General features: G+C 69.8%; 213 protein-coding genes (1 of these 213 cut by a window edge). 123 read left to right on the top strand and 90 right to left on the bottom strand.

The window, feature by feature from the left end:
* The first annotated feature begins 288 nt into the window (after window positions 1-288).
* Window positions 289-1,191, top strand: a complete 903-nt coding sequence (locus BLT25_RS00005) for a sulfite exporter TauE/SafE family protein (RefSeq protein WP_091040752.1) — start codon at window positions 289-291, stop codon at window positions 1,189-1,191.
* 133 nt (window positions 1,192-1,324) lie between these two features.
* Window positions 1,325-1,678: a YciI family protein gene (locus tag BLT25_RS00010; RefSeq protein WP_091040754.1), complete on the top strand. Its 354-nt coding sequence runs from the start codon at window positions 1,325-1,327 to the stop codon at window positions 1,676-1,678.
* Window positions 1,679-1,686: 8 nt separating this feature from the next.
* On the opposite strand, the gene BLT25_RS00015 is transcribed toward BLT25_RS00010, so the two are convergent.
* Genes BLT25_RS00015 through BLT25_RS00045 form a run of 7 tightly spaced genes read right to left on the bottom strand, consistent with a single transcriptional unit; the run spans window position 1,687 to window position 9,936 of the window.
* Entirely contained in the window at window positions 1,687-3,294 is a 1,608-nt protein-coding gene (locus BLT25_RS00015; protein WP_091040756.1) for a dipeptide ABC transporter ATP-binding protein, read from the bottom strand.
* Window positions 3,291-4,427: a serine hydrolase domain-containing protein gene (locus BLT25_RS00020; RefSeq protein ID WP_176883485.1), complete on the bottom strand. Its 1,137-nt coding sequence runs from the start codon at window positions 4,425-4,427 to the stop codon at window positions 3,291-3,293. The genes BLT25_RS00015 and BLT25_RS00020 overlap by 4 nt, the downstream gene beginning before the upstream one ends.
* Window positions 4,424-5,599 carry an anhydro-N-acetylmuramic acid kinase gene (locus BLT25_RS00025; protein ID WP_091040759.1) on the bottom strand — a complete coding sequence of 392 codons (1,176 nt, stop codon included), beginning with the start codon at window positions 5,597-5,599 and terminating at the stop codon, window positions 4,424-4,426. Before BLT25_RS00025 ends, BLT25_RS00020 begins: the two co-directional genes overlap by 4 nt.
* Window positions 5,599-6,492 carry an N-acetylmuramic acid 6-phosphate etherase gene (gene murQ / locus BLT25_RS00030; RefSeq protein WP_091042311.1) on the bottom strand — a complete coding sequence of 298 codons (894 nt, stop codon included), beginning with the start codon at window positions 6,490-6,492 and terminating at the stop codon, window positions 5,599-5,601. The genes BLT25_RS00025 and murQ overlap by 1 nt, the downstream gene beginning before the upstream one ends.
* A gap of 17 nt (window positions 6,493-6,509) precedes the next feature.
* Window positions 6,510-7,394 carry an ABC transporter permease gene (locus BLT25_RS00035; RefSeq protein WP_218131198.1) on the bottom strand — a complete coding sequence of 295 codons (885 nt, stop codon included), beginning with the start codon at window positions 7,392-7,394 and terminating at the stop codon, window positions 6,510-6,512.
* The gene (locus tag BLT25_RS00040; RefSeq protein ID WP_218131199.1) at window positions 7,391-8,380 is read right to left on the bottom strand and encodes an ABC transporter permease; all 990 of its coding nucleotides are present in this window, start codon (window positions 8,378-8,380) and stop codon (window positions 7,391-7,393) included. Before BLT25_RS00040 ends, BLT25_RS00035 begins: the two co-directional genes overlap by 4 nt.
* A 5-nt stretch (window positions 8,381-8,385) precedes the next feature.
* On the bottom strand, window positions 8,386-9,936 hold the full coding sequence (locus BLT25_RS00045; RefSeq protein WP_218131200.1) for an ABC transporter substrate-binding protein: 1,551 nt from the start codon (window positions 9,934-9,936) through the stop codon (window positions 8,386-8,388).
* A gap of 152 nt (window positions 9,937-10,088) precedes the next feature.
* Between BLT25_RS00045 and BLT25_RS00050 the strand changes: the two genes are divergently transcribed.
* Window positions 10,089-10,967 carry a MurR/RpiR family transcriptional regulator gene (locus tag BLT25_RS00050; RefSeq protein WP_091042316.1) on the top strand — a complete coding sequence of 293 codons (879 nt, stop codon included), beginning with the start codon at window positions 10,089-10,091 and terminating at the stop codon, window positions 10,965-10,967.
* 9 nt (window positions 10,968-10,976) lie between these two features.
* Here BLT25_RS00050 and BLT25_RS00055 read toward each other — a convergent pair whose 3' ends face one another.
* On the bottom strand, window positions 10,977-11,915 hold the full coding sequence (locus tag BLT25_RS00055; protein ID WP_091040763.1) for an Lrp/AsnC family transcriptional regulator: 939 nt from the start codon (window positions 11,913-11,915) through the stop codon (window positions 10,977-10,979).
* A gap of 193 nt (window positions 11,916-12,108) precedes the next feature.
* Between BLT25_RS00055 and BLT25_RS00060 the strand changes: the two genes are divergently transcribed.
* From BLT25_RS00060 to BLT25_RS00105, 10 genes are all read left to right on the top strand, one after another.
* Window positions 12,109-12,534 carry a nuclear transport factor 2 family protein gene (locus tag BLT25_RS00060; RefSeq protein ID WP_091040765.1) on the top strand — a complete coding sequence of 142 codons (426 nt, stop codon included), beginning with the start codon at window positions 12,109-12,111 and terminating at the stop codon, window positions 12,532-12,534.
* Window positions 12,531-14,084, top strand: coding sequence for a purine-cytosine permease family protein (locus tag BLT25_RS00065; protein WP_091040767.1), 1,554 nt, complete (start codon window positions 12,531-12,533; stop codon window positions 14,082-14,084). The genes BLT25_RS00060 and BLT25_RS00065 overlap by 4 nt, the downstream gene beginning before the upstream one ends.
* Before the next feature lie 39 nt (window positions 14,085-14,123).
* Entirely contained in the window at window positions 14,124-15,071 is a 948-nt protein-coding gene (gene speB / locus BLT25_RS00070; protein WP_091040768.1) for an agmatinase, read from the top strand.
* Window positions 15,068-16,693, top strand: a complete 1,626-nt coding sequence (locus tag BLT25_RS00075) for a thiamine pyrophosphate-binding protein (RefSeq protein ID WP_091040770.1) — start codon at window positions 15,068-15,070, stop codon at window positions 16,691-16,693. The genes speB and BLT25_RS00075 overlap by 4 nt, the downstream gene beginning before the upstream one ends.
* A gap of 27 nt (window positions 16,694-16,720) precedes the next feature.
* Window positions 16,721-18,217 (top strand): sodium:solute symporter family protein, encoded by a 1,497-nt coding sequence (locus tag BLT25_RS00080; RefSeq protein ID WP_091040772.1) that lies wholly within the window; start codon window positions 16,721-16,723, stop codon window positions 18,215-18,217.
* Window positions 18,218-18,292: 75 nt separating this feature from the next.
* A complete protein-coding gene (locus BLT25_RS00085; protein WP_091040773.1) occupies window positions 18,293-19,147 on the top strand; it encodes an esterase/lipase family protein in 855 nt (284 codons plus the stop codon).
* Entirely contained in the window at window positions 19,147-19,782 is a 636-nt protein-coding gene (locus tag BLT25_RS00090; protein WP_091040775.1) for a TetR/AcrR family transcriptional regulator, read from the top strand. Before BLT25_RS00085 ends, BLT25_RS00090 begins: the two co-directional genes overlap by 1 nt.
* Window positions 19,783-19,846: 64 nt before the next feature.
* On the top strand, window positions 19,847-20,170 hold the full coding sequence (locus BLT25_RS29650) for a hypothetical protein (protein ID WP_091040777.1): 324 nt from the start codon (window positions 19,847-19,849) through the stop codon (window positions 20,168-20,170).
* The gene (locus tag BLT25_RS00100; RefSeq protein WP_256328377.1) at window positions 20,167-20,592 is read left to right on the top strand and encodes a phage holin family protein; all 426 of its coding nucleotides are present in this window, start codon (window positions 20,167-20,169) and stop codon (window positions 20,590-20,592) included. The genes BLT25_RS29650 and BLT25_RS00100 overlap by 4 nt, the downstream gene beginning before the upstream one ends.
* Entirely contained in the window at window positions 20,589-20,879 is a 291-nt protein-coding gene (locus tag BLT25_RS00105; RefSeq protein WP_091040780.1) for a DUF3618 domain-containing protein, read from the top strand. The genes BLT25_RS00100 and BLT25_RS00105 overlap by 4 nt, the downstream gene beginning before the upstream one ends.
* Here BLT25_RS00105 and BLT25_RS00110 read toward each other — a convergent pair.
* The 3 genes from BLT25_RS00110 to BLT25_RS00120 are packed head-to-tail and all read right to left on the bottom strand — an operon-like array spanning window position 20,866 to window position 24,172.
* Complete coding sequence (locus BLT25_RS00110; RefSeq protein ID WP_091040781.1) at window positions 20,866-22,299, bottom strand: pyridoxal phosphate-dependent decarboxylase family protein; 1,434 nt, start codon at window positions 22,297-22,299, stop codon at window positions 20,866-20,868. The two genes, BLT25_RS00105 and BLT25_RS00110, sit on opposite strands and share 14 nt — an antisense overlap.
* Window positions 22,296-23,627: an MFS transporter gene (locus BLT25_RS00115; protein WP_256328378.1), complete on the bottom strand. Its 1,332-nt coding sequence runs from the start codon at window positions 23,625-23,627 to the stop codon at window positions 22,296-22,298. The genes BLT25_RS00110 and BLT25_RS00115 overlap by 4 nt, the downstream gene beginning before the upstream one ends.
* Window positions 23,628-23,674: 47 nt before the next feature.
* Window positions 23,675-24,172 carry a winged helix-turn-helix transcriptional regulator gene (locus BLT25_RS00120; RefSeq protein ID WP_091040784.1) on the bottom strand — a complete coding sequence of 166 codons (498 nt, stop codon included), beginning with the start codon at window positions 24,170-24,172 and terminating at the stop codon, window positions 23,675-23,677.
* 64 nt (window positions 24,173-24,236) lie between these two features.
* Between BLT25_RS00120 and BLT25_RS00125 the strand changes: the two genes are divergently transcribed.
* Together BLT25_RS00125 and BLT25_RS00130 are read left to right on the top strand one after the other, a co-directional pair.
* Window positions 24,237-24,764 carry a GNAT family N-acetyltransferase gene (locus tag BLT25_RS00125; RefSeq protein WP_091040786.1) on the top strand — a complete coding sequence of 176 codons (528 nt, stop codon included), beginning with the start codon at window positions 24,237-24,239 and terminating at the stop codon, window positions 24,762-24,764.
* 55 nt (window positions 24,765-24,819) lie between these two features.
* On the top strand, window positions 24,820-25,278 hold the full coding sequence (locus tag BLT25_RS00130; RefSeq protein WP_091040787.1) for a peroxiredoxin: 459 nt from the start codon (window positions 24,820-24,822) through the stop codon (window positions 25,276-25,278).
* Window positions 25,279-25,352: 74 nt separating this feature from the next.
* Here the strand turns inward: BLT25_RS00130 and BLT25_RS00135 are convergent, their stop codons facing one another.
* Window positions 25,353-26,594 carry an ammonium transporter gene (locus BLT25_RS00135; RefSeq protein WP_091040789.1) on the bottom strand — a complete coding sequence of 414 codons (1,242 nt, stop codon included), beginning with the start codon at window positions 26,592-26,594 and terminating at the stop codon, window positions 25,353-25,355.
* Window positions 26,595-26,710: 116 nt separating this feature from the next.
* Window positions 26,711-27,250, bottom strand: a complete 540-nt coding sequence (locus tag BLT25_RS00140; protein ID WP_176883487.1) for an AAA family ATPase — start codon at window positions 27,248-27,250, stop codon at window positions 26,711-26,713.
* A gap of 92 nt (window positions 27,251-27,342) precedes the next feature.
* Here BLT25_RS00140 and BLT25_RS29655 point away from each other — a divergent pair, with 92 nt between their 5' ends.
* Window positions 27,343-27,675, top strand: a complete 333-nt coding sequence (locus BLT25_RS29655; protein WP_176883489.1) for a CU044_2847 family protein — start codon at window positions 27,343-27,345, stop codon at window positions 27,673-27,675.
* Window positions 27,675-29,300, top strand: a complete 1,626-nt coding sequence (locus BLT25_RS00145; RefSeq protein WP_176883491.1) for an STING domain-containing protein — start codon at window positions 27,675-27,677, stop codon at window positions 29,298-29,300. The genes BLT25_RS29655 and BLT25_RS00145 overlap by 1 nt, the downstream gene beginning before the upstream one ends.
* 17 nt (window positions 29,301-29,317) lie before the next feature.
* Here BLT25_RS00145 and BLT25_RS00150 read toward each other — a convergent pair whose 3' ends face one another.
* Genes BLT25_RS00150 through BLT25_RS00165 form a run of 4 tightly spaced genes read right to left on the bottom strand, consistent with a single transcriptional unit; the run spans window position 29,318 to window position 32,461 of the window.
* Window positions 29,318-30,142 carry an alpha/beta fold hydrolase gene (locus BLT25_RS00150; protein WP_091040792.1) on the bottom strand — a complete coding sequence of 275 codons (825 nt, stop codon included), beginning with the start codon at window positions 30,140-30,142 and terminating at the stop codon, window positions 29,318-29,320.
* 41 nt (window positions 30,143-30,183) lie between these two features.
* Window positions 30,184-30,879, bottom strand: coding sequence for an alpha/beta fold hydrolase (locus BLT25_RS00155; protein ID WP_091040794.1), 696 nt, complete (start codon window positions 30,877-30,879; stop codon window positions 30,184-30,186).
* Window positions 30,876-31,196 (bottom strand): hypothetical protein, encoded by a 321-nt coding sequence (locus BLT25_RS00160; RefSeq protein ID WP_091040795.1) that lies wholly within the window; start codon window positions 31,194-31,196, stop codon window positions 30,876-30,878. Before BLT25_RS00160 ends, BLT25_RS00155 begins: the two co-directional genes overlap by 4 nt.
* An 11-nt stretch (window positions 31,197-31,207) precedes the next feature.
* The gene (locus BLT25_RS00165; protein ID WP_091040797.1) at window positions 31,208-32,461 is read right to left on the bottom strand and encodes an MFS transporter; all 1,254 of its coding nucleotides are present in this window, start codon (window positions 32,459-32,461) and stop codon (window positions 31,208-31,210) included.
* 196 nt (window positions 32,462-32,657) lie between these two features.
* Here BLT25_RS00165 and BLT25_RS00170 point away from each other — a divergent pair, with 196 nt between their 5' ends.
* Window positions 32,658-35,858, top strand: coding sequence for an ATP-binding protein (locus BLT25_RS00170; protein WP_091040799.1), 3,201 nt, complete (start codon window positions 32,658-32,660; stop codon window positions 35,856-35,858).
* A gap of 79 nt (window positions 35,859-35,937) precedes the next feature.
* Here BLT25_RS00170 and BLT25_RS00175 read toward each other — a convergent pair whose 3' ends face one another.
* Window positions 35,938-36,420, bottom strand: a complete 483-nt coding sequence (locus BLT25_RS00175; protein ID WP_091042321.1) for a DUF6326 family protein — start codon at window positions 36,418-36,420, stop codon at window positions 35,938-35,940.
* A gap of 162 nt (window positions 36,421-36,582) precedes the next feature.
* On the opposite strand from BLT25_RS00175, the gene BLT25_RS00180 reads away from it, so the two are divergent.
* Entirely contained in the window at window positions 36,583-37,722 is a 1,140-nt protein-coding gene (locus tag BLT25_RS00180) for a sensor histidine kinase (protein ID WP_091040801.1), read from the top strand.
* The gene (locus tag BLT25_RS00185; RefSeq protein WP_091040804.1) at window positions 37,719-38,375 is read left to right on the top strand and encodes a response regulator; all 657 of its coding nucleotides are present in this window, start codon (window positions 37,719-37,721) and stop codon (window positions 38,373-38,375) included. The genes BLT25_RS00180 and BLT25_RS00185 overlap by 4 nt, the downstream gene beginning before the upstream one ends.
* Before the next feature lie 32 nt (window positions 38,376-38,407).
* Here the strand turns inward: BLT25_RS00185 and BLT25_RS00190 are convergent, their stop codons facing one another.
* A complete protein-coding gene (locus tag BLT25_RS00190) occupies window positions 38,408-38,758 on the bottom strand; it encodes a UBP-type zinc finger domain-containing protein (protein WP_091042322.1) in 351 nt (116 codons plus the stop codon).
* A gap of 129 nt (window positions 38,759-38,887) precedes the next feature.
* Between BLT25_RS00190 and BLT25_RS00195 the strand changes: the two genes are divergently transcribed.
* Window positions 38,888-41,674: an AfsR/SARP family transcriptional regulator gene (locus tag BLT25_RS00195; protein WP_091040805.1), complete on the top strand. Its 2,787-nt coding sequence runs from the start codon at window positions 38,888-38,890 to the stop codon at window positions 41,672-41,674.
* A 257-nt stretch (window positions 41,675-41,931) separates the two neighbouring features.
* Here the strand turns inward: BLT25_RS00195 and BLT25_RS00200 are convergent, their stop codons facing one another.
* The 7 genes from BLT25_RS00200 to BLT25_RS00230 all read right to left on the bottom strand — a co-directional run bounded on the left by BLT25_RS00200 (window position 41,932) and on the right by BLT25_RS00230 (window position 49,771).
* Entirely contained in the window at window positions 41,932-43,488 is a 1,557-nt protein-coding gene (locus BLT25_RS00200; RefSeq protein WP_091040807.1) for an aldehyde dehydrogenase family protein, read from the bottom strand.
* Between the two features lies 1 nt (window position 43,489).
* On the bottom strand, window positions 43,490-44,359 hold the full coding sequence (locus tag BLT25_RS00205) for an SDR family oxidoreductase (RefSeq protein ID WP_091040809.1): 870 nt from the start codon (window positions 44,357-44,359) through the stop codon (window positions 43,490-43,492).
* Window positions 44,360-44,416: 57 nt separating this feature from the next.
* Complete coding sequence (locus BLT25_RS00210; protein ID WP_091040810.1) at window positions 44,417-46,249, bottom strand: AMP-dependent synthetase/ligase; 1,833 nt, start codon at window positions 46,247-46,249, stop codon at window positions 44,417-44,419.
* 75 nt (window positions 46,250-46,324) lie between these two features.
* A complete protein-coding gene (locus BLT25_RS00215; RefSeq protein WP_091040812.1) occupies window positions 46,325-47,203 on the bottom strand; it encodes an SDR family oxidoreductase in 879 nt (292 codons plus the stop codon).
* Window positions 47,204-47,638, bottom strand: coding sequence for a type II toxin-antitoxin system Rv0910 family toxin (locus BLT25_RS00220; RefSeq protein WP_091040813.1), 435 nt, complete (start codon window positions 47,636-47,638; stop codon window positions 47,204-47,206).
* A gap of 28 nt (window positions 47,639-47,666) precedes the next feature.
* Window positions 47,667-48,878, bottom strand: coding sequence for a lipid-transfer protein (locus BLT25_RS00225; RefSeq protein ID WP_091040815.1), 1,212 nt, complete (start codon window positions 48,876-48,878; stop codon window positions 47,667-47,669).
* Window positions 48,875-49,771, bottom strand: coding sequence for a MaoC/PaaZ C-terminal domain-containing protein (locus BLT25_RS00230; protein ID WP_091040816.1), 897 nt, complete (start codon window positions 49,769-49,771; stop codon window positions 48,875-48,877). Before BLT25_RS00230 ends, BLT25_RS00225 begins: the two co-directional genes overlap by 4 nt.
* A 117-nt stretch (window positions 49,772-49,888) precedes the next feature.
* On the opposite strand from BLT25_RS00230, the gene BLT25_RS00235 reads away from it, so the two are divergent.
* On the top strand, window positions 49,889-50,908 hold the full coding sequence (locus tag BLT25_RS00235; RefSeq protein WP_176883493.1) for an AraC family transcriptional regulator: 1,020 nt from the start codon (window positions 49,889-49,891) through the stop codon (window positions 50,906-50,908).
* Between the two features lie 30 nt (window positions 50,909-50,938).
* On the opposite strand, the gene BLT25_RS00240 is transcribed toward BLT25_RS00235, so the two are convergent.
* Complete coding sequence (locus tag BLT25_RS00240; protein ID WP_176883495.1) at window positions 50,939-51,946, bottom strand: helix-turn-helix transcriptional regulator; 1,008 nt, start codon at window positions 51,944-51,946, stop codon at window positions 50,939-50,941.
* A 136-nt stretch (window positions 51,947-52,082) separates the two neighbouring features.
* On the opposite strand from BLT25_RS00240, the gene BLT25_RS00245 reads away from it, so the two are divergent.
* Window positions 52,083-53,498, top strand: coding sequence for a discoidin domain-containing protein (locus BLT25_RS00245; protein ID WP_091040822.1), 1,416 nt, complete (start codon window positions 52,083-52,085; stop codon window positions 53,496-53,498).
* 61 nt (window positions 53,499-53,559) lie between these two features.
* Here the strand turns inward: BLT25_RS00245 and BLT25_RS00250 are convergent, their stop codons facing one another.
* On the bottom strand, window positions 53,560-54,705 hold the full coding sequence (locus BLT25_RS00250; protein WP_091040824.1) for an acyl-CoA dehydrogenase family protein: 1,146 nt from the start codon (window positions 54,703-54,705) through the stop codon (window positions 53,560-53,562).
* Between the two features lie 150 nt (window positions 54,706-54,855).
* Here BLT25_RS00250 and BLT25_RS00255 point away from each other — a divergent pair, with 150 nt between their 5' ends.
* Complete coding sequence (locus tag BLT25_RS00255) at window positions 54,856-55,695, top strand: alpha/beta fold hydrolase (protein WP_091040825.1); 840 nt, start codon at window positions 54,856-54,858, stop codon at window positions 55,693-55,695.
* Window positions 55,696-55,804: 109 nt separating this feature from the next.
* Window positions 55,805-56,302, top strand: a complete 498-nt coding sequence (locus BLT25_RS00260) for a YiiD C-terminal domain-containing protein (protein ID WP_143033603.1) — start codon at window positions 55,805-55,807, stop codon at window positions 56,300-56,302.
* Here the strand turns inward: BLT25_RS00260 and BLT25_RS00265 are convergent.
* Both BLT25_RS00265 and glnA read right to left on the bottom strand, forming a co-directional pair.
* Entirely contained in the window at window positions 56,277-57,026 is a 750-nt protein-coding gene (locus BLT25_RS00265; protein ID WP_091040828.1) for a L,D-transpeptidase family protein, read from the bottom strand. The genes BLT25_RS00260 and BLT25_RS00265 overlap by 26 nt on opposite strands.
* Window positions 57,027-57,237: 211 nt before the next feature.
* A complete protein-coding gene (gene glnA / locus BLT25_RS00270) occupies window positions 57,238-58,659 on the bottom strand; it encodes a type I glutamate--ammonia ligase (protein ID WP_091040830.1) in 1,422 nt (473 codons plus the stop codon).
* Window positions 58,660-58,870: 211 nt separating this feature from the next.
* Here glnA and BLT25_RS00275 point away from each other — a divergent pair, with 211 nt between their 5' ends.
* From BLT25_RS00275 to BLT25_RS00285, 3 genes are all read left to right on the top strand, one after another.
* Window positions 58,871-59,344 carry an RDD family protein gene (locus tag BLT25_RS00275; RefSeq protein ID WP_091040831.1) on the top strand — a complete coding sequence of 158 codons (474 nt, stop codon included), beginning with the start codon at window positions 58,871-58,873 and terminating at the stop codon, window positions 59,342-59,344.
* 64 nt (window positions 59,345-59,408) lie between these two features.
* Window positions 59,409-60,191: an SCO4651 family lipoprotein gene (locus BLT25_RS00280; RefSeq protein ID WP_091040833.1), complete on the top strand. Its 783-nt coding sequence runs from the start codon at window positions 59,409-59,411 to the stop codon at window positions 60,189-60,191.
* A gap of 74 nt (window positions 60,192-60,265) precedes the next feature.
* Window positions 60,266-61,105 carry a class I SAM-dependent methyltransferase gene (locus BLT25_RS00285; protein WP_091040834.1) on the top strand — a complete coding sequence of 280 codons (840 nt, stop codon included), beginning with the start codon at window positions 60,266-60,268 and terminating at the stop codon, window positions 61,103-61,105.
* Window positions 61,106-61,108: 3 nt separating this feature from the next.
* Here BLT25_RS00285 and BLT25_RS00290 read toward each other — a convergent pair whose 3' ends face one another.
* The 3 genes from BLT25_RS00290 to lipB form a co-directional block, all read right to left on the bottom strand.
* A complete protein-coding gene (locus BLT25_RS00290; RefSeq protein WP_091040836.1) occupies window positions 61,109-61,819 on the bottom strand; it encodes a DUF4191 domain-containing protein in 711 nt (236 codons plus the stop codon).
* Between the two features lie 30 nt (window positions 61,820-61,849).
* Window positions 61,850-62,794 (bottom strand): lipoyl synthase, encoded by a 945-nt coding sequence (gene lipA / locus BLT25_RS00295; RefSeq protein WP_091040837.1) that lies wholly within the window; start codon window positions 62,792-62,794, stop codon window positions 61,850-61,852.
* 82 nt (window positions 62,795-62,876) lie between these two features.
* On the bottom strand, window positions 62,877-63,614 hold the full coding sequence (gene lipB / locus BLT25_RS00300; RefSeq protein ID WP_091040839.1) for a lipoyl(octanoyl) transferase LipB: 738 nt from the start codon (window positions 63,612-63,614) through the stop codon (window positions 62,877-62,879).
* Between the two features lie 142 nt (window positions 63,615-63,756).
* Between lipB and BLT25_RS00305 the strand changes: the two genes are divergently transcribed.
* Window positions 63,757-64,503 carry a DUF6612 family protein gene (locus BLT25_RS00305; protein WP_091040841.1) on the top strand — a complete coding sequence of 249 codons (747 nt, stop codon included), beginning with the start codon at window positions 63,757-63,759 and terminating at the stop codon, window positions 64,501-64,503.
* A gap of 66 nt (window positions 64,504-64,569) precedes the next feature.
* Here the strand turns inward: BLT25_RS00305 and sucB are convergent, their stop codons facing one another.
* Window positions 64,570-66,351, bottom strand: a complete 1,782-nt coding sequence (gene sucB, locus BLT25_RS00310) for a 2-oxoglutarate dehydrogenase, E2 component, dihydrolipoamide succinyltransferase (RefSeq protein ID WP_091040843.1) — start codon at window positions 66,349-66,351, stop codon at window positions 64,570-64,572.
* Between the two features lie 228 nt (window positions 66,352-66,579).
* The gene (locus BLT25_RS00315; RefSeq protein ID WP_091040845.1) at window positions 66,580-68,115 is read right to left on the bottom strand and encodes a leucyl aminopeptidase; all 1,536 of its coding nucleotides are present in this window, start codon (window positions 68,113-68,115) and stop codon (window positions 66,580-66,582) included.
* Window positions 68,116-68,192: 77 nt separating this feature from the next.
* Between BLT25_RS00315 and gcvT the strand changes: the two genes are divergently transcribed.
* The 10 genes from gcvT to BLT25_RS00365 all read left to right on the top strand — a co-directional run bounded on the left by gcvT (window position 68,193) and on the right by BLT25_RS00365 (window position 77,285).
* Complete coding sequence (gcvT, locus tag BLT25_RS00320; RefSeq protein WP_091040847.1) at window positions 68,193-69,335, top strand: glycine cleavage system aminomethyltransferase GcvT; 1,143 nt, start codon at window positions 68,193-68,195, stop codon at window positions 69,333-69,335.
* On the top strand, window positions 69,335-69,592 hold the full coding sequence (locus BLT25_RS00325) for a hypothetical protein (protein WP_176883497.1): 258 nt from the start codon (window positions 69,335-69,337) through the stop codon (window positions 69,590-69,592). Before gcvT ends, BLT25_RS00325 begins: the two co-directional genes overlap by 1 nt.
* Before the next feature lie 165 nt (window positions 69,593-69,757).
* The gene (locus tag BLT25_RS00330; protein WP_176883499.1) at window positions 69,758-70,747 is read left to right on the top strand and encodes a DUF559 domain-containing protein; all 990 of its coding nucleotides are present in this window, start codon (window positions 69,758-69,760) and stop codon (window positions 70,745-70,747) included.
* A 44-nt stretch (window positions 70,748-70,791) separates the two neighbouring features.
* A complete protein-coding gene (locus BLT25_RS00335) occupies window positions 70,792-71,622 on the top strand; it encodes a PhzF family phenazine biosynthesis protein (RefSeq protein WP_256328379.1) in 831 nt (276 codons plus the stop codon).
* A gap of 14 nt (window positions 71,623-71,636) precedes the next feature.
* Entirely contained in the window at window positions 71,637-72,431 is a 795-nt protein-coding gene (locus tag BLT25_RS00340; protein ID WP_091040851.1) for a thymidylate synthase, read from the top strand.
* 22 nt (window positions 72,432-72,453) lie between these two features.
* The gene (locus tag BLT25_RS00345) at window positions 72,454-72,939 is read left to right on the top strand and encodes a dihydrofolate reductase (RefSeq protein WP_091040853.1); all 486 of its coding nucleotides are present in this window, start codon (window positions 72,454-72,456) and stop codon (window positions 72,937-72,939) included.
* Between the two features lie 159 nt (window positions 72,940-73,098).
* The gene (locus BLT25_RS00350) at window positions 73,099-73,719 is read left to right on the top strand and encodes a hypothetical protein (protein ID WP_143033605.1); all 621 of its coding nucleotides are present in this window, start codon (window positions 73,099-73,101) and stop codon (window positions 73,717-73,719) included.
* Window positions 73,720-73,745: 26 nt separating this feature from the next.
* Window positions 73,746-74,684: an LLM class F420-dependent oxidoreductase gene (locus tag BLT25_RS00355; RefSeq protein WP_091040856.1), complete on the top strand. Its 939-nt coding sequence runs from the start codon at window positions 73,746-73,748 to the stop codon at window positions 74,682-74,684.
* A gap of 16 nt (window positions 74,685-74,700) precedes the next feature.
* Window positions 74,701-75,588, top strand: coding sequence for a 4-hydroxy-tetrahydrodipicolinate synthase (dapA, locus tag BLT25_RS00360; protein ID WP_091040857.1), 888 nt, complete (start codon window positions 74,701-74,703; stop codon window positions 75,586-75,588).
* Between the two features lie 11 nt (window positions 75,589-75,599).
* Window positions 75,600-77,285: a ribonuclease J gene (locus tag BLT25_RS00365; protein WP_091040859.1), complete on the top strand. Its 1,686-nt coding sequence runs from the start codon at window positions 75,600-75,602 to the stop codon at window positions 77,283-77,285.
* A gap of 96 nt (window positions 77,286-77,381) precedes the next feature.
* Here the strand turns inward: BLT25_RS00365 and BLT25_RS00370 are convergent, their stop codons facing one another.
* The gene (locus BLT25_RS00370; protein ID WP_091040861.1) at window positions 77,382-78,038 is read right to left on the bottom strand and encodes a lysoplasmalogenase; all 657 of its coding nucleotides are present in this window, start codon (window positions 78,036-78,038) and stop codon (window positions 77,382-77,384) included.
* 76 nt (window positions 78,039-78,114) lie between these two features.
* Between BLT25_RS00370 and BLT25_RS00375 the strand changes: the two genes are divergently transcribed.
* The 4 genes from BLT25_RS00375 (at window position 78,115) to BLT25_RS00390 (ending at window position 85,446) form a co-directional block, all read left to right on the top strand.
* A complete protein-coding gene (locus tag BLT25_RS00375) occupies window positions 78,115-80,802 on the top strand; it encodes a DNA translocase FtsK (protein WP_176883501.1) in 2,688 nt (895 codons plus the stop codon).
* Complete coding sequence (locus tag BLT25_RS00380; RefSeq protein ID WP_091040862.1) at window positions 80,799-82,733, top strand: helix-turn-helix domain-containing protein; 1,935 nt, start codon at window positions 80,799-80,801, stop codon at window positions 82,731-82,733. The genes BLT25_RS00375 and BLT25_RS00380 overlap by 4 nt, the downstream gene beginning before the upstream one ends.
* Window positions 82,734-83,034: 301 nt before the next feature.
* Window positions 83,035-84,405: a glycoside hydrolase family 16 protein gene (locus BLT25_RS00385; RefSeq protein ID WP_091040863.1), complete on the top strand. Its 1,371-nt coding sequence runs from the start codon at window positions 83,035-83,037 to the stop codon at window positions 84,403-84,405.
* A gap of 24 nt (window positions 84,406-84,429) precedes the next feature.
* Window positions 84,430-85,446: a LacI family DNA-binding transcriptional regulator gene (locus tag BLT25_RS00390; protein WP_091040865.1), complete on the top strand. Its 1,017-nt coding sequence runs from the start codon at window positions 84,430-84,432 to the stop codon at window positions 85,444-85,446.
* Between the two features lie 10 nt (window positions 85,447-85,456).
* Here BLT25_RS00390 and BLT25_RS00395 read toward each other — a convergent pair whose 3' ends face one another.
* A complete protein-coding gene (locus tag BLT25_RS00395; RefSeq protein WP_091040866.1) occupies window positions 85,457-86,173 on the bottom strand; it encodes a response regulator in 717 nt (238 codons plus the stop codon).
* Window positions 86,170-87,849: a sensor histidine kinase gene (locus BLT25_RS00400; protein ID WP_091040869.1), complete on the bottom strand. Its 1,680-nt coding sequence runs from the start codon at window positions 87,847-87,849 to the stop codon at window positions 86,170-86,172. Before BLT25_RS00400 ends, BLT25_RS00395 begins: the two co-directional genes overlap by 4 nt.
* A gap of 215 nt (window positions 87,850-88,064) precedes the next feature.
* Here BLT25_RS00400 and BLT25_RS00405 point away from each other — a divergent pair, with 215 nt between their 5' ends.
* The 10 genes from BLT25_RS00405 (at window position 88,065) to BLT25_RS00450 (ending at window position 99,822) form a co-directional block, all read left to right on the top strand.
* Window positions 88,065-89,018: a Bug family tripartite tricarboxylate transporter substrate binding protein gene (locus BLT25_RS00405; RefSeq protein WP_091040870.1), complete on the top strand. Its 954-nt coding sequence runs from the start codon at window positions 88,065-88,067 to the stop codon at window positions 89,016-89,018.
* Complete coding sequence (locus BLT25_RS00410) at window positions 89,015-89,545, top strand: tripartite tricarboxylate transporter TctB family protein (protein ID WP_091040872.1); 531 nt, start codon at window positions 89,015-89,017, stop codon at window positions 89,543-89,545. Before BLT25_RS00405 ends, BLT25_RS00410 begins: the two co-directional genes overlap by 4 nt.
* A 10-nt stretch (window positions 89,546-89,555) precedes the next feature.
* Window positions 89,556-91,079 carry a tripartite tricarboxylate transporter permease gene (locus BLT25_RS00415; protein WP_091040873.1) on the top strand — a complete coding sequence of 508 codons (1,524 nt, stop codon included), beginning with the start codon at window positions 89,556-89,558 and terminating at the stop codon, window positions 91,077-91,079.
* The gene (locus BLT25_RS00420) at window positions 91,079-91,501 is read left to right on the top strand and encodes a universal stress protein (RefSeq protein ID WP_256328380.1); all 423 of its coding nucleotides are present in this window, start codon (window positions 91,079-91,081) and stop codon (window positions 91,499-91,501) included. Before BLT25_RS00415 ends, BLT25_RS00420 begins: the two co-directional genes overlap by 1 nt.
* Window positions 91,502-91,551: 50 nt before the next feature.
* Complete coding sequence (rimO, locus tag BLT25_RS00425; protein ID WP_091040875.1) at window positions 91,552-93,012, top strand: 30S ribosomal protein S12 methylthiotransferase RimO; 1,461 nt, start codon at window positions 91,552-91,554, stop codon at window positions 93,010-93,012.
* Window positions 93,013-93,022: 10 nt separating this feature from the next.
* Window positions 93,023-93,649 (top strand): CDP-diacylglycerol--glycerol-3-phosphate 3-phosphatidyltransferase, encoded by a 627-nt coding sequence (gene pgsA, locus BLT25_RS00430; protein WP_091040877.1) that lies wholly within the window; start codon window positions 93,023-93,025, stop codon window positions 93,647-93,649.
* 184 nt (window positions 93,650-93,833) lie between these two features.
* Window positions 93,834-98,570, top strand: a complete 4,737-nt coding sequence (locus BLT25_RS00435) for an ExeM/NucH family extracellular endonuclease (protein WP_176883503.1) — start codon at window positions 93,834-93,836, stop codon at window positions 98,568-98,570.
* 62 nt (window positions 98,571-98,632) lie between these two features.
* The gene (locus BLT25_RS00440) at window positions 98,633-99,118 is read left to right on the top strand and encodes a CinA family protein (RefSeq protein ID WP_091040880.1); all 486 of its coding nucleotides are present in this window, start codon (window positions 98,633-98,635) and stop codon (window positions 99,116-99,118) included.
* 60 nt (window positions 99,119-99,178) lie between these two features.
* Window positions 99,179-99,466 (top strand): helix-turn-helix domain-containing protein, encoded by a 288-nt coding sequence (locus BLT25_RS00445; RefSeq protein ID WP_040754988.1) that lies wholly within the window; start codon window positions 99,179-99,181, stop codon window positions 99,464-99,466.
* A gap of 113 nt (window positions 99,467-99,579) precedes the next feature.
* Window positions 99,580-99,822 (top strand): hypothetical protein, encoded by a 243-nt coding sequence (locus BLT25_RS00450; RefSeq protein ID WP_091040882.1) that lies wholly within the window; start codon window positions 99,580-99,582, stop codon window positions 99,820-99,822.
* Here the strand turns inward: BLT25_RS00450 and BLT25_RS00455 are convergent.
* Complete coding sequence (locus BLT25_RS00455; protein WP_091040884.1) at window positions 99,819-100,571, bottom strand: DNA-formamidopyrimidine glycosylase family protein; 753 nt, start codon at window positions 100,569-100,571, stop codon at window positions 99,819-99,821. The two genes, BLT25_RS00450 and BLT25_RS00455, sit on opposite strands and share 4 nt — an antisense overlap.
* A gap of 4 nt (window positions 100,572-100,575) precedes the next feature.
* Window positions 100,576-105,279 (bottom strand): Lhr family helicase, encoded by a 4,704-nt coding sequence (locus BLT25_RS00460; RefSeq protein WP_091040886.1) that lies wholly within the window; start codon window positions 105,277-105,279, stop codon window positions 100,576-100,578.
* A gap of 49 nt (window positions 105,280-105,328) precedes the next feature.
* Between BLT25_RS00460 and BLT25_RS00465 the strand changes: the two genes are divergently transcribed.
* Window positions 105,329-105,907, top strand: a complete 579-nt coding sequence (locus BLT25_RS00465) for a DEAD/DEAH box helicase family protein (protein ID WP_091040887.1) — start codon at window positions 105,329-105,331, stop codon at window positions 105,905-105,907.
* Between the two features lie 61 nt (window positions 105,908-105,968).
* On the top strand, window positions 105,969-107,360 hold the full coding sequence (locus BLT25_RS00470) for a MocR-like pyridoxine biosynthesis transcription factor PdxR (protein WP_256328381.1): 1,392 nt from the start codon (window positions 105,969-105,971) through the stop codon (window positions 107,358-107,360).
* Here the strand turns inward: BLT25_RS00470 and BLT25_RS00475 are convergent.
* The 5 genes from BLT25_RS00475 to BLT25_RS00495 all read right to left on the bottom strand — a co-directional run bounded on the left by BLT25_RS00475 (window position 107,283) and on the right by BLT25_RS00495 (window position 114,006).
* Window positions 107,283-108,593: an APC family permease gene (locus tag BLT25_RS00475; protein ID WP_091040891.1), complete on the bottom strand. Its 1,311-nt coding sequence runs from the start codon at window positions 108,591-108,593 to the stop codon at window positions 107,283-107,285. The two genes, BLT25_RS00470 and BLT25_RS00475, sit on opposite strands and share 78 nt — an antisense overlap.
* An 85-nt stretch (window positions 108,594-108,678) precedes the next feature.
* Window positions 108,679-109,509, bottom strand: a complete 831-nt coding sequence (locus tag BLT25_RS00480; protein ID WP_091040893.1) for an SDR family oxidoreductase — start codon at window positions 109,507-109,509, stop codon at window positions 108,679-108,681.
* A complete protein-coding gene (locus BLT25_RS00485; RefSeq protein WP_256328382.1) occupies window positions 109,506-111,071 on the bottom strand; it encodes a class I adenylate-forming enzyme family protein in 1,566 nt (521 codons plus the stop codon). The genes BLT25_RS00480 and BLT25_RS00485 overlap by 4 nt, the downstream gene beginning before the upstream one ends.
* Window positions 111,068-112,657, bottom strand: a complete 1,590-nt coding sequence (locus tag BLT25_RS00490) for a succinic semialdehyde dehydrogenase (RefSeq protein ID WP_091040895.1) — start codon at window positions 112,655-112,657, stop codon at window positions 111,068-111,070. Before BLT25_RS00490 ends, BLT25_RS00485 begins: the two co-directional genes overlap by 4 nt.
* A gap of 8 nt (window positions 112,658-112,665) precedes the next feature.
* A complete protein-coding gene (locus BLT25_RS00495; protein WP_091040897.1) occupies window positions 112,666-114,006 on the bottom strand; it encodes a cytochrome P450 in 1,341 nt (446 codons plus the stop codon).
* A 124-nt stretch (window positions 114,007-114,130) separates the two neighbouring features.
* On the opposite strand from BLT25_RS00495, the gene BLT25_RS00500 reads away from it, so the two are divergent.
* Window positions 114,131-115,210 (top strand): NAD(P)-binding domain-containing protein, encoded by a 1,080-nt coding sequence (locus BLT25_RS00500; protein WP_091040899.1) that lies wholly within the window; start codon window positions 114,131-114,133, stop codon window positions 115,208-115,210.
* A 19-nt stretch (window positions 115,211-115,229) separates the two neighbouring features.
* On the opposite strand, the gene BLT25_RS00505 is transcribed toward BLT25_RS00500, so the two are convergent.
* The gene (locus tag BLT25_RS00505) at window positions 115,230-115,649 is read right to left on the bottom strand and encodes a pyridoxamine 5'-phosphate oxidase family protein (RefSeq protein ID WP_091040902.1); all 420 of its coding nucleotides are present in this window, start codon (window positions 115,647-115,649) and stop codon (window positions 115,230-115,232) included.
* Window positions 115,650-116,314: 665 nt separating this feature from the next.
* Here BLT25_RS00505 and BLT25_RS00510 point away from each other — a divergent pair.
* Together BLT25_RS00510 and BLT25_RS00515 are read left to right on the top strand one after the other, a co-directional pair.
* The gene (locus BLT25_RS00510) at window positions 116,315-117,589 is read left to right on the top strand and encodes an HNH endonuclease signature motif containing protein (protein ID WP_091040905.1); all 1,275 of its coding nucleotides are present in this window, start codon (window positions 116,315-116,317) and stop codon (window positions 117,587-117,589) included.
* 506 nt (window positions 117,590-118,095) lie between these two features.
* A complete protein-coding gene (locus BLT25_RS00515; RefSeq protein ID WP_091040908.1) occupies window positions 118,096-118,791 on the top strand; it encodes an aspartate/glutamate racemase family protein in 696 nt (231 codons plus the stop codon).
* Here the strand turns inward: BLT25_RS00515 and BLT25_RS00520 are convergent.
* Window positions 118,781-119,371, bottom strand: a complete 591-nt coding sequence (locus BLT25_RS00520) for a GNAT family N-acetyltransferase (RefSeq protein WP_091040910.1) — start codon at window positions 119,369-119,371, stop codon at window positions 118,781-118,783. The two genes, BLT25_RS00515 and BLT25_RS00520, sit on opposite strands and share 11 nt — an antisense overlap.
* Window positions 119,368-121,425, bottom strand: a complete 2,058-nt coding sequence (locus BLT25_RS00525; protein ID WP_091040912.1) for a HelD family protein — start codon at window positions 121,423-121,425, stop codon at window positions 119,368-119,370. Before BLT25_RS00525 ends, BLT25_RS00520 begins: the two co-directional genes overlap by 4 nt.
* 176 nt (window positions 121,426-121,601) lie before the next feature.
* Here BLT25_RS00525 and BLT25_RS00530 point away from each other — a divergent pair, with 176 nt between their 5' ends.
* From BLT25_RS00530 to BLT25_RS00560, 7 genes are all read left to right on the top strand, one after another.
* The gene (locus BLT25_RS00530; RefSeq protein ID WP_091040914.1) at window positions 121,602-121,919 is read left to right on the top strand and encodes a hypothetical protein; all 318 of its coding nucleotides are present in this window, start codon (window positions 121,602-121,604) and stop codon (window positions 121,917-121,919) included.
* A 31-nt stretch (window positions 121,920-121,950) separates the two neighbouring features.
* Complete coding sequence (locus BLT25_RS00535; RefSeq protein WP_091042336.1) at window positions 121,951-122,865, top strand: ABC transporter ATP-binding protein; 915 nt, start codon at window positions 121,951-121,953, stop codon at window positions 122,863-122,865.
* Complete coding sequence (locus tag BLT25_RS00540; RefSeq protein WP_091040916.1) at window positions 122,865-123,695, top strand: ABC transporter permease; 831 nt, start codon at window positions 122,865-122,867, stop codon at window positions 123,693-123,695. Before BLT25_RS00535 ends, BLT25_RS00540 begins: the two co-directional genes overlap by 1 nt.
* A gap of 1 nt (window position 123,696) precedes the next feature.
* The gene (locus BLT25_RS00545) at window positions 123,697-124,509 is read left to right on the top strand and encodes an ABC transporter permease (protein WP_091040918.1); all 813 of its coding nucleotides are present in this window, start codon (window positions 123,697-123,699) and stop codon (window positions 124,507-124,509) included.
* 72 nt (window positions 124,510-124,581) lie between these two features.
* Window positions 124,582-125,730: a methyltransferase domain-containing protein gene (locus BLT25_RS00550; protein ID WP_091040920.1), complete on the top strand. Its 1,149-nt coding sequence runs from the start codon at window positions 124,582-124,584 to the stop codon at window positions 125,728-125,730.
* A 15-nt stretch (window positions 125,731-125,745) separates the two neighbouring features.
* Window positions 125,746-125,940 carry a DUF3046 domain-containing protein gene (locus BLT25_RS00555; RefSeq protein ID WP_091040922.1) on the top strand — a complete coding sequence of 65 codons (195 nt, stop codon included), beginning with the start codon at window positions 125,746-125,748 and terminating at the stop codon, window positions 125,938-125,940.
* A complete protein-coding gene (locus BLT25_RS00560) occupies window positions 125,937-127,175 on the top strand; it encodes an MFS transporter (RefSeq protein WP_091040924.1) in 1,239 nt (412 codons plus the stop codon). Before BLT25_RS00555 ends, BLT25_RS00560 begins: the two co-directional genes overlap by 4 nt.
* A 44-nt stretch (window positions 127,176-127,219) precedes the next feature.
* On the opposite strand, the gene BLT25_RS00565 is transcribed toward BLT25_RS00560, so the two are convergent.
* Both BLT25_RS00565 and BLT25_RS00570 read right to left on the bottom strand, forming a co-directional pair.
* Entirely contained in the window at window positions 127,220-127,867 is a 648-nt protein-coding gene (locus BLT25_RS00565) for a DUF305 domain-containing protein (RefSeq protein ID WP_091040926.1), read from the bottom strand.
* 76 nt (window positions 127,868-127,943) lie between these two features.
* Window positions 127,944-128,384 (bottom strand): DUF6153 family protein, encoded by a 441-nt coding sequence (locus BLT25_RS00570; RefSeq protein WP_143033606.1) that lies wholly within the window; start codon window positions 128,382-128,384, stop codon window positions 127,944-127,946.
* A 133-nt stretch (window positions 128,385-128,517) separates the two neighbouring features.
* On the opposite strand from BLT25_RS00570, the gene BLT25_RS00575 reads away from it, so the two are divergent.
* The 8 genes from BLT25_RS00575 (at window position 128,518) to BLT25_RS00610 (ending at window position 134,592) form a co-directional block, all read left to right on the top strand.
* The gene (locus BLT25_RS00575) at window positions 128,518-129,222 is read left to right on the top strand and encodes a DUF4396 domain-containing protein (RefSeq protein WP_256328384.1); all 705 of its coding nucleotides are present in this window, start codon (window positions 128,518-128,520) and stop codon (window positions 129,220-129,222) included.
* Between the two features lie 248 nt (window positions 129,223-129,470).
* Window positions 129,471-130,529: a recombinase RecA gene (gene recA / locus BLT25_RS00580; protein WP_091040930.1), complete on the top strand. Its 1,059-nt coding sequence runs from the start codon at window positions 129,471-129,473 to the stop codon at window positions 130,527-130,529.
* Between the two features lie 67 nt (window positions 130,530-130,596).
* Window positions 130,597-131,292: a regulatory protein RecX gene (locus tag BLT25_RS00585; RefSeq protein WP_091040931.1), complete on the top strand. Its 696-nt coding sequence runs from the start codon at window positions 130,597-130,599 to the stop codon at window positions 131,290-131,292.
* Window positions 131,289-131,789 (top strand): phosphoribosyltransferase, encoded by a 501-nt coding sequence (locus BLT25_RS00590; protein WP_091040933.1) that lies wholly within the window; start codon window positions 131,289-131,291, stop codon window positions 131,787-131,789. Before BLT25_RS00585 ends, BLT25_RS00590 begins: the two co-directional genes overlap by 4 nt.
* Before the next feature lie 44 nt (window positions 131,790-131,833).
* Window positions 131,834-132,529, top strand: coding sequence for a GNAT family N-acetyltransferase (locus tag BLT25_RS00595; RefSeq protein WP_091040935.1), 696 nt, complete (start codon window positions 131,834-131,836; stop codon window positions 132,527-132,529).
* Between the two features lie 31 nt (window positions 132,530-132,560).
* Complete coding sequence (locus BLT25_RS00600; protein ID WP_091040936.1) at window positions 132,561-133,403, top strand: PPK2 family polyphosphate kinase; 843 nt, start codon at window positions 132,561-132,563, stop codon at window positions 133,401-133,403.
* Window positions 133,400-134,182: a HipA family kinase gene (locus BLT25_RS00605; RefSeq protein ID WP_091040938.1), complete on the top strand. Its 783-nt coding sequence runs from the start codon at window positions 133,400-133,402 to the stop codon at window positions 134,180-134,182. The genes BLT25_RS00600 and BLT25_RS00605 overlap by 4 nt, the downstream gene beginning before the upstream one ends.
* Window positions 134,182-134,592 carry a DUF3037 domain-containing protein gene (locus tag BLT25_RS00610; protein WP_091040940.1) on the top strand — a complete coding sequence of 137 codons (411 nt, stop codon included), beginning with the start codon at window positions 134,182-134,184 and terminating at the stop codon, window positions 134,590-134,592. Before BLT25_RS00605 ends, BLT25_RS00610 begins: the two co-directional genes overlap by 1 nt.
* A 138-nt stretch (window positions 134,593-134,730) precedes the next feature.
* Here BLT25_RS00610 and BLT25_RS00615 read toward each other — a convergent pair whose 3' ends face one another.
* From BLT25_RS00615 to BLT25_RS00625, 4 genes are read right to left on the bottom strand one after another with little or no spacing between them, the layout of a single operon-like run.
* Window positions 134,731-135,474 carry a sirohydrochlorin chelatase gene (locus BLT25_RS00615; RefSeq protein WP_091040942.1) on the bottom strand — a complete coding sequence of 248 codons (744 nt, stop codon included), beginning with the start codon at window positions 135,472-135,474 and terminating at the stop codon, window positions 134,731-134,733.
* Window positions 135,475-135,529: 55 nt separating this feature from the next.
* Entirely contained in the window at window positions 135,530-136,273 is a 744-nt protein-coding gene (locus tag BLT25_RS00620; RefSeq protein ID WP_091040945.1) for a phosphoadenylyl-sulfate reductase, read from the bottom strand.
* Entirely contained in the window at window positions 136,270-136,440 is a 171-nt protein-coding gene (locus BLT25_RS29660; protein ID WP_176883505.1) for a hypothetical protein, read from the bottom strand. Before BLT25_RS29660 ends, BLT25_RS00620 begins: the two co-directional genes overlap by 4 nt.
* Complete coding sequence (locus BLT25_RS00625) at window positions 136,437-138,161, bottom strand: nitrite/sulfite reductase (protein WP_091040947.1); 1,725 nt, start codon at window positions 138,159-138,161, stop codon at window positions 136,437-136,439. The genes BLT25_RS29660 and BLT25_RS00625 overlap by 4 nt, the downstream gene beginning before the upstream one ends.
* 464 nt (window positions 138,162-138,625) lie before the next feature.
* Here BLT25_RS00625 and BLT25_RS00630 point away from each other — a divergent pair, with 464 nt between their 5' ends.
* Genes BLT25_RS00630 through BLT25_RS00650 form a run of 5 tightly spaced genes read left to right on the top strand, consistent with a single transcriptional unit; the run spans window position 138,626 to window position 142,012 of the window.
* Complete coding sequence (locus BLT25_RS00630; protein WP_091040949.1) at window positions 138,626-140,083, top strand: glycine hydroxymethyltransferase; 1,458 nt, start codon at window positions 138,626-138,628, stop codon at window positions 140,081-140,083.
* Window positions 140,084-140,087: 4 nt separating this feature from the next.
* Entirely contained in the window at window positions 140,088-140,624 is a 537-nt protein-coding gene (locus tag BLT25_RS00635; protein WP_091040951.1) for a GNAT family N-acetyltransferase, read from the top strand.
* 5 nt (window positions 140,625-140,629) lie between these two features.
* The gene (locus BLT25_RS00640) at window positions 140,630-141,397 is read left to right on the top strand and encodes a nucleotidyltransferase family protein (RefSeq protein ID WP_091040953.1); all 768 of its coding nucleotides are present in this window, start codon (window positions 140,630-140,632) and stop codon (window positions 141,395-141,397) included.
* Between the two features lie 10 nt (window positions 141,398-141,407).
* Window positions 141,408-141,701: a hypothetical protein gene (locus tag BLT25_RS00645; protein ID WP_091040955.1), complete on the top strand. Its 294-nt coding sequence runs from the start codon at window positions 141,408-141,410 to the stop codon at window positions 141,699-141,701.
* Window positions 141,698-142,012 (top strand): MmcQ/YjbR family DNA-binding protein, encoded by a 315-nt coding sequence (locus tag BLT25_RS00650; RefSeq protein WP_091040957.1) that lies wholly within the window; start codon window positions 141,698-141,700, stop codon window positions 142,010-142,012. The genes BLT25_RS00645 and BLT25_RS00650 overlap by 4 nt, the downstream gene beginning before the upstream one ends.
* On the opposite strand, the gene BLT25_RS00655 is transcribed toward BLT25_RS00650, so the two are convergent.
* The 3 genes from BLT25_RS00655 to BLT25_RS00665 all read right to left on the bottom strand — a co-directional run bounded on the left by BLT25_RS00655 (window position 141,982) and on the right by BLT25_RS00665 (window position 145,080).
* A complete protein-coding gene (locus tag BLT25_RS00655; RefSeq protein WP_091040959.1) occupies window positions 141,982-142,725 on the bottom strand; it encodes a class I SAM-dependent DNA methyltransferase in 744 nt (247 codons plus the stop codon). The genes BLT25_RS00650 and BLT25_RS00655 overlap by 31 nt on opposite strands.
* 61 nt (window positions 142,726-142,786) lie before the next feature.
* On the bottom strand, window positions 142,787-143,479 hold the full coding sequence (locus BLT25_RS00660) for a response regulator (RefSeq protein ID WP_091040961.1): 693 nt from the start codon (window positions 143,477-143,479) through the stop codon (window positions 142,787-142,789).
* Complete coding sequence (locus BLT25_RS00665; RefSeq protein ID WP_256328385.1) at window positions 143,476-145,080, bottom strand: sensor histidine kinase; 1,605 nt, start codon at window positions 145,078-145,080, stop codon at window positions 143,476-143,478. The genes BLT25_RS00660 and BLT25_RS00665 overlap by 4 nt, the downstream gene beginning before the upstream one ends.
* 142 nt (window positions 145,081-145,222) lie before the next feature.
* On the opposite strand from BLT25_RS00665, the gene BLT25_RS00670 reads away from it, so the two are divergent.
* Complete coding sequence (locus tag BLT25_RS00670) at window positions 145,223-146,572, top strand: cation:dicarboxylate symporter family transporter (RefSeq protein WP_091040965.1); 1,350 nt, start codon at window positions 145,223-145,225, stop codon at window positions 146,570-146,572.
* Between the two features lie 73 nt (window positions 146,573-146,645).
* On the opposite strand, the gene BLT25_RS00675 is transcribed toward BLT25_RS00670, so the two are convergent.
* Window positions 146,646-146,918 (bottom strand): hypothetical protein, encoded by a 273-nt coding sequence (locus BLT25_RS00675; RefSeq protein WP_091040967.1) that lies wholly within the window; start codon window positions 146,916-146,918, stop codon window positions 146,646-146,648.
* A gap of 332 nt (window positions 146,919-147,250) precedes the next feature.
* On the opposite strand from BLT25_RS00675, the gene BLT25_RS00680 reads away from it, so the two are divergent.
* From BLT25_RS00680 to BLT25_RS00705, 6 genes are all read left to right on the top strand, one after another.
* Entirely contained in the window at window positions 147,251-148,552 is a 1,302-nt protein-coding gene (locus BLT25_RS00680) for an ABC transporter substrate-binding protein (RefSeq protein WP_176883507.1), read from the top strand.
* On the top strand, window positions 148,549-149,544 hold the full coding sequence (locus tag BLT25_RS00685) for a carbohydrate ABC transporter permease (protein WP_091040971.1): 996 nt from the start codon (window positions 148,549-148,551) through the stop codon (window positions 149,542-149,544). The genes BLT25_RS00680 and BLT25_RS00685 overlap by 4 nt, the downstream gene beginning before the upstream one ends.
* Window positions 149,544-150,383 carry a carbohydrate ABC transporter permease gene (locus BLT25_RS00690; protein WP_091040972.1) on the top strand — a complete coding sequence of 280 codons (840 nt, stop codon included), beginning with the start codon at window positions 149,544-149,546 and terminating at the stop codon, window positions 150,381-150,383. Before BLT25_RS00685 ends, BLT25_RS00690 begins: the two co-directional genes overlap by 1 nt.
* Window positions 150,384-150,574: 191 nt before the next feature.
* A complete protein-coding gene (locus BLT25_RS00695; RefSeq protein ID WP_091040974.1) occupies window positions 150,575-151,669 on the top strand; it encodes a potassium channel family protein in 1,095 nt (364 codons plus the stop codon).
* Between the two features lie 201 nt (window positions 151,670-151,870).
* The gene (locus BLT25_RS00700; RefSeq protein WP_091040975.1) at window positions 151,871-152,155 is read left to right on the top strand and encodes a DUF3263 domain-containing protein; all 285 of its coding nucleotides are present in this window, start codon (window positions 151,871-151,873) and stop codon (window positions 152,153-152,155) included.
* Window positions 152,156-152,482: 327 nt separating this feature from the next.
* Window positions 152,483-154,816: a M4 family metallopeptidase gene (locus tag BLT25_RS00705; RefSeq protein WP_256328386.1), complete on the top strand. Its 2,334-nt coding sequence runs from the start codon at window positions 152,483-152,485 to the stop codon at window positions 154,814-154,816.
* Between the two features lie 60 nt (window positions 154,817-154,876).
* Here the strand turns inward: BLT25_RS00705 and map are convergent, their stop codons facing one another.
* From map to BLT25_RS00720, 3 genes are read right to left on the bottom strand one after another with little or no spacing between them, the layout of a single operon-like run.
* Window positions 154,877-155,644 carry a type I methionyl aminopeptidase gene (map, locus tag BLT25_RS00710; RefSeq protein WP_091040977.1) on the bottom strand — a complete coding sequence of 256 codons (768 nt, stop codon included), beginning with the start codon at window positions 155,642-155,644 and terminating at the stop codon, window positions 154,877-154,879.
* A gap of 37 nt (window positions 155,645-155,681) precedes the next feature.
* Window positions 155,682-156,944 (bottom strand): RNA polymerase sigma factor, encoded by a 1,263-nt coding sequence (locus BLT25_RS00715; protein WP_218131202.1) that lies wholly within the window; start codon window positions 156,942-156,944, stop codon window positions 155,682-155,684.
* Window positions 156,941-157,384, bottom strand: coding sequence for a YciI family protein (locus BLT25_RS00720; RefSeq protein WP_176883509.1), 444 nt, complete (start codon window positions 157,382-157,384; stop codon window positions 156,941-156,943). The genes BLT25_RS00715 and BLT25_RS00720 overlap by 4 nt, the downstream gene beginning before the upstream one ends.
* Window positions 157,385-157,498: 114 nt before the next feature.
* On the opposite strand from BLT25_RS00720, the gene BLT25_RS00725 reads away from it, so the two are divergent.
* Window positions 157,499-158,287, top strand: a complete 789-nt coding sequence (locus BLT25_RS00725) for a GNAT family N-acetyltransferase (protein WP_091040981.1) — start codon at window positions 157,499-157,501, stop codon at window positions 158,285-158,287.
* On the opposite strand, the gene BLT25_RS00730 is transcribed toward BLT25_RS00725, so the two are convergent.
* The 3 genes from BLT25_RS00730 to BLT25_RS00740 are packed head-to-tail and all read right to left on the bottom strand — an operon-like array spanning window position 158,273 to window position 160,616.
* On the bottom strand, window positions 158,273-158,983 hold the full coding sequence (locus tag BLT25_RS00730) for a transporter substrate-binding domain-containing protein (protein ID WP_091040983.1): 711 nt from the start codon (window positions 158,981-158,983) through the stop codon (window positions 158,273-158,275). The genes BLT25_RS00725 and BLT25_RS00730 overlap by 15 nt on opposite strands.
* Window positions 158,976-159,926 (bottom strand): D-2-hydroxyacid dehydrogenase family protein, encoded by a 951-nt coding sequence (locus BLT25_RS00735; protein WP_091040984.1) that lies wholly within the window; start codon window positions 159,924-159,926, stop codon window positions 158,976-158,978. Before BLT25_RS00735 ends, BLT25_RS00730 begins: the two co-directional genes overlap by 8 nt.
* A 21-nt stretch (window positions 159,927-159,947) precedes the next feature.
* Window positions 159,948-160,616, bottom strand: coding sequence for a hypothetical protein (locus BLT25_RS00740; RefSeq protein WP_091040986.1), 669 nt, complete (start codon window positions 160,614-160,616; stop codon window positions 159,948-159,950).
* 120 nt (window positions 160,617-160,736) lie between these two features.
* Between BLT25_RS00740 and BLT25_RS00745 the strand changes: the two genes are divergently transcribed.
* Both BLT25_RS00745 and BLT25_RS00750 read left to right on the top strand, forming a co-directional pair.
* On the top strand, window positions 160,737-161,369 hold the full coding sequence (locus BLT25_RS00745; RefSeq protein ID WP_091040987.1) for a ClpP family protease: 633 nt from the start codon (window positions 160,737-160,739) through the stop codon (window positions 161,367-161,369).
* Window positions 161,366-161,971, top strand: coding sequence for a ClpP family protease (locus tag BLT25_RS00750; protein ID WP_091040989.1), 606 nt, complete (start codon window positions 161,366-161,368; stop codon window positions 161,969-161,971). Before BLT25_RS00745 ends, BLT25_RS00750 begins: the two co-directional genes overlap by 4 nt.
* Before the next feature lie 3 nt (window positions 161,972-161,974).
* On the opposite strand, the gene BLT25_RS00755 is transcribed toward BLT25_RS00750, so the two are convergent.
* Window positions 161,975-162,295 carry a helix-turn-helix domain-containing protein gene (locus BLT25_RS00755; RefSeq protein ID WP_091040990.1) on the bottom strand — a complete coding sequence of 107 codons (321 nt, stop codon included), beginning with the start codon at window positions 162,293-162,295 and terminating at the stop codon, window positions 161,975-161,977.
* Window positions 162,296-162,558: 263 nt separating this feature from the next.
* On the opposite strand from BLT25_RS00755, the gene BLT25_RS00760 reads away from it, so the two are divergent.
* The gene (locus BLT25_RS00760) at window positions 162,559-163,026 is read left to right on the top strand and encodes a hypothetical protein (RefSeq protein WP_091040992.1); all 468 of its coding nucleotides are present in this window, start codon (window positions 162,559-162,561) and stop codon (window positions 163,024-163,026) included.
* A 109-nt stretch (window positions 163,027-163,135) separates the two neighbouring features.
* Window positions 163,136-163,615, top strand: coding sequence for a hypothetical protein (locus BLT25_RS00765; protein ID WP_091040993.1), 480 nt, complete (start codon window positions 163,136-163,138; stop codon window positions 163,613-163,615).
* Here BLT25_RS00765 and BLT25_RS00770 read toward each other — a convergent pair whose 3' ends face one another.
* Entirely contained in the window at window positions 163,616-164,299 is a 684-nt protein-coding gene (locus tag BLT25_RS00770; RefSeq protein ID WP_091040995.1) for an MBL fold metallo-hydrolase, read from the bottom strand.
* 149 nt (window positions 164,300-164,448) lie between these two features.
* On the opposite strand from BLT25_RS00770, the gene uvrA reads away from it, so the two are divergent.
* Both uvrA and BLT25_RS00780 read left to right on the top strand, forming a co-directional pair.
* The gene (gene uvrA, locus BLT25_RS00775) at window positions 164,449-167,415 is read left to right on the top strand and encodes an excinuclease ABC subunit UvrA (RefSeq protein ID WP_091040996.1); all 2,967 of its coding nucleotides are present in this window, start codon (window positions 164,449-164,451) and stop codon (window positions 167,413-167,415) included.
* Between the two features lie 75 nt (window positions 167,416-167,490).
* Window positions 167,491-167,913, top strand: a complete 423-nt coding sequence (locus BLT25_RS00780; RefSeq protein WP_091040998.1) for a Rieske (2Fe-2S) protein — start codon at window positions 167,491-167,493, stop codon at window positions 167,911-167,913.
* Window positions 167,914-167,935: 22 nt separating this feature from the next.
* Here the strand turns inward: BLT25_RS00780 and BLT25_RS00785 are convergent, their stop codons facing one another.
* On the bottom strand, window positions 167,936-169,219 hold the full coding sequence (locus BLT25_RS00785; RefSeq protein ID WP_091040999.1) for a tetratricopeptide repeat protein: 1,284 nt from the start codon (window positions 169,217-169,219) through the stop codon (window positions 167,936-167,938).
* 60 nt (window positions 169,220-169,279) lie between these two features.
* Window positions 169,280-170,314 carry a LacI family DNA-binding transcriptional regulator gene (locus BLT25_RS00790; protein WP_218131203.1) on the bottom strand — a complete coding sequence of 345 codons (1,035 nt, stop codon included), beginning with the start codon at window positions 170,312-170,314 and terminating at the stop codon, window positions 169,280-169,282.
* A gap of 233 nt (window positions 170,315-170,547) precedes the next feature.
* On the opposite strand from BLT25_RS00790, the gene BLT25_RS00795 reads away from it, so the two are divergent.
* From BLT25_RS00795 to yvcK, 4 genes are read left to right on the top strand one after another with little or no spacing between them, the layout of a single operon-like run.
* A complete protein-coding gene (locus BLT25_RS00795; protein ID WP_256328387.1) occupies window positions 170,548-174,468 on the top strand; it encodes a GH92 family glycosyl hydrolase in 3,921 nt (1,306 codons plus the stop codon).
* A gap of 59 nt (window positions 174,469-174,527) precedes the next feature.
* Window positions 174,528-176,504, top strand: a complete 1,977-nt coding sequence (gene uvrC / locus BLT25_RS00800) for an excinuclease ABC subunit UvrC (RefSeq protein WP_176883511.1) — start codon at window positions 174,528-174,530, stop codon at window positions 176,502-176,504.
* Between the two features lie 3 nt (window positions 176,505-176,507).
* A complete protein-coding gene (rapZ, locus tag BLT25_RS00805) occupies window positions 176,508-177,374 on the top strand; it encodes an RNase adapter RapZ (protein ID WP_091041005.1) in 867 nt (288 codons plus the stop codon).
* Window positions 177,375-177,376: 2 nt separating this feature from the next.
* Complete coding sequence (yvcK, locus tag BLT25_RS00810; RefSeq protein ID WP_091041006.1) at window positions 177,377-178,357, top strand: gluconeogenesis factor YvcK family protein; 981 nt, start codon at window positions 177,377-177,379, stop codon at window positions 178,355-178,357.
* Here yvcK and BLT25_RS00815 read toward each other — a convergent pair.
* Complete coding sequence (locus BLT25_RS00815; RefSeq protein ID WP_143033607.1) at window positions 178,354-178,674, bottom strand: hypothetical protein; 321 nt, start codon at window positions 178,672-178,674, stop codon at window positions 178,354-178,356. The two genes, yvcK and BLT25_RS00815, sit on opposite strands and share 4 nt — an antisense overlap.
* Window positions 178,675-178,908: 234 nt before the next feature.
* Between BLT25_RS00815 and whiA the strand changes: the two genes are divergently transcribed.
* The 6 genes from whiA to BLT25_RS00845 all read left to right on the top strand — a co-directional run bounded on the left by whiA (window position 178,909) and on the right by BLT25_RS00845 (window position 183,917).
* Complete coding sequence (gene whiA, locus BLT25_RS00820) at window positions 178,909-179,895, top strand: DNA-binding protein WhiA (RefSeq protein ID WP_045547796.1); 987 nt, start codon at window positions 178,909-178,911, stop codon at window positions 179,893-179,895.
* A 186-nt stretch (window positions 179,896-180,081) separates the two neighbouring features.
* Window positions 180,082-181,080, top strand: coding sequence for a type I glyceraldehyde-3-phosphate dehydrogenase (gene gap, locus BLT25_RS00825; protein WP_091041009.1), 999 nt, complete (start codon window positions 180,082-180,084; stop codon window positions 181,078-181,080).
* Between the two features lie 38 nt (window positions 181,081-181,118).
* On the top strand, window positions 181,119-182,342 hold the full coding sequence (gene pgk / locus BLT25_RS00830) for a phosphoglycerate kinase (RefSeq protein WP_091041011.1): 1,224 nt from the start codon (window positions 181,119-181,121) through the stop codon (window positions 182,340-182,342).
* Entirely contained in the window at window positions 182,342-183,151 is an 810-nt protein-coding gene (gene tpiA, locus BLT25_RS00835) for a triose-phosphate isomerase (RefSeq protein WP_091041012.1), read from the top strand. The genes pgk and tpiA overlap by 1 nt, the downstream gene beginning before the upstream one ends.
* A gap of 43 nt (window positions 183,152-183,194) precedes the next feature.
* Window positions 183,195-183,425: a preprotein translocase subunit SecG gene (secG, locus tag BLT25_RS00840; protein WP_008357155.1), complete on the top strand. Its 231-nt coding sequence runs from the start codon at window positions 183,195-183,197 to the stop codon at window positions 183,423-183,425.
* 132 nt (window positions 183,426-183,557) lie between these two features.
* Window positions 183,558-183,917, top strand: coding sequence for an RNA polymerase-binding protein RbpA (locus BLT25_RS00845; RefSeq protein ID WP_008357153.1), 360 nt, complete (start codon window positions 183,558-183,560; stop codon window positions 183,915-183,917).
* A gap of 171 nt (window positions 183,918-184,088) precedes the next feature.
* On the opposite strand, the gene BLT25_RS00850 is transcribed toward BLT25_RS00845, so the two are convergent.
* From BLT25_RS00850 to tkt, 6 genes are all read right to left on the bottom strand, one after another.
* A complete protein-coding gene (locus tag BLT25_RS00850) occupies window positions 184,089-185,057 on the bottom strand; it encodes a type IV toxin-antitoxin system AbiEi family antitoxin domain-containing protein (RefSeq protein WP_091042347.1) in 969 nt (322 codons plus the stop codon).
* A 113-nt stretch (window positions 185,058-185,170) separates the two neighbouring features.
* On the bottom strand, window positions 185,171-186,355 hold the full coding sequence (locus BLT25_RS00855) for an endonuclease (RefSeq protein WP_091041014.1): 1,185 nt from the start codon (window positions 186,353-186,355) through the stop codon (window positions 185,171-185,173).
* A gap of 116 nt (window positions 186,356-186,471) precedes the next feature.
* Window positions 186,472-187,212, bottom strand: coding sequence for a 6-phosphogluconolactonase (pgl, locus tag BLT25_RS00860; protein ID WP_091041015.1), 741 nt, complete (start codon window positions 187,210-187,212; stop codon window positions 186,472-186,474).
* Window positions 187,209-188,891 (bottom strand): glucose-6-phosphate isomerase, encoded by a 1,683-nt coding sequence (pgi, locus tag BLT25_RS00865; RefSeq protein WP_091041017.1) that lies wholly within the window; start codon window positions 188,889-188,891, stop codon window positions 187,209-187,211. The genes pgl and pgi overlap by 4 nt, the downstream gene beginning before the upstream one ends.
* The gene (gene tal / locus BLT25_RS00870; RefSeq protein ID WP_091041018.1) at window positions 188,888-189,994 is read right to left on the bottom strand and encodes a transaldolase; all 1,107 of its coding nucleotides are present in this window, start codon (window positions 189,992-189,994) and stop codon (window positions 188,888-188,890) included. Before tal ends, pgi begins: the two co-directional genes overlap by 4 nt.
* A 3-nt stretch (window positions 189,995-189,997) precedes the next feature.
* On the bottom strand, window positions 189,998-192,109 hold the full coding sequence (gene tkt, locus BLT25_RS00875) for a transketolase (protein ID WP_256328388.1): 2,112 nt from the start codon (window positions 192,107-192,109) through the stop codon (window positions 189,998-190,000).
* 172 nt (window positions 192,110-192,281) lie between these two features.
* Here tkt and BLT25_RS00880 point away from each other — a divergent pair, with 172 nt between their 5' ends.
* Entirely contained in the window at window positions 192,282-193,220 is a 939-nt protein-coding gene (locus BLT25_RS00880) for a heme o synthase (protein ID WP_091041021.1), read from the top strand.
* Window positions 193,221-193,540: 320 nt separating this feature from the next.
* Here BLT25_RS00880 and BLT25_RS00885 read toward each other — a convergent pair whose 3' ends face one another.
* Genes BLT25_RS00885 through BLT25_RS00895 form a run of 3 tightly spaced genes read right to left on the bottom strand, consistent with a single transcriptional unit; the run spans window position 193,541 to window position 196,180 of the window.
* Window positions 193,541-194,437, bottom strand: coding sequence for a COX15/CtaA family protein (locus BLT25_RS00885; protein ID WP_256328389.1), 897 nt, complete (start codon window positions 194,435-194,437; stop codon window positions 193,541-193,543).
* Window positions 194,434-195,225 (bottom strand): ABC transporter permease, encoded by a 792-nt coding sequence (locus BLT25_RS00890; protein ID WP_091041024.1) that lies wholly within the window; start codon window positions 195,223-195,225, stop codon window positions 194,434-194,436. The genes BLT25_RS00885 and BLT25_RS00890 overlap by 4 nt, the downstream gene beginning before the upstream one ends.
* On the bottom strand, window positions 195,218-196,180 hold the full coding sequence (locus BLT25_RS00895; RefSeq protein WP_256328390.1) for an ABC transporter ATP-binding protein: 963 nt from the start codon (window positions 196,178-196,180) through the stop codon (window positions 195,218-195,220). Before BLT25_RS00895 ends, BLT25_RS00890 begins: the two co-directional genes overlap by 8 nt.
* 247 nt (window positions 196,181-196,427) lie before the next feature.
* Here BLT25_RS00895 and BLT25_RS00900 point away from each other — a divergent pair, with 247 nt between their 5' ends.
* From BLT25_RS00900 to BLT25_RS00910, 3 genes are all read left to right on the top strand, one after another.
* Window positions 196,428-197,069 carry a VOC family protein gene (locus BLT25_RS00900; protein ID WP_091041027.1) on the top strand — a complete coding sequence of 214 codons (642 nt, stop codon included), beginning with the start codon at window positions 196,428-196,430 and terminating at the stop codon, window positions 197,067-197,069.
* Window positions 197,035-197,505 carry a PPOX class F420-dependent oxidoreductase gene (locus tag BLT25_RS00905; protein ID WP_091041028.1) on the top strand — a complete coding sequence of 157 codons (471 nt, stop codon included), beginning with the start codon at window positions 197,035-197,037 and terminating at the stop codon, window positions 197,503-197,505. Before BLT25_RS00900 ends, BLT25_RS00905 begins: the two co-directional genes overlap by 35 nt.
* Before the next feature lie 282 nt (window positions 197,506-197,787).
* Window positions 197,788-198,987, top strand: a complete 1,200-nt coding sequence (locus tag BLT25_RS00910; RefSeq protein ID WP_091041030.1) for an RtcB family protein — start codon at window positions 197,788-197,790, stop codon at window positions 198,985-198,987.
* A gap of 58 nt (window positions 198,988-199,045) precedes the next feature.
* Here BLT25_RS00910 and BLT25_RS00915 read toward each other — a convergent pair whose 3' ends face one another.
* Complete coding sequence (locus BLT25_RS00915; RefSeq protein ID WP_091041032.1) at window positions 199,046-199,642, bottom strand: methyltransferase domain-containing protein; 597 nt, start codon at window positions 199,640-199,642, stop codon at window positions 199,046-199,048.
* A gap of 108 nt (window positions 199,643-199,750) precedes the next feature.
* Between BLT25_RS00915 and BLT25_RS00920 the strand changes: the two genes are divergently transcribed.
* From BLT25_RS00920 to BLT25_RS00955, 8 genes are all read left to right on the top strand, one after another.
* The gene (locus BLT25_RS00920) at window positions 199,751-200,134 is read left to right on the top strand and encodes a hypothetical protein (protein ID WP_143033608.1); all 384 of its coding nucleotides are present in this window, start codon (window positions 199,751-199,753) and stop codon (window positions 200,132-200,134) included.
* A gap of 119 nt (window positions 200,135-200,253) precedes the next feature.
* Window positions 200,254-200,997 (top strand): helix-turn-helix transcriptional regulator, encoded by a 744-nt coding sequence (locus BLT25_RS00925; protein WP_091041035.1) that lies wholly within the window; start codon window positions 200,254-200,256, stop codon window positions 200,995-200,997.
* The gene (gene sufB, locus BLT25_RS00930) at window positions 200,994-202,412 is read left to right on the top strand and encodes a Fe-S cluster assembly protein SufB (protein WP_091041037.1); all 1,419 of its coding nucleotides are present in this window, start codon (window positions 200,994-200,996) and stop codon (window positions 202,410-202,412) included. The genes BLT25_RS00925 and sufB overlap by 4 nt, the downstream gene beginning before the upstream one ends.
* Window positions 202,412-203,596 carry a Fe-S cluster assembly protein SufD gene (gene sufD, locus BLT25_RS00935; protein WP_091041039.1) on the top strand — a complete coding sequence of 395 codons (1,185 nt, stop codon included), beginning with the start codon at window positions 202,412-202,414 and terminating at the stop codon, window positions 203,594-203,596. The genes sufB and sufD overlap by 1 nt, the downstream gene beginning before the upstream one ends.
* Entirely contained in the window at window positions 203,593-204,351 is a 759-nt protein-coding gene (gene sufC, locus BLT25_RS00940) for a Fe-S cluster assembly ATPase SufC (protein WP_091041040.1), read from the top strand. Before sufD ends, sufC begins: the two co-directional genes overlap by 4 nt.
* A 1-nt stretch (window position 204,352) precedes the next feature.
* On the top strand, window positions 204,353-205,606 hold the full coding sequence (locus tag BLT25_RS00945) for a cysteine desulfurase (protein ID WP_091041042.1): 1,254 nt from the start codon (window positions 204,353-204,355) through the stop codon (window positions 205,604-205,606).
* A complete protein-coding gene (sufU, locus tag BLT25_RS00950) occupies window positions 205,606-206,058 on the top strand; it encodes a Fe-S cluster assembly sulfur transfer protein SufU (RefSeq protein ID WP_091041044.1) in 453 nt (150 codons plus the stop codon). Before BLT25_RS00945 ends, sufU begins: the two co-directional genes overlap by 1 nt.
* 110 nt (window positions 206,059-206,168) lie before the next feature.
* Window positions 206,169-206,504 carry a metal-sulfur cluster assembly factor gene (locus BLT25_RS00955; RefSeq protein WP_160028798.1) on the top strand — a complete coding sequence of 112 codons (336 nt, stop codon included), beginning with the start codon at window positions 206,169-206,171 and terminating at the stop codon, window positions 206,502-206,504.
* A 140-nt stretch (window positions 206,505-206,644) separates the two neighbouring features.
* Here the strand turns inward: BLT25_RS00955 and BLT25_RS00960 are convergent, their stop codons facing one another.
* Both BLT25_RS00960 and BLT25_RS00965 read right to left on the bottom strand, forming a co-directional pair.
* Window positions 206,645-207,091, bottom strand: a complete 447-nt coding sequence (locus tag BLT25_RS00960) for a PPOX class F420-dependent oxidoreductase (RefSeq protein ID WP_091041047.1) — start codon at window positions 207,089-207,091, stop codon at window positions 206,645-206,647.
* A gap of 144 nt (window positions 207,092-207,235) precedes the next feature.
* The gene (locus BLT25_RS00965; RefSeq protein ID WP_176883514.1) at window positions 207,236-207,577 is read right to left on the bottom strand and encodes a WhiB family transcriptional regulator; all 342 of its coding nucleotides are present in this window, start codon (window positions 207,575-207,577) and stop codon (window positions 207,236-207,238) included.
* Between the two features lie 310 nt (window positions 207,578-207,887).
* On the opposite strand from BLT25_RS00965, the gene BLT25_RS00970 reads away from it, so the two are divergent.
* Genes BLT25_RS00970 through BLT25_RS00995 form a run of 6 tightly spaced genes read left to right on the top strand, consistent with a single transcriptional unit; the run spans window position 207,888 to window position 212,257 of the window.
* Window positions 207,888-209,153 (top strand): dicarboxylate/amino acid:cation symporter, encoded by a 1,266-nt coding sequence (locus BLT25_RS00970; protein WP_091041050.1) that lies wholly within the window; start codon window positions 207,888-207,890, stop codon window positions 209,151-209,153.
* A 12-nt stretch (window positions 209,154-209,165) separates the two neighbouring features.
* A complete protein-coding gene (locus BLT25_RS00975) occupies window positions 209,166-209,807 on the top strand; it encodes a maleylpyruvate isomerase family mycothiol-dependent enzyme (protein ID WP_091041052.1) in 642 nt (213 codons plus the stop codon).
* A 20-nt stretch (window positions 209,808-209,827) separates the two neighbouring features.
* On the top strand, window positions 209,828-210,673 hold the full coding sequence (locus BLT25_RS00980; protein ID WP_091041053.1) for a GNAT family N-acetyltransferase: 846 nt from the start codon (window positions 209,828-209,830) through the stop codon (window positions 210,671-210,673).
* 25 nt (window positions 210,674-210,698) lie between these two features.
* Window positions 210,699-211,247, top strand: a complete 549-nt coding sequence (locus tag BLT25_RS00985) for an ASCH domain-containing protein (protein WP_091041055.1) — start codon at window positions 210,699-210,701, stop codon at window positions 211,245-211,247.
* Window positions 211,248-211,270: 23 nt separating this feature from the next.
* Window positions 211,271-211,633: an MmcQ/YjbR family DNA-binding protein gene (locus BLT25_RS00990; RefSeq protein WP_091041057.1), complete on the top strand. Its 363-nt coding sequence runs from the start codon at window positions 211,271-211,273 to the stop codon at window positions 211,631-211,633.
* Window positions 211,634-211,642: 9 nt separating this feature from the next.
* Window positions 211,643-212,257, top strand: a complete 615-nt coding sequence (locus BLT25_RS00995) for an acVLRF1 family peptidyl-tRNA hydrolase (protein ID WP_091041058.1) — start codon at window positions 211,643-211,645, stop codon at window positions 212,255-212,257.
* Between the two features lie 4 nt (window positions 212,258-212,261).
* Here BLT25_RS00995 and BLT25_RS01000 read toward each other — a convergent pair whose 3' ends face one another.
* Window positions 212,262-212,702: a hypothetical protein gene (locus BLT25_RS01000; protein ID WP_091041060.1), complete on the bottom strand. Its 441-nt coding sequence runs from the start codon at window positions 212,700-212,702 to the stop codon at window positions 212,262-212,264.
* Between the two features lie 114 nt (window positions 212,703-212,816).
* On the opposite strand from BLT25_RS01000, the gene BLT25_RS01005 reads away from it, so the two are divergent.
* Entirely contained in the window at window positions 212,817-213,734 is a 918-nt protein-coding gene (locus tag BLT25_RS01005; RefSeq protein WP_091041061.1) for a phosphotransferase, read from the top strand.
* 140 nt (window positions 213,735-213,874) lie between these two features.
* Here the strand turns inward: BLT25_RS01005 and BLT25_RS01010 are convergent, their stop codons facing one another.
* The gene (locus tag BLT25_RS01010) at window positions 213,875-214,831 is read right to left on the bottom strand and encodes a KPN_02809 family neutral zinc metallopeptidase (protein ID WP_091042350.1); all 957 of its coding nucleotides are present in this window, start codon (window positions 214,829-214,831) and stop codon (window positions 213,875-213,877) included.
* Between the two features lie 63 nt (window positions 214,832-214,894).
* On the opposite strand from BLT25_RS01010, the gene BLT25_RS01015 reads away from it, so the two are divergent.
* Window positions 214,895-216,493 (top strand): ABC-F family ATP-binding cassette domain-containing protein, encoded by a 1,599-nt coding sequence (locus BLT25_RS01015; protein ID WP_091042352.1) that lies wholly within the window; start codon window positions 214,895-214,897, stop codon window positions 216,491-216,493.
* A 26-nt stretch (window positions 216,494-216,519) separates the two neighbouring features.
* Here BLT25_RS01015 and BLT25_RS01020 read toward each other — a convergent pair whose 3' ends face one another.
* Genes BLT25_RS01020 through BLT25_RS01040 form a run of 5 tightly spaced genes read right to left on the bottom strand, consistent with a single transcriptional unit; the run spans window position 216,520 to window position 220,667 of the window.
* On the bottom strand, window positions 216,520-217,752 hold the full coding sequence (locus BLT25_RS01020) for a cytochrome P450 family protein (RefSeq protein WP_091041063.1): 1,233 nt from the start codon (window positions 217,750-217,752) through the stop codon (window positions 216,520-216,522).
* 31 nt (window positions 217,753-217,783) lie between these two features.
* Entirely contained in the window at window positions 217,784-218,371 is a 588-nt protein-coding gene (locus BLT25_RS01025) for a GTP-binding protein (protein ID WP_091041064.1), read from the bottom strand.
* Window positions 218,352-218,711 carry a DUF742 domain-containing protein gene (locus tag BLT25_RS01030; protein WP_091041066.1) on the bottom strand — a complete coding sequence of 120 codons (360 nt, stop codon included), beginning with the start codon at window positions 218,709-218,711 and terminating at the stop codon, window positions 218,352-218,354. Before BLT25_RS01030 ends, BLT25_RS01025 begins: the two co-directional genes overlap by 20 nt.
* Window positions 218,712-218,725: 14 nt before the next feature.
* Window positions 218,726-219,112, bottom strand: coding sequence for a roadblock/LC7 domain-containing protein (locus BLT25_RS01035; protein ID WP_091041067.1), 387 nt, complete (start codon window positions 219,110-219,112; stop codon window positions 218,726-218,728).
* Window positions 219,102-220,667 (bottom strand): ATP-binding protein, encoded by a 1,566-nt coding sequence (locus BLT25_RS01040; RefSeq protein ID WP_091041069.1) that lies wholly within the window; start codon window positions 220,665-220,667, stop codon window positions 219,102-219,104. Before BLT25_RS01040 ends, BLT25_RS01035 begins: the two co-directional genes overlap by 11 nt.
* Window positions 220,668-220,897: 230 nt before the next feature.
* Between BLT25_RS01040 and BLT25_RS01045 the strand changes: the two genes are divergently transcribed.
* Window positions 220,898-222,781, top strand: a complete 1,884-nt coding sequence (locus tag BLT25_RS01045) for an ABC transporter ATP-binding protein (RefSeq protein WP_091041071.1) — start codon at window positions 220,898-220,900, stop codon at window positions 222,779-222,781.
* A gap of 12 nt (window positions 222,782-222,793) precedes the next feature.
* On the opposite strand, the gene BLT25_RS01050 is transcribed toward BLT25_RS01045, so the two are convergent.
* Window positions 222,794-225,526, bottom strand: coding sequence for a hypothetical protein (locus BLT25_RS01050; RefSeq protein WP_091041072.1), 2,733 nt, complete (start codon window positions 225,524-225,526; stop codon window positions 222,794-222,796).
* On the bottom strand, window positions 225,523-226,291 hold the 3' end of the coding sequence (locus BLT25_RS01055; RefSeq protein WP_256328391.1) for an HSP90 family protein. It continues 1,010 nt past the right edge of the window; the window shows 769 of its 1,779 coding nt (coding positions 1,011-1,779); its start codon lies off the right edge, out of view — the gene reads right to left on this strand; its stop codon occupies window positions 225,523-225,525. The genes BLT25_RS01050 and BLT25_RS01055 overlap by 4 nt, the downstream gene beginning before the upstream one ends.

A 226,291-nucleotide genomic window follows, 5' to 3' on the forward strand; every position in this document is an offset into this window, starting at 1 on the left:
AAACGAAGAACAGTCGCTAAGCGAGCTCTCCCGAGCAAGAGAACCGTGTTGGTCTCGACACGCCTCCGCCTAGCGGCTCCGGCGGCTCGACCAGCGGCGGCTCGACCAGCGGCGGCTCGACCAGCGGTGGGTTCCAGCGGTGGGTTCCAGCGGTGGGTTCCAGCGGTGGGCTCCAGCGGCTCGACCCGTCCGCCCGTCGAGACGCCCCAAGGCTCCCGGATGCACTATCTATAGTAAATAGCGTTACATTACTACTTCGCCATTTTCGATCGCACCTAGGAGGTACGCGTGGAGCGGCTTCTCATTTTCGCTCTTGTCGGTCTCGCGGCCCAGGCGGTCGACGGGTCGCTGGGCATGGCGTACGGGGTTACCTCGAGCACCCTGCTGGTCGCGACAGGGGTCGCGCCGGCGGTCGCCTCGGCGTCGGTGCACCTGGCCGAGGTCGGGACGACGTTCGCTTCGGGGGTCTCCCACTGGCGGCTCGGCAACGTCGACTGGAAGGTCGTGGCGAAGATCGCGATCCCGGGCGGCATCGGCGCGTTCGCCGGAGCAACCGTTCTCTCCAACCTCTCCACGGAGAGCGCGACGCCCTGGGTCGCCGGTCTCCTGCTCGTCCTGGGCCTCTACATCATCGCCCGCTTCGTCTTCGGCAAGCCGCCGGTCTTCATCCCGGGACGTCGCCCGGGGCTCGGTCTGCTCGCGCCGCTCGGTCTCTTCGGCGGCTTCATCGACGCGACCGGTGGTGGCGGCTGGGGTCCGGTGACCACGCCCACCCTGATCTCCAGTGGCACCCTGCACCCGCGCAAGGTGATCGGGTCGGTCTCCACCGCCGAGTTCGTCACGACGCTCTCGGCGAGCGTCGGGTTCCTCGTCGGACTGGCCGGGGAGGCGCTCGACTGGCGCGTCATCGGCGGTCTGCTCGTCGGCGGCGTGATCGCGGCCCCGTTCGCCGCCTACCTCGTCAAGCACCTCTCGCTGCCCATCCTCGGCGGCCTGGTCGGCAGCATCATCCTGGTCACCAACGGACGTACGCTGCTGCGCAACTTCGAGGCCGAGTCGGTCGCCGCCTACGGCGTTCTCTTCGCCGTCGCCGCCGTGATCGTCGCCATCGCGGTGCGGAAGTCCCGTGGCACGTCCGCAGGCGCCTCGGAGCGGGAGCCGGCGGCCGAGTCCGAGGCAGCCAACGCCTGAACGTGCTCGCATCTCGCCGCCCGCGCGGCCGGTGGAAAGTTCTTCCGATGTCGATGTCGAAGGAGAACGATGTGGTTCGACGCACATGTGTCGGCCACCGAGAAGCGGTTGGCCCCGAACTGAGGAGCACATCATGCCCCGTTTCATGGGTTTCGTGAGGATGGAAGAGGGAATCGGCCAGGCGCCGGAGGCCCTGTACAAGGCGATGGACGACTACATCGGCGCGCAGGCGGCGGCCGGACACTTCCTCGACGGCGGCGGTCTCTACGGCAGCGAGGACGCGGTGAACTTCCTGGTGGAGAAGGGCGAGGTCACCCGTGTCGACGGTCCGTACGCCGAGGCCAAGGAGGTCGTCGGCGGCTGGGCGCTGACGCGCTACGACACCCTCGAGGAGGCGATCGCCGGGCAGCGCGAGTTCGCGCAGCTGCACGCGACGTACTGGCCGGAGTGCAAGATCGTCGCCACCCTGCGCCAGATCTCCGACTAGCGCCGGCGCTAGGACGCCTGCTGGCGGGGCCGCGGTACGGCAGCGACGAGCTGCTGGGTGTAGGGATCCTGTGGGGAGTGGAAGACGGTGGCTGGGTCGCCGCTCTCGACGATCCTGCCGGCCCGCATGACGTAGACGTGGTGGGCGACGAGCTGGACGACGGCGAGGTCGTGGCTGATGAAGAGGTAGGAGAGACCCTGGTCGCGCTGCAGGCTGACCATCAGGTCGAGGATCTGCTCCTGGACGAGCACGTCGAGGGCGCTGACGGCCTCGTCCATGACGACGAGCTCGGGGTCGAGCGCGAGAGCACGCGCGATCGCGACGCGTTGGCGCTGGCCGCCGGAGAGCTCGTGCGGCCGGCGGTCGGCGTACGCCACGGGCAGGGCGACCCTGTCGAGCAGCGCCTCCACAGCCTTGCGGCGCGTGGTGGCGTCGCCGACGCCGTGGACGCGGAGGGGCTCGGAGATGACCTGGGCGATCGTGTAGCGCGGATCGAGGGAGGCGTACGGGTTCTGGAAGACCGGCTGGATGGCGCGCCGATAGGCGAGGAGGTCCTGACCGCGAAGACCGGAGAGGTCGGTGCCGCGGTAGCGGATGGTGCCGGCGTCGGCCCGTTCGAGGCGAAGCGCGAGGCGGGCCGCGGTGGACTTACCGGATCCGGACTCGCCGACGATGGCGACCGTACGTCCCTTGGGGATGGTCAGGTCGATGCCGTCGACGGCGCGGAGCTGCTCGCGTTGCCCGCGGATCCGGTAGCGGCGTACGGCACCGGACACCTCCAGGAGGGTCTCGGTCTCCTCGGTGGTGGTCGGCGGCGCGACCTTCACCTCGGACATCGCGGGCGCGGCGGCCAGCAACCGCTGGGTGTACTCATGCTGGGGAGAAGCGATGATCGCGGCCGCGTCACCGCTCTCGACGATCCGGCCGCGGTGCATGACGATGACCCGGTCGGCACGCTCGGCGGCCAGGGCGAGATCGTGGGTGATGAGGAGCACGCCGGTGCCGAGCTCGGTGGTGAGCGTGGTCATCTGGTCGAGGACGCGGCGCTGCACGGTGACATCGAGCGCAGATGTCGGCTCGTCGGCGAGGAGCACCTCGGGACGGCAGGCGAGCGCCATCGCGATGAGCACGCGTTGCCGCATCCCGCCGGAGAACTCGTGTGGATACTGCCGGTAGCGGGCGCCGGGGCGGTCGATCCCGGCCTGGCCGAGCAGGTCGACGGCACGTTCGCGGGCCGTGCGCCCGGACGCCAGACCGTGGACCTCCAGCGCCTCGGTGATCTGCGCGCCGACGGTCATCACGGGGTTCAGGTTGGTCATCGGGTCCTGCGGCACCAGGCCGATGCGTCTGCCGCGGATCGCGGTCATCGCCGACTCGGGTGCTCGGGTGATGTCGTGGTCGCCGAGGGCGATCGTGCCGGCGGTGATCCGGCCGTTGTCGGCGAGGAGTCGGTTGACGCAGGAGGCGAGCGTGGACTTGCCGGACCCGGACTCGCCGACGACGGCGACGGTCTCACCGGCCGCGAGGTCGAGGGAGATGTCGGTCAGTGCCTGAACCGGCCCCTGGCTGGTGTCGAAGGTGACCGAGAGGCCGCGTACGGACAGGACGGGGGTCATCGGTCCTCCTGGAGGCCGGCCGCGTCGAGCAGCACCGAGATGATCTCGGTGCCCGGCACGACGTCTGGGAGCCGGGTGGGGTTGTGGTCGAGCGAGCCGAGCGGACCGTGCAGGCGGGTCGCGCCGCCGGCGACGACGACACCGGTGGCGGGTGCGATGGCGAGGTAGGTGCCGGTGAAGCCGGGATGATGGAGGTAGCGGACATCACCGGCCCGGCCGAGGAAGGCGCCCAGCGCCTGCTCAGGATGCCTCGGGTGGGGCGTCGCGAAGCGGTCGACCACCTCGCGTGGCACGAAGGTCCCGTCGCACAGGGCCGCCCCGTACGTCAGCAGGTCATCGACGGTGGCGAACAGCCCGGCGTGCCCGGCGACGCCGTCGAGGGCGTGGGCGGTGTTGCCGTCGTCGACCTCTCCTCGGAGGTGATGGTCGCGCCATCCGGAGAAGCGGGCCGGTGGGATGCCGACGGGGTGCGGCTCGTCGGTGGCGAGCATGGCGTACTCGTAGGCGTCGCTGTCCGCGCTGGTGGCGGCGCGATCCGGGAGCACCGGGCCGTAGCGCGCGGAGAGTCCCAGGGGAGTGGCCACCAGCTGGTCGTACGCCTCGTCCAACCGCAGCGTGGTGGTCTGCTCGATCACCGCGCCGAGCAGGATCATGCCGAGGTCGGAGTAGGTCCAGCCGGCGCCGGGTGGGTAGGCCAGCGGGAGCTGCTGGACGAGCTGGATCGCCTCGTACCGGCTGCCGCCGGCCGCCGCGTAGAGAGGCCACCAGGGCCGCAGGCCGGCGGTGTGGGTCAGCAGCTGTTCGATGGTGACGCCGTCCTTCCCCTCATCGCGGAATGCGGGCAGGTGACGGCGCACCGGGTCGTTCAGCCGCAGGTCGTCGGCGGCGACCAGCCGCATCGTGATCGCGGTGGTGGCGGCGAGCTTGGTGACCGAGGCGAGGTCGAGCATGTGGTCAGGCCGCATCGGCACCCCGGGATCGCGTTCCGAGGGCAGCTGGGCCCAGCCGGAGGCCACGACCTCCGACCCGTTCGGCGTACGCAGCCCGAGAATCCCGCCGGCCGGGTGGCTGCCGTCGCCGCCGATGGTCAGCAGGCGGTCGGCGTACGCCTGGAGGGGGCCGCGGCTGGTCATCGCTCGAACACCAGCGTCGCGGGCCAGGCACCGATCGGAGGAGGGGGTGCGCTCGTGGGGATGATCTGGCCGAGGACACGGGGGCCGATCGCTCCGGTGCAGCTGGGCACGTTGCCGGCGAGACTGTGGACGCTCGCCCATCCGATGAGGGCGAAGGCGATCGCCTCCTTGGTGTCGGACGGTACGCCGAGGGCGTCGCTGGTGATGACCCGCACGCCGGGGAGGAGGTCGCCGAGCCGTCGCATCAGCACCGGGTTCCGTACGCCGCCACCCGAAGCGACCAGCACCTCGACGCCCGCCTGGGCCACCGCCTGGGACACGGAGACCGCGGTGACCTCGGTCAGCGTCGCGACCAGGTCGGGAAGAGAGGGGTCCAGTCCGGTCCGCGCGAGCCCGGCCCGGACGTAGTCGAGGTTGAACAGCTCCTTGCCGGTGCTCTTCGGCGCAGGCTGCCCGAAGAAGGGCGAGTCGAGCAGGTCGGCGAGCAGCACCGGGATCACGGTGCCGGCGGCGGCCAGCTCGCCGTCGCGGTCGAAGCCGGCCTCTCCGGGCGCGTCGGTGACCACGGCGTCGATGAGGGCGTTGGCGGGCCCGATGTCCCAGGCGACCGGATCCGCGGCTGGTCGGCGCACGGTGATGTTGGCGATACCGCCGAGGTTGAGCGCGGCCGCGACGGTCCCGTCCTCGGCCAGCGGCGCCAGCATCCGGACGTCCAGGAGGGGCACCAGCGGTGCGCCCTGCCCGCCGGCGGCGATATCGGCGGAGCGTACGTCCGAGACGACCGTGGCACCGGTGGCCTCGGCGATCCAGGCGGGCTGCCCGATCTGAAGCGTGCCGAGCGCACGGCCGCTCTCGACCCAGTGATAGGCGGTCTGACCGTGCGTGCAGACGACGTCGACCGAGCCGGCCTCCTCGACGGCCTGCCGTGCGGCTGCGGCGAAGGCCTGTCCGATCCTCGTGTCGAGCTCGCACACGACGTCGAAACCGACCGGCGCGGGAGGCAGGGCTTCGATGAGCCGCTCTCGAAGATCCGGCGGGTAGGGCACCGAGCTGTGGTGAACGATCCGTGCGCGCAGCACGTCCGCGTCGATGTCGACGTCGAAGGCGAAGTCGACGATCGCGACGTCGATCCCGTCGTGGGAGGTCCCGGAGATCATGCCGAGCACGCGCATCAGCCACGCTCCTCGATAACGGTCCGCAGCCGGCCATCGGCCAGCTCGAGCGCCTGTGACGCCTCGGCGGGGGAGAGGCCGGTGAGGATCGTCGCGATCGCCAGCTTGGCATGCCAGCCCGAGTCGCCGAGCGCCCGGACCGCGGTCGCGTCGTCGGCGCCGGTGGCCTCGGTGACCATCCGGATGGCCCGATGCCGAAGCTTGGCGTTGTTGGCCCGCATGTCGACCATCAGCGAGCCGTACGTCTTCCCGAGCTGCACCATGGTGGCGGTGGAGATCATGTTGAGCACCATCTTGGTGGCGGTGCCGGCGCCGAGCCGGGTCGATCCGGAGACGACCTCGGGGCCGACCGGCACCTCGATGCCGTGGGTGGCGACGCGCGCCAGTGGCGTGCCGAGATTGCAGGCGAGCCCCACGGTGAGCGCGCCGTTGTCGGCGGCGTGGGCGAGGGCGCCGAGGACATAGGGCGTACGTCCGCTCGAGGCGATCCCGACGACCGTGTCGAGCGGCCCGACGCCGAGAGCGGCCAGGTCGGCCGCCCCGGCCTCGGCATCGTCCTCGATCCCTTCGGCCGCACTGAAGAGCGCCGCCGGGCCGCCGGCGATGACGCCGACGACGACGTCGTCGAGCCCGAAGGTGGGCGGCACCTCCGAGGCGTCGAGCACCCCGAGCCGGCCCGAGGTGCCCGCGCCCACGTAGATCAGCCGCCCGCCGTCCCGCATCCGGGCGGTCGCCGCGGTCACGGCCGCCGCGATCGAGGGCAGTGCGGAGCGTACGGCGGTGGCGACCGTCGCGTCGCGCTCGTTCATCAACGCGACCAGGTCGGAGGCGGAGAGCTGGTCGATCTCCGGTCCGCCGGATCTGGACGCCTCGGTGGTGAGTGCGTCGAGCATCGACTCGTCCTCTGGATTCACTTGCTGCCTCCTCGTGGGTCGAGTGCGGCCCGGAGTCCGTCCCCGAGCAGGTTCAGCCCGACCACCGCGAGGATCAGCGCGGCGCCGGGGGCGTACAGCATCCACGGAGCGACGCTCGTCAGCGTCTGCGCTTCGTAGATCATGCCGCCGAGCGACGCCGCCGGGGGAGGGGTGCCGAAGCCGAGGAAGCTGAGGGCCGCCTCGGTGAGGATCGCCCAGGACAGTGACAGGGTGACCTGGACGACCAGGATGCCGAGGATGTTGGGAAGCACGTGCACGAAGAGGGTGGAGAGCCGAGTGCGGCCGACGGCCGTCGCGGCGAGCACGTACTCGGCGTGGCGCAGCGTCAGGACGGGGCCGCGGGCGACCCGCGCGAAGATCGGGAGGTAGACCACGGCGATCGCGATCGCCACCGTCAGCCAGCTGCGTCGCAGGGTGGCGGCGAGAGCGAGGGCGAGCAGCAGCGAGGGGAAGGCGAACAGCACGTTGGTGATCACGCCGACAGCCCGGTCGAGGATTCCCTGGTAGTAGCCGGCGAGGATCCCGAGGAGCACCCCGCCGAGCGCCGCCACGGTCACCGAGACGATCGCGACCCGCAGCGAGTTGGCCAGGCCGGAGCAGACCCGCGCGAAGATGTCACGGCCGAACTGGTCGGTGCCGAACCAATGGGTCCCGCTGGGACCCTGCAGGGCCTCCGAGACCTCCTGCGCGGCCGGATCCGGTCCGAACCCGGCCGCAGACAGGAGCGCGAGAGTCGTCACGATCGCCATCAGAACGAGGCCGACGATCCCGCCCGGCGTACGAAATGCCTGACGCCACCGGCCGGAGGCCCGGGTCGTGGGGACCTCCGGCACCTCGTGCATGTCTGCTGCCGCGCTCATTGAACTCGCACCCTCGGGTCGACCAGCCGGTAGATGACGTCGGTGAGGAGGTTGACCAGGACGAACATCACCGCGATCACCAGCACCGTCGACTGGACCACGGCGTACTCCTTCTGTTCGAGGCCGAGCAGCACCTGGCGCCCGATGCCGGGGATCGCGAAGATCTGCTCGACCACCAGTGCTCCGCCGAGGAGGAAGCCGAACTGCAGGCCGCTCATCGTCACCACCGGGATCAGGGCGTTGCGGAGGATGTGGCGCACCTGCAGCCGCCGGGCCGGCACGCCTTTGGCGCGAGCGGTTCGGATGAAGTCCTCCGAACGGACGGCGAGGATCGCGGCGCGGGTCGTCTGCAGGATCGGCGGGGCGATGCTGATCCCGAGGACGAGCGCGGGGAGCAGCATCTGCTGCAGGTTGAGGAGGGGATCCTCGCCGAGCGTGCGGTAGCCCTCGCCGTTGGGATACCAGCCGATCGTGTTCACCAGCCAGCTCGACACCGCGGCGGCGAGCAGGAACGACGGCACCGACAGCGCGACCAGGCTGGTCAGCTGGCTGATCTGGTCGCGCGCACGCCCGGGGCGGCTCGCCGCCAGCATTCCGCCGGGTACGCCGAGGACGAGGCCGATCCCGATGGCGAGCACGGCCAGCTCGATGGTGTTCGGCAGGGACTGGGCGGTCATCGACAGCACACTCAGGTGTGAGGTCGCCGAGACCCCGAGGTTGCCGGTGAGCACGCCGCCGAGCCAGCCCAGGTACTGGGACAGGAGCGGCTCGTTGAGACCGTAGTAGGCCTCCAGTGCCTGAAGCTGCTCCGGGGAGAGGTCACCTGCAGCCGTGCCGTACGCCGCGGTGATCTGGTCCCCCGGGACCACCCGCAGCAGCACGAAGGTGAGTATCGAGACCCCGATGAGCGTCACCGCCGCCTCCCCGGCACGCCGTGCCACCGGGTGACGCCCGAGAGCGCCGGCCCGGTGGGTCAGGCTCGACACCGCGCTCAGGAGACCGACGCCTTCCACAGCGTCGCGATCGAGGCGTCTGCGCGCTCCTCCAGGCCCTCGACGCGCTTGTTGGACACGACGTACATCTCCGGGGTGAACAACCACACCCAGGCCGCCTGGTCGACCAGCTGTTGGGAGATCTCCGCGTAGATCGGCTTGCGGGCGGCGGTGTCGGTCGTGGCGATCCCCTCGGCGAAGAGCTTGTCGAGCTCCGGCGAGCTGTAGCCGGCGACCTTGTTGAAGCTGCCCGCCTTGGTGAAGTAGCGGCTGTACATCGTGTTCGGGTCCGAGCTGCCGCCGTTCATCGCGATCGCGGCATCGAAGTCGGCCGCCAGCCAGCGCTCGACGTAGGCGTTGGAATCCAGCGCCTCGACATCGACCTTGATCCCGACCTTGCCGAGCTGGGCCTGGAGGTTCTGTGCCTCGTCCACCGCGGTGGAGTAGAGACCTTGGGAGGTCATCAGTTTCAGCGTGAACCCGTTCGGCTTGCCCGCCTTGGCCAGGTAGTCCTTCGCCTTGTCGAGGTCCTGCTCGGGGCACGGTTGCGCCTCCGGGTCGGAGCGGTACTCCGGCGAGGTGATCGGCCCGCTCGGCTTACCCGATCCCAGAGCCGCGGAGTCGATCACGTCCTGGCGGGAGACGGCGCACTGGATCGCGAGCCGGGCGTTGGGGTCCGACAGCGTCGGTGAGGTCGCCCGCAGCTGCAGCACGTGGTAGGACAGCGAGTCGACCGTCATGCTCGTGGTCTCGGCCGAGGTCGCCGTCTTCGCGGTCACCGGGTTGTCGAAGATCGCCACGTCCACCGAGCCGGTCTTCAGCGAGGACACCATCGACTGCTCGTCGGGGATGATACGGAACTCGACCGTGGCCGCACCGGGTTCGCCCGCGAAGTAGTCGGCGTTGCGCGTGAGCGTGATCGACTCGTTCGGGGTGCGGCTCTTGAACTGGTACGGCCCCGACCCGACGGGCTTGGACTCCAGGCTCTTCGGGTCCACGTCGGAGGGCACGATCGCGGTGTTCACCCCGGTGAGTCCGGACACGAAGGAGGCGTCGGGCTGCTTCAGGGTCACCACGACCGTCTGCGGGTCAGGTGCCTCGATGCCGGCCACCGAGGCGAAGTACGACGCCGAGCTCGCGCTCGAGGCAGGGTCGATGATCTTCTCGTAGGTGTACTTCACATCGGCGGAGTCGAGGTCGGAGCCGTCCCCGAAGGTGACGCCGTCCTGGATGGTGAAGGTGTAGGTCTTCCCGTCCTCCGAGATTTCCGGCAGGTCCGCGAGCCCGGCCTCCGGGACACCGTCGGCGTCGGTGTTGATCAGGGGGCTGTAGATCTGCGACAGCACCTGGATCGACTGGGTCGAGGTCGCGGTCCAGGGGACCATCTGTGCCGGGTCGGCAGAGATCCCGAAGACGAGGGTGCCGTTGGCGTCAGCGCTGTCTTCGCCGCCGCTGCCGCAGCCGGCGAGACCGGCTGCCAGCAAGCTGGCCGCGAGGGCGGTGGCGACCGTTGCGTGGGTGCGTTGTCCGTGTCGTCGCTGCGTGCTCACGGATCCTCCTAGGGTGGGGCCACGAGGTCGGGCTCTTGCCTGCAGTGGCGTGTGCCCGCGGATCTGACGACCGTATGACAAAATCTTTCCGCCGTGAACCACTCGTGGTCAATTATTGACAACTTGTGGTGGTCGAGCCGAACGAGGAGACGATGAGCGAAGACATCCTGGTGCGCCTGAGACGGGCCCTGCCCGGTCTGCGGCCGAGCGAGCGTCGTCTGGCAGAGGCGGCGCTGGCGGATCCGGGCGCGATCGCCGCACTGACCATCACCGAGCTCGCGAGTCGGCACGAATCCTCGACCGCCACCGTCACCAGGCTGTGTCGCAGCCTCGGCTTCACCGGCTACTCGGCGTTCAGGCTGGCACTGGCTCGGGCCGGCGCGAACGAGGCCGGCCGCCGGATCGAGTTCGGCGTCTCCGACGGGGACATCGACCCGGCCGACACGACCCGAGACGTCGTACGCAAGCTCGCCTATCAGGAGGCGCGAGCCATCGAGGAGACCGCTGACAGGCTCGACATCGACGAGCTCGACCGGGTCGTCGCGGCGATCACGACCGCTTCGGTCCTCGACGCCTACGGATCGGCCTCCAGCGGCCTGGCCGCGCAGGACCTCCAGCAGAAGCTGCGTCGTATCGGCTACCAGGTCAACGCCTGGGCCGACGCCCACCTCGCCCTCACCAGCGCCGCGGTGCTCCCCGCCGATGCCGTAGCCATCGCGTTCTCCCACTCCGGGGAGACCGAGGAGGCCATTTCCGCCCTGCGCACCGCCGCCGCCCGGGGCGCCTTCACCGTCGCCGTCACCAACTTCCCCGACTCCCCGTTGGCCGAGCTCGCCGATGCCACACTCGCCACCGTCTCCCGCGAGACCCGGTTCCGCTACGGCGCGATGTCCAGCCGGATGGCCCAGCTCGTGATCGTCGACGCGATCTTCCTCGGCGTTGCCCGCGAGAATCCGGACGATGTCACTGCCGCGCTCGAGGCGACGCTGGACGCGGTCTCTGTCCGGCGCATCCACCCGCCCAGAGGCTGAGCCTCCGTATCAGGCGCCGCCGAGGTGCAGGGAGGCGTACGTCTCCTTGACGAAGCGGAGGTGGCTCCAGGTCTCCGCCTCGCGGACGCCGGTGAGCTCGCGGATGTGGTCGAGGACGCCGACGAGGTCGCCGGAGGTGGCGGTGCTGACCGTGAGCAGGGCGTCGTAGCGACCGAGGGTCCGGGCCACGAAGGTCACCGACGGGAGCTCGGCGAGCTGCGCGGCGATCGGGCGGTGGGCGGCGCCGTCGAGACGGAGCCCGACTCCGGTGGCCGTACGCCGCTCCTGACCCGAGTGGCGCACGACGGCGCCCACCCGGACGATGTTCCCGTCGAGCAGGCGCACCACCCGGCGACGAGTGCCGGCGGGGGAGAGGCCGACGCTCGCGGCCAGGTCGACGTAGGAGGCACGGCCGTTCGCCTGCAGTGCGCGCAGCAGGGCGTAGTCGGTGTCGTCGAGCGAGCCGGCCGCCGGGGCCGGACCGACCGGGGCGGCGACGTCGCGGATGACCTCGGTGTAGAGCAGGGTCTCGGTGGTGACGATGCCGTCGATCGTCCGCACCTCGGCGAGGGCGTCGTCGATCCGGCCGATGTCCTTCGCCCGCAGCTCCAGCACCAGGGCGTGGTGGCCGCTGGTCATCGAGACCAGGGTGGTGTCCTCGCGCGCTGCGGCCGCCTGTGCGACGTGGGTCGCGGAGCCATTCACGGTGACCGAGACGTGGGCGAGCACGTCATGGCCGAGGACGGCCGGGTGGACGACGCCCCGGACGTCGATGTGCCCCTCGTTCAGCAGCCGCTGGACCCGGGTGGCCGCCGCTGACCGGGACAGGCCGACCTGGGCGGCGATCTCGCGGTGGGTGAGACGACCGTCCTTCTCGAGCAGAACGAGGATCGCCTCATCGGTCCGGTCGGGGATGCCGGGGACGTCCGGAGAAAATTGGTTCGACATTTTTTGAGCGCGTCTCCAAGGTCGGATCGATCCTCATGGGCGGGGATCTGGTGCGATTATGACGGATGGTCCGCGCTTCGCCGTCATATCGACAGCTATTACGGTCAGGTTAAGAACGAAACGATTGCCGCGGTGCTCGGGATGCTCTTAGAGTGACGCAGATCTCGGCCGACCCACAGACCCAGGAGGCCCGGTGTCCACGATCACCGCCCCATCAGCCACGCTGACCGAGTCGCAGGTCCACGAGGCCGCCGACCGGCTCGTCGCGGCCTTCGCCGCGACCGACACCGCGGCCTACTTCGCGTGCTTCGCCGCCGAGGCCAGCTTCGTCTTCCACACCGAGCCGCGTCGGCTCGATGACCGCGCTGCCTACCATCGACTCTGGGCCGCCTGGGTCGCCGAGGGCTGGCGGGTCGAGTCCTGCCGGAGCAGCGCCCGTCTCGTCCAGATCCACGGCGAGACCGCGGTCTTCAGCCACGACGTCCTCACCACCACCTCGACGGGCGGACCCGCCGAGACCACCCTGGAGCGCGAGACGATCGTCTTCCGGCTCATCGACGGCGACCTTCTCGCCGTGCACGAGCACCTGTCCGCGCGGCCGAGCGAGGACCAGCGATGACTACGCAGCCCCAGCCGCCCAAGGTCACCGAGGTCGAGCAGCACGGCGTCGAGCCGATCCCCGACCCCGAGCGCAGCGCCCGGCCGCTCGACCTGTTCCGGCTCACCTTCGGCGGCGCCAACACGATCGCCACCGTGGTGCTCGGCAGCTTCCCGATCCTGTTCGGGCTCTCCTTCGCGCACGGCCTGATGGCCACGCTGCTCGGGCTGCTCCTCGGCGCCGTCGTCCTCGCCCCGATGGCCCTGTTCGGCCCGCGCAACGGCACCAGCAACTCGGTCAGCTCCTCGGCCCACCTCGGTGTGCACGGCCGGATCGTCGGCTCGTTCCTCTCCCTGCTCACCGCGCTCGCGTTCTTCTCGATATCGGTGTGGAGCTCGGGCGACGTGCTCGTCGGCGGCGCCAACCGCGCGGTCGGGCTGCCGGAGAACGACCTGACCCTGGCGCTGGCGTACGGCCTGTTCGCCGTGCTCGTCCTGGTCGTGTGCATCTACGGCTTCCGGTTCATGCTGCTGGTCAACAAGATCGCCGTGATCGCCGCGACCGTGCTCTTCCTGCTCGGCATCGTCGCTTTCGCCGGCGACTTCGACCCCGGTTACGCCGGTGTGTTCGGCTCCGGTTCGGAGGCGTTCGGCGAGCCCGGCTTCTGGGCGGCGTTCGTCGGCTCCGCGCTGATCGTGATGTCCAACCCGGTCAGCTTCGGCGCTTTCCTGGGCGACTGGGCCCGCTACATCCCCCGCGAGACCCCGGGCCGCTCCTCGATGGCCGCCGCCTTCCTGGCACAGATCGCCACCCTCGTACCGTTCTGCTTCGGCCTGGTCACCATGACGATCATCGCCACCCGCGAACCCGAGATCTTCGCCTCCGGTGCGTACGCCTCCGGCCTGCTCGCGATCGCGCCCGGCTGGTACTTCGTGCCGGTCGCCCTGATCGCCCTGATCGGTGGCATGTCGACCGGCACCACCGCGCTCTACGGCACCGGCCTGGACTTCTCCAGCGTCTTCCCGCGCTTCAACCGCGTCCAGTCCACGGTGCTGATCGGCGTCTTCGCGATCGGGGTCATCTTCATCGGCCGCTTCGTCTTCGACGTCGTCTCCAGCATCTCGACCTTCGCCGTCCTCATCGTCAGCTGCACCGTCCCCTGGATGATGGTGATGATGGTCGGCTGGTACGTCCGGCGGGGCTGGTACGACTCCGATGCTCTCCAGGTCTTCAATCGCCGCCAGCGCGGTGGCCGCTACTGGTTCGCCCACGGCTGGAACTGGCGCGGCCTGGCCGCCTGGCTGGTCGCGGCCGCCGTCGCGCTCACCTTCGTGAACCTGCCCGGCCAGTTCGTCGGTCCGGCCGCCTCGCTGATCCCCGGCGGGGTCGACATCTCGATCCCGCTCGGGATGGGCCTGGCCGCGCTGCTCTACCTGGGACTGCTCTTCGCCTTCCCCGAGCCGCGCGACGCCTACGGGCCCGACGGCGCCCGTCTGGTCCCGACCGGACCGGCCGCGAACACCCCCGTCACCTCGGTAGAGGGGCCTGCGCCCGCTGCCGTCGTCGGCTGATCCACCTCGCCACACCGCACCACCCAAGGAGAACCACCCATGCCCATCGGGCCCCTCGACGCCTCCAAGAACCCCCGCTACGCCGGCTTCGCGACATTCGCGCGGCTGCCCCGCCTCGACGAGGTGGAGCACGCCGACATCGCGGTCGTCGGGGTCCCGTTCGACACCGGCGTCTCCTACCGGCCGGGTGCCCGCTTCGGCCCATCGCACGTGCGGGAGTCGTCGCGCCTGCTGCGTCCCTACAACCCGGCGCTGGACGTCTCGCCGTTCGCCTCGGCCCAGGTGGTCGACGCGGGGGACATCGCGGCCAACCCGTTCCACATCAACGAGGCGCTCGACACCGTCCAGGCCTCGGCGCTCGAGCTCACCGCAGGCGGAACCCGGCTGGTGACGATCGGTGGCGACCACACCATCGCCCTGCCGCTGCTGCGGGCCGCCGCCGAGCGCCACGGCCCGGTCGCGCTGGTGCACTTCGACGCCCACCTGGACACCTGGGACACCTACTTCGGGGCCGAGTACACCCACGGCACCCCGTTCCGGCGGGCGGTGGAGGAGGGCATCCTCGACACCGAGGCGCTGTGCCACGTCGGCACCCGGGGCCCCCTCTACGGCAAGAAGGACCTCGAGGACGACCGCCGCTTCGGCTTCGGGATCGTCACCTCCTCCGACGTCTTCCGCCAGGGCGTCGACGAGGTGGTGGAGAAGATCAGGAAGCGCGTCGGCAACCGGCCCGTCTACGTCTCGGTCGACATCGACGTCCTCGACCCGGCGCACGCCCCGGGCACCGGCACCCCCGAGGCCGGCGGGCTCACCTCCCGTGAACTGCTCGAGATCCTCCGCGGCTTCGTCGGCCTGAACCTGATCGGCGCCGACGTGGTCGAGGTCGCCCCGGCGTACGACCACGCCGAGCTGACCGGGGTCGCCGCCTCGCACGTGGCCTACGACCTGGTCTCGCTGCTCGCGATGCGCCACTCGGGTCAGGCATGACGGCACGCAACGGCGGTGACGTCACCGTCGAGAGCCTGACCGCCCGCGGCGCGACCCACGTGTTCGGCATCCCGGGCCAGCACGCACTCGGTCTCTTCGACGCCATCCGCCGCAGCGACCTGACCTTCGTCTCCTCCCGAGTCGAGAACAACTCGGTCTTCGCGGCCGACGGCTACGCGCGGACGACCGGCCAGGTCGGGGTGGTGTTCTGCTCCACCGGACCGGGAGCGCTCACCGCGCTGGGCGCGCTCCAGGAGGCGTACGCCGCCTGCGTCCCGATCCTGATGATCACCAGCCAGATCCCGCGCGACGGGCTCGGGGGTGCCCGCAAGGGCTACCTGCACCAGCTCGACGACCAGCAGGCCAGCGCCCGCAACGTCACCAAGTCCACCGCCGTCGTCCGTGACGCGGCCGCCATCCCGGGCGTCCTCGCCGATGCGTGGGCGACCGCCCAGGAGGCGCCGGCCGGTCCGGTCTGGGTCGAGATCCCGCAGGACGTGCTCCTGGAGGAGGTCACCGTGCCGCCGGTGACCTTGCTCGAGGCAGAGGTGCCCGCACCGCGGCGGCCCCGGCCGGAGGCCAACGCCGAGGCGGCCCGCCTGCTCGCAGCGGCCGAGCGCCCGGTGATCCTCGCCGGAGGAGGCGTACGCCGCTCCGCCGGAGCCCCGCAGGCGCTGGTCGCCCTCGCCGAGCTCCTCGACGCACCGGTGGTCTCGACCTCCGGGGGCAACGGCTCGATCCCGCTCGCGCACCCGCTGAGCGCGGCCGCGTGGATCGAGGACCGGTACACCACCGAACTGCTCGACGATGCGGATGTCCTGCTCGCGATCGGCACCTCGTTCGGCGAGGTGACCAGCAACTACGGCACCTTCGCCCCGCGCGGACGGGTGATCCAGGTGGACGCCGAGGCTCGCGTCCTCGGCTCCAACCACGGCGTGCTCGGCGTCCACGCCGATGCCGCCGCGGCTCTCACCGATCTGGCCGCGGCGCTTCCCGGTGCCGGCTCCGAGCCGGGCCCGAGGCGATCCGGTGCCCGTGTCGCCCAGGACCTGCGTGCCCGGGTCCAGGCCCGGCTCGACGCCCAGGACCTCGCCGCCGAGCAGCGGCTGCTCGCCGACCTGCGCGCGGCGGTCCCCGACGACACCGACACCTTCTGGGACATGACCATCGCGGCGTACTGGGCCTGGTCGGCCTGGGACCCGCGCACGGGCGGCTTCCACACCGCACAGGCGTCCGGAGGTCTCGGCCTCGCCCTTCCCGCTGCGATCGGAGCCGCGGTCGGGACCGGTCGGCGTACGTTCGCGGTCACCGGAGACGGCGGCGCGATGTACTCCATCGCGGAGCTCGCCACTGCCCGCCAGCACGATGCCGAGGTCACCTGGCTCGTGATCGACGACGGCGGCTACGGGATCCTGCGCGAGTACATGACCGGGGCCTTCGGTGCCGCCACCGCCACCGAGCTCGCCCGGCCGGACTTCGTCCGGCTCGCCGAGGCGTTCGGCATCCCTGTCCGAGCCGCCACCTCGGAGACCGTCGGCGAGATCGTCGCCGACACCTTCGCCGCCAGCGGGCCCGCCGTCGTGGTCCTTCCGACGACCCTCCGCATGTTCGCCGCCACCTGACCGCCCACCTCGATCTGGAGCCCCCACATGGATCTCACCATCATCGTCATCTACCTCGCCGCCATGGTCGCCTTCGGCTGGTGGGGCAAGAGCCGGACCCAGGACAGCTCCGACTTCCTCGTCGCCGGCCGCCGGCTGGGTCCGGTGCTCTACACCGGCACCATGGCCGCAGTCGTACTCGGCGGTGCCTCGACCGTCGGCGGCGTCGCGCTCGGCTACGAGTACGGCATCTCCGGGGCCTGGCTGGTCGCGGCGATCGCGTTCGGCGTCCTGGCGCTGAGCCTGTTCTTCGCCGGCAGGATCCAGCGGCTGCGGATCTTCACCGTGGCCCAGATGCTGGCGCTGCGCTACGGCGTCGGAGCGACCGCGGCCTCTGGCGTGGTCATGATGGCCTACACCCTGATGCTCACCGTCACCTCCACGATGGCGTACGCGACCGTGTTCAACGTCCTCTTCGGCACCGACCGGGTCGTCTCCATCCTGATCGGCGGCGTCATCGTGGTGATCTACTCCAGCATCGGCGGGATGTGGTCGATCACCCTGACCGACATGGTGCAGTTCGCGCTGAAGACCATCGGTGTCTTCTTCCTGCTCCTGCCCTTCACCTGGAACCACGCCGGCGGCCTGGACGGGATCAAGGCCCGTGCCGCGGACTCGGTCTTCGACCTCGGTGCGATCGGCACGGGGACCATCATCACCTACGTCGTCGTCTACACCCTGGGCATGCTGATCGGGCAGGACATCTGGCAGCGGGTCTTCACCGCCCGTTCGCCGCAGGTGGCGCGCTGGGGCGGCACCGCAGCCGGTGTCTACTGTCTGCTCTACGGTGTGGCCGGCGCCCTGATCGGTGCCGCGGCCTCCACCTTCATCACCGTCGACAACCGCGACGACGCCTACGCCACCATCGCCGAGTCGATCCTCCCTGTCGGCATCAGCGGGCTGGTGCTCGCCGCCGCGGTCGCCGCGATGATGTCGACCGCCTCGGGTGCGCTGATCGCGACGGCGACCGTGGCGCGCACGGATGTGCAGCCGCTGCTCGCCCGACTCGTCGGACGCACCCCGGCGCTGGTCCAGGACGAGGCGGAGAACCCCGAGCACGACGTGCTCGCCAACCGGATCTACGTCGTCGTGATCGGCCTCGTCGTCGTCGTCATCTCGTCCCTTCTCGACGATGTCGTCTCGGGCCTGACGATCGCCTACGACATCCTCGTCGGCGGTCTGCTGGTCCCGATCCTCGGTGGCTTCCTGTGGCGCCGCGGGACCGGCGCCGGCGCGGTGACGGCGATGGTCGCCGGCACCGTCGCCACGCTGGGGACCATGGCGATCGTCGGCGACGTGCTCGCCAACGAGCCGGTCTACGCAGGCCTCGCCGCCAGCGCCGTGGCGTACGTCGTCGTCAGCCTGCTCACCCGCCCGACCGACCCCGCGGTGATGCGGGAGTGGACCGATCGGCTCGCAGGTCGAGAGAGCTCGGACGGATCCGGCGTCGCGGCCGTTCTGGCCACCGAGGAGCGACCTATCTGAAAATGTGCATTGTCAAATGCACGCGCTCGTCCTAGGGTCGGCTGTGTCCGGTTCGCCTGGAGAGAGTGGTCTGCCATGCTCAAGCGTTCTGCCGTCATCCGTGCCGCCGTGGGGCTGCTCGCGGCCTCGACCCTGCTGATCGCCCCACCTGCGCAGGCGGCGGGCGGCGTCAATGACGCCGCGTGCCGGCCATCGGCCGACCACCCCAACCCGGTCGTCTTCCTGCACGGGCTGGGAGCCAACAAGGACGAGGACCTCAACTTCCTCCAGGCCGACGTCGCGGCCCAGGGCTACTGCACCTACAGCCTGACCTACGGCGCCGGCGCCTACGGCCCGTTCGTCGGCGGCGTCGGTGACATCGCCAGGTCGGCGGCGCAGATCAAGGCGTTCGTCCAGGACGTGCTGAGGCAGACCGGCGCCGCGAAGGTCGACCTGGTCGGCCACTCCGAGGGAGGGTTCCAGACGCTCTACGTCACCAAGACGCAGGGCATCTCCGACCGGATCGACAAGGTCGTCGCCATCGCGCCGCCGACCCACGGCACCACCTTCGCCGGGCTCTACCGGCTCGGCATGGCCCTGGGCGCGGACGATCTGGCCGGACAGGTCCTGACCACCTTCGGCTGCGTGGCCTGCACCCAGCTGGTCACCGACGGCAGCGCCGTACGCACCCTGACGAGCGGCCCGATCGCGCAGCCCGGCGTGACGTACACGATCATCCAGTCGAGGTACGACGAGCTCGTCACGCCCACCGAGACCTCCTTCGTGCGCGAGCCGGGCGTCACCAACACCTACGTGCAGGACGTCTGCCCGTACGACCCGGTCGGCCACATCGGCGAGGCCTACGACACCAACGTCTGGCACCTGGTCAAGAACGCTCTCGACCCGGCCGACGCCGCCCCGTTCGTCTGCTCGGTCGGGTCGCCCGGCTGATGGCGCAGGAGGGCCGGTCCTACGGCGGGCTGACCCGCGAGGAGCGTGACGCGCAGCGCCGCCAGCGGCTTCTGGAGACCGCCACGGAGATCATCGGCACGCAGGGCTACGCGGCGACCACGATCCCGGGTGTGTGCGCCGCCTCCAAGGTGTCGACGCGGCACTTCTACGAGATCTATCCCGGCAAGGAGGATCTCTTCGTCGACCTCTACGACCGGATCACCGCGGACTCCTACGCGCGAGTGGCGACATCCTTGGCGGCGACCACCGGGAAGCCGATCTTCGAGCGGGTGCCGGCGGCGGTGCTGGCCTATCTCGACCCGATGCTCAAGGACCGCCGCGTCGCCCGGATCGCGTTCGTGGAGATCATGGGCGCGAGCCCACGCATCGAGAAGCTCCGGCTCGACTATCGCGAGACCTTGGTCGACATCGTGGGCACCGAGTGCACCGCCTCCGTGGGACGGGGCGAGATCCTCGATCGGGACTGGCGCTTCGCCGCGCTGGCTCTGGTGGGTGCGGTGACCGCCATCGTCTACGACTGGGCGCTGCATCAGCCGCGCTCGGGCCGCGAGGCGCTCGAGAACCAGCTGGCCGATCTCGCGCTCGTCCTGCTGACCGCGGACCCGCCTGCCTAGGGTTGCCCGCGTATCTCCTCGCCATCTGGGTACCGACCAGTTCTACAGCGATGAGGAGGAACACATGTTCAAGAAACCAGCATTGTTGGCTGCCTTCGGTATCGGCTACGTCCTCGGCGCTCGCGCTGGACGTGAGCGCTACGACGCGATGGTGGCCAAGGCACAGGAGCTGTGGCACGACCCGCGGGTCCAGGAGAAGGCGCACCGCGCTCGGGTCGTGGCCGAGGAGAAGGCGGACACGGCCCGGCACACCATCCAGGACAAGATGCCTGGCGACCACACGTCGTCCTCGGCACCTACCCCGACGCCCCAGACGACGCCGAGCGCGCCGCGTCCCCACACCACCACGGACCCGGTGACCGACATGCCGCGGGGGTGGGAGTCGTGACGGTTCATCATCAGAGCGACGCATCGATGGGTGAGCTGGTCTCGCGACTCTCCACGGAGATGTCCAGCCTCATGCGAGGCGAGGTCGAGCTCGCTCGCCTCGAGCTGACCGAGAAGGCCAAGCACACGGGCAAGGGGGCCGGGGCGTTCGGCGCGGCCGGCCTGGTCGCTCTGTACGGCCTCGGGGTCCTGATCGCTGCGGCGATCCTCGCCCTGGCGCTGGTCATGGATGCCTGGCTGGCCGCGGTGCTGGTCGGAGTCGTGCTCCTGGCGATCGCCGGCGGCGTCGCCCTGTTCGGGAAGAAGCAGGTCTCCGAGGGGACCCCGATGAAGCCCGAACGCGCCACCGAGAACCTCAGGCGGGACGTGGAAGCCGTCAAGCACCGCCACGTCGAGGATCACACCCCGAGGAGCACGCCATGACGAACCACCATGTCACCAGGCCCGTCGAGGCAGGCGACGACAGCATCGCGGCGGTCGAGGCCGACCTGGACACCACCCGACACCAGATGGCCGACACCCTCGACGAGCTCGCCTCGCGGCTGGACGTGAAGACGCGCGGGAAGGAGAAGGCTCAGGAGGTGAAGCAGCGTACGCAGGTGGCGGTCAGGTCCCGAGACGTACAGATTCGAAGCGGCATCGTCGCGGCGATCGTGCTCAGCCTGATCCTGATGCTGGCCCGGAGGAAGCGCCGGCTCAGCGCCGAGTAGGCCGGGTCAGCCGGTCGAGGAAGGCCACGAGCAGTGCCTCGCGCATCGCGGCGGAGGCCAGGTCGAGCATCGCGTTGACCTCGGCCATCCGCTGCGGCAGCGCGAGTTCGCCCTTCTCCGAGCCGGCGGCGCCGACGAGCCCGGCGGCGAGCAGCAGGCCGTCGAAGTCCTCCTCCGACAACGAGTTCGGGTCGAGGTCGCCGATGAACGTGGCGACGGCGGGGTCGACCGTGACCGGGCCGGCCGCCACGGCCGCCGCGACCGCCTCGGCGAGAGCGGCGAGAAGCTCAGCTACGTGGGGGAGCGTCGCCGCGCTCACCGACAGGTGGATGGTGGCGGGGGAGCCGGCGAAGGACATCTGCGGCTGGACGTACCAGCCACGCGCCGCCATCTCGTCGCAGACCGTGAACGGGTCGCAGCTGCCGTCGGTGGTGAGCGCGAGAAGCGTCGAGTCGGGAGTGCTGACCACGGCGAGCTCGGGCATCTCATCGACGCCGGCGCGGATGCGGTCAACGGCCTCGAAGACGTCGCGGGCGAGCCGCTCGTACCCCTCATCGCCCAACGAGCGCAGCACCGCCCAGGCGCCGGCCAGCGGCCCACCCGACTTCGTCGACTGCATCGTGGAGTTGAGCATGGTGTAGCCCGGCCAGGCGGCCGAGGCGAAGAACTGCGGCCGCCTCAGGTCCGGGGTGCGGTGCAGCAGCACCGAGGTGCCCTTGGGGGCGTAGGCGTACTTGTGCAGGTCGACGGAGATCGAGGTGACTCCCTCGACCGCGAACGTCCAGGCCGGTACGTCCCGCCCCAGCCGTGTCGCATAGGGCAGCACCCAGCCACCGATGCACGCGTCGACGTGGCAGCGGATCCCGCGCTCGGCCGCGGCTGCCGCGATCGCGGTGACCGGGTCGACGACCCCGTGCGCATAGGACGGCGCCGAGGCGACGACCAGCACGGTGCGGTCGTCCATCGCCGCGGCCATCGCGGCCGGGTCCGCCCGGAAGTCGGGTCCGACCGGCACCAGGACCGGCTCGACGCCGAAGTAGTGCGCGGCCTTGTGGAACGCGGCGTGGGCGGTCGAGGGCAGCACCATCCGTGGCCGCTCGACCCCCGGATGCGCGTCGCGCGCCGCCTGCACCGCGAGCAGCACCGACTCGGTGCCACCGGAGGTGACGGTGCCGACCACGGACTCGGGCGCGCCGAGGAGGTCCGCGGCGGTGCCGACCACCTCGGTCTCCATCCGGAGCAGGCTCGGGAACGCGGTCGGGTCCAGGCCGTTCGAGCCGGCGTAGGCCGCCACCGCCTCGCGACCGATCCGGTCGATGTCGGGCAGGCCGGAGTCGTAGACGTAGGCGAGCGTGCGGCCACCGTGCACAGGCAGGTCAGCGGACTGCAGCTCGCGGAGCTGGGTCAGGGCGTCGGTCATACGGTCACGGTCCCATCTACGTCGTCGGCGGTGAGCGAGTAGCCCCGCAGCCACAGCAGGCTGAGCAGGGCCAGGCAGGCCGGGAGCACCGAGAAGCCGAGCGTGATCGCGGTCAGTGCCGAGTCGGGCTGGGCGACGTCGGTGCCGGTCGATGACCGGTAGCCACCGAGTGCCAGAACCGCTGCGTAGACGCCCGGACCGAGCGCGAGCCCGAGGGTCTCCCCGGCGGTCCAGACTCCGGTGTAGACCCCGATCCGGCTCGACCCGCTACGCCGGGCGTCGACGGCGGCGGCGTCGGGAAGCATTGCCATCGGAAAGACCTGGCACCCGGCGTACCCGACCCCCACCAGCACCACCGCGGCGTAGACCAGCGCCACCGGTGCGGTCTGGGCGGTGGCGGCGAGGAGCGCGCCGACGGCGAGGACGACCGAGGCGGCGACGTACCCGTTCTTCTTGCCGATCCTGGCCCCGAGCGCGGCCCACGCGGGGGTGAGCAGCAGTGCGGGGCCGACGAAGCAGACGAACAGGATCGTCGCCGCGCCGTCGCGGCCGATCACGTTACCGGCGAGGTAGTCGACGCCGGCCAGCATCGCCCCGAAGGCGACCGCCTGGATCACGAACGTGATCAGCAGCCGGCGGAAGTCGGGTGCCGCGGCCACGATCCGGAGCTGGTCGCGCAGCGTGCCGGCCCCGGGCTGGACGGTGTGGACTGGCGCCCGGCGGGTCCCGACGTACGCACTGAGGACCCCGATCAGGATGAGCACCGCCATCACCACGCCCATCACCCGGTAGCCGTCGCGGCCACCGACCGCGTCGCGGATCATCGGCGCGGTCGCGCCGGCGAGCAGGATGGTGAGTGCCAGGATCGCGACCCGCCAGGTCATCAGCCGGGTGCGTTCGTCGTAGGACTCGGTCAGCTCGGCGGGCATGGCGACGTAGGGCACCTGGAAGAAGGCGTACGCCGTCGCGCAGCCCAGGAACACGATCAGCACCCAGGCAGCCTCGAGCCCGGTCGCCATCGACGGTGCCGCGAACAGCAGCGCGAACGTCACCGCCAGCGCGATCCCCGCCCGGCGCAGCCACGGCCGCCGCGGCCCCCGCGGGTCCACCGTCCGGTCGCTGATCCGGCCGGCGATCGGGTTCAGCACGACATCCCACGCCTTCGGCGCGAACACGATGAACCCCGCCGCCAGTGCGGCGATCCCGAGGCTGTCGGTCAGGTAGGGGAGCAGCATCAGCCCCGGGATGGTGCCGAACGTGCCGGTCGCCACGGACCCGGAGCCATAGCCGATCCGTACGCCGAGCGGGAGGGTCGGGCTGGCGGGCATGCCCGACATAGTGCCGTGGCTGAGCCCTCGGCGTCAGGGGTTTCGCGTCAACCCCTCGCGGGCTCGGCATCTTCGTCGGAGGAGAGCAGGTCCACGCGCGCTAGCGGGACCGGCCGCACCTCGCGCGGTCCGCCGAGCACGTGTCCGTCCTCGCAGGTCAGCTCGAGGTGCACCTCGGCCCCGCAGTCGCGGTGCTCGAGGGCGAGGGCGGAGCCGTGCCCCTCGGCGAGATAGCGGTCGCCCCACGCCATCAACGCGACCAGAGCGGGGTAGAGATCGAGGCCCTTCTGGGTCAGGCGGTACTCGTGGCGCTGACGCTGACCCTCGGCGTGGTAGGGCACCCGGGTGAGCACGCCCTGCGCGACGAGGGTGTTGAGCCGGTCGGTGAGCACCGCTCGAGGGACGTCGAGGTTCTTCTGGAGGTCGGCGAAGCGGCGTACGCCGAGGAATGCCTCTCGGAGCACGAGCAGGCTCCACTTCTCGCCGACCACCGCCAGGGTTCCGGCGACCGAGCATCTGGTGCGGTCGATCTCATCTGCAAGCACGGGTCAAGACTACGTCCGCTGAATTCGTTTGACGAACTCAGCTTGGCGTAGGAGAGTTCGAATCATGAACTCAGCCAAGCCTGTCGAGCTCGGCACGGTCGTCACGAGGCCGGTGCGGCCCGATGACATCGCCGCCTTCGAGCGTTTGTGGGGCCGCCTGTCCCAAGAGACGATCTACCGCCGCTTCCACTCGCCGCTGCGCTGCCTGTCGCTCAAGCTGCGGCGATATCTCGTCGAGGTCGACCACGACGACCGCGAGGCCTTGGTCGCGGTCGTCGGGGGAGAAGTGATCGCGGTGGCTCGCTATGACCGGAGTCCCGACGACTCGGGCGCGGCCGAGGTCGCGGTGCTGGTCGAGGACGCCTGGCAGGGACGGGGGATCGGGGTGCAGATGCTGCGCGAGATCGGCGTCCTGGCCGGCCGCCGCGGGATCCACGTCCTCACCGGTGACGTGCAGGCCGAGAACCGCCAGATGGTGCACATCGCCCGGTCACTGCTCGGTCCCGAGGCGATGCGCTCCTGCGGGCCGGTGGTGGAGGTACGCGGGCGTCTCCCGATCGAGCAGCTCGCGACCGTCCTGATCGCCTCCTGATCGCGTCCTGGCGGTGCGGGGAAAGGATCCCTGGCCCGCGGAGTAGGTTGGCGCCATGCCGCTCGAGACCGGTGCCGTCGCGCCCGACTTCACGCTCCCCGCCCAGGACGGTACGTCCGTCACCCTCTCCTCCCTGATCGAGAAGGGCCCGGTGGTGCTCTTCTTCTACCCGGCCGCCGAGACGGCCGTGTGCACCAAGGAGGCGTGCCACTTCCGCGACCTCGCCGGCGAGTTCGAGGCGATCGGCGCCCACCGGCTCGGGATCAGCAAGGACAGCGTGGAGAAGCAGGCCGGGTTCGCCGCCAACCACGACCTCGACTATCCCGTGCTCTCCGATCCCGCCGGCTCGGTGGCCGAGCTCTACGGGGTGAAGCCCAGCATCCTCGGCAAGCTCGGGCCGCTGCAGCGTACGACCTTCGCCATCGGCACCGACGGCCGGATCAAGGCCGTCGTCGAGGGGATGCTCAAGGCCGAGATCCACGCCGACGAGGCACTCGCCGCGCTGAAGAGCTGACGCCGGCCGGACGACGGGGGAGTCCTGAGGTCATCACGTGACCTCGGGACTCCCCGGTTGCTCTCTGCCAGGTCTCAGACGAGCTCGTACGCCGGGTCGCGGTGCAGCTTCGCGTCGATGCCGAGCTCCTCGTCCTCGGGGGAGATCCGCAGTCCCATCGTCACCTTGAGGACGTAGGCGAGGAGCGCGGAGACGAGGAACGAGTAGGCCAGCACCGCACCGGCGGCCAGGGCCTGCTTGCCGAGCTGGCCGACACCGCCGCCGTAGAGGAGACCCTCGACGGCGTTCACCGACTCGGCCGATCCCACCAGGCCGATCATCAGGGTGCCGATCAGGCCGCCGACGAGGTGGACGCCGACCACGTCGAGCGAGTCGTCGTACCCGAGCTTCTCCTTCAGCCCGACCGCCAGCGGGCACACGACGCCCGCGACGAGGCCGACGAGGATCGCACCGACCGGGGTGACCGCGCCGCATGCGGGTGTGATGGCGACCAGGCCGGCGATGGCGCCTGAGGCCGCGCCGATTCCGGAGACGTGGCCGTCCTTGAGCTTCTCCACGGCCAGCCAGGCGAGGGTGGCGGCGCAGGTGGCGAGGAACGTGGTGACCATGGCGAACGCGGCACCGCCGTCGGCGGTGAGCCAGGAGCCACCGTTGAAGGCGTACCAGCCGGCCCACAGCAGGCCCGCGCCGAGCAGCGTCAGCGGTACGTTGTGCGGCTTGGGGCCGGTGCCGAAGGTCTTCGACTTGCCCAGCACGAGGGCGAGCGCGAGAGCCGCCGCGCCCGCGTTGATGTGGACCGCGGTGCCGCCGGCGAAGTCGATCGCGCCGAGCCTGTTGGCGATCCAGCCACCGGACTCCGAGACGACCCCGTCGAAGGAGAACACCCAGTGGGCGACCGGGAAGTAGACCACCACGGCCCAGACGCCGGCGAACACCATCCACGCGGAGAACTTCATCCGGTCCGCCGCCGCACCGGAGATCAACGCGACCGTGATGCAGGCGAAGAGCGCCTGGAAGAGCGAGAAGATCAGCGTGGTCACACCGTCGTAGGACGTCGTGGCCTCGAGCAGCCCGGAGCTGCCGAAGAAGTCGCCCGGGTTGCCCAGGACGCCTCCGATGGAGTCACCGAACACGACCGAGAAGCCGAACAGGAACCACAGCAGGCCCACGACCGCGACCGCGCCGTAGGTCATCATCATCATGTTGACCGAGCTCTTGACCGAGACCATTCCCCCGTAGAAGAGGGCCAGCCCCGGGATCATCATCGTCAGGCCGATGATGCAGCAGAGCATCAGGGCCGTCGTCCCCGTATCCATTCGAACTCCTTGCCGTTGGAGCGCGCGTGCCTCTCACGCCGTTCACGACGAATAAACGACGTTTCAGTTGCGTCAACGGTGCGGAGTTGTTTCGGGCCCGTGAATTCGACGGTCGGCTACTTCTTGGTCCCTGCGCGAGTGAGCTCGACCGACGCCATCGCGGGCACATCGAGGCGATAGACGCGGCTGAAGCCCTCGCCGTCGAGGGAGGTCAGTGCCTTGTCCATGTCGGCCCGTTGGCCACGGATGGCCCGCTCGGGGACGACTCGCCCTTTCCGGGAGGCGTTGCGCGCCAGGCAGTCCTCGAGCGGGACGTCGAGGGCGACGGCGACCGTCTCGACCCCGAGCTTCGCGGCCAGGTCGAGGTTGCGGCGGCGGGCGCTCTCGTGGACGTTGGTGGCGTCGACGACCGCGACCCGGCCGGCCTCGAGGCGTGCCCGGGCGATGTAGCGGACCATGGCGAATGCCTGCGGCGTGACCGACTGGTCCTCCTCGGAGTCCGTGATGAGGGCGCGGCAGTGGTCACTGGAGATGACCTCGTACGGCCCGAATATCCGCTTGGCGAACGTCGACTTCCCCGAGCCCGACGGGCCGACGAGGAGGACCAGGCTGGGAGCGCCGATCGTGAGGGTGCCACCGGCAGGTACGTCGATCACGCGCCAACCGTACTGGGAGCCTCGTCGAAACCACTTACGCGTCCCTTCCGGTTCCCCTACGGTTGCGGGGTTCGAATCACGAGGAGGACGCGTTGGATTACACGCCGGTTCAGATCGGTACGTCGACCATCCTGATCGAGTCGTCGGACGACGGACCCGGCGCAGGGATCGACTGGCTCGGCGACGAGTTCGGCACCACCGAGACCAGCAGCAGGCTCGAGGACGCCTACGGATCGCTCAAGCGGATGCTCCAGGACGTCTCGGGGGATCTCGGCAGCGCGCTCGCGGACTCCCCGGACGGGCCGAGCTCGGTCTCGCTGGAGCTCGCATTCTCGTTCACCGGCAGTGCCGGCGTATGGGTCATCAAGGCGCAGGGTCAGGGTTCGGTGAAAGCGACGCTGACCTGGGACTTCGACCGATCCTGATGGGCGTTGGCGAGCTGCTCGCGCAGGCGACCTGCGCCGTGCGGGCGAGCAGGGACGGACGTACGATCGGCACGGCCTGGCTGGGCACCGACGAGGGCTATCTGCTGACCGCGGGCCACGTGGTCGCACCGCTCGCCGAGTCGGGCGAGGTGTGGGTCAGGTTCCCCGACGCCGAGACCGACGAGCGCGCGACGTTCGTGATCCAGCCGGTCCACGACAAGCCCGCCGCGCAGGACTTCGCTGTCCTGCGGCTCGACCGGCCGAACGGCCGGCAGCCACTGCCGTTCACCCTCGTGACCCAGGCCGACGGGCAGGTGCGCGCGCGTGGCTACGGCGACAACCTCCGCAGCGCGCAGAGCGGCGGCACCGGCGTACTGACGCCCGCCGGGAACTACCTGCGCACCAGCAGCTCGTGGGCCTACTACTTCCAGTACGAGACGACGACGCTGGCGGTGACCGGGTTCAGCGGCGCCGCGGTCTACAGCGATCTCGCCGGTGCGGTGATCGGCATCCAGGTCGAGGCCGAGGGAGGCCGACAGGCGTTCGCGATGCCGCTGGCCCGGATCGTCGACTACTGGGAGGAGCTCGTCGGTGCCGCGGTGAGACCGACGCGCGGCCGCTGTGTGCTGCTGCAGCCGAGCACGACCACCGAGGCCCAGCGCGACATCGTCCGCGAGCGGATCCTGCGGCCGGTGCTGGAGCAGCTGAACCTTGCCCTGTACGTCTCGGAGCCGTCCGGGATGCGGGGTGAGGATCTCAAGCAGCTCGAGCTCGCCGATGTCGTGATCGCGGACATCACCGGCGCCGACCCCTCGGTCGTCTACGAGCTCACCGTCGCCCAGGGCCTCGGCACCCCGGACGTCGTCATCAGGGACCGGAGCGCGGACTCGCCGGCCGGCCGGATCTTCGACGTCCTCGACCTGGATCTCGACGACATCGAGGCGTCCAGACGCACCGTCGAGCAGCGGCTGCTCTCGGTGAGGTCCATCTTCGAGGCGCTGGGGGAGAACCCGACGACCAACCCGGTGACGACGTTCTTCAAGGCACCGCTGACCCAGATCTCGGTGGCCAACGCGCTGGCGGCGGGCTATGCGAGGAACTTCGTGCTCCCCGTCGCCAACGCGCTGCTGGAGATCTCCACCGGACGGGGCCCGGGCAGCTTGACCGTCGATGGGGTCGAGCTGCCCGTCGAGCGGCTCCGAGACGCCACCGTGACGGTCGTGGTGCCGAAGCGACTGGAGTGGTGCAACGACGACTTCATCGATCTCGAGCTCGCCCAGACCGGCCTGGTCGTCCCCGCGACCGTCTCCCACCCCGACTTCTCCCGGCCCAGGGCGATGAAGTGCCTCCCGCTCGTCGACGGCGAACCGGTGCGCCTTCTCGACGTCTTCCCGACCACTCTGTCCACCGTCGCCGAGTCCATCGACGAGCGCTTCGACGTCGATCCGCACCGGCGTACGAGCGACCACTGGAGGGCACTGGAGCAGAAGGAGATCGACCGCTTCCAGAGCAAGCTCATCAAGCGCATCCGCTCCGCCGGCGACCGCCGCGTCGGCCCCCGGTTCCTCCGCGACGTCATCCGCGTCTCCACCGCCGCCGCTGTCTTTCCCGACCTGGACGGCTAGCGCATCGGCCGGATCGCTCAGCGGACCGAGCGAACCGCGTTCTCGATCAGGGCGAGGGTCTCGTGCGGGTGCGACTGGTGCGCCACGTGCGAGGACCGCACCCTCACGATCTTGGCGCCGGCACGCCTCGCCATGAACTCCTGCGCGGCGGGCGGGATGGTCTTGTCGGCCGTTGCCAGGAGGTACCAGGAAGGAACGGTCTTCCACGCGGGCTCCCCGGACGGTTCGGTGAACGCCGCCAGCGAGAACGGACGCTGGGAGACCTGCATCACCGTGGTGGTGCTGCGGGGGAGGTCGCCGGCGAAGGCCTCGCGGAAGATGTCTGCCCTCAGATAGAGATCGACACCGACCTCGCCGCCGGGCAGCGGGTAGGGACGGGCGTCGAGCGCGTCCTCGGTGACCAGGGTGCCAGGGAACTGCTGGACGAGCTGGGCGACCGGCTCGTGGACGTCGGGGACGAATGCCGCGACGTAGACGAGCGCCTTGACGTTCGGCAGGCCGGTCGCCGCGTTGCTGATGACGGCACCGCCGTAGGAGTGCCCGACGAGGATGACGGGTCCCGAGATCGTCTCGAGGATGCTGCGCAGGTACGCCGCGTCGGAGGCGAGTCCACGCAGCGGGTTCGCCGGGGCGATGACCGGGTAGCCGTCGTCGGTGAGTTCCTTGACCTCACGCTGCCACCCGGAGGCATCGGCCCAGGCTCCGTGGACCATGACGATCGTGGGCTTGGCGCGTCCGGTCGCCGAGGCGCCGATGCTTGTCGTCGCGAGCATCGAGCCCGTGAAGAGGATGGCCACGAGGATCGCCACGAGGGCGCGACTGCGGCGGAGAGCGAGCTTCATTGCGGTGGTTCCTTTCGGTCTTCGAGAGTTCGGTCCGACGCCTACAGGTCGATCGCCTTGACGGCACGCCGGATCAGGTCGGCGACCACGTCGGGCCGGGAGACGTACACGGAGTGGCTGGCGGCGACCGTCTCGACGGATGCTCCGGCCCGTGCGGCCATGCCCTCCTGGGCAGCGGGCGGGATCATCCGGTCCTCGGTGGCGACGACGTACCAGCTGGGCTTGGAACGCCATGCCGCTTCGGTGATGGCGGTGCTGAGGGCGGCGCCGCCCCAGGGGGCCTGGGAGTCGGCCATGAACCGTGCCTGCCCGGCCGGCAGGTCGGCGGCGAACGCCTCCTGGAAGCGGTCACGATCGAGGACGAGCGAACCGTCCTTGCGGGGGAGGATGGGCGGCGCCGGAGCGTCCGGGACGGGCTCGGCGAGCATGGAGGCGACCGACTCTCCGGCGTCGGGCGCGAACGCCGCGACATAGACCAGACCGGCCACCTGCGGGTGCGTGCCCGCCTCCGTGATCACGACACCGCCGTAGGAGTGGCCCACGAGCAGGACGAGCCCGTCCTGGGCCTCGACGACCTGGTGGACCTCGGTCACGTCGTCGGCGAGAGACCGGGTCGAGTGTTGGGTGACCACGACGTCGAGACCGTCGCGGGTGAGGATGTCGTGGATCGGCTGCCAGCCGGATCCGTCCACGAACGCTCCGTGGACCAGGACGACGGTCGGGTTGTCGTTGCTCATCTGTTCTCCTTGATGTCGGAATGGGTGAGAGGTCGTCGGACGGCGCGGCCGAGGATGGCCCGGTTGGCGCGACGGCTGAGGATGGAGCAGTTGGAGAGCCGGCTGAGGATCGAGCAGTTGCTCTGGTGGCTGAGGACGGAGCAGTTGCTCTGCGAGCTCAGCATCGACATCGCCGAGATCCAGGATCCGATCGAGCCGACGGAGAGTACGGCGCCGATGGACCCCACCGAGGCGATCGACCCGATGCTGCCGACGGACAGGATGGAGCCCTTCGAGCAGATCGACAGGAACGAGTTCTCTGAGCGGTAGGACAGCATGACCAGGACCCTCAGACCGTCGCGGAGACGGTGGTGGCCAGCGGCTGCGGTGGCGCCACGCGTGGCACGGTGACCGCGAAGAGCAGCAGGCCGGCGGCGGTGAGCACCAGACCGGCCCAGGCGGTCGAGAGAGCACCCCACCCGGCGTCGAGGACGAGGGCGCCGCCGATCGCTCCGAGCGCATTGGCGAGGTTGAGTGCGGCGAGGTTGACGGCCCCCATCAAGGTCGGGGCCTCGGGTGCGTACCGCGTCAGGAGGACCTGGATGGTCGGGATCGCCATCATCGTCGAGGCACCGACTCCGAGCAGGCACGGCAGCAGGACGGCGAGGTTGTCGCCTCCGACCGCGATGACGGCCAAGAAGACCAGCGCGACGGCGTAGCCCAGCACCAGGCCCCGATGCTCGTACTGATCGGCGAGGCGGCCACCGAGCCAGTTGCCCAGCGCCATCCCGACCCCGAAGACCGCCAACGCGACGGGGATCCAGGACTCGTCGACCGCGACGGCGTCGGTGATGTACGGACCGATGAAGGTGTAGACGGCGAAGATGCTCGAGATGCCGAGCGCGGCGATGGCCATCGTGGCCCAGACCATGGGCCGCCTCAGGGCACCGAGCTCCTGCCTGACGGATCCGCCGGCGAGCGCGCTGGTGCGTGGGACGAAGACCCAGATGGCGATCCCGGCCAGCAGGCCGATCACCGCCACGACGACGTACAGCGCCTGCCAGCCGACCTGTTGCCCGATGAAGGTGCCCAGGGGAGAGCCGAAGATCGTCGCGATCGTCAGACCGGCCATCACGGTGGCGAACGCCTTGCCGCTCTTGCCCGGGCCGTACGCGTACGCGGCCACCACCGCACCGGCGCCGAAGAACGCGCCCTGGACGGTGCCGGTGATGAAGCGGGCCACGATGAGGACGTCGAGATCGGCGGCCGCGGCGGACAACAGGTTGCCGACGATGAAGAGCACGACCAGACCGAGGAGGAGCGAGCGCCGGTTGAGCCGCGCCGCCGCGATGGTGAGCACGGGCGATCCGATGACCACGCCGAGGGCGTAGGCGGTGATCGCATTCGTCGCGGCCGGCACCGATGTGCCGAAGTCGGCTGCGAAGAGCTGGACGATGCCGTTGCTCCCGAACTCGCCGGTCCCGATGGCGAAGGTGCCGAGCGCCAGGGCGAACAGGATGAGCGCGTCTCGCTGGGTCGGCGCCTGTGCGGGGTGCCGCTTCTCCTCGGCTCGGCACTGCGCGTGATAAGCCTGTTCGTGCATCGTCCGTCCTCTTCCTGTGCGCCGGCACACGCTCGGTCAGTCGGAACCTACGAAGCGCCACTGGACGATCCGTGGAGATTTCGTGGATCCCGGTTCGCTGCAGACGGCTGCGCCGGGCCCGGCGTACGCCTAGGCTGACGACGAGGCCCGGTATCTCGGGGTGTGGGCCATTCGCCGGCGCCCTTTAGGACTCACGATGGAGCACTCTTCGAACACCGAGAGATCGGATCCGCGGGGTCCGGTCCGCCTTCAGCTTCTCGGTCCGTTGCGCGCCTACCGCGACGATGTCGAGCTGGAGACCGGTCCGCCGCAGCAGGGATACCTGCTGGCGCTGCTCCTGGCCAGGGCCGGCAGCCCGACGAGCATGTCGGAGCTCGTCGATCTCCTCTGGGAGGAGAACGTACCGATGTCGGCGGTCAACACCGTTCAGAAGTACGTCGGGACCATCCGCCGCATGCTCGAACCCGATCTTCCGGCGCGCGAGGCAGGCAGCTTCATCGTCCGCAGAGGGGGCGGGTACGCCTTCACCGGACGGACCGCCAGGGTGGACCTGATCGAGTTCAGGACGCATGTCGACAGCGCCAGGACCCACCTCGCCTCGGGCCGTCGCGACGAGGCGGTCGACGAGTACGCCCAGGCGCTCGGTCTCTGGCACGGTCCGGCCGGCGACGGTCTGGGCCCGAGCGCGACCGTCTCGCCTCTGTTCGCCGGCATCAACGAGGAGTTCTTCGACGCCTGCGTCGCGGTGGGGGAGCTGGCCAACACTCCGCAGCTCTCGACGCGAATCCTTCAGCCGCTGCGCCTGGCCGCATGGATGGCACCGCTGAACGAGCCCGTCCAGGCCAGCCTGATGACGGCCCTGGCCATCGCCGGCAAGCAGGCCGAGGCACTCTCCGTCTTCGAGACCGTCCGGGCCCGGCTGGCCGACGACCTCGGTGTGGCTCCCGGCGAGGCGCTGCAGGCCGCCCGAAAGCGCGTCGTGCAGCAGGCCCGCGTCCGGAGCGACCAGCACAGCGATCACGGTGGGAGCGCGCCACTCGTCGGCCGCGGTGAGGAACGCGCCCTGCTGGCTCGAACGCTCGATTCGGCGAGGGCCGGGAACGCGGCTCTGATCATGGCCGAAGGCGAACCGGGAGCGGGCAAGACCTCTCTCTTCGCCGAGTTCACCCAGGACGCGGAGCGCCGCGGTGCGCTCGCCGTGTGGGGACGATCCCTGGACCACGAGGGCACGCCGGCTCTGTGGCCCTGGACCCGCCTCATCTCCGAGCTCTTGGCGAACCAGCCGGAGCCGGTCCGCGCAGGGCTGGCCAGCGGCGAGATCCGACGCCTTCTCGACCCGCGCCCGGACAATCTCCTCGGTGGTGCGGTGCTCCCCGACAGCGGTGCCCAGTTCCGTCTCTTCGAGCAGACCGTCGACCTCATCCGGAGAGCCGCGGCCGAGCGCCCGGTCGTGCTGGTCGTCGACGACCTGCAATGGGCCGATGTCGCGTCGTTGCAGCTGTTCAGGCACGTGGCGACCCAGCAGCCGGACGGCGTCGTCCTCGCCGGTCTACTGCGTGATCGGGCTCCCGCTCCTGGCGACGGTCTCGGGAGAATGCTCGCGGCGGTCGGGCGCCTGCCCCACCACCAGCGCCTACGGATCGGCCCGCTCCAGCCGACCGAGGTGGGCGAGCTCGTCCGGCGCGAGACCGGACGGGCACCGAGTCCGTACGTCGCGCGCTGCATCCAGGCGCGCACCGAGGGCAACCCGTTCTTCGTACGCGAGCTCGCCCGGCTCCTGGCTGACAGCGATCTCGATGCCGCTGCCGGTGAGGACGCCCTGGCGCGCACCGGCGTCCCGTCCACGGTGCGCGACATCGTGCGAGACCGTCTCGCCGGGCTCGACCACGAGACGAGAAGGCTCGTCGAGATCGCGGCGCTCATCGGGCGGGAGGTGGATCTTCGCCTGCTCGCTCGCGCGGCCGGCATCGGGATGTCGGCCTGCTCGGCGCTGGTAGCCACGGCCGACTCGCAGGGCCTGCTGGAGCCGGCCGAGGACCGGCCGCTCTCGGTGCGGTTCGTGCACGACCTGGTTCGTGAGTCGGTGCACCAGACGACCTCGCGGCTGCTCTCGACCGGCCGGTTGCACCTGCAGATCGCCGATGCGTTGGAGGGGATCCACGGAGACGACGAGGCGGTCACCGAGCGACTCGCCCACCATCTGTGGCTGGCCGGTCCGTTCGCAGACCCGACCCGAACCACGACGGCCCTCGTCCGGGGCGGTCGAAGAGCCGTTGCCCAGTCGGCCTTCGACGCGGCGGTGCCGCACCTCGAGGCCGCTGCCGGCATCGCGCACTCGGCCGGTCTGCTCGAGCTCGAGCTGTCGGCGCTGTCACAGCTCGTGGCGGTCATCGGGATGCAGACCGGCTACATGGGAAGCGCCGACGCCACCTTCGACCTGCTCGAACGCGCCGAGCGGGCCGCCCGAGGACTCGGCCGGGAGCGAGAGGCGGCCGACTTCCTCTTCTCCCACTGGGCGGCTCACTCCCAGGCCATCCAGCTCGACCGCAGCGGTCAGCTGGCCCGCCGGCTCCTCGCCGACAGCGAACGATCCGAGGACCCGGTCGTGCAGGCGTACGGACGTCACGCCTGGGGGATCCATCAGTGGGACGTCGGAAACATCGGTTCGGCCTATCGGCACCTCAGCGAGTCGAACGCCGTCGTCGCCGAACGGGCGAACTCCCTCGATCAGGATCAGCTGCGGCACGACCTGCAGCTGCTGTCCCCGGCGATGCTGGCGCTCAACACCGCGCTGCACGGCAAGGACGACGAAGCCCGTGGCATGTTCGGGCGGATCGAGAGCGACGCCGGAAACCACTCCTACGACGTCACCGTGTGGTCCGCGTTCGCGGTCACGGCCGCGGCGCTGATGGCCGACCCGCAGTGGGCGCTCCGTGCTGCAGAGCGGGGCATCGCAGCGGACCCGGAGTACGCCTTCCGCTTCCTCGGCGCCTACCAGCGGTTGGGACGATGCTGGGCACACGCGGTCACCGGGCGAGACGCCGATCGGTCCGTGGCCGAGGCCGAGGCGCTGATCGAGTCGAACCTGGCCGACCCGCCGCGGTCCGGCCTGACGACCTGGTTGGCGCTGCTGAGCGAGATGTATCTCGCGAGCGGGCGGGTTCAGGAGGCCGCAGGCGCGCTCAGACGCGCCGACGCGTCCATCGAGGCTCACGGGCAGCGCTACGCGGCCGCCTTCGTCCAGCTGATGCACGCGAAGCTCAGGCGCGCGCTCGGGGACCCGCTGGATGCCGTGCACGAGGCCGCGGGACGTGCCCGAGCGACAGCGATCGCCCAGCAGGCGTACCTGTTCGTCCATCGCGCGGACGACTTCCTCGGGCTGGCTCGCAGCTCGTAACGACCTCGAGATGGCCGAAGGCCCCGGGAGACCCGGGGCGTTCGGGGTGTCGCGGCGAACCTCTGGTCGTGCTCTGAACTCACAGCTGCTGGGCGCGCATGGTCTCGCGGTCCGGACGGGCGACCTGCGGTGCGGTGCGGGGCCAGGTCCAGGCGTACCGCACGATGAACGCGAGCAGGGTCAGCTCCAGCACGACGCCGAGTCCGTAGAAGTACAGCCAGGACTCGCCCAGCAGGTTGAACGCCGTGACGGGGACGTAGAGCGCGGCCACGACGAGGTTGGTGATGCGGCCTGCGGGGGCGGGCAGGGTCGTCGACAGCACGACCATGAGGATCGGGACGGCCACGAGGGTCAGGGCCGTGGTCGAGAAGGTCTGGGAGAGGTCGAACTCGAAGACCTTGCCGGCGAGGATGTCGTCGACGACGCCGGGGGTGAAGAAGTTGAGGATGTCCACGTAGGCGTACAGGAACATGAAGCTCGTCCAGGCTGCGGCGAGCTTGACTCTCACCGAGATCGGCTGCTCGTCCAGCGTGGTGGTGGTGGTGGTCTGAGGTGTTCTCATCATGGGCTCCGTTGTGGTGGTGAGGATCGTTGGGTCCACGCTGGCTGACCGCGGCCGCGGGCACATCGGACCGGAGGCCGGAGTTCGCCTGGCCGATGGAACGGTCCTCCTCTCGTACTTTCGGCCGGTACGCCGCGGCTCGCCGATCCCTAGGCTGGTGTCGTGATACCTGTCCGGCGTTCCATCTGGCACGAGCCGCGGCCTGCCGACGCCCCACCCATCGGTCGTCTCGACCGGCTGCTGGTGGGTGCGTTCGCGGTCGCCGTCGTGGTCGAGGGCATCGTCCGGTCGGACGTGGCCTGGCGACCCCTGGTGACGGTGCTTGCTCTGACCCTGGTGCCCGCCCTGCTCTGGCGTCGGGGCCGCCCGCTGGTGGCGGCCCTCATCGGGTGGGGGGTCGCGGGACTGCTCTCCATCCTCCAGCTGACCACGCCCGCCGGGGACCTCGACCTCTACTCCATGCTGGCCGTCCTGATCCTGCTCTACTCCCTGGTGCGGTGGGGCTCGGGACGGGAGATCGTCGTGGGGACGGCGTTCGTGACGGTCGTCGTCGCGCTGGGCATGTACGCCTCCGCCGCGGGCTGGGCCGACCTCTTCGGCGGCATCGTCCTCCTGTTGCTGGTCGTCGCCCTCGCGGCGGTGTTCCGCTACCGCGCGGATCTCTGGCAACGCCAACAGCGCGAGATCCGCACCCAGGAGCGGGTGGCGCTGGCGCGGGAGCTGCATGACACCGTGGCCCATCACGTCTCGGCCATCGCGGTGCAGGCGCAGGCCGGTGGCGTCGTCGCCGGCATCCAGCCGGAGAAGGCTGTCGAGGTCCTGGCCGCGATCGAGTCCGAGGCGTCGCGGACCCTGGCGGAGATGAGGTCCATGGTGCGGGTGCTGCGCGAGGAGGAGGCCGCCGCTTTCTCACCGCAGCTGGGTGTCGCGGACCTGCCTGCGCTCGCGCACGCCGACACGAAGCCCGTTGTCGAGGTCTCGCTGGAGGGATCGTTGACCCGGCTCGCGCGACCGGTGGACGCCGCGCTCTACCGGCTCGCGCAGGAGTCGCTGACCAACGCCGTACGCCACGCCCGGGGCGCGACCCGCGTCGGGATCGACGTACGCCGCGAGGGCGACGCCGTCAGGCTGCGCGTCTGCGACGACGGGCGGACCGAGCCGGGGCCGGTTCCCGAGCCGGGGTTCGGCCTGCTGGGCATGACCGAACGCGCCCAGCTCCTCGGCGGCTCGCTCTCCGCGGGCCCGGGGCCCGAGGGTGGCTGGGTGGTCGAGGCCGTGCTGCCGGCAGAGGTGCGGGCATGAGCATCCGTGTCGTCGTGGCCGACGACCAGGACCTGGTCCGGGCCGGGCTGGTGATGATCCTCGGCGCGCAACCCGACCTCGAGGTCGTGGGGGAGGCGGCAGACGGGCTCGCAGCGCTCGACCTGGCGACCCGGCTGCGTCCCGACGTCCTCCTCGTCGACATCCGGATGCCCGGACTCGACGGCGTCGAGGTGACGCGGCGCCTGGCCGGGCCGGAGGTGACGGACCCGATGGCGGTCGTCGTGATCACCACCTTCGACCTCGACGAGTACGTCCTCGGCGCCCTGCGCGCCGGTGCCCGCGGCTTCCTGCTCAAGGACGCCGGGCCGGAGCTCCTCGTGCAGGCCATCCACGCGGCGGCCGACGGGGACGCGCTGATCGCCCCCAATGTCACCCGCCGGCTGCTGGCGACCTTCGCCGGCCAGACGCCGGTGGCACCGGTGCAACCCATCGACCCGCTCACCGAGCGCGAGGAGGAGGTGCTCGCCCTGGTGGCACGGGGCCGGACCAACGCCGAGATCGCCACCGAGCTCTACGTCGGCCTGAGCACGGTCAAGACCCACGTCGCGTCGCTGATGACCAAGCTCGGCACCCGCAACCGCGTCGAGATCGCGATGTGGGCGTACGCCCACCAGCAACCGCCGCGAGGCTGAGGCCGCCGCCGCGGGCGCGGGCGCGGGCGGACTCAGTTCAGGTGCTGCTGCCAGTCCTCGGGAACGCGATCTGCCGGAGCCGGCGAGGGCTGAGACTCCGGTCGACTGGTCGGGCCCGCCAGAACGACTCCGCGTACGGCCTCCTGGTTCTCGAAGTCCCAGAACCACTCCTCGCCGGGCTCGTAGCTCTGCATGTAACGGTGGCCGGTCTCGCGGTAGTGGCGACTGGCGTGCTGCGCCGGCGAGCTGTCGCAGCAGCCCACATGCCCGCACTCGGCACATCTGCGAAGGTGCAACCACCAGCCGTCGTCACTGGCAAGGCACTCGGCACACCCGGCGCCGGACGGCCGAACAGTGGTATTGACTCCCTGGATGCCGGTCATGTCGACCAGATTAATCGCCACCACGGGCCGGACGTCTCCGTTCGCGCCGATCCAGACCTGATTTGTGGTTGCGCTCTGACCACGGCTGGCTACAGTCGCGGTGGATCGGCTCGATGGCGAAGGAGCGTGGTGGTCGACCGCACTGCGTCCGACCTACAGGTCGGCCTTCTCGGGTCCTTCGAGGTCACCGTCGCCGGCCGACCGGTTCTGCTTCCCCGCGGTCGTGGCCGTGCGCTGCTCGCGGTGCTCGCGATGGATCCCGGCCTGCCAGTGACTGTCGAGACGCTCGCCCAGCGGGTCTGGGGTGCGCGGCCGCCGCAGCACGTGCGCGCCTCGGTCCACACGGTCGTACGCCGCCTGCGCAGCCGGCTGCCACCCGAGTCGATCGGTTTCAGCGCGGGCGGCTACGTGCTGAAGGCGACCGCAGAGCAGGTCGACGTGGCCAGGTTCCGCAGGTTGGCGGAGGCCGAACCCGGCGATCCTTCGTGTGCGGAGAAGCTGTGGGCCGCGGTCCGGCTCTGGCGAGGCGTCGCCTTCACCGGCGTCGACTCCGAGGATCTCTACGCCGCCGAGGTACCGGCTCTTACCGACCGCTACCTGTCCGCTCTGGAACGGGTGGCTGATCTGTCCTTGGTGGGACCTCGGTTCCCCGATCCGATCGAGATCACCGAGCTGACTCAGCGGATCCGTGCCGCTCTCGAGCACCACCCACTGCGAGAGTCGCTCTGGGTCAGGCATCTGAGGTTGCTGGATCTGACCGGCCGCCGAGCGGAGGCACTGGCTGCGTATGAAGACGTACGCCGCTCGCTCGCCGACGAGCTCGGTGTCGGCCCGGGCGCGGAGCTGAGCGCGGTCTTCGCCGACCTGCTCGGCGACCCGGAGGACGCCGGCCGCTCCGGGGCGGCGACCAGGCCGGTCCCGCCGTCGGCGCCCTCGACCTTCGTGGGCCGCACCGACGCGCTGGCGGCTATCGACGAGCTGATCGCCTCCGGAGAGCAGGCGCCGGTCGTCGTGGTCTCGGGCGCCGCCGGGGTCGGCAAGACCGCGTTGGTCCTGCATTGGGCGCATCTGCACTACGACAAGTTTCCCGACGGCGTCGTCTACGTCGACCTCCGTGGCTTCGATCCCAACCGTCGGCCGATGGCGCTCGGGGAGGCCCTGCGGCTGGTGCTGGCCGAGCTCGGCGTCGATGCCCAGCAGGTGCCCAGTGACGTGCACCGACAGCTCACCCTCTACCGTTCGACGATCGCCGAGCGGCGCCTGCTCGTCGTGCTCGACAACGCGCGTGATGCCGATCAGGTTCGGCCGCTGCTCCCGCCACGTACTGCCGCGGCTCTGGTGACCAGTCGGGACCAGCTCTTCGGCGTGGTCTCCCGGGAGGGTGCCTCGACGGTGCGACTGGGGCCGCTCAGCGGTGACGAGGCTCGTGAGCTGCTCAGGCGCCGGCTCGGCGCGCGCCGGGTCGGGGCCGAGGACGGCGCGGTCGCTGAGATCATCGAGACCTGCGACCGGTTGCCGATGGCACTGAGCCTGGTCGCGGCCAGGGCGGCCACCAACCCGGCCTTCCGGCTCTCCGACCTGGCCGACGAGCTGCGACCCGAGAGCGGCCGTCTGGACAATCTGAGCGGGCCGGATGAACACAGCAGCGTACGCGCGGCCATCCGCTCCTCCTATCTCGCGCTGGGGCCCGAGGACGCCCGTGTCTTCCGCTTGCTCGGCCTGCACCGGGTGGCGGAGATCTCGCTCGCGGCAACGGCCAGCCTCGCCGGCGTGACGCTGACCGAGGCGAGCTCGACGATGGCCCGGTTGGCGGCGGCCAGCCTGGTCGAGGAGCGTCGGCCGCAGCGCTATGTCCAGCACGACCTGGTCCGCTTGCTCGCCGTGGACCTGCTCGGAGCCTCGGAGTCGCCGGAGGCGAAGCGACGCGCGGCGCTCGGGGTGCTCGGGCACTACCTGGCCACGGCTCGCGAGGCGGCGATGCTGATGGACCCGCAGCAATACCCGATCTCGCTGCTGCCGATGGTCGACCAGGTGGTCCTGGACCGGGTCACCAGCTATGACGAGGCGCTGGCCTGGTTCACCGCGATGCACGAGAGCCTGCTGGAGGTCGCCTGGATCGCCCTGGCGACGGGCTACCCGGAGTACGGCTGGCGGCTGGTGTGGTGCTTGGTCGACTATGCCGACCGACGAGCGGCCCTGTGGTGGCCGTGGGCGAATCTCGCCGAGCACGCGGTCGTCGTCCTGGCCGCTGCCGGCGACGGTGCCGGGGTGGCTCAGTGTCACCGGCTCGCAGGTCAGGCTCTCGCGCGGCTGGGGGAGTACGACCGCGCCCACGAGCACTTCGCCCTCGCCTCCGAGGGCTTCGAGCGGATCGGCGACGACGTCGGCCGTTCGTACGTGCTGCGCAACGACACCTGGACCTGTGCCCGAGAAGGCCGGTTCGCCGAGGCGGTGGCGAGGATGGAGAAGCTCGTGGAGCTGTTCACCGGCACCGGCGACGAGGCCGGCCTGGGCCGCGCGATGAACTCCATGGGCTGGTATCTCGTTCACCTCGGCGACCTCGACCGGGCACTCGCCACCTGTCTGAAGGCGCTCGAGCATGCCCAGACCAGCGGCGACCGCCCGGGCGAGGCCGACACCTGGGACAGCCTCGCCCTGGCGTACCAGCGACTGGGCCGGCTCGAGGACGCGCTCGAGGCGGCCGAGCGGGCAGCGGAACAGTACGAGGCCCTTGGCGACCATGTCAGCGCCGCCCGCAGCGGGCTGCAGGCAGGCGACCTGTCCGAGGACCTCGGCGACCGACCCCGCGCCCGCGGTGCATGGCAGCGGGCCCTCGTCGTCGTCGACAACGCCGATCCCGAGATCAGGGCAATCCTCACGCTACGACTCGACGGGGCCGGCGGACAGCCGCACTGAACGAGCCGTCAGCCCCGTTGTATAACAGGAGACCGCGACGAGCCTGCCGTTGGCCAGGCGATCCTTGACGTCGTAGCCTGATCCAGGCCCGGTGCGGACCGTGAGGTAGCTCCCGGAGGCGATTCCGGTGACGTTCGCCCAGTCCGGGAAAGTCTGGTTGCGGATGGTGCACGGGCTGGTGTCGGCGGACGCCGGTGGCGGAAAGCGCAGCGCTTGACCGCCTGGAAGCTGGTCTGTGCCGCGCCATGGGGCGACGATCATCCGGATCTTGCGCCTGGCCACCGGCGAGATCGCACGATCCGGGGTATCCGACGTCGTAGGTCGCGAGCCGCGACAGCGTGGAAGAGGTGGCGGGTGAGCTGCGCGCGCCTTCTGGAGTAGGGGAACCAGGCCGGCTCGCGCTCGAGCGTGGGGAACCGGGGTGTGGTGATCGCCTGCTGACGGGTGTACTTGCGCAGTCCGTGTGCGCCGCCGAACCGGGCGCCCGAACCCGACGTCTTCCACCCGCCGTGCGGCAGGGTCAGGGCGAAGAGGTTCGCGTACGCGTCGTTGATGTTGACCGCGCCGACGTCGAGCCTGCGCGCGATGCTCTGGCCGCGGGCGAGGTCTCGGGTCCAGATGGTGGCCGAGAGGCCGTAGCTGGAGTCGTTGGCGAGCCGTACCGCCTCGTCCGCATCGGCGACCCTGATCACCGGGATGGTGGGACCGAAGGTCTCCTCGCGGATGCAGGTCATGGAGTGGTCGACGTCGACCAGCACCGTCGGCCGGTAGCCGGTGCCGACCCCCGTGGGTCGGCCGCCGGTCAGCGCTCGGGCGCCGCTCGCGAGGGCCTCGGTGACGTGTCGATGGACGAGGTTGCGCTGCGCCATGGTGGCCATCGCCGCGGTGTCGACGGCGTACGGCGTCTTCTCCTCGCCGTGGCGCAGGCCGTCGACCAGCGTGGTGAGCCTGGAGACGAAGCTGTCGTGGATCGAGTCCTCGACGTAGACCCTCTCGATGGAGACGCAGGCCTGCCCGGAGTTGAACAGCGCTCCCCAGGCGACGCCGGCGACGGCCCGGTCGAGATCGGCGTCGGCGAGCACGATGGCGGGGTCCTTGCCGCCGAGCTCGAGGCTGTAGGGGACCAGCCGATCCACGGCCCGATGGGCGACCAGCCGTCCGGTGCCGGTCGAGCCGGTGAACTGGACGAAGTCGACCACGTCGACCAGCGCCTGGCCGGCCGGAGCCGAGCCCGTCGCGACCGCCAGCACCGGGGGAGCGCCGATCTCACGCCAGCCGCGGGCCAGCTCCAGCGCCGAGAGCGGGGTCACCTCCGATGGCTTCAGGAGCACCGCGGAGCCGGCGAGCAGCGCCGGGATCACGTCCATGCCGGGCATCGCGAGCGGGTAGTTCCACGGCGAGATCACGCCGACCACGGGATAGGGCCGGTGGACCTTGACCATCCGCTTGGTCGCGGACAGCAGGCCGGAGCTGCCAACGCGTTCGTCCGCCAGGAACTCGCGCGCGTGGTCGGCGAAGTAGTTGATCAGCTCCGCCATCCACGGGGCCTCGAGCTGCGCCTCGGCCCGCGGCTTGCCCGACTCCGCCTGGAGTACGTCGGCCAGGTGCTCGGCCTCGTCGAGGAGCCAGTCGCGCAGCCTGCGCATCCATCGTGCGCGCCCCTTCGGGCCCAGCGCCTCCCAGGCCGGCTGGGCGGTCCGGAGCGTGGTCACGGCCTCCGCGACCTGGGCCGGAGCGAAGTCGGCGACCTCGGCGAGCAGCCGACCGTCGACGGGGGAGCGGACCTCGAACGTCGAGGTGGTCGGACCGTCCATGTCAGGCCTGCCTGCGCAGACGCTGGTGGTACGCCTCGCGGGCGACCGGGTCCGCCTGCGTGTAGGCGGTCGATGCCCCGGTCGCCTTCTCGGCGAGGCCGCGGAGCCGGTAGGGCAGCAGGCTCATCGCCGTCAGGGTCACGCCCAGGCTCCGGGGCACGGTGACCAGCGGCTTCTCCGAGCCGACGACCCGCACGATCGCCCGGGCGACGTCCTCGGGGTCGACGGTGGTGATGGCCTCCGTCCAGGCCGGGGTGTTCGCGCCGGCGGAGAGCTCGGTGCGTACGACTCCGGGGAGGACGGCGGTGACGCCCACCCCGTGCACCGCGAGCTCACGGTGCAACGACTCGGTGAACCCGACGACGGCATGCTTGCTGGCGCAGTAGGTCGCCAGACCCGGGAAGCCGCTGACGCCGGCGAGGGAGGCGATGTTCACCAGATGTCCCGTCCCCCGGGACGTGAAGCGCTCGGCGGCGAGCCGGCTTCCGTTGATGACGCCGCCGAGGTTGATGCCGAGGATGCGGCCGGTCATCGCCGGGTCCTCCTCGGCGAACAGGCCGGTCGGCATGATGCCGGCGTTGTTCACCAGGACGTCGAGCGGCCCGAGCTCGGCCTCGGCGGCGTCCAGGAAGGCCGCGAAGGACACCGGCTCGGTGACGTCCAGCGGCAGCCCGACCACCCGGGTGCCCACGTCCACGGGGCCCTCGAGCTCAGCCGCCGTCCTGGCCGCCAGGTCGGCGTCGAGGTCACCGATGGCGACCTTCGCCCCCGCGGCGAGGAAGGCCTCGGCCGTGGCCCTGCCGATCCCGCGGGCGGCGCCGGTGATCGCCACCACCTTGCCGTTGACCTCGTTCCCTCGTGTACGTGCCATCGCTGTGCCTACCTTCGATCGATGTGTCGAGCAGTGGGTGGTCGAGCCCGTCCGACGTCAGGACGCGGACGAGGACGCGGACGATGACCCATACGGCGATCCCGGGGACGAGTAGAGCGACTCCAGGACCGCCGCGTGCCTCTCGTTGACGACCTTCCGCTTGACCTTCAGCGTGGGCGTCAGCTCGCCGTTCTCGACCGAGAGGTCCTCGCTCAGGATCGCGAACCGCTTGATCTGCCCCACCCTCGCCTGCTTGGCGTTGGCCTCGTCCAGGTCCTTCTGGACGAGCTCGAGGACCTGGGGGTGGGTGGCCAGCTCGGCCAGCGACGTCGGCAGCCCGTGCGCCGCGGCGTACGCGGTGATCTCGTCGGGATCCAGCGTGATCAGCGCCACCGGATAGGGCCGCCGGTCTCCGTGCATCACCGCCTGGGAGATCCAGCGGGAGCGCTTCAGGTCGTTCTCGATGTTCGCCGGGCTCAGGTTCTTGCCGCCGGCGGTGATGATGATGTCCTTCTTGCGGCCGGTGATCGACAGGTAGCCGTCCGCGTCGAGCTCGCCCAGGTCGCCGGTGTGGAGCCAGCCGTCGACCACGGTCTGGGCGGTCGCCTTGGGGTTGCCGTAGTAGCCGAGGAAGACGTTGTCGCCGCGGGCGCAGACCTCGCCGTCCTCGGCGATCCGGACCTCGACCCCGGGCAGCGGCTTGCCGACGGTCCCGAAGCGGGGCCGGCCGAGGGGAGTCGTCGAGATCGCCGCACCCGACTCGGTCATGCCGTAGCCCTCGACCACCGGGATGCCCATGCCGTAGAAGAACTCGAGGATCTCGGCGGAGATGGGGGCCGCTCCGGTGAGGCAGTAGCGGACCCGGCCGCCGAGGACCCCGCGTACCTTCCTGAAGACCAGGCGGTCGGCGATCGCTGCCTGGACGGCCAGCGGCCCGCGCGGTGTCCGCCCCTGTTCGCTGAGCCTGGCCGTACGTCGGGCGACGCCCATGGCCCAGTCGAAGATCCTGGCGCGGGCGCCCCCGGCGTCGCTCGCGCCGGTGGTGACCCGGACGTAGATCTTCTCGAAGATCCGCGGCACCGAGGGCAGGATCGTCGGCCGGACCTCGGCGAGCTCCTCGACCACTCGGGAGAGGTCGCCGCCGTAGTAGGTCACGGTGGATCCGACATCGGCGGAAAGCATCTGGATGATGCGCGCGAACATGTGCGCCAGCGGCAGGAACAGGTAGGCCAGATCGTCCTCCCGGATCAGTCCGAGGGCACGCGTCGAGCGACACAGCGCGATCATGTTGCCGTGGCTGATCACGCAGCCCTTCGGCGGACCGGTCGTGCCGGAGGTGTAGACGATCGACCAGGTGTCCTCGGGACGTACGGAGGTGCGACGCCGTTCGAGCTCCTCGGTGTGGTCCTCGCCGTCGGCCTGGAGGTCGGCCAGGAGATCGGCCGGCGTCGTCAGGTCGTCGTCATGCTCGGGAGCGTCGATCACCACGATCGAACGCAGGTCGGGGAGCCGGTCGCGGACCGAGGCGACCTTGGCGACCTGGGAAGCGTCCTCGCACACGATCATCCGGGCCCCTGAGTCACCGATCACCCAGGCGCAGTCCTGGGGGCTGCTCGTCGGGTAGATCGGCACCACGACGGCGCCGATGCGAAGGAGCGCGAAGTCCACCAGCGTCCACTCGGGGCGGGTCTCGGAGAGGATGCAGACCCGGTCACCGGGCTCGACGCCTCTGCTGATGAGCCCGCCGGCGAGGCGGGTGATCTCGGCGTCGAGCTGGTGGTAGGTGCGCTCCACCCAGCTGCCGTGCCGCTTGGACCGGATCGCGACCCGGTCGCCGTGGTTCGCCACGCGGGCCGCGATGTCGGTGATGGTGTGTGCCAGGTCGGTCATGGGTGTCGCCCCTCGTGAGGTCCGGTACGTGGTGAGCTCCCCGGGAGCCGCCGCGCGGCTCCCGGGGGACGGGGGTCAGGCCCAGTCGGCCAGCCGTCGCTCGAGGTCCTCGACGAGCCACGGCCCGTCGGTCTCGATGGTCTCCTCGATCGTCCAGCCCACGAGCCGCTGGATCGCGCCGCCCTGCACGGCCAAGACCTGGCCGCTCAGCGGGCACTTCTCCTGGGCCAGGTAGGCGACGACGGGGGCGATGTTGGCCGGGCTGAAGGCGTCGAACTCACCCTCGGGCACCTCCTGCGCGAACAGCGCGCCCATGCCGGGCGTGGCCAGGGTGAGGCGGGTCCGGGCGACGGGGGCGATCGCATTGACGCGGACGCCGTACCGCTCCAGCTCCTGCGCCGCCACGAGGGTCATTGCCGCGATGCCGGCCTTCGCGGCACCGTAGTTGGCCTGACCCGAGTTGACGGCGAAGGTCCCCGACGCCGACGCGGTGTTGATCACCGACGCGGCGACCTGCTCGCCGGCCTTCGACCTCTCCTTCCAGTACGCCGCGGCGTGGTGCAGCACCGCGAAGTGGCCCTTGAGGTGGACGTCGATGACCGAGTCGTACTGCGCCTCGGTGATGCCGGCCACGAACGCGTCGCGCAGGATGCCGGCGTTGTTCACGACGATGTCGAGGCCGCCCAGCTTCTCGACGGCCTGGTCGACCAGCGCCTGGGCACCGGCCCAGGTGGCGATGTTGTCGGTGTTGGCCACCGCGCGGCCACCCGCCGCCTTGATCTCGTCGGCGACCTCCTGGGCGGGACCGGCGTCCGAGCCGGCTCCGTCGTTGGCGCCACCCAGGTCGTTGACGACCACGGCGGCACCCTCCTGAGCGAGCAGGAGCGCGTGCTCACGGCCGATGCCGCGACCCGCTCCCGTCACGACCGCGACGCGGCCATCGAGGGATCCCATTCAGCTCACCAGCTCGTTCAGCTTCTCCAGCGACGCCTTGCACTCCTTGTCGGAGGCGCGCTCGATGGCGGCCCCGATCGCGCCGACGACCATCTGGCCGGTGAAGTCGGCGACGATCGACGCGGTCGAGGTCGTGTCGCTGACCGGGTCGACGGAGAGGTCGAAGGTGATCTGGGCCCCGGCGAGGCCCTTGCCCGAGATCTTCATGTTCGACGGGGCGTTGAACTCCTCGACGACCCAGTCGATCTTGTTGGACATGCCCATGATGGTGGCCTGCTCGGTGAACGTGCTGCCGACCGTCAGGTCCGTCGGGGGCTCGCCGTACCACTTGTCGTGGATGGTCAGCCACTTCTCGAAGCTGTTCAGGTCGGAGAACACCTTCCAGGTGTCCTCCTGGTTCGCGCCGATCTCCTGGGAGACGTCTACGTGTGCCATGGATGCTGCTCCTTCTGGGTTGGGTCGGTCAGCGGTTCGCCGGTCGGTACGCCGTGACGACGACCGATCCGCCGAGGCCGATGTTGTGCTGCAGCGCGACCCCGGACTTCAGGGCGGCGCTCTGGACCTGGCGCTTGTCGGCCGTGCCGCGCAGCTGCCAGGTCAGCTCGGCGCACTGCGCCAAACCGGTGGCTCCGAGGGGGTGCCCCTTGGAGATGAGGCCGCCGGAGGGGTTGACCACCCACCGGCCGCCGTACGTCGTGTCGTTGTCGTCGACGAGCTTGTGGCCCTCGCCCTCGGCAGCGAGCCCGAGCGCCTCGTAGGTGAGCAGCTCGTTGGGGGCGAAGCAGTCGTGCAGCTCGATGACGTCGACGTCGTCGGGCGTCAGCCCGGCCTGCTCGTACACCCGGCCGGCGGCCTCCTTGCTCATCGGGGCCCCGACGAGGCTGATGAGGCTCTTGTCCTCGAAGGTGGAGGGCAGGTCGGTGACCAGCGACTGGCCCACGATCTCGACAGCCTGGTCGCCGAGGCCGTTGTCCTCGACGAACCGCTCACTGGCCAGGATCGCCGCGCCGGAGCCGTCGGAGGTCGGCGAGCACATCAGGCGGGTCAGGTCGGCCTCGGCGTAGACCATCTTCGCGTCCTTGACGTCCTGGAGCGTGTACTCGTCCTGGAACTGCGCGTAGGGGTTGTTCACCGAGTGCCGGTGGTTCTTCTCGGCGATCTTGGCGAAGTGCTCCGAGGTGGAGCCGTAGCGCTCGTTGTGCTCGAGGCCGGCGGCGCCGAACATCCACGGCGCCGGCGGGAACGCGATCTCCCGCAGCTCGGCCATCGCCAGCATGTGCCGCATCATCGGCTGCTCGCGGTCCTCGTAGGTCGAGGCGAGCGAACCGGTCTGCATCTTCTCGAACCCGAGCGCCAGGGTGCACTCCGCCATCCCGCCGCGGATCGCCTGGGCGGCCAGGAAGAGCGCGCTCGAACCCGTCGAGCAGTTGCTGTTGACGTTGAAGACCGGAACCCCGGTCAGGCCGAGGCCGTAGACCGCGCGGTGACCGGCGCACGAGTCGCCGTAGCAGTAGCCGGCGTACGCCTGCTGGATCCTGTCGTATCCGACTCCCGCGTCCTCGAGAGCCTTCGTGCCGGCCTCGAGGGCCATGTCGGGGTAGTCGAAGCTCTCCCGGCTGCCCGGCTTCTCGAACTTCGTCATGCCGACGCCGATGACGAACACCTTGCCACTCATGCGTTGCTCCTCTTGCTCGTTGCGGGTGCGATCTCGGCGAGCCCGTCCCTGATGACGAAGTCGCCCTCGTCGGTGGTCGTCTCGAAGACGTACGTCCCGCCGTCGTCGAGCGACTCCGGGGTGACCTTCCACAGCTCGGTCGTGATGGTGTGCCTCGGCTGAGCCGGCGAGCTGAACCGGACCGCCAGGCGCTTCAGCCGGCTGGGGTCCTCGGGGCAGGCCGTCTCGATGACGGCGCGTGAGGTGAACGCCATAGTGCAGAGGCCGTGGATGATGATCCCCGGCAGGCCCATCGCCTTCGCAAAGTCGTCGTCGAGGTGGATCGGCATCAGGTCGCCGGAGGCCTCGGAGTACCGGAAGGTCTGGTCGTCGTCGAACTTCTGGACGACGACGGCGTCCGCAGGACGCTCGGTCTGCGTCGGATCGATGCCGTGTGCCGGAGGCTCCTCGCCCCGACCGCCCTCGAGTACGCCGCCCCGGAAGAACCCGGTGAAGTGCTGCTCGTTGACGAGCTCGCCCGCGGCGTCCCTCGTCTCCAGCAGCGTGGTGACCACGACGCCGGAGGAGCGGCCGTGGACGCCGACCACCTGGGCCCGGCAGGTCAGCTCGTCCCCGGCCACGATCGGGCGGTGGAAGCGCATGTCCTGCTCGCCGTGGAGGATGCGCATGATCAGCTCGTCCGGGACGGCGCTCATGGTGCGCTCGGCCATGATCGAGAAGACCGGCACGACCGCGTAGACCGGCGCGGCGTAGTCGCCGGCGGCATGGGGTGTGGCGTCGTCGTTGGTCGCGTTGGCGTACGCGATAGTGGCGTCCTGGGTGACGCTGAACGACACCGGCTCACTCCACTGCCCGATCACGTCGAAGTCGAAGTCTTCGCCTGCCTCAGCCATCACGGCTCCTTTGGTGTCAGTACGTTTCTTGCCTGGGAAAGACGCTAGGGAGGATGGCCGTGAGTTCTAATGACCGGAGTTCGCGAGAAGATTGACCGCGACGATCGAAGGAGTCCGATGACCCAGCGCACGATCCCGGTGAGGTTCCTGCGGGCCGCCGCGAGGACCGCTCGGCGTCGTGACGTCGACGCCCAGGAGTGGCTCGACCACCTCGGCATCGACCCGGAGCTGCTCTTCGACGACCGTGCGCGCATCACGCTCGAGCAGGCCACCGAGATCGTCCAGGAGCTGTGGCGGCTCACCGGGGACGAGTGGGTCGGGCTGGGCGCCCGGCCCTCACCGTTCGGCACGTTCCGGATGGTCTGCCTCGGCCTGATGAGCGCCCCCGACCTGCGCGGCGTCATGGAGCGGGCCCGGGACTTCAGCCGGGTCCTGCCCGGGCTGCCGACCTTCGACCTCGAGGTGGGGGAGCGGACCACGCAGCTGACCCTGGACACCGAGAGCCTCGACGACCCGGACCACTTCGTCACCGACATCGCGCTCTCGGTCGGGCTGCGCTTCTTCAGCTGGCTGGCCGGGTCCCGGCTCCCCGTCGAGCAGGTCTCGCTGCCGTACGAGCGTCCCGAGCGGGCCGAGGACTACGACCAGGTCTTCGGCCGGCGCATCGCCTTCGGCCAGGCCACCGCGAGCCTGCGCTTCAGCAACGAGCTGCTCACGCTCCCGGTGATGCGCACCGAGGAGGAGCTGGAGGAGTGGCTCCGCAACGCGCCGGCGGACCTGCTGATGTACCGCGACTACGGAGCGACGCCCGCCGACCAGGTGCGCCGGATCCTCGAACGCGGTCTTCGGGGCCCGTGGCCAACGCCCGACGAGGTCGCCTCGCAGCTGGCGATGAGCACCCAGCACCTCAGGCGGGTCCTGCGCGAGGACGACACCTCGATGTCCGCGATCAAGGAGGAGCTGCTCCGAGACGCCGCGATCGCCAGCCTGGTGGCCGGCGAGGAGACCATCGCGGCCCTCTCGGAGCGGCTCGGTTTCTCCGAGCCCAGCGCCTTCCATCGCGCGTTCCGCCGGTGGACCGGCAGCGCGCCGGGTGCCTATCGCCCGAAGTCGGCGCAGGACGCGTCGGACGACTGACCCGGGCCTGTGCGGCTGTCGGCCGGGAGGTCAGCGTGCCGAAGCGCTCCTGCGGAACTGCGAGGGCGACAGTCCGGTCCACCGCCGGAAGGCGTGGCTGAACGCTGCGGCGTCGGCGTACCCGAGCTCGACCCCGATCTGCTCGACGCTCAGCCGGCCTTCCGCCAGCAGCGCGTCGGCGCGAGCCCGGCGCACCTCGTCGGCCAAGGCGCGAAACGACGTGCCCTCGGCGGCCAGCTGCCGCCGCAGGGTTCGAGGCGTGGTGTGCAGCGCGGCCGCGACCGGCTCGAGGCGGGGTGGTCCCGGTTGCTGCTCGAGGTGGGCGACCACCGCGCCGGCGACGTTGCTGCGGGGTGGTCGCCGGTCCAGGTGCTGCGCGACGTCGACCATCGCCTCGACCAGCGCATCCGGGTCCGCCTGCGGAGCGGGGGCGTCGAGGAACGCGTCGTCCATGAGCAGGCGCGTGGCGGGAGCGTCGTAGGACGGGGTGATCCGCAGCGCGTCGACGAGCTCGTCATGGGCCGCGTCGCGACCGAGCTCGAGGTCGATCGTCAGGCCGGTGAGGGGCCGTCCCGCGACCTCCCGCAGCGCCGTGGTGACGGCGATGACGTCCCGCTCCAGGAGCATGCGGCGTACGTCGGCCGGGATCCTTCCGGCGTCGAAGCGCAGCGCGGAGCGGTGACCGACCTCCTCGAGCTCCGTGCGTGACAGCACGGCCAGGCGGTCGGGGAAGTAGCGCGCCAGCTTCAGCGCGTTGCGTGGCGTGGAGCAGGCCAGCGCCGCCAGCCCGGCGGCTCCGTAGCTGACCAGGTGCAGGCGGCGCCCGAGGGCGACCCCGAGCCCGGTGGTGTCGGACAGCGCCCGGGCCAGGTTCCGGGCGACGGCGAGCTCCTGCCAGCCGGTCACCTCGTCGATGGGCCGCTCGGCGTCCAGGCCGGTCCCGGCCAGCGCGTCCGACGCCTCGATCCCGCGCTCCCGGGCGGCGGCGAGCAGGTGGCGAACCCCGATGGCGGTACGGGGGACCTCCCAATGGCTCACCTTCGTGACGGTAGGCCGCGTGGCCGATATCGACAAGAGAACGTCCTGGATCGGCATGGCTGCACGGATGTGACGAACAGCACACTCACTCCTGAGCGGGTCCGTGAGAGGTCCGCCGATCCCGAGGAGCTACCCCATGCGACGACCCCTCCTACGTACCGTCCTGCTGAGTCTCGCCGTCCTCGCCGCGGTCGGGCTCACCCCGACCACCGGCGCCGGCGCGAGTGCCACGACGGCGGTGACGACAGGCCCGGTCGGGTTCGACGCCCCGTCCGGCCCGACCCTGACGACGTCCACGGCCGCGCTGTCCGCGGCGCTGTCCTGCTCCTCGGACCTGGCCACCTCGAGGAAGACCCCGATCCTGCTCGTGCCCGGCACGGTCATGACCGCGCCGGTGGCCTACAGCTGGGGCTACCAGAAGGTGCTGCGGGAGCAGGGCTACCCCGTCTGCACGGTGGCGCTGCCCGGCGGCGGCGCGCAGGACATGCAGGCCACCGTCGAGTACGTCGTCCACGCGGTGCGCTCGATGAGCGACACCAGCGGCAAGGAGATCTCCGTCCTGGGGCACAGCCAGGGCGGTCTCCTGCCGGCCTGGGCGATCCGCTTCTGGCCGGACCTGGCGTCCCGGATCGACGACGTCGTCTCCCTCGACTCACCGTACGGCGGGACCGAGCTGGTGGGCCGGGTCTGCGGCCCCATCGACTGCCCCGCCCTGGCGTGGCAGGTCATGCCGGCCTCGGACTGGTCGCGTACGTTGCGGCGCTTCCCGATCCCGGCCGGCGTCTCCTACACCTCCATCGGGACCAGCAGGACCGACCTCATCTTCCCGTCGCCGGATGCGACCTCGCTGCCCGGCGCGAGCAACCTGACCCTCCAGCAGGTGTGCCCGGGGCGCTACGTCGGCCACCTCGACATGCTCTCGGACGCCGCCGCGCACGCTCTGGCCATGGACGCGCTCACCCACGCCGGCACCGCCGACGTGACACGGATCGACACCGCCGTCTGCGCCCGCACGGCGTTCGAGGGAGCCGACGCCAACCAGGGCAAGCTGCTCGTCGGCCTCCTGACCGACCTCATCGACGCGCTGTTCGAGAACGAGGAGCTCTGGCTCACCGCCGAGCCGCCGATCCGCGAGTACGCCCTGGGCGAGCCCGGCGACACCGACCTCGCGCTCGGCAGGCCCACCACGGTGAGCTCCGTGGAGTCCTGGACGTCGCACCACGGCTCCAAGGCCGTCGACGGCAACCGCGGCACCCGCTGGTCCAGCAGCGCCTGGGACTCCCCGACCTGGATCCAGGTCGACCTCGGCACCACCCGGACGATCAACGGCATCCAGATCGCCTGGGAGGCGGCGTACGCGGAGGACTACCGCATCCAGGTGTGGGACGGGTCGACCTGGGCGACGAAGCTCCAGGTGACCGACAGCGGAGGCGACAACTCGGTCATCGCCCTCGACGGGGTGCAGGCGCGCCACGTCCGGGTCCGCATGGACAGCGCCCCCTGCTGCTACGGCAACTACTCCATCTGGGAGCTGCAGATCGTCGGCAGCTGACCGTCCGAAGACGCACGGTTCGGCGGGCAGGACGTCCTGCCCGCCGATGGGCTTCTGGGGCTCACAGTGAGCGGGAGATGATCTCCTTCATGATCTCGCTCGTGCCGCCGTAGATCTTCTGGATCCGCGCGTCGGCGTAGAGGCGGGCGATGGGGTACTCCTCCATGTAGCCGTAGCCGCCGAACAGCTGCAGGCACCGGTCGACGACGATGCACTGCTGCTCGGTGAGCCACCACTTGGCCATCGCCGCGGTCTCGATGTCGAGCTCGCCCAACAGGTGCTGCTGGATGCAGTCGTCCAGGAAGCTCTGGGCGACCCGGACCAGCGTCGCGCACTCGGCCAGGACGAACCTGCTGTTCTGGAACTGGAACACCGGCTTGCCGAACGCGGTGCGCTCCTTGGTGTACTCGATGGTCAGCTCGACCGCCTTCTCCATCGTTGCGACGGCGGCCACCGCGAGGATCAGGCGCTCCTGGGGAAGCTGCTGCATCAGGGAGATGAAGCCCATGCCCTCGGCCTCGCCGAGCAGGTTGGACCGCGGCACCCGGACGTCGTCGAACGACAGCTCGCAGGTGTCCTGCCCGTGCTGGCCGATCTTCTTCAGGTTGCGGCCGCGGGAGAACCCCGGCCGGTCGGTCTCGACGATGATCAGCGAGAAGCCCATCGCCCCGGCGTCGGGGTCGGTCTGGCACACGACCAGCACCACGTCCGCGTGGTGCCCGTTGGAGATGAAGGTCTTGGCGCCGTTGATGACGTACTCGTCGCCGTCCTTGACCGCCTTGGTCTTGATGGCCTGCAGGTCCGAGCCGGTGCCGGGCTCGGTCATGGCGATTGCGCTGACCACCTCGCCGGTGGCCAGCCTCGGCAGCCAGGAGCGCTTCTGCTCCTCGGTGCCGTAGGCGTTGAAGTAGTGCGCGATGATCGCGTTCTGCAGCCCGATCCCGAGGCTGGGGGAGAGGGCGTGCACCTGCTGGCGAGCCAGCACCGCCTCGTGGGCGAAGGTGCCGCCGCCACCGTCGTACTCCTCAGGGATGCTCAGGCACAGCAGGCCCTGCTCGCCGGCCTTGGTCCAGGCCTCGCGGTCGACGTACTGCTGCTCGGACCACCGCGCCTCGTGCGGCGCGCACTCCTTCTCGAAGAAGGTCCGCGCGGTGTCCGCGAGGGCATCGAGATCCATGTCCATCCAGGCGGATCGGTACTTCGGCATCAGCGTCTCCAGTCAGTTCGGTTCGACATCTGGAACGCTAGAAGGGCTCTCGCGTCGCCCCCATGACTGAGGCGAACAAGGTCCTTGACCCTCGCGACCCCCCGCGCGCGGAGGCTCCCGATCGGGGCCTGAATCGGCCACACTCACGGCATGGACGATGGTTTCCGCGAGATCGCCGGGGTGCGCACCCGAGTGCTCACGGTCCACGGCACCGGTACGCCGATCCTGCTGCTGCACGGCTTCTCCGACCACGCGCCGGGGTGGCGGGCGCTGCTCCCGGTGCTCGAGGCGCGCGGGCACGCCGCGCTGGCCCTGGACCTGCCGGGCTTCGGGCGGGCGGACAGGATGCGGCCCGGTCCGGTCATGCCCCAGCTCGCCGAGTTCGTGGAAGACGCCGTACGCCGCGTCGCCGCCGAGCAGGGTCCGCCGCTGGTCGTGGGCAACTCGCTGGGCGGCGCGGCCGTCTGGGCCGCGGCCCAGACGAGCAGACTCCCGCTGGCCGGGATCGTGGCGATCGCGCCGGCGGGCTTCGGGTTCACCCGGCGGGTCCGACTCGGCCGCCGGATCCTCGCCAGGACGCCCGCGGCGCTCCCAGTCCCGATCCTTCCCATGCCGGTCCTGCGGTTCCTGCTCGTACGCGGCTATGCGCACGGGGCCGGCGTCGGCCGCCGGCTCGACCCGGCCGTGGCGGACTCGTGGATCGCGCAGTTCTCCCGGCGCGGTGACCTCCGCGACGCGGCCGGGCTGGTGGCCCGGGTCCTTCACGAGATCGACGAGGTCCGGGAGCTGCCCGTCCCGGCGTACCCGGTGCTGATGGTGTGGGGGACCCGCGACCGGCTGGTGCGTGCGGACCGGCCGGTCCCCGGCACCGAGTCGATCCGAGTCGCGGGGTGGGGACACTGCCCGCAGCTCGAGCACCCGGAAACGCTGGCGGACCTCGTGCTGGAGTTCGGGTCGCGACTCCCGGCGGCGCAGCCGCGCCCGGCCTGACGCGCGTCGCCGTCAACGATCCTGGCTGCCACGGTCATGGCGGTCCCCTCGGTCACACCGACAGACTCGAGGTGACGCCGGCCGGCGTCGACTCGAGCAGGGAGTGCTGATGGACATCACCGTCGAAGAGCTGACCGCCACCCTCGGCGCCATGGTGCCGCGCATGGGCGAGATGGGGATCACGATCACCCGGGCCGTACCGGGCCATGTGGTCGCCGAGGTCGGCATGGACGGAAACGCCAACCACCTCGGGACCATGTACGCCGGCACCCTGTTCGGCGTCGCGGAGGTGCTCGGCGGGGTGATCTGCGTCCCCAGCTTCGACCTCGCGCGCTTCTACCCGACCGTCAAGGCGCTGACGATCGACTTCCGGCGGCCGGCGACCACCGCCGTACGCGCCGAGGCCTCGCTGACCGAGGAGGCCATCGCACGGATCCGCGACCTCGCCGAGGCGACCGGGAAGGCCGAGTTCGTCCTGGACGCCGTGATCGCGGACGCGAGCGGCGAGGTCGTCGCGACCACGACCGGCACCTACCAGCTACGAGCGACGGGATCCGCCCGCGTCGGAGCATCAGTCGAGCTCACACCACGCGTACGCGGGTCTTGACCTTGGTGAAGTCCCAGACCTCGGCCGCCATCGTGGCGCTGAGGCGGATGCAGCCGTCGGAGGTCTTCTCATCGGTGCCGAGATACCAGTTCGGGTGGATCTGACGACCGGTCCGCATGCTCACCGGCACCCGGTGGAAGGCGACACCGCAGGGCGCGAACCGGACGAAGTGGTAGAGCCACTGAGTGCCGCTGTAGTTCGTACGTGGGTTGCCGCGCGCCGGTCGGCCGCAGTAGGAGCCGGTGGTGTACCACTGCTTGTCCAGCCATTCCGCGTCGATCATCCCGCCCTGCGCGCGGATGGACCCGTCGGCGCGCACCAGCCAGACCCAGTCCTGACGCTGGCTGATCACGATGCGGCGTCCGGTCCCGGTGCTCGCCGGCACCGGCCGTACGTCGCACCGCTTCGCCGTCGCCGCCATCAGCCGTGTCCGCGTGGTGGTCGTGAACTGACCGCTCGGGCTCAGGCGGTGGCGGGTCTGGAAGCGTACGACGGCCGTGCGGGTGTGGTCGTCGACGCGGCCGTCGACGCGGCCGACGTTGCAGCCAAGGCCGGCCAGCCGGGTCTCCCACCGCTTGATCGTCGTGGCGGTGGCGGCGTTGCCGGGGCTGACCACCACCACGGCGGCCGCCGCCAGCGCGGCAGCGGCGACGAGGGGGAGAACGAGGACGAGGGCGGAGCGGCGTGCCCGAGATGCGCCGGCCAGGGTCGCGAAGATTGGCACCGGTCGAGGCTACGCGACATCCGCGCTCCAGGCAGACGCTGTTGCCCGGTTGTTGACCAGATGACGCGGGCGCGGGTGGTGCGACCGGTGGTCCAGGCCCTGGGGGCACAGGACAACGAAGAACGGTGGCTGACGCTGAAAGACGCCGAAAGACGTTCTCTCAGGTCAGCCACCGCTTCAGCAGACGCTGACAGGCGTTGGAAGTGCCGGATCAGATGTCGTAGTAGAGCTCGAACTCGTGCGGGTGGGGGCGGACCTGGATCGGGAGGATCTCGTCGTTGGTCTTGTAGTCGATCCACGTCTCGATCAGGTCGGGGGTGAAGACGTCGCCCACGGTGAGGAAGTCGTGGTCGTTCTCCAGGGCCGACAGGACGGCGCCGAGGGAGGTCGGCACCTGGTTGATCTCGGCCATCTCGTCCGGCGGAAGCTCGTAGATGTCCTTGTCGATCGGAGCCGGCGGCTCGATCTTGTTCTGGATACCGTCGATGCCGGCCAGCAGCAGGGCCGAGAAGGCGAGGTACGGGTTCGAGGACGGGTCCGGGAACCGGGTCTCGACGCGCTTGGCCTTCGGGTTGGTGCCGGTGATCGGGATGCGGACCGCGGCGGAGCGGTTGCGCGAGGAGTAGACCAGCGAGATCGGAGCCTCGAAGCCCGGCACCAGACGGTGGTAGGAGTTCACGGTCGGGTTGGTGAACGCGAGCACCGACGGGGCGTGCTTCAGGACGCCGCCGATGTACCAGCGGGCCATGTCGGAGAGGCCGCCGTAGCCGGTCTCGTCGTAGAACAGCGGCTCGCCGGCGTTCCAGATCGACTGGTGGACGTGCATGCCCGAGCCGTTGTCACCGAAGACGGGCTTCGGCATGAAGGTGACGGTCTTGCCGGCTTCCCAGGCGGTGTTCTTGACGATGTACTTGAACTTCATGACATCGTCGGCAGCCTTGAGCAGCGTGTCGAACTTGTAGTTGATCTCGGCCTGGCCGGCAGTGCCGACCTCGTGGTGGGCGCGCTCGACGAGCAGGCCGGAGGCCTCGAGGTTCTTGACCATCGTGTCGCGCAGGTCGGCGAAGTGGTCGGTGGGGGAGACCGGGAAGTAGCCGCCCTTGTAACGCGTCTTGTAGCCCAGGTTGTTGGAGCCGTCGGGGTTCTTGTCGGCGCCCGAGTTCCACCAGGCCTCGACGGAGTCGATCTTGTAGAACGACTCGCCCTCGGAGCTGCTGTAGGCGACCTTGTCGAAGATGAAGAACTCGGCCTCGGGGGCGAAGAAGGCGGTGTCGCCGATGCCGGTCGAGGCGAGGTACGCCAGCGCCTTGCGCGCGATGTTGCGCGGGTCGCGCGAGTAGGCCTCGCCGGTGATCGGGTCGTGCACGAAGTACATCAGCGCGAGGGTCTTCGCGGTGCGGAACGGGTCGATGTACGCAGTCGTGACGTCCGGGTAGAGCGCCATGTCGGACTCGTTGATCGTCTGGAAGCCACGGATCGACGAACCGTCGAAGGCCATCGGCTCCAGGTTGAACGACGAAACCGGCACCGTGAAGTGCTGCTGGATACCGGGCAGGTCGACGAAACGGATGTCGACGAACTCGACTCCCTCGTCAGAGATGAACTTCAAGAGTTCGTCGTCAGTGCTGAACATCAATCCTCCTTGGCTCCCCCGGGCGGGAAGAGCCAGATAGGTCTCTAGCGATCGAGGCCGGGCCTCATGGTCCGGCCGTGCCACCGCAAATTACGAAGGGACGGTTGCACAGGAGTGTCGCAAATGTTTCAGGCATGTAACAGGTTGTGTGATTTGCACGTCAACCATCCCGATCTCACGCTTCAAGACGTTGCCGCCTACGCTTACCGACGTGACCAGTTCCGCCACTCCTGCGACACCCACTCTGCCTTACGAGACCGCCAGCTGGGGGAGAAGGGTGCTGGCGCTCTTCATCGACTGGCTCGCGTCGTCGCTGGTGGCGTCGGTCTTCCTCGGCGTACGGGCGATGCCGTTCGGGTCGCTCCTCGCCGGTGTCGACCCACGGCCGAGCGACAACCTGTGGATCCTGGTCGTCTTCATCGTGCAGACGGCGGTCTTCACCACGCTCGGTGGAGGCTCGTTCGGCAAGCTCGTCACGCGACTGCGTACGGTGCGAGTGTCCCCGGGGGAGCCGGACGTACGCCCGCTCGATCCGCTGCGGAGCATCGCCCGTCAGATCCTGGTCGTCCTCGTCATTCCGCCGCTGGTCTTCCGCCCTGATCGGCGCGGGCTGCACGATCTGGCGGCCGGCACCGCGACTGTCACCCTTCAGACCTATCGACACGTGTTTCGCCGAGTGAGTTGATAGGCGTCCAGAGGTAGGTTGGACCGGTCAGCCGCAGGCAGCGGCAAACACGAAGGGAAGCTCAATGACGCTCAACCGTACTCTCGGGCCACGTGGCCTCTGGCGCCGCGCTGCTGTCGCAGGCGTGCTGGCCGTATCGCTCTCGGGCCTGGTGGCCTGCGGCGGCGGTGGTGGGGCCGGCGGCGCCAGCGAGGGTGACTCGGTCTCGGCCGAGGAGATGACCGAGGTGATGAAGAAGGCGACCGACATCGACACCGCCCACTTCACCACGAAGATGGAGGCGAAGGCGTCGGGTCAGACGGTCTCGATGACCGGCGAGGGCGACATCCAGAAGGAGCCGCCGGCGCAGCACTCCACCATGAAGATGAGCGGTGGCTCGATGAACATGGATCTGGAGACGATCCTTGTCGACGAGAAGATCTACATCAAGGGCATGATGGGCGACTCGTGGGTGACCGCGAGCACCGACGATCTCGCCAAGATGGGCGGGACCAGCCTGGAGTCGATGAGCAACCCGCTCGCGTTCTTCGACGGTATGGAGGAGTCGATCAAGTCCTCCAAGTTCGAGGGCGAGGAGACGGTGGACGGCACCGAGACCAAGCACTACAGCTTCACCGTCGACTCCGCCGGGCTCGCCAAGAGTCTCGGTGCCGACAGCACCAGCGGTATGCCCAAGACGATCGACCAGGACATCTGGGTCGACGGCGACGGCCTGCTCCGCAAGGCCGAGGTCGGCATGGGCGAGATGGGCACCGTCGAGATGGTGCTCTCCAAGCACGGCGAGGACGTGACCATCGAGGCGCCGCCGGCGGACCAGGTCACCGACATGCCGAGCATGGCCGGCTGATAGCCAGTTCGTACGCAGCAGGGCCGGTCCCCGAACGGGGACCGGCCCTGTGTCGTTCGTGGCACTGTGGTCGCATGACTCTCGACGCCGAAAGCACCCGCCAGATCGAGGCCAACCGAGCCAACTGGGACGCCCGGACACCCGTCCACGTCGCCAGTGCGTTCTACGGCATCGACGGGTCCCGGCCGGCCGAGTCGTGGTTCGCCGACTACGAGTGGAGCGATCTCGGCGACCTCGCCGGCCGCGAGGTCGTGCATCTGCAGTGTCATCTCGGCACCGAGACGGTGGCGTTCGCGCAGCGGGGTGCAGTGACGTACGGACTGGACATCTCGGCCGAGGCGGTGGCCGCGGCGCGCCGGATCGCCGCCGAGCGCGGGCTGGCCGTCGACTACCACGAGGCCGACGTCCACGACGCCGTCGAGGTCTTGGGCGCCGGCCGGTTCGACGTCGTCTACACCGGCAAGGGCGCGGTCTGCTACCTACCCGACATCGACCTGTGGGCGCGGATCGTCCACGATCTGCTCAAGCCCGGCGGGTTCCTCTACCTGGCCGAGTTCCACCCGCTCCTCGACGCTCTGGGCGAGGTGCCGGAGCCGGGGCGCGAGGACTCCCTCGAGCTGCACCACGACTACCTCTCGGGCCGGGGCGCGATCGCGAAGGACTCGACCCACACCTACACCGACGGCCCGGCGCTGGGCAGCGCCACGACGGCGTACGAATGGCGCCACGGGGTCGGCGAGGTCGTCACCGCGCTCGCGGGGGCAGGCCTGCGGGTCGAGGTCGTCCGCGAGGACGAGCGGCTGCCGTGGCCCCGCTTCCCGTCGATGGTGGCGGGGGAGGACGGCTGGTTCAGGCTGCCCGAGCAGGCGCCCCGGATCCCGTTGCTCTACGCGATCCGGGCGCGCCGGCGGTAACCGTCAGCGGCCACGCAGGTTGCCGCGCATGCCCTTCATCGAGGTCGGGACGGGGCCCTTCGGGATCGGCATGGCGCCGCGGGTGGCGTCGACGGCCTTGAGGCGGTTGAGGATGTCGGTGATCTCGGGACCGGCGACCTTGCGGCCGATCTTGGTGACGTGCTTGGTCAGCTGCGGCAGCGGCACCTCGTCCTCACCGTTGCCGGCGACGATGGTGGTGATCGGCACGTCGGCCAGCACCCGGGCGTGGGTGCGCTTCGTGCTGGCCAGTAGCGAGCGGACCTTGCTCGGGCTGTTGCCCTCACCGACGAGGACGACTCCCGGAGGGCCGACCACGCGGTGCACGAGGGTCTGGCTGCGCGGCTCGACGCCCACGGCCTGGGTGACGGTCCAGCCTCGGCGGAGCATGGTCAGGGCGGCGTACCCGCCACCGATCTGGCCCTCGAGCCGGGAGTACATCACCTTCTGCGCGCGCCGCGAGAAGACCACCATCGCGGCGAGAAGGCCTGCCAGGAGGGCGCCGACGATCGTGAAGATCCAGGAGAAGATGCCCTCGCCGGGAAGGAACCAGAAGATCACGCCGGCGACCGCGGCGACGACCACGAAGATCGAGCCGAGGATGAGGCCGATCTTGGGGTCTGACTGCTTGGTGAGCTTGTAGGTCTCCACCATCTGCTGGCGGCGACTCATGCTGCTCGGGTCGGTCTGGGACATCTTCCTCTTTCAGTTCTCGTACGCAGGGACTCAGGCCACGGAGGAGGCGTCTCGCGCCTCGATCGCCTGACGGTACAGCCGACCGGCGCGGTAGGACGAACGAACGAGCGGTCCGGACATGACTCCGGAGAAGCCGATCTCCTCGGCCTCGGCCTGGAGCTCGATGAACTCCTCGGGCTTGACCCAGCGCTCGACGGGGTGGTGACGCACGCTCGGGCGCAGGTACTGCGTGATCGTGATCAGCTCACAGCCGGCTGCGTGCAGGTCGCGCAGCGCCTCGGAGACCTCTTCACGGGTCTCGCCCATACCGAGGATCAGGTTGGACTTGGTGACCAGGCCGAAGTCGCGGGCCTGGGTGATCACATCGAGGCTGCGCTCGTAGCGGAACGCGGGCCGGATCCGCTTGAAGATCCGCGGGACGGTCTCGACGTTGTGGGCGAGCACCTCGGGGCGGGACTCGAAGACCTCCTGGAGGAGCTCCGGGATGCCGTTGAAGTCGGGGATGAGGTTCTCGACGCCGGTCTCGGGGTTGAGCTCGTGGATCTGCTTGACCGTCTCGGCGTAGAGCCAGGCCCCGCCGTCGGCGAGGTCGTCACGGGCGACGCCGGTGATCGTGGCGTACTTCAGGCCCATGGTCTGCACGGACTCGGCCACGCGGCGCGGCTCGTCGCGGTCGAGGTCGGTAGGCTTGCCGGTGTCGATCTGGCAGAAGTCGCAGCGCCGGGTGCACTGGTCGCCGCCGATGAGGAAGGTGGCCTCGCGGTCCTCCCAGCACTCGAAGATGTTGGGGCAGCCGGCCTCCTGGCACACCGTGTGCAGGCCCTCGGACTTCACCAGCGCGGTGAGCTCCTTGTATTCGGGCCCCATCTTCGCTTTGGTCTTGATCCACTCCGGTTTGCGTTCGATCGGAGTCTGCGCGTTGCGGACCTCGAGACGGAGGAGCTTGCGACCTTCTGGGGCAGGAGCTTGAGTCACCCCACAAGGGTACGCCGCGTGGTGGTGGAACCTCGAAGGCAGGCGGCTACTGGTCGGTCACACCGATCGTCGCCGCCGCCGCTCAGCCCAGGCTGGGGGAGAGCAGCGGAACCCGCGGAGTCTTCGCGGGGTCGGGCTTCGCCTCGAGGCTCGGGCCCTGCTCGTAGTCGCGCCAGGAGAGCATCTCCGCGATCTGCGCGTGGAGCACCGGCATCGCCTCGGCGTTGCCGATCTGCCGCCCGGCCTCGATCGAGAGGGTGGTGACCCCGGCGTCGGAGATACCGCACGGCACGAACCGCTCGTACCAGCCCAGGTCGACGTCGCAGTTGAGCGCGATGCCGTGCATGGTCACGTGCTGGCTGACCCGCAGCCCGATCGCCCCCACCTTGCGCTCCAGGCGGCGTACGCCGTCGGGGGTCTCGCCCGCGGGCAGCCACACGCCGCTGCGGCCCGGGACGCGGTAGGCGGTGACGCCGAACGCGGCACAGGTGCGGATCATCGCCTGCTCCAGGCGGCGTACGAAGTCGACGACCTTGACCTTCTCCGGCAGCCGGACGATCGGGTAGGCGACGATCTGGCCGGGGCCGTGGAAGGTCACCTCACCGCCGCGGTCGACGTCGATCACCGGCGCGCCGCCGGGATCCGCCGGCCGGTCCTCCGGCTTCGTACGCTTCCCCGCGGTGTAGGTCGGCGGGTGCTCGAGCAGCAGCACGGTGTCGGGCTCTTCGCGGTCCACGACGCGCTGGTGGATCTGCTTCTGCAGCTCCCAGGCGTCCAGGTAGTCGATCGTCCCGACCTCAACGAAGCGCAGCTCAGTCACACCCGCGATCGTACGCCGGGGCGGATAACGGTTTGGCGACAACCCCGCGAGGGTAAAGAGACTGTGCGCAGAATGCGCGTGCTTCGGCTGGCCGCGCTCGGGAGCGATCGGTCATCGGATCAGTCTTGAAAGGCACACAGACGTGCGTACCACCCAGAACCGGCGCCGCCTCGCGGCGGCCGTCCTCGCCCTGACCGCGACCTGCACAGTTGCGGCGTGCGGTGGGACCGGCAGCGACGCGAAGGACGCGGATTCCGCGGCCGATGCCGCACCTTCGATCGAGCCCGGCACGACGCTGTCGGCGTCAGAGGCCACGAAGGTCGTGAAAGCGGCCGCCGAGTCCATGTCGACGGTCCATGTCGAGATGGAGATCAACGCCGTCGAGGAGGGCGAGAAGATCGCCGGCACCGGCGAAGGCGACTTCCAGCAGGACCCGATGGCCTTCCACGTGAAGGGCGAGATCCGCGGTGCCGACGAACCGAGCGCGGTCGAGTTCGTCATCCTCGACAACACCACGTACGCCAGCATGGACGGCGAGTGGGTGATGGGCGGATTCGCCAGCGTGATGTCCGCGATGATGCCGGCGCCCAACCTCTTCCTGGACTCCGTCACCCATGCGATCTCTGCCGACACCACGACGTACGTCGGGCAGGAGGCGATCGACGGTGTCGACACCGCCCACTACACGTTCGCCGCGGGTGAGTCGGACTTCGGTGCGGAGGGCTCGACGGTCGATGTCAACGTCGACTCCGAGGGTCGGCTCGTGCGGATGAGGATGAACGGCGGCGACGCCGGGGAGATCGTCTTCGACCTGTCCGCTCACGGCGAGCCGGTGACCATCGCGAAGCCGAGCGGCAAGATCACCGACATGTCCGACATGGAGATGTAGCCGTCACCCGGTGAGATGACGAGCGGCGCGGCCCCGTGGGGACCGCGCCGCTCGCTGCTTACCGGCTCAGAGCTCGAACTGAGCTGCCTCGAGGCGCTTCTTGACGTCCTGGAGGAAGCGGCCGGCGTCGGCGCCGTCGACCAGGCGGTGGTCGTAGGTCAGCGCGACGTTGACCATGTAGCGCACCGCGATCGTCTCGCCGAGGTCCGGGTCGTCGATGACGACCGGACGCTTCACGACAGCACCCGGTCCGAGGATGGCGACCTGCGGCTGGTTGATGATCGGGGTGTCGAAGAGCGCACCGAACGAACCCAGGTTGGTGATCGTGAAGGTGCCGCCGGAGAGCTCGTCCGGGGTGATCTTGTTGTTGCGCGTGCGGTCGGCCACGTCGGCGATCTTCTTCGCGATGCCGGCGATCGAGAGGTCGCCCGCGTCCTTGACGACGGGGGTGAGCAGACCCTTCTCGGTGTCGACGGCGAAGGCGATGTTCTCGCGGTCGTAGTAGGTGACCGTGCCGGCCTCGATGTCGATCCCGGCGTTGAGCTTCGGGTGCACCTTGAGCGCGTCGATCGCGGCCTTGGCGAAGAACGGCAGGTACGTCAGCTTGACGCCCTCACGCTGCAGGAACCCGGCCTTGTTGGCCTCACGGAGGCGGGCGATGTTGGTGACATCGACCTCCATGACCTGGGTCAGCTGCGCCGCGGTGTGCAGCGACTCGGTCATCCGCTCGGCGATCACCTTGCGCAGACGCGAGATCTTCTCGGTGGTGCCACGCAGCGGCGACGGGGCCGCGGGGGCGGCGGACGCGGCCGGAGCGGCCGAGGCCGCCGGAGCTGCGGCAGCCGGGGCAGCGGCCGGAGCCGACTTCGCGGCCGCCGCCTGGAGGATGTCCTCCTTGCGGATGCGGCCGCCGACGCCCGAACCCTCGACGGTGTCGAGGTCGACGTTGTGCTGCGCCGCGAGCTTGCGTACGAGCGGGGTCACGTAGCCGCCGGGCTGGATGGCCGGGGAACCGTCGGTGGACGGCGCGGCGTGAGCCGGGGCGGCAGGAGCCGCAGCCGCAGGAGCCGCAGCGGCAGGAGCCGGAGCAGCGGGCGCAGCCGGAGCAGCGGGCGCAGCCGGAGCAGCAGGAGCGGCGGCGGCCGGAGCGGGCTCGGGCTCGGGAGTGGGCTCCGGGGCCGGGGCGGCGGGCGCGGGCTCGGCGGCCGGGGCGGCGCCGGCGTCACCGACGAGCGCCAGCACGGCGCCGACCTCGACGGTCTCGTCCTCGGCGACCTTGATCTCGAGCAGGGTGCCGGCGACCGGCGAGGGGATCTCGGTGTCGACCTTGTCGGTGGAGACCTCGAGCAGCGCGTCGTCGACGGCGACCGTGTCGCCGACCTGCTTGAGCCAGCGGGTGACGGTGCCCTCGGTGACCGACTCGCCCAGCGCGGGGAGAGCGACCTCGGTGGCGTTGCCGCCGGCAGCGGGCGCCGCAGCGGCAGGCGCGGCGGGAGCCTCGGGCTCGGCAGGAGCGGCCGGGGCCTCGGGCTCGGCAGCCGGAGCGGCAGCCTCGGGCTCGGCAGCGGGCGCGGCGGGCTCCGCCGGAGCGGCTTCGGCGCCGGCCTCGTCGGCAGCGCCGATGACGGCGAGCAGGCCACCGACCTCGACGGTGTCGTCCTCGGCAGCCTTGATCTCGAGCACGGTGCCCGCGACCGGCGAGGGGATCTCGGTGTCGACCTTGTCGGTGGAGACCTCCAGCAGGGCCTCGTCGACCGCAACCGTGTCGCCGACCTGCTTGAGCCAGCGGGTGACGGTGCCCTCGGTGACGGACTCGCCGAGTGCCGGGAGAGTTACTTCGGTGGCCATGAGTTCCTTCGTTCTACGTCTGTTCGTTGCTCTACTTGTATGTCCGGACACGCGCGCCACCACACCGAGCCCGAGGGCTCGACGAGGAGACTCCGTGAGAAGAGAGGCGCATCGGTCTGGGCCGACACCTGCCCGACGCACTCATGATGCCGCCGGAGGGGCGGCCAAGGGCGTCGATCACGTGGCCCATCTTGTCACTACCCTCGCAGCGCTGTGTCAACCGGACCACTACTGATCGGTAGCCATCTCGCGTACGTAGTCCACCAGTGTTGCCACCGCCACACCCGTGCCTCCGGGAGTGAGATGGCCCGAGGCGCCCCCACTGTTGAAGGAGGGTCCGGCGATGTCGAGATGGGCCCAGGGGAGACCGCCGGTGAACTCGCGCAGGAAGGCGGCCGCGTACAGCCCACCGCCCCAGCGGATCCAGTCGTGCTGGTTGAGGTCGGCCACCTTGGAGGAACGGATTCGCTCGTCCATCCATTCCGGGATGGGCATCGGCCACATCTGCTCGCCGGCGACGTCGGCGGCGGCGAGGACGCGGTCGACGACATCCTCGGAGCCGAGTACGCCGCTGACCCGGTCACCCAGCGCCATCACCATGTGACCGGTGAGCGTGGCGACGTCGATGATCAGGTCCGGCGACACCTCGGTGGCGCGCACCAGAGCGTCGGCGAGGACCATCCGCCCCTCCGCGTCCATGTTGGAGACCTCGACGGTCGTGCCGCCGTAGTGGGTGACCACGTCGCCGGGCCGGTAGGACGAGCCGGAGACCATGTTCTCCGCCATCGGTACGAACGCGGAGACCTTCACCGGCAGCCCGAGGCGGGCGATCGCGAAGGTCGCCTGGGCCACCGCGGCCGCCCCGGCCATGTCCGACTTCATGGTGGACATCGAGCTGCCCGGCTTGATCGTGAGGCCGCCGGAGTCGAAGGTGATGCCCTTGCCGACCAGCGCGATGTGGCCGCGCGCGTCTTCGGGGGAGTAGGTGAGCTCGACCAGGCGCGGCGCGGCCGCCGAGCCCATGCCCACCGCGAGGATGCCGCCGCAGCCGAGCTCGGCGAGCTGCTCCTCGTCGTAGACGGTCGCCTCGACGCCCTCGACCAGCCCGGCCACGTGCGCGATGGCGTCGGCGAACGCCGGGGGAGTCAGGTCGGCCGGCGGGACGTTGACCCACTCGCGGGTGCCGGCGACCGCCTGGGCGAGGATCTGCGCCTCCTCGAAGGCGGTGATCGCGTCCGTACGTCGCGCGATCGCGCTCAGGATCGCGACATCGCTCGGTCCGTTGCCCTCGGACTTGGCTGCGCCCGACTTGTAGGTCGTGTAGGTGTAGCCGCCGAGGAGATAGCCCTCGGTGACGGCCCGCACCAGATCGGGGGTGTCGGCCGGCAGGGAGACGGCGACGGAGGTGGCGTTGGGCACCGAGCGGGCAGCGGCGCCGGCGGCGCGGCGTACGGCATCGGTCGAGTACGTCCCGTCCGCACCCTGCCCGGAAGACGAGCGGGGCCCGAGCCCGACCAGCACGAGGAGCTGGGCGCCGATCTCGTCCCCGGCAGGCAGACGGGTGACCTCGCCGGCCTTGCCGCTGACGCCGAGCGTGGCGAGCATCCCCCGCCACCGGCGCCCGTAGGCGGCCTTGACGTCCTCTGCGCCGGCGGGCACCTCGACATCCTTCGCGCCCTGTCCGATGCCGACGACGACCGCCTCGGCACGGGTCTTGGCGGGGGAGGCGGTACGCAGCGTGTAGGTGATGTCAGGCAGGGTCACGCCGTGCAGTCTAGGTGTGGCGCGCCCGGAGGGGGCGCGGACCGGGGAGTGTCGGCCTGGTGCGATAAGTTCGCGGTATGGCTGAAGAGACCTCCACGGGGGGCGGGTCGGAGCTGCTCCAGTCCCCTCTGCACGAAAACCACGTCGGGCTCGGCGCGAAGTTCGGTGAGTTCGGCGGCTGGTCGATGCCGCTGGAGTACTCCGGAGTCGTCAAGGAGCACACGGCGGTCCGTGAGGCGGTCGGCGTCTTCGATGTCAGCCACCTGGGCAAGGTCATGATCAGCGGGCCGGGTGCGGCCGACTTCGTCAACGCGTCCTTCACCAACGACCTCCACCGGATCAAGCCCGGCAAGGCCCAGTACACGCTGTGCTGCGACGAGGCGTCCGGCGGCATCGTCGACGACCTGATCGCCTACTACCGCGACGACGAGCACGTCCTGATCGTCCCCAACGCCGCCAACACCCCCGAGGTCGTACGCCGGCTCCAGGAGGCCGCGCCCGAGGAGATCAATCTCGTCGACCACCACCGCGACTACGCGGTGCTCGCCGTCCAGGGGCCGAAGTCGGACGAGCTGCTCGAGGCGGTCGGGCTGCCGGCCGGTCACGAATACATGTCCTTCGTGGAGGCAGCCGCTCCCGACGTACTCGGTGACGAGATCGGCGTCGTCGTGTGCCGCTCCGGCTACTCGGGTGAGCGCGGCTACGAGCTGATCGTCGCCAACGAGGCCGCGGGCGCGCTCTGGGACGCGCTGCTGTCCCGGGGGGAGGAGCTGGGCGCGGTCCCGTGCGGCCTCGGCGCCCGCGACACGCTGCGTACGGAGATGGGCTACCCGCTCCACGGCCAGGACATCGCCCTCGACGTCACCCCCAACGAGGCCGGCCTCGGCTGGGCCGTCGGCTGGAAGAAGGACGCCTTCTGGGGCCGCGACAAGCTGGTCGCCGAGAAGGAGGCTGGCCCGAAGCGCGCCCTGCGCGGCATCGTCGCCGTCGGCCGCGGCATCCCACGCCCCCACATGACCGCCTCCCTGACCGCCGACGTGCCGGTCGGCGAGGTCACCTCCGGCACCTTCTCGCCCACGCTGAAGAAGGGTGTCGGCCTCGTGCTCGTCTCGACGACGGTCAACCCCGAGGCCGAGATCGGCATCGACGTACGCGGCCGCCGCGAGATCTTCCAGCTCACCAAGCCGCCCTTCGTCCCTTCGCACGTGCGGGAGGGCTGATGAGCATCCCTGACGTTCCTTCGGTGTTCAAGCAGCCGTCGGCGGCCGACCGGCCGTGGTGGTGGCAGCTCGTCGACGCCTCGGGTGCCGAGGTGTCGGTCGACGGCGACCTCGCCGGCCAGCGCTTCGCCAACCAGAGCGACGCCGAGTCGTGGGTGGGCGAGGTCTGGCAGGACCTGCTGGACGCGGGCGTGGCCGCGGTGGTGCTCTTCGAGCACGACCGGCAGGTCTACGGCCCGATGAAGCTCACCGCCTGACGCACATCGACGACCTGGCCCCTCAAGGGTCGAGGTGGTGGTCTCTTCGCTGGATGCGACCACCACCTTGACCCTTGAGGGGCATTGTCGATGGTGTCCGGACCGTCACGGTGGCGCCTGTGGATAACTTCTGCAGGATTTGCGGGATTGTCCGATTCTGTCGGTGTGAACGCATCAGCTGGTTCCGAGCCGGTCCCTGGCGTCGACAAGTCCGCCGGGGTGCCGTTCGACCCGTTGCATCCGTTCACTCGAAAGCAGGGGCTGGCGGCGGGAATCACTCCGAACCGGCTCCGTGGGCCGGGGTTCGTACGCCTGCACACGGGTGTCTTCGCGGCGGCGGACGTCGCGTTGACCCCGCTGATTCGCGCCGAAGCGGCGCTGATGACCTACGCCGACAGCGCCTTCGCCAGCCACGCCACCGCGGCCCGCATCGCGGGGCTTCCGCTGCCGGTGCTGCCGGGTGAGCACGTCACGGTGTTGGCACAGAAGGACCGTCACCGGCTCGCCGGGGTCGTATGTCATTGCGCGCCGAGGGCGGAGGTCAGGACCGTGAATGGTGTGCGGGTCTCGTTGATCGAGCAGAACTTCGTCGAGCTCGCCACGCTGCTCACGCTGGTCGACCTCGTCGTGGTCGGTGACCATCTGGTGCGGAAGAACCCCGGCGGGCTCGGTCGTCTTCAGCGTTACTGCGCGAAAGCCGCGGGCCCGGGGGCGGTGGCCGCACGTCGCGCACTGGCCTACGTACGTACCGGCGTCGACTCGCCGATGGAGACCCGGCTGCGAATGCTGATCGTCCTCGCCGGTCTCCCCGAGCCGTTGGTCAATCAGCTGGTCGGTGAGGAGAGCGAGCTCGACTTCCGCAAGTACGACATGTGCTGGCCGGCGATCAAGCTGATCGTCGAGTACGACGGCCGGCAGCACGTCGAGCGCCAGGAGCAGTGGGAGTCCGACATCGACCGCCGGGAGAAGATCGACGACGACGGCTGGCGCATCCTCGTCTTCATCGCCAAGGACGTCTACAACACCCCGGGCAATACCTTGAACCGAATCCACCGCCAACTGCTGGCAAGGCGTCTCCCCGGCGTACCGACTCAACTGTCCCCGCAATGGCAGATGCACTTCCCCGGCCGCCCCGCCCCTCAGGGGGCGATGTGATGGTTGCCGATCGGCGCCGACGCACGCCGAGTAGCCTCGGGGCCGTGAGCAGCTTCGAGTTCCGCCAGGTCGATGTCTTCACCAACGAGCCGCTGCTGGGCAACCCGGTCGCCGTCGTACACGGGGCAGACGGCCTCACCGACGAGCAGATGGCCGCCTTCGCGAGGTGGACGAACCTGTCCGAGACCACGTTCCTGCTGGCGCCGACGGACCCGGCTGCCGACTATCGGCTGCGGATCTTCACGGTCAGCGGTGAGCTGCCGTTCGCGGGCCACCCGACGCTCGGGTCGGCGCATGCCTGGCTCGAGGCCGGCGGTACGCCTCAGGGCACCAACCTGGTGCAGGAGTGCGGCGTCGGTCTGGTGGAGCTGCGCCGTGAGGAGCGGATCGCCTTCGCGGCGCCCGAGCTGATCCATGGCGGCGCGGTCGATGAGGAGACCCTGGTCGCGATCGCGAGGGGCCTGCGGGTCGCCCGGGAGGACATCCAGGACGCGCAGTGGTGCGACAACGGCCCGGGTTGGGTCGGGGTGATGCTCGCCGACGCGGAGGCCGTGCTGGCCGTCACCCCCGACCACGCCGCGCTGGGGGATCACAAGGTCGGCCTGGTCGGCCGCTACCCCGAGGGCAGCGAGTGCGCCGTCGAGGTCCGGGCGTTCTTCCCGGCCGACGGTGTCGCCTTCGAGGACCCGGTCACGGGGTCGCTCAACGCGGCGCTGGGGCAGTGGCTGGCGGGGTCGCGGCTCCCGGAGGCGTACGTCGCCTCGCAGGGTACCGTCATGAGGCGGCGCGGCCGGGTGCACATCGAGAGGGCCGGCGGCCAGGTGTGGGTGGGCGGAGACACACTGACCACCATCCATGGGACGGCGGAGCTCTGACCTAGGCTGGGGCCGTGCAGTCCTACCTCGATCTGTTGACCCGCATCCTCGACGAGGGCGTAGAGAAGTCCGACCGCACCGGGACGGGCACGCTCAGCGTCTTCGGTCACCAGACCCGCTACGACCTGGCCGAGGGCTTCCCGCTGCTGACCACGAAGAAGGTCCACACCCGGTCGGTCTTCGGTGAGCTGCTCTGGTTCCTGCGCGGCGACACCAACGTGCGCTGGCTCCAGGAGCGCGGCATCACGATCTGGGACGAGTGGGCCGACGAGAACGGCGACCTGGGGCCGGTCTACGGCTACCAGTGGCGCTCCTGGCCGACTCCGGACGGTCGTCACGTCGACCAGATCGCCCGGATCATCGACCAGATCAAGCAGGACCCCGACAGCCGCCGCCACGTCATCAGCGCCTGGAACCCGGCCGACATCGACGACATGGCGCTGCCGCCGTGCCACACGCTGTGCCAGTTCTACGTCGCCGACGGCAAGCTGAGCCTGCAGCTCTACCAGCGCTCCGCCGACGTGTTCCTGGGGGTGCCGTTCAACATCGCCTCCTACGCCCTGCTCACCCACATGGTCGCCCATGTGACCGGCCTCGAGCCGGGTGAGTTCGTGCACACCCTCGGCGACGCCCACCTCTACAGCAACCACCTCGAGCAGGCCCGCCTCCAGCTCACCCGTGACCCGCGGCCGCTGCCGAGGCTGCGGCTCAACCCGGAGGTCAAGGACATCGACGCCTTCGAGCTCGAGGACATCACGGTGGAGGGCTACGACCCGCATCCCGTCATCAAGGCTCCCATTGCCGTCTGAGACCGGTCCACGGCGCATCGTCATGGTCGCCGCCGTGGCCGACAACGGAGTCATCGGCAACGGCCCCGACATCCCCTGGAAGATCCCCGGTGAGCAGGCCGAGTTCAAGGCGATCACGATGGGTCACACGCTCGTCATGGGACGCACCACCTTCGAGTCCATCGGCCGCCCCCTCCCCGGCCGCACGACCGTCGTCCTCACCACCGACAAGGACTGGTCGTACGACGGGGTCCTCGTCGCCCACGACATCGACTCCGCCCTCACCTTGGCCGCGGCGGAGCAGGGCGACACGATCATCGCCGGCGGCGCGCAGGTCTACGAAGCAGCGATGCCGTACGCCACCGAGCAGGTCATCACCCGCGTCCATCTGACTCCGGAGGGCGACGTTGTCTACCCCGGCTTCGACGAGGCGGAGTGGGTCGAGACGGCGCGTGAACCGCATGAGGCGTACGACCGGGTGTTCCTCCGTCGCGTCGAGGCCCCAGCCCCGTCCACCGCCTCTACCTGACCGACGGCAGGACAGGGATCACGCCCGGTATGACTGAGGATCCGAGCTTGTGAATGATTCACAAGCTCGGATCCTCAGTCATACCGCCGGATGGTTCGACTGCCGTGGGTGAGAGCGGGCGGCGGTCAGATTGTCGGTGCTCGTACGTATGTTCGGTATATGTGGATAACTACGACGGAAGCCGTGCTCCGGCTCGCCGACGTGCACGTGTTGGGCGAAGCCCAGGCGAAGCGGGTGCTGCGCGCGGGGCTGGCCGGGCCGCGCCACCGGGTCGGGTCGGCGTACTTCTATGAGAACGAACGGTTCGAGGAACTCCTCGCGCGGCCGAGGTGCAGTGACGAGGCGCTCGATCGGTGGCGGCCGTTCATCGCTCGGGTCGGGCGGCAGCGACCGCTCGACATGAAGGCGACGTGGGAGGAGCGGGCCGCCGTGATGGCGAGAGGCTGGCATCTGCCGCTGCTGACCGCGTTCCAGATCGACGCCCGGAAGCCACTCCCGCTGGTGGCGACGCTCGGAGCCTGGGCGGTCTTCACTGCCAACCTGGTCGGGCTCAACCGGTCAGACCTGCGGCTCGAGCCACCCGGCGAATGGGAAGCCGACTTCGCCGACACCTGGCTCCCGATCGAGAACGGGCCGACCTGGACGATCTGGGGAGCGCCCGTCACGACATCGCCGCGAGCCGATCCGCTGAGCGTCCACTATCAGGCGCAGGTCGCCGCCGATCGCGAGCGCCGCGAGCTGAGCTCCACAGCCCGCCTTCGCTCCCGAACGCGCGAGTAGGTCTCGACCCCTCTAAGGTAAACCGCATGGAGCTGCGCATCTTCACCGAGCCCCAGCAGGGGGCGTCCTACGCCGACATCCTCGCTGTCGCCCAGAAGGCCGAGGAGCTGGGGTTCGGGGCGTTCTTCCGCTCCGACCACTACCTGAAGATGGGTGAGGTCGACGGGCTGCCCGGACCCAGCGACGCGTGGACGACGCTCGCCGGCCTGGCCCGCGACACGAGCACGATCCGGCTCGGCACGCTGGTCACCTCGGCGACCTTCCGCCTCCCGGGGGTGCTGGCGATCCAGGCCGCCAACGTGGACGACATGTCCGAGGGCCGGGTCGAGCTCGGCCTGGGGGCGGGCTGGTTCGAGCAGGAGCACGAGGCGTATGGGATCCCGTTCCCGGCTCTGGGAGAGCGGTTCGACCGGCTGGAGGAGCAGCTCGAGATCATCACCGGGCTGTGGGCGACCGAGCCGGGGGAGACCTTCGACTTCAACGGGAAGCACTACACGATCAAGGAGAGCCCGGGGCTGCCGAAGCCCGTCCAGACCCGTGGCCACGCCGGCTCGATCCCGGTGATCGTGGGCGGCGGCGGCAAGAAGCGTACGCCGACGCTTGCCGCCACCTTCGCCGACGAGTTCAACGCCGCGTTCGTCTCCGTCGAGGAGTCCCGGGCGCTGTTCGAGAACGTCGAGCGCTTCGTCGAGGCGGCCGGTCGGGACGACTCGATCATCTACTCCGCCGCCCAGGTGCTCTGCGTCGGCCGCGACGAGGACGAGATCGCCGCCCGTGCGCGGGCGATCGGACGCGAGCCCGCCGAGCTTCGTGAGAACGGCCTGGCCGGGACCCCGGACGAGGTGGTCGCCAAGATCAAGCGGTTCGAGGACGTCGGCGCGTCCCGGATCTACCTCCAGGTGCTGGACCTGAGCGATCTCGACCATCTCGCACTCGTAGCCGACGAGGTCATGCCGCGCGTCTGACGATAGTCTGTACGCCATGACTGATGCTCCCTTCGGCACCGTGCTCTCCGCACTCGTCACGATGTTCAACGACGACGGCTCGGTCGACCTGGAGCAGACCCAGAAAGTCGCCAAGCACCTGGTCGATCACGGCCACGACGGCATCGTCGTCTCCGGCACCACCGGCGAATCGCCGACCACCACCCCCGCCGAGGACGGCGAGATCCTGGCCGCGGTCAAGGACGCCGTCGGCGACCGCGCCAAGATCGTGGCCGGCATCGGCACCAACGACACCCGCACCACCGTCGAGCTCGCCAAGCAGGCGGCGTCGATCGGCGCCGACGGCCTGCTGCTGGTGACGCCCTACTACAACAAGCCGGGCGAGCGCGGCATCCGCGAGCACTTCCGCACCGTCGTTGGAGCCACCGACACCCCGGTCATCCTCTACGACGTCCCCGGCCGCACCGGTTCCCCGATCACCCTCGACACCTACCGCGAGGCGATCACCTGGGACACCGTCGTGGCGGTCAAGGAGGCGGCCGGCGACTTCCCGCGCGGCACCAGGCTGCTCGACCTCGGCTACTCGATCTACTCAGGTGACGACGCGCTCACCCTCGCCTGGCTGGCGCACGGCGCCGTCGGCGTGATCAGCGTCGCCGCCCACGTGCTCGGCGACCAGACGCGAACGATGATCGACGCCTTCGCGGCGAGCGACATCGAGACCGCCCGCAAGACTTATGCGCGGATGCTCCCCGCGATCGACGCCATCATGGGCGTCCCGAACTACGGAGCCACCACTGCCAAGGCCGCTCTCGAGCTGACCGGCGTGATCGACAACCGCAACGTACGAGGGCCCCTGGTGGCGCTCGAGGCGGACGAGGTCGAGGCGCTGCGAGCCGGGCTGGAGGCCTCTGGCCTTCTTTAGAAGGAACGCCTTTGTCTCACCCACACCCGGAGCTGACCGAACCCGGCAAGCTCCCCAAGGGCGGCCTGCGGGTCACCCCTCTCGGCGGCCTCGGCGAGGTCGGCCGCAACATGACCGTCTTCGAGTACGACGGCCGGTTGCTGATCGTCGACTGCGGCGTGCTCTTCCCCGAGGAGCAGCAGCCCGGCGTCGACCTGATCCTGCCCGACTTCGGCCCGATCCGTGACCGGCTCGGCGACATCGAGGCGCTGGTCCTGACCCACGGCCACGAGGACCACATCGGGGCAACGCCCTATCTGCTCCGCGAGCGGCAGAACATCCCGCTGGTCGGCTCCGAGCTGACCCTGGCCCTGCTCGGCTCGAAGCTGCGCGAGCACCGCCTGCGCGAGACCGTCCAGCACAAGGTACGCGAGGGCGACACGATCTCCTTCGGGCCCTTCGAGCTCGAGTTCGTCGCCGTCAACCACTCCATCCCGGACGCGCTCGCGGTCGCGATCCGCACCGGCGCCGGGCTCGTGCTGCACACCGGCGACTTCAAGATGGACCAGCTGCCGCTGGACGGCCGGATCACCGACCTGCGCGCGTTCGCCCGGCTCGGCGAGGAGGGTGTGGACCTGTTCCTCACCGACTCCACCAACGCCGAGGTCCCCGGCTTCACGACCGCGGAGAAGAAGATCGCGCCCGCGATCGAGCAGGTCTTCCGCGAGTCCGACCAGCGCATCATCGTGGCCTGCTTCGCCTCCCACGTGCACCGTGTCCAGCAGGTGCTCGACAGTGCGGTCGCGCACGGCCGCAAGGTGGCGTACGTCGGTCGCTCGATGGTCCGCAACATGCAGATCGCCTCCGACCTGGGCTACCTGCACGTGCCCGAGGACGTGATCGTCGACGCCAAGGAGCTCGCCGAGCTGCCGCCGGAGCGCGTCGTCATGGTCTCGACCGGCTCCCAGGGCGAGCCGATGTCGGCGCTGTCGCGGATCGCCAACGGCACCCACAACTTCGTGCACATCGAGCCGGGCGACACCGTCCTGCTCGCGAGCAGCCTGATCCCGGGCAACGAGAACTCGGTCTACCGGGTGATCAACGGTCTCGCTCGCCTCGGCGCCAACGTGGTCCACAAGGGCAACGCCCTGGTGCACGTCTCCGGTCACGCCAGCGCCGGTGAGCTGCTCTACTGCTACAACATCGTCCGCCCGCGCAACGTGATGCCCGTCCACGGCGAGGTGCGCCACCTGCTCGCCAACGGCGACCTGGCCCGCCAGACCGGCGTGGAGAGCGTCGTCTACGCCGAGGACGGCGTGGTCGTCGACCTCATCGACGGCAAGGCCGAGATCGCGGGCAAGGTCGAGTGCGGCTACGTCTTCGTCGACGGCACCACCGTCGGCGACGTCACCGAGTCCGAGCTCAAGGACCGCCGCATCCTGTCCGAGGAGGGCTTCGTCTCGATCATCGTCGTGGTCGACTCGGTCAACGGCACCGTCGCCAGCGGCCCCGAGATCCACGCCCGCGGCCACGTCTGGCCGGACAACGCCTTCGAGCCGATCAAGCAGCCGATCGTCAAGGCGGTCAACCGGGCCATCGCCGAGGGCGCGACCGACACCTACCAGCTGCAGCAGGCCATCCGGCGTACGTTCGGCCGCTGGGTCTCCAGCACCCACCGTCGTCGCCCGATGATCGTGCCGGTCGTCATCGAGGCCTGAGCCTGGTCCTGCGAGCGAAGCTCGCAGGACCAACGCGAAGGGATCGAGCGAGCGCAGCGGGTGAGCTTGCGAACCCGCGAAGCGGGTCGAGATCCACTAGCCGAGCGCCAGCAGCACGCCAGCCGTGATCAGCGCCTGGCCGACGTGGTAGGTCACCATGATCTGCACGTTGGTCAGGCGCGGCGGCGCGTTGCCGTGCTCGGCGAGGTTGAGGCCGATCAGGGTGTCGCTGACGACGAAGATCAGCGCACCCAGGGCGATCCACACGCTCCCGGTCAACCAGCCGAGCACGAGCATGGTGGCGATCACCAGGGAGTACGCAGCCAGGGCCACCGCCATCGGCGCACCGCCCATCTCCCGGGCGCCGCGGAGCACTCGGCGCATCGGGATCGCCAGTACGACCGCGACCGCGATCCCGGCCCAGGACCACCAAGGGGTCTCCAGGCCGAGGGCGAGAAATGTCGCTGCGTAGGCCAGGTGGCCGATGAAGAACAGCCCCACGCCGCCGAGGAATCTTCGCGCCGAGGAACCGATCATCGAGATGTCGCCGAGCATCCCGAAGAAGAGCGCGAAGACCAGCCACCAGGCGGCCGGCTCGCCGTCGCTGACCAGCCCCACCAGCACCATCAGCCCCACCATCACCAGGGGTTTGGTGACGTAGTGGATCCGCCGCCAGCCGAACCACACACAGGTCCAGTCCGCCACGGCATCGGCGGCGGTGAGAACGGCAACGAGGACTACGAGGCTCTGCATGGCGGCAAACTACACCGATGCAACACACCCCCATGGGGTCCCGGAGCCAGGCCGCTCGGTCAAATACCCTGCTTGTATGGCGACCCGTACGTCTTCCCCGCCGGGTTCGCGGAGCTCGACCACCACCAAGAGCACCCGTCCCCGGAGTACGACCACGACAAAGCGAGCAACGGCCACGAGCCGGGCCCGCTCAAAGGCAGCGCCGAACAAAGGCCAGAACAAGCGCCGTCCCGCCGCAAAGCCAGCCAACAAGAGGACAGTCAACCGGAAGACGACGAACCGTACGCCACCTCGCGCCGTACGCAACGGGCCCAGCCCGATCGCGGTTCTCTTCGATGCCATCTTCTCCACCATCGCGAGCCTGTGGCTGGCGATCGCCGGGGGAGTGGCGGCCATCTTCCGTGTGGGTGGCCAGGCCGCCAGCGACCTCGAGCCGGAGCACCGGCGCGACGGTGCCGGCCTGTTCCTGATCGGCCTCTCCGTCCTGGTCGCCGCCGGCGTCTGGTTCCAGCTCGGCGGGCAGTTCTTCGACGTCGTACGTATCGCCGTGGCCGGCGTCGTGGGCAAGGTCGGCTGGCTGGTGCCGGTCGGGCTCGTCGTCGGCGGAGTCCGGCTGATGCGTGACCCGGTCAACGCCGCCCCGGTCGGCCGGCTCGCGATCGGCTGGTCCGCGTTTCTGATGGCCACGCTCGGCATCATCCAGATCGCCAACGGCAACCCGCAGCCCACCTCGGGCGACAGCACCGAGCTGCAGTGGGCCGGCGGTGCGATCGGCTACGTCGTGGCCAGCCTGCTGCTCGACGTCATGCGCTCGACGGCCGTGGTCGTCGTACTCCTGTCCCTTCTCGTCGTCTTCGGGATCCTGGTGATCACCGGGACCCCGCTCTACCAGGTGCCGAGTCGTCTGGTGGAGCTGCGCGACCGCGCGCTCGGCCTGACGCCGCCCGAGGAGATGAGCGAGAGCGGCACCAACATCCGGCGGGTGCGCCGGGGCGGCAGGCTCTTCGCCGACGACGACACCTTCGACCCGGAGGGCTTCGAGCCCTACGAGACGCCGCTCCTCGAGGAGGAGAAGCCGAAGAAGAAGCGCAAGAAGGACGGGCTCGACATCGCGCTCGCCCTCGACGAGGACTCCGACGCCGACACCCAGCCCGACGAGGCAGTGCCCAGCGACGCGGCGGGTCTCATGCCCGCGGTCACCGACACCGCACCGAAGGCCGGCAAGCGGCGCGACCTCGAGCCGCCGCCGCACGCCGAGCTGCCTCAGCGCGTGGAGCAGCTGATGCTCGCCGGCGACGTCGCCTACACGCTGCCGGGCAGCGACCTGCTCAAGCCGGGATCGCCGCACAAGGCTCGTTCCAAGGCCTCCGACGACATCGTCAACCGGCTCCAGGCGGTGCTGGAGGAGTTCAACATCGATGCCGCGGTCACCGGCTACACCCGTGGACCGACGGTCACGCGCTACGTCGTCGAGCTCGGATCGGGTGTGAAGGTCGAGAAGATCACCGGCATCCAGAAGAACATCGCCTACGCGGTGGCCTCCGCGGACGTACGCATCCTCAGCCCGATCCCCGGCAAGTCCGCGGTCGGCGTGGAGATCCCCAACAGTGACAAGGAGATCGTCACCCTCGGCGACGTGCTGCGCTCCAACGCGGCGCGCGGTGACCACCACCCGATGATCACCGGTGTCGGCAAGGACGTCGAGGGCGGCTTCGTGGTCGCCAACCTGGCCAAGATGCCCCACCTGCTGGTCGCGGGTGCGACCGGCTCGGGTAAGTCGTCGTTCATCAACTCGATGATCACGAGCGTCTTGATGCGGGCCACTCCCGACGAGGTGCGGATGATCATGGTCGACCCCAAGCGGGTCGAGCTCAACGCCTACGAGGGCGTGCCGCACCTGATCACGCCGATCATCACCAACCCGAAGAAGGCCGCCGAGGCGCTGGCCTGGGTCGTACGCGAGATGGACATGCGCTACGACGACCTCGCCAACTTCGGCTTCCGTCACGTCGACGACTTCAACAAGGCCGTACGCGCAGGGAAGGTGCAGCTCCCGCCCGACTCCGAGCGGGTCCTGTCGCCCTACCCCTACCTGCTGGTCATCGTCGACGAGCTCGCCGACCTGATGATGGTCGCCCCGCGCGACGTCGAGGACGCGGTCGTACGCATCACCCAGCTCGCCCGTGCCGCCGGCATCCACCTGGTGCTGGCCACGCAGCGGCCCTCGGTCGACGTGGTCACCGGTCTGATCAAGGCCAACGTGCCCTCGCGGCTCGCCTTCGCGACCTCGTCGCTGGCCGACTCGCGCGTCATCCTCGACCAGCCGGGTGCGGAGAAGCTGGTCGGCCAGGGTGACGGGCTGTTCCTGCCGATGGGCTCCTCCAAGCCGATCCGTGTGCAGGGCTCGTGGGTCTCCGAGAGCGAGATCAATGCTGTCGTGAAGTCGGTGAAGGGACAGCTCGAGCCGTCCTACCGCGAGGACGTGACCGCACCGGCCGAGTCCAAGCGGGTGCTCGATGACGACATCGGCGACGACATGGATCTGGTGATCCAGGCGATCGAGCTGATCGTCTCGACCCAGTTCGGCTCGACCTCGATGCTGCAGCGCAAGCTCCGCGTCGGGTTCGCCAAGGCCGGCCGTCTGATGGATATCCTCGAGTCGCGCGGGGTGGTCGGTCCCTCCGAGGGCTCCAAGGCACGCGACGTACTCGTCAAGCCGGACGAGATCGACGGCGTCATCGCAACGATCCAGGGGGAGATGTGAGCGAGAATTCACCGGCGGTCGAGACCGTCGACCCTGCCGAGACCGTCGAGGCCGTCGAGACTCACGATGTCGACGTCGTCGAGGTACGCCGCAACGGCCGCCTCGCGCTGGTGGTGGCGCTCGCGTCGCTGCTGGTCGGCATCGCCTTCGTGATGCGCGGCGGCATCGAGGGCTACCTGGTCGGCCTGATCCTGCTCGTCGTCGCGGCGGTGCAGGGCTGGACGGCCTGGGACTCCCGGATGCCGCTCCTGCTCGTCGACGAGCAGGGCGTACGGCTCCGCTTCGGCCAGACCTGGCAGGGCATCCCGTGGTCGAAGATCGAGTCCGTCGAGCACACCCCTCGCCCGGACGGGATCGAGCGGTTCTGGAAGGACGGCCGCATCGGCGTGCTGCTGCACGACGAGGACGAGGTGCTCGAGGAGCTCTCGCCGACCGCCCGGCGCCAGGCGATGCTGACCGAGCGCCTCTACGGTCTGCCGTTCTCGCTCCCGCTCGGCCTCTCCACCCGCGTCCTGGGCGCCGGTGACGACGTCACCGAGGCCATCGCGATCGTCGCCGCCGACGGCGTCGAGGTCGTCGAGATCGACCCCGGGCTCGACGCGGAGGAGCCGGAGACGGACACCGACGAGAGCGCCGAGGACCACACTGCCGATGCCGCCTCGGACGACGGTGACACCGCGGTCCGCCCGCCCCTCTCCGAGCGGGCCGGAGACACCAACCCCCGGATGCTCCGGGTCTTGGACGAGCCTGATATCAATGCCGCAGACGTGGTGGACGAGGCGGAGCAGGACCAGGTGGACCGGGACACTGAGACGACCGCGCACAGCGCGGAACAGGACGAGACGACCCCGACGACCGACCCCGAGCCTGAGCGCGAAGTGAATCTCGTGGCCGAAGCGAAGACGGAGCCGGTCGCGCCGCTGCGCGAGCCTTCGACGGCGATCCGGGTGGACGTACGCTACGTGCCCGAGGAGCCGCAGGAGACCATCGCCGTCCACGGCGCGAACGCGCTCCAGCTGGACCTTGCGGAGGCCGCCTTCGCCGACGCGGACTTCGCCGAGGCGGATGTCGAGGACACGGACGTCGACGACGAGCCCGAGGGCGTACGTCCGATCGCCGTGCCCGACGAGGGGGTCAAGGCACTCGCCCCGTCGACCGGCTCGCGACACCGCATCGACGACGTCGACGACCAGGAGACCGAGGTGGTCCCGGCTGAGGTCCCGGAGATCGGTGCTGAGATCGCCGCCGCCCGCCGCCGGCTCGCCCTGGACATGGACGGCCTGGCCGAGTGGACGCGGATCCGTCCGCACGTCATCGAGGCGATCGAGGTCGACGACTTCGGCCCCTGTGGCGGCGACTTCTACGCCCGCGGCCACCTGCGCACGCTGGCGCGCGTCCTCGGCATCGAGGTCGCGCCGCTGCTGCGCACCTATGACGAGAAGTACGCCTCCGGCCCGGTCAGCCCGCGCGCCGTCTTCGAGGCCGAGCTCGCCCACAGCGCGGCGATCCGCCCCGTCCGGCGGATGCGTGGTGGCCCGTCCTGGTCGGTCCTGGTCGCCGCGGTGATGGCGGTGATCCTGGTCTGGTCGGTCGCGCGCCTGGTCATCGACGGCACCCAGCACGAGCCCGAGGCCGGAGCGATCCAGCTCGACGGCTCTGCCGGCACCGACAGCCCGTACGGCAAGTCCTCGCCCGTTGCGGTGACCGTCTCCGCCGCCGGTGGCGGTGCCCATGTGGTCGTCCGCGACTCGCGTGGCAAGGTGGTCTTCAGCGGCGACCTCGCCTTCGGCGAGTCCAAGGTGCTCCAGGTCACCCCGCCCCTGCGCGTACAGACCTCCGACGGATCCCTCAAGGTCGCGATCGGCGACGGCAAGGCCAAGGCCCTCGGCAAGACCGGCGAAGCCGCTCAGCGCACCTACACCGCCAACTAGACCCCCTGCGTCAACCGCCGCCGAGTCGGCTCGTCCTGACCACAACCGCCGCCGAGTCGGCTCGTCCTGACCACAACCGCCGCCGAGTCGGCTCGTCCTGACCACAACCGCCGCCGAGTCGGCTCGTCAGAACGAGCCGACTCGGCGCTGATTTCGGTCAGGACGAGCCGACTCGGCGGGTTGGCAAAGAGTTCGGGCGATGGGTGACAGCGGTCACATCGCTCTGTCACCATTGCCACCGAGAGAGCGCTCTCACGAGTCGCCAGGACTCATCGCTCGTTCATTCGGAAAGCGAGTCATCATGAGAATTCTGAAGGCATTAGGAGCCGCTGCCATCGCGGCCGGCATGGTCGCGGTGGCGATCCCGCTGACATCGTTCGGACAGGCGTCGGAGGCGTCGGAGCCGGGCACGCCGGCCGGCTGGACGAAGGTGTGGAGCGACGACTTCACCGGTGCGGCAGGGTCGCGGATCAACACCAACGACTGGATCTACGACATCGGCCACTCCTACCCCGGCGGTGCCGCCAACTGGGGCACCGGCGAGATCGCCTACCACAGCGACAGCACCCAGAACGTCTACCAGGACGGCGCCGGCAACCTCGTCATCAAGCCGATCCGCGACGGCGCCGGCAACTGGACCTCTGGCCGCATCGAGACGACCCGGACCAACTTCCAGCCGCCGTCGGGCGGCGTTCTCCGCGTCGAGGGTCGCATCCAGATGCCCAACGTCACCGGCGCGGCCGCGCAAGGCATCTGGCCGGCGTTCTGGATGCTCGGCGAGCCTTTCCGCGGCGACTACTGGAACTGGCCGGGCATCGGCGAGATCGACATCATGGAGAACGTCAACGGTGCCAACCAGGTCTGGGGCACCCTGCACTGCGGCACCTCGCCCGGCGGGCCGTGCAACGAGACCACCGGCCTCGGTGGGACCATCCAGGGCTGCCCGGGCTCGACCTGCCAGTCGTCCTTCCACACCTACGCGATGGAGTGGGACCGCAGCACCAGCCCGCAGCAGATCCGCTTCTACGTCGACAACACGCTCTTCCACACGGTGCGCTCGGACCAGGTCGACGCGACGACCTGGGACAACGCGACCAACCACGGCTTCTTCATCATCCTCAACGTCGCGATCGGCGGCGGCTGGCCCGGCAACCCGACCTCGGCGACCGCCTCCGGCGTGCCGATGCTGGTCGACTACGTCGCGGTCTACTCCAAGGGTGGTGGCACCACCGAGCCGACCGACCCGCCGGAGACGGGCAACCGCGACGCCTACTCGACGATCCAGGCCGAGTCCTACAACGCCCAGAGCGGCACCCAGACCGAGACGACCTCCGACACCGGTGGCGGTCAGGACGTCGGCTACCTCGCCAACGGCGACTGGCTCCGCTACGACGGCGTGAACTTCGGCTCGAGCGCCGCCCGTACGTTCTCCGCCCGGGTCGCCTCCGGCGCGCCCGCGGGCGTCAGCGGCCTGGTCGAGGTGCGGCTCGACAACGTGAACAACGCCCCCATCGGCAGCTTCTCGGTGGCCAACACCGGAGGCTGGCAGACCTGGCGTACGGTCCCGGGCGCCATCACCGGGGTGACCGGCACGCACACGGTCTACCTGCGCTTCACCAGCGGCCAGCCGGCCGACTTCGTCAACGTCAACTGGTTCACGTTCTCAAGGTGAGCGGTAGGCGATAGGTTTCGATACATGAACGAGACCCCGGCCGGCCGGCCGACGCTGGAGACGGTGGCACGGGCGGCCGGGGCCTCACGAGCGACCGTCTCGCGCGTCGTCAACGGCTCCACGACCGTGCGCGCCGACATCGCCGAGAGCATCCGCCGGGCCATCGCTGAGCTCGGCTACGTGCCGAACCCGGCGGCGCGGAGCCTGGTGACGCAGCGTACGGACTCCATCGCCCTGATCCTGCCGGAGTCCGCGACCCGGGTCTTCTCCGACGACGCCTTCTTCCCCGGCGTGATCCGGGGCGTCGGGGAGGCGCTGGAGAAGGCGGACAAGCAGCTGGTGCTGCTGCTCGCCTCGACGCAGGCAAGCCACGATCGGATCCTGCGCTACGTGCACGGCCGCACCGTCGACGGTGTCGTGCTCGCCTCGATGCACGGCGCCGACACCCTGCCCGAGGAGCTGCGGGCGGCGGGCGTCCCGGTCGTGACCAGCGGGCGGCCGCTGGGCGAGGCGACCGTCCCGTTCATCGACGTCGAGCACGCCAGCGGCGTGGAGGCGGCGATGAAACACCTCGTCGGCCTCGGCCGACGCCGGATCGCGACGATCGCGGGGCCGCAGGACATGGTCGCCGGGCGCGAGCGGCTGGCCGGCTACCTCACCGGTCTCCGGGCCGTGCCGGGGGCGGTGCCGCTGGTCGAGGAGGGTGATTTCATGCGCCAGTCCGGGACTGACGCGATGGAGCGGCTGCTGCAGCGCGATCCCGGCATCGACGCCGTCTTCGCGGCCTCCGACCTGATGGCCGACGGCGCCCTGCGTACGCTGCGCCGGCTCGGCCGCCGGGTGCCCGACGACGTGGCGGTGATCGGGTTCGACGACGTCGAGGCGGCCCGGTTCACCGACCCGCCGCTGACGACGGTGCACCAGCCGATCCACGAGATCGGCACCCGCCTCGCCGAGCAGATCCTCCGCCTGGTGGCGGGGGAGGAGGTCGAGGCCTCCGTCGTGCTCCCGACCAGGCTGGTGATCCGCGAGTCCGCCTGAGGCAGCGGTCTCAGGCGTCACCCGCGCGGTAGCGCCGCTCGGGCCGCCCGGCGGTGCCGTAGTTGAGACGTACGCCGATCCGGCCCGTGCTCGCGAAGTGCTCGAGGTAGCGGCGGGCGCTGACCCGAGAGACTCCGATCGCGTCGGCGCACTGTGTGGCGCTGAGCTCACCGGCGGTCTCCAGCGCGGCCAGCACGGCCCGGGCGGTCTCGGCGCTGAGCCCCTTCGGCAGCCGCTCACGGGACTCGCGTGCGCCCTGGTGGCTGAAGACCTCGTCGATGCCGGCCTGGACCTCGTCGCGGTGCCCGGGGCCCTCGGCCCGTTGCCCGATCCTGGCGAGCGCCTCGCGGGAGCGGCGTACGTCATCGAGCCGGGCGGCCAGATCCTCGAACGGGAACGGCTTCACCACGTAGTGGGCGGCGCCGCCGGCCGCGGCGGCCCGCACCGTGTCGGCCTCGCGGGCGGCGGTGATGACGATGACGGCGGCGTCGTCACCTCGTCCGCGCAGCCGGCGCAGCAGCTCGATGCCGCTGAAGTCGGGAAGGTGCACGTCGAGCAGCAGTACGTCGGGGGAGAGCCGGGCGGTCTCCTCGAGCGCCTGGGAGCCGGTGGCGGCGACGCCGACGACCCGGAACCCCTCGACGCGCTCGACGAAACGGGTGTGGATCGAGGCGACCATGAAGTCGTCCTCGACCACGAGCACGGTGAGCTCAGGTGCGGACGTCATCGGGACTCCTCGGGGGCAGTGCCGGCAGGTGGGGCGGTGGGTGGGGCGAGCGGAGCGGCGCCCGGCAGGGTCGCGATGAAGACCGCTCCGGGGCGCTCCTCCGACCCGCTATTCTCCACCTCGACCTCGCCGCCGCGTGCGCGGCACACCAGCTGCACCAGCGCGAGCCCCACGCCCCGGCCGCTGGCGTCGCGCGGCTTGGTGCTGAAACCGCGCCGGAAGATCTCGGGCAGACGCTCTGCCGGTACGCCGCCGCCGGTGTCGGAGACGCGCACCTTCACGGTCTCGCCCTCGGAGGTCAGGCGTACGCCGACGCGGCCGTCGAGCGGCCCGACCAGGGCGGCCGCGTCGACGGCGTTGTCGACCAGGTTGCCGAGGACGGTGACCACGTCGGCCGAGCCGTCGGGGGTGAGCCGGGGGAGCGAGCTGGCGGCGTCCAGGTCGATGCTCACCCGTCGTTCGGCGGCCAGGCTGGCCTTGGCGACGAGCAGCGCGGCCACGGCGGGGTCGTCGATCCGGGAGGTGATGTGGTCGCTCAGGGCCGCCCGGCGGGCGGTCAGCCCGGTGACGAAGCGGCCCACCTCGGCGTACTCCTCGAGCTCGAGGAGCCCGGTGATGGTGTGCAGCTGGTTGCTGAACTCGTGGGTCTGCGCCCGCAGGGTCTCGGTGACGCTCTCCCGGGCGTTGAGCTCGCTCTGCAGCGCCACCAGCTCGGTGCGGTCGCGCAGCGTGGTGACAGTGCCGGCGGGGCGGCCGTCGTGGTGGACCCGGTTGCGGTTGAGCACGAGCACCCGCTCGCCGGCGACCAGCGGTGCGTCGTGCACCTCCTCGGGCCCGCTGAGCAGGGCGAGGGTCTCGGCGGGCAGGTCGAGCTCGTCGAGCCGGCGCCCGGTCGGGTCCTCCCGAAGCCCCAGCAGCTCGCGGGCGCTGTCGCTCATCAGGCTGACCCGCTCGTCGGCGCCCACGGCCAGCACCCCCTCTCTGATCGAGCGCAGCAGGCCTTCGCGGTGGTCGGCGAGGGCGGCGATGTCGCGGGGCTCCAGCCCACGTGTACGCCGCTTGATCAGCCGCGCCAGCAGCCACGACCCCAGCACCCCGAGCGCGAGGCCGGCCAGGAGCACGGTGAGCGCATCGGCCCAGGTGCGGGCGAGGCGCTCGGTCAGCGGCGGATAGTCCTCGGTCACCACGACGACGCCGACCGGACGTGGCGCCTCGGGGTCCGTACCGGTCGAGCCTCCGCCGTAGACCGGGACCTGGGCGGCGATCGCCCGGCGGCCGGCGTCGTCGATGTCGCCGGACCAGGCCCGGCTGGTCTCGCGCCTGCCCAGGTCGAGCCTCTCGCCGACCCGGGTGGGGTCGGTGGCCACGAGCACCTCGCCGTCGAGGCCGGTGAGATAGGCGGTGTCGGCGCCCGCGTCCGCGGCCCGCGTCTGCAGGTAGAAGCTCAGGGCCTGCCGGTCGGGGGTGCTGGTCAGCCCGTCCTGGACCGCCGCGATCCCGGCCAGGCTCTCCGCCGCGGCGCGCAGCCGGTCCTCGCGGGAGTCACGGAAGTCGGCGTCGCTCTGCCGTAGGGAGACGATGCTGGTCGCGACGACGACGAGCAGCAGCACCGAGAGCTGCAGCACCAGCACCTGCCCGGCCAGCGACAGGTGCCGGCGCGATCGCGGTGACCACAAGTTACACAACCTCCTTTGGTTGCCGAATGGTGACGGCGCTCACCTCGGACTGTGACCATCGCCACTGACCGTTTCATCCCCCTGAGTCTGGAGGCCAGCCGTTGTCGACGCCGACATCGCAGTCCCCGCCCGATCCGAGCCGGCCGCCGCTGCCGCCGCAGCAGAGGCAATCGCGTCGGGCAGCGAGCATACGCCGTACCCGTGCTCTCGCAGTCGTGCTCGTGACCTGCCTGCTCGCCGCGGCATCGGCCTGCGGCGTGACCCGTGGCGCGGAGTCCCGCGACCTCGACATGTGGATCCCGAACAGCCCCGGAGGCGGCTATGACCAGACCGGTCGCGCGGCCGTGGGGGTCCTCGACCGCGACAACATGACCGGCGGCGACATCCAGGTGACCAACATCCTGGGCGCCGGCGGCTCCGTCGCGATGTCCCGCCTGATGAGCGAGGAGGGCAACGGCAACCTGCTCATGACCATCGGTCTGGGCGTCGTCGGCTCCACCTACTCCTTCGGTGTGGACGCCCGTCCCCAGGACGCCACCCCGATCGCCCAGCTCATCGAGGAGCAGGAGGGTGTGCTGGTTCCGGCCGACTCGCCGTTCAAGACCATCGACGACCTGGTGAAGGCCTGGGCCGAGGACCCCGAGTCGATCGTGGTCGGCGGCGGCTCCTCGCCCGGTGGCCCCGACCACCTCTTCCCGATGCAGCTGGCCGAGGCCGCCGGCATCGACCCGAAGGAGGTCAAGTACGTCCCCTATGACGGCGGTGGTCCGCTCACCAGCGCGCTGCTGGGTCACAAGATCGAGGTCGGCTTCTCCGGTCTCGCCGAGTTCGAGGGCCAGGTGGAGGCCGGCGAGCTCCGGGTCCTGGCCGTCTCGGGCGACGAGCGCGGCACCGGCGTCTTCGCCGACGCGCCGACGCTGACCGAGAGCGGCATCGACCTGGTCTTCCTCAACTGGCGCGGCGTGCTCGCCCCGCCGGGCATCAGCGCCGAGCGCCGGCAGGAGCTGATCGACCTCCTCACCCGGATGCACGACTCGAAGCAGTGGCAGCAGGCGCTGAAGGACAACGGCTGGACCGACGCCTTCGTGACCGGCGACGACTTCGACGACCTGCTGGTCGAGCAGGACCAGCGCGTCGCCTCGACCCTGAAGGAGCTGGATCTGCTGTGAGCGTCCACGAAACCGAGACCCAACCTCCCGAGCCCACGAGCACCGTGCGGCGGGTCGACTTCGGCCAGTACGGTCTGGCCCTGTTCCTGGTCGTCGTCGGGATCTACACCGTCATCGACGCCAGTGGCCTGGACGTCGGCTTCGCCGACCCGGTCGGCCCCCGCGCCTTCCCGTACGTCATCGGCGCCGGCCTCGTCGTCGTCGGTGTGCTGCTGGCGGTCGCCACCGCCCGCGGCTCCCAGCCGGAGCCCGAGGAGGGCGAGGACGTCGATCTGAGCCAGTCGGCCGACTGGCTGACCGTCCTCAAGCTGGTCGCGGTCCTGCTGTTCACGGTCGCGACCGTGAACCTGCTCGGCTGGGCGATCTCGGGCGCGGCGCTGTTCGCCGGCGCCGCGTGGTGCCTCGGCAGCCGAACGCTCGTGCGGGACGTGATCGTCGGGCTCGTCCTCTCGGTCGCCAGCTGGTACGCCTTCTACGTCGGTCTGGGCATCCCGCTCACCCCTGGCGTACTCGACGGGATCCTGTGAGGACTGACTGATGGAGAACTTCGAACTGCTCATGGGCGGACTCGAGTCCGCCCTGACCCCGATGAACCTGCTCTACGCCGCCATCGGCGTGCTGCTGGGCACCTTCGTCGGCGTGCTGCCCGGCATCGGGCCGGCGATGGCCATCGCGCTGCTGCTGCCCGTGACGTACCGGCTCGAGCCGACCAGCGCGTTCATCATGTTCGCCGGCCTCTACTACGGCGGCATGTACGGCGGCTCCACCACCTCGATCCTGCTGAACACACCGGGGGAGTCCGCCTCGGTGATGACGGCGCTGGAGGGCAACCGGATGGCCAGAGCGGGGCGTGGCGCGCAGGCGCTGGCCACCGCCGCGGTCGGCTCGTTCGTCGCCGGCACCATCGGCACCATCCTGGTGGCCTTCTTCTCGCCGGCCCTGGCCGACGTGGCCGTCGAGCTGGGTGCGCCGTCGTACTTCGCGCTGATGGTCCTGGCCCTGGTCATGACCACGACGGTGCTCGGCACCTCGGCCCTGCGCGGCTTCGCGGCGCTGTTCCTCGGTCTGGCGATCGGCCTGGTCGGTCTCGATCTCAACACCGGCCAGCCGCGGCTCACCTTCGGTGTCACCCAGCTCGTCGACCGGCTCGACATCGTGGTCGTCGCGGTCGGCATCTTCGCCCTCGGCGAGGCCCTGTGGGTGGCCGCCCACCTGCGCCGCCGCCCGGCGCACGTGGTCCCGGTGGGCCGGCCGTGGATGGGCCGCGACGACTGGGGCCGCTCCTGGAAGCCGTGGCTGCGCGGCACCGCGTTCGGGTTCCCGTTCGGTGCCCTTCCCGCCGGTGGCGCCGAGATCCCGACGTTCCTCTCGTACCTGACCGAGCGGAAGCTCTCCAAGCGCGGCGACTTCGGCCGTGGCGCGATCGAGGGCGTCGCCGGGCCGGAGGCGGCCAACAACGCCTCGGCCGCCGGGATGTTCGTGCCGATGCTGGCTCTCGGTCTGCCGGTGACCGCCACCGCCGCGGTGATGCTCTCCGCGCTCCAGGGCTACGGCATCACCCCGGGCCCGCAGCTGATGACCGACCACGCCGACCTGGTGTGGACGCTGCTGGCCAGCCTCCTGATCGGCAACACCCTGCTGCTGGTGCTCAACCTGCCGCTGGCGCCGCTGTGGGCCCGGCTGCTGCGGATCCCCCGTCCGCAGCTCTACGCGGGCATCCTGTTCTTCGCCTGCCTGGGTGCGTACGCCACCAACCTGGACCCCTTCGACATCGGGCTGCTGGTCGCGTTCGGTCTGCTCGGCCTGATGATGCGCCGCTTCGGACTGCCGGTGCTCCCGTTGATCCTGGGTGTCATCCTGGGACCGCTGATGGAGACCAAGCTGCGCGAGGCGCTGACGATCTCGGGCGGTGACTACACGGCGCTGCTGAGCGAGCCGCTCGCGGTGGTCATCTACATCCTGATCGCGCTGTTCATCCTGGGGCGGCCGTTCATCGCCCGGCTCAGGGCACGGGCCGAGCAGTCGGCCGAGGTCGAGGACGAGAAGGAGCTGGTGGACTGATGAGTGAGACTCCCGCAGGTGGCTGGGTGGTCGTGGCGTGGGCGCCCGACGTGTTCGGCTCGGTCGCGCTGGACTGGGCGCTCGCCGACGCTTCGCGTCGCGACCGTGGGGTCGTGGTCGTCAACGCCTCCCGGGGCGACGCCCTGGTCGACGACCGCTACGCCCTCGACGAGCAGCTCGGTGAGCTCGAGCGCCGGCTCACGGAGTCGGGCCGGCCCCACGAGATCCGGCAGTCCATCGACCCGGACGTCGCCGGTGCCGTCCTCGACGCCGCCGAGCAGCTCGACGCCAAGCTGGTCGTGGTCGGTCTGCGGCGGCGTACGCCGGTCGGCAAGCTGCTGATGGGCAGCGTCGCGCAGCGGATCCTGCTCGGCGCCTCCTGCCCGGTCCTGTCCGTGAAGCCGGGCTCGGTCCCCGACTGATAGACGCGAGGGTTCGGTCTCAGGGCTTGCGCCCGTCATACTTCACGGTGATGAGCACTGCGACCGAACCCTCCGCCGAGACCGCCCAGCCAGCTGACCAGAAGGTCCTATCGGTCGCCATGGTGACCCTCGGGTGCACCCGCAACGAGGTGGACTCCGAGGAGCTCGCCGGCCGCCTGACCGCCGGTGGCTTCCGCCTGGTCGCCGACCCGGACGAGGCCGACACGGTGGTGGTCAACACCTGCGGGTTCGTCGAGCAGGCGAAGAAGGACTCGGTCGACACGCTGCTCGAGGCAGCCGACCTCAAGGAGACGGGGAAGGCCCAGGCGGTCGTCGCGGTCGGCTGCATGGCCGAGCGCTACGGCAAGGACCTGGCCGCCGAGCTCCCCGAGGCCGACGCGGTGCTCGGCTTCGACGACTACCCCGACATCGCCGCCAAGCTCCGCGCGATCCTGGCCGGTGAGACCCACCACCCGCACACGCCCCAGGACCGGCGCCTGCTGCTCCCGATCTCCCCGGTCGAGCGCGACGCCTCCGCCATCTCGGTCCCCGGCATGGCCGCGGTCGACCAGGTGCCCGGTTTCGCAGGACGTACGCGGCTCGACGACGCCCCGTGGGCGCCGCTGAAGCTCGCCTCTGGCTGTGACCGCCGGTGCACCTTCTGCGCGATCCCGCAGTTCCGCGGCTCCTTCGTCTCGCGGCGCCCCTCCGACGTGCTCCACGAGGCCCAGTGGCTGGCTCAGCAGGGCGTCAAGGAGCTCTTCCTGGTCTCGGAGAACTCCACCTCCTACGGCAAGGACCTCGGCGACATCCGGCTGCTCGAGACCCTCCTGCCGGAGCTGGCCGGCATCGACGGCATCGAGCGCGTACGCGTCTCCTACCTCCAGCCCGCCGAGACCCGGCCCGACCTGCTCAAGGTCATCGGCACCACGCCCGGCGTCACGCCCTACTTCGACCTGAGCTTCCAGCACGCCTCCAACGCCGTCCTGCGGCGGATGAAGCGCTTCGGCGACCCGGAGAGCTTCCTGGGCCTGCTTTCGCAGATCCGTGCCTATGACCCCACCGCCGGGGTCCGGTCCAACGTCATCGTCGGCTTCCCCGGCGAGACCGAGGAGGACCTCGAGATCCTCACCGACTTCCTGGTCGCGGCACGCATGGACGTCACCGGCGTCTTCGGCTACTCCGACGAGGAGGGCACCGAGGCCGCCGGCTTCGACGAGTCGCTCAAGCTGGACGCCGATGAGATCCGCGCCCGCGTCGAGCACGTCAACGAGCTCGTCGAGGAGCTCACCGCCCAGCGCGCCGAGGAGCGGATCGGGGAGCAGGTCGTCGTGCTCGTCGAGGAGACCTCCGACGGCGAGATCTGGGGCCGGTCCGCCCACCAGGGGCCCGAGGTCGACGGGATGACCTCCCTCGAGGGAGACATCGAGGGCGTACGTCCAGGTGATCTCGTCAGCGCGACCGTCATCGCCTCCGAAGGCGTTGACCTCGTCGCCGAAGTGAACAAGTAGGGTTCGCCGCGTGAACGAGATCGCCGAGAAGACCAGCAACTGGAACGTACCCAACGCGCTGACCACGCTGCGGATCCTCGCGGTGCCGTTCTTCGCCTGGGCGCTGCTCGCCGACGGTGGCGACAACCCGACCCTGCGCTGGGTCTCCTTCGCGATCTTCGCGCTGGCGATGATCACCGACAAGATCGACGGTGACCTGGCCCGCAAGCACAACCTGATCACCGACTTCGGCAAGATCGCCGACCCGATCGCCGACAAGGCGGTCACCGGGATGGCCTTCATCGGCCTCTCGATCGTCGGCGACATCTGGTGGTGGGTGACCATCATCGTGCTGTTGCGCGAGTGGAGCGTCACGATCCTGCGCCTCTCGGTGCTCAAGAAGATCGTGATCGCCGCCGACCAGCTCGGCAAGATCAAGACCACGGTGCAGGCGGTCGCCCTCGGCGGCCTGCTGATGCCGCTGCCGCACGGTTCCGCCCACGGTGGCGCCTTCGGCGACGCCCTGGTCGGGGAGCTGCTCTTCTACGCCTTCCAGGTCTGCCTCGCGGTCGCGGTCGCGCTGACGATGTGGTCGGGTGCGCAGTTCTTCCACGGCGTGTGGAAGCAGCGCGCCTCGCTGCGCGGCGGGGCCGAGTAGCCGCGACTGGTCTGGACCATTTCGACTAGTTGTAACTCCGTTACCCGACGTTCACCCAAGGCGCTCCCAACGAGACGTACGCCGGGTTAGAGTCACGTCGTTTCGGTCGGTCCTCAGCGATCGCACTGATCGGGCAGGCCGGCTGGCGCACTCACTCTTTCACCTCATGCGGGGAGTCGTCTCAATGCTGTCAGCACGTTCGCTGCTCGGATCGGCGGTGGGCCTCACGGTCGCAACCGCCGGTCTGTACGCAGTGGCTGTCCCGGTCGCGCAGGCAACGCCTGCCGGGGACAACCTGGTCATCTCCGAGGTCTACGGCGCCGGAGGCAACTCCGGCGCGGTCTACAACGCGGACTTCGTCGAGCTCTTCAACCCGACCGGCGAGGCGATCGCCCTCGACGGTCTGGCCATCCACTACCGTTCCGCGAGCGGCGGCAGCGGCGGCGCCCCGCAGGCACTGTCCGGCTCGGTGGCGGCGGGCGCGCACTACCTGATCCAGATGTCGGCCGCAGGCGCGACCGGCGAGGCGCTGCCGACCCCTGACCACACCGCGGCGCCGGCCTTCTCGATGGCCGCAGCGGGCGGGCAGATCTCCCTGCAGGAGGGCACCGCGGTGGTCGCGACCTCCGGGTCGACCGTCGGGGTCGCGGGCATCGTCGACTTCTTCGGCACCTCGGGCGCGACCTCCTTCGAGGGCGCCCCCGCGAGCACCACCGCGACCGCGACCCAGTCGCTGAGCCGCACCGGCGGTGCGGACACCGACGACAACTCCGCCGACTTCACCCGCACCGCGCCGACGCCGACCCCCTCCGGCGGCGAGCCGGAGGAGCCTGAGGAGCCCGGCGACCCGGTCGCGGCCACCCCGGCCGAGATCCAGGGCGAGGGCACCACCAGCCCGCTGGCCGGCCAGAACGTCACCACCTCCGGCATCGTCACCGCGGCCTACCCCACGGGTGGGTTCTCCGGCTTCTACCTCCAGACCGAGGGCACCGGCGGCGAGCGCTCGCTCGCCGACCACCCGGCCTCGAACGCGGTCTTCGTCTACCAGACCCAGGCCGCCGGTGCGGTCACCGCCGAGGTCGGCGACAAGGTCACCGTGACCGGCCTGGTCAAGGAGTACGCCGGTCTGACCGAGGTCGAGGTCAGCGCGGCCACCGCCATCGTGACCGACGGCACCGGCGAGATCGCCCCGGTGACGACCGACTGGCCGGCCACGGTCGCCCAGAAGGAGTCCCTCGAAGGCATGCTCCTCGCCCCCGGTGAGCTGACCGTCGCCGACACCTACACCGGCTCCACGGTCTACGGCGAGCTCGGCCTCGCCTCCGGCGACAAGCCGCTGCTCCAGCCGACCGAGGTCGCCCGTCCGGGCTCGGCGGAGGCCGCGGCTGTCGCGGCCGACAACGCCGCCCGCCGGATCGTCCTCGACGACGGCCGCTCCACCTCGTGGCGGGTCCCGACCGACGCGGACCTCCCGTGGGTCTCCAACGACGTCCCGATCGCGGTCGGCGCCTCGGCCGACCTGGACCCGGTGATCTTCACCGAGGGCGGCTCGCCCACGGCCCCGACCTACCGGCTCCAGCCGACCGCGCCGATCTCGGCCGACCCGGCGACGTGGCCGGGTGACTTCGAGAACGTACGCACCGAGGCCCCCGACGCCGCCAAGCTCGGCGACGCCGACCTGAAGGTCGCCTCGTTCAACGTGCTCAACTACTTCACCACGCTCGGCGACGCCGACGACGACAACGTCGGTGACGGCGGCTGCGAGGCGTACGTCGACCGGGCAGGTGACGGCAACAACGTCGCCGAGGGCTGCGACCAGCGCGGCGCCTGGGACCCCGAGGACTTCGAGCGCCAGCAGGCCAAGATCGTCTCCGCGATCAACGCGCTCGACGCCGACGTCGTGGGCCTGATGGAGATCGAGAACTCCACCACGCTCGGCGAGGAGCCGGGCGAGGCGACCGAGTCGCTGGTGGCCGCGCTCAACGCCGCGGCCGGTGCCGGCACCTGGGCGGCCAACCCGATCTCCTCCCAGCTCCCGGCCGACGGCATGGACGTGATCACCAACGCGATCATCTACAAGCCGGGCTCGGTGAACCGGGTCGGCGAGGCGCTCGCCCTGGGCGACCAGAGCAACGACGACCAGGCCTTCGGCAACGCCCGCGAGCCGATCGGCCAGGTCTTCGAGCCGGCCGATGGTGGCGCGCCGCTCCTGTTCGTGGTCAACCACTTCAAGTCCAAGGGCTCGGCCGGTCCGTGGCCGGGCGATGCCGACACCGGTGACGGCCAGGGTGCCTCCAACGAGTCGCGGGTCCGTCAGGCGACGGCGCTGCGCGACTGGGTGGCCTCGGTCCAGGAGTCCGCGGGTGTCAGCGATGTCGCACTGGCCGGCGACTTCAACTCCTACACCTCCGAGGACCCGCTGCAGGTCCTCTACGAGGCCGGCTACGCCGACTCCGAGAAGGTCTCCGGCAACGCCGAGTACAGCTACCTCTTCTCCGGGCTGGTCGGCTCTCTCGACCACATCCTGCTCAGCTCATCGCTGCAGGCCCGGGTCACCGGCACGGACATCTGGAACGTGAACTCCGGTGAGCCGATCCTGAAGGAGTACAGCCGCTACAACTACACCGGCACCGACCTGCACCAGAACGGTCCGTGGCGCTCCTCCGACCACGACCCCGTGGTCGTCGGGCTCTCCGCGGACGCGGCACCGGTCGACGTACAGGTGCTGGCCACCAACGACTTCCACGGCCGGATCCAGGCCAACGGGGCCGAGGCGGGCGCGGCGCTGCTCTCCGGGGCGGTCAAGCAGATGCGTACGGAGAACCCCAACACGGTCTTCGCCGCCGCCGGTGACCTGATCGGCGCCTCGACCTTCGAGTCGTTCATCCAGCACGACAAGCCCACCATCGACGCGCTCAACGAGGCGGGCCTGGAGGTCTCCGCGGTCGGCAACCACGAGTTCGACGCCGGCTACGACGACCTGATCAACCGGGTGATGGCCTCTTATGACGAGGAGACCAACCCCGAGGGCGGTGCGGAGTGGGCCTACATCGGCGCCAACGTCACCCTCAAGGCGACCGGCGACCCGGCCGTCCCGGCGACCTGGATCAAGGAGATGTCCGGCGTCAAGGTCGGCTTCGTGGGTGCAGTCACCGAGGAGCTTCCGTCCCTGGTCTCGCCCGCGGGCATCGCGGACCTCGAGGTCGGCGACATCGTCGAGTCGACGAACACCTACGCCGACGAGCTCAAGGAGCAGGGTGCCGACGTGGTCGTCATGCTGGTCCACGAGGGCGCCCCGTCGATCAACTGCGCCGCGATGGACGACCCCGGCACCACCTGGGGAGACATCGTCACCGGCGTCAACGCCAACGTCGACGCCATCGTCTCGGGGCACACCCACCTGGCCTACGACTGCTCCTTCCCGGTCGAGGAGTGGGCCGACCGGGCGGTGACGGAGCGACCGGTGGTCTCCGCGGGTCAGTACGGCACCAACCTGAACCGTCTCGTCTACACCGTCGACCCCACCTCGGGTGAGGTCGAGGGGCTCTCCACGAGCCTGGTCGCGCTCGCCTCGGGTGGCTTCCAGCCCGACGCGGCCACAGCGTCGATCGTCAGCGACGCGGTGGCGAAGGCCGACGTGCTCGGTGCCGAGGTGCTGGGACAGATCGAGGCACCGCTCAACCGCGCCAAGCTCGCCAACGGGACCACCGAGAACCGCGGCGGCGAGTCGACCCTGGGCAACACGGTCGCCGAGGTGCAGCGCTGGGCGACCTCCGCACCCGAGTCGGGTGAGGCGCAGATCGCGTTCATGAACCCCGGTGGTCTGCGCGCGGACATGGCCGGAACCGCGGCCGGCGAGGCTCGCGACATCACCTACAAGCAGGCCGCGCTGGTGCAGCCATTCGCCAACACGCTGGTCAACATGGACCTGACCGGCGCGCAGATCAAGACCGTCTTGGAGCAGCAGTGGCAGCGTGACGCCTCCGGCGCCGTGCCGTCCCGGCCGTTCCTGCGGCTCGGGGTCTCCGACGGGTTCACCTACACCTACACGCAGGCCGACGACCCTGCCCATCCCGGCACCCCGCTGGGCACGGTGAGCGGCATGTGGCTCGACGGTTCGCCTCTGGATCTGGAGGAGACCTACTCGGTCACGGTGAACTCGTTCCTCGCCTCCGGTGGGGACAACTTCCGCGAGCTCGCCAACGGCGCCGACAAGCGCGACACCGGCAAGATCGACCTGAGCGCGATGGTCGACTACCTCGCCGATCAGACCGCCGAGGGGCCGCTGCCGGTCGACTACGGGCAGCGGGCCGTCGAGGTGACCTTCCCGGCCTCGGCACCTACGGAGTACGCACCGGGGGACACGGTCACCTTCGACCTCGCCTCCCTGGCGATGACCGGCCAGGACCTCACCGACTCCTCGGTGGAGATCCGGCTCGGTGACACCGTGCTGGGCACCGCGGCGGTCGACAACACCCTCGGCACGGTGACGTACGACGACCACGGGACCGCCTCGGTCTCGGTGACCCTGCCCGCGACGGCGCCTCCGGGCGCGAACCAGCTCACCGTCGTCGGGGAGAGCACCGGCACGACTGTCCTGGTGCCGATCACGGTCGAGGAGGCGGCTCCGCAGGCGCCGGCCTGGGACGCGGGAACCATCTACCGCACCGGCGACGAGGTGACCTATGCCGGGTCGCTGTGGCGGGCGCTGTGGTGGACGGCCGCGGTGAAGCCCGGCTTCCCCTACGGCCCCTGGGAGGAGATCGTGACCGCCGAGGACGGCACCGCCGTCTGGACGCCGTCACGGATCTTCACCGCCGGTGACGTGGTGGTCCACGAGGGCCGCCGCTACGAGGCGAAGTGGTGGACCCGCAACCAGCGGCCGGGCGACAAGCACGGCCCCTGGAAGCTGCTTCGCTGATCAGGGACAGGTGAAAGCGGCCCGGTCGTCATCGCGACGGCCGGGCCGCTACCGTCGTCGGCATGAGTGCTGTCGAAGAGCTTCATGCCGCGCTGCGTGATGCCGGCGCGACCGTGGCTACGGCCGAGTCCCTGACCGCCGGGCGCCTGGCCGCGCTGCTCACCGAGCCTCCGGGTGCCTCGAAGACGTTTCGCGGGGGTTTCGTGACGTACGCGACGGAGCTGAAGCACACTCTGCTCGGGGTCCCCGTCTCGGTGATCGAGACCGTCGGAGTGGTCTCCGCGGAGTGCGCAGCGGCGATGGCCGCGGGGGCACGGGAGCGGTCGGGGGCGACGTACGCGCTGGCGACCACGGGTGTGGCCGGGCCGGACGAGCAGGAGGGAAAGCCCGTCGGGACGGTCTATGTGGGCGTTTCCGGTCCGCACGGTGAAACAACGGCCCGTCTCGGGCTGTCGGGCTCGCGTGCGGAGATCCAGCGTGATACGTCTTTGTTCGCTGTTGATGAACTACTCGGACTACTTCGGCGGGAACATCGAAGGGTCAGGTAGCGTTGGAGCCAGACGTCACCCAGATGTCGGTGACTTGTGACCTGTAGGAGGCTGACCGCAATGGTGCTCTTCCGTCGACTTCTCGGCGAGGTGCTTCGTGCCCAGCGGCTGGAGCGTGGGATGACCCTGCGCGAGGTCTCCGCGGAGGCGCGGGTCAGCCTCGGCTACATCTCCGAGGTGGAGCGTGGCCAGAAGGAAGCCTCCTCCGAGCTCCTCGCCTCGCTCTGCAGCGCGCTCGACGTTGCCCTCTCCGATGTTCTTCGCGACGTCTCCGACGCCGTGGCTCTCGAAGAGGCCACCATCCTTCGGATGCCCGTCCGCGCCGCGGCCGACGCCGCTGCTGCTTGATTCTCTCCCCAATTTAGGGGAGTTTTCCGCACCCGTGTCTCAACGCGGACCGTTGTGTCTCCATGCCGACGTGAGCCCACCAGGGGCCCGCGCGTTCAAGGGGAGATGGTGCGATGAGCATGGCAGTCGAGAACGAGCTTCCGGGCCTGACGGCGCCGTCACCGCGTCTCCCGGGGGCCGCGCATTCACCCGACCTGCTCGAGGCCGAGCTCTTCGGGCTGGAGGAGACCCTGAACATCCTTCGCGACGAGTTCACCTCGGTCGCTCCTGGCGAGCGGGCGCACGTCGCCCGCCAGATGCGTGATCTCCGGGTTCGGATCGCCCAGATCCGGATGCGGCTGCTCCACGGGGCCTAAGGCTGGCAGGTCGCGCAGTAGTAGGCCGGGCGCTCCTTGCCCGGCGGGCCGACCCTGGCAACGGTCACGGTGCCGCCGCAGCGTCGGCACGTTCGGCGGCCGTAGACCCACATCTGCCGCGAGCGTGACCAGTCGGCCAGCATCAGGTCGCGAGTGCGCTGAAGGATCCGCGGGAGTCGGTCGCCGGCCTCCGCGACCGTACGCAACGGGTTGATCCCGGCGATGAAGCAGGTCTCGGCGGCGTAGATCGTGCCGATCCCGGCCAGGTTGGTCTGGTCGCGCAGCGCGTCGAAGAGGGGCCGCTCGGGTTGCCCGACCAGGCGTTCGATGGCTGTGTCCGGGTCCCAGTCGTCGGCGAGGATGTCCGGGCCGAGATGGGCGACCAGCCGCTCCTCCTGGTCGCGGGGGACGAGGTCGACGATGCCGAGGAGGAAGCCGACCGCCTCGGTCTTCTCGGTGCGGAGCACCACTCGCGCCTGGAACCCGGGCTTCGGCCAGCGCCGGCCCACCTCGAGGATCCGCCAGGATCCCTCCATCTTCAGGTGGGTGTGCAGGGTCCACTCGCCGGTGCGGTGGTCGATCCGGGTCAGCAGGTGCTTGCCGCGGGTCAGCGTCCCGAGGACCGTGCCGCCGGAGAGGTCCGCCGTGGCCAGCTGCGGGACGCGGAAGTCGGTCCGGGTGAGCCTCGCTCCCGCCAGGCCCTTGTCGAGCGAACGGGCGGTGCGGAGCACAGCGTCGCCTTCGGGCATCTGCTCACCTGCTCGGCGAGGTCAGGCGCAGGCCGCGCGGGGTGGCGACGAAGCCGGCGTACTGGAGTGCCTGGCGCAGCGGCGTCTCGCCGGAGCCGAGCAGCGGGGCGCCGTCGGCCTTCTCGACGGTGAGCCGACCCAGCGCCCCTCGCCGGACGGCGTCGGCGAGCGCCTCGGCGCCGGGTTCGAGAAGGTTGGGGTCCTCGGACCAGGTCAGCAGCGTGCGGCCGCCGCGTTCGACGTACATCGCCAGCTCCCCATCGACCAGCACCACGATCGCGCCCGCCTTGCGGCCGGGCCGGTGGCCCTCCTCCGAGGCCGGCCAGGGGAGGGCCGCGCCGTAGGGGTTCGCGGGGTCGGTCGCGGCGAGCGCGAGGGCGACCGGTTTGTCGGCCGGCTCCACCCGGGAGAACGTACGCAGCCGGTCGACCGAGCCCGCGGTGCCGAACTGGGCCGCGCCGAGGCCCTCGACGAAGTAGCCGCGGCGGGCCCGGCCGGACTCCTCGAACGCGCTGAGCACCTTGTAGACGGCGGCGAACCCTCCAGGAGTGCGCTCGGACTGGACCGCACCGCGGGTGACCACGCCGTGGCGGTCCAGGAGCCGCTCGGCTGCCGCGTGGGCGCGCTTGGTCGGATCGGAGTCGGGCTCCGGCAGGATCGTCCAGCGCCCGGCGGTCTCCGGAAGGCCGGCCCGGGCCGGCATCCGCGTGCCGCCGGTGTAGCGGCCGCCGCGGGCGCGAGGCGGTGGCCGCCTGGAGCGGTGCGAGGGTGTGCCGGAGCGGGTCAGCGCCCGCACCGGGAGCAGGGTGTCGTTGCTGACCCGCCCCGACCAGACCAGCTCCCACAGGGCCGCGCTCAGGTCGGCGTCGCTCGGGGTCTCCTCGGTCTGGGCGGAGACGGTCCGGGCGAGCTGGTGGAAGAACCAGGCGCCACCGGGTGCGAGGGCCTCGAGGAGCCGCTCGGCGAGCGGCCCGGGTGGCATCTCGGTCGGCGGTGGCAGGGTCAGGTCGGCGGTGTCGGCCGGGTGCAGCGAGACCCAGCCGTCGGTGCCGGGCAGGGTGCCGTGGCCGGCCCAGAGCACCTCGCCGCCCGAGGTCAGCTCGTCGAGGAACGCCGGCTCGTAGTCGGCCACCCGGGCCGGCAGGATCAGGCTTTCCAGCGCGCTGGCCGGCACCGGGCAGCCGGCCAGCTGGTCGACGACGCTCAGCACCCCGTCGACCCCGCGCAGCGCACCCTTGCGTACGTTCGTCTTCTGCCAGGCCGGGAGGAATCTGCCCAGCGCCGCCGGCTCGACCGGCTCGACCTCCTTGCGCAGCCGGGCCAGCGAGCGTCGCCGCAGCATCCGGAGCACCTCGGCGTCACACCACTCCAGCCCGCTCCCGCCCGGCCGGAACTCCCCGTCGAGCACCCGCCCGCGCGCCGAGAGCCGCGTCAGGGTGTGCCGGACCACCGCCTCGCCCAGCCCCAGCCGCGAGGCGACGTCGGTGGCCGTGAACGGACCGTGCGAGCGTGCGTAACGTGAGACCAGGTCGCCCACCGGGTCCTCGACCGGCTCGGTGAACGCCGACGGTACGCCCGGAGGAACCGCCACCCCCAGCCCGTCCCTGAGCCTGGCCACATCCTCGACCACCGCCCAGCGTGCCTCTCCGGCCACCCGTACCTCGACCACTCGTCGAGCCGTCGCCAGCCCCTCCAACACCGCCGAGACGTCACCGGGGTCGGCCGAGGCGTCACCGGGGTCGGCCGAGGCGTCACTCGCGTCGGTCGAGATGTCGCTCGCGTCGGTCGAGACGGCATTCAGTGACGTCTCGGCCGACCTAAGTGACGCTTCGGCCGACGTACGCGACGCCTCGGCCGACGGGGCTGACGCCTCGGCCAGGGATGTGCGGGCGGTGATCTCGTCGAGGGTGAGGGGGCCGATGGTGCGGATGAGGTCGGTGATGCCTTCGGCGCCACGGGCGCGGCGGCCGGGGGCGAGGCGCTGGAGCTCGGACTCGACCTCGGTCAGGACCTCGGGGTCGAGGAGCTCGCGGAGCTCGGCGCGGCCGAGGAGCTCGGCGAGAAGGCCCTGGTCGAGGGTGAGGGCGGCGGCGCGGCGCTCGGCCAGGGGCGAGTCGCCCTCGTAGAGGAACTGGGCGACGTAGCCGAAGAGGAGCGACTGGGCGTAGGGGGACGGTGAGGGCGTGGCGACGTCGACGATCGAGATCTCGCGGCGTTCGATGCGCCGGAGGAGGCCGACGAGGGAGGGGAGGTCGTAGACGTCGCGGAGGCACTCGCGTACGGCCTCGAGGATGATCGGGAAGCTCGGGTACTGCGAGGCGACCTCGAGCAGGGCGGCGGAGCGCTGGCGCTGCTGCCACAGTGGCGATCGGCGGCCGGGGTCGCGGCGAGGCAGGAGCAGGGCTCGCGCCGCGCACTCGCGGAAGCGGCTGGCGAACAGCGCCGACCCGCCGACCTCGGTCGTGACCAGGTCCTCGATCTCGTCGGGCTCGAAGACGATGATCTCGCCGGTCGGCGCCTCGGCATCGGTGTCGGGGAGCCGGATCACGATGCCGTCGTCGCTGTCGATCGCCTGCCCGTCGACCCCGTAGCGCTCCCGGATCCGCGCGTTGATCGCCAGCGCCCACGGTGCGTGGACGGGGCGGCCGTAGGGGGAATGGACCACCAGCCGCCAGTCGCCCAGCTCGTCGCGGAAGCGCTCGACGACGATGTTGCTGTCGGAGGGGAGGACGTTGGTGGCCTCGGCCTGTTCGTGCAGGTAGGTGACCAGGTTGGCGGCCGCGTAGGCGTCCAGGCCGTCGTCCTGGGCCCGTGCCTCCGCCTTCTTCGCGGGCAGCGCGGCGAGCTCGCGGGTGTAGGCGCCGACGGCCTCGCCGAGCTCCGCGGGCCGGCCGAGCGAGTCGCCCTTCCAGAACGGCAGCCGCCCGGGGATGCCGGGAGCGGGGGTCACCAGCACCCGGTCGTGGGTGATGTCCTCGATCCGCCAGCTCGTCGCGCCGAGGGCGAACACGTCGCCGACCCGGGACTCGTAGACCATCTCCTCGTCGAGCTCGCCGACACGCCTGCCGGTGCCCTCGCCGACCAGGTAGACCCCGAAGAGCCCGCGGTCGGGGATGGTGCCGCCGCTGGTGACGGCCAGCCGCTGCGCTCCCGGACGACCGGTCACCGTCCCGGCGACCCGGTCCCACACGATGCGCGGTCGCAGCTCGGCGAACTCCTCGCTCGGATAGCGCCCGGCGAGCAGGTCGAGCGTGGCGTCGTAGGCGGAGCGGGGGAGGGTCGCGTACGACGCCGTCCTTCTGACCATCGTGAACAGGTCGTCGACGTCCCAGGTGTCCAGGGCCGTGGCCGCGACGATCTGCTGGGCGAGTACGTCGAGCGGGTTGGCCGGGAGGCTCATCGACTCGATCAGGCCCTGCCGCATCCGCTGCACGCTGACCGCGGTCTGGGCGAGGTCGCCGCGATGCTTCGGGAAGAGTACGCCGCGGGAGACCTCGCCCACCTGGTGACCGGCTCGGCCGACGCGCTGGAGCGCGGAGGCGACGCTCGGGGGCGACTCGATCTGGACGACGAGGTCGACCGCGCCCATGTCGATGCCGAGCTCGAGGCTGGAGGTCGCGACCACCGCGGGCAGCCGCCCGGACTTGAGGTCGTCCTCGATCAGCGCCCGCTGCTCCTTCGAGACGCTGCCGTGGTGGGCCTTGGCGATCACCTGGGCGGCGCCGTGGGACTGCCCCGACTGCGCCATCACCTGGGCGGGCGGCGGCCCGGACTCGAAGACCCGGTCGGAGGCGATCTCGTTGAGCCGCGCCGTCAGCCGCTCCGCGATCCGGCGGGAGTTGGCGAAGACGATGGTGGAGCGGTGGGCGGTGACGAGGTCGGCGACGTGCTCCTCGACGTGGGGCCAGATCGACGAGGCCCGCTGCGGGTCGTCGTCGTCCTCCTCCTCGCCATAGGCGCTCGGCGCGGTCATGTCCTCGACCGGCACGACGACGCTGAGGTCCCAGCGCTTCTCCGCCGGTGGTGCGACGATCTCGACGGGCTGGGCGCCACCGAGGTAATGAGCCACCTCCTCCAAGGGCCGTACGGTCGCGGAGAGCCCGATCCGCTGCGCGGGCTTCTCCAGGAGCGCGTCGAGCCGCTCCAGGGTCAGCGCCAGATGAGAGCCGCGCTTGGTCGCCGCGACCGCGTGGACCTCGTCGACGATCACCGTCTCGACGCTGCGCAGGATCTCGCGGGCCTGGCTCGTCAGCATCAGGAACAGCGACTCGGGCGTGGTGATCAGGATGTCCGGGGGAGTGGTCGTCAGCCGCCGCCGGTCCGCCGCGGTCGTGTCGCCGGACCGCACCCCGACGCGCACCTCGGGGGCGTCCACCCCGAGCCGCTCCGCGGTCTGCCGGATCCCCACCAGCGGCGAGCGCAGGTTGCGCTCCACGTCGACGCCGAGCGCCTTGAGCGGAGAGATGTAGAGCACCCGGCAGCGCTGCTTCTTCTCCGGCACCGGCTCGCACAGCAGCTTGTCGATCGACCACAGGAACGCGCTCAGCGTCTTGCCCGAGCCGGTGGGCGCCACCACCAGCGCGTTGCGCCCCGCCCCGATGGCCTCCCAGGCACCGGCCTGAGCCGCGGTCGGCGCCGCGAAGGCAGCCGCGAACCACGTACGTGTCGGATCGCTGAACCGCGCCAACGCCTCGGACGTGTCGCTCATGAGGACAAACCTAGTCGCGACCGCCGACACTCAGCGGCACACTGAGCCCATGCACCTCATCAACCTCTTCGGCCCGCCGGCGGTCGGCAAGATGAGCGTGGGCCGGGAGATCGCGGCACGCACGCCGTACCGCCTCTTCCACAACCACGCCACGATCGAGCCGCTGCTGGAGGTCTTCGACTGGGAGATGCCGTCGTTCGGGGTGCTCAAGGACGAGTTCCGGCGACGGGTGATCGAGGAGGCGGTGGCCTCCGAGCTCCCGGGCCTCGTCTTCACCTATGTCTGGGCGCTCGAGCTCCGCGAGGACGCGGAGGCCGTCACCAGGCTGGTCGCTCCCGTGGTCGAGGCGGGCGGGAAGGTCGACTGTGTCGAGCTGTACGCCGATCTGCCGACCCGTCTGAGCCGCGAGGGCACCCCGGAGCGGCTGGCCGCGAAGCCGTCCAAGCGAGACACCGAGTGGGCGAGGGCGAACGTCGTGGACTGGAACGAGCGCCATGTGCTCTCGACCGGCCCGGAGATGCCGTTCCCGCTGCACTTCCCGCACACCGTGGTCGACAGCACTCGCCTGACCGCGGCCGAGACCGCCGAGGAGATCATCACCCGCCTCGGTCTGCCGACCGATCCCTGATATGTGCCGGCTGTCCTGAAACCAGCGCGCGCTCGGCGCCCAGGTGTGGTCCAATCCCGCTGTGGACCTCGCGCTTGACCTGACCGACCGCGCCGTACGATCCGCGTCGCTCTACCAGGCGCTGCGCGACGCGATCGGCGACGGCAGGCTGAAGGTGGGCGACCGGCTGCCCGCGAGCCGCGCGCTGGCGTCCGATCTGGGGATCTCACGCACCACCGTCGCGACGGTCTATGAGCGCCTGGTCGCCGAGGGGTTCCTGGAGTCGCGCGTGGGCGCCGGGACGTACGTCGCGGCCGCCGCGGGGAGCCCCCGGGTCAGCGCCCCCGGGTCCCTGGCCCCGCGCCCGGGCTGGCGCTGGGCGTCACGGCCGACGAGCGCGGAGGCGGCGGTCCCGACGTACGACCTGCGGGTGGGGATCCCCGATGCCGAGCTCTTCCCGTTCGACACCTGGCGCCGGATCCTCGCGGCCGAGTCCCGCCTGCGCGGCCACAACCCCGGCACCTACGCCTCGCCGGCCGGACTGCCGAGGCTGCGCGAGGCGCTGGCGCACACGGTCGCCTACCACCGCGGGGTGCGGGCCGACCCGGGACAGATCGTGGTCACCAGCGGAACCCAGCAGGCGCTCGATCTCGTCGCCCGGGTGCTGCTGGAGCCGGGCGACGTCGTCGCCGTCGAGGACCCCGGCTACCCGTCCGCGCTCGACCTCTTCGCCTCCCACGGCGCCCGGGTCGTGCCGGTCCCGGTCGACGAGGAAGGGCTGGTCGTCGAGCAGATCCCGGAGCAGGCCCGGCTCGTCTACACGACCCCGAGCCACCAGTTCCCGCTCGGCGTACGCCTCTCCCTCCCACGCCGCCGAGCCCTCCTCGCCTTCGCGAACACGCATGACGCGGGCATCGTGGAGGACGACTACGACAGCGAGTTCCGGTTCACCGAGCGGCCCCTCGAGCCGCTGCACGCCCTCGATGACCAGGGTCGGGTGATCTATGTCGGGACCTTCTCCAAGTCGCTGCTTCCCAGCTTGCGTGCCGGCTATCTGGTCACCCCCGGGTCGCTGGTCGATGCGCTGCTCGCCGCCAAGCAGCTCACCGACGGCTTCGGCTCCGTCCAGCCCCAGGCAGCCCTGGCCCGCTTCCTGGAGGAGGGCCTCCTCGCCCGTCATGTGCGCAAGGCGTCCAAGACGTACGCCGAGCGCCGCTCGTTCCTCCTCGAGACCCTCGCCACGTGGCCGGTCGAGGTGCTCCCGTCGGCGGCCGGCCTGCACCTGTCCGCCTACGCGGAGCTCCCCGCAGACCTGCCAGAACGTGCCGCGGCCGCGGGGCTGGCGCTGGACACGATCGGCGCTCATCGGCTGCTGCCCGGCCGCGACGGGCTGTTCCTAGGCTACGGAGCCGTCCGGACAGAGAGCCTGCCCCGCGGGCTCGAGCTCCTGGCCACCCTCGCGGGCTGGGCGTGAGCGGTCTCGTCCCGAGCGGACCAGCGACCAGGCCAGACCGGCCCCGCCGCAGAGCACCGGGCCGAGCAGGTGGGCACCGGTGAGACCCAGCAGGATCAGCGCGGCGACCATCGAGCAGACCGCTGCCCACCACGACATCGTGCCCCGCGGGAGCAGGCGCAGCGCGGCCGCGGCGCCGACGACGTAGAGCAGGGAGAAGGTCCCCGACGCCATCAGCAGGAGGGCGTCCGTCGAGGTGCCTGCGATCCAGATGACCGCGAGAGAACCGAGCGCGATCGCACTGATGGCGAGCAACGAGCGGCGCGGGATACCGGACCCGGGCTCGGCCAGGAACCGGGGCAACGCACCCTCGCGGGCCAGCGCCGCCCCGAGCCGTGAGCCGCCGGCGAAGTAGGCGTTGATCGCCCCGATGGTCAGCAGCACCGCGACCACGGCCGTCACAGGTCGCGCGGGCTCCCCGAAGCCCAGGACGAGCAGGTCCGCCAGCGGTGCGGCACCGGAGGTGGACCCCAGCGAGGCGACGGTGGCGAAGGCGATCCCGAGGTAGAGCACCGTCACGATCCCGAGCGCCAGGAACGTCGCCCGGCGGATGTCGCGCGCCGGGTCGCGGTACTCGGCCGAGAGCGAGGAGAGGATCTCCCACCCCGCGAACGCCCACACCAGCATCGCCGCCGCGGTGCCGACCGACCCCCAGCCGTGCGGCGCGAACGGCGTCAGCCGCCCTAGCTCGGCGTGCGGCAGCGCCACCAGAACGGCAACCGCGAGCAGCACCGCGATCGCTCCCGCGATCCCCAGCTGCACGCCCCCGGACACCTTGATCCCGAACCAGTTCATCGCGGTGACCAGCACGATGATCCCCGCCGTCGCCGCCAGCGACATGCCCCGGCCCCCACCGAAGGCGTCGGCGACGTACGCCCCGCCGAACCCCGCCGCGACCGGCGCCCCCACGCCGATCGTCAGGTAGAACGCCCAGCCCACCATCGTCGCGATGTGCTGGTTGAAGGCGAGTCGTGCGTACGTCGCCACCCCGCCGCCGTCAGGATGCCGCGCCCCCAGCGCGGCGAAGGTCGCCGCCAGCGGCACCGAGAGCGCGATCAGGGCCACCCAGGCCACGAGCGAGGCCGGTCCGGCCTCGTTCGCCGCCAGCGCGGGCAGGGAGATGACACCGGTGCCGAGCACCGCACCGAGGGTGAGAGCCGCGCCCTGGGGCACGGAGAGTCCGTCGTTCTTCACGCACTCGACGCTAGTGATCGAGGACCCCTCCGCGCCCGGCCAATCCGGCCCCCGTCTCCTGGGCCAATCCGGCGGCCGACCCCGCCTACCGTACGTTCCGCCGCACCCGCTCCTCGTAGGCCGCCCGCGCCGCCGGATCGACGCCCGCGAGCAGCTGCGAGGCGTTGGTGGCCCGGTCGACGAAGTCCTGGAACCGGCGCGGCATCGCCTGGGTGATCTTGGTCAGGGTCTGGGCCCAGTTGGGCACCCAGACCTCGGGCCGCGGCTCGCGGATGACCGACTCGATCGCGGCGGCGACGTCCTCGGGAGTGACCGGCTTCATCCCCTTCGCCTGTGGCACTCCATCGGCCAGCTCGGTCTGCACCACCGCCGGCAGGATCAGCGAGACATCGACCCCGGACGGTGCCAGCTCCATCCGCAGCGCCTCCGAGAAGCCGACGACGGCGAACTTCGAGGCCGAGTAGGTCGCCGCGTCCGGCACCGGCACCCGCCCGACTGCCGAGGCGACGTTGACGATGTGACCCTGCCCTCGATCGACCATGGCCGGTGCGACCGCCTTGATCCCGTTGATCGGGCCGTGCACGTTGACCTCGAAGATCGCCCGGGTGAGCGCGTCCTCCTCCTTCAGGACCGACCCGAGCGGCATGATCCCGGCGTTGTTGACCAGCACGTCCCACGGCCCGAGGTCGGCGACCGACTCGAGGAACGCACGCCAGGATGCGGGGTCGGTGACGTCGAGATGTGCGGCCACGACCCGCGACCCGAACTCGGCGGTCACATCCTCCAGCAGGTCCGGGTCCAGGTCGCCGACGGCGACCGACGCCCCCGCACGGGCCAGCCGCTCGACCGTGGCGCGGCCGATGCCCCGGGCGCCTCCGGTGACGATGACGGAGGTTCCCTCGATCTGGCGTGTCATGACTCTCCTTCGGCGGTGCGGACCATGCTGCGTACGGCTTTTCTGTCGGTCTTGCCCACGCTGGTGACGGGGATGGCGTCCAGGATCAGCACCTCGCGGGGGTACTTGTGCGGCGCGAGCCGCGTCTTGACGAAGGCGATCAGCTCCTCGGGGGTGGTGCGTGCGCCGGGATGGAGAGCGACGGCCGCGACCACCTCCTCGCCCCTCTGAGCGTCCGGGCGGCCGACCACCGCGGCGGCGGTGACGGCCTCGTGGGCGAGCAGCGCGTCCTCGACGTCGCGGGGGAAGACGTTGAACCCGCCCCGGATGATCAGGTCCTTGATCCGGTCGTCGACGTAGAGATAGCCGTCGGCGTCGAAGTGGCCGATGTCGCCAGTGTGCAGCCAGCCGTCGACGACGGTCGCCGCGGTCTGCGCCGGGTCGTTCCAGTAGCCCTGCATCACCCCGGGACCACGCACCCAGATCTCGCCCTCCTCGCCCGTGGGGACGGGTGAACCGTCGGGGCCGGCGATGATCACCTCGGCGTGCGAGAGCGGCTTGCCGACGCTGCCGGGCCGCGACTCCTCGACGGTCGAGGCGGCGATCACCGCGCTCGACTCGGTGCAGCCGTAGCCCTCCAGGATGGTCACCCCGAAGGCCTCCTCGGTCTTCTCCCGCAGCGCCGGCAGCAGCGGTGCGCCACCGCTGCCGAAGGAGCGCAGCGAGCTCAGGTCGTAGTCCTGGTAGGGCTGGTCGAGCAGCATCTGCAGCATCGAGGGCACCACCGTGCTCGACTCCACCCGGTGCTCCTGGGCGAGCTCGAGCCAGCCCTTGGCGTCGAACCACCGCTGCAGCACCGAGCTCTGCCGGCGCGAGGAGTGCATGCCGCTGATCACCACGATCAGGCCGTACGCATGGGAGAGCGGCAGCGGCAGCAGCCACCGTGTCGTGCCCTGGCTCTCCCCGACCCGGCTGAGGGCGTGCCCGGACTCCCACAGCCCGCGGTGGCTCAGCATCACGCCCTTGGCCCGTCCGGTGGTGCCGCCGGTGTAGAGCAGCGCGGCGAGGTCGTCGTCACCGCGAGGGGCGATGTCGATCGGGGCGGCGCTCTCCAGGCTCTCGTACGCCACCGCATCGGTTCCCTCGGCTGTGTCATGAGCTGGGTCCCCGGCGACGATGACGGTGAGCTCGAGACCTTCCGAGGCCGCCTGGATCAGCGGCAGCAGCTCGGGCGTGACGATGGCCGCCGTGGCCCCGGAGTCCTCCAGGATGTGGCGCAGCTCGGGCGGGGTCTGCAGGAAGATCACCGGCGTCACGACCGCGCCGAGGCGCCACAGGGCGCGATAGCTGACGAAGACCTCCGGGGTGTTCATGGTGAGCACCACGACCCGGTCACCGGGCTCGATCCCGAGCTTGCCCAGGCCGCCGGCGACCCGCGCGGACCGCTCGGCGATCTCGGCGGAGGAGTGCCAGGTGCCCTCGAAGAAGACCATCGGGTGGTCGCCGTGACGGGCGTAGGACTCCTCGGCCAGCACCGCCAGGTTGTGCCGGCCCGGAAGCGCGCTCATCCGCGTCTCGGTCATCGCAGCCCCAGCTTCCGCAGCGCCTTGAGCTGCCCGTTGCCCAGCGCGACGAACTTCTCGACCGTCTGCCCCTTGAACGGCCCGACCGGGCCCATCCGGGAGGCCGCGAGGGTCTGGGCGTCGGTGAACTTCCGGATCCCGTCGGCGCCGTGGCGGCGACCGAGCCCGCTCGATCCCATGCCACCCATCCCGGCCTCGATGCTCCCGGCGGCCAGGGCGGCGCCGTCGTTGATGTTCACCGCGCCCGCGCGGATCCGGCGAGCGATCATGTCGGCCTCGCGCACGTTCTTGCTGAACACGCTCGCCGAGAGCCCGGCCTCGCCCTGGTTGGCGATCCGGACCGCCTCCTCGTCGCTGTTCGCGCGGTAGAGCGCGAGGACCGGCCCGAAGGTCTCGCCCAGGCACAGGTCCATCTCGTCGGTGACGCCCTCCAGGACGGTCGGGGCGAAGGCGTACGGACCCACCTCGGCGAGCGGCTCGCCACCGGCCAGCACGGTCGCGCCCTTCGCCACCGCGTCGGCGACGTGGGCGGTGACCTTGTCGAGCTGCGCCTGGGAGGCCAGCGACCCGACGTCGGCCGAGTAGTCGAAGCTCTGCCCGACCACCTGGCTCTCGGTCTCGGCGACCAGCGCCTGGCGGAAGGCGTCGTAGACGGCCTCGTGCACCACCACGCGCTCGATGTGGACGCACATCTGGCCGGTGTTGGCGAAGGCCGCCATCACCGTGCCGCGAGCGGCCTGGGCGAGGTCGGCGTCGCGGCGGACGATGAGCGGGTTCTTCCCGCCGAGCTCGAGCGAGGCGCCGATCAACCGGCCCGCGGCGCGCTGGGCCACGATCCGTCCGGTGGCCGTCGAGCCGGTGAAGGCGACGTAGTCGACGTTGTCGATGACCGCCTCACCTGTGGCCGCTCCCGGCCCGGTCACGACCTGCCAGACGTGCTCGGGCAGCCCCGCCTCGGCCATCAGCGCCCTCGCCCACAGCAGCGTCAGCGGCGCCTGCGGGTCGGCCTTGCTGATCACGGCCGCTCCGGCGAGCAGGGCCGGGATGGCGTCGCCGACCCCGAGGTAGAGCGGGTAGTTCCACGGCGAGATGATCCCGACGACCTGCTTCGGCACCCGCACCTCCTTCACGGAGGTGATGCCGGGGATGGCCCCGCGCACGCGCTTGTCGGCCAGGTACGTCTGGCCGCGCCGGGCGTAGTGGCGGGCGATGGTGCCGACCTGGAGAATCTCCTGCCAGGCGTGGTAGCGGGCCTTGCCCATCTCCCACTGGATCAGGTCGAGCACCTCGTCCTGGCGCTCGACCAGCAGGTCGTGGAAGCGGAGCATGACCTCGGCACGGTCCGAGAAGTCGAGCGTGGCCCAGTCGGGCTGGGCCGCCCGCGCCGCGGCCGCGGCCTCAGCGACGTCCGCGGCGGTCACCGAGGGCACCGGAGCGGTCGGCATCGCGTCGTACGGCGCGGTCGCGGTCAGCGTGCCGTCCCCTCCGGAGACCGGGGCCGAGACCCACCGGGTCCAGGAGGCGAGGCGTGCGTCGTCGACCCATCCGGGACGTACGCTCTCGGTCTCGGTTGTCTTCGTGGTCATCGATCTCCTCAGATCCGGGTCAGGTGGATGGGGTTGCCGTCCTTCGGGAACGGCAGCGAACTGTTGTCGAGAGGGGCGCGGTAGCCGGGGGAGACGCTCCACCGGTACTCGCGCAGGAGCCGGTGCAGGATGGACTTGACCTCCAGGCCGGCGAAGTAGAGACCGATGCACTTGTGCACCCCGCCGCCGAACGGCTCCCACGCCATGCGGTGGCTCTTGTCCTCGCGCCGATGCGGCGCGAACCGCTCGGGGTCGAACACGGTCGGGTTGGTCCAGTAGTCCTCCATCATGTGGCTGAACTGGACCCCGACCATCACGCCGGTGTCGGCGGGGATGCGGACGCCGAGGAGGCGGGTCTCCTTGACCGTACGCCGGATCAGCGCCGGCACCGGGGCACGCAGCCGCAGCGCCTCCTTCATCACCAGGTCGAGGCTCTGCAGGCTCTCGAGCTCGGGCATGGTCGGAGCCGGCCCGAGTGCAAGCGACTCCGCGCGGCAGCGCTGCTGCCACTGCGGATGCTGGCCGAGGTACTGCAGCATCGTCGAGGTGGTGATGGTCGAGGTGTCGTGGGCGGCCATCATCAGGAAGATCATGTGGTTGACGACGTCCTCGTCGCTGAACCGCTCGCCGTCGTCGGTCTCGATGTGGCACAGCACCGAGAAGATGTCGTCGCTCTGCTTCGCGCGTTTGGCGGGAAGGTAGTGGCGCAGGAACCCCTCGAGCACCTTCCGTCCACGGAAAGCCCTGCCCCAGCGGGTCAGCGGCACATCGGCACGTACGACCCCGGGGGCCGCCTGCACGCAGGCGATGAACGCCTTGTTGACCCGGTCCATCTCGGCACGGCTGGTCTCGGAGGCCCCACCCATGAAGATGTCCGCGGCGATGTCGAGGGTGAGCTGCTTGAGTCGCGGGTAGGCCTGGAACGCCGGAGTGTGGGCCCAGCCGCGCATGCCACGTGCGATCGCCGGGTGCATCGCGGTCGTGTAGGTGGCGAGCCGGTCCCGGGTGAAGGCCTCCTGCATGATGCGGCGATGGGCGTGGTGCTCGTCGAGGTCGAGCAGCATCAGGCCACGGTCGAAGAAGGGGCCGACGATCTGTCCCCAGGCCGGCCCGTTGGCGTACGCCTTCTCCTTGTTGCGCAGCACTGCCTCGCACGCGTCGGGGCCGAGCACGACCACCCCGGTCTCGCCGGCACGGAAGAACGGCGAGACCGGGCCGTACGTCTCCCACTGGTGCCGGTAGAAGCCGACCGGGTCGCGCGAGTAGTCCAGCAGCCGGCCGACCCAGGGGAGGCCGCGGTCGCCGGGCACGAGTCGTGGGACCTCTCGAAGCGCCTCGGTCGCTGTCATGGTGCCTGATCCATCGTGTCCGACCTCCCGGTCCCGAGTGACTCTGCTGAGGGTAGTCAACTAGAACATGTTCCCGCAGCCGATCGGCGGGCATGGATGGGCATCGTGCGTTGTTGAGGTGTGCGTGGAGAGCTACGAATCAGTGGTGATCGGTGCCGGTCAGGCCGGTCTGTCGGCTTCCTACCACCTCAGCCGGCTGGGCGTACGCCACGTCGTGCTCGACGCCGAGCGGCGCCCCGGTGGCGCCTGGCAGCACCGCTGGGACTCGCTCACCATGCACGACGTGCACGGCGTCGCCGACCTGCCGGACGGGCGGGCGCCGGGGGAGTCCGGCGAGCGCGCCAACGTCGCGGTGCCGGGCTGGTTCGGTCTCTACGAGTCGCTGCACTCGCTTCCGGTCGAGCGGCCGGTCTCGGTGAAGTCGGTGACCTCGGTCGGCGACCTGCTGGCGGTGCATGCTGCCGACGGTCGCACCTGGTTCACTCGTACGCTGGTCAACGCGACCGGGACCTGGACGCGGCCGTTCGTCCCGCACTACCCGGGGGCCGCGACCTTCCTCGGGGAGCAGGTGCACACCCACGACTATCCGGGTGCTGCTCACTTCCGGGGCAAGCGCGTCGCCGTCGTCGGTGGGGGAGCCTCGGCGGTGCAGTTCCTCGGCGAGCTGGCACCGATCACCGATGTGCTCTGGGTGACCCGGCGTGAGCCGGTCTGGCGCGCCGACTTCGACGCATCGCGTGGGCGGGAGGCGGTGAGCTTGGTGGCTGAGCGGGTCGAGGCAGGGCTGCCACCGGCGAGCGTCGTCAGCGTCACCGGACTCTCGCTGCGTCCGCAGGAGCAGGAGGCCGCGCGGCTCGGGGTCTACGAGCGCCGGCTGCCGATCTTCTCGCGGATCGAGCCGTCCGGGCTGCGATGGTCGTCTGGTGCGTTCGAGCCCGTCGACGCGATCCTGTGGGCCACCGGCTTCCGGCCCGCCGTCACCCACCTCGCGCCGCTCCATCTGCGGAGCTCCCACGGAGGGATCCCGCTGCTGCGCGAGTCCGCCGACGTCCAGACCGCCGTCACCGCTGCGTACGACCCGCGCGTCCAGCTCGTCGGCTACGGCCCCTCGGCCAGCACCATCGGAGCCAGCCGTGCCGGCCGGGCCGCTGCCCTCGCGGTCCGGCGGCAGCTGACCGAGGAGGGTCAGCTCGTGGCTCGGTGAGCCTTCCTCTACGGCGAGGTCACAGCGCGCCGAGGTCGGCGGAGATCCAGTGCTCCGGCGTCAGCCGGATCGTCACCTCGGGCGGAAAGCTCGCCGCCTGCGCCAGGTACGCCTCGGCTGCCTGGGGAGGCAGGTACCGTCGTGCCATCGCCTCTGCTTCGCCCTCGGCGGCATCCGCGATCTGCACGGGTCCCTCGATCGAGACGTACCTGACCGTCGGCTCGAGGCGTTCGACCATCAGCGTGCAGCGTCCTGCTTCGCGGATCAGTCTGGTCTTCAGGGAGTCCTTTCCCGTGACGATCCATGCGTCGCCGCCGGGGGTGTAGTCGTACCAGATCGGGACTGTCAGGGGTGCTCTTCCGTTCTGCCGGGCCACTGAGAGGGCTGCGATCAGGGGTTGGGTGAGGAACTCTTGGCGGTCGTCGAGTGAGATGCCCATGCTTTCGACCGTACGGCGCCCATCTCATCTTGTCGCGCGACCTTGCCCTCGAGTCGGCGCATCTGTCTCGCCGCTGGTTGAGCCGTCCCCCCGCTGGTCGAGCCGCTGCTGCCTCTGCTGGTCGAGCCTCTGGTGCCCCTCCGCGGTCGAGCCCCTGGTCCCCCGCTGGTCGAGCCGCGAGCGCCAGCGAGCGTGTCGAGACCAACACGGTCGCTTCCGGGTCTGGTCGTGGTGTTTCGACCTTGTTGAGTTCGTTCTGGCGGTTGTCGGGGACTGTTTCTTCGGGGGACCGGGGGCCGCCGACCCTTTCTGGAGGGTGTTCTCGATCTGGTCCGGCGTCAAGGACGCCCTGCGGGCGCCGGCTTCGCCGGCCGCTTCGCGGTCCTGGACTCCGGACCAGATCGAGAAAAGATTTGGCTGGCTATCGGGCGGCGGCCCGGGTGTGGCGCGGAGGGGCTCTTGCTGGGACCAGTGGGGCTTGTAGGGGTGGAGGGGTGGCCCTTCGGGCCACTACGGCGCCCATCTCATCTTGTACCATCCAGAGAAGCGACGTCGTTCGCTCACCGCGAAACTTGCCTCTGACCTGCACCTATAGGTGGCTAGGTATCCCCTTGCGGGCGTAGAATCAGACCCATCACGACACACCTCTGAGGGGAGGGATCACGATGAGTCTCGAGCGCGACGTCGACCACTGGGGAAACAACCCCGGTGATGCGATCGACACAGCTCTTGCTGCCATCGAGTCCTCCCTCCACGACCTGCTCGCCAGCGACCCCGCCTATTGGTGGACCTCGACCAAGAAGGACCTGCTGGCCCGTCTGGAGACCATCCAGACCCAGCAGGCCGCGTTGAAGCTCCGAGTGCTCGCGTCATCTGGCGATATCGCCGAAGAGACCGGCGACAAGGACGCCTCCGCTTGGATGCGTGCCGAGCTCTTGGTCGACAAGGCGGTGGCCCGGTCGCAGATCAAGCTCGCCACCAAGATTGCCAAATACGAGGTCGTTGCTGATGGCCTTGCCGCCGGTGTCGTCTCCCAGGACAAGGCCCGCGTGATCACGACGGCGTTGGACAAGATCGAGGCCGACCCGGTCGCCACCACAGAGGACCTGGTCTTGGCCGAGAAACTCCTGGTCGACTACGCCACCCGGCTCACCGCGAACGAGTTAGCGATCGTCGGTCGGAAGATCCTGGTCGAGATCGACCCGGCCAGGTTCGACGACGCCGAAGCCCAAGCCCTCCTCGCCGAAGAAGAACGCGCCCAGCAGAAGACCGCACTCCGGGTCTGGGACAACCACGACGGCACCGTCGGGTTCGACGGCGTGCTGCCGGTCTCGGTCGGGATGAGGTTCAAGCGGCTGGTCGAGGCCTACGCCCAACCCCGCAAACAACAACTGGTCGAGAAGGGCGCGGCGCTGCCGCCGTGGGAGCGGTTGATGGGGCAGGGGTTCTCGCGGCTGCTGGATACCCTCGATCCGGCCAGCCTGCCCCGCCACGGTGGCGACGCCACCACCATCAACGTGGTGATCTCGCTCGAGGAGCTCCGCAAGGACCTCGGCACCGCCACGCTGGGCTACGACGAGACCAACGGCACCACCATCACCGCCGCCGAGGCCCGGCGGATGGCCTGCAATGCGACCATCATCCCGTGGGTGTTGGGCAGCGAGGGTGAGGTCCTTGACGCCGGCCGAGCCAGCAGGTTCTTCCAACCGATCCAGCGCAAGGCACTCCGGCTGCAGGCCAAGTGCTGCCAAGCCGAAGGGTGCGACATGCCACCCGAATGGTGCGACGCCCACCATCTCAACCCCTGGGCTGCGGGCGGGAAGACCAACCTGAAGGACGGGGCCTTGTTGTGTTCACACCATCACCGTCTGGCCCACGCCCCGGCGTACCTCCATGAGCGACTACCGGATGGCACCATCCGGTTCACCCGCCGCTCCTAACCGGCTGGTGAGAAACCACGACACCGGGCCGTGCCCCTCGGGCCTGACGACACACGACACACGGCCGTCGACCGGTCTCAGCTCTCGCTGACGCCGCCGGTCCGGTGCCCACATGATCGGCCCGGCCACCCTTTCGCGACTCCACACTCGCCATCTCCCTGCTGGCAGGGACACTTCCCCACTGCAGCGAAGGCCCCCCACGCTCCGGAGGATGGGGAATGCTCGCACCCGTGGGGCACTCTTCCGGCGAGTGGGGAACTCGTGACCCAGCCCGCACCGAACCCGACGCCACCAAAGCCCCGGCCGCTTGTGATCCATTCACAAGGTCACGCCCACTGCCATAGGCATCCACAAGGCACCAGGCCTCCCCGCACAACAGTCACGGCCCCCAAGCCGGTACCCAACTGAGCCTGCGGCGGCCAAACAGCCCGCCGAAGTAGCCACGCCCATGTGGGCGGCCGACCACGAGCAGCGTGGAAGTTGGTCGCCAGGGGAAACTAGGTGGCATGCGACGGATCGGCGTGCTGGGCGGGATGAGCTGGGAGTCGACGGCGGAGTACTACCGCCTGCTCAACGAGATCACCGCGAAGCGGCTCGGCGGGCTGCACTCGGCGGACCTGCTCCTACGGTCGGTGGACTTCGCCGACATCGAGGAGATGCAGGTCGCCGGCGAGTGGGAGCGGGCGGGGGAGCGCCTCGCCGAGGAGGCGGCGACGCTCAGCGACGCCGGGGCCGAGGTGATCGTGCTGGCCACCAACACGATGCACAAGGTGGCCGGGGCGCTGGAGGAGACGTACGGGGAACGGTTCCTGCATCTCGGTGACACGACGGCGGCCGCGGTCAACGCCTCAGGCGTCAGGCGGGTGGGGCTCCTCGGGACCGGCTTCACGATGTCGCAGCCGTTCTACGCCGACCGGCTGCGTGGCCACGGACTGGAGGTCACCGTCCCCACCGAGGCGGACCAGGAGACCGTCCATCGGATCATCTACGAGGAGCTGTGCCTGGGGACGTTCCTGGACAGCTCCCGGCAGGCGTACCTCGAGGTCATCGACCGTCTCGTCGCCGCCGGCTGCGAGGGCGTCGTCCTGGGCTGCACCGAGATCGAGCTGCTGCTGCCGATCGAGACGTACGCAGGTGTGCCGCTGTTCCCGACGACCCGGCTGCACTGCGAGGCCGCGATCGAGGCGGCCCTCAGCGACTGACGGTGGCCCACTCCTCGGCGAGGATCGCGTAGGAGAGGCCGTCGAGCCAGCCGCGGGTGCGGTGCAGAGAGTCCTTGACGGTGTGCGACTCGCGCCGCATCCCGAGGCGCTCCATGAGTCGCCAGGAGGCCTCGTTGTCGGCGAAGCACTCCGCGACGACCCGGCGCAGGGCGAGGGGGCCGAAGCAGGCGTCGAGCACGGCACGTACGGCCTCGGTGGCGTAGCCGTTGCCCTGGTGGGCAGGGTCGATCGTCCAGCCGAGCTCGGCCTGGGTGCCGTTGGCCCGCTCGCGGACCTCGGTCTGCGACCACGGGTCGGTGATCCGCAGCATGAGGTCGCCGACGATGACGCCGTCACGCTCGATGACCAGGGCGGGTCCGATGACGTCGGGGTGCTCGAAGACCTTGCGGTAGGCCTCGAGGTCCGCGAACGCGGTCGTCACCCATTCAGCCACCTCGGGAAGCCCGCGAAAGGCCCACGTCGGCTCGATGTCGGCGGGCACCATCCGGCGGACCACCAGGCGCTCGGTGTGCAGCGGCCACTCGGCCTTCACCAGCGGATCAGGTCGGGTGTCGATCATGCGCCCACCTTCGCACCAACCCGCTCCGGGACGCCACCGAGTTCTTCGGGGAGGCCGCCGGGGAGGTCGGCGTGGTGTACGACCAGGGAGGTGACCGCGCGGGTCAGGCAGACGTAGAGGCGGCGGAGGCCGGTGTCACGGGTGGGTTCCCCGGCGACGATCCCGACCGGGTCGGAGACGACCACGTGGTCGAACTCGAGTCCCTTCGCCAGCGAGGCGGGTACGAGGTCGAGATGGGCGTCGAACTCGGTCTCCTCGTCAGCCATCACCCCGATCTCGGCGAAGGCGAGCCCGGCCTCGGTCAGCTCGGCGCGGGCGGCCGCCAGCGCGGCGTCGGGCACGATCAGCCCCACCGACCCCGGCCGCTCCAGGGCAGCCCCGAGCGCCTCCACGACCGATGAGCTGGTGAACGTCAGGTCACCGCGCGTGCGTCGCACCGCGATCGGCGGCTCCAGGTCGGGGGCGATGCGGGGGAGGAGGCGGGCCGCGTACGCGATCACGTCGGCGGGGACGCGGAAACCGCGGGTCAGCTGCTCGACGTGGCCGTCGGGCTTGCCGAGATGCTTCAGCGCGGAGGCCCACGACGAGGAGGCCCACGGCGTGGTCGCCTGGGCGAGGTCGCCCAGGATCGTCAGCGACCCCGTGGTCGAGCGGCGGCCGAGCGCGCGCAGCATCATCGCGGAGAGGTCCTGGGCCTCGTCGGCGACGATGTGAGCCACCGACGGAGTCCGCTCGAGCAGGTCGGCGATCTCGTCGAGGAGCACCAGGTCGGCCAGCGACCAGCGCGCGGTGCCGGCCGAGCGCGGCGGCTTCTCCCAGAGCAGGCTCGCCTGCTCCGTCTCGGAGAGGAGCCCGTCGGCGACCTCCGCCAGCCAGGCCGCGTCTGTGAACAGCCGGAACAGGACCCGGGCGGGCTTCAGATCGGGCCAGAGCGCGGCGGCGTAGTCCTTGACCGGCTTCGCCCGCGCCACCGCGTCGTGCACCCGGTCGTCGGGCGAGTCGCCCGAGCGCTCCATCTGCACCAGCACCCGGTGGGCCAGGGCGCGCGGGAGCAGGGCCCGGGCCGCCGCGTACCTGAGATCGTTGGCGCGCAGCCCCTCCAGCGCCTCCCGCGCCTCTGAGGACGGCACCCGCCACCGCCGCGAGCCGCGCGGGACGACCAGAGCCTCCTCCGGCGATCCGACGTGGGACCAGACCGCCCGGTGAAGCAGCTCGGCCATGCGTACGTCGCCCTTCAGCGTCGCCACCGGCGCGGGCTCCTCCGCGCGGACGGCGCCGTTGGTGCTGACCAGCTCAGCGATCGTCGACTGCTTGGCCTCGACCTCACCCAGGGCGGGAAGCACGTCGCGGATGTAGCGCAGGAACGAGGCGTTGGGGCCGATGATCAGGACCCCGCGCCGGGTCAGCTGGTCGCGGTGCGCGTAGAGCAGGTACGCGGCCCGGTGCAGCCCCACGGCCGTCTTCCCCGTCCCCGGCGCACCCTGCACGACGATCGTCTGGGACAGGTCGGCGCGGACCAGGACGTCCTGCTCGGGCTGGATGGTGGCCACGATGTCGCGCATCGGCCCTACGCGCGGCCGCTCGATCTCGGCCTCCAGGATCGCCGAGTGCTCCTGGCCGGCCCCGGCCCCCACCTCGGTCAGCGACTCGTCCTCGAACGCCGTCAGCTCCCCGTGGGAGAAGCCGTAGCGCCGCCTGCGCGCGAGCCCCATCGGCTCGGTCCGCGACGCCCGGTAGAACGGGACGCTGACCGGAGCCCGCCAGTCGACCACCATCGGGTCGCCCGCACTGTCGGAGATGTGGCGCCGCCCGATGTGGAAGGACTCGCCTCCCACGGCATCGGTCCGGTCGATCCGGCCGAAGAAGAGCGGTACGTCCGGATCGTCGGCGAGCTGCTCCAGGCGTTGCGCGAGGGTGGCGTCGAGGATCTCGGCGCTGACCCAGTTGCCGGCCGTGGAGGAGTCCAGCGACTCCACCTTCCGCCGCATCCGGGCCAGATCGTTCCGGGAGGCGGCCAGATGGGCGCGCTCCGCGTCGAGGTCGTCTACGGGCATGGCTGGTTCATCGCTTCTCCGTCAGCGGCAGGGTTCGATGGGGGCACGGGTCAAAGGCACCAACATAGGCGACCACGGAGTGGGCGCCCAACTGGTTATCGCTGACGGCGTTGGGCATCGGGATGCACAATTGGTGCGTGAGCCTGTTCGATCGCTTCCGACGCCGCGGGACGCGCATGAGCCGTCCGACGGGCGAGAGCTACACCGGATCCACAAGGGTGCGCGCCGCGGACTCCACCGACCAGCAGCATCTCGAGCAGTTCGTGACGACCCGACGTGGTGTCGAGGGGTTCGTCGAGCCGCGCACCGTCGTCAGCGAGGTGACTCTGCTGCTGGTCGCGCACGACGGCGAGTGGACCCGGCGGCGAGTGCCGTCGGCGCAGTGGGCGCACAAGTTCGCCAACCAGCACCAGGTCCCCTCCTACGACGCCGCGGTGGTGGGCGTACCGCAGCGGATGCGCGACTACAACCGGCGCCAGAGGCAGCAGGGTTGATCTAGTCTTTGCCGACGTGGGTGAGGACCTGATGATCTCGGCGCGCGGGCTGCGCAAGTCCTTCGGCGACTTCGAGGCGGTACGCGGCATCGACGTGTCCGTGCGCCCCGGTGTGGCCTTCGGTTTCCTGGGCCCCAACGGCGCCGGCAAGTCCTCGACGATGCGGATGATCTGCTGTGTCTCGCCGCCCAGCGGGGGAGAGCTGCGGGTCTTCGGGATGGATCCGGCCAAGGACGGGCCGAAGATCAAGGCGCGGCTCGGGGTGTGCCCGCAGGAGGACACCCTCGACGTCGAGCTCAACGTCTACGACAACCTCTTCGTCTACGGGCGCTACTTCGGGCTGCCGAGGGCCGAGGTGAAGGGCCGGATCGAGGAGCTGCTCGACTTCGTCCAGCTCACCGACAAGGCCAAGGCCAAGGTCGACGACCTCTCCGGCGGCATGAAGCGACGGCTGACGATCGCCCGGAGCCTGATCAACCGTCCCGAGATCCTGGTGCTCGACGAGCCGACCACCGGCCTGGACCCCCAGGCCCGCCACGTCATCTGGGACCGGCTCTTCCGGCTCAAGCAGGCGGGCGTGACCCTGCTGCTGACCACCCACTACATGGACGAGGCCGAGCAGCTCTGCGACGAGCTCGTGGTCATGGACCAGGGCCGGATCGTGGCCCACGGGACGCCGCTGGGACTCATCCAGCAGCACTCCACGCGCGAGGTCGCCGAGCTGCGCTTCGGCGTCGGTGAGCACGAGGCGCTGGCGGCCAAGGTCGAGGACCTCGCTGAGCGGGTCGAGGTGCTGCCCGACCGGCTGCTGCTCTACAGCGACGACGGCGAGGCGGTCATCGAGGCCGTCCACAGCCGCGACCTGTCGCCGGTGGCCACCCTCGTGCGGCGCTCCTCGCTCGAGGACGTCTTCCTGCACCTGACCGGCCGGACCCTGGTGGACTGATGACCGACTACGCCGACTCGGCACCGGCGACCCCGCCGACGGCACCCGCCGGGCTGGTCTCCGGCGCCCTGCGGATGGGCGACTACTGGCTCACCGTCCTGGCGCGCACCTGGAAGGGCGGGGTGATCACCACCTTCGTGACGCCCTTCTTCTACGTGCTGGCACTCGGCGTGCTGCTCGGAGAGTTCGTGGAGGCCGATCCGGCCACCCTCGAGGGTGCCGACTCCTATCTGGCGTTCGTCGCGCCGGGCATGGTCGCCGCCCACGCGATGACGATCGCCTTCTCCGAGATGACCTATCCGGTCTACGGGATGGTCAAGTGGCAGCGGATCTACTTCTCGATGATCGCCTCGCCGCTCACCGCCTCCCACATCGTGCTGGCCCAGCTGGGCTTCCTGATGCTGCGTACGTTGTTCGCCTGCGGGGTCTTCCTGCTGGTCCTGGCGCCTTTCGGGGTCTTCGAGACGTGGTGGGGCGTGCTGACGGCGTGGTTGGTACAGGGGCTGGTCGTGCTCGCCTTCGGGACGCCGGTGCTGCTGTTCTCGCTCTCGATCAAGGGCGAGGAGTCCTTCGCGCTGATCTTCCGGCTGGGGATGATCCCGCTGACGCTGTTCTCCGGCACGTTCTTCCCCGTCGCCAACCTCGGGCCGGTGCTGGAGAAGGTCGCGATGGCCTCGCCGCTGTGGCAAGGGGTCAACCTGACCCGGATGCTCGCGCTGGGCGAGATCGACTGGGCGCTGGCCGCGGTCCATGTCGGCTATCTCGGGCTGCTCGCGGGCGTGTGCTGGTGGCTCGCGGTGCGCAGGCTTGGCGAGAGGCTGGTCTCCTGAGATGGCGCTCTTCACCGCCGCCGTGGGCGCCACCGTCGCCCGGCCGCTGCGAGGCGGCGCGGCCGCCCGGCTGCTGCTGTGGCGCAACATCCTGGTCTACCGGCGCGCCTGGCTGGTCTTCATCACCGGCTTCCTGGAGCCGGTCTTCTACCTGTTCTCGATCGGCATCGGCGTGGGTGCGATGGTGGTCGGCTTCGAGTACGCCGGGAAGCCGGTCGACTATCGCGAGTTCGTCGCGCCCGGGATGATCGCGGCCTCGGCGATGAACGGGTCGCTGCTCGATGCGACGTTCAACTTCTTCTTCAAGCTGAAGTACAACAAGCTCTACGACCAGATGCTGGCCACCCCGCTGCGTACGGTCGACATCGCGGTCGGCGAGATCCTCTGGAACCAGCTGCGCAGCGGGATCTACGTGACCGCGTTCCTGCTGATCATGGTCGCGATGGACCTGGTCCACTCGTGGTGGGCGCTCCTCGTGGTCCCGGCGGCGCTGCTCATCGGGTCGGCCTTCGGGGCTGTCGGGATGGCCCTGACGACGTACATGACCTCCTGGCAGGACTTCGAGAAGGTCACCCTCGCGATGATGCCGATGTTCCTGTTCAGCGCGACCTTCTTCCCGGTCACGGCCTATCCGGAGTGGCTGCGCTGGATCGTGGAGGTCACGCCGCTCTACCGGGGTGTCGTGCTCTGTCGAGAGCTGACGCTCGGGGTGCCGTCGTGGGGCTCGCTGGTCTCGGTGGTCTATCTCCTTGCGTTCGGCGCCATCGGCCTCGTCGTCGTGCGGCGCCGGCTCGACTCCCTACTGCTGACCTGAGCGGCAGCAAGTCGCGTCTCACAGGCAGGATCTCGCTCGTGAGGTTTCCGGTGGGCCGTCAAGATTGACCTCATGACATATGAAGCGATCACGCCCGACACCAAGGACTGGACCTGGGTGCTCGACCGGCCCTGCCCGGAGTGTGGCTTCATCGCCGGTGCCGTGACCGCGGACCAGCTGCCCGAGATCGTGCGGGACAACGCGACCTACTGGGAGATCTACCTGGCCGCCGACAACGCCCGCGAACGCCCCCGTCCCGGGGTGTGGTCGGCACTGGAGTACGGAGCGCACGTACGCGACGTGCACCGCATCTTCGCCGAGCGGCTGCAGCAGATGCTGACCGAGGACGAGCCGCGCTTCGCCAACTGGGACCAGGACGTGACCGCCCGCGAGGACGACTACGCCGGCCAGGACCCGGCTGTCGTCGCGGAGCAGCTGATGGACGCCGCCGACGAGATCGCGACGATCTACGAGAAGGTCCCGCCGGACGCGTGGGGCCGCCGCGGGACCCGGTCCAACGGCGACGTGTTCAGCGTCGAGTCGCTGGGCCGCTACCACCTCCACGACGTCGTCCACCACCTGTGGGACGTACGCTCGGCCGCCAAGCGGGCGACCGTCGCCGCCTACGACGCCGGCGTCGCGACGTACGTCCAGGGCAGCTCGTTCTCCGAGGAGAACCGCTCGGTCCTGGACAGGTTCCTGGCCGTGCTCGAGCCCGGCGACCACGTGCTCGAGATCGGCACCGGGCCGGGCCACGACGCGAAGGCCCTCGAAGCCGGGGGAGTGCGGGTGCGGCGCACCGACATCAGCGAAGGGTTCGTGGCGCACCTGCGCAAGCAGGGGTACGCCGCGGCCTGCCTGGACCCGCTGACCGACGACCTGCGCGACCCGGTCCACCCCGACGTCCCCTATGCCGCGGTCTGGGCCTCGGCGACGCTGCTGCACGTGGCCCGCGACGACCTCGGGACGGTGCTCGCCCGGCTCGCCGAGGTGACCCGCCCCGGCGGCGCGCTGCACGTGTCGATGAAGGAGGGCGACGGCGAGGAGTGGACCGACCGCGGTCACATCGAGGCTCCCCGCCTCTTCGTCTACTGGCGCGAGCCCGCGCTCCGGGAGGCGCTGGCCGAGGCCGGCTGGGAGGTGCTCGAGGTCGGGCACGCCGACGGGCGCCTCGGCGACGTCTGGCTCGACGTCCTCGCCCGCAGGCCCGACCGAGCCTGAGTAGCATTCGGGGCGATGAGACACACGGAGTTCTGGACCCGGATGGATGAGGCGCTCGGCGCGGGCTACGCGCGAGCGTGGGCACGCCAGTTCGTCATGGGCGACCTGAGCGGGCGCACCGCCCAGGAAGCCCTCGACGACGGCGTCCCGCCCAAGGAGGTCTGGGCCGCGGTGTGGAAGGCCCTGGAGCTGCCGGCGCGTGAGCGGTGACGCTGGCCGCACCGGCCTCGGTGGCCGCGGTCCAGAAGCGCACCATCCTCACCCTGGTCGCCAACCAGGCGGTCGGCGCGATGGGCATCACGATCGGCATCGCGACCGCCTCCCTGCTGGCGCGCGACCTGTCCGGCTCGGAGTCGATGGCCGGTCTCTCCCAGACGACCCAGGTGCTCGGCGCCGCCGTGGCTGCGTACGTCCTGGGGCGGGTGATGGACGCGCGTGGGCGCCGGTTCGGGCTGGTGGCGGGCTACCTGCTCGGGGCGGCCGGTGGGCTGCTGGCGGTGCTGGCCGGCGTGGTCGGCTCGATGATCCTGCTGCTGGTCGGGGCGGTGCTGCTGGGTGCGACCACCGCGGCGAACAACGGCGCGCGCTACGCAGCCACTGACCTGGCACCCGCCAGGAGCCGTGCGCGGGCGCTGTCGGTCGTGGTCTGGGCCACGACGTTCGGTGCGGTGATCGGCCCCAACCTGACCGGCGTCGCCGAGATCTTCTCCGACGCCGTCGGGATCCCGGTGCTCACCGGTCCGTTCGCGATCGGGTCGATGGGGATGCTGGCCGCCGCACTGGTGGTCGGGGTCTTCCTGCGACCCGACCCGCTGCTGGTCGCCCGGGAGGGTGCTCCGGCCACGGAGAAGGCGAAGGGAACGAGCTGGCGCCGGGCGATCGCCGTCATCCGGGAGCGGCCCGCGCTGGCGGCGGCGGTCGTCGGGCAGGCCGCGGCGCACGCCACGATGGTGGCGGTGATGGTGATGACCCCGCTCCACATGGAGCACGGCGGCGCCGGCCTGGAGATCATCGGACTGGTGATCAGCGGGCACGTCCTGGGCATGTTCGCCTTCGCGCCGGTCGCCGGCTGGCTGGCCGACCGCGTCGGCCGGGCCGACGTGATGGCGCTGGGCGGCGGAGTGCTCCTGGTGTCCCTGGTCCTGTGCGCCGCCGCGCCGGAAGGCAGCTCCGGGCGGATCTTCGTCGGGCTCTTCCTGCTCGGTCTCGGCTGGTCGTTGGCCACGATCGCGGCGGCCACCTCGGTCGCCGATCACACCCCGATCGAGGTGCGCGCCGACGTCCAGGGCACCGCCGACCTGATCATGGGTGTCGCCGCTGCTTCCGCCGGGGCTGTGTCGGGAGTCGTCGTCGACGTGGCCGGATATCCGACGCTCGCGCTCGGCACGATCCTGCTGGTCGCGGTGCTGTTCGGGGCTGCGTACGTGGCCCGTCGGGCGGCCTGAGAAGGCAGGGCCCGCAGCTGCGGGCCCTGCCCCTGCCGGGATCCTCAGCCGAGGAGCTTCTCCATGGTCTCGATCTCGGTCGACTGCGACTCGATGATCGTCCCGGCCAGGTCGACGGCCGGCTTGAACCGGCCCTCGCCCTGCTCGGTCTCGGACATCTCGACCGCACCCTCGTGGTGCTCGACCATCATCTCCAGCCACATGTCCTGGAACTCGGCGTCGGAGGCCTTCTCCAGGGCATCCATGTCCTCGCCCGACATCATCCCGGGCATGTCCGCGTCCATGCCCGCCATCGAGTCGGACATGCTGCTGTCACCGTCGTCGCCGTGACCCTCGTGGCCGCCGTTGACGTGGTCGCGCATCGTCGCGGGCACGTCCTCGCCCCACTGCAGGAGCCAGCCGGACATCGTCTCGATCTCGGGGCTCTGCGCCGCGCGGATCGAGTCGGCCAGCTCCTGGACCTCGGGGTCGAGCGAGCGGTCCATGGTCAGGTCGACCATCGACAGCGCCTGGGCGTGGTGCTGGATCATGTCGCTCGCGAAGGCGACGTCGGCCTTGTTGTGCTCGGTCTCCGAGAGCTTCTGAGGTTTCTTGGCATCCTCGCCGCTGCCGCCGCAGGCGGACAGGGTGAGCAGCACGGCCAGGCCGGCCGCGGCCCAGGTCGAGCGGATGAGGGGTCGTTGCGTACGCATCTGTTGTTTTCTCCTTGTCATGTGCTGTGTCGGGCATCGCTGACCCACCCGCGATGGCGGGTGCGGTCAGGGCCGCTCAGCACCTGATGACGGAGAACGCCCACTCCGGTGGCGGGCCGGTCGCGGGAGGCGTGCGGAAGGGCGTGGACCCGGTGGCCCGGGGTGAGCTGCCGGTCCGGGTGAACCACCAGGCAGGAGTACGCCGCCGCAGCCCGCTCAGCAGCAGCGCGCCCGCGGCGAGCAGGAACGCTGCGCACAGCATCATCGCCGTATGTTCGTCCCCGCCCTGGTGACCGGTGTGGTCGGCGGCACCGGTGGCCGCGTGGTCAAGGGCGTGGGCGTGCTCCATGTGCGCGGCGGGCAGGCTCAAGGTGCCGTGCTCGCCGTCGGTGCCGGTGCCGTGCATGCTCAGCGCGTGCATGGCCAGCAGACCGGCGACCGTGACCACGACCGCCGCCAGCAGACCGGCGCGTGCGACCACCCGGGTCGTCCGCCGCCGTCCTCGCACTGTCCACACACCGCAACACCTTAGGGAGTCGTCAGCGGTTGGACAAAGCGGGCTCCCGAGGCGGATATCACTTGCGAGTGCATACCCCCATGGGGTATGAATGAGATGTAGGAACACCGAACGATCGAGCAAGGGGAGCGACATGATGTCGCATGACGAGCACCTGCACGCTGGGCACGACCACGCCGGACATCAGCACGCGATGCACGGGGGCCACGGCGACCACTCCGCGCACGGCGGCGGATCCGGGGTGAACGCGATGGCGGCCAGCGCCACGCTGCACTGCCTCACCGGGTGCGCGATCGGCGAGATCGCCGGACTGATGATCGGCACCGCGATCGGGCTCAGCACGGGGTGGACGATCGCCCTGGCCGTCGCGCTCGCGTTCGTCTTCGGCTACGCCCTCTCGACGCTGCCGCTGCTCAAGTCGGGCATGGCCGTCGGTGCGGCGCTCAGCGTCGTGCTGGCCGCCGACACCCTCTCGATCGCCACGATGGAGCTGGTCGACAACCTGGTCATGGCGCTCATCCCCGGCGCCATGGAGGCCGGGCTCGTCAATGTCGTGTTCTGGGTGGGGATGATGATCGCGCTCTCGGTGGCCTTCGTGGCGGCCTTCCCGGTCAACCGCTACCTGCTCAAGCGGGGCAAGGGGCACGCGCTGACGCACCAGTATCACGGCGCGGAGCCGGTCCAGGAAGGCGTACGCCGCTTCATTCCGTCCTTCTCCAGCGGCGCGCTCGCGGCGGTGATCATCGCGTTCATGCTCGGTGGCCTGTCGGTCGCGATCGCCGATGAGATCGGTGACGGCCCGGCTCCGGTCGAGGAGGTCGAGATGCAGGGCCACTGAGGATCCGGCGACCTCGACACGCCCGAACAGGTGTTCACATCGAACGCTTGTTCGGGCTAGTGTGTGGTAGTAGGTGGAGCGTGGTTCGTGCAATCGCCCAGGCAAAAACCGGGTCGTGAAACACCGTGCCAGAGGGTCCCGTTCAAAACTGTCGGTGGTCCCGTCTAGCGTCTGCCTTGATGACGACGAAGACACGTGGACAAGCGGCAGGCAAGGGGAAGAAGTCTTCCCCTCAGGAAGGAAAGAACATGGCGGCAGGTGATCGCGAGAAGGCATTGGACGCCGCTCTCGCCAACATCGAGAGGCAGTTCGGCAAGGGCTCGGTCATGCGGCTGGGCGATGAGACCCGGGCTCCGCTGGAAGTGATCCCGACCGGCTCGATCGCGCTCGACGTGGCGCTGGGGCTGGGCGGTCTGCCCCGCGGGCGGGTCGTGGAGATCTACGGTCCGGAATCCTCGGGTAAGACGACGGTGGCCCTCCACTCGGTCGCCAGCGCGCAGCGTGCCGGCGGCATCGTGGCCTTCATCGACGCCGAGCACGCGCTCGACCCGGAATACGCGAAGAACCTCGGCGTCGACACCGACGCCCTGCTGGTCTCCCAGCCGGACTCGGGTGAGCAGGCCCTGGAGATCGCCGACATGCTGATCCGCTCGGGTGCGCTCGACCTGATCGTCATCGACTCCGTCGCGGCGCTGGTGCCGCGGGCCGAGATCGAGGGCGAGATGGGCGACAGCCACGTCGGCCTCCAGGCTCGACTGATGAGCCAGGCGCTGCGGAAGATGACCGGTGCGCTCAACAACTCCGGCACCACCGCGATCTTCATCAACCAGCTGCGCGAGAAGATCGGCGTGATGTTCGGCTCGCCCGAGACCACGACCGGTGGTCGCGCGCTGAAGTTCTACTCCTCGGTGCGGCTCGACGTGCGCCGGATCGAGACGCTCAAGGACGGCACCGACATGGTCGGCAACCGCACCCGCGTCAAGGTCGTGAAGAACAAGGTGGCCCCGCCGTTCAAGCAGGCCGAGTTCGACATCATGTACGGGAAGGGCATCTCCCGCGAGGGCGGCCTGATCGACGTCGGTGTCGAGGCGGGCCTGGTCCGCAAGGCCGGTGCTTGGTACACCTACGAGGGCGATCAGCTCGGCCAGGGCAAGGAGAACTCCCGCAACTTCCTCAAGGACAACCCCGACCTGGCCAACGAGCTGGAGAAGCGGATCCTGGAGAAGCTCGGCGTCGTACCGACGGTCGACGCCCCGGCCGACGGCGAGGCGCCCGCGGCCGAGCCCGCCGGCGTCGAGGACTTCTAGGTCCGAAGGAACCGGCTGACCCGTGGCTTCGTCAAGGCCTGACCGTTCGTCCACCCAGGATCCCTGGGTGGACGAACGGCCTGCGCCCGACTGGCTGGGCGACGTCTCGCTCGGCGTAGAAGCCTGGGCCGGCAAGTCCCGCTCGCCGGTTGAGCCGGACTCGCGAGGAACGAGCGAGTCCGTGTCGAAACCAACGCGGTCGCGTACGCGCAAACCCCGCCCCGCAGACCCCGCAGACCCCAAGAACGACCCCGAGCCCGACCACGAGGCCATCGCCCGCAAGATCCTCCTCGACGCCCTGACCGGCCAGGCGCGCAGCCGCAAGGAGCTCGCCGACAAGCTCGAGAAGAAGGAGGTTCCGGCGGCCCTGGCGACACGGCTGCTGGACCGCTTCGAAGAGGTCGGCCTGATCGACGACGAGGCCTTCGCCAAGGCCTGGATCGCCAGCCGACAGCCCGGAAAGGGTCTGGCCCGACGGGCCCTGGCCCAGGAGCTGCGCCGCAAGGGCATCGACGACGACGTGGCCCGCGACGCGCTCGATGAGATCGACCCCGACGACGAGCGCGAGGCCGGCCGGCGGATGGTCCGGCGCAAGCTGCGCTCCCTGGAGCGCTTCGACGACCAGACCAAGACCCGGCGTCTGGTCGGGATGCTCGCCCGCAAGGGATACGGCGCCGGTGTGGCCTACAGCATCGTTCGCGAGGAGCTCGCTCTGGCCGATGACGATGGCACCGGCGGTCTCGTGTCAGAATCCGATCTGTGAGTGAGCAGCAAGAGCGCGAGATCCTGACCTACGACCTCTTCGGCACCGCAGTGCGCGACATCGCCCAGAAGGTCGTCGACAGCGGCTACGAGCCCGACATCGTGCTCTCCATCGCCCGAGGCGGTCTGGCCCTGGGGATGGGCCTGGGCTACGCCCTCGATGTGAAGAACCTGTCCGCGGTCAACGTGGAGTTCTACACCGGCATCAACGAGCGCCTCGACGTCCCGATCATGCTCCCGCCGACCCCCGCGGCCGTCGACCTGACCGGGATGAAGGTGCTCATCGCCGACGACGTCGCCGACACCGGCAAGACCTTGGAGATCGTCCACGACTTCTGCGAGGGCCACGTGGCCGAGGCCCGCACCGCGGTGATCTTCGAGAAGCCGTGGACGGTGATCAACGCCGACTACGTCTACAAGAAGACCGACCGCTGGATCGACTTCCCGTGGTCCTCCCAGCCGCCGCTCGTCGACCGCCGCGGCGGCCAGGCCCACTGACCCGGCGGCCAGGCCCACTGACCCGGCGGCGTTAACCTGGGTGCATGTTCACGCCGGTCGCGGTCCATACGGGGACACACCGTCTCGGTGGCGTGACTCGTCCGGGGGAGAGCTGGGCATCGGCGGCGACGAGGATCGCCGGGCGACCTGCGTACGCCGTGGACCTCTCCGGTGAGGTGAAGGAGTTCTCCTCCGACCCGATGCCGGTGGTGGCGCTGCGGCCGATGACCCGCGGCGACCTGCCTCATCTGATCCGGTGGCTCAACGCCGAGCACGTGCACCGGTGGTACGCCGTCGACGGGGAGCCGACGCCCGAGTGGGTGGCCGACAACTACGGCCCGGACATCGACGGCAAGACCCCGGTGACGTTCTGGGTGATCGAGGTCAACGGGCGCTCGATCGGCTTCTGCCAGGACTACCGGATCAGCGACGAGCCCGACTACGCGTTGCTCACCCCCGATCCCGACGCGATCGGCTTCGACTACGCGATCGGCGAGCCGGCCTTCGTAGGCCGTGGGATCGGGCCGCGGATGGCCTGGGTCTGGATCACCTCGATCCTGCGCCGCTATCCCGATGCGACGGCCTGCTTCGCCGCCCCCGACCACCGCAACGCCGCCTCACTGCGGATGCTCGCCAAGGTCGGCTTCGAGCAGGGCACCTGGTTCGACGAACCCCAGCCCGACGGCTCGACGACCACGATGGTCGGCTGCTCCCTGGATCTTCGGCGCGTACTCGGCTGACGACCTGGGCGTCGGCACCTATCGTCGTCTCATGAGCCTTCTTGATGAGCTCCGGCTGCCGGCCGGTGCGGTGGACCTGCGGAAGTACGACACCAACTCCGCGCCCGGCGTCGGCGCCGACAAGGAGACCGGCAAGCAGGTGCTCGCCGAGCTCGGCCCGACGCTGATCGAGCTGCAGACCAAGCTGTTCGCCTCGAAGGAGGGCGATGACCCCAGGCGGGTGCTGCTCATCCTGCAGGGGATGGACACCTCCGGGAAGGGTGGCGTGCTCAAGCACACCGTCGGGCTGGTCGACCCGGTCGGCGTGAAGATCACCAGCTTCAAGGCACCGACAGACGAGGAGCGGGCCCGGGACTTCCTGTGGCGGATCGAGAGGTCGGTGCCGGAGCCCGGTTACCTCGGTGTCTTCGACCGCTCCCAGTATGAGGATGTGCTGATCGGCCGCGTCCGCGAGCTCGCCTCCGCTGAGGAGATCGAGCGGCGCTACGACGCCATCAACGACTTCGAGAAGCGCCTGACCGACGACGGCACCGTCATCCTCAAGTGCATGCTCCACATCTCGCCCAAGGAGCAGAAGAAGCGGCTCCGGGCCCGGCTCGAGGACCCGACGAAGCACTGGAAGTACAGCCCCGGCGACATCGACGAGCGGCAGCTGTGGGACCGCTACCAGGAGGCGTACGAGATTGCGCTGGAGCGCACCAACACCGAGTACGCTCCGTGGTACCTCGTGCCGAGCGACAAGAAGTGGTACCGCAACCTGGCCATCGGCGAGCTGCTCCTGGAGACCCTGGACCGGCTCGACCTCGACTGGCCCGCGCCCCGCTTCGACATCGCCGAGGAGAAGAGACGACTGGAAGAGGACACCATCTCGTGAGTCTGGAGACGGTGCGGGTGACTCGGTATGTCACCCCGCTCCGGGAAGGCGGCAGCCTGCCCGGGATCGTGGAGGCCGACGACCTCGGCACCTATGTCTGCAAGTTCCGCGGCGCCGGGCAGGGGCTGCGGGTGCTGGTCGCGGAGGTGATCGTCACCGGTCTGTGCCGGGCGCTCGACATCCCGACGCCCGAGCAGGTGGTGCTCGACCTCGATCCGGAGATCGCCCGCTACGAGGCCGACGAGGAGGTCCAGGACCTCCTGAACGTGAGCGCCGGGCTCAACCTCGGCATCGACTTCCTCGCAGGTGCCTTCGGCTACGACGCCGCCTACCAGCCCGAGTCGGCGCTGGCCGGGCGGATCCTGTGGATGGACGCGCTGATCGCCAACGTCGACCGCTCCTGGCGCAACCCCAACATGCTGCTGTGGAACGGTGCGCTGTACGTCATCGACCACGGCGCCTCGCTCTACTTCCACCACGTCTGGCCCGGCGGAGGCGGCGACCCGGCTCGCTACGCGGCGCAGCCCTTCGACACCTCCGAGCACATCCTGCGGGCCTACGCGGCCGAGGCGATCGCTCAGAACGACGACCTCGCCTCGCGGCTCGACGACGCGGTGCTGGAGAAGGTGCTCGCCGATGTACCCGACGAGTGGCTCGAGCCCGTCCCCGGCTACGACACCCCGGAGTCGCTGCGCGAGCGCTACGTCGCGTTCCTGCGGGCGCGCCTGGACGGCGAGCGCCCGTGGCTGCCCGCGGCCGAGCCCGCCCAGGAGGCGTGATGGACGCCTACCAGTACGTCGTGCTCCGCTGCGTACCCCGCCCCGAGCGTGAGGAGTTCCTCAACGTCGGCGTGGTCCTGCACTGCCCCGAGCAGAAGTTCCTCGCGGCCCGGTGGGCGCTCGACGAGCAGCGTCTCGCCGCCTTCGCCCCGGGGCTCGAGCTCGCTCTCGTACGGGCCGCCCTGGAGTCGGTGGACCTGATCTGCGCCGGCGCGGCCCACGCCGGCTTCGGCGCGGGCGTCCGCGCGACGGCGTACGGACTGCGGGCGCTCTCCGACAACGAGTCCGCCCGCTTCGGACTCCTCAAGGCCCCGAAGTCCACGGTCCTCCAGCCCGGCCCCGTCCACGGCGGGGTCACCACCGACGCCGCCGCCGAGCTCGACCGCGTCTTCGCCCACCAGATCACCTGACCGCACTGCTGGTCGAGCCGCCGGAGCCGCTGGGCGGAGGCGTGTCGAGACCAACACGGTCCGAGGTCGCGCTCGATGGGACCGTGTTGGTCTCGACACCGCTCGCCGGCGCTCGCGGGCTCGACCAGCGGGGGCGGATCAGACCGGGACGAGCTCCACGGCACCGACCGCGTAACGGGCCAGGATGGTGCGGGCGACCTCGGGGTGGGCGCCCATCGGGTCGGAGACCGCGACGGCGCCGGCCTCGAGGGCGAGCTCCTTGGCGCGGTCGGGCAGCTGTCCGGGAGCCAGGAAGAGCATGCCGACGGCGATGTGGCGGCGGCCCTCGGCGCGGAAGGCACGGACGGCCTCGCCGGTGGCGGGCGGCGCGGCCGAGGCGTACGCGGCCACGACCGGCAGCTTGTGGTGGGAGCCCCAGATCCGGGCCAGGCGGGCCACCGACTGGTTGGCCAGCGAGTCCGAGGAGCCGGCGGCGGCCAGGACGAGAGCGTCGAGCTCGCGCACCCGGGCCGACTTCAGGGACTCCCGCAGGCGCTCGTCGAGCACCTGCAGGAAGACGCTCTCGAGGCCGAGGATCGCGCTGGTGTGGATGCGCAGGCCGGAGTGGCGCGCGGTGGCCTCGGCGATGACGGAGGGTACGTCGACGCGGGCGTGGAACGCCTCGGTCAGCAGCAGCGGCACGACGACGATCTCGTCGTGGCCGGCCTTGACCAGCTTGTCGATGACGGCCTGGAAACGCGGCCGGGAGTGGTCGAGGAAGGCGGCTTCGATGCGGAGGTCGGGGCGCAGGGCGCGTACCTCGGCAACGAGGGCGTTGATGGTCGCGGCGGACTGCGGATCGCGGCTGCCGTGAGCCAGGGCTACCAGAGCGGGAGCTGCCATTGTCTTCATCCTTCGGGTGTTGCAGGGAAAGTCGGAAAGTCTGTGGTGGGGCGGATCAGGCGTGGATGCCGCACTCGGTCTTGCCGGTACCGGCCCATCGCCCGCTGCGCGGGTCCTCGCCGGGAGCGACCCGGCGGGTGCACGGCGCGCAGCCGATCGAGGGATAGCCGTCGTAGACGAGCGGGTTCACGAGCACTCCGTTGTCCTCGATATATCGCTCGACCTGCTCGTCGGACCATCGAGCCATCGGCGATACCTTGACCTTCTGGCGCTTGGCGTCCCAGCCGATCACCGGGGCGATGACCCGGTTCTTCGTCTCCGCGCGGCGCAGGCCGGTGGCCCAGGCGTCGTAGGAGGCGAGCGAGTCGGCCAGGGGCTTGACCTTGCGCAGTGCGCAGCACAGGTCGGGGTCGGTCCGGTAGAGGTCCTTGCCGTATTCGGCGTCCTGCTCGGCCACGCTCTGCACGGGCGTGATCGTGAGGAGGTTGACCGGCATCGTCGCCTCGACGGCGTCGCGGGTGCCGATCGTCTCGATGAAGTGGTAGCCGGTGTCGAGGAAGACCACGTCGATACCGGGTACGACCTTGGAGGCGAGATGCGCCAGGACCGCGTCACCCATCGAGGACGTGATCGCGAACCGCTCACCGAAGGTGGCGGCGGCCCACTCGATGATCGTCTCGGCCGGGGCGAGCTCGAGCTCGGCTCCCCAGTGGGAGACGATCTCGCGCAGCTCCTCGGGGCTACGACCCTCGGTGTCCACCCCGCGGTTGGCCCGGGCGGCTGCTGTGCTGACGCTCATGCCTGCGCCTCCTTCGTGACGGTCCGAGAGATCTGGCCCAACGACTTCAGCTGGAAGGCCCGCAGGCAGGCGCGGCACTCCCAGGACCCGTGCGTGGCCTCGTGGGGCCACAGGTCGGTCTCCCCGCAGAACGGGCAGTGGAAAGGCGTGCTGGCGCGGGAGCTCATGCCGGCACCTCGCTCAAGGCCTTCTCGCCGCGCAGCAGGACCTCGTCGGCCCGTGCGGTCCAGGCCGAGAAGGTCTCGCCGTCGGTGCGGTCGGCCAGGTAGTTGACGACCAGCGCGGAGATGTAGTCGTCGAGCCCGACGGAGGTGACCTTGTGGGCCCGCAGCTTGCGCCCGAAGTTGGCGGTCAGCCCGGTCGCGCCGCCCAGGTGCACCTGGAAGCCCTCGACCTGGTTGCCCTCGTCGTCGAGGACGAGCTGGCCCTTGAGCCCGATGTCGGCGACCTGAGTCCGGGCGCAGGCGTTGGGGCAGCCGTTGACGTTGACGGTGATCGAGGCGTCCAGCTCCGGGAACCGCGACTCGAGCGAGGCGATCAGGTCGCGCGCCCGGTCCTTGGTGTCCACGATGGCGAGCTTGCAGAACTCGATCCCGGTGCAGGCCATCGTGTTCTGGCGCCAGTTGGAGGGCCGTGCGGAGAACCCGATCAGGTCCAGCGCGGTGATCAGGTCCTCGACGACCGCGGGCTCGACACCGATGAGCACGATCTTCTGGTACGGAGTGAGCCGAGCGCCCTCGACGGCGAACTTCTCCATCACGCCGGCGAGCTCGACCAGGTGGGTGCCGGAGATGCGCCCGGCGATCGGCGCCAGGCCGACGTACTTCTTGCCGTCCTTCTGGTCGTGGACGCCGACGTGGTCGCGGTGACCCAGGGGTGACTCGGGGGAGGGGTTGGAGACGAGCTGACGGTCGAGGTACTCGTTCTCGAGGACCTCGCGGAACTTCTCCTTGCCCCAGTCGGCGACCAGGAACTTCAGCCGGGCCCGCGAGCGCAGCCGGCGGTAGCCGTAGTCGCGGAAGATGCCCGCGACGCCGGCCCACACGTCGGCGACCTCGTCGAGCGGCACCCACACGCCGAGCTTCTCGGCCAGGCGCGGGTTGGTGGACAGACCGCCGCCGACCCAGACGTCGAAGCCGGGCCCATGCTCGGGGTGGACGGTGCCGACGAAGGCGATGTCGTTGATCTCGGGCGCCACGTCGTGCGAGGGGTGGCCGGTCAGCGCGGTCTTGAACTTGCGCGGGAAGTTCGAGAAGGCCGGGTCGCCCAGGTAGCGGGACTCGATCTCGCGCAGCGCCGAGGTGCCGTCGATGATCTCGTCGGCGGCGACGCCCGCGACCGGCGAGCCGAGGAACGGCCGTGGCGAGTCGCCGCAGGCCTCGGTCGAGTGCAGCCCGACCTCCTCGAGGCGCGACCAGATCTCCGGTACGTCGACGATGTCGATCCAGTGGTACTGGATGTTCTCGCGGTCGGTGATGTCGGCGGTGTCCCGGGCGAAGTCGACACCGATCTGACCCAGCGTGCGCACCGCGGCGGGGGAGAGGAGCTTGCCGTCGGAGCGGACCCGCATCATGAAGTAGCGGTCGTCGAGCTCCTCCTCGTCGAGGATGGCGGTCTTGCCGCCGTCGATCCCGGGCTTGCGCTGGGTGTAGAGGCCGAACCACCGGAAGCGGCCGCGCATGTCGGCCGGGTCGATCGAGTCGAACCCACGCTTGGAGTAGGTGTAGAGGATCCGGTCGCGAACGTTGAGCGGGTCGTCGTTCTTCTTCGACTCCTCGTTCTTGTTCAGAGGCTCGGTGTAGCCGAGGGCCCACTGGCCCTCGCCCTTCTTGGGGCGGGGGATCTCGGTTCGGGTGGCGCGCTTGGCCTGAAACCGGTTGTCGCTCATGTCAGAGAAACCTTTGCGTCGGTCGTGGACGCACGGCGGAGCAGGGACGTGCTCGCGGCGGGCGCCCGGGATGTCTGTCGGGCGGCGGGCCAGCGGCTCGACGCGGGGGATGCGGAGCGCTGGGCGTCAGTGGCGCCAACAGATCGAGCTGCGGATGCGGCAATAGTCCACGTGGCGTCGAACCACGAGGTGCGCATGTGTTGCAGCAGTGACCATGTCAAGGAGTCTCAGGTAGCGGACGGCCCGCACGCAATCTGGAATCCCGATATATGAGACATTGGTCCGTTATGTGGGACGTTCCCGCTTGTTCACGCGGGCGGTGTGGCCGAGGTCACCATCTGGTCACGGTCTCTTAACCAGGCTGAGCAGTCAGTCATTCCCACGGGCGGTGATAGAGGACGTACGCAAGGCACCGGGCGACCACGATGCTGCTCTCGTCCGCGCGGCTGACTAGGCTGTGACCCATGAGCGATCTGTCTGCCCCGGTGAATTCAGGCACTGTGAGTTCTGCCTACAACCAAGCCCTCGAGGTCATCGCCTCCGTGGAGCCCCGCATCGCCGAGGCGACCAAGCAGGAGCTCGCCGACCAGCGCGCCAGCCTCAAGCTGATCGCGAGCGAGAACTACGCGAGCCCCGCCACGCTGATGACGATGGGCACCTGGTTCTCCGACAAGTACGCCGAGGGCACCGTCGGCCACCGCTTCTACGCCGGCTGCCAGAACGTCGACACCGTCGAGCAGATCGCCGCCGAGCACGCCAAGGAGCTCTTCGGCGCCGAGTACGCCTACGTTCAGCCCCACTCCGGCATCGACGCCAACCTGACGGCCTACTGGGCCATCCTCGCCCACCGGGTCGAGGGCCCGTGGCTGGAGAAGATGGCCGTCAAGAACATGAACGAGCTCTCCGAGGCCGACTGGGAGACGCTGCGTGCCGAGCTCGGCAACCAGCGCCTGCTGGGCATGTCGCTGGACGCCGGCGGCCACCTCACCCACGGCTTCCGCCCGAACATCTCGGGCAAGATGTTCCACCAGAACCAGTACGGCACCGACCCGGAGACCGGGCTGCTCGACTACGATTCGCTGCGTGCCAAGGCGAAGGAGTTCCAGCCGCTGATCATCGTGGCCGGCTACTCCGCCTACCCGCGCCGGGTGAACTTCGCCAAGATGCGCGAGATCGCCGACGAGGTCGGCGCCACCCTGATGGTCGACATGGCCCACTTCGCCGGGCTCGTCGCCGGCAAGGTCTTCCAGGGCGAGGAGAACCCTGTTCCCTACGCCGACGTCGTCACCTCGACCTCCCACAAGTCGCTCCGCGGCCCGCGCGGTGGCTTCATCCTCGCCACAGAGGAGTACGCCCCGAGCGTCGACCGCGGCTGCCCGATGGTCCTCGGCGGCCCGCTCTCGCACGTCATGGCCGCGAAGGCCGTCGCCTTCGCCGAGGCGAAGCAGGAGAGCTTCCAGACCTACGCCCAGCAGGTCGCCGACAACGCCAAGTCGCTCGCCGAGGGCTTCCTCAAGCGCGGCGCCAAGCTGGTCACCGGCGGCACCGACAACCACCTCGTGCTGCTGGACGTGACGAGCTTCGGCCTCACCGGCCGCCAGGCCGAGTCGGCGCTGCTCGACTCCGGCGTGGTCACCAACCGCAACTCGGTCCCGGCCGACCCCAACGGTGCCTGGTACACCTCGGGCATCCGCCTCGGCACCCCGGCGCTGACCACCCGCGGCTTCGGCGCCGACGAGTTCGACCGCGTCGCGGAGCTCATCGTCGACGTGCTCTCGAAGACGACCCCCGGCACCACCAAGGCCGGCGGCCCGTCCAAGGCGTCCTACGCCATCGAGGACTCCGTCGCCGACAACACCAAGGCCGCCGCGGCGGAGCTGCTCGCGAAGTTCCCGCTGTACCCCGGTCTCGACCTCGCCTGAGCTCGTGCCTGCTCCGAAGCGACCCAGCTCGATCCCCGGCGTCGGGGCCCCTGAGAAGGTGGTCCCGACGGCGGCGGTGCGTGTCGTCGTCGAGGACGAGTGGCCGGCGCTCAAGAAGGTGCGCCTCGCGGCTCTCCAGGACACACCTCGTGCGTTCTGGGCCTCCTACGACGAGGTGGTGACCTGGCCCGACGAGCGTTGGCGGCTGTGGGCGGCCTCCGGTGCCGCCTACATCGCCTGGCTCGGCGAGAATCCCTCAGGGCTCGCCGCCGGGATCATCCATGACGACGAGCACCACCTGATCAACATGTGGCTCGCCCCCGAGGCGCGTGGTCACGGCCTGGCCGAGGGGCTCATCCTGGCTGTTGCCGGCTGGGCGCGTCGTGACGGCGCCTCGGTGCTGACCCTGTGGGTCGTCGACGGCAACGAGTCCGGGCGCCGCCTCTACGAACGCCTCGGTTTCGAGCTCACCGGTGAGACGCAGCCCTTCCCCGAGGGCGACCCGCGCACCGAGTCGAAGATGGCGCTCCGCCTCACCTGAGCCTCATGGCCGATCCGCGCGAGGGCGTGACCACTGACGGTCTGATCGTCACGGGAGCACGTCGGGACCGAGTGCCGTCCGCATTCGAGCCGGTCCTTGCGTACGTCCTCGGGCGGGTCCCGCCGGAGGTGGCGGTCCACGTCTACGGTTCGGTCGCCAACGGCACGGCCACGGTGCCCACCTCCGACGTCGACCTGCTGACGATCGGGCTCCCGGCGGCCGACGCCGCCGGGCTCGGCGCCGAGGCGTCGGCGGCTTTCGCTGAGGTCTGTCGCGGCGTGGAGATCGCGGCGGCATCCTCGGACGACTATCTCGGCGAGGGCGATGAGGCGTACGGCAACCGGGTCTTCCTGCGCCACTACTGCGCGCATCTGGCAGGCCCCGATCCGGGCGCCGGCCTGCCCGGATTCCCGGCGGATGCCCGCGCCGCCCGCGGATTCAACGGCGACATCGAGCGGTCCCTGCGCAGGTGGCGCGCAGCCCTCGGCCGCGACGACCCCAGCGACCTGTCCCGCCGGATCGCGCGCAAGTCCCTCCTCGCCCTGGCCGGTCTGGTCAGCGTCCACGACGGCACCTGGACCACCGACCGTTCCGCCGCCGCCCGCTGGAGCGAGATCGAACCGGCGCTGGCGCCCCAGCTGGCCAGGCTCCGAACGCTGTGCGGCAGCGGCGGCGGTTCCGCCGACGAGACCGAGGCGCTCCTTGCCTCCGGTGGCGTGATCGAGTCCATCGCCACCCGCTTCGCCGCCGAGATCGGGTTGTGGCAGGCCTAGACTCGGCCCGGTGACGAGTGATGAGGTCGAGGTCAGCGCCCTGGCGATCAATGTCGCCGTTCCCGAAGCCCTTCAGTGGACGGACACCCGCCGCGACGTGGTCTTCCGGCTCAGCACCCTCAACGTACGCCTCCTGCCCGACGGGCGTCTCGCGGCCAAGGCCTACGGCCGTCCGGTCGAGGGCGGCCGCAGCGCCTACACCTCGTTCCCGGTCCCGGACCGCCCCGAGCTGACCGCACTGATCAGCGAAGCCGCGCAGGTGGCTGCGGAGCGGTGGCGGGCGGCGTACGCTCCACAAGCATGACCCCGGACGAGGTCGACGCCTTCGTGTCCACCCTGGACGGCTGCCGCCACAAACCACGCGGCTGGTACGTCAACGACCGCCTGGTGGCCCGGCTCGTCGACGCGAGGACCCTGCTCGTCCGGGTTCCGATCGAACGCCGCGAGGACCTGATCGAACGCTGGCCGGACGCGTTCGGCATCCCGCCCAGGATGGAGGCGCACCACAAGATCGAGGCCTACCTCGAACGTGCCGCCCCCGAAGCCGTCCGCGAGGCGATCCGGCGCGCCTGGGAGTTCCAGCGCTACTCCGGCTTGCGCCAGACCGACACGTGACTCGTGGACTCGCTGGTGAACGCGGAGCGGTCCCAGCCGGCGTACCTCGACTCCGGCGTCATCACCGCCAGCCGCGCCATCAGGTCCAGCTCGGAGGGCCACACGAACCGGAAGTTGTGCGCCCCGTACCGGAAGCGGCCGTCGGCGTCGCGGGTGTAGTGGTGCGAGGTCGCCTGCTGGGTGACCAGGTCGTAGGTGTCGAACCCGAGGTGAGCTGCGGAGACGTCGAACGGGATCGCGGGGCTGCCCGGCGGAAGCCGCCGCAGACCCGGCACGCCGACCTCGACCAGGAAGCGTCCGCCCGGCGCCAGATGACGAGCGGCGTTGGCGAAGCAGGCGACCTGCTCCTCCTGCGTACGCAGGTTCCCGATCGTGTTGAAGACCAGGTAGACCAACGAGTACGTCCCCACCCCGGGTGCCTCGGCAGCGGCCATGTCACCGACCACGACCGGGATCGTCGCCTCGTCCACCTTGCGGCGCAGCACGTCGACCATCGGCTGGGACAGCTCGATGCCCGTAACCGGCACACCCAGCTCCCGCAGCGGTACGCCGATCCGGCCCGTCCCGATGGCGAGCTCGAGCGCGGGGCCGTCGCCGGCGAGCTCGGCGAGGAGCCGGGCCACCGGCCCGGTCACCTCGGCCGAGTTGACCCAGTCGTCGGGGTCGTCGTAGCGCTCGGCGTCGTCGCGGGTCCACAGGTCGCTGCTGGTCATGGGCATCGACTCTGCCCGGCGAGACACCCCGGGCGCGAACGATTTAGGGCTCTCGGCCGGATCAGAGCCAGGAGTAGCCGACCTCGGGTCGGCCGCCGCTGGGACCGTAACGGACCCCGCGCGCGGCCAGGCCCTTGTCGGCGAGGTGCTCGAGGTAGCGCCGCGCGGTCACCCGCGACGAGCCGACGACGGCGGCGACCTCGCTCGCCGAGAGGTCACCGGAGGCCTCGCGCAGCGCGGCCGTCACGGCGCGCAGGGTCTCCGCGCTCATGCCCTTGGGCAGCGGTGTGCTCCCGGTGGGCCGCAGCGACCCCAGGAGCTGGTCGACCTCGTCCTGGACGACCTCCTCGGGGGCAGCGTCGAGCCGGGCACGATAGTCGGCGTACTGCTCGAGCTTGTCCCGGAACGTCGCGAACGTGAACGGCTTGAGCAGATAGAGCACGACCCCCTGCACGACTGCCTGCCGCACCACCTTGGTGTCCCGCGCCGCCGTCACCGCGATCACGTCGCACAGGTGCCCGGCAGCACGCAGCCTGCTGAGCAGCCCGAGCCCGTGCCCGTCGGGCAGGTTCATGTCGAGCAGGATCAGGTCCACCGGAGTGCCCGCGTCGCGGGCCGCGTCGAGCGCGCGGACCGCCTCGCGCGCCGACCGCGCGATCCCGGCCAGGGCGAAGCCCGAGACCCTCCCGACGTACGCCGCATGGGCCTCGGCCGCGAGCGCCTCGTCCTCGACCACCAGCACCTTGACACTCATGCGGCCACCTCCGTAGCGAGGGTGACGGTGAACTCGGCCCCACCGAGGTGCGAGCGGCCGATGACGACCTCGCCACCATGACGTCGGGCGATCTGGCCGACCAGCGCGAGACCCAGGCCCCGGCCCGTGCCGGGCTCGGCCTTCGTGGTCCAGCCGCGGTCGAGGACGCGCGCCGAGTCTGCCTCGTCCAGCCCCGGACCGCTGTCGCCGACGCGCACCGTGAGGGTGTCGTCGTCACCGGTGAGGTGGACCTCGACCTGGCGGGACTCGAAGCCGGAGACGGCGTCGAAGGCGTTGTCGACGAGGTTGCCCAGCACCGTCACCAGGTCGCGGGGCGGGATGCCCGTGCCGGGCGGCACCTCGCCGACGATGCGGAACTCGACGCCCTGCTCGGCCGCCTCGGCCGACTTGCCGAGCAGGAGCGCGGCCACGACGGGATCCTCGACCGCACCGACGACCCGGTCGGTGAGGAGCTGGGCGACCTGGAGCTCCTCGGTGGCGAACTCGACCGCATCCTGCTCCCTGCCCATCTCGATCAGGGACACCACCGTGTGGAGCCGGTTGGCCGCCTCGTGGTTCTGCGACCGGAGCGACTCGGTGAGGCGGCGTACGACCTCGAGCTCGCCGGTCACCGAGCGCAGCTCGGTGTGGTCGCGCAGCGTCACCACGGCGCCGACCTCGCGGCCGTCCCACAGCGCCGGTGCCGAGGAGACGACGAGGATCCGCTCGCCGGCGAGGTAGAGGTCGTCGGACTCGGCGGTGCGGCCGCGGGCGGCGGCGACCAGTCCCGGGGCCAGGCCGAGGTCCTCGATCCGGGTGCCGATGACGTCGCCCGGGAGCGCCAGCAGGCGCCGCGCCTCGTCGTTGACCAGCTGAACGCGCCCCTCTCCGTCGAGCAGGAGCAGACCCTCGCGGACCGAGTGGAGGACGGCGGAGTAGTACTCGTACATCCGGGCCAGCTCCCGCTCGCCCATGCCGTGGGTCAGCCGGTGCAGGCGCCGGCTCAGCAGCCAGGCACCGGTCAGCCCGACGGCCAGCACGAGCGCGCCGCACAGCAGCACGATCGTGACGTCGCGCCGCAGACCGCGGTTGATGTCGCTGACCGTGATGCCGACGGATACGAGCGCGACGACCTCGTCGCCGGCCTCGACCGGAACCACCGACCGCACCGACGGTCCGAGCGTGCCGGTGTACTGCTGGGTGAAGACCTCACCGTCGGGCGCGCCACCGAGGTCGCCGACGAACTTCCCGCCGATCTGGCGCGGATCGGTGTGGGTGTAGCGGGTGCGGTCCAGGTCCATCACCACGACGAAGTCGGTGTCGGTGTCGCGGCGTACCTGCTCGGTCCAGGGCTGGAGGGTCGCCGTCGGGTCATCGCCCCGCAGCGCCGTACGGACCGTGGGGGAGTCGGCGACGGTCTGGGCGACGGCCACCGCACGCTGGGTGGCGCGGCTGTAGGAGTCGCGCTGGGCGTCGTAGGAGGCCATCAGGATGCCGGTGACGACGAGCAGCAGCACCGTGCCGAACTGGAGGAGCAGAACCTGCTGGGCCACCGGCCGATCGCGGAGAACGCGGGGGCGGAACGGGTGGACACGGGACACGACCTCATTCTGGACCACCTCCGTCGCGCGGTTGTGATCGTGGCCACGAACACAACGAACACAACAGTGACGGTCGTCACGTTCTCCCGGAGAGTTGCCCGAGTTGCCCCGGAGGGCAGGACACACCGGACCAGGAGGAACGATGAGCACGACCCCCACAGAGACAAGACCCAAGAAGGACCGAACACACTATCTCTACATCGCGGTGATCGCCGCGGTGGTCCTCGGCATCCTGGTCGGGCTGATCGCCCCGTCGTTCGCGGTGGAGCTGAAGCCGATCGGCACGGCGTTCGTGAACCTGATCAAGATGATGATCCAGCCGATCATCTTCTGCACCCTGGTCATCGGCGTCGGCTCGGTCGCCAGCGCGGCCAAGGTCGGCAAGGTCGGTGGCCTGGCGCTGATCTACTTCATCGTGATGTCCACGGTCGCCCTGACGATCGGCATGATCGTCGGCAACATCATCGACCCGGGCACCGGTCTCCAGCTGAGCTCGGACGCGTCCGGAGCAGGCCAGGAGGCGGCCTCGGAGGGGCACGCGAGCACGACCGACTTCCTCCTCAGCATCATCCCGACCTCGCTCTTCTCGGCGCTGACCTCCGGCGTGGTGCTGCAGACCCTGCTGGTCGCGCTGCTGGTCGGCTTCGCGCTGCAGCGGATGGGGGAGTCGGGCAAGCCGATCCTCAACGCGATCACCGCGATCCAGAACCTGATCTTCCGGGTGCTCGCGATGATCATGTGGGCAGCCCCGGTCGGCGCCTTCGGTGCCATCGCCGGTGTGGTGGGCGAGACCGGTATCGACGCCCTCAAGAGCCTCGCCGTCATCATGATCGCCTTCTACGTCACCTGCGCGATCTTCGTCTTCGGCATCCTGGGTGCGCTCCTCAAGCTGGCCACCGGCGTGAACATCTTCAAGCTGCTCAAGTACCTGGCCCGCGAGTTCCTGCTCATCCTCTCCACCAGCTCGTCCGAGTCGGCCCTCCCGCGCCTGATCGCGAAGATGGAGCACGCCGGTGTCGAGAAGGCGACGGTCGGTGTCGTGGTCCCCACGGGCTACTCGTTCAACCTGGACGGCACCGCGATCTACCTGACGATGGCCTCGATCTTCATCGCCGACGCGATGGGTGACCCGCTGAGCATCGGCGAGCAGATCGGCCTGCTGCTGTTCATGATGATCGCCTCCAAGGGTGCCGCCGGCGTCACCGGTGCGGGCCTGGCGACCCTGGCCGGCGGGCTGCAGTCCCACCGCCCGGAGATGGTCGACGGGGTCGGGCTCATCGTGGGCATCGACCGGTTCATGTCCGAGGCCCGCGCGCTGACCAACTTCGCCGGCAATTCGGTCGCCACCGTCCTGGTCGGCCACTGGACCAGGACCATCGACCACGGCCGGCTCGACCGTGTCCTGGACGGTCAGGACCCCTTCGACGAGACGACCATGGTCGACGACCACGCGGCTCCGCCCGCAGCGGAGACCGACAAGGCGCGCGTCTAGACCCCACGACAGCAGGCCGTACGCCGCGCGGGCACGCGCGACGTACGGCCTGCCGTCGTCGGGGCACGACCTGTCATCGGTTGCGGTAGAGGATGCGCGCCAGCTCGAACGGCGCGACGCGCCACGATCCGATCGGCTCGTCGTCGAGCCCGATGCGGCCGAGCGCGGCGATGATCCAGGAGGACGCGAAGCAGCCGACGCCGGCGATGGCCCAGATCCCGACCGTACGCCAGGCCAGGCCGCCGCCGAAGGCCCGGAAGATGCCGATGACGGCAGCGATCACGGCGATCGCCGCGATCAGCCAGAAGAGGATCGAGCAGATGACAGCGGCCAACCGGCCGGCCACGGCGAGCGGGTCGCGAGGAGGCTGGTGAGGGGGCCCTTGACCGGGGCCTTGATGGGGAGGGTGCGGATAGTTCATTTGGGCGCTGATTCTGGCCTAACTCCGCTGCCGGAGTCACACCGGGCTGGCGGGTCTTCCTGGCACCGGAGTGCGTGAGCGGTATCCTCCTGCGCGTTCTCGGGTAAGTGTTCGACAATTTGCCCGGGACATCGATGGACCGTAGCGACTAATGTTACGGAGATCACATAACGAGGCGATGCCTCGTGGACCCGACGCGGCCTGCGTGGCACGACTCCGTGGATCAAACGACGATGGAGGGTGCAATTCAGATGCACGTGCGAAAGTGGCAAATCGGAGCAGTGGTCGCAGGTCTGCTCGCCGTGACCGGGTGCGGCGTCCCCGGTGGCGGAGGCAGCAACGATGCCGGCGACACCGAAGAGGGCGACGGCAGCATCCAGATCCTCGGCGCGATCCCCGAGGGCGAGGCAGTGGGGCTCAACGCGGCCCTCGACACGTTCACCGAGGAGACCGGGATCGAGGTGACCTACACCCCCTCGGCGGACTTCACCACCGAGATCCGCACCAAGGTCAACGGAAACGACGCGCCCGACATCGCGTTCTTCCCGCAGCCCGGTCTGGTCGGCGACCTGACCGAGTCGGGTGACACGCTCCCGCTCGACGACCTCATCGACGTCGGCTCGCTCGACGACACCATGATCCCCGGCCTGATGGACTCGGTCGAGATCGACGACAAGACCTACGGCGTCCCGATCCGCGTCTCGATGAAGTCGCTGGTCTGGACCCCGAAGAACTTCGAGCAGGCCGGCTACAAGACGCCCACGACCTGGGACGAGCTGCGGGGCCTCGAGGACCAGATGATCGCCAAGGGCCAGACCCCGTGGTGCCTCGGCGCCGAGGCCGGTGCCGACACCGGCTGGGTCTACACCGACTGGGTCGAGGAGATCGTCCTGCGCCAGGAAGGCCCGGAGTTCTACGACGACTGGGTCTCCCACGAGGTCCCCTTCAACGACCCGAAGATCGTCGAGGCGATCGAGACCATGGGCGACATCATCAACAAGCCGAAGAACGTCCGCGGCGGGGCCGACGGCACCCTGAGCGAGCCCTTCGGCGACTCCCCGCTCCCGCTCTTCGACGCGAAGCCGGGCTGCCAGATGCACCGCCAGGCCAACTTCATCACCACCTTCTTCCCGAAGGACGTCCAGCAGGACCTGGCCGGCAACGTCGGCGTCTTCGCGCTCCCGGGCAACATGGAGGGCGGCTTCGAGGGCAACCCGGTGCTCGGCGGTGGTGACATGGCGACCGCCTTCACCAACGACACCGACGTGGTGGAGCTGATGGAGTTCTTCGCGTCTCCCGACTTCGGTGCCGAATGGGCCGCGGCCGGTGGCTGGCTCTCGCCGAGCACGGAGTTCGACAACTCCCAGTACGCCGACCCGATGTTCGGTGAGATCGCGACCCTGCTGCAGGACGCCGACACCTTCCGCTTCGACGGTTCGGACCTGATGCCCGCGCAGGTCGGCGCCGGCACGTTCTGGAGCGAGATGAACGCCTATGTCGGAGGTGAGAAGAGCGCTCAGGAGGCTGCCGACGCGATCGAGGAGAGCTGGCGAGGATGAGCGATGACCCATATCTGAAGATCCTCAACGGCCTGATCGCGATCGTCCTCGGGGTCGGTGGCACCGCTGCTCTCTTCTGGGTGCTCAACTTCCTCTCGGGCCTGCTGCCGGGCAAGTGGGAGAGGCGGGTCAAGCCGTACGTCTTCATCGGCCCGGCCATCGTGGTGGTCGCCGTCTTCCTGGTCTACCCGGCCCTGATGACGGTGATCTACAGCTTCGCCGATGACAACAGCATCAACTGGGTCGGGTTCGACAACTACACGGCGCTCTTCCGGGACGACGAGTTCATCGGCACGTTGGTCAACAACCTGCTCTGGATCCTCATCGTCCCGGCCGCCAGCGTCATCGTCGGCCTGCTCGTGGCGGTGCTGGCCGACCAGCTCAAGGCGTTCCCGGAGCGGGTCGCGAAGTCGGTCATCTTCATGCCGATGGCGATCAGCTTCGTCGGGGCGAGCACGATCTGGGGTTTCGTCTACGCGACCAGGTTCGCGCAGGGCGACAAGCAGATCGGGCTCCTCTCGGCGATCTCGACCAGTCTCGGGTTCGAGCCGGTCGCCTGGCTGCGGATCTCCGACTACAACCTCAACGACCTGCTCCTGATCGTCATCATGATCTGGTTGCAGGCGGGGTTCGCGATGGTGCTGCTCTCCTCGGCGATCAAGGGCGTGCCCGAGGACACCGTGGAGGCTGCGCGCATCGACGGGGCCAGCGAGATCCAGATCTTCTTCAAGGTCGTCGTACCGCAGATCTGGCCGACGGTGATCGTGGTCTTCGTGACCATCCTCATCTTGGTGATGAAGGTCTTCGACATCGTCTACGTGATGACCGGTGGCCGCTCCGGCACCTCGGTGCTGGCCAACACCTTCGTCCTCGAGCTCTTCGAGTTCGGTGACGCCGGTCGCGCGGCGGCGGTGGTCGTGGTCCTGATGATCGCGGTGATCCCGGTGATGGTCTACCAGATGCGCCAGTTCAAGAAGCAGGAGGCCCGCTGATGAGGAGCTTCACCCTCGGCAGCGTCGCTGTCCGTGTGGGCATCTTCCTGCTCTGCGTCCTCTGGTTCATCCCGACGCTGGGTCTGCTGATCTCGTCGTTCCGCGACGAGGCCGACGTGAAGTCGTCGGGCTGGTGGACGGTCATCACCGACCCGTTCTCCCAGTGGACCTTCGACAGCTACAGGCAGGTCCTCGAGAGCGGGATGGCCAACGCATTCGTGAACTCGATCGTCGTCTCCGTCCCCGCGACGGTGCTGCCGATCATGATCGCCGCGTTCGCTGCGTACGCGTTCACGTTCATGCGGTTCCCGGGACGCAACGTGCTGTTCATGCTGATCGTCGGGTTGCTGGTGGTCCCGCTGCAGGTGGCGTTCGTGCCGCTGCTCAACCTGTTCGGGAGCTACGACCTCAACGGCACCTTCCTCGCGGTGTGGCTGGCCCACACCGCGTTCGGGATGCCGTTGGCGGTCTTCATCCTGCGCAGCTACATGGCGACCCTGCCGCAGGAGATCATCGAGTCGGCCGAGATCGACGGGGCCTCCCACTTCCAGACCTTCTGGAGGCTGATCGTGCCGATGTCGGTGCCGGCGCTGGCGGCGTTCGCGATCTTCCAGTTCCTCTGGGTCTGGAACGACCTCCTGGTCGCGCTCATCTTCCTCGGGGCGGGAGACAACGAGGTCGTCACGATCACGCTGCGCGACCTGATCGGCGACCGTGGCCAGGAGTGGCACCTGCTCACAGCTGGTGCGTTCATCACGATGACGGTGCCGCTGCTGGTGTTCTTCTCGTTGCAGCGCTACTTCGTCCGTGGACTCACGGCCGGATCCGTGAAGGGCTGAGGACCGGTTCGCACACGGCGGGCGCCATCGTCCCTTCGGGGGCATGGCGCCCGTCTCGCGTCCAGGGCCCTCTGCTGCGCGGCACGATGACCACGTCGTGACCGGCGAGCGCGGGCATCTGGCTGGTGACACGGTGATGTCGGAGGCACTCATGCAACAGACGAAGGAGCGCGGCGGATAGGGTCACTGATGTGTCCGAGACATCTGCATTCGCCCCGAAGTGGGCCGGTGTCGAGCAGGTCGCTCTTCCTGAGACGGTGCGGTCTCCGTGGTGGCAGCTCGGGCGGCGGCTGCTGGCCGCGCTCGCGATCCTGGTCGGGACGGTCCTGCTGGTCTATCTCGACCGCGATGCGTACGCCGACAACAACGATCCCACCGGCCAGATCAGCCTGATCGACGCGATCTACTACACGACGGTGACGCTGAGCACGACCGGCTACGGCGACATCGCCCCGGTCGAGGCGCATGCGCGGATGATCAACGCGTTCATCATCACGCCGGCCCGCATCGCGTTCCTGGTGCTGTTGATCGGCACCACCCTCGAGGTCCTCACCAAGCAGGGCCGTGACCTCATCCGAGTCGCTCGCTGGAGGAAGAAGATGTCCCAGCACATCGTTGTCGTCGGTTACGGCACGAAGGGCCGCAGTGCCGTGGAGACGCTGCTGACCAGCGGAGCGGATCCGGAGGAGTTCGTCGTGGTCGACCCGGACCCGGTGGCGCGCTCGGATGCCCACTCCGACGGGATCGCGGTGGTCACCGGCGACGCCACCCGGCGCGAGGTGCTGATGCGGGCGGGCGTCAAGGACGCCGAGCAGGTCATCATCACCACCAACCGTGACGACTCCAACGTGCTCACGATCCTGACGGTGCGGCAGATCAACCCCGAGGCATGGATCGTCGCCGCCGCGCGAGAGCGCGAGAACGCGCCGTTGATGAAGCAGTCCGGAGCCGACTCGGTGATCACCTCCGCCGACGCGGTCGGCCGGCTGATGGGTCTGTCCACCATCTCGCCGACCCTGGGGTCGGTCATGGAGGACCTGCTCAACTCCGGCACCGGCCTCGAGGTCGCCGAGCGCGACCTGCTGGTCAACGAGGTCGGCAAGCAGCCGCAGCAGCTGGCCGACCAGGTGATCGCGGTCGTACGCGACGAGAAGGTCTTCCGCTACTTCGACCCGGTCGTCGGCACCCTGTCGCGGGGGGACCGGCTGGTCGTCGTACGGGCCGCGAAGGAGCTGCCCTGGGCGCCGCGTCCGGGGACGCACGGCGAGGACACCGCGGAGGTGTAGCACCCGCCGAAATAGAAGTCAGCCGCTGGCGTCTCGGGTCACCAGCGGCTGACATGGAAGAGATTAGCCGACCGGCCGGCGACCTTCAAAGAGTTGATCTGCACTTTTATGAAGATGGCCCAGATGGGCTATGCCGGGTAGTTCGAGACGGTGGCGCGTGGCGGTTTCGGAGGCGCCCGTCGCGCCTGGGATGATGTACGCATGACCGAGGCGCCCCACAGCCCCGGGTCTGCCGACGGGCAGCCGGGCCTTTCCGAGAACGAGAAGCGACTGCTCGACTTCGAGCGTTCCTGGTGGTCGGCCGGAACCGGCCGCGACGACGCGGTCCGCGAGCAGCTGGGGATGAGTGCCGCCGAGTACCACCGAGCCGTCAACGATCTGATCGACAAGCCCGAGGCGCTCGCCTACGACGGCGTCCTGGTGCGCCGGCTGCGACGGCAGCGCGACGCGCGGCGTACGCAGCGCTCGCAGAACCCGCGCTCATAGCCCTCTCGGGTGGTCCGAGTAGCCCGGTCGGATCATTTGCAGTCTTCTGCATTGCAGGTGCTTGCACGTGTTCGGCTTCGTCGGCTAACGTTCTTCTTGTCAGCCGCTGGTGACCCGAGACGCCAGCGGCTGACTTCTGTTTTGCCGCGCGAACTGACGCATTCGTGATGTACCCGTGGGTATTCATATGTTGTCGTAAATACGGCTCGCTGCACTGCAAGGTTATGAAGCACTAACCTGATTGACCGTCTCCGCGCCCGATCGCCACTGTCCATGAGTCAGTATCGGCTGCTCCGCTTCGGCGGGGCCGGCTCAAGGAGAGTCTGCGTGAACAACAGACGCGTAGCGCAGGGCCTGACCATGGCCCTCATCTCGGCAGTGGCCGCCATCAGCATGCCCACAGGCGTGCAGGCGGCCACCGACCCCAAGCCCGGCAAGGGCACCGTGGCATCCCAGGAGACCGACGACGGCCGCGCGGTCGTCGCCGGCAAGGAGGCCAGGACCAAGGCGGAGAAGTCGGCTGCGGCCTTCGTCGCCGCCGACCCTGTGGCGCTGAAGCTCGGCGCCAAGGACGAGGCCGTCCGGCTGAGGACGTACCAGTCCTCCGGGCTGCAGTACGTCTCCTACGACCGCACCCACCAGGGCCTGCGCGTCGTCGGCGGTGACTTCGTCGTCGCTGCTGATGGCGAGGGCAACCTGCTGGGCACCTCGGTCGCCCAGGACGCCCCGGTCAAGGTGGCCACCACGACACCCGCGATCACCGAGGCCAAGGCGGAGAAGGTCGCCAAGGGCAAGGTGACCAAGCCGGCCGTGGAGTCCAGCGAGCTGGTCGTCCTCCAGGGCGAGGCCGGCTCGGACCTGGCGTACGAGACGATCGTGACCGGCACGCGTGCCGGCGAGCCCTCACGTCTCTCGGTCTTCGTCGACGCCGCCACGGGCAAGGTGCTCTCCACCAGGGAGCACGTCGTGGCGGGCACGGGCAACTCGGGCTACTCCGGGAGCGTGTCGATCTCGACGCAGCTCTCCGGCTCGACGTATTCGATGACGGACCCGTCCGCGACGACGCTGAAGTGTCAGAACGCGACGGGCAACGTGACCTACACCGGCACCGACGACGCCTGGGGCAACGGAGACCCGACCAACCGGGAGACCGGCTGCGTCGACGCGTTCTACGCCGCCCAGCAGGAGAAGGGCATGCTGACCTCGTGGCTGGGTCGCTCGGGCATGGACGGCTCCGGCGGCTGGCTCCCGGTCCGGGTCGGTCTGAACGACGTGAACGCCTACTACGACGGCACCCAGGTGCAGATCGGCCACTCGCAGTCCGGCTCGCGCTGGATCGGCTCGCTCGACGTCGTCGCCCACGAGTTCGGCCACGGCATCGACGACCACACCCCGGGTGGGATCTCGGGTGGTAACACCCAGGAGTTCGTCGCGGACACCTTCGGTGCGGCGACCGAGTGGTACGACAACCAGAGCGCCAACGACACCCCCGACTACACCGTCGGTGAGGAGGTCGACCTGGTCGGCGCCGGACCGATCCGCAACATGTACAACCCGTCCCTGGTCGGCGACGACAACTGCTACTCGTCCTCGACGCCGGGCGACGAGGTCCACGCCGCGGCCGGACCGGGCAACCACTGGTTCTACCTGCTCGCCGAGGGGTCCAACCCGACCAACGGCCAGCCGACCTCGCCGACCTGCAACTCCTCGTCCGTGACCGGCGTGGGGATCCAGAAGGCGATGAACATCATGTACAACGCGATGCTGATCAAGACCTCCTCGTCGTCGTACCTGAAGTACCGCACCTGGACGCTCACCGCGGCCAAGAACCTGTACGGCACCACGACCTGCACCGAGTTCAACGCGGTCAAGGCTGCCTGGAACGCGGTCTCGGTCCCGGCCCAGACCGGTGACCCGACCTGCACCCCCGGCGGCTCCAGCCCCGTCACGGTGGCCTCGCCGGGCTCCAAGACCGGCACCGTCGGCACCGCGATCTCGTCCTTCGCGGTCGCGGCCTCCGGTGGCACCTCGCCCTACACCTACACGGCCACTGGGCTCCCGGCCGGCATCTCGATCTCGTCCTCGGGCACCGTCTCGGGTACGCCGACCACGGCCGGCACCTTCACGCCGACCGTCACCGCGACGGACTCGGCCGGTGTGACCGGTTCGGTGCAGTTCACCTTCACCGTCTCCGGCACCGGCGGCGGCACCTGCTCCGGCCAGAAGCTGACCAACCCGGGCTTCGAGTCCGGCGCGACCGGCTGGACCGCCTCCTCGGGCGTGATCGACAGCTCGACCAGCGCGCCCGCGCACGCCGGGTCGTACAAGGCCTGGCTGAACGGCTACGGGTCGACCCACACCGACACGCTCTCGCAGTCGGTCACCATCCCGTCGGGGTGTGCGGCGACGCTCACCTTCTGGCTCTACGTCGACTCCGATGAGACGACCACGACCACGGCGTACGACAAGCTGACGGTCAAGGCCGGGTCCACCACCCTGGCCACCTACTCGAACCTCAACAAGGGTTCGGGCTACGTCCAGAAGTCGCTCAGCCTCAGCGGCCAGGCGGGTTCGACGGTGACCCTCACCTTCACCGGTACGGAGGACTCCTCCCTCGGGACGAGCTTCCTGATCGATGACACGGCAGTGAACCTGTCGTAGGTGGAACAGCGCGGCGCCCCCGTTCCCTTCGCGGGAACGGGGGCGCCGTCGTTGCGTACGTCAGTCGCGGGCGGTCAAGATGAGCGGGCCGTCCTCGGTGATCGCGACGGTGTGCTCCATGTGGGCGCCGCGCGAGCCGTCGACGCTGCGCAGCGTCCAGCCGTCCGGGTCGGTGAAGATCTCGTCGGTGGTGTGCAGGAACCACGGCTCGATCGCGATGACGAGGCCGGGCTGCAGCTTGAAGCCGCGGCCGGGGCGGCCGTCGTTGGCGATGTGCGGGTCGCCGTGCATGGTGCGGCCGACGCCGTGGCCGCCGAACTGGGTGTTGATCTTGAGGCCCTTCGCGCGGGCGACGCCGGCGATCGCGTGGGAGATGTCGCCGACCTTGTTGCCGACACGTGCGGCGTCGATGCCCGCGGCGAGCGCCTGGGTGGTGGTCTCGATCAGGTCGAGGTCCTCCTGGCGGGGCGTACCGACGACGACGGAGAGGGCCGAGTCGGAGACCCAGCCGTCGACGCTGGCGGCGAAGTCGACGCTGAGCAGGTCGCCGTCGGCCAGCTTGTAGTCGAAGGGCAGGCCGTGCAGCACACCGTCGTTGACCGAGGTGCAGAGCACCTTCCCGAACGGCATCGCACCGAAGCTCGGGTGGTAGTCGATGTAGCAGGACTCCGCGCCGCGGTCCTTGATCATCTTGTGCGCCAGCTCGTCGAGCTCGAGCAGGTTCACACCCACGGCGGCGTGCTCGCGGAGTGCGGTCAGGACATCGGCCACGAATCGGCCGGCGGGCTTCATCTGCTCGATCTGGGTCGGGGTGCGCAGTTCGATCACAGGCACAGCGTATCCTGAGAACGGTTCTCACTTGAATTCAGCAGCGAGCATCGCGCAGCGCGGCCGCCTTCGAGGTCAGGAAACGGCGCTCGGCGAGGTTGGTCGCCCGCACCGAGGCGAGATCGTACGCATCGGCAGCACCGTCCAGGTCGCCGGCGAGCTCCAGCAGATGAGCGCGCACCGCAGGCACCCGTGGATGGTCGGCGAAGCCGTCGGCCCCGTTCGTCGCACAGTCGCGCAGGAGCTCGTCGAGCAGTGCGAGGGCGGGGCCCGGGCCGTCGGCGTACCCGACCGCGACGGCCTTGTTGAGCGTCACGATCGGCCCGGGAGCGACCTTCTCCAGCAACCCGTAGAGCGCGGTGATCTGCAGCCAGTCGGTCTCCTCCGCGGTGGGCGCGCGATTGTGGAGCGCGGCGATGGCGGCCTGGATCTGGTAGGTCCCCGGCCGACCGGTGCCGATGACGGCGTCGACCAGCGCGACCCCCTCGCGAGTGGCCTCGTCGCGCCACAGGCTCCGGTCCTGGTCGGCCAGCGGCACCACCGCCCCGTGCGCGTCGATCCGGGCGGGGCGGCGAGCATCCAGCAGCAGCATCAGCGCGAGCAGGCCGCCGAGCTCGCCGTGGCCGGTCCCCGTCATCCGGGCGAGCGCGGTGCGGGCGAGGCGGGTCAGCCGGATCGCCTCGGCACACAGGTCGACGCGCTGCAGGTCGTCGCCCTCGGTCGCGACGTACCCCTCGTTGAAGAGCAGGTAGAGGACCTTGAGCATCGCCGGGATCCGCGCGGCCAGGTCGGCGGCGCCGTCGATCCCGAGCGAGCGGCCCTTGATCGTCGCCTTCGCCCGGGAGATCCGCTGCGCCATCGTCTTCTCCGGGACGAGGTAGGCACTCGCGATCTCCCGGGTGGTGAGCCCGCCGACTGCCCGCAGGGTCAGCGCCACCGCCGAGGCCGGGGTGAGGCTGGGATGGCAGCAGAGCAGGAGTACGTCGAGGGAGTCGTCGACCACTGAGGTCTCCCGCCCCTCGGGCTCGGCGAGGTGGTCGGCGTGCTCGCGGTCGCGACGACGCGACTCGCTGCGCTTGGCGTCGACGAGGCGGCGCATCGCGGTCGTGATCAGCCAGCCGCGAGGCTGCTCCGGAACACCTCGTTCCGGCCAGGTGCGTACGGCCTCGACCAGAGCCTCCTGGACCGCGTCCTCGGCGGCGTAGAAGTCGCCGCTGCGGCGGGTGACGACGGCGACGACCTGCGGCGTGAGGTCACGCAGGAGGTCATCGGGCAGGTCGTACGCCGTCGCCTCGGTCACTCGATGCTCGCCTCGCCGAAGGCGATGGTGTCGTCGACCGAGGAGCCGTCGGTGCCGTGGTACATCCGGCGCACCTGGATCGGCTGCTGGATCGCCAGCCCGCCCGGGCCGGGCGCGGCGGAGTAGAGCCCGGCGATCTCCAAGGCGCGCTCCTCGGTCTCGGCGTCGATCATCATGTAGCCGGCGACCCACTCCTTGAACTCCTGGAACGGTCCGTCGGTGACGGTCTTGTCGGTGCCGTCGGAGGTCACCACGAACGCCTGGTCCGGCGGCGTCAGCGCCTCGACGTGCACGAGCTCGCCGGACTCGGTCAGGGCCTTGTTGAGCGCCTCGTAGTAGCTCATGTGGCCCTGCACCTCCTCCGGCTTCCACCCGGCCATCCCGCCGGGAGTCTCGTCGGTGCCGCCTTGGTAGTCGAGGATCATCAGGTAGCGAGGCATGTCCTCACCCTTCCACTTCGGGCGCTCTTTGTAAGCGCCATTCACGAGGGGAACGGAGCCCGCGCCCGGATATCTACATGCTTCGGCCCACGACTTCGGCGTAGGTTTCTGGCCGTGCTGAAAGCCTATGACGAGCAGTTGCGAACCGATGCCGAGACCTCCGGGGCGGTGTCGGTGACCCGGCACGGGCCGCTTCGCCTCGCGACATTCGACGGCGGACGAGGATTCATCTCCTACCAGGACCTCGGTGGGGCCGGCGAGGCCGGGATCGAGGAGCTGGTCGCGGCGGCGGTGGCGCACTTCGACGCCGACCCTGGGATCACGGAGGTCGAGTGGAAGACCCGCGGCCACGACCACGCCCCTGGCCTGCATGACGCGCTGCTTCGACACGGCTTCGCGCCCGACGAGCCGGAGTCGATCATGGTCGGCGAGGCCCGGCTGCTGGCCGTCGACGTCCCGCTGCCCGACGGGGTCGCTCTGCGCACCATCACCAGCGTGCAGGACGTACGCGCCGCCAGCATCATGCAGGACGCGGTCTTCGGCTCACCGGCCTCGGAGGCTCGGGTCGAGAGCCAGCTGCGTGGGATCGCGGCGGGGGAGAGCGAGATGTGGGTCGCGGAGGCGGACGGCGAGGTCCTCAGCGCCGGCCGGATCGACATGGTGCCGGGAACGGAGTTCGCCGGCATCTGGGGCGGAGCGACGCTGGAGAAGTGGCGCGGCCGCGGCATCTACCGCGCTCTGACCGCCGCTCGCGCCCGCACCGCCATCGACCGGGGCAAGCGCTACATCCACAGCGACTCCACCGAGTTCTCCCGGCCGATCCTCGAGCGCTCGGGGCTGGTGAAGGTCGGCACCACGACGCCCTACGTCCGGCGCAGGTCTCGGGGATCAGGGAGCGACTGACGCGTCCTGTCCCGAGCTGGCCAGCGACTCGGCGATCTGGCCGCCGGACTTCAGGTCCTCGACCAGCTCCCACAGGAAGCTCACGGTGGCAGGTCGGTGATCCCGCGCGACGGCCACGGCCTGGCGGATCTGCATGAATCGTGGCTCGACGAGCCGCAGACCGGGATCGGCGGCGACGTGCCGGGCGAGGGGCTGCCGGATCCCGGCAGCGACGTCGAGCCCGAGCTCGCGGAAGGCGTCGATCCCGTCGACGCCGCGTACGACCTCGGCGTTCTCCAGCGTGCGGGTCAGGAAGAGGTCGTAGGCCGAGCCCTCCTTGACGCCGACCCGCACGCCGCGTCGGTCGACGTCGTCCGCGGTCCGGATCGGGGAGTCGGTGGCGACGGCGTAGACGCCCTCGATGAGGACGTACGGCGCGGTGAACTCGACCTCGGCGGCCCGGGCGGGCTCGACCGCGAGGAAGGCGACGTCGGCGGCCCCTGTCCGCAGCGCCTCGAAGGACTTGCGGGCGGCGTCGAAGCACTGGAAGGAGACCGGTACGCCGAGCCGGCTCGCCAGCTCCCGGGCGATGTCCACGGTGACGCCGCTCGGTGCCTCGGGGGTGCCTTGGGCGAGGACCGGGTTGCCGAGGTTGATGGAGGCGCGCAGGGTTCCGGTCGGTGCCAGATCGGCGGCGAGGTGGATCGGGTCAGGCATCGGGGTCCTTCGGCAGGAGAGTGCGGATCGGGTCGCCGGCCAGCCAGGCGGCGATGTCCTCGACGGCGCCGCCGTAGAAGCGGCGGTAGTTGTCCTCGGTGACGTAACCGAGGTGCGGCGTCGCGACCAGGTTCGGAAGGTGGCGCAGCACGTCGTCGGCGGGCAGCGGCTCGACGTCGAAGACGTCCAGGCCCGCTCCGGCGATGGTGCCGGAGCCGAGGTGGGCGACCAGCGCCTGGGTGTCGACCAGCCCGGCTCGCGAGGTGTTGACCAGGTGTGCGGTCGGCTTCATCGAGGCCAGGTCGGCGTGACCGACGATGTGGCGCGTGGTCTCCGAGAGGACGAGATGGAGCGAGACGATGTCGCTGGTCTCGAAGAGCGTGTGCTTCTCGACCGCGCGCACCCCGAGAGGCTCGGCACGCTCCGCGGTGAGGTGCGGGCTCCAGGCGATCACGTCCATCCCGAACGCCTGGCCGACGGCCGCGACCCGGGCGCCGATCTTGCCGAGCCCGAGCAGGCCGAGCGTCCGTCCGTGCAGGTCGCTCCCGACGCTCTGCTGCCAGGCGTGGCCGGTCGCCTCGGTCACGATGTGGCGGGTCAGCGCGTGGATCAGCGCCCAGGTCAGCTCGACCGGCGGGTGCGGGCTGGACGGGGTGCCGCACACGGTGACCCCCAGCCGGGCTGCCGCGGCGAGGTCGATCGACGCGTTGCGCATCCCGGTCGTGACCAGCAGTTTCAGCTTCGGCAGTCGCTCCAGGAGGGTGGCCGGAAAGGGCGTACGCTCCCGCATCGCCACCACGATCTCCGCGCCCCGGAGCGCCCGGACGAGGGCGTCCGGCGGGAGATGCTCGGTCAGAGAGGTGACCCGGAGGCCGTCGAGAGAGTCCCATGCGGCGTACGTCCTCGCCACGTCCTGGTAGTCGTCGAGAATCACGCAGCGCACGAGCAGAGCGTACGAGGTCGGTCAGTAGCGGTTCAGAAGGTGATCGGGCACGAGGTCGAGGAAGGCGGTCAGGTCGGCCAGCCGTGGTTCGACGTCATCCGGCCGTGCGGGCCCGTCGACGACCATGACCAGCCACGTCCCGTCGAACTGGTAGCGGGCCGTGTTGCGGAGGAGATGATCGCGCATCTCGTCGTGGAGGACGGCCCTGGAGAACGACGTGCGGGTCGTCTCCACGGCGTACGCGCGCTCGAAGCTGTCGCTGCGGCGCTTCGGCTGCAGGTGCAGCCACGGGTGGAGGTGATCGAGGTCGAACGCGACCACATGGACGGACTCGGTGCGGTAGCGGTAGAGCCCCTGGACCAGGCGTTCCCTCTCGAATGACCTGTGCTCGTAGGAGAGGAACGCCAGGCCGGCATAGGTGCCGGTGACCACGTTGACCGCCTTCGGCTCGGGGACAGCGGAGCTCGCGGGCATCGGCATCATCTGGAATCTCGTCGGCAGGCTCTCGTCATGGCTCGCGTACGTCCAGCCGTGGCTCGCACACAGTGCGACGTACGCGGTGTCGGGGCCTGAGTCCCGGGTGAGCCGGCGCATCCTGGCTCCCGTCACAGTCGCGACCACGGCGGCGTAGCTGGCGTACGCGAGCAGTCCTGCGGCCAAGACGTGGACGACCTCGACATCGGCGAGCACGGGTGAGAGTGTGCCGCAGCCTCGGCTGTTGTGGGGCTCGACCGGGTGATCTGCTCAGGGCAGATCTGCTCCCGGCAGAATCGCTGGATCGCGGCTTACGCCTGAGTCAGGCTCGACAGCATGACCCAGACACCAGTGGCGGCCGGGCCGCTCGACGAGCAGCTCACGGCACGACTGCAGAACCAGAGGATCATCGTGCTCGGCCAGGAGGTGGACGACGCGATCGCCAACCGGATCTGCGCGCAGTTGCTCCTGCTCAGCGCCGAGGATCCGCACCGCGACATCTCCCTCTACATCAACTCGCCAGGCGGCTCGGTGACGGCCGGGATGGCGATCTACGACGTGATGCACCTGATCCCCAACGACGTCTCCACGCTGGGGATGGGGATGGCGGCCAGCATGGGGCAGTTCCTGCTCACCGCGGGCACGTCGGGCAAGCGCTACGTGCTGCCGCACACCGAGGTGCTGCTGCACAAGGGGTCCGCCGGGATCGGCGGCTCCGCGGCCGACATCGAGGTGCAGGCCGCGCGGCTGGCGCGGATGACCGAGCAGATGCTGCGGATCACCGCCGCCCACACCGGCCAGAGCGTCGAGCAGATCGACCAGGACTCGCTGCGCGACCGGTGGTTCACCGCCGAGGAGGCGCGCGAGTACGGGTTCGTGGACGAGGTGCTCAACGACGTGCAGTCGGTGACGCCGGTGCAGCAGCGCAGCGTCGCCTTCGGTCTCTCCACGGCCGGGGGTGCCCGATGAGCTCCTACACCATTCCCTCGGTGGTCGAGAAGACCCCGCGTGGCGAGCGCGCGCTCGATGTCTACAGTCGTCTGCTCTCGGACCGGATCGTCTATCTCGGTACGCCGATCGACGACGGTGTCGCCAACGTGGTGATCGCGCAGCTCATCCACCTCGAGTCGGACGCGCCGGACACCCAGATCGAGCTCTATCTCAACTCTCCCGGTGGCGACCCGACCGCGATGTTCGGCATCTACGACACGATGCAGTTCCTGCGCTCGCCCGTCGCGACCACCTGCGTGGGCCAGGCGGCCGGTTCCGCCGCGGTGCTGCTGGCCGCGGGGGAACCGGGGCGGCGTACGGTCCTCCCGCACGCGCGGGTCGTGCTGCAGCAGCCGGGCCAGGACGGTCAGCGGGGCGATGTCACCGACCTGCAGGTAGCGGCGAAGGAGATCGGCCGGGTGCGAGCCGAGATGGACACGCTGCTGGCGCGCCACACCGGGCGGAGTGTCGAGGAGATCCACGCCGACACCGAGCGCGACCACGTCCTCGGAGCCGAGGAGGCGGTGGCGTACGGGCTGGCGGACGCCGTCCTGGAGAGCCGCAAGCTCACCTCGGTCTGAGGCTCAGGCGGCGAGAGCCAGCGGGCCGGATGGGCGGGCGCCCGCGCGCAGCGTGCGGGTGACCCGCTCGGTGAGGTCGACGAGGCCGAGGCCCAGCGCACCACCGACCGCCTCGAGCACCTCGGAGCTGGGCTCCTTGCGTCCGCGCTCGATCTCGGAGAGATATTGCGTCGAGACACCGGCATCGCCGGCGACATCGGCGAGCGTGCGCTCCTGGCGGGACCGCTCCTCGCGGATCACCTGGCCGGCGGCCTCACGCCACAGCGGCGCCGGCTTGTCGTGGTCCGGCAGCGGATGGCCGGGAAACCTGATCACTTCGCCCATGCCACCACACTAGCGCCCCACCTGAGGCCCGGACGGACCGTTCGCGCCGGGCGAACAGACCTCTTACCAGGGGTTATATCGGTCGAACGATAGATGACAAGGACTTGCCAGCGAGGCCCGACACCCCGATAGTGGTCGCACAGTTTCGATCTTTGTAGGTCTACTGTGCACGACCAGAGAACTTGTCGAGTCGTTGGTATCACGGGGGAATCGTGTTGCATCGCAAGCAGATCGCCTTGGCTGGAATGGCAACGGGACTGGCCATGACGAGCATCGGGATTGGTGGCCTGATCGTCGGCAACGCCGGAGCGGAAGAGCCAGGACACAGCTACGCCACGGACGAGACCGGGGTCAGCCTGATCTCGCCGGTCTCGCCGGTGGCACCGCTGGAGAAGTCGTCCTCGACGCCGTCGCAGGCAGGGCCGTCCAGCCCGATGGGTCCGCAGAGCAAGGACCCCGAGGTCGCCGAGCCGGTCCCGGCGAGCCCGCGGTCGGTCGAGGAGTCGGCCGACGGGTCGATGTCCCCGGTCCCGGCGCGTCCCACTCAGGTGCCGTCGGAGCCGAGGCCCTCGGGCAGGCCGACCGAGTCGCCGAGCGAGCCCAGCCAGTCGCCGAGCGAGAGCCCCAGCGACCCCAGCGAGTCGCCGAGCGACCCCAGCGAGTCGCCGAGCGACCCGACCGAGTCGCCGAGCGAGCCCAGTGAGTCGCCGAGCGAGAGCCCGACCGACTGACCTCGGCTCCCGAGCGCTGATCTCGATGCCCCCGGGTGGATAACGCTCGAGGCTTCGCTGCCCTACGCTGTGCGCCACACCAGGCGCGGGGCGGGTACAGGGAGTCGAGTTGCAGAGCAAGCAGGTCGCCGTCGCGGGCATCCTGACCGGCGCGGTCATGACCGGTCTCGGGGTGGTCGTCCTTCTCGCCGGCCTGGTGGAGGCCGAGCGTCCCGATCCGGACCCGGCCACGGGTATCGAGGACGTCGGGAACGCCTATCCCGATGTGGATCCGTTGCCGCCACTGCCCGGCTCGAGGCCGTCGAAGGAGTCCTCCGACGGCCATTCGGCCCGTCCGCGTGGCGCGGCGACCGATCCTGACGGCGCGACGTACGGATCCGGGAAGTCGGACCCGTCGGCAACTGCCGACCCGGACCGGCCGACCTCATCGCGGGAGCCGGACGAGCCCGCCGAGACCGGTGGCTCGACGCCCACCTCCGGGCCCACGCGTACGGCAGAACCGGAGCCGACCGCCGAGCCGACCGAGTCGGCCGATCCGACCACGGATCCGACGCCGACGGAGACCGCGACCCCGCCTACGGAGCCGTAGTCACCAACCCCGCTCGCGCCACTCGGCGAGATGGGGACGCTCGGCGCCGAGCGTGGAGTCGTCCCCGTGGCCCGGGTAGAACCAGGTCTCGTCGGGGAGGGTGCCGAAGATCCGCTCCTCGACGTCGTCGAGCAGCTGGGTGAAACGTACGGGATCCTGCTGGGTGTTTCCGACGCCGCCCGGGAAGAGGCTGTCGCCGGTCCACAGGTGGGGCGTGCCCTCGGGGTCGCGGTAGAGGAGGGCGACCGACCCGGGCGTGTGTCCGCGCAGTGCGATGACCTCGAGGGTGCAGTCGCCGACGGCGACGGTGTCCTCGTGGGAGAGCGTGCGGGAGACGGGTACGCCGGTTGCCTCTGTGATCGCGGCGGCATCGGGCTCTCCGGCGAGCGTGGCGGCTCCGGTCGCGGCGACGACGTCGGCCAGGGCTCGGTGGTGGTCCCAGTGCTGGTGGGTGGTGACGACGGTGGCCAGCTCGTCACCGATGAGGGGGAGCAGGGTCTCCGGCTCGGCCGCGGCGTCGATGAGAAGCTGCTCGCCGGTCGTTCGGCAGCGCAGCAGGTAGCAGTTGTTGGACATCTGCGCGTCGACGGCGACCTTTGTGACGGTCAGCCGACCGAGCTCGCGTACGTCGGCCGGACCGCCCGGTTTCACAGCGCCTGTATAAGTGGTAGGGGCATCGCTCATGCGTCTATGCAAGCACGTCGGACCCGGCCAGAAGTAAAATGTCGGTGCTCCGTGAGAGGGTGCCGTCTGGGAGTCTTCCCAGCGTCGTATGATGCGAACATCTGTTCGACGCGGTAGCGCGATGCGATAGCACTGGACGAGGAAAGAACGTGGCGGAGCAGCAGCTGATCATCCGGGGAGCCCGGGAGCACAACCTGAAGGATGTCTCCCTCGATCTGCCTCGGGACTCGATGATCGTGTTCACCGGTCTGTCCGGAAGCGGGAAGTCGAGCCTCGCGTTCGACACCATCTTCGCGGAGGGCCAACGCCGCTACGTCGAGTCGCTGTCGGCCTACGCCCGACAGTTCCTCGGTCAGATGGACAAGCCCGACGTCGACTTCATCGAGGGGCTCTCCCCGGCGGTGTCGATCGACCAGAAGTCGACCTCGAAGAACCCGCGCTCGACGGTCGGCACCATCACCGAGGTCTACGACTACCTGCGTCTGCTCTACGCCCGCGCGGGGCGGCCGCACTGCCCGACCTGTGGCGCGCCGATCGAGCGGCAGACGCCGCAGCAGATCGTCGACCACGTGCTCGCGCTGGAGGAGGGGCGCCGCTTCCAGGTGCTGAGCCCGGTGATCCGGGCCCGCAAGGGGGAGTACGTCGAGCTCTTCAGCCAGCTGCAGCAGCAGGGCTACTCCCGGGTGCGGGTCGACGGCGAGACCCACCAGCTCGACGCGCCGCCGAAGCTGGAGAAGCAGAAGAAGCACACCATCGAGGTGGTCATCGACCGGCTCGCGGTCAAGGAGTCGTCCAAGCGGCGGCTGACCGACTCGGTCGAGACCGCGCTGGAGCTGGCCGGTGGCCTGGTCGTCTTCGACTTCGTCGACACTGGCGAGCAGATGAAGTTCTCCGAGCGGATGTCGTGTCCCAACGACCACCTGCTCGACACCGACGAGCTCGAGCCGCGGTCGTTCTCGTTCAACTCGCCCTTCGGTGCCTGCCCGGCCTGCACCGGTCTCGGCACCCGGATGGAGGTCGACCCCGAGCTGGTCGTCCCCAACCCGGCGGCCACGCTCGCCGAGGGCGCGCTGCAGCCCTGGTCCCAGGCCCACGTCGCCGAATACTTCCTGCGCCTCCTGGAGGCACTCGGTGGTGAGCTCGGCTTCGACCTGGACACCCCGTGGGACGACATCCCGGCCGCGGGTCAGAAGGCGATCCTCGACGGTCACGGACGCAAGGTGCACGTGGTCTCGGTCAACCGCTACGGCCGGCGCCGCTCCTACGACGCCGAGTTCGAGGGCGTACGCCGCTGGGTGGAGCGACGCCACAAGGAGGCCGAGTCCGACACCACCCGGGAGCGCTTCGAGGGCTACATGCGCCAGGTGCCGTGCCCGACCTGCCGGGGCACCCGGCTCAAGCCGGTCTCGACCTCGGTGACGCTGGGGGAGCGGAGTGAGGGCGGTCTCAACATCGCCGAGCTGTGTGCGCTGCCGATCAACGAGGCCGCGGAGTGGCTCGACCAGGTCGAGCTCAGCGGCCGGGAGCGGCAGATCGCCGAGCAGGTGCTCAAGGAGATCCAGGCACGCCTGCGCTTCCTCCTCGATGTCGGCCTCGACTACCTCTCCCTGGAGCGGCCCTCGGGATCGCTCTCCGGTGGTGAGGCCCAGCGGATCCGGCTCGCGACCCAGATCGGGTCCGGTCTGGTCGGTGTCCTCTACGTGCTGGACGAGCCCTCCATCGGCCTCCACCAGCGGGACAACCACCGGCTGATCGAGACCCTCGAGCGGCTCAAGCGTCTCGGCAACACCCTGATCGTCGTCGAGCACGACGAGGACACCATCAAGGTCGCCGACTGGGTCGTCGACATCGGCCCCGGGGCCGGCGAGCACGGCGGTCAGGTGATCCACTCCGGCACGGTCTCCGAGCTGCTCGCCAACGAGCAGTCGGTGACCGGGCAGTATCTGGCCGGCCGGCGCGAGATCGCCGTCCCGGCCGTACGCCGCCCCCGCACCGCCGGGCGCGAGCTGACCGTCCACGGTGCCAAGGAGAACAACCTCAAGGACATCGACGTCACCTTCCCGCTGGGGCTCTTCCTCGCGGTCACCGGCGTCTCCGGCTCGGGCAAGTCGACGCTCGTCAACGACATCCTCTACACCGCCCTGGCCAAGGAGTTCTACCGCGCCCGCACCGTTCCGGGCCGGCACACCAAGATCTCCGGCCTGGACAACGTCGACAAGGTGATCCACGTCGACCAGTCCCCGATCGGGCGCACACCGCGGTCCAACCCGGCCACCTACACCGGCGTCTTCGACCACATCCGCAAGCTCTTCGCCTCCACCCCGGAGGCCAAGATGCGGGGCTACCTGCAGGGCCGGTTCTCGTTCAACGTCAAGGGCGGGCGCTGCGAGGCCTGCTCGGGCGACGGCACGATCAAGATCGAGATGAACTTCCTGCCCGACGTCTACGTCCCGTGCGAGGTCTGCCACGGCGCGCGCTACAACCGCGAGACGCTCGAGGTGCACTACAAGGGCAAGTCGATCGCCGAGGTGCTCGACATGCCGATCGAGGAGGCCGTGGAGTTCTTCGCCGCGGTGCCCGCGATCGCGCGCCACATGAAGACGCTGGTCGAGGTCGGCCTGGGCTACGTGCGGCTGGGGCAGCCCGCGACCACCCTGTCGGGTGGTGAGGCGCAGCGGGTCAAGCTCTCCGCCGAGCTGCAGAAGCGCTCGACAGGCAAGACCCTCTACGTCCTCGACGAGCCGACCACCGGCCTCCACTTCGAGGACATCCGCAAGCTCATCGGCGTGCTCTCCTCGCTGGTCGACAAGGGCAACACGGTGCTGGTGATCGAGCACAACCTCGACGTGATCAAGACCGCCGACTGGATCATCGACATGGGTCCGGAGGGCGGCAACCGCGGTGGCACGGTGATCGCCGAAGGCACTCCCGAGACGGTCGCCGCGACCCCTGGCAGCCACACCGGTGGCTTCCTCGCGCCACTGCTCGACGGCAAGGCCGCCGAGCAGCCGCCGGCCAAGCCGGTGAAGGCGAAGGCGGAGCCGGCCAAGGCAGCGGCCAAGAAGACGGCGGCGAAGAAGAAGCCGGCGACGAGGAAGAAGGTCAGCGCCTCCTGACCCGAGATCGAGATTTACCCGAAGGTTTGCGCTCGGCGAGGGACCTGCGTTGCCGGCGTGCCTATTCTGGGCAGCATGAGTGAATCTCGAATCACCCGGCGCAAGGTCGTCACCGGCACCGCGGTGACCGCGGTCGGCGTCCCTCTCCTGGCAGCATGCGGCGGTGGAGATGGCGACACCGGCTCCTCGGGTGACGGGGGGTCAGGTGGTGGCGGCCCGCTGGTAGCGACCAGCGAGGTCCCGGTCGGTGGGGGAGTGATCGTCGCCGACCGCAACCTGGTGGCCACCCAGCCCACCGAGGGGACCTTCAAGGTCTTCTCCGCGGTCTGCACCCATCGGAGCTGCGCGGTCACGAAGGTCGCCGGCGGCACCATCGACTGCCCGTGCCACGGCAGCCGGTTCTCGATCGAGGACGGCTCGGTGACGCAGGGACCGGCGACAAGTCCGCTGGAGGAGGTCGCCTTCGAGGTCACCAACGACGAGATCGTCCCCAGCTGAGCCACCCTCGGCCTGAGGTGGATCAGGCGCGCGCGAGGGCCTGTGCCCGCCACAGCTCGTCGCGCGGGGAACGACGGCGGTCGAGACGGGCGTCGAGCAGCACCCGGGCCTCGTCCCAGCGGTCGGCGCGGAGCAGGGCGGCGATGCGGGCTTCCTCGATGATCTCGCGCTGCGCGTCGGAGCCGCCGAGGCGACGGATCGACGGCGCGAGCACCGCGAGCCGATCGGCGGCGGCCGAGTTCTCGTCGCGGGCCATCAGCCCGAGCGCCTCGGCGAGCGGGGAGACGACGGTGGCCATCGTCGGATGTACGTGCCCGGCTGCCCACGACCTCAGCTCGTCGAGAGCACCGGCGTCGCCGGTGGCGAGGTGGGTGACCGCGGTGTGCATCGCCAGGAACGGGGTGGCGGGCCGGATCATCGTCTCGCGACCGGTGACGCGTACGACCTCGGCGATGTCGGGCACGTCGCGAGCACCCGGCGTGAGCGCCCACCGGAAGAGCAGCGAGCCGGAGTCGACCAGCGCCCGGCAGCCCAGGGCGTGCCCGGGCTGGAGCTGGGTCTCATAGCGGCGGCGTACGGCGTCGAGGTCGCCCAGTGAGAGCTCGTGCAGCGCGGCGTGCCAGGAGAAGTGGGAGAGCGAGTCGATCTGGGCGCCGTCGCCGAGCACCCAGGAGGACATCCACGTGAGTCCGGCCTCGTGGTCGCCGGTCTCGTAGTGGGCGTGCGCACGGGCGTGGGCGGAGTGGCCGGCGCCGGGCTCCACCGCCAGCGACGCACAGGAGAGCGACATCGCGTCGTCGAAGCGGCGCTGCTCCTGGCGTACGAAAGCGAGCAGGCCGGCGAACCACCAGTCGTCGCCGTAGGCGGGCCTGGCGCGTTCGACGATCGCCCACGCCTCCTCGGGCACCTCGGTGGCGCCGGCGAAGGCGATGGTCGGCACCGCGGTCGAGAGCAGCAGAGCATCTCGCGGGAAGGCTGCAAGGTGGTCGATCAGCGGCCGCGGGTTGCCGCCGATGTGGGCCTCGACCGCGTGGACGTGGCTGCGTTCGCGCTCGGTCGCCCGGCGGGCGTGCAGCCGAGCCTGCTTCAGGCGAGCACCCACGTCGACGGGCGCGCACATCTCGTGGCCGAGCAGTGCCAGTGCGGCGTGTCCGAGCGCGAACGTCGGGTCGAGGACGATCGAGGCCGCGAAGGAGGCGAGGGCGCCGTCCCGTAGTCGGAGCACGTCGAGCAGCCCCTGGGAGTAGGCCAGGGCAGCTTCGTCACTGGTGGTCAGCGAGTATCCGTAGCGGTCACGACAAGGCACATAACCATACTAGACCACTAGACTTTAAAACCTAGGTCGGCGCGGCGGATTTCCCCAGAGTCAGGGAGCCGGGAGCTCGCCGGAGCCACGGGGGATCAGCCGAGCGCCGATGGTGACCGTCTGGGGCGGTCCCGCGGTGTCGCCGGCGATGCGCTGGAAGAGGAGTCGCGCGGCGGCCGCGCCCATGGCGCCGGGGTCCTGCGCGACAACGGTGAGGCCCGGCTGGAGGAGATCGCCGAGCTCGACGTCGTCGAACCCGACCAGGGCCAGTCGGGTCGAGCGCCGGGCGAGCTCGCGAAGCACGCTGACGGTGGTGCGGCTGTTGCCGCACAGCAGCGCTGTCGCCGGTGAGCGCCCGTCGAGAAGCCGGTCCAGTGCTTCGGTGGTCGATGCGGGGGAAGGGGGTGCCTGCGTGACGAGATCGTCGGCGAAGGGGATCCTGGCGGCCTCGAGCGCCTCGCGATAGCCGCGCAGGCGCTCGCCGGCGGTGTAGATCTCGGGTGCGTCGCCGATGAAGCCGATGCGGCGGTGTCCGTGGGAGAGCAGATGGTCCACGCCGCGCCGGCTGCCGCCGCGGTTGTCGGTGAGGATCATGTCGGCCTCGATGTCACCGGGCGGGCGGTCGACGAACACGACCGGGATGCCGGCCTGCATCTCGGGGAGGAGGTAGGAGTGGCTGGTGCCGGCCGGCACGACGATCAGTCCGTCGACGCGCCGCTCGCAGAAGGCGAGAGCGAGCTCGCGCTCCCGGTCGGCGTCCTCGGCCGAGGAGCCGGCGAAGACCATCGTGCCGTGCTCCCGGGCCACCTCCTCGACCGCGCGGGACAGGATCGAGTAGAACGGGTCGGCGACATCCTCGAGCAGCAGCCCGACGGTGCCGGACCGTCCTTGCCGAAGGTCGCGGGCGCTGGCGTTGCGCCGGAACCCGAGCTGGGCGATCGACTCGAGCACGGCCGCGCGCAGGTCGTCGTTGACGTTCGACTCGCCGTTGACCACCCGTGACACGGTCTTCAGGCTCACCCCGGCCGACGCCGCGACGTCTTTCATGGTCGGGCGGCGCTGCTGACGGGTCTGGTCGGACGGAGGTGATGCCACGTGCTCAGCGTAAGACGCCGATCCGAGCGGGACAACGATGTCTCACTTCTTTCCCTCTGGTGGCGCGGATGACGCGGCTCGCAGAGAAGGCAAGCGTAAATCCTTGGCGAATCACGTTGACAACGTTGTCACACCACGGTTCCATCTGGGGTGGCCCCCATGTGAAGGAGATCACACCGATGCATCGTTGGGACGTACCACGCAGAACGAGAGGCCGGGCCCGCCTGGCCGCGATGATCGCCGCGACGGCGGCGCTGATGGTCGCGATGAGCGGCACCGCACCCGCGCTCGCCACCCCTGATGAGCCCACGGCTCCGAAGAGCGACACCGCCGACCCCCAGCGGGCCGCGGACGGCGGGGACTGGGAGACCTCCTTCGAGGAGGACGACCCGCAGCCCACCTGGGCCGACCTCGTCGACACCGATGACGACGGCGACCCGCGCAGCGCGGGTGTCGCCGGACCGGACCCGTTCGGCATCCCCGGTGACATCTCCGAGCACATCACCGGCGTCAGCGCCAGCGGGGAGAACACCGGCTCCGGCGAGGGCGCGGCCGAGCTCGTCGACGGCGACATCAACACCAAGTGGCTGACCTTCGCGACCACCGGCTGGGTGCAGATCGAGCTCGACCAGCCCGTCAGCGTCGTGAAGTACGCCCTCACCTCGGCCAACGATGCCGCCGAGCGTGACCCCAAGGACTGGGTGATCCAGGGCTCCACCGACGGCCAGAGCTGGACGACCGTCGACACCCGCACCGGCCAGTCCTGGGACGAGCGCTTCCAGACACGTGAGTTCGAGATCGCCTCTCCGCAGGCGTACTCGCACTACCGCATCGACATCTCCGCCAACCAGAGCGGCGGCCTCATCCAGCTCGCCGAGTGGCAGCTCTCCGACGGCTCCGAGCCCCCGCCGCCGCTGAAGAGCATGACCAGCCACCCCGACGACGGCCCCGCATCGGCCTACGCCGCGAAGTCGAAGGTCGGCTTCACCGGCGTGCACGCCTTCGAGTACGCCGGCAAGATCACCGCCGACAAGGGCCACTCCTACAACCGCGTCTTCGACGTCGACATCCCGGTCGGTGCGGAGACCGAGCTGTCCTACCTGGTCTTCCCGGAGTTCATCGAGGGTGACCTGAGCTACCCGAGCACCTACACCGCTGTCGACCTGGCATTCACCGACGGAACCCTGCTCTCCGAGCTGGGCGCGCTCGACGCGCAGGGCTACGTACTGTCCCCGGAGGGCCAGGGCGAGTCGAAGTCGCTCTACACCAACCAGTGGAACAAGAAGACCTCGGTCATCGGCGAGGTCGCCGCGGGCAGGACGATCGACCGGATCCTGGTCGCCGTCGACGCGCCGAGCGGGCCGACGAAGTTCCGTGGCTGGTACGACGACATCGCGATCACCGCCTCCCCGGACGAACCGCAGGTCACCAGCCGCGTCGACTACGCCGTCACCACCCGTGGCACCCAGTCGAGCGGCAGCTTCTCGCGAGGCAACAACATTCCGGCGACCGCGGTCCCGCACGGCTTCAACTTCTGGGCGCCGATGACCAACGCGGGCTCGCTGTCGTGGTTCTACCGCTACCACCAGGACAACGACGCCCAGAACCGGACCAGCCTGCAGGCGCTGACCCTGAGCCACGAGACCAGCCCGTGGATGGGCGACCGGCAGACGTTCCAGGTGATGCCGTCGGCCGCCGCGGGCACCCCCGACCCGGGCCGCAACGCGCGCAGGCTCACCTTCGAGCACGCCAACGAGACCGCGCGGCCCTACTACTACAAGGTCGACTTCGACAACGGCCAGCGGGCCGAGATCGCACCGACCGACCACGCGGCGGTGTTCCGGTTCACCTATCCCGGCGACGATGCCAGCCTGATCTTCGACAACGTCAACAACGACGGCGGGCTGACCCTCGACCCGGCCGCTGGGACGCTGCAGGGCTTCACCGACACCCGAAGTGGCCTGTCGAACGGCGCCACCCGGATGTACGTCTACGCGACCTTCGACCAGCCGGTCACCGGCGGCGGCAAGTACACCACCGGCGAGCGCCCGAACGTCCAGGGTCATCTCGAGTTCGACGCCGGCGCGGACAGGACGGTGACGATGCGCATCGCCACGAGCCTGATCGGCGTCGACCAGGCCCGGAAGAACCTCGAGCTCGAGATCGCCGACGACGACTTCGAGACGGTCAAGGACGACGCCAAGGCGATGTGGCAGGACAAGCTCGACGTCCTCGACATCCAGGGCGCGACCAAGGACCAGAAGACGACCGTCTACTCCAACCTCGCCCGGCTCTTCCTCTACCCCAACTCGGGTCACGAGAACACCGGCACCGCCGACGAGCCGGTCTGGAAGCATGCCGTCCAGTCGACCTCCGGTGACACCAACCCGCCGGGCACCACGCCCACCCACACCGGCGCCGACATCGTGGACGGCAAGGTCTACGTGAACAACGGCTTCTGGGACACCTACCGCACGACCTGGGCGGCCTACTCCCTGTTCGAGCCGAGCCAGGCGGCCGAGATGGTCAACGGCTTCGTGCAGCAGTACAAGGACAACGGCTGGATCTCACGCTGGTCCTCACCGGGCTACGCCAACCTGATGACCGGGACCAGCTCGGACGTCTCCTTCGCCGACGCGTACGTCAAGGGGGTCAAGGGCATCGACGCCGAGGCGGCCTACGACGCAGCCGTGAAGAACGCCACCGTCCGGCCTCCGGGCTCCGCGACCAACTCGAACGTCGGCCGCAAGGGCATGCAGACCTCGGTGTTCCTCGGTTACACGCCCGCGGCCGTGAGCGAGGGCGTCTCCTGGGGGCTCGAGGGCTACATCAACGACTACGGCATCGGAAACATGGCCGCGAAGCTCGCCCAGCGCGACGGGATCTCCCGCGCCGAGAAGAAGCGGCTGAAGGAGGAGTCGGAGTACTTCCTCAGCCGGGCCCGCAACTATGTCAACACCTTCGACACCGAGGTGGGCTTCTTCCAGGGCCGCAACGCCGACGGCACCTTCAAGAAGTCGCCGGCGGACTACAACCCGCTGGTGTGGGGCAGCGACCACGACTACACCGAGACCAACGGGTGGAACTTCGCGTTCCACACCCCGCAGGACGGCCAGGGCCTGGCCAACCTCTACGGCGGTCGCGGCGGGCTCGCGCAGAAGCTGGACACCTTCTTCTCCACGCCGGAGACGGGGGAGTACCCGGGCTCCTACGGCGGCATCATCCACGAGATCCGTGAGGCCCGTGACGTACGCATGGGGCAGTGGGGCTTCTCCAACCAGGTCAGCCACCACATCCCGTGGATGTACAGCTACACCGGCCAGCCCTGGAAGACGCAGGAGATCGTCCGCGAGACGCTGCGCCGGATGTACACCGGCTCCGAGATCGGGCAGGGCTACGCCGGTGACGAGGACAACGGCGAGACCTCGGCGTGGTACCTCTTCGCCTCCCTGGGCCTCTACCCGCTCCAGATGGGCAGCGAGAACCTCGTGCTCGGCTCGCCGCAGTTCACCAAGGCCACCCTCCGCCTCGAGGGCGGCAAGGACCTGGTGATCAAGGCACCGAAGAACAGCAACCGGAACATCTACGTTCAGGGCGTCAAGATCGACGGCAAGAGGTGGGACAAGACGTACGTCTCCCACCAGGAGCTCGCCGACGGCGGCACCATCGAGTTCGACATGGGCTCGAAGCCGTCGCGCTGGGGCACCTCGCCCAGCGCCGTCCCGCCCTCGCTGACCACCGGCTCCCAGCCGGCAACTCCTCTCGCCGACAAGTCCGGTGCGGGGAAGGGCACGGTGTCGGCCAGCGGCAACGACGGCGAGACGTTGGTCGACAACGACTCCGGGACGCAGACGACCGTGGCCGGGGACGGCTGGGTGGAGTACCAGTTCTCCGGGACCAAGGTGCCGGTGTCCTTCTACACCCTCACCAACGGCGCCGAAGGTGGCTCGCCGAGCGGCTGGGTCGTCAAGGGCTCCAACGACGGCACCGACTGGAAGGTCCTCGACCGGCGCTCGGGCGAGACGTTCGACTGGCAGCAGGCCACCCGGCCGTTCAAGCTCGAGTCGGCGTCGAAGTTCAGCCGGATCCGGATCGAGTTCACCGGCTCGGCCGACGAGCAGATCACGCTCTCGGAGGTGGAGCTGCTGGGCTAGCGATCCGGGCACAGCTGCGTGCCGCCAGCCTGTCGGTGCTCGCCGATAGGCTGGCGGACGTGCCTGATCCGCAGAGCTATCGCCCCAAAGCTGGAGACATCCCCACCCAGCCCGGGGTCTACCGGTTCCGCGACCCCAAGGGGCGGGTGATCTATGTCGGCAAGGCGATCAACCTCCGTCAGCGGCTCGCGAACTACTTCCAGCCGATCCCGTCGCTGCACCCACGCACGGCGACCATGGTCACCACCGCGGCCAGTGTCGAGTGGACCGTGGTCAACAACGACATCGAGGCGCTCCAGCTCGAATACACCTGGATCAAGGAGTTCGACCCGCGGTTCAACGTCAAGTACCGCGACGACAAGTCCTACCCGTGGCTCGCGGTCACCGTCTCCGAAGACTTCCCGCGAGTCATGGTCGGTCGCGGCGCCAAGCGCAAGGGCACCCGCTACTTCGGCCCCTACGGCCACGCCTGGGCGATCCGCGAGACCGTCGACATCCTGCTGCGCGTCTTCCCCATGCGGAGCTGCTCCAACGGCGTCTTCAAGCGCTCCCAGCAGATCGGCCGCCCCTGCCTGCTCGGCTACATCGACAAGTGCACTGCGCCCTGCGTCGGCAACATCTCCGCCGAGGAGCACCGCGAGATCGTCGACGACTTCTGCGACTTCATGGCCGGTCACACCTCGACCTTCACCAAGCGGATCGAGAAGGAGATGTACGCCGCCTCCGAGGCCCTCGACTTCGAGAAGGCCGCGCGGCTGCGTGACGACCTCGCCGCGATGCAGCGTGCCCTGGAGAAGCAGGCGGTCGTGCTCGGCGACGGTGCCGACGCCGACGTGATCGCGCTGGCCGAGGACCCGCTCGAGGTCGGCGTCCAGATCTTCTACGTACGCGGCGGCCGGATCAAGGGCCAGCGCGGCTGGGTCGCCGACCGGATGGACGAGGCCGACACCGCCGGCCTGGTCGAGCACTTCCTGCTCCAGCTCTACGCCGGGGAGGACGCGGAGGCCATCCCGCGCGAGATCCTGGTCCCCGCGCTGCCGCCGGAGCACGAGACCTTCGAGGAGCTCCTCTCCGACGTGCGCAGGGCGAAGGTCCGGATCCGGGTCCCGCAGCGTGGCGACAAGAAGACGCTCCAGGAGACCGTGGAGAACAACGCCAAGCAGGCGCTCGCGCTCCACAAGACCAAGCGCGCCAGCGACCTGACCACCCGCAACCGGGCGCTGGAGGAGATCCAGGAGGCGCTCGAGCTCGACGAGGTGCCGCTGCGGATCGAGTGCTACGACATCTCCCACCTGCAGGGCACCGAGATCGTGGCGAGCATGGTGGTCTTCGAGGACGGGCTGGCCCGCAAGTCGGAGTACCGCCGGTTCATCATCAAGGGCCAGGACGGCTCCGACGACGTCAAGGCGATGCACGAGGTGATCACCCGGCGGTTCAAGCGGCTGCTCGACGAGCAGTCCACATCGATCGTGTCGACAGAGGTGGAGGGGGCCAACGGCCCGATGCTGGTCGACCCCGAGACCGGTCGGCCTCGCAAGTTCGCCTACGCGCCGGGCCTGGTGGTCGTCGACGGCGGCGCGCCGCAGGTGGCGGCCGCGCAACGGGCCCTGACCGAGCTCGGGATCAACGACATCCCGGTGGTTGGGCTGGCGAAGCGGCTGGAGGAGGTGTGGGTGCCCGAGGAGGAGGACCCGGTGATCCTGCCGAGGTCGAGCGAGGGGCTCTACCTGCTGCAGCGGGTCCGCGACGAGGCGCACCGCTTCGCGATCACTCACCACCGCGGACGGCGCAGCAAGTCGATGGTGGAGAGCCTGCTCGACGACGTACCCGGTCTCGGCGAGGTGCGCCGCAAGACGCTGATGAAGCACTTCGGCTCACTCAAGAAGCTCCGGGCAGCGACCGCCGAGGAGATCGCCCTGGTGCCGGGCATCGGGCCCGCGACGGCGACAGCGATCAAGACCGCTGTGGAGCAGACGGCGAAGAATGGCAAGGTTAGCGCCATCAACGTCACCACCGGCGAGATCATCGAGGAGTAGGTCATGCACAAGGGGGAGGTCGTCGTCATCACCGGCATGACCGGTGCCGGGCGGAGCACCGCCGCCAAGGAGCTGGAGGATCTCGGCTACTACGTCGTCGACAACCTGCCGCCGAGCCTGCTCCCGCAGGTCGTCGAACGGGTCGACGCGGCCCGCGGCCCGGAGCAGCCGGTGGCGGTCGTGACCGACGTACGTTCGGGGTCATTCTTCGCCGAGCTCGAGGAGATCGTGGCGAAGGGAGCCACCGGGCGGCGTACGACCCTGGTCTTCCTCGACGCCGCCGACGACACCCTGGTCCGCCGCCAGGAGGCCGCTCGGCGTCCGCACCCGATGCAGCGGGGCAACGAGCGTCTGCTGGATGCGCTCGAGCGGGAGCGGGTGGTGCTGGCCAACCTGCGTGGCGCCGCCGACCTGGTCATCGACACGACCCAGCTCAACGTGCACCAGCTCACCGCGAGGATCGCGGAGGCGTTCGGCACCCCGGAGCGGACGACGCTGAAGGTGTCGGTGGTGAGCTTCGGGTTCAAGTACGGCATCCCGGTCGACGCCGACTTCATGGCCGACATGCGTTTCCTGCCCAATCCGCACTGGGTGCCCGAGCTCAAGGACGGCAACGGACGCGACAACCCCGACGTCGCCGCGTACGTCTACTCGCGCCCTGGTGCGGAGGAGTTCCTGAGCGGGTATGTTCCGGTGCTCATCGGAGTGACCAAGGGCTACCTCCACGAAGGAAAGAGGTTCATGCGCGTGGCGATCGGGTGCACGGGTGGCAAGCACCGCAGCGTGGCGATGGCGGAGGAGATCTCCAGGCGGCTGCGAGATGCGGGCCTGGATGCGAAGGCGATCCACCGAGACCTCGGGCGGGAGTGAGAGTGGCCGGGGCCGACCGACCCGGGGCAGATGCCCAGGCCGTCGTCGCCCTGGGGGGAGGGCACGGACTGCACGCTTCGCTGAGCGCGCTGCGGCTGCTCGTCGACGATCTGACCGTCGACCAGCTCACCGCGATCGTCACGGTCGCCGACAACGGCGGCTCGAGCGGCCGGCTTCGCCGCGAGTTCGGTGTGCTGCCTCCGGGTGATCTGCGCATGGCGCTGGCCGCGCTGTGCGGCGCGGACCGCTGGGACGACACCTGGGCGCAGGTGCTCCAGCACCGCTTCGCCGGCGAGGGCGAGATGCGCGGCCACAACCTCGGCAACCTGCTGATCGTCGGCCTGTGGGAACAGCTCGGCGACCACGTCGAGGCCCTCGACTGGGTCGGCCGCCTGCTGGGCGCCAAGGGCAGGGTCCTGCCGATGGCGCTGGTGCCGATGGACATCGTCGCCGACGTACGCGGGCTGGTGCCGGGCTCTCCTGCGGCCCTCACCTCGGTGCAGGGCCAGGTCGAGGTCGCCAGCACCGACGGGATCATCGAGTCGATCAGGCTGATCCCGGACAACCCTCCGGCCGCACCCGACGCTGTCAAGGCGATCCAGGACGCGGAGTGGGTGTTCCTGGGGCCCGGCTCCTGGTTCACCTCGGTCCTGCCTCACCTGATGGTCCGCGCGCTGCGCGAGGCCCTGGTCGCCACGTCGGCGAAGATCGTCGTCGTGCTCAACCTCGGTGAGCAGCCCGGGGAGACCACCGGCTTCGGCCCCGCCGAGCACCTCTCGGTCCTCCTCGACCATGCTCCTGACCTCCGCATCCACACCATCCTGGTCGACGGCTCGATGGACCGGCTCGACGAGCTCTCGGTGCTGGCGGGAAAGATCGGCGCCCGGGTCGTAGTCGCGGACGTGGCCCTCGGGGACGGCACGCCGCGCCACGATCCCACCCGCCTCGCCTCCGCCTTCACCGAGGTGATGGGCGAAGGCTAGGGGATCTCCGCGGCCGCCCTCCGGCGGCGCAGGACCTCCCGCGGCCACAGGCTCAGCATCACGATCCCGGTCGCGGCCAGGATGGTCCCGTCGAGCCGGAACCCCCAGTCCGGCGTGCCCGTCCGCTCCTCCATCAAGGGTGCTCCCTCGACGAGCCAGCCGATGCCGACGCCCAGCAGGAGCAGACCGAGTCCGAGCGGGACGATCGTGCTCCACACGTCGGAGAAGGCAGGCGGACGCCGAACGAGCCCGACCACGCTCCAGAGGAGCCCGGCCAGCAGCAGGAGCTCGAACCCGACCATCAACGACAGCCCCACGAACCCACCGTCTCGATACTCCGCGGAGGTCAGCGTGCCGAACGGGCTGGGGCTGCAGCAGAGGACGAAGAACCAGGCCCAGCCCAGGTCACGGCTGACGTGCTGGGTACGGGTGGGGGGGTAACGGCACAGCCGTGCAGACTAGGTCATCACTACCCGCCACGGAGCCAATTCAGGGCAAACCGATATGGAACCGATTCGAGGGTCGTTGACATCAATGAAAGACTCTCCCGCATGGCGATGACGGGACAGGTGAAGGCCGAGCTGGCCTCCACTCAGATCACCAAGACATGCTGCCGCAAGGCAGAGGTTGCCTCGACGTTGAGGTTCGCTGGGGGGATCCACATCGTGGCCGGCAGGATCGTGGTCGAGGCTGAGCTCGACACCGGTCTGGCCGCCAGGAGACTGAAGCGAGACATCGCCGACGTCTTCGGTCACGAGGCAGAGGTGGCTCTCATCCAGGCGAGCGGGCTTCGTAAGGGCAGCCGCTACATCGTGCGAGTGGTCAAGGACGGTGAGGCGCTGGCGCGCCAGACCGGCCTTCTCGACCAGCGCGGACGGCCGGTGCGGGGTCTTCCGCCTGCCGTCGTCTCAGGCGGGGCCTGCGACGCGGTGGCCGCCTGGCGCGGTGCCTTCCTGGCCCACGGCTCGCTCACCGAGCCGGGCCGCTCCTCCTCGATGGAGGTGACCTGCCCGGGCTCGGAGTCGGCGCTGGCGCTGGTCGGCGTCGCCCGTCGGATCGGTATCTCCGCCAAGCCCCGTGAGGTGCGTGGCGTCGACCGCGTCGTCATCCGTGACGGTGACGCGATCGGGCAGCTGCTGACCCGCCTGGGTGCCCACGAGTCGCTCATGGCCTGGGAGGAGCGCCGGATGCGCCGCGAGGTCCGCGCCACCGCCAACCGACTGGCCAACTTCGACGACGCCAACCTGCGCCGTTCGGCCCGTGCCGCCGTCGCCGCCGGGGCCCGCGTCGAGCGTGCCCTGGAGATCCTCGGCGAAGACATCCCCGACCACCTGCGCCAGGCCGGCAAGCTCCGTCTGGAGCACAAGCAGGCCTCTCTCGAGGAGCTCGGACAGCTCCACGACCCGGTGCTGACCAAGGACGCCATCGCCGGCCGAATCCGCCGTCTGCTGGCGATGGCCGACAAGCGGGCCGAGGAGCTCGGCATCCCTGACACCGAGGCGTCCCTGACCGCGGAGATGCTGGCCGAGGACGCCTAGGAAGCGCCCCCAGATTCCAGAAACCGGCCCGAGCCCCTCGACTGATCGAGGGGCTCGGGCCGTTTGCTACTCGTCCGTCTTTTGGAACGATCCAACCCAGTCTCCCGCTGTTCAGAGGGCCTGGGTAGTGTCGGCGTCAGCGGGTGATCCCGCGCACAATCTTTTCGACGCGAACCAGGAGTCCACGTGACAGTTCGAGTAGGCATCAACGGTTTCGGCCGGATCGGCCGCAACTTCTTCCGCGCGGTGCGCGCCTCCGACCTCGACATCGAGATCGTCGGGGTCAACGACCTCAGCGACAACGCAACCCTCGCGACGCTGCTGAAGTACGACTCGATCCTCGGCCCGCTCGACGCCGAGGTGTCCGCCACCGAGGACGCGATCGTCGTCGACGGCAAGGAAATCAAGGCGTACGCGGAGCGCGACCCGGCCAACCTCAAGTGGTCCGACCTCGGTGTCGACGTCGTGATCGAGTCCACCGGCTTCTTCACCGACGCGACCAAGGCCCGCGCGCACGTCGACCACGGCGGCGCGAAGAAGGTCATCATCTCCGCCCCCGCCAAGAACGAGGACGCCACCATCGTGATGGGCGTCAACGAGTCGATCTACGACGCCGCGGCCCACACCGTCATCTCCAACGCCTCCTGCACCACCAACTGCCTGGCGCCGCTGGCCAACGCGCTGCACAACGGCGTAGGCATCAACCGCGGTCTGATGACGACCGTCCACGCCTACACCGCCGACCAGAACCTGCAGGACAACATCCACAAGGACCTGCGTCGCGCCCGTGCCGCCGCGGTCAACGTGGTGCCCACCTCGACCGGTGCCGCCAAGGCGATCGGCCTGGTGCTGCCGGAGCTGAAGGGCAAGCTCGACGGCTATGCGCTGCGCGTGCCGACCCCGACCGGCTCGATCGTCGACCTCTCCTTCGAGGCCTCGCGCGAGACCTCGGTCGAGGAGATCAACGCGATCATGGAGAAGGCCGCCGACGGGAAGTACCTCGTCTACTCGACCGACCCGATCGTCTCCTCCGACATCGTGACCAACCCGGCGTCCTCGATCTTCGACGCTCCGCTGACCAAGGTGATCGGCAACCAGGTCAAGGTCGCGGCCTGGTACGACAACGAGTGGGGCTACTCCAACCGGCTCGGTGACCTGGTGGCGTACGTTGGTGCGAGCCTGTGACCCAGCAAGGGTCCTCACAGGTTAGTGTCTAGCCCGTTATGTCTCTGAATCTCACGCAGCTCATCGAGCAGGGTGTCGCCGGCAAGCGAGTTCTCGTGCGCTCCGACCTCAACGTCCCGCTGGAAGGCACCACGATCACCGACGACGGTCGCATCCGTGCCTCGGTGCCCACGATCAAGACGCTGGCCGACGCCGGCGCCAGGGTCGTGGTGGTCGCCCACCTCGGTCGGCCGAAGGGGGAGCCGGACCCGGCCTACTCGCTGGCCCCCGTGGCCACCCGTCTCGGCGAGCTGCTCGGTGCCGAGGTCGCCTTCGCGACCGACACCGTCGGCGACTCCGCCGCCTCGGTCGTCGGCGGCCTCGCCGACGGCCAGGTCGCTCTGCTGGAGAACGTACGCTTCAACGCCGGTGAGACCAGCAAGGACGACCACGAGCGGGCGACCTTCGCTGCCGAGCTCGCCTCGCTGGCCGACGCCTTCGTCTCCGACGGCTTCGGCGTGGTCCACCGCAAGCAGGCCTCGGTCTACGACGTCGCCAAGCTGCTCCCGAGCGCGCAGGGCGACCTGGTGGCCGCCGAGATCGACGTCCTGAAGCGACTCACCGAGACCCCCGAGCGTCCCTACGTGGTCGTCCTCGGTGGCTCGAAGGTCTCCGACAAGCTCGGCGTGATCGACAACCTGCTCGGCAAGGCCGACAAGCTGCTCATCGGGGGCGGCATGGTCTTCACCTTCCTCAAGGCCCAGGGCTACGAGGTCGGCCAGTCGCTGCTCGAGGAGGACCAGATCCTCACCGTGCTCGGCTACCTCGAGCGCGCCGAGGAGATCGGCGTCGAGATCCTGCTGCCGACCGATGTCGTGGTCGCCGACTCCTTCGGTGACGAGGCGTCCGCGCGAGTGGTCGCGGCCAACGCGATCCCGCCCGAGTCGCTCGGGCTCGACATCGGTCCGGAGTCCGCGCAGACCTACGCGGCCGCGCTCGAGGGCGCGAAGACGGTCTTCTGGAACGGTCCGATGGGCGTCTTCGAGCAGGCCGCCTTCGCCGAGGGCACCCGCACGGTCGCCCAGGCGCTGACCACGATCGACGGGCTCTCGGTGGTCGGCGGTGGCGACTCGGCCGCGGCGATCCGCCAGCTCGGGTTTGCCGATGACCAGTTCGGTCACATCTCGACCGGCGGCGGCGCATCGCTCGAATACCTGGAGGGCAAGACCCTTCCGGGGGTCGCCGTGCTGGATGAGTCGACCGTGGTCGGGGGACTGGGCTGATGGCGGCCAAGAAGCCGGCCGCGGGGCGCACCCCGCTCATCGCCGGCAACTGGAAGATGAACCTCAACCACCAAGAAGCGGTGGTCCTGGTCCAGAAGCTCGCCTGGACGCTCTCCGACAAGCGCCACGACTTCGCGGCCGTGGAGGTGGCGGTCTTTCCGCCGTTCACCGATATCCGTTCGGTGCAGACGCTGGTCGACGGCGACAAGATGCGCATCACCTACGGCGCCCAGAACGTCTCGACCCAGGAGTCCGGTGCCTTCACCGGCGAGGTCTCGGCCGCGATGCTGGCCAAGCTCGGCTGCTCCTACGTGATCGTGGGTCACTCCGAGCGTCGCGAGCACTACGGCGAGACCGACGAGATCGTCGCGCTCAAGGCCAAGATCGCGCTCAAGCACAAGATGATCCCGATCGTCTGCGTCGGCGAGGGTCTTGACGTACGCCAGGCCGGCAACCACCTCGACCATTGCACCGCGCAGGTCGAGGGCTCGCTGGCCGGGCTCACCGACGCCGAGGTCGGCCAGGTCGTCATCGCCTACGAGCCGGTCTGGGCGATCGGCACGGGCGAGACCGCCACCGCGCAGGACGCCCAAGAGGTGTGCGCCGGCATCCGCGACCAGCTCGAGAAGAGCTACGGCGCGGAGATCGCCAACGGCGTACGCATCCTCTACGGCGGCTCGGTGAAGCCCAACAATGTGGCCGCGCTGATGCAGGAGGCCGACGTGGACGGGGCGCTGGTCGGCGGGGCGAGCCTCTCGGTCGAGGACTTCGCGGCGATCTCGCGCTACTACGACCTGCCAGTTCTCTAGGCCAGTGCTGTAGGTTTCGGGCTCTCCAGATAGGATTTCAGACGTGGAACTTCTCTTCACCATCATCCTGGTCATCGCGAGCGCGCTGATGATCCTGCTCGTGCTGCTTCACAAGGGCCGCGGTGGCGGACTCTCCGACATGTTCGGTGGCGGTGTCTCGAGCTCGCTGGGTGGATCTTCGGTCGTCGAGCGCAACCTCGACCGACTCACCATCGGCATCGGAGTCATCTGGTTCGCCTGTGTGATCGCGCTCGGCCTGCTGATGGCCTACTGAAACATTCCCCTTCAGCGCACGCGCGATAGCGTCTAAACTCATCGACGCTGGACGGAGATTTTGCCGTCCGATTCCCCCAAAGTGGCCTCTCGGGGCTGCGAACTTTAAGTTGAGAGAGGACACCGCAGCACCATGGCAGGTGGAGGGAACGCGATTCGGGGCTCCCGAGTCGGTGCTGGGCCGATGGGTGAGGCGGAGCGCGGCGAGGCCGCGCCGCGGAAGGCCGTCACCTACTTTTGCGCCAACGCACATCGCTCGGTCATCACCTTCGCCGTCGAGGCGACGCCACCGGACTCCTGGGACTGCCCCAAGTGTGGGCTCCCGGCCGGTCTGGACGAGGAGAACGCGCCCCCGGCGCCGAAGATCGAGCCTTACAAGACCCACCTCGCCTACGTGAAGGAGCGCCGCTCCGACGCCGAGGCCGAGGACATCCTGGAGGAGGCAATCGCCCTGCTCCGCTCCCGCCGCAAGTCCGGCGAGATCATCTTCTGAATTCCCGCCGAGTCGGCGCATCTGTCCCGCACAGAGGCGCCGACTCGCCGCATTTGTCCCACGTGAGGACGCCGAGTCGGCGCGTTCTGACCAAGATCCGCGCCGAGTCGGCTCGTTATGACGCGCCGACTCGGCCTTGAATGTGGTCAGGACGGGACGACTCGGCTTTGGTCAGGCGGCCGCAACGTCGTTGAGGCGTTGATAGGCGCGGTCACGCAGCCGCCGCAGCCGTACGCCGGGGTCAGCGAGCCTGTGAAACGTGTCATCCTTGCTGAAGACCTCGATGAGCCAGCCGTCGTCGATCATCGCCGCTCGTCGTGTCCGGTCGTGCTCCAATTGGTCGGGGGCGCTGTGCCATTCGGCCCCGTCGTACTCGACGCCTATCCTCAGAAGTTCGTTACCGAGGTCGAGGCGTCCGAGGAATCGGCTTCCTCGACGGACCTCGAGCTGGGGTACGAGATCGAGACCCCTCACCTCCTTCGACCAGATCCGCAGGACCGACTCCGGAGGCGACTCGGCGCGGCCATCGGCGAGCGGTCCGACCGCCCTCAGCGTGGTGACGTACCGCTGTCCACGGAACCTGTTGATCCCGGCGAGGAACTCGTCGCAGTCGTAGTGGCCGAGCCGGTGCATCTGGTCGATCGCGGCGACGGCCCGCTCAGGCCAGCGCACCCGACCGACGTCCCAGGCGGTGCGGAGTGCGCTGGTGACCAGCAGGCCCCCGATCTCGATGATGTCGTCGTCGCGGAAGGTGCGTTCGCCGCTGGCAGCGAGGTCGTTGCGCAGACGTCCGCGGCCGGCGGGGAGGAAGACGGAGAGTGGCTGCAGGTCGAGGTGTTCACCGGGAGCGAGCATCATGTCGGCGCCGAGAAGCCACCCGGCGTGCCGATCGACCACCACCGCGTCCTTGGGTACGACAAGCTTGAGCCCGGCGACCCGCAGTTCGAGCGAGTCGCCCATCTCCGTCGCGACATAGACGCCCTTGACCAAGCGGCGGATGAGGCCCAGGTGTACGAGCTCGCGTAGCTGCCGGTAGGTCACGCCCGAATCGAGCGCCATTCTGGCGGTGAACGGCAGCGTTGCTGTCAGTGGAAAGTCCGGGCCGAGCGTACGGGTGAACTGCATCTGTTCGATATCCATGTGTCCCAGCATGAGCGGGACCACCGACATTTGACCTCGAGCGCCGAGTCGGCTCGTTATGACGAGCCGACTCGGTGTCGATTCTGGTCAGGATGAGCCGACTCGGCGGGGGTTTAGCAGGTTGCGCCGAAGATGGACTCGGCGTACTCCGGGTGGTCGACGAAGGGGTTCCGGTTGTGCTGGAAGCTCTCGTAGACGGTGTTGTTGCGGGTGCGTTCGGCGGCGGTGACCGGGTCGGCGTTGTGCCAGCCGAGCAGTACGCAGACCTTGCCGAGGTAGTTGGTCGAGCCGTTGATGGAGTTGTTGACCTCGAGGTCGGCGAAGCCGTCGTCGCCGTTGTAGCGCACGGTCATGTAGAGGATGCCGCGGGCGAGGTCGCCCTTGACGCTGTCGCGAGGCTCGAAGGAGTCGGAGTCGGTCCAGCAGTCGCTGCACTCCGAGACTGCCGACCCGCCCAGGTCGAAGTCCTTGTTGCCACGGGTGGAGTTGACGGTGACGTCCTCGGGCCGCAGGTGGTGCACGTCGGTGCCGGGACCGTTGCTCGTGCCGAAGTCGCCATGGCTCTGCGGCCAGGTGTGCTCGCGGTTCCAGTTGTTGGCGTCGCCGCCGTTGTTGGTCTTCGGCGTGGAGACCCCGGAGTAGAACTCGATCACGTTCGAGGAGTTGTTCGGGTCCTGGTCGAGGACCTTCAGTGCCTCCCACACGGCGCTGTAGGACAGAGTGGTGTGGCCATCGATGATGTTGTGCAGGGCCGACTTCAGCGACGAGCCGGAAAGGCCGGCGGCCGAGTCGTAGTAGCCCGCCGGGATTCCCGGGTCCGCGGTCGGGGTGGCCGTCGGCGTCGGAGTCGGGGTCGGCGTGGAGCCGGCGAACGCGAAGGCGGTGGCGTTCTTGTGGCCGGGATGGGAGAAGTACGCCGTCAGGGTGCCGGTCACGTCGATCTGACGCCCCTTCAGGCTCGGGTTGGACCGAAGGCCCCACGCGCTGCGGAAGGCGTCGGGGATCTGCACGTAGAGCATCCTGGACGTGCTGGTCTCTGTGGCCGAGTCAGCGATCGCGAGAGCGTAGTCGTTGGGGTAGTTGCTGGTCACGACCGTGCTGGTCGCTGTGGGCTGGCCGACGACGTAGCCGCGAACGGTGGCCGTCGAGCCGTTCTGGGTGGCGATCGCCGTGGTGACGTTGATCGTGGCCGCTTGGGCCGGGGCGGTCGTGATCACGACCGCCATGACGCTCGCCAGGGCGAGGGCAACGAGGCTGGCCAGGGTGAGGCCGAGCCGCCGAGAGGCGCTGATGGGCATGCTCGGATGGTGGCAGGCCCGCAGGGGTGCGCGGCACCCCATGCGGGAAAGATTTACCCAGCGTTAGCAAGCTGGGTAACCGAGTTCCCGAGACATTCGCGCCGATCCGGCGCCGGTCAGAGCTTCGAGGCAGCCGCTCGGTCCAGGAACCAGGTCGTCTCCGTGGTGCCGGTGACGCCGGCGGCGGGGATCTCGGTGATCGGAGCGCCTGCGTGGGCCTTAGCCACCGCTTCGGCCTTGCCCTCGCCGCTGACCAGGAACCAGACGGTCGTGGAGCGGCGCAGCGCCTCGAAGGTGAAGGTGATGCGCTCGGGCGGGGGCTTGGGGGAGCCGGTGACGCCGACCGCGATCGCGTCCTTCGCCTCCAGCTGCGGGAAGCCGGGGAAGAGGGAGGCGATGTGGCCGTCGGGGCCGACGCCGAGCATCAGGATGTCGAAGCCGCCGGAGCCGTGGCTGCGTACGTCCTCGGAGAACCGTGCCGCGGCCTCGTCGACGCTCAGACCGGAGTCGGTGGCGGGCATCTCGTGGATGCGGTGGTCCGGGACGCCAACCTCGTTCAGGAAGGCGGCGCGGGCCTGGCCGGCGTTGCGGTCGGGGGAGTCGGCGGCGACGTAGCGCTCGTCGCCGAAGAAGAACTCCACCGCGCCCCAGTCCACACCCGACTCGGGGGCCAGGCGGGCGATCTCGCGATGGATCGCCTCGGCGATCGTGCCGCCGGTGAGACCGATGGTGGGTACGTCGCCGGCCGCCTGAAGGTCGGCGAGGCGGCTGAGGAACTCCCCGGCCACAGCGGAGGCCAGAGCCTCGGCGGTGTCGTGGACCTCGATGAGTGACTCGGGATGACCGTCGCTGGTCACGTGCGCTTCTCTCTGTAGTAGGCGATGAGGGATTGGGTGGAGGAGTCCTGCTGTTCGGCGACCTCCGTGTCGCCGGAGACGGCCGGGCTGACCTGCAGGGCGAGCTGCTTGCCGAGCTCGACGCCCCACTGGTCGAAGGAGTCGATGCCCCACACCACACCCTGGGTGAAGGTGATGTGCTCGTAGAGGGCGATCAGCTGGCCCAGGACCGCGGGGGTCAGTGACGGCGCCATGATCGAGGTGGTCGGCCGGTTGCCGGAGAAGACCCGCGCGTTGACGATGTTCTCCGAGGTGCCCTCGGCGCGCACCTGCTCGGCCGTCTTGCCGAAGGCGAGCGCCTGGGTCTGGGCGAAGAAGTTGGCCAGGAACAGCTCGTGCACGTCCGTGTCGCCGTCCGCGAGCGGATAGGCCGGGTTGGCGAACGCGATGAAGTCTGCCGGGATGACCCGGGTGCCCTGGTGGATCAGCTGGTAGAACGCGTGCTGTCCGTTGGTGCCCGGCTCGCCCCAGAACACCTCTCCGGTGTCGGTCGTCACCGCGGTGCCGTCCCAGCGCACCGACTTGCCGTTGGACTCCATGGTCAGCTGCTGAAGGTACGCCGGGAACCGGTGCAGCAGCTGGGAGTAGGGCAGCACGGCGTGGGTCTGGGCGTCGAGGAAGTTGACGTACCAGACGTTCAGGAGGCCCATCAGCGCCGGCACGTTCTGCTCGAGCGGGGTGGTGCGGAAGTGCTCGTCGATCGCGTGGAAGCCGCCGAGGAACTCGGCGAAGCCCTCCGGCCCGACGGCGATCGCCAGGGTGGTGCCGATCGCGGAGTCGACCGAGTAGCGGCCGCCGACCCAGTCCCAGAAGCCGAACGCGTTCTGCGGGTCGATCCCGAACGCCTCGACCTTGTCCAGCGCCGTGGAGACGGCCACGAAGTGCTTCGCGACGGCCTCGGCGGAGTCCACGCCGTCGCCGAGCGCCTCGAGCAGCCAGGAACGCGCCAGCCGGGCGTTGGTCAGCGTCTCCAGGGTGGAGAAGGTCTTCGACGAGACCACGAACAGGGTCGTGGCCGGGTCGAGCCCCTTGAGCTTCTGGCCGGCGTCGGTGGGATCGATGTTGGAGATGAACCGACACTCGATCTCGGGGTGACGGAACGGCTCGAGCGCCTCGTAGGCCATCACCGGCCCTAGATCGGAGCCACCGATGCCGATGTTGACGACCGTGTGGATCCGCTCGCCGGTGACGCCCTTCCACTCACCCGAGCGGACCCGGTCGGCGAAGGCGTACATCTTCGCCAGGGTTTCGTGGACGGCGGGCACGACGTCGGTGCCGTCGACCTCGAGGGAGGCCTCGGCGGGGAGACGCAGGGCGGTGTGAAGCACCGCGCGGTCCTCGGTGACGTTGATGTGCTCGCCGGCGAGCATCGCGTCCCGCCGTGCCTCCAGACCGACCTGCTCGGCGAGAGCGAGCAGGGTGGCCAGGAGGTCGTCGGTGATGAGGTCCTTGGAGAGGTCGACGTGGAGGTCGGCCGCCTCGAAGGTGAGGCGTGAGGCCCGGCCGGGATCATCGGCGAACCACGAGCGCAGGTCGGGCTCGAAGCCGGCCCGCAGCTCGGTGAGTGCCTTCCAAGCGTCCGTCGTGCTCGCGTCGACCGGGCCGGTCGAAGCGGAGCCCGAGACGGACGGTTGAGTCACTGCTTGACCGCCTCGATCTGGGCGACGACGGTGTCGACGAGCTCGGTCCAGGAGACCTTGAACTTGTCGACGCCCTCGGTCTCCAGCACCTCGAAGACGTCCTCGAGGTCGACGCCGACAGATCGGAGCGACTCGAAGGTGGTCGCCGCCTCGGCGCCCTTGCCGGTCACCACGTCCCCACGCACCTCGCCGTGGTCGGCGAAGGCCTCCATCGTCTTCTCCGGCATGGTGTTGACCGTGTCGGCGACGACCAGGTCGGTGACGTAGAGGGTGTCGGGGTAGGCCGGGTTCTTGACCCCGGTCGAGGCCCACAGCGGCCGCTGGGCGTTGGCGCCCGCACCGGCCAGCGCGGTCCAGCGCTCGCTGGAGTGGACCTCTTCGAAGGCGGCGTAGGCGGCGATCGCGTTGGCCACCGCGGCCTTGCCGAGCAGCGCGCTCGCCTCGGGCGTGCCGATCGCCTCGAGCCGCTTGTCGATCTCGGTGTCGACGCGGGAGACGAAGAAGGAGGCCACCGAGCGGATCGTGGAGAGATCGATCCCGGCCGCCTTGGCCTGCTCCAGGCCGGTCAGGTAGGCGTCCATCACGGCCTGGTAGCGCTCGACCGAGAAGATCAGGGTCACGTTGACCGAAATGCCCTCGGCGATCGCGGCGGTGATCGCGGGGAGTCCCTCGAGGGTCGCCGGGATCTTGATCAGCACGTTGGGGCGGTCGACCGCGGCCCACAGCGCCTTCGCGGAGGCGATGGTCGCGTCGGTGTCGTTGGCCAGGGTCGGCTCGACCTCGATCGAGACCCGGCCGTCGTCCTTGGTGGACTCCGCGACCGGCGCGAGGATGTCGCAGGCGTTGCGTACGTCCTGGGTGGTGAGGCCGAAGATGACCTCGTCGACGTTCTTGCCCTCGGCCACCAGCGAGCGCAGCTGCTCGTCGTAGCGCTCGCCCTTGGAGATCGCGGCGGCGAAGATGGTCGGGTTGGTGGTCACCCCGACGACGGACTTCTCCTTGACGAGCTCGGCCAGGTTGCCGGTCTCGATGCGCTCGCGGGAGAGGTCGTCGAGCCAGATGGATACGCCGGCCTCGGCCAGCGCCTTGAGTCGGTCAGACATATTTCATGCTCCCTTGTTGATGGCGGCGAGGCTCTCCTTGGCGGCCGTGACGACCGCCTCGGGGGTGAAGCCGTACTCCTTGAACAGCAGCGCTCCGGACGCCGAGGCGCCGAAGTGCTCGAGCGAGACGATCCGGCCGGCGTCGCCGACGTACTCGCGCCAGCCCTGCTTCACGCCGGCCTCGACGCTGACTCGCGCCTTGACGCTGGGCGGGATCACCGAGTCCCGGTAGTCCTGCTCCTGGGCCTCGAACCACTCCAGGCACGGCAGCGAGACGACGCGGGCGCCGATGCCCTCCTTCGCCAGCTCCTCGCGGGCGGCGACGGCGTACTGCACCTCGGAGCCGGTGCCGAGCAGCACGACGTCGACGGTCCCGGTGGGGGAGTCGAGGAGCACGTAGCCACCCTTGGCGACACCCTCCGTGGTCGCGTAGCCGTCGACCCCGCGCGGGAACGTAGGCAGCGCCTGACGGGTGAGGATGAGTGCCGAGGGGCGGTCGTGGTGCTTGAGCACCTCGAGCCACGCGGCGGCGGTCTCGTTGGCGTCGGCGGGGCGGACCACGTCGAGGCCCGGGATGGCCCGGACCGCGGCGAGGTGCTCGACCGGCTGGTGGGTCGGGCCGTCCTCGCCCAGGCCGACGGAGTCGTGGGTCCAGACGTGGATCACCGGCAGCTTGGACAGTGCCCCGACGCGTACGGCGCCGCGCATGTAGTCGGAGAACTGGAAGAACGTGCCGCCGAACGCCTTGGTCGGCGAGTGGGCCACGATGCCGTTGAGGATCGCGCCCATGGCGTGCTCGCGGATGCCGAAGTGGAGGACGCGGCCCGCGTAGGGGTCGCCCTTCCACTCGTGGGTGGAGCGGTCCTCGGGGATGAACGAGGGGGCACCGGCGATGGTGGTGTTGTTGGAGCCCGCGAGGTCGGCCGAACCGCCCCACAGCTCGGGCAGCACCGGCGCCAGCGCGTTGATCACCTTGCCGGAGGCGGCACGCGTGGCGATGCCCTTGGCGTCGGCCTCGAAGACCGGCAGCGCGTCGGCGATGTCGGCGGGGAGATCCCCGGCCTGAAGCCGCTCGAGCAGCTTGGCGCCCTCCGGGTTGGCTTCGGCCCAGGCGGCCTCCTCGGCGCGCCAGGCCTCCTCGGCCTTCTCGCCGCGCTCGATGAGCTGGCGGGTGTGGGCGAGCACCTCGGGGTCGACGTCGAAGGACTTGGCCGGGTCGAAGCCCAGGATCTCCTTGGTCGCGGCGACCTCCTCGGCGCCGAGCGCCGAACCGTGGGCGGCCTCGGTGTTCTGCGCGTTGGGGGCGGGCCAGGCGATGATCGTGCGCAGCACGATCAGCGACGGCTGGTCGCTGACCTCGCCGGCGGCGTTGATCGCGTCGAACAGCGCCGGGACGTCCTCGGTGTAGCCGGTGCCGTCGTGGGTCCAGTCGACCTCCTGGACGTGCCAGCCGTAGGCCCGGTAGCGAGCGGCGACGTCCTCGGTGAAGGCGACGTTGGTGTCGCCCTCGATCGAGATCCGGTTGGCGTCGTAGATCATCGTGAGGTTGCCGAGCTTCTGGGTGCCGGCGATCGAGCTCGCCTCACCGCTGACGCCCTCCTGCAGGTCGCCGTCGCCGGCCAGCACGTACGTCTTGTGGTCGAACGGGCTCGGCTGGTCGACCGGCGTGTCCGGGTCGAGCAGGCCGCGCAGCCGGCGCTGGGCCATCGCGATGCCGACGGCGTTGGCGACACCCTGGCCGAGCGGGCCGGTGGTCACCTCCACGCCGCGGGTGTGGCCGCGCTCGGGGTGGCCCGGGGTCAGCGAGCCCCAGGTGCGCAGGGCCTCCAGGTCGCCGAGCTCGAGACCGAAGCCGCCGAGGTAGAGCTGGATGTAGAGGGTGACGCTCGAGTGGCCGACGGAGAGCACGAACCGGTCGCGACCGAGCCAGTCGGTGTCGGCGGGGTTGTGCTTCATCACCTTCTGGAAGAGCAGGTACGCCGCCGGGGCCAGACTCATCGCGGTGCCAGGGTGGCCGTTGCCGACCTTCTGCACGGAGTCCATGGCGAGTACGCGGACGGTGTCCACGGCCTTGCTGTCCAGATCGGTCCACTCGAGTACAGGTTTGGTGCTCACGAGGTGCCTTTTCAAAGTCGTCGACTCCACATTGGGAGAGTTCTTGGGCTGGCCGTGGGGGCTGCCGAATCCGAGCCTACTCACGCCCCGGGTTAGACTGCGAGCCGCATGCTGTGAACTGCTTGTATGTGCCGCATGTGACGCCTCAACCCGAACGAGAAGGATCTTCTCAGTGACGCACGTCGAACAGCCGGTCCCCGACCTCGACCAGCGTAGCGACCGCGCGTCAATGCGCGATGTCATCTCGGCGTACGTCTCCTTGACGAAGCCCCGCGTGATCGAGCTGCTGCTACTGACGACCGTTCCGGTGATGTTCTTCGCCGCCCAGGGTGTCCCGGGCGTCGGGCTGGTCGCGGCCACCGTCGTCGGCGGGATCTTCTCGGCCGGTTCGGCCTCGGTCTTCAACTGCGTCTACGACCGCGACATCGACGAGCAGATGAGGCGTACGCGGCGCCGGGCCCTGCCGCGGCACGTGGTCACCCCGCGCGCGGCGCTGATCTTCGGGTCCGTCCTGGCCGTGCTGTCGGTGCTGGTGCTCGGGTTCTTCGTGAACTGGCTCTCCGCCGGCCTCTCGCTGGCCGCCAACGCCTTCTACGTCTTCGTCTACACCATGCTGCTCAAGCGGCGCACCACGCAGAACATCGTCTGGGGCGGCATCGCGGGCTGCTTCCCGACCCTGATCGGCTGGACCGCGGTCACCAACCAGGTTTCCTGGGAGCCGCTGATCCTGTTCATGGTCGTCTTCTTCTGGACCCCGCCGCACACCTGGGCCCTGGCGCTGCGCTACCGCGAGGACTACGCGCAGGTCGACGTGCCGATGCTGCCGGTGGTCCGTTCCGCGCGCCACGTCGGCGGCCAGATCGTGGCGTACTCCTGGATCATGGTCGCCACCTCGCTGCTGCTGTGGCCCGTCGCCTCCACCGGCTGGCTCTACCCGGTCGCCGCCATCGCTCTTGGCGCCGTCTTCCTCGTCCAGGCACACCAGCTGCACGCGCGCACCAAGGGCACCGAGGACCTCACCAAGATCCGCCCCATGCAGCTCTTCCACTCGAGCAACCTCTACCTGAGCCTGCTCTTCGTCGCCCTCGCGGTCGACCCGCTGATCCGCTGACCCCTCCCGCCGAGGCGTCGCCCGCGTCGGCCGAGAGGTCACTCCGGTCGGCCGAGAGGTCACTCCGGTCGGCCGAGGCGTCATTCCCGCGGGTCGAGTGGGCAGCACGCTGCCCACTCGACCGACGTGCGTGACGCTTCGGTCGACGTGCGTGACGCTTCGGTCGACGTGCGTGACGCTTCGGTCGACGTGCGTGACGCTTCGGTCGACGTGCGTGACGCTTCGGTCGACGTGCGTGACGCTTCGGTCGACGTGCGTGACGCTTCGGTCGACGTGCGTGACGCTTCGGTCGACGTGCGTGACGTCTCGGCTAGGGCTGGTCAGGCGGCGTGGGCGCGGGTGGAGACCAGGACGCGGGCGAGGCCGGCGGAGATGAGGGCGGCGCCGAGCATGTGGAAGCCGACGAGGAGGACGGGGAGGTCGGTGAGGTACTGGACCCAGCCGATCAGGCCCTGAGCCAGCTCGATGACCAGCAGGACGATCGTGACCCGGCGGACGTACGCGTTCTTCCGGCCCAGCCACAGGGTGACCAGCGTCGCGGCGATGAGTGCGTAGACGGCGTAGGCATGGATGTGGGACATCAGGGCCGGGTCCAGGCCGGTGCGGCGCGAGTCGAGGTCACCGGAGTGGGGGCCGGAGCCGGTCACGACGGTGCCGAGCCAGAGCGAGAGCCAGCCGACGACGAAGGTGACCACGGCGGCGACGCGTACGTTGCGCGGCGCGGCTTCACGCTCCGGCGAGCGGATCTTGTCGAGCAGCCACACGCACAGACCGACCATCGCCATCGAGGCGAGCAGGTGGAGCGCGACGACGTAGGGGTTGAGCTCGGTGAGGACGGTGATGCCGCCGATGACACCCTGCAGCGGGACACCGAGGGCGATGACGATCGCCAGGGTGCGGATGGTGCCGCGGCGGTTCCAGACGGCGATGACGACGGTGATGGCGATCGCGGCCAGGACGTAGGTCAGCAGCCGGTTGCCGAACTCGATGACGCCGTTGATCCCGAGCGCCTCGTGAGCCACGTAGGACTCCTCGGTGCACTTGGGCCAGGTGGGGCAGCCGAGGCCGGAGCCGGTCAGCCGGACCACTGCGCCGGTCACCACGATCCCGATGTTGGCGACCAGGTTGGCGATCGCCAGCTCGAACGCGTGCGCTCTGAGCCAGCCGAGGACCTTGGCCGAGGGACCCGGGTCGGTGGAGGGTTCGGTGGTGGTCATTCCCACTTGAAGGTCCTAGCGGTGAGGGTCGAGCCGAGGACGGCCCAGATCAGGAGCACGCCGAGGTCTCGCCAGGCGGGGACGCCGTCGAGGAAGGCGGTGCGTACCGCCTCTCCGAGCGCCCCCGAGGGGAGCCAGCGGGCGACGTCGCCGTAGGCGCCGTAGGCGGTCAGCGGAAGCACCACGGCACCGCCGGCCAGGAGAAGCAGGTAGATGAGGTTGGCCGCGGCCAGGGTCGCCTCGGCGCGCAGCACGCCGGCGACGAAGAGCCCGAGCGAGGCGAAGGCCAGCGTGCCCATCGCGATGGCGAGGAAGAAGGCGAGGACGGTGCCGAACCCCGCGGCGGGGGTCCAGCCGAGGATCTGGCCGACGGCGCCGATGACGAAGAGCTGCACGAGCTGTACGCAGCCGAGCGCGAGCACCTTGCCGGCGAGCAGCCCGATCCGGGGGAGCGGAGAGGCGCCGAGGCGCTTGATCACGCCGTAGCGCCGCTCGAACCCGGTCGCGATCGCGAGGCTGGTGAAGCTCGTCGACATGATGGCCAGGGCGAGGACACCGGGGGTGAGGATGTCGACCAGCGGCCGGTCGGTGCCGAGGTCGAGGTCGATCGCGTTGCCGGCGGTGACGCCGCCGATCAGCACCATCACCGGGATCACGACGGCCAGCAGGAGCTGCTCGCCGTTGCGAAGCATCAGCTTCGCCTCCATCAGCGCCTGGGCGACCACCTGTTGGGTGATCGGGGCGCCACCGGGCTTCGGGGTGAAGGTCCCCGTGGCCACCTCAGACATGCTCGATCCCCTCGCTGAGTTGGAGCCCTCCGGTGAGATCGAGGAAGACGTCCTCGAGGCTCCTGCGGCCCAGGGTCAGCGACTCCGGGAGGACGTCGTTCTCCTCGCACCAACGGCTCACCTTGGCGAGGGTGGTCGGGTCGGCCTTGCCGGTGACCCGGATCGAGCGCTCGTCGAGCAGCGTGACCTCGGTGTCCTCGCCGAGCGCCTTGCGCAGCGACTCGCGGGCACCGGGCGGGAACGGCTTGGTCACCACCAGTCGCACGGTGGCGGTCGCGCCGCCACGGGTGAGCTCCAGCGGCGTGCCGGAGGCGATCATCCGGCCGCGGTCGATGATGTGCACCTGGTCGGCCAGCTCCTCGGCCTCCTCCAGGTAGTGGGTGGTCAGCACGACGGTCACGCCGTCGGCGCGGAGCTCGCGCAGCAGCTCCCAGGTCGTACGCCGCCCCTGCGGGTCCATCCCCGCCGTCGGCTCGTCCACGAAGACCAGCTCCGGGCGGCCGACCAGCGCCATCGCGAGCCCGAGCCGCTGCTGCTGCCCGCCGGAAAGGCGTCGGTAGGGGGTGCGACCGCACTCGCCCAGCCCCAGTCGCTCGGCCAGCTGGTCGACGTCGAGCGGATGCGCGTGCAGCCTGGCGATGTGCTTGAGCATCTCCATGGCGCGTACGCCGCTCCAGGCGCCCTGGCCCTGCAGCATCACCCCGATCCGGGGGAGCAGCTGCTTGCGGTCGGCGATCGGGTCGAGCCCGAGCACACGCACCGTGCCCTGCTGGGGCTTGCGATAGCCCTCGCACGTCTCCAGGGTGGTCGTCTTCCCGGCGCCGTTCGGCCCGAGCACGGCCGTGATCGAGCCCTCGGCGACGCTCAGCGTGAGGCCGTCGACGGCCGTCTTGTCGCCGTAGGCCATGCGCAGGTCGCGTACCTCGACAGCGGGCGAGGCAACGGAAGAATCCACGGCGGCAGTCTAAGAAGGCGTACGCCACCAGCCCAATCGCGTAGGTGCGATCCTGTGGATTCTTAGCTGTCTATAAGGACGTTGGCCGCCCAACTCCCACCGAAGGACGGCCAACGCGGGGATGAGACGTGATGCCCCCAGGGCCATGACGCGGTGTCTCAGACACAATTTCTGCTCAGGAGATCAACAGACAAGGCGGTCAGGAATCGAGAAGCCCCAGCGGCCCCGCAATTCCTAAGGTCGAGACATGTTCACACTTCAGACCATCACCCTCGACGCAACCGACATCACGGACGCCCGCGCGTTCTACGAGAAGGCCTTCGGGCTCACCGACCAGATCTCCGTACGCCAGGGCCCGGGCACCGGCACCGGCCGGCCGTTCACGATCTCGCTGGTCGTGAGCCAGCCCTCCACGGTCGACAGCCTCGTCGACTCGGCCCTCGCTGCCGGCGCCACCTCGCTCAAGCCGGTCGAGAAGTCTTTCTGGGGCTACGGCGGCATCGTCCAGGCACCCGACGGCTCGATCTGGAAGCTCGCGACCTCCGCCAAGAAGGACCGTGGCCCCGCCACCCGGGAGATCGACGACATCGTCCTGCTCCTCGGCGTCGCCGACGTCAAGGCGAGCAAGCGGTTCTACGCCGACCGCGGGCTCGGGGTGAAGCGGAGCTTCGGCGGCAAGTACGCCGAGTTCGAGGCCGCGCCCGGCGCCGTTCAGCTCGCGATCTACCCCCGGCACGCCCTGGAGAAGGAGACCGGCGTCGCGATCGACCCGTCCGCGGCGTATGGGATCGTCCTCGGTGGCGCCGGCGAGGCCTTCACCGACCCGGACGGGTTCACCTGGCAGGCTGGGGACCATGGCACGCACGATCGCGACGAACACGACCGTTGATCTCGAGGGGCTCCTGGAGTTCGTACGCCCCCGGCACCAGATGATCCTGGTGACCGGCCGAGCCGACGGGTCCCCACAGCTCTCGCCGGTCACCGGCGGCGTCGACGACGACGGCCGGATCGTGATCGCGACCTACCCCGAGCGGGCCAAGACCCGCAACGCCCGCAGTCGTCCGCAGGTCAGCGTCATGGTGCTCTCCGAGGAGTGGAACGGCGCCTGGGTCCAGGTCGACGGCGATGCCGAGGTCCTCGACGCTTCCGCCGGTGACCCGGCGCTGGACGCCTTCGTCACCTACTTCCGCAACATCTCCGGCGAGCACTCCGACTGGGACGAGTACCGCCAGGCCATGGTCGACCAGGGCAAGTCCCTCCTCCGGATCACCCCGAAGCGCTGGGGCCCGGTCGCCACCGGCGGCTTCCCCGCCCGCCTGGCGTAAACCAGTGGCACCAGACGTACGCCGCTGACTACCGTTTCCGACACACAGGCACACCACGAGGAGATGAGCATGCGCAGGTCGGTCGAGATCCGCTCCGCCGCCGGGAACCCCGGTCTGGCGAGCGAAGCCTGCCTGCGCTCCGACCTCCGCTCGGACCGCATCGGCCAGGAGCCGCCGACGCGCTGAGCCACAGCGCCGTCCTGAAAGGGCCGCTCCCGCCGCACGAACCCCGGCCGGAGCGGCCCTTTCGCATGCCCCGGCCCTGTCGAAGGAGAGAAAGAGATGACGAACGAGTTCCCGATCGCCCTGGCCGGCGCCAAGGCCGAGACCCTGATGTGGGCCCGCCCGCACGAGATCGAGCACGCTGCCCAGGACCAGCTGCGCAACATCTCCAAGCTGCCGTGGGTGCACGGCGTACGTGTCATGCCCGACGTCCACCTCGGCAAGGGCGCCACGGTCGGCTCCGTCGTTGCCATGAAGGACGCAGTCTCGCCGAGCGCGGTCGGTGTCGACATCGGCTGCGGGATGATGGCGGTCAAGACCTCCGTCACGACCAGCGACCTGCCCGACGACCTCGGCGCGCTGCGGTCGGCGATCGAGGAGGCGGTCCCGGTCGGCTTCCAGGCCAACGACGGTCAGGCCGGTGTCGTCCGCAAGGACCTGCGGCTCAAGGTCGCCTTCGACAAGCTCTTCGGCGGCTTCGAGGACCTGCGAGCCCCGAAGCTGGACGACCGGCACAAGCGGGCGGTCGCGCAGTGCGGATCGCTCGGCGGCGGAAATCACTTCATCGAGGTGACGTCTGATGACGACGGTGTCGTGTGGCTGATGCTGCACAGCGGGTCCCGCAACATCGGCAAGGAGATCGCCGAGCGGCACATCTACGCGGCCAAGGGGCTCGAGCACAACCTCGGCCTGCCAGACCGTGACCTGGCGGTCTTCCTGGCCGGGACCACGGAGATGGACGCCTACCTGCACGACCTCTACTGGGCCCAGGACTACGCCAAGCTCAACCGGCGGATCATGATGGCCACGGTCAAGGCGGTGTTCGCCGGGTTCTTCCCGGCAGTCGTGTGGGGCCAGGAGGTCAACGCCCACCACAACTACGTCGCCCGGGAGACCTATGACGGCGTCGACCTGGTGGTCACCCGCAAGGGCGCGATCTCGGCCAAGTCCGACGAGTTCGGGCTGATCCCGGGGTCGATGGGCACCGGCTCGTACGTCGTACGCGGCCTCGGCAACGAGACCTCCTACTGCTCCGCCTCCCACGGCGCGGGCCGGCGGATGTCGCGCACGAAGGCGAAGAAGACCTTCACCGTCGCCGACCTCGCCGTGCAGACCGAGGGTGTCGAGTGCCGCAAGGACGCCGGTGTCGTCGACGAGATCCCGGGAGCGTACAAGTCGCTGGAGAGCGTCATCGAGGCGCAGACCGACCTGGTCTCGGTGGAGGCCCGGCTGCGCACGCTGCTGTGCGTGAAGGGCTGAGGTTGTGAAGCCGAGAGTGGTCCATAGGTCACTCTCGGCTTCACAACCCTCGGGCGGGTCAGCGGCGCTGCCAGATCCCGAGGCGGTGGCTCCACGGCATCCGTGGGTTCAGTCGGCGCGGCTCGGAGAGGTGGACGAGGTCGAAGTCCGAGCCGAGGGCGCGGGTCATGTCCTCGGGGACGTACGTCCATGGCGGGCCCGCTTCATCGCTCGGCCGGTCGACCGGGAAGACCCCTGACGCGACCCGCCCGCCCGGGCGTACGACCGCGCGGGCCAGGTCGCCGACGCGGCCTCGCCAGGCGGGCGGCAGCGCGCAGAAGAAGGTGTGGTCCCACATCAGGTCGACCGGCCCGCCGGTCGCGTCCAGGACGGTGTCGACGTCGAGTGCGTCGCCGACCACGTAGGTGAGTTCCGGGTAGTGCTCTGCTGCGTGGGCGGCCGCCGTCGGCGAGATGTCGACAACCGTCGTACGCCATCCGGCAGCCGCCAACCCCGCCGCATCGTGTCCCCGGCCGGCGCCGGGTGCGAAGGCGCTGCCGGGCTCGCCTAACAGTGCCGGGTCCTCCTGGATGTAGATCAGGGGAGTGCCGAGGTCCCAGCCGGTCGTGCCGCGGACGTAGGCGGTCTCCCAGTCCGTGGGGTCGTTGACGGTCATGGGTCACAGTCTTCCGGACCGGAGTGACAGGTGGCGAGCAGGAGGCCCGGGCGAGTCCGCGGTCCCAGGCGGTTCCGTGTGCCGTCGCCGACCGGTACGCTTTCGAACATGAGATCGACTGGGGGTGTGTCCAGGAGCGACGTACCGCTGCCGTTCGATATCGCTCTCGATGCGGTGCCCGTGCCCGCCAGACGATCGCCCGCGCCTGTGCCGGAGGACGGGAAGCAGGTCCACCGTCTCGTCGGCGCGCACCTCACCTCCCGCGGCCTGCCGCCCGGCTCCGACCTGGTGATCAACCCGCGCCGACCCAGGCGCGGTGAGGTGGCGGTCGTGCGCTCCGGCGGCCGCACCCGGGTCGGCATCTTCGACCTCGAACGCGGTCGCGCGGTCCTCCGCTCCGACCGCGGCACCCGTTGGCTGCCGCCCGACACCGTCTTCGTCGGCGTTGCCGCTCTCGCCTCCCCGACCCTCGACGGGATGCCGACGGGCTGATCGGTGACTCGCCGCTGAGCGGGGTGCGGGGGTGACGTACAACACGTCGTCGCCGCCCTGCAGGCTAGTAAGGGTTGCCTTCGTTGAATCCCTCGGGGGAATAACGTCACAATGGTGTTGTGAAATTCGACGAGAGCACTCTGCCCAAGAATGGGCACAGCGCAGAGACCAGCGAGGAGAGCACCCGCCAGCGGGTCGCTCGGTCGCTGCTCGTCGACGGTCCGCAGACCGCTGCGACGCTGGCCAAGCGGCTCGATCTCACCCCGGCCGCAGTCCGGCGCCACCTGGACGCCCTGGCCGAGGAGGAGGCGGTGGAGCAGCGTGAGCCGCGCACCGCGTCTACGCGTGGGCGGGGCCGTCCGGCCAAGCTCTTCGCGCTCACCGACCAGGGTCGGGACGGCTTCGAGAAGAAGTACGACGACCTGGCGGTCGAGGCGCTGCGGTTCCTCTCCGAGGTGGCCGGCGAGGAGGCCGTGCGGGAATTCGCGGAGCGCCGCGCGGCGTTCATCAAGCAGGGACTGGACCGGATCGCCGCCAGCGAGACCGACCTCAGTCCCGCGCAGGTGCTCGCGAACGTGTTCACGGCCAACGGCTATGCGGCCTCCGTCAGGGAGCTGCCGCTGATCAACGGTCATGACGCAGGTGAGCAGCTGTGCCAGCAGCACTGCCCGGTCGCCCACGTCGCCCAGGAGTTCCCCGAGCTCTGCGAGGCGGAGACAGAGGCGATCGCGAAGCTGCTCGGCACCCACGTACAACGCTTGGCCACCATCGCCCACGGCGACGGGGTCTGCACGACGCACATCCCTCCTGGATCCTCCGGTCCCGGCGAAGTTTCGAAGAAGAAGGAGCAGGTCACGACATGACCTCCATCGAGGAGCTCAACCCCGAGCTGAAGGGCATCGGCAAGTACGAGTTCGGCTGGTCCGACTCGGACGTCGCCGGTGCCGCGGCACAGCGCGGTCTCAACGACGCCATCGTCCGCGACATCTCCGGCAAGAAGTCCGAGCCGCAGTGGATGCTCGACCTGCGCCTGAAGGGCCTCAAGCTCTTCGGCCGCAAGCCGATGCCCACCTGGGGCTCCGACCTCTCGGACATCGACTTCGACAACATCAAGTACTTCGTGCGCTCGTCGGAGAAGCAGGCCACCTCGTGGGAGGACCTGCCCGAGGACATCAAGAACACCTACGACCGGCTCGGCATCCCGGAGGCGGAGAAGCAGCGCCTGGTCGCCGGTGTCGCCGCGCAGTACGAGTCGGAGGTCGTCTACCACTCGATCCGCGAGGACCTCGAGGCGCAGGGCGTGCTCTTCCTCGACACCGACACCGCGCTCAAGGAGCACCCGGAGATCTTCCAGGAGTACTTCGGCACGGTGATCCCGGTCGGCGACAACAAGTTCGCCGCGCTGAACACCGCGGTGTGGTCGGGTGGCTCCTTCATCTACGTCCCCAAGGGCGTCCACGTCGACATCCCGCTGCAGGCCTACTTCCGGATCAACACCGAGAACATGGGCCAGTTCGAGCGCACCCTGATCATCGCCGACGAGGGCTCCTACGTTCACTACGTCGAGGGCTGCACCGCGCCGATCTACCAGTCCGACTCGCTGCACTCCGCGGTCGTCGAGATCATCGTGAAGAAGAACGCCCGGGTTCGCTACACGACCATCCAGAACTGGTCGAACAACGTCTACAACCTGGTCACCAAGCGCGCCGTCTGCGAAGAGGGCGCGACCATGGAGTGGGTCGACGGCAACATCGGCTCCAAGGTGACCATGAAGTACCCGGCCGTCTACCTGATGGGTGAGCACGCCAAGGGCGAGACGCTCTCCATCGCCTTCGCCGGCGAGGGTCAGCACCAGGACGCGGGCGCCAAGATGGTGCACGCCGCCCCGAACACCTCCTCCTCCATCCTCTCCAAGAGCGTTGCGCGTGGCGGTGGCCGGACGTCCTACCGCGGCCTGATCCAGATCAACGAGGGCGCCCACGGCTCGAAGTCCAACGTGCTCTGCGACGCGCTCCTGGTCGACCAGATCTCCCGCTCGGACACCTACCCCTACGTCGACATCCGCGAGGACGACGTCTCCATGGGTCACGAGGCCTCGGTCTCGAAGGTCTCCGACGACCAGCTGTTCTACCTGATGTCCCGCGGCATGGCCGAGGACGAGGCGATGGCGATGATCGTGCGCGGCTTCGTCGAGCCGATCGCCAAGGAGCTCCCGATGGAGTACGCCCTCGAGCTCAACCGCCTGATCGAACTGCAGATGGAAGGAGCGGTCGGCTGATGACCGCAGCTGTGCAGGAGGCCCTGGAGCTCGACAAGGTCGAGTCCCACCTCCACCCCGAAGGCTCTTTCGACGTCGAGGCCCACGAGGTGCCGAAGGGTCGCGAGGAGGTCTGGCGGTTCACCCCGCTCAAGCGCCTCAAGGGCATCCACGACGACGCCCCGTTCGCCGACGGTGCGACCAAGGTGGAGGTCGAGGCGGCCGCGGGTGTGACCGTCGAGACCGTGGCGGCCGACGATGACGTACGCGGCCTGTCCGGGCTCGTGCCGACCGACCGCGTCTCCGCGCGGGCCTGGGCGGCCAGCACCGGCGCGACCCTCGTGCGGATCCCGACCGACACCGTGATCGAGGGCGCGACCGTGATCCGCCACCACGGCACCGGCTCGGAGACCGCCGGCGCCGGTCACGCCGTGATCGTGGCGGAGAAGTTCGCCAAGGCGACCGTCGTGCTGGTCTTCGAGGGCTCCGCCGTCGTGGCCGACAACATCGAGATCGTCGTCGAGGACGGCGCCGACCTCACCGTCGTCTCCGTCCAGGACTGGGCCGACGACGCCGTCCACCTCTCCACCCAGCATGCCAAGGTCGGCCGCGACGCCAACCTCAAGCACGTCTCGGTGAGCTTCGGCGGCGACGTGGTGCGCCACGACTTCTCGGCGGAGTACTCCGGTCCCGGCGGCTCCGTGGAGTCGCTCGGCCTCTACTTCGCCGATGCCGGTCAGCACATCGAGCACCGCCTCTTCGTCGACCACACCGCCCCGAAGACCAAGTCCCACGTTGTCTACAAGGGCGCGCTGCAGGGCGAGAAGGCCCACGCGGTCTGGATCGGCAACGTGCTGATCCGCAAGGAGGCCGAGGGCATCGAGACGTATGAGGAGAACCGCAACCTCATCCTCACCGACGGTGCCTGGGCCGACTCCGTGCCCAACCTGGAGATCGAGACCGGCGAGATCGAGGGCGCGGGTCACGCGTCGGCGATCGGCCGCTTCGACGACGAGCAGCTCTTCTACCTGCGCAGCCGCGGCATCTCCGAGACCGAGGCCAAGCGCCTGGTCGTGCACGGCTTCTTCAACGACCTGATCCGTCAGATCGGTGTCCCCGAGCTCGAGGAGAAGCTGACCAGCACGGTCGAGGCCGAGCTCGCCAAGAACATCAACACCCTTATCGAGAAGGACGCAACCGCATGAGCACGCTTGAGATCAAGGACCTCACGGTCTCGGTCGACACCGAGGACGGTGCCAAGGAGATCCTCAAGGGCGTGACCCTGACGATCAACTCCGGCGAGACCCACGCGATCATGGGCCCCAACGGCTCGGGCAAGTCGACCCTTGCCTACTCGATCGCCGGCCACCCGAAGTACACCATCACCGGCGGCACCGTCACCCTCGACGGTGAGGACGTCCTGGAGATGTCGGTCGACGAGCGCGCCAAGGCCGGTCTGTTCCTGGCGATGCAGTACCCCGTCGAGGTCCCCGGCGTGAGCGTGGCCAACTTCCTGCGCACCGCGAAGACGGCGCTGGACGGCGAGGCCCCCAAGCTGCGTACGTGGGTCAAGGACGTCAACGGTGCGATGAACAAGATGCACCTGGACCCGACCTTCTCGCAGCGCTCGGTCAACGAGGGCTTCTCCGGTGGCGAGAAGAAGCGCCACGAGATCGCCCAGCTCGACATCCTCGACCCGGCCTTCGCGCTGCTCGACGAGATCGACTCCGGCCTCGACATCGACGCGCTCAAGGTCGTCTCCGAGGGGATCAACGACTTCCGCGCCCGCGACGGCAAGTCGGTCCTGCTGATCACCCACTACACCCGCATCCTGCGCTACATCAAGCCCGACCACGTGCACGTCTTCGTGGCCGGCCGGATCGCGGAGTCGGGTGGCCCGGACCTGGCCGAGGAGCTGGAGGCCAACGGCTACGAGAAGTACGTAGCGGCAGGGGTCTGACATGAAGGGTCTGCTGCCCGACCTGGATCTGGTCCGCAAGGACTTCCCGATCCTGGAGCGCACCTTCGACGGCGGCGAGACCCCGCTGGTCTACCTCGACAGCGCCAACACCTCGCAGAAGCCGCAGATCGTGATCGACACCATGGTCGACCACCTGGAGCGGCACAACGCCAACATCGCCCGGGCGATGCACCACCTGGGTGCTGAGGCCACCGAGGCGTTCGAGGGGGCGCGCGACACCGTCGCGCGCTTCCTCGGCGCGCCCGAGCGCGACGAGGTGATCTTCACCAAGAACGCCTCCGAGGGGCTCAACCTGGTCGCCAACACCGTGCCGCTGGCCGAGGGCGACGTGGTCGTGACCACCGAGATGGAGCACCACTCCAACATCGTTCCGTGGCAGCTCGCCACGCAGCGTGCCGGTGCGACGTTGAAGTGGTTCGGGCTCACCGACTCCGGTGACCTCGACCTGTCGAACATCGACGAGCTGATCACGCCGGCGACCAAGATCGTCGCGCTGACCTGGGTCTCCAACATGCTCGGCACGATCAACCCGATCGCCGAGATCGCCCGCAAGGCCCACGAGGTCGGTGCCCTGGTCGTCGTCGACGCCGCGCAGGCCGCCCCGGTGCTGCCGATCGACCTGGCCTCGATGGCCGAGGAGGAGCGTCCCGACTTCCTCGTCTTCACCGGCCACAAGGTCGTCGGCCCGACCGGCATCGGCGTCCTGTGGGGCCGGCGTGCCGCGCTCGAGGCGCTGCCGCCGTTCCTCGGTGGCGGCGAGATGATCGCGACGGTGACGATGGAGAAGTCGACCTACGCGCCGATCCCGCACAAGTTCGAGGCCGGCACGCCGCCGATCGCCGAGGCCGTGGGCCTCGGGGCAGCGCTGGAATACCTGATGCACGTCGGCATGGAGAACGTCCACGCCCACGAGCAGGCGATCACCGCCTACGCGCTGGAGCGCCTCGCGACCGTGCCGGGTGTGACCGTGCTCGGCCCGGCCGACGCGGCCAAGCGTGGGGGAGCGATCTCCTTCGAGCTCGACGGTGTGCACCCGCACGACGTGGCCCAGGTCCTCGACTCCAAGGGCGTCGCCATCCGCGCGGGGCACCACTGCGCCAAGCCGGCCCACCAGCGGTTCGGCGTGCAGGCCTCCAACCGGATGTCGTCCTACCTCTACACCACGCCCGCCGAGATCGACGCGCTGGTCGAGGGGTTGGAATACGTACGCACGTTCTTCAAGTTGGACAAGTGATGACTGCCGCGAACCTCGAGAGCATGTACCAGGAGATCATCCTGGACCACTACAAGAACCCGCACGGGAAGGGTCTTCGCGACCCGTTCGAGGCGGAGGTTCACCACGTCAACCCGACCTGCGGTGACGAGATCACCCTGCGGCTCCACGTCACCGGCGGCAAGATCGAGGACATCTCCTACGATGCCCTCGGCTGCTCCATCTCGCAGGCTTCGGCCTCCGTGCTCAACGACCTGGTCGTGGGCAAGACGGTCGACGAGGCGATGGTCATCCACGAGGAGTTCCTGCGGCTGATGCAGGGCAAGGGCCAGGTGGAGCCCGACGAGGACATTCTGGAGGACGGCATCGCCTTCGCCGGCGTCGCCAAGTTCCCCGCCCGGATCAAGTGCGCGCTGCTGTCGTGGATGGCGTGGAAAGACGCCGCCGCGAAGACTGTCGCCGAGGAGAACTGATGACTGAGACCGACCACAGCACACACGACCACGCCGGTCACGACCATTCCGGTCACGACCACTCGGGCCACGGCCACGGGCACGGTCACGAGGCCCCGGAGTGGCAGGGGATGCGTACGTCCACGGTCGAGGGCGCGAGCCTGAAGATCGAGGACGTCGAGGAGGCGATGAAGGACGTCGTCGACCCCGAGCTCGGCATCAACGTCGTCGACCTGGGCCTGATCTACGGCCTGCACATCGAGGACCACTCCAACGTGGTCATCGACATGACGCTGACCTCGGCGGCCTGCCCGCTGACCGACGTCATCCAGGACCAGACCTCGCAGGCTTTGGAGGGCATGGTCAACGACGTGCACATCAACTGGGTCTGGATGCCCCCGTGGGGCCCGGACAAGATCACCCCCGACGGCCGCGAGATGCTGCGCGCGCTCGGGTTCAACGTCTGAGAGTGTCGTCGGTTTTCTCGGGCTGCGGAGCGCCGCGCTCAGCATCACCGACGTCCTCGCCGATCGCGGCCTGGGCAAGAGATCTGAGGTGAGGGCGGTGCTCATGCGGTCTCAGAACGCTGGACCGGCGGCAACCGCGATCAGTCGGTAGGAACGTCGCGGGCGCTGTAGCCCTGCAAGTGCTCGAGACGGGGCGTCCCGGCGGTACCGAACTCCTCGATGTTCCAGGTGATGATCCGGCGAGGGTGCAGCTGGAAGGTCTCGGGGCTGAACCCCGGGATCAGTGGGGGATCGGTGGTCACGATCAGGGCCCGACCCCGGATCTCGATGCCTCGTCCGGTCTGGCCGATGGGGTTGGGGGTCGCCGACTGGTCATCGACGACGAGCGAGACTCTGGGGTCTGCCTTGATGTTGCGGAACTTCTGGCTCTTCGAGAGCTCAGGTCCACCCATCACGACGAATCTGCCATCAGGGTGCAGCCAGAAGGCCACGGGGTGGGCCTGTGGGGCGCCGTTGGGGCCGATCGTGGCCAGACGCCCGAGCGGGTGGGCTGTCAGGTACTCGAACTCGGCGTGGGTGAAGGTCATGGATTCAACCTAGGAGCTGAAGTCGGGTTGAGATCAAGGATGCTGAACGCGCGTCCGGACCGCCGTGCTCGAGGCTGACCTCGGTGCGATCCCGAACATGGGAGTCCTCAGGTCACCCAGTGACCTCGGGACTCCCACGTCATTTCAGGCAACTCTCCGTGCTCTTGCGATCGCTTCCTGGCTGCGCTTGTAGGGCTTGCGTCCGGGGGTTCTGGGAGTGTCCCGAGGCTTGCCGCTCTCCAGCAGCACACCGCCCCAGACTCCCCACTCCCGCCGGGCGGTCCCGAGCTCGAGGCAGACCTGTCGCATCGGGCAGTCGGCGCAGACCTCCTGCGCTTCGGCGAGCTGGGTGAGGTCCTCGGGATGAAAGAGCTCCGGATCCTCGCCCACGCAGGCCCACTCGTCGGTCCGCGGAGTCGGGTGCTTCAGCGTCAGCTCATAGGTCTTGGAGCTGAATCCTTCTCCGACAAGTGTGATGATCTCCATCTCGTTCACCTCCTGGTGATGCTGCTGGACATGAGAAAGGGCCGCTTCCGATTCGATCGGAGCGGCCCTGGTGGGTGCGGTTGAGCACCTACGTCGGTTGCGGCTCCGAGCGCGCAAACTCCACGTCCTGGACCGGTCGGCCCAGGTGGTTGCAGATGGTCGTCTCGCGCATGACATGCATGGTATTCACCCTGCCCCGGCCGGGACCACTGGTTTGTCGGGGAAACGTGCCGGTGACGACGACTTAACCGGCGGCGTACGCGGCGTCGTTAGCGTCCGGGGCCACCGTCCCCGACGCTTAGGAGACCCGATGAAGGTCTTGAAGTCCCCAGCCGTCCTGATCCTCGCCGGTGCCGTCGCCGGCATCGTCTTCGGCCTGGTGGTGGGGGAGTGGGCGGCGAACCTCAAGTTCGTCGGTGACATCTTCATTCGGCTGATCCAGATGTCGATCGTCCCGCTGGTCGCCTCGTCGGTGATCGTCGCGACGGGCGCGATGACCGGGGCGGGCGCCGGCAGGCTGGCCGGTGCGACCTTCGGCTGGATGCTGGCGTTCGCGGTGGTCGCCGCCTTCGTCGGTTGGGGGCTGGCGGAGCTGATCCAGCCGGGCTCGGGGATGCGCTACGACGGCGAGCTCGACCCGACCCTGACCGACTCGGCCGCGGCGACCGCGGTCGGCTGGCAGCAGACGGTGACCGGCTTCGTCTCCACCAACGTGGTCGAGGCGATGGCGACCGGCGCGATGGTGCCGATCATCGTCTTCTCCCTGATCTTCGGTCTCGCCCTCAACCGCTACACCGCGATGAACGGCCCGACGGTCGTGCTCCCCTTCTTCGAGCAGGTCCAGGCGATCGTCCTGCTGATGATCAGGTACGTCATGTTCCTGGCGCCCATCGGCGTCTTCTGCCTCCTCGCCGACCTCGCCGGCCGGGTCGGCTTCGCGGTGGTCACCACCGCGCTCGCCTATCTGGGCGCGACCCTGGCGGGCGTGGTGATCATCTTCGCCCTCTACGTCGTCGTGGTCGTCGCAGTCACCCGGCTCAACCCGCTGCGCCTGCCCGCGAAGCTCGCCGAGCAGACCGTCGTGGCGATCACCACGACCTCGTCGGCCGTCACCTTCCCGACGGTGCTGAAGAACGCGGTCGAGAAGTTCGGGATCTCGAAGCGGGTCGCGGACTTCACGCTCTGCCTGGGGATGACGATGGGCTCGTGCGGTGCGGTGCTCAACTACACGATCGTCGTGCTCTTCCTCGCCCAGGCCTCCGGCGTCTCGCTCTCCCCGGGCGACATCGCGCTCGGGATGGCGCTCGCGGTGCTGCTCAACATCGGCACGATCACGGTGCCCGGCGGGTTCCCGGTCGTCGCCATCTTCCTGGCCACGTCCCTGGACCTGCCCATCGAGGCCGCCGGGCTGCTCATCGCCGTGGACTGGTTCACTGGCATCCTGCGAACCTTCCTCAACGTGAACGGAGACACCATGGTCGCGCTGCTGGTCGCGCACGGCGTGGATGAGATCGACCGGGACGTGTACGCGGGGACGAAGCCCGTGGTGGAGGCCGCCGCGGAGGCCGCGGCCTGACACGATGGAGGCATGGACGTAGCCGCCCGCACTGCCGCCAACCGCCGCCTGCTCGCCGACTTCTTCGACGGCCTCGACGAGTCCCAGCTGGAGACGCAGAGCCTCTGCTCGGCCTGGACGGTGAGGGAGGTGCTGGGTCACAGCGCGATGCCGTTCTCGGTCGGGATCGGCCGGCTGCTGTGGCGCACGATGCTGGCCCGCGGCTCCATCGACCGGGCCTCCGCCGCGATCGCCGAGGAGCAGGCGCGGCGGCCGGTCGCCGAGCTGTCCGGGCTGCTGAGGACGTACGCCACCAAGCGGGTGCCGGCGCCCGGGGTCGGTCCGATGGGGCAGTTCACCGACCACTGCATCCATCTGCGCGACTGCGCCCGGCCGCTCGGCCTCGACACCGACGTCCCGCTCGAGGACTGGCGCGCGGTGCTCGACTGGCTGCCGACCAAACAGGCCTCGCTCGGGGTGGTCCCGGCCGGACGACTCGACGGGCTTGCGCTGCGTGCGACCGACCAGGACTGGTCCTGGACGGCGGCCGATGGCTCGGTCGTGGAGGTCGCCGGTCCCAGCGAGGCCCTGGCGCTGGCGCTCTCCGGCCGGTCGGTCGCGCTGGCGGATCTCGACGGACCCGGGGTGGCGACGTTGCGGAAGCGGATCGGTTGACCCGGGTAGGCTCCGCGGACGTGGAGGCTCCTGGTCGGATCTGGTTCGGGTACATCGCCGCGGTGGGGATCGCGGTGATCGGGCTGATCACCCTCGACCCGCTGGCGTTCGGCCTGGCCGTCGCCGTGCTGGTCGCGACGGTGTTGGGGGAGTGGTACCGCGGTCGGCAGATCGCGCTCGCTGCCGCCGCGCAGGACGCCGACCTTCCCGAGCTCGTCTCCCGGTGGGCCCGGGGCTGGGCCTACGCGCGGGGCTTCCCGCGGCCTGCGACGTTGCCCGGCGGCGTACGCGTCGAGGTGGGACAGCCCGGGCGCCAGGTCGAGTGGGTGGCGACCGACGACGCGGACACGCTCGCCGGGCTCGTCGACACCGCTCGGGCCACACCCGAGGCATGGCTGTCGGTCGTGGCCGAGTCGCCCGAGGGCGTACGTCCCTGGTTCGTCGAGGCCGGGCTGGTCACCGACGACGGCGAGGAGGCACTGATGTCGATCGACCTCGCCGACCAGGCGTCCCGCGAGCTCCCGGAGGGCTACCGCGCCGAGGTGGAGCGCGACGGCGGTGTCATCACGGTGACGGTGCGCTCGGGTGAGGCTGCAGCCGCGGACGGAACGATCGCCGTCATCGGCACCGACGCCGTCGCCGACCGCATCCGGACCGACCCCGACCATCGGCGCCGCGGGCTTGGCGGCGCGGTGATGACTCTGCTCGTCGCCGCCGCACGCGAGGCCGGTGCGGGCCACGGCCTCCTGGTCGCCAGCGCGATGGGTGAGCCGCTCTACGCCGACCTCGGCTGGCGTGCCGAGGCTCGCCTGGTGACCGCGCGGTCACCCGCGCCGCACACCTCCGTCGAGTCCCAGCACGGCTAGCGCGAACTGTGATTGAGTGTCGCCTATGAGCGACGACGCTGCGGTCCCCGCGCCTGATGCCCCTGCCACCGAGACCCAGCAGGAAGTTGATGTCGCCGCGTTCTGGGAGGACGTGAAGCACCACGCTCACCTCAGCGCCGCGCCGGGCTACTTCGGTGCGTCGCCGCTGGAGGCGCTGCAGCCGCCGGCCTGGGCCTTCGGAGGTACGCCGGAACAGTCCAACGAGCTCCTCGAGCTCGTGCTCGAGGGTGTGAAGACCGCGACCGCCTCGGCGATGTGGGACTACGAGGCCGCAGAGGAGCCGATCCCGACCGTCGGCACGCTCGGCATCGTCCTCGACGGCGCCGGCCATCCGCGAGCGCTGGTCGTCACCACCGCGGTCGACGTGGTCCCGTTCGACGAGGTCTCCGCCGAGCACGCCCGGGCCGAGGGCGAGGGCGACGGCTCCCTCGACCATTGGCGCGAGGTCCACGAGCGGTTCTTCACCGAAGAGGCCGGCCACGACCGGGGTTTCGCCGACGACATGCCGGTCGTCCTCGAGCGCTTCGAGCTCGTCTGGCCGAAGCCGGACTGACCCGAGAGGTCGGATGCTGGGCCATGACACCGACTGAGCTGACCGAGCGGGTGCGGGGGATCTGCCTCGGGTTCCCGGAGAGTGCCGAGAAGGTCACTCATGGGTCGCCCGGCTTCTTCGTGAAGAAGCAGTTCGTGATGCTGTGGCCGCAGGGACATCACGGGCGGGACGAGCCGCATCTGTGGGCGGCCGCGGCGGCGGGAGTGCAGGCCGAGGTCGTCGGTGACGATCCCGAGCGCTTCTTCGTGCCTCCCTACGTCGGGGGTCGCGGCTGGGTGGGCATGCGGCTCGACGGTGACGTCGACTGGGGTGAGGTCGCCGAGATCTGCGAGGACGCCTATCGCCACATCGCGCCGCCTCGGCTGCTGAGCGGCCCGGACCGGTAGCGTACGGACATGCCCAACGTCGCCGTCCCGGTCGCTCGGATCCAGCGCTGGGTCGACAACTTCGCCGGGCGCCACGGCCAGACCCGGCTCGCGGTCGACTCCGGTGCGCTGACCGGTGCCGCGGCCGACGGCTCCTCGTTCATCGCGGCGCTGCCGTTCGAGAAGACGTACGCCGGGCCGGCCGAGGTCGAGGCGTTCATCGCCGCCTCGGCGGCCCCGCGGGAGTGGGGCCTGCTGCTGGTGCGCAAGGGCGGCTTCGCGATCGCGCGGATGAGCGGCGGCGAGATCGCCGACCACAAGATCGGGCGCCGACACGTCCAGGGCAAGACCAAGGCGGGTGGCTGGAGCCAGCAGCGCTTCGCCCGCCGCCGGGCCAACCAGGCCAGCGCTGCGTACGAGGCGGCGGCCGAGCACGCCGCCCGGATCCTCGACGGGCTGCGTGGCCCGCTCGTGACCGGCGGCGACCACGGCGGGGTCGATGACGTGCTCGAGGATCGGCGGCTTCAGTCGCTCACGGTCACCGGACCCTGGCTGGCCGTGCAGGACCCCAACCGCGCGGTGCTCGATCAGGCGATTGAGGAGGCTCAGAAGGTGCGGATCGAGGTCCTCAACGCCGACAGCTGATGCCTCAGGGGAGCTGCCAGACTCCGGGTGAGCCCTTGATCATCAGACCGTCGGTCAGCAGCGTCTGGCGGGCGCGTCGCGCCGCGTAGCGCCAGCGGAGCTCGCCTTCCGGGGTGGTCTCGAAGTCTCCGGGCAGGAGGCTGTCGGCCAGCTGGCTCTCGAGCTCGTCGAGGACGTCGTCGGCGGACATCGAGCCGCCGGCGGTCTCGAGGATCTCGAGGATGAGCGGCGCGAAGGCGGCCGGCGGAGTCCACTTGCGGGGAGCCGACTTGGTGACGACCTTCGGCGCGGCGGCCGTCGTGCTCGTGGTGGTCTTGCGCACCCGGGTTGTCGGCTTCGCTGCCCTCTTCGCGGGCGGAGCCGGGGCGGGCGGGGCCGGGGGCCGCCCATGGATGCACTGTGACTTCGGCAGGTCACACAGCTCGCAGTAGTCAGTCTCGGACATCGGCTCAACCATATCGGCCCCAGGATCAAAGTCAGTATCCCGTCATCGCATATGTCATCGCATCCCGGCGGCGAGTGCCGTTGCGACCTGCGCAGATGCGCTACTTTGGCAAGCATGTGGCAGCCCGACCCAGGGTGGCTCGCCCTCCCCGGCGGCACCGGACCCTCCACGCTGGGGGTCTGGCGCACCGCCGTGGGCGAGGAGCAGGAGCCGGTCGTGGTCAAGCGGCTCGGGCAGCCGGGGACGTACGATCCGGCCGAGCTGGGCCGCCGGCGCCACTTCGCCTACTGGCGGCGCGCGGCCGACGTCGCCACCTCGGGTCTCGTCGACGACACCCCGGGCTTGATCGGCGCACGTACGAGCGTCGCCGAGGACGACGAGGGCATCACCCTGACCACCGACTGGGTCGAGGACGCCGCCAACTCCGGGCTCTTCGCCGCGCTCTCGATGGGCCGCTTCGCCGGCGCGGACCTGGGCGAGGCGCGCTGGCTGGCGCGCGACCAGTTCCGCGACCGGATCGCGCGGGTGGAGTACAACGGCGGCTGGCCGACCATGACGCGTACGACCGCCGCGGACATCGCCCACACCCTCTGGGAGCGGCGTGGGCGCTTCACCAACCTCCTCGACGAGCTGCCTCAGGTCGCCCAGCACGGCGACCCGGCGCCGCAGAACCTCCTCGGCCGCACCGACGACGGCGAGCGGCTGATCGCGATCGACTGGTCGAGCCTGGGCCACGGCCCCGTCGGTGGTGACCTCGGGCTCTATCTGCTGCACGCCCGGGAGTCGTTCGAGCCGCTGCTGGAGGCGTACGTCCTGGGGCTGCCCGCCGGCGTCGCGACCCGTGAGGAGGTGAGGCTCGGTGCGCAGATCAGTGCGGTCTACACCGCGCTGAGCCGCGCCGAGTGGGCGCTGAGCCGGATCACGCCGGGGGAGGGCCCGCTGCTCGCCAAGTTCCGCCACCCGGCGGTCGCTCCCCACCTGCGGAACCTGCAGCGTCAGGCGCCGCTGGTGGAGGCGCTGCTCGAGATGTGACGGTTGTCGCTGGTCGAGCCGCGAGGCCGCCTGCGGCCGAGCGTGTCGAGACCAACACAGTCGAGTCGAGTGCGATGGGACCGTGTTGGTCTCGACACGGATTCGCTCGTTCCTCACGAAACCGGCTCGACCGGCGAGGTCTAAGGGTTATCGAGATCCCGAGCCTTGAACGTGTCGCAGCCGGCGATCGAGTCGGGGGTGGTCAGGCCCTTCCTGAACCAGGCGATCCGCTGCTCGGAGGAGCCGTGGGTGTACTGCGAGGTGTCGACGCGGCCGGTCGTGCGGGACTGGATGTGGTCGTCGCCGACGGTCTTGGCGGCGCTGATGCCTTCCTCGATGTCCTGGTCGGTGATGTCCTCGACGAAGCCGTCGTCCTCGGCGGCCGCGGTCCACATGCCAGCGTAGCAGTCGGCCTGCAGCTCCAGGCGTACGGCGTCGGACTCCGGACCCTGCTGGGTGCGGACCTGGCCCATGGTGCCGAGCAGGTTCTGGATGTGGTGGCCGTACTCGTGGGCGAGCACGTAGGCGCGTACGAAGGTGGTGTCCTGCCCGCCGAGCTGCTCGAAGATCGAGTCGAAGAACGTCGGGTCGAGGTAGATCGTCTGGTCGGCCGGGCAGTAGAACGGGCCCACGGAGCTCGACGCCGAGCCGCAGCCACCGGTCTGGACCTGGTCGGAGAAGATCACGACCGCCTGCTCCGGCTGGAACCGGCCGGAGAGGTCGGGCTGGGAGTCCCAGTAGCCGGTCATCGAGTTCTCGAGGGCGACGAAGGCGCAGTTCTCGTCGTTGTTGGCGTCCTCGCCGGTCCGGCACGACCCGAAGTCGCCGGTCTCGCCGCCGTCGGCTGCTTGCAGACCGCCGAAGGTGCCGGTGCCGACCGACGTCGAACTCCCGCTGTCGCCGAGGACCTGCGGCCCGACGCCCATGCACTGGGTGACGAGGAAGAAGACCAGGAGCAGGATGACGGTGCCGATGCCGCCGCTCGCCTTGCCTCCGGGGATCGGGATCCGGCCGCCACCGCCACCACCGAACCCGCCACCGCCGCCCCCGCCGGAGGTCCGGCTGGTGTCGAGTCTGGCCTTCGGGTTGAACCGCATCTTGTCCCCCTGGAGGTGGTGATGTGTGGGACCGAGTGCCCCGCCCATACACTAGTGACGGAGATGATCACTGCCCATGACCTAGAAGTCCGCGTCGGCGCCAGACTTTTGATGGAGAACGTCACATTCCGAGTCGGACCCGGCGACAAGGTCGGGCTCGTAGGCCGCAACGGCGCTGGGAAGACGACCCTGACGAAGGTGCTCGCCGGCGACCATCTGCCTGCCTCAGGGACGGTGTCCAACACCGGTGAGATCGGCTATCTGCCCCAGGACCCACGGGTCGGCGACCCCGAGGTGATCGCGAAGGACCGGATCCTGTCCGCGCGCGGGCTCGACGATGCCGTACGTCGCATGCGGATCGCCGAGGAGGAGATGGGGTCGGAGGACCCGAACGTGCGCGAGAAGGCGATGAAGCGCTACCAGCGCGCCCACGACGAGCTCGACGCCGGCGGTGGCTACGCGGCCGAGACCGAGGCCCTGCAGATCGCCCAGTCGCTCGGCATCCCCGACCGGATCATGACCCAGCCGCTCAAGACCCTCTCCGGCGGCCAGCGCCGCCGGGTCGAGCTGGCGCGGATCCTCTTCTCCAGCGCCGAGGTGCTGATCCTCGACGAGCCGACCAACCACCTCGACGCCGACTCGATCATCTGGCTGCGCGACTGGATGAAGTCCTACAAGGGCGGCTTCATCGTGATCTCCCACGACAACGACCTGCTCGCCCAGACGGTCAACAAGGTCTTCCACCTCGACGGCAACCGTGAGGTGATCGACATCTACAACATGCCGTGGAAGCAGTACCTGACCCAGCGCGAGACCGACGAGGCCCGGCGCAAGCGCGAGCTGATGAACGCGCAGAACAAGGCCAAGACGCTCACCGACCAGGCCAACAAGATGCGCGCCAAGGCCACCAAAGCGACCGCCGCGCAGAGCATGCTCAAGCGTGCCGAGAAGATCATGGCGGGCGTCGAGGGGGAGCGGCAGCAGGAGAAGGTCGCCGCGATCAAGTTCCCCTCGCCGGCGCCGTCCGGAAAGACTCCGCTGACCGCCCACGACCTCTCGAAGTCGTACGGCGGCCTGGAGGTCTTCACCGCGGTCGACCTGGCCATCGACAAGGGGACCCGGGTGGTCATCCTCGGTCTCAACGGCGCCGGGAAGACCACGATGCTCCGCATTCTGGCCGGCGTCGACGCCTCCGACACCGGCGAGGTCGTGCCGGGGCACGGGCTCAAGATCGGCTACTACGCCCAGGAGCACGAGACCCTCGACACCAAGCGGTCGGTGCTGGAGAACATGCAGTCCTCGGCGCCGCAGCTGACCGACACCGAGGCCCGCACCGTGCTGGGTGCGTTCCTCTTCTCCGGCGACGACGTTCACAAGCCCGCCGGGGTGCTCTCCGGTGGCGAGAAGACCCGGCTGGCGCTGGCCTCCCTGGTCGTCTCCAAGGCCAACGTGCTCCTGCTCGACGAGCCCACCAACAACCTCGACCCGGCCTCCCGCGAGGAGGTGCTCAACGCTATCCGCCGCTACGAGGGCGCGATCGTGCTGGTCACCCACGACGAGGGCGCCGTGCACGCGCTCGAGCCCGACAAGGTGCTCATCCTCCCCGACGGCGTCGAGGACCTGTGGAACGAGGAGTACGCCGACCTGGTCTCGCTCGCCTGACCTGCTGGAGCTACGAGCTCCGGCGTTCAGGTCAGGGTGCGGACGAACGTCACCGGCATCGAGGTCGGGTAGCGGTAGGAGAGCGAGTCGGTGTTGCGCTCGACCTGGTCGGCGGGCACCGCGAGGGAGACCTCGGGGAGGCGCTCCAGCACGGTGCGTACGGCTGCCTGCACGATGATCGTGCCTGGCCGCTGGGCGGGGCAGGAGTGGGGGCCGGCGCTCCACGACATGTGGGCGCGGTTGCCGATCTCCAGCCACGGGTCGCCGCCGGTCATCATCGGGTCGACGTTGGCCGCCGCGATGCACGGCACCACCGCGTCGCCCTTGCGGATCAGCTGACCGCCGAGCTCGACGTCGCGCAGCGCGAACCGAGGGGTGATGTTGTAGCACGGTGGGTCGCGCCACATGACCTCCTCGATCGCCTGGTCGACGTCGAGGCGACCGCCGCGCAGCCGGCCGGCGAAACGCTCGTCGGAGAGCATCAGCAGCAGGGTCTGGGTGATGGTCGCGATGGTCAGCTCGTTGCCGGCGATGATCATCACGATCATCGCCTCCATGACCTCGTTGTCGTCCCACAGGCCGGGGTCGTCGATCAGGTGCGAGGTCAGGTCGTCCTGGGGGTCCCGGCGTCGCTTGGCGATGTGGTCGACGATCTCGACGGCGAGCTCGATGACGCCCTCCTGGGCGAGCTGGCCGCCGCCGAGAACCTTGTGGGCCGCCTTGCGCATCGAGTCGCCGACCTCGTGACCCATGCCGAACATCGCGGCGACCGAGAGCAACGGGATCAGCACGGCGTAGTCCTGGACCAGGTCGGCCTCGCCGCGCTCGAGCATGTCGTCGACGAGGTCGTTGCAGATGCTGCGTACCTTCGCGGCGTAGCCGTGCTCGTCGACCCGCGAGAGGGCCCGGTCGACGGGCGAGCGCAGCCGCCGGCGGAGCTCGCCGTCGTTGTGGAAGGAGTTCTGCCGGGTGGTCACGAAGGGGTAGATCGGCATGTCCGGCAGGATCTTGCCCTCCTGCACCGCGCTCCAGTTGTCGCCGTTGCGGGAGAAGACCTCTTCGTTGCGGATGACCTCGCTGAACTCGGCGTAGCCCATCGCGAACCAGACGCGTACGCCGGGGGAGAGCTCGCCCGGAGCCACCGGACCCCACTCGGCGCGGAGCCGGTCGTGCACCTCACGAGCCTGCGGGCCGACGGTGTCGGGCGCCTGGATCAGGTCGGTGAGGTCGGCGAGACGTACGGTGCGGGTGGGAGCCATCGCGGGTGCCTGTTCGGGTCGTGTGATCGGGTCAGTGCGTCTTCAGCGCGTGGCGCACGAGCGCGGCGAGCGCACGGACGCAGGCGTTGCGGTTCTTGGCGTTGCACACGACGATCGGGGTCTCGTCATCGAGGTCGAGCGCCGTGCGGATCTGGTCGGGCTCGTAGTTCGGCGCCCCGGGGAACTGGTTGATCGCGACCACGAACGGCAGGGACGTACGCGTCTCCAGCTGGTCCAGCACCTCGAAGGAGTCCTCGATGCGGCGGGTGTCGACCAGGACCAGGGCACCGGCGGCACCCTCGGCGAGGCCGGACCACAGGTCCCAGAAGCGGCGCTGCCCGGGGGTGCCGAACAGGTAGAGCGCGATCTCGTCGGTCAGGGTGATTCGGCCGAAGTCCATCGCGACCGTGGTCGTCGTCTTCTCCGGGGTCGCCGCGACCTCGTCGATCCCCTCGCTGGCCTGGGTGATCGACTCCTCGGTGCGCAGCGGCTCGATCTCGCTGACCGAGCCGATCAGGGTGGTCTTGCCGACCCCGAAGGAGCCGACCACCAAGATCTTGACCGACTCGACGACCGTCGGTGCCAGGTAGTGGTCGTCGTCAGAGGTGGTTGAGAGCATGCAGGACCTTCTGGAGGGTTTCACGGGAGGGGCCGGCGGCGGTGTCGCTGTCGGGGCGTACGCCGATCAGGCCGGCGTCGATCATGTCCGAGGCGATCACCGCCAAGACGCTGACCGGCTGGCCGAGATGGACGGCCATCTCGGCCATGGAGATCACGCCGAGACACTGGGAGAGGACCTCGCGCTCCTGGCGGCCCACCTCCGCGGGGGCCGCGGCCGGGCTGGTGTGGCCGAGCAGCAGCGTCGCCGGCGTCAGCCGGTGGGTCGGGCGGGCACGACCGCCCGTCCGGACGTAGGACCGGATCGGGTGGTCGACGTAGTCGTCAGCGGCGTCGGGCATCGGCTCGGATCTGCTCAGACCGAACGTCTCGGGGTGCTCATCGCGCGCTCCCCGATCATCAGGACGGTCGCCTGCATCTGCTGGGCGACCAGCGCCGGGTCGATGCTCATCTCGGTGACCACCGCGAGGCGGGAGCCGTCGCCGGCGCCACGGATGAACAGGAAGCCGCCGTTGAACTCGACCATCACCTGACGGGGGTGGGCGTCGGCGCCGAACTGGCGGCTGATCCCGTGGCCGAGCGAGGTCAGCCCGGCGCACGCGGCGGCCAGCTTGTCGGCCTCCTCGCGCGGGGTGTGGCTCGTGCGGACCCGGACGAGCCCGTCGGCGGAGAGGACCACGACATGACGTACGCCGCGTACTCCCGCGACCAGCTCCAGCATCCAGCTGTTCTCATCGGTCATGGTTCCTCCAGTGGTTCTCGGGTGCGGAATCGGTCTCCGCGGCGGTGCGGCCATGCGTGGGGTCAACGGCCTGGTGTGGGATCGTGGTGCCGGCGGCTGGGGTGGGCGGCGAGCTGAGGAAGCTGCTCATCCATGCGCCGGCCTGCTCGGCGGTCGGCTCCGGGCTTGTGGGGAGCGGCTGGCTCACGGCTTGCTGGTTCCCGGTCGCGAAGCGCTGGCCGCGCTTCGAGCGGCGCTGCGGCAGGCCGTCGGAGGTGAACAGCGACGGCTGGCGTTGTTCGGGCCGCTCGTGGTCGGGGACCGGATCGGGTGCCTTCGCGGCGGTGTAGACCGGCCAGGCCGGCGCCGTCGCGGCGGGCGATGCCTTCGGGGCCCTCGCCAAGAGTGCGGCGGGCACGGGCGTCGAGGTCGGAGTACGCGGCGCGACCACCTCGGCCGAGGCCGAGGTCGGCGACGCGGTCAACGACGCGGTCATCGACTCCGGGACGAGGACGGCGACCCGCAGGCCACCGTGGACGGACTCGGTCAGATCGACGCGGAAGCCGTGGCGGCGTACGTAGGTGCCGACCACCGCGAGGCCGGTCTGTGGGATCTCACCGAGGTCGTGCAGGCGAACCTGCCGGGTGCCCGAGGCGATCTCGCGCATCCAGGCCAGGTTGGTCTCGTCCATGCCGACGCCTGCGTCGTCGATCTCGAGGGCAGCGCCGCGGCGTACGGAACGGATCGTGACCAGCACCTCCGTCGCAGGCGGCGAGGACTGGGTCGCGTTGGCGAGGAGCTCGGCGAGGAGGTGGATCAGCGGTTCGACGTACGCACCCTGGACCGCCACCGGCGGGTCGCCCTCCACCCGGACCCGGCGGTAGGCGGTGATCCTGCCAGCCGCGCCGCGTACGACGTCGGCGATCGCGAGCGGGTCGCGCCAGTGCTGCCCGGGCTGCTCCCCGCACAGCGTGGCGATGCTCTGCGCCAGCCGCGCCTGCTGCGCCGCCGCGTGGTCGACCCGCATCCCCGCCTCGAGCACATCCGGCTCGGCCGGGAACTTCGCCACCATCCGCGTCGACTCCTCCTGGATCCGGTGTGCCGACGCCTGCACCTTGCGAGACAGCGACAGCACCGCCACCCGCATCCCGGCATCCCCGCCCCGCCCAGCCGTTCCAGCCGAGACGTCAGGCACGTCGGCCGAAAGGTCAGGTACGTCGGCCGAGACGTCGCTTGCGTCGGTCGAGGTGTCATCGGGTGCCGCCTCGGCCGACGTAAGCGACGCCTCGGCCGTCGGGGCCGACGCCTCGGCCGTTGGGGCTGACGCCTCGGCCGTTGGGGCTGACGCCTCGGCCGGCGGGGCTGACGCCTCGGCGGGGGTGGTGTCGTAGGCCATCGCGGTGAGCCAGAGGGTGAGGGCGACGACGGGTACGCCGGCGATGATCCAGGGCCAGAACCACTGATCACCGGAGGTGGTGACGAAGATGACGGGGGAGAGTGCGACGAAGAGGAGGATCGCCGTACTGCAGAACCATGGACCGGCTCGGTGGAGTCGGGCCGGGAGTGGTCGGGTCATGTCAGGGCACCTGGTGTGGGGGTGAACAGTCAGGGCATGAACCCGCGGGTTCAGGGCGGTCTGGACGAATCCTGATCCAGTCCCCGGAGACCGGCGCACACACGCGCTCCACTTCATATCACCAACAGAGCGCTTGGTCACCCACCACACGTGATTTTGACCATAATTCGACGGTGCATCCTCGACGCGGCCGAATCCGCCCGGACGACTAAGGTGACGGAGTGTCACAAATGGGTCCAGGCTTCGGTGCGAGCGGCGGGGCGATGGGCGGCGGCGGAATCATGCGCAACCTGCGTGCCGACCGGACGGTTCTCCAGCGCGGGCTGCCGAAGGGCACGCTGAAACGCGTCGTCTCCTACGCCAGGCCTCACCGGGTCCTGATCAGCGCGTTCTTGGTGTTCACAGTCTTCGACGCCGCGCTCGTCGTGGTGACGCCGCTGCTGACCCAGCGCCTCATCGACGACGGTGTGCTCCAGCAGAACGTCTCGCTGGTGGTCTGGCTGGCCCTTGCGATGGCGTTGGTGGCCGTGGTCGACATGGGATTCGGGATCGTCTCGGGCTGGCTCTCGACCCGCATCGGCGAGGGACTCATCTTCGACCTGCGCACCCAGGTCTTCGGCCACGTGCAACGCCAGTCGCTGGCCTTCTTCACCCGGGCCCAGACCGGCGCACTGGTGAGCCGCCTGAACACCGACGTGCTGGGCGCGCAGCGGGCCTTCACCTCGACCCTGTCCAACAGCGTCTCCAACCTGATCTCCCTCGTCGTGGTCGGCGCGGCGATGCTGGTGCTGTCGTGGCAGGTGACGCTGATGTGCGTCGCGCTGTTCCCGATCCTGTTCCTGACCTCGCGCTGGGTCGGCCGTCGCCTGGCCGGCCTGACCCGCGAGCAGATGGACGGCAACGCGGCGCTGGCGACGACGATGACCGAGCGGTTCAACGTGGGCGGCGCGCTGTTGCTCAAGCTCTTCGGCCGCCGCGAGGAGGAGGATGCCGCCTTCGCCCTGCGAGCCGATGTCGTACGCCGCCTGGGCATCCGGATCGCGCTGCTGACCCGGCTGTTCGGGGCGACCATGCAGGTGGTCCCGGCGCTGGCGACCGCGCTGGTCTACGGCGTCGGCGGCTGGATGGTGATCCAGGGCGACGTCACGCTCGGCACCCTGACTGCGCTCGGTCTGTTGCTGGTGAGGCTGCTGGGGCCGTTGCAGGCGCTCTCCAACGTACGCATCGACGTGATGACCGCGCTGGTCAGCTTCGACCGCGTCTTCGAGGTCCTCGACCTGCCTTCGCTGATCAAGGAGAAGCCCGACGCGGTCGAGGTGCCGGCTGACGCCGCGTCGGTGCGGTTCCGCCATGTGGCCTTCACCTACCCGCGCGCCGACGAGGTCTCGCTCGCCTCTCTGGAGACGATCGCGCGCCCGGAGAGCCGGGAGGTGCGCGAGGTGCTCTCCGACATCGACTTCGCGGCCGAACCGGGGGAGATGGTCGCCCTGGTCGGCCCCTCCGGCGCCGGCAAGTCGACGATCACCCACCTGATCGCGCGGCTCTACGACGTACGCTCCGGATCGGTCGAGGTCGGCGGGCTCGACGTGCGCGAGGTGACCCTGGAGTCGCTCGAGGCCGCGGTCGGCTACGTCACCCAGGACGCCCACATGTTCCACGACACGGTGCGCGGCAACCTGCTCTACGCCCGCCCCGGCGCCTCCGACGACGAGGTCTGGGCCGCCCTGGAAGCCGCCCAGGTCGCCGCCGTCATCAAGGGTCTCCCGGATGGCCTCGACACCGTCGTCGGCGACCGCGGCTACCGCCTCTCCGGTGGCGAGCGCCAGCGGCTCGCGATCGCCAGGCTGCTGCTGAAGGCGCCCCACATCGTGGTGCTCGACGAGGCCACCGCCCACCTCGACTCAGAGTCCGAGGCCGCGGTCCAGACCGCTCTGGACGCCGCGCTGGAGGGGCGTACATCCATCGTCATCGCCCACCGGCTCTCCACCATCCGCGCCGCCGACCGCATCCTCGTCATCGAGTCCGGACGAGTCATCGAATCCGGCACGCACGAGTCCCTGCTCGCAGCCGGCGGGCTCTACGCGGAGCTCTACGAGACGCAGTTCCGCCGGTAGGCGGCCAGCTCGTCAGACCTCCAGCCGCTCCTGCAGCTCGTCGGCGGCGGTGGTGTCGCCCTCGCGACGTAACGCGTCGAGGAGCTGGTAACCGACGTTGTGCCAGAACTGGCTGCCCTCCTCGTTGGCCTCGAAGATCGTTCGGAGGTCAGCGCTGGGCACCGGGTCGCCGAGCTGGGCGCGATAGGCGACGGCACCGGCAGCATTCTCGTCCTCTCCGCACTCGCGGTAGAACCGCTCGGCCTCGTGGAGCAGAGCGATGGCCTCCTCGGTGCGCCCGGACCGGTCGGCCGCGCGGGCACCGTCCCAGGCCAGTGCGCCCTCCTGGAAGGTGAGGTACGCGGGGTGGGCACTGTCCTCAGCGAGGCGCGGCAGCAGCGCCTTGGCCTGCGCGCGCAGAGCGCTGGAGCGCGCGTCGTCGTCGGCCCATGAGGCGCTCGTACTTGCTCGGCGCAGGGCGATGAGCTGCTGCTCGCGGTTGCCGGTGCGCTCGAAGATGCTCGCGGCCAGCTCGAAGGCATCGGTCGCTTCGGTGTCGCGGTCGAGCTTGTCGAGGAGCCTCCCGCGCCAGTCGTGAAGGACCGCACGGTCGGCGTTGCACACCTCGTCGCTCTCCGCGGGGTCCTCTGCGGCCAGCAGAACCAACCGACTGGCGATGTGCTCGAGGGCGGTCTCGCGCTGACCGAGCCGCTCGTAGACGACCGCGAGCAGATGGTGGACGGTGTGTCGTTCGCCGCCCTGCTCGGGAACCAGACGGTCGGCCTCTTCGCCCGCGTGGGCCGCCTCCTCAAGGCGACCGGCTTCGAGAAGTGCCTGAAGAAGGTTGATGGAGAGGTAGCCGTTGCTCATCCCGAGCGCCCCGGCCTGCGCAACCGCCTCGGTCAGGTCGTCCGCCGCCTCTTCCTCGGCACCAGACTCGTTGAAGAGGTGGAACCGGCCACGGTTCCACAGCGCCTGGATCTCGGCGGTTCCGCCGGCTCTCTGGGCAGCGGTGACGGCCTCGTCGTAGAGCGCGCCGACCCGGCGGATGCCGTCGTCGTCGGAGGCGCCAGCCTCATTCGCGGTCTCCTCGAGGACGGCGAGGGCAGCGTCGGCACGGACCAGCGTCGCATGGGCGAGCTGTTCGGCGTCGTCGCCGCTCGTCGTGTGAGGAGCGATGACGTCCTCGACCTCTGCCAGGCAGCCGGTCTGCATCAGAAGCACGCCGAGCCGACCCGCCCACCCGGCCCGGCGATCCTGGGCATCCTCGGCGATGAGCTGTCGCAGCGGCGCCTCACCGGTGAGGAGTCCTTCCTCGAACTGCCCGAGGTAGCCGAGTGCGGAGCCGATCCGGGCACGACACCGCAGGGCGCGCAGTTCGTCGACACCGTCGAGCATGTTCAGCGCCTGCCGCCACAGCTCGATCGCGGCCTCCAATCCGTCGTACTGGGCGATCAACCCGTGCGCCTCCAGGAGACGGCCCGCCTGGTGCTGGGTGCGGTCGGCTGTGTCGACCAGGTTCTCGAACCGCTCGACCGCCGCCGCCGCTCCCTCGCGATCGCTCGCCATCCACCGTTTGTCGAAATGGTCGAGCACGTCCTCGGGCGTCAGGTCGTCAGCGGGGGTCTCGACCGCCACCGGCTCGACCGGGACTGGCTTCGCGTTGCGCCGGATCTCGGCGGCCCGCCGGGCGGTGGCGGACAGCGGCAGCTCCTCGACCCACGGCTCGGCGCTCAGAGCCCGCTGGACCTTCGTCGAGATGTGGCTGTTGCCGTTGCGCTCGTCGAAGCGAAGCGCGATGCTGCGGGCACGCTGGGTGAGCTCTTCAGCGACGTCGGCCACCGGCCGCGGTCTGCCGTGGTCACGGATCACTGTGTTTGCGGGAACCTGCCCGAGTGCGTGGGCGGAGTGGGCCGCGAACATCATCTCCGCCCACGGAGTGTCAGGGGCGTCGAGCCAGCCCAGATGCCGCTCGACGACCGCCAGGGCATGTCCGGCGTTGCCGGTGCGGCCAAGGAACTCGATGTGGTCGCCGATGTCGCCGAGCGAGCCCCGGTCGTTGCGCACGAGCGCATAGGCACGGCGGTGTGCTGCCGTTGCCTCATCCAGGCGATCGGTGGCGACGTACGCCGAGAGGAGATTGGTAAGCAGGGTCTGCGGCTGTTCGGAGCAGGTCAAGGTGCCCTTCAGCACCGGATCACCGATGCGGATCGCCTCCTCGTACCGGCCTGCTCCGATGAGGTATGCCGTCTGTGCGGAAGGAACGCAGCCAGCGCAGTCGGACAGATCGTCGCGGCTCGTCAGACCCCAGAGACGGAACTCCTCGGCGGCTCGCTCGTCGTCGCCGAGGTGCTGGAGGATCCGCAGCCGCACCTGATGGACGGCGAACAGGCTGTGCCCACCGGCGCGATACCGCCCTTCCATGTCGGCCAGCACATCCAGTGCCTGGCCGAGCGGTACCTGCGGGAAGGTGGTGAGTGCGCCGGGTTGCCACTTGAACGCCCACAGGAACCGATGGGTGAGATCGGCGTAGCGGACAGGTTCAGCGTCGTACGCGTTCGTGCACCAGGCGAACGGGACGAACGACTTCAGCGTCTCCCCGCTGCGCCGGTAGGCGTAGGTCAGCTCGATCCGCGCCTCGAACGGCAGCGTCGAGTCGGGCGCCTCCGAGTCGGCACGCTGGACGACGGCCTCGAGGGTGGCGGTGCGGGCGGCTCCGTACGGGAGGTGCTGGGCCTGGTGGAACAGATCGTGCAGATCGGTCACATTGAGTCCTTGGTGGAGGGGACTGCCTGCTCGAGCAGACCCAGGAACGAGCGGTTGACGAGGGCGGAGTCGGCCGGGCGGATGACGTGGTGGCCGAGCATGAGCGCATGACCGTAAAGGCCTTCGACGGCAAGCCCGACGACGCCGTGGTCGGAGAGCGAGGCAAGCCGGCGTACGAGTGGGCTCCTGTGGTTGAGGACCAGCTGTGGCTTGGTCTCGTCATGGGAGTCGAGGGCCCCGAGCACGCCGGCCCACAGCCCGTCGACCTTGTCGCGGGTCGCTCGCAGCTCGGCGGCGAAGGCCGCGGACCGGTCGACGAGATAGAGGACGGGCAGGGTCGGAGGGTCGAAGGCGCGCACGACCACCTCGCAGCCCACCGGGGCGAGCACCTTCTCCGCAGCGGCGACGAAGGGTCGCAGAGCCAGCTCGGTCGCGGCGTCCAAGGCGTCGAACGAGGTCGCGAGCTCGGTCGGGTCGAATCGAGCCACACTCCGCTCAGGATGCACGGCAGGGAGCCGCTCGAGCAGGTCTGCGTCGTAGGTGTAACCGGCGTCAACCAGGAGAACACCTTGGGCGGCGGCCACGCCCGCGATCTGGCGGAACTCGTCGACTGAGGAGACGTAACGGATCTCGTCGGTGCGCTCGAGGACCTCGTGAAGCGTCATCCGCCCCTGGTTGGTCTCGAAGGGTACGAACCGCTCGACCAGCTCCATCATCGCGTCGTCGTGCAGGGCCAGCGCCTTCACCCCGAGCTGGTGGATGCGG

Origin of the sequence: Nocardioides sp. YR527 (assembly GCF_900101045.1) — a bacterium.
Lineage (GTDB): Bacteria > Actinomycetota > Actinomycetes > Propionibacteriales > Nocardioidaceae > Nocardioides.

Coding starts and splice junctions, on each gene's coding strand:
- BLT25_RS00145 (WP_176883491.1), top strand. CDS start 27,675: ATGGGCGTTGGCGAGCTGCTCGCGCAGGCGACCTGCGCCGTGCGGGCG.
- BLT25_RS00445 (WP_040754988.1), top strand. CDS start 99,179: ATGGTGCTCTTCCGTCGACTTCTCGGCGAGGTGCTTCGTGCCCAGCGG.
- BLT25_RS00385 (WP_091040863.1), top strand. CDS start 83,035: ATGAGAATTCTGAAGGCATTAGGAGCCGCTGCCATCGCGGCCGGCATG.
- BLT25_RS29660 (WP_176883505.1), bottom strand. CDS start 136,440: ATGAGCTCCCGCGCCAGCACGCCTTTCCACTGCCCGTTCTGCGGGGAG.
- BLT25_RS00325 (WP_176883497.1), top strand. CDS start 69,335: ATGAGCATCCCTGACGTTCCTTCGGTGTTCAAGCAGCCGTCGGCGGCC.
- BLT25_RS00255 (WP_091040825.1), top strand. CDS start 54,856: ATGGACGATGGTTTCCGCGAGATCGCCGGGGTGCGCACCCGAGTGCTC.
- BLT25_RS00630 (WP_091040949.1), top strand. CDS start 138,626: ATGAGCGATCTGTCTGCCCCGGTGAATTCAGGCACTGTGAGTTCTGCC.
- BLT25_RS00845 (WP_008357153.1), top strand. CDS start 183,558: ATGGCAGGTGGAGGGAACGCGATTCGGGGCTCCCGAGTCGGTGCTGGG.
- BLT25_RS00090 (WP_091040775.1), top strand. CDS start 19,147: ATGGCGCAGGAGGGCCGGTCCTACGGCGGGCTGACCCGCGAGGAGCGT.
- BLT25_RS00515 (WP_091040908.1), top strand. CDS start 118,096: ATGCGACGGATCGGCGTGCTGGGCGGGATGAGCTGGGAGTCGACGGCG.
- speB (WP_091040768.1), top strand. CDS start 14,124: ATGCCCATCGGGCCCCTCGACGCCTCCAAGAACCCCCGCTACGCCGGC.
- BLT25_RS00435 (WP_176883503.1), top strand. CDS start 93,834: ATGCTGTCAGCACGTTCGCTGCTCGGATCGGCGGTGGGCCTCACGGTC.
- dapA (WP_091040857.1), top strand. CDS start 74,701: ATGACTGATGCTCCCTTCGGCACCGTGCTCTCCGCACTCGTCACGATG.
- BLT25_RS00985 (WP_091041055.1), top strand. CDS start 210,699: ATGAGCGACGACGCTGCGGTCCCCGCGCCTGATGCCCCTGCCACCGAG.
- BLT25_RS00690 (WP_091040972.1), top strand. CDS start 149,544: ATGAGGAGCTTCACCCTCGGCAGCGTCGCTGTCCGTGTGGGCATCTTC.
- BLT25_RS00890 (WP_091041024.1), bottom strand. CDS start 195,225: ATGTCTGAGGTGGCCACGGGGACCTTCACCCCGAAGCCCGGTGGCGCC.
- BLT25_RS00965 (WP_176883514.1), bottom strand. CDS start 207,577: ATGGAGATCATCACACTTGTCGGAGAAGGATTCAGCTCCAAGACCTAT.
- BLT25_RS00575 (WP_256328384.1), top strand. CDS start 128,518: ATGATGTCGCATGACGAGCACCTGCACGCTGGGCACGACCACGCCGGA.
- BLT25_RS00170 (WP_091040799.1), top strand. CDS start 32,658: ATGGAGCACTCTTCGAACACCGAGAGATCGGATCCGCGGGGTCCGGTC.
- BLT25_RS00025 (WP_091040759.1), bottom strand. CDS start 5,599: ATGCGCGTGCTCGGCATGATCTCCGGGACCTCCCACGACGGGATCGAC.
- BLT25_RS00595 (WP_091040935.1), top strand. CDS start 131,834: ATGTTCACGCCGGTCGCGGTCCATACGGGGACACACCGTCTCGGTGGC.
- BLT25_RS00885 (WP_256328389.1), bottom strand. CDS start 194,437: ATGACCACCACCGAACCCTCCACCGACCCGGGTCCCTCGGCCAAGGTC.
- BLT25_RS00770 (WP_091040995.1), bottom strand. CDS start 164,299: ATGAGCGATGCCCCTACCACTTATACAGGCGCTGTGAAACCGGGCGGT.
- BLT25_RS00955 (WP_160028798.1), top strand. CDS start 206,169: ATGCGTACGTCCACGGTCGAGGGCGCGAGCCTGAAGATCGAGGACGTC.
- BLT25_RS00535 (WP_091042336.1), top strand. CDS start 121,951: ATGATCTCGGCGCGCGGGCTGCGCAAGTCCTTCGGCGACTTCGAGGCG.
- recA (WP_091040930.1), top strand. CDS start 129,471: ATGGCGGCAGGTGATCGCGAGAAGGCATTGGACGCCGCTCTCGCCAAC.
- sufD (WP_091041039.1), top strand. CDS start 202,412: ATGACCGCAGCTGTGCAGGAGGCCCTGGAGCTCGACAAGGTCGAGTCC.
- BLT25_RS00050 (WP_091042316.1), top strand. CDS start 10,089: ATGAGCGAAGACATCCTGGTGCGCCTGAGACGGGCCCTGCCCGGTCTG.
- BLT25_RS00550 (WP_091040920.1), top strand. CDS start 124,582: ATGACATATGAAGCGATCACGCCCGACACCAAGGACTGGACCTGGGTG.
- BLT25_RS00730 (WP_091040983.1), bottom strand. CDS start 158,983: ATGCCTGACCCGATCCACCTCGCCGCCGATCTGGCACCGACCGGAACC.
- sufU (WP_091041044.1), top strand. CDS start 205,606: ATGACTGCCGCGAACCTCGAGAGCATGTACCAGGAGATCATCCTGGAC.
- BLT25_RS01045 (WP_091041071.1), top strand. CDS start 220,898: ATGGGTCCAGGCTTCGGTGCGAGCGGCGGGGCGATGGGCGGCGGCGGA.
- BLT25_RS00135 (WP_091040789.1), bottom strand. CDS start 26,594: ATGGATACGGGGACGACGGCCCTGATGCTCTGCTGCATCATCGGCCTG.
- BLT25_RS01035 (WP_091041067.1), bottom strand. CDS start 219,112: ATGACCGATGAGAACAGCTGGATGCTGGAGCTGGTCGCGGGAGTACGC.
- BLT25_RS00200 (WP_091040807.1), bottom strand. CDS start 43,488: ATGGACGGTCCGACCACCTCGACGTTCGAGGTCCGCTCCCCCGTCGAC.
- BLT25_RS00760 (WP_091040992.1), top strand. CDS start 162,559: ATGACGAGCATCGGGATTGGTGGCCTGATCGTCGGCAACGCCGGAGCG.
- BLT25_RS01010 (WP_091042350.1), bottom strand. CDS start 214,831: ATGCGGTTCAACCCGAAGGCCAGACTCGACACCAGCCGGACCTCCGGC.
- BLT25_RS00900 (WP_091041027.1), top strand. CDS start 196,428: ATGTTCACACTTCAGACCATCACCCTCGACGCAACCGACATCACGGAC.
- BLT25_RS00910 (WP_091041030.1), top strand. CDS start 197,788: ATGACGAACGAGTTCCCGATCGCCCTGGCCGGCGCCAAGGCCGAGACC.
- BLT25_RS01005 (WP_091041061.1), top strand. CDS start 212,817: ATGTGGCAGCCCGACCCAGGGTGGCTCGCCCTCCCCGGCGGCACCGGA.
- BLT25_RS00015 (WP_091040756.1), bottom strand. CDS start 3,294: ATGACCCCCGTCCTGTCCGTACGCGGCCTCTCGGTCACCTTCGACACC.
- BLT25_RS00600 (WP_091040936.1), top strand. CDS start 132,561: ATGAGCCTTCTTGATGAGCTCCGGCTGCCGGCCGGTGCGGTGGACCTG.
- BLT25_RS00210 (WP_091040810.1), bottom strand. CDS start 46,249: ATGACCGACCTGGCACACACCATCACCGACATCGCGGCCCGCGTGGCG.
- BLT25_RS00850 (WP_091042347.1), bottom strand. CDS start 185,057: ATGGATATCGAACAGATGCAGTTCACCCGTACGCTCGGCCCGGACTTT.
- BLT25_RS00390 (WP_091040865.1), top strand. CDS start 84,430: ATGAACGAGACCCCGGCCGGCCGGCCGACGCTGGAGACGGTGGCACGG.
- BLT25_RS00625 (WP_091040947.1), bottom strand. CDS start 138,161: ATGAGCGACAACCGGTTTCAGGCCAAGCGCGCCACCCGAACCGAGATC.
- BLT25_RS29650 (WP_091040777.1), top strand. CDS start 19,847: ATGTTCAAGAAACCAGCATTGTTGGCTGCCTTCGGTATCGGCTACGTC.
- glnA (WP_091040830.1), bottom strand. CDS start 58,659: ATGTTCAGCACTGACGACGAACTCTTGAAGTTCATCTCTGACGAGGGA.
- BLT25_RS00245 (WP_091040822.1), top strand. CDS start 52,083: ATGCGACGACCCCTCCTACGTACCGTCCTGCTGAGTCTCGCCGTCCTC.
- BLT25_RS00505 (WP_091040902.1), bottom strand. CDS start 115,649: ATGGGCATCTCACTCGACGACCGCCAAGAGTTCCTCACCCAACCCCTG.
- BLT25_RS00230 (WP_091040816.1), bottom strand. CDS start 49,771: ATGGCTGAGGCAGGCGAAGACTTCGACTTCGACGTGATCGGGCAGTGG.
- whiA (WP_045547796.1), top strand. CDS start 178,909: ATGGCGATGACGGGACAGGTGAAGGCCGAGCTGGCCTCCACTCAGATC.
- BLT25_RS00115 (WP_256328378.1), bottom strand. CDS start 23,627: ATGCCCGCCAGCCCGACCCTCCCGCTCGGCGTACGGATCGGCTATGGC.
- BLT25_RS00185 (WP_091040804.1), top strand. CDS start 37,719: ATGAGCATCCGTGTCGTCGTGGCCGACGACCAGGACCTGGTCCGGGCC.
- BLT25_RS00010 (WP_091040754.1), top strand. CDS start 1,325: ATGCCCCGTTTCATGGGTTTCGTGAGGATGGAAGAGGGAATCGGCCAG.
- BLT25_RS00495 (WP_091040897.1), bottom strand. CDS start 114,006: ATGACAGCGACCGAGGCGCTTCGAGAGGTCCCACGACTCGTGCCCGGC.
- BLT25_RS00795 (WP_256328387.1), top strand. CDS start 170,548: ATGATCGCCGCGACGGCGGCGCTGATGGTCGCGATGAGCGGCACCGCA.
- BLT25_RS01030 (WP_091041066.1), bottom strand. CDS start 218,711: ATGCCCGACGCCGCTGACGACTACGTCGACCACCCGATCCGGTCCTAC.
- BLT25_RS00485 (WP_256328382.1), bottom strand. CDS start 111,071: ATGACCGAGACGCGGATGAGCGCGCTTCCGGGCCGGCACAACCTGGCG.
- BLT25_RS00990 (WP_091041057.1), top strand. CDS start 211,271: ATGACACCGACTGAGCTGACCGAGCGGGTGCGGGGGATCTGCCTCGGG.
- BLT25_RS00420 (WP_256328380.1), top strand. CDS start 91,079: ATGAGTGAGACTCCCGCAGGTGGCTGGGTGGTCGTGGCGTGGGCGCCC.
- sucB (WP_091040843.1), bottom strand. CDS start 66,351: ATGGCCACCGAAGTAACTCTCCCGGCACTCGGCGAGTCCGTCACCGAG.
- pgk (WP_091041011.1), top strand. CDS start 181,119: ATGTCTCTGAATCTCACGCAGCTCATCGAGCAGGGTGTCGCCGGCAAG.
- BLT25_RS00545 (WP_091040918.1), top strand. CDS start 123,697: ATGGCGCTCTTCACCGCCGCCGTGGGCGCCACCGTCGCCCGGCCGCTG.
- BLT25_RS00215 (WP_091040812.1), bottom strand. CDS start 47,203: ATGGGATCCCTCGATGGCCGCGTCGCGGTCGTGACGGGAGCGGGTCGC.
- BLT25_RS00655 (WP_091040959.1), bottom strand. CDS start 142,725: ATGACCAGCAGCGACCTGTGGACCCGCGACGACGCCGAGCGCTACGAC.
- BLT25_RS00520 (WP_091040910.1), bottom strand. CDS start 119,371: ATGATCGACACCCGACCTGATCCGCTGGTGAAGGCCGAGTGGCCGCTG.
- BLT25_RS00975 (WP_091041052.1), top strand. CDS start 209,166: ATGGACGTAGCCGCCCGCACTGCCGCCAACCGCCGCCTGCTCGCCGAC.
- BLT25_RS00480 (WP_091040893.1), bottom strand. CDS start 109,509: ATGACACGCCAGATCGAGGGAACCTCCGTCATCGTCACCGGAGGCGCC.
- BLT25_RS00225 (WP_091040815.1), bottom strand. CDS start 48,878: ATGAGTGGCAAGGTGTTCGTCATCGGCGTCGGCATGACGAAGTTCGAG.
- BLT25_RS00220 (WP_091040813.1), bottom strand. CDS start 47,638: ATGGCACACGTAGACGTCTCCCAGGAGATCGGCGCGAACCAGGAGGAC.
- BLT25_RS00610 (WP_091040940.1), top strand. CDS start 134,182: ATGGACGCCTACCAGTACGTCGTGCTCCGCTGCGTACCCCGCCCCGAG.
- tal (WP_091041018.1), bottom strand. CDS start 189,994: ATGTCTGACCGACTCAAGGCGCTGGCCGAGGCCGGCGTATCCATCTGG.
- BLT25_RS00920 (WP_143033608.1), top strand. CDS start 199,751: ATGAGATCGACTGGGGGTGTGTCCAGGAGCGACGTACCGCTGCCGTTC.
- BLT25_RS00205 (WP_091040809.1), bottom strand. CDS start 44,359: ATGGCACGTACACGAGGGAACGAGGTCAACGGCAAGGTGGTGGCGATC.
- BLT25_RS00345 (WP_091040853.1), top strand. CDS start 72,454: ATGGTCGCCGCCGTGGCCGACAACGGAGTCATCGGCAACGGCCCCGAC.
- BLT25_RS00540 (WP_091040916.1), top strand. CDS start 122,865: ATGACCGACTACGCCGACTCGGCACCGGCGACCCCGCCGACGGCACCC.
- BLT25_RS00085 (WP_091040773.1), top strand. CDS start 18,293: ATGCTCAAGCGTTCTGCCGTCATCCGTGCCGCCGTGGGGCTGCTCGCG.
- BLT25_RS00780 (WP_091040998.1), top strand. CDS start 167,491: ATGAGTGAATCTCGAATCACCCGGCGCAAGGTCGTCACCGGCACCGCG.
- BLT25_RS00960 (WP_091041047.1), bottom strand. CDS start 207,091: ATGACCTTCACCCACGCCGAGTTCGAGTACCTGACAGCCCACCCGCTC.
- BLT25_RS00450 (WP_091040882.1), top strand. CDS start 99,580: ATGAGCATGGCAGTCGAGAACGAGCTTCCGGGCCTGACGGCGCCGTCA.
- BLT25_RS00290 (WP_091040836.1), bottom strand. CDS start 61,819: ATGTCCCAGACCGACCCGAGCAGCATGAGTCGCCGCCAGCAGATGGTG.
- BLT25_RS00745 (WP_091040987.1), top strand. CDS start 160,737: ATGACCCAGACACCAGTGGCGGCCGGGCCGCTCGACGAGCAGCTCACG.
- sufB (WP_091041037.1), top strand. CDS start 200,994: ATGACCTCCATCGAGGAGCTCAACCCCGAGCTGAAGGGCATCGGCAAG.
- BLT25_RS00080 (WP_091040772.1), top strand. CDS start 16,721: ATGGATCTCACCATCATCGTCATCTACCTCGCCGCCATGGTCGCCTTC.
- rapZ (WP_091041005.1), top strand. CDS start 176,508: ATGCACAAGGGGGAGGTCGTCGTCATCACCGGCATGACCGGTGCCGGG.
- BLT25_RS00370 (WP_091040861.1), bottom strand. CDS start 78,038: ATGCAGAGCCTCGTAGTCCTCGTTGCCGTTCTCACCGCCGCCGATGCC.
- BLT25_RS00915 (WP_091041032.1), bottom strand. CDS start 199,642: ATGACCGTCAACGACCCCACGGACTGGGAGACCGCCTACGTCCGCGGC.
- BLT25_RS00190 (WP_091042322.1), bottom strand. CDS start 38,758: ATGACCGGCATCCAGGGAGTCAATACCACTGTTCGGCCGTCCGGCGCC.
- BLT25_RS00065 (WP_091040767.1), top strand. CDS start 12,531: ATGACTACGCAGCCCCAGCCGCCCAAGGTCACCGAGGTCGAGCAGCAC.
- BLT25_RS00250 (WP_091040824.1), bottom strand. CDS start 54,705: ATGCCGAAGTACCGATCCGCCTGGATGGACATGGATCTCGATGCCCTC.
- BLT25_RS01015 (WP_091042352.1), top strand. CDS start 214,895: ATGATCACTGCCCATGACCTAGAAGTCCGCGTCGGCGCCAGACTTTTG.
- BLT25_RS00375 (WP_176883501.1), top strand. CDS start 78,115: ATGGCGACCCGTACGTCTTCCCCGCCGGGTTCGCGGAGCTCGACCACC.
- BLT25_RS00650 (WP_091040957.1), top strand. CDS start 141,698: ATGACCCCGGACGAGGTCGACGCCTTCGTGTCCACCCTGGACGGCTGC.
- BLT25_RS01040 (WP_091041069.1), bottom strand. CDS start 220,667: ATGACCCGACCACTCCCGGCCCGACTCCACCGAGCCGGTCCATGGTTC.
- BLT25_RS00670 (WP_091040965.1), top strand. CDS start 145,223: ATGAGCACGACCCCCACAGAGACAAGACCCAAGAAGGACCGAACACAC.
- gcvT (WP_091040847.1), top strand. CDS start 68,193: ATGGCTGAAGAGACCTCCACGGGGGGCGGGTCGGAGCTGCTCCAGTCC.
- BLT25_RS00355 (WP_091040856.1), top strand. CDS start 73,746: ATGGAGCTGCGCATCTTCACCGAGCCCCAGCAGGGGGCGTCCTACGCC.
- BLT25_RS00035 (WP_218131198.1), bottom strand. CDS start 7,394: ATGAGCGCGGCAGCAGACATGCACGAGGTGCCGGAGGTCCCCACGACC.
- rimO (WP_091040875.1), top strand. CDS start 91,552: ATGAGCACTGCGACCGAACCCTCCGCCGAGACCGCCCAGCCAGCTGAC.
- BLT25_RS00130 (WP_091040787.1), top strand. CDS start 24,820: ATGCCGCTCGAGACCGGTGCCGTCGCGCCCGACTTCACGCTCCCCGCC.
- BLT25_RS00555 (WP_091040922.1), top strand. CDS start 125,746: ATGAGACACACGGAGTTCTGGACCCGGATGGATGAGGCGCTCGGCGCG.
- sufC (WP_091041040.1), top strand. CDS start 203,593: ATGAGCACGCTTGAGATCAAGGACCTCACGGTCTCGGTCGACACCGAG.
- BLT25_RS00905 (WP_091041028.1), top strand. CDS start 197,035: ATGGCACGCACGATCGCGACGAACACGACCGTTGATCTCGAGGGGCTC.
- BLT25_RS00855 (WP_091041014.1), bottom strand. CDS start 186,355: ATGCCCATCAGCGCCTCTCGGCGGCTCGGCCTCACCCTGGCCAGCCTC.
- BLT25_RS00685 (WP_091040971.1), top strand. CDS start 148,549: ATGAGCGATGACCCATATCTGAAGATCCTCAACGGCCTGATCGCGATC.
- BLT25_RS00415 (WP_091040873.1), top strand. CDS start 89,556: ATGGAGAACTTCGAACTGCTCATGGGCGGACTCGAGTCCGCCCTGACC.
- BLT25_RS00075 (WP_091040770.1), top strand. CDS start 15,068: ATGACGGCACGCAACGGCGGTGACGTCACCGTCGAGAGCCTGACCGCC.
- BLT25_RS00490 (WP_091040895.1), bottom strand. CDS start 112,657: ATGACCACGAAGACAACCGAGACCGAGAGCGTACGTCCCGGATGGGTC.
- murQ (WP_091042311.1), bottom strand. CDS start 6,492: ATGCTCGACGCACTCACCACCGAGGCGTCCAGATCCGGCGGACCGGAG.
- BLT25_RS00155 (WP_091040794.1), bottom strand. CDS start 30,879: ATGAGCAACGACAACCCGACCGTCGTCCTGGTCCACGGAGCGTTCGTG.
- BLT25_RS00660 (WP_091040961.1), bottom strand. CDS start 143,479: ATGAGTGTCAAGGTGCTGGTGGTCGAGGACGAGGCGCTCGCGGCCGAG.
- BLT25_RS00530 (WP_091040914.1), top strand. CDS start 121,602: ATGAGCCGTCCGACGGGCGAGAGCTACACCGGATCCACAAGGGTGCGC.
- BLT25_RS00160 (WP_091040795.1), bottom strand. CDS start 31,196: ATGCTGTCCTACCGCTCAGAGAACTCGTTCCTGTCGATCTGCTCGAAG.
- BLT25_RS00465 (WP_091040887.1), top strand. CDS start 105,329: ATGCACCTCATCAACCTCTTCGGCCCGCCGGCGGTCGGCAAGATGAGC.
- BLT25_RS00105 (WP_091040780.1), top strand. CDS start 20,589: ATGACGAACCACCATGTCACCAGGCCCGTCGAGGCAGGCGACGACAGC.
- BLT25_RS00350 (WP_143033605.1), top strand. CDS start 73,099: ATGTGGATAACTACGACGGAAGCCGTGCTCCGGCTCGCCGACGTGCAC.
- BLT25_RS01020 (WP_091041063.1), bottom strand. CDS start 217,752: ATGGCTCCCACCCGCACCGTACGTCTCGCCGACCTCACCGACCTGATC.
- BLT25_RS00565 (WP_091040926.1), bottom strand. CDS start 127,867: ATGCGTACGCAACGACCCCTCATCCGCTCGACCTGGGCCGCGGCCGGC.
- BLT25_RS00720 (WP_176883509.1), bottom strand. CDS start 157,384: ATGCCTCGCTACCTGATGATCCTCGACTACCAAGGCGGCACCGACGAG.
- BLT25_RS00525 (WP_091040912.1), bottom strand. CDS start 121,425: ATGCCCGTAGACGACCTCGACGCGGAGCGCGCCCATCTGGCCGCCTCC.
- BLT25_RS00395 (WP_091040866.1), bottom strand. CDS start 86,173: ATGACGTCCGCACCTGAGCTCACCGTGCTCGTGGTCGAGGACGACTTC.
- BLT25_RS00995 (WP_091041058.1), top strand. CDS start 211,643: ATGCCCAACGTCGCCGTCCCGGTCGCTCGGATCCAGCGCTGGGTCGAC.
- BLT25_RS00440 (WP_091040880.1), top strand. CDS start 98,633: ATGAGTGCTGTCGAAGAGCTTCATGCCGCGCTGCGTGATGCCGGCGCG.
- BLT25_RS01000 (WP_091041060.1), bottom strand. CDS start 212,702: ATGTCCGAGACTGACTACTGCGAGCTGTGTGACCTGCCGAAGTCACAG.
- BLT25_RS00460 (WP_091040886.1), bottom strand. CDS start 105,279: ATGAGCGACACGTCCGAGGCGTTGGCGCGGTTCAGCGATCCGACACGT.
- BLT25_RS00970 (WP_091041050.1), top strand. CDS start 207,888: ATGAAGGTCTTGAAGTCCCCAGCCGTCCTGATCCTCGCCGGTGCCGTC.
- tpiA (WP_091041012.1), top strand. CDS start 182,342: ATGGCGGCCAAGAAGCCGGCCGCGGGGCGCACCCCGCTCATCGCCGGC.
- BLT25_RS00750 (WP_091040989.1), top strand. CDS start 161,366: ATGAGCTCCTACACCATTCCCTCGGTGGTCGAGAAGACCCCGCGTGGC.
- BLT25_RS00110 (WP_091040781.1), bottom strand. CDS start 22,299: ATGACCGACGCCCTGACCCAGCTCCGCGAGCTGCAGTCCGCTGACCTG.
- BLT25_RS00510 (WP_091040905.1), top strand. CDS start 116,315: ATGAGTCTCGAGCGCGACGTCGACCACTGGGGAAACAACCCCGGTGAT.
- BLT25_RS00755 (WP_091040990.1), bottom strand. CDS start 162,295: ATGGGCGAAGTGATCAGGTTTCCCGGCCATCCGCTGCCGGACCACGAC.
- BLT25_RS00150 (WP_091040792.1), bottom strand. CDS start 30,142: ATGAAGCTCGCTCTCCGCCGCAGTCGCGCCCTCGTGGCGATCCTCGTG.
- BLT25_RS00280 (WP_091040833.1), top strand. CDS start 59,409: ATGACGCTCAACCGTACTCTCGGGCCACGTGGCCTCTGGCGCCGCGCT.
- BLT25_RS00455 (WP_091040884.1), bottom strand. CDS start 100,571: ATGCCCGAAGGCGACGCTGTGCTCCGCACCGCCCGTTCGCTCGACAAG.
- BLT25_RS00020 (WP_176883485.1), bottom strand. CDS start 4,427: ATGACCAGCCGCGGCCCCCTCCAGGCGTACGCCGACCGCCTGCTGACC.
- BLT25_RS00175 (WP_091042321.1), bottom strand. CDS start 36,420: ATGAGAACACCTCAGACCACCACCACCACCACGCTGGACGAGCAGCCG.
- BLT25_RS00235 (WP_176883493.1), top strand. CDS start 49,889: ATGACCCAGCGCACGATCCCGGTGAGGTTCCTGCGGGCCGCCGCGAGG.
- BLT25_RS00165 (WP_091040797.1), bottom strand. CDS start 32,461: ATGCACGAACAGGCTTATCACGCGCAGTGCCGAGCCGAGGAGAAGCGG.
- BLT25_RS00055 (WP_091040763.1), bottom strand. CDS start 11,915: ATGTCGAACCAATTTTCTCCGGACGTCCCCGGCATCCCCGACCGGACC.
- BLT25_RS00620 (WP_091040945.1), bottom strand. CDS start 136,273: ATGAGCGTCAGCACAGCAGCCGCCCGGGCCAACCGCGGGGTGGACACC.
- BLT25_RS00125 (WP_091040786.1), top strand. CDS start 24,237: ATGAACTCAGCCAAGCCTGTCGAGCTCGGCACGGTCGTCACGAGGCCG.
- BLT25_RS00615 (WP_091040942.1), bottom strand. CDS start 135,474: ATGGCAGCTCCCGCTCTGGTAGCCCTGGCTCACGGCAGCCGCGATCCG.
- BLT25_RS00260 (WP_143033603.1), top strand. CDS start 55,805: ATGGACATCACCGTCGAAGAGCTGACCGCCACCCTCGGCGCCATGGTG.
- BLT25_RS00285 (WP_091040834.1), top strand. CDS start 60,266: ATGACTCTCGACGCCGAAAGCACCCGCCAGATCGAGGCCAACCGAGCC.
- BLT25_RS00700 (WP_091040975.1), top strand. CDS start 151,871: ATGACCGAGGCGCCCCACAGCCCCGGGTCTGCCGACGGGCAGCCGGGC.
- BLT25_RS01025 (WP_091041064.1), bottom strand. CDS start 218,371: ATGCTCTCAACCACCTCTGACGACGACCACTACCTGGCACCGACGGTC.
- BLT25_RS00640 (WP_091040953.1), top strand. CDS start 140,630: ATGGCCGATCCGCGCGAGGGCGTGACCACTGACGGTCTGATCGTCACG.
- BLT25_RS00945 (WP_091041042.1), top strand. CDS start 204,353: ATGAAGGGTCTGCTGCCCGACCTGGATCTGGTCCGCAAGGACTTCCCG.